Source organism: Leifsonia sp. 10N434 (genome assembly GCF_056394405.1).
Genome location: NZ_JBFTHV010000002.1, coordinates 507,877 through 734,942, shown reverse-complemented (window position 1 = coordinate 734,942; position 227,066 = coordinate 507,877). Strand labels below are relative to the sequence as shown.

General features: G+C 69.2%; 212 protein-coding genes, 2 tRNA genes and 1 pseudogene (2 of these 215 only partly in view). 146 read left to right on the top strand and 69 right to left on the bottom strand.

The window, feature by feature from the left end; genetic code table 11:
* Positions 1-99, top strand: partial view of an SGNH/GDSL hydrolase family protein gene (locus tag AC1DB1_RS09200; RefSeq protein WP_477200525.1) — the final stretch only. Its footprint begins 1,095 nt before the window's first position; 99 of the gene's 1,194 nt are visible here — the last part of the coding sequence; its start codon lies beyond the left edge, outside the window; its stop codon occupies positions 97-99.
* A 27-nt stretch (positions 100-126) separates the two neighbouring features.
* On the opposite strand, the gene AC1DB1_RS09195 is transcribed toward AC1DB1_RS09200, so the two are convergent.
* The 10 genes from AC1DB1_RS09195 to AC1DB1_RS09150 all read right to left on the bottom strand — a co-directional run bounded on the left by AC1DB1_RS09195 (position 127) and on the right by AC1DB1_RS09150 (position 11,118).
* Positions 127-966, bottom strand: coding sequence for an NAD(P)-dependent oxidoreductase (locus AC1DB1_RS09195; RefSeq protein WP_477200524.1), 840 nt, complete (start codon positions 964-966; stop codon positions 127-129).
* Between the two features lie 39 nt (positions 967-1,005).
* Positions 1,006-2,268, bottom strand: coding sequence for an RNA polymerase sigma factor (locus AC1DB1_RS09190; RefSeq protein ID WP_477200523.1), 1,263 nt, complete (start codon positions 2,266-2,268; stop codon positions 1,006-1,008).
* A complete protein-coding gene (locus AC1DB1_RS09185; RefSeq protein WP_271178251.1) occupies positions 2,265-2,606 on the bottom strand; it encodes a YciI family protein in 342 nt (113 codons plus the stop codon). The genes AC1DB1_RS09190 and AC1DB1_RS09185 overlap by 4 nt, the downstream gene beginning before the upstream one ends.
* A gap of 66 nt (positions 2,607-2,672) precedes the next feature.
* The gene (locus AC1DB1_RS09180; protein ID WP_477200522.1) at positions 2,673-3,740 is read right to left on the bottom strand and encodes a glycoside hydrolase family 130 protein; all 1,068 of its coding nucleotides are present in this window, start codon (positions 3,738-3,740) and stop codon (positions 2,673-2,675) included.
* Positions 3,737-4,771, bottom strand: coding sequence for a glycoside hydrolase family 130 protein (locus tag AC1DB1_RS09175; RefSeq protein WP_477200521.1), 1,035 nt, complete (start codon positions 4,769-4,771; stop codon positions 3,737-3,739). The genes AC1DB1_RS09180 and AC1DB1_RS09175 overlap by 4 nt, the downstream gene beginning before the upstream one ends.
* A gap of 5 nt (positions 4,772-4,776) precedes the next feature.
* The gene (locus tag AC1DB1_RS09170; protein WP_373877157.1) at positions 4,777-5,700 is read right to left on the bottom strand and encodes a carbohydrate ABC transporter permease; all 924 of its coding nucleotides are present in this window, start codon (positions 5,698-5,700) and stop codon (positions 4,777-4,779) included.
* A complete protein-coding gene (locus tag AC1DB1_RS09165) occupies positions 5,697-6,686 on the bottom strand; it encodes a carbohydrate ABC transporter permease (protein ID WP_477200520.1) in 990 nt (329 codons plus the stop codon). Before AC1DB1_RS09165 ends, AC1DB1_RS09170 begins: the two co-directional genes overlap by 4 nt.
* Before the next feature lie 2 nt (positions 6,687-6,688).
* Complete coding sequence (locus AC1DB1_RS09160; protein ID WP_477200519.1) at positions 6,689-7,981, bottom strand: ABC transporter substrate-binding protein; 1,293 nt, start codon at positions 7,979-7,981, stop codon at positions 6,689-6,691.
* Between the two features lie 24 nt (positions 7,982-8,005).
* The gene (locus AC1DB1_RS09155; RefSeq protein ID WP_477200518.1) at positions 8,006-9,034 is read right to left on the bottom strand and encodes a LacI family DNA-binding transcriptional regulator; all 1,029 of its coding nucleotides are present in this window, start codon (positions 9,032-9,034) and stop codon (positions 8,006-8,008) included.
* On the bottom strand, positions 9,031-11,118 hold the full coding sequence (locus AC1DB1_RS09150; protein ID WP_477200517.1) for a hypothetical protein: 2,088 nt from the start codon (positions 11,116-11,118) through the stop codon (positions 9,031-9,033). Before AC1DB1_RS09150 ends, AC1DB1_RS09155 begins: the two co-directional genes overlap by 4 nt.
* 120 nt (positions 11,119-11,238) lie before the next feature.
* Here AC1DB1_RS09150 and AC1DB1_RS09145 point away from each other — a divergent pair, with 120 nt between their 5' ends.
* Positions 11,239-12,360, top strand: coding sequence for a baeRF8 domain-containing protein (locus AC1DB1_RS09145; RefSeq protein ID WP_271178258.1), 1,122 nt, complete (start codon positions 11,239-11,241; stop codon positions 12,358-12,360).
* A gap of 6 nt (positions 12,361-12,366) precedes the next feature.
* Here the strand turns inward: AC1DB1_RS09145 and AC1DB1_RS09140 are convergent, their stop codons facing one another.
* From AC1DB1_RS09140 to AC1DB1_RS09125, 4 genes are read right to left on the bottom strand one after another with little or no spacing between them, the layout of a single operon-like run.
* Positions 12,367-12,867, bottom strand: coding sequence for a DUF2017 family protein (locus AC1DB1_RS09140; RefSeq protein ID WP_477200516.1), 501 nt, complete (start codon positions 12,865-12,867; stop codon positions 12,367-12,369).
* Positions 12,864-13,154, bottom strand: a complete 291-nt coding sequence (gene clpS, locus AC1DB1_RS09135) for an ATP-dependent Clp protease adapter ClpS (protein ID WP_271178260.1) — start codon at positions 13,152-13,154, stop codon at positions 12,864-12,866. The genes AC1DB1_RS09140 and clpS overlap by 4 nt, the downstream gene beginning before the upstream one ends.
* A complete protein-coding gene (locus AC1DB1_RS09130) occupies positions 13,151-13,930 on the bottom strand; it encodes an alpha/beta hydrolase (protein WP_271178261.1) in 780 nt (259 codons plus the stop codon). Before AC1DB1_RS09130 ends, clpS begins: the two co-directional genes overlap by 4 nt.
* Positions 13,927-15,714, bottom strand: a complete 1,788-nt coding sequence (locus AC1DB1_RS09125) for a glycoside hydrolase family 15 protein (RefSeq protein ID WP_477200515.1) — start codon at positions 15,712-15,714, stop codon at positions 13,927-13,929. Before AC1DB1_RS09125 ends, AC1DB1_RS09130 begins: the two co-directional genes overlap by 4 nt.
* Positions 15,715-15,745: 31 nt before the next feature.
* Between AC1DB1_RS09125 and AC1DB1_RS09120 the strand changes: the two genes are divergently transcribed.
* Positions 15,746-17,122 (top strand): glucose-6-phosphate dehydrogenase, encoded by a 1,377-nt coding sequence (locus AC1DB1_RS09120; RefSeq protein ID WP_477200514.1) that lies wholly within the window; start codon positions 15,746-15,748, stop codon positions 17,120-17,122.
* Positions 17,123-17,164: 42 nt separating this feature from the next.
* Here the strand turns inward: AC1DB1_RS09120 and AC1DB1_RS09115 are convergent, their stop codons facing one another.
* Both AC1DB1_RS09115 and AC1DB1_RS09110 read right to left on the bottom strand, forming a co-directional pair.
* On the bottom strand, positions 17,165-17,659 hold the full coding sequence (locus AC1DB1_RS09115; protein ID WP_477200513.1) for a hypothetical protein: 495 nt from the start codon (positions 17,657-17,659) through the stop codon (positions 17,165-17,167).
* Between the two features lie 86 nt (positions 17,660-17,745).
* Complete coding sequence (locus AC1DB1_RS09110) at positions 17,746-17,961, bottom strand: hypothetical protein (RefSeq protein WP_271178265.1); 216 nt, start codon at positions 17,959-17,961, stop codon at positions 17,746-17,748.
* 87 nt (positions 17,962-18,048) lie between these two features.
* On the opposite strand from AC1DB1_RS09110, the gene AC1DB1_RS09105 reads away from it, so the two are divergent.
* Positions 18,049-19,206 (top strand): SLC13 family permease, encoded by a 1,158-nt coding sequence (locus tag AC1DB1_RS09105; protein ID WP_477200512.1) that lies wholly within the window; start codon positions 18,049-18,051, stop codon positions 19,204-19,206.
* A 32-nt stretch (positions 19,207-19,238) separates the two neighbouring features.
* Here the strand turns inward: AC1DB1_RS09105 and AC1DB1_RS09100 are convergent, their stop codons facing one another.
* Positions 19,239-21,251, bottom strand: coding sequence for a YhgE/Pip family protein (locus tag AC1DB1_RS09100; protein WP_477200511.1), 2,013 nt, complete (start codon positions 21,249-21,251; stop codon positions 19,239-19,241).
* Positions 21,251-24,100 (bottom strand): MMPL family transporter, encoded by a 2,850-nt coding sequence (locus AC1DB1_RS09095; RefSeq protein WP_477200510.1) that lies wholly within the window; start codon positions 24,098-24,100, stop codon positions 21,251-21,253. Before AC1DB1_RS09095 ends, AC1DB1_RS09100 begins: the two co-directional genes overlap by 1 nt.
* Before the next feature lie 124 nt (positions 24,101-24,224).
* On the opposite strand from AC1DB1_RS09095, the gene AC1DB1_RS09090 reads away from it, so the two are divergent.
* Both AC1DB1_RS09090 and AC1DB1_RS09085 read left to right on the top strand, forming a co-directional pair.
* Positions 24,225-24,884, top strand: coding sequence for a TetR/AcrR family transcriptional regulator (locus AC1DB1_RS09090; protein ID WP_271178269.1), 660 nt, complete (start codon positions 24,225-24,227; stop codon positions 24,882-24,884).
* A 94-nt stretch (positions 24,885-24,978) separates the two neighbouring features.
* A complete protein-coding gene (locus tag AC1DB1_RS09085; protein ID WP_477200509.1) occupies positions 24,979-25,863 on the top strand; it encodes an SGNH/GDSL hydrolase family protein in 885 nt (294 codons plus the stop codon).
* On the opposite strand, the gene AC1DB1_RS09080 is transcribed toward AC1DB1_RS09085, so the two are convergent.
* Positions 25,860-26,714 carry a sugar phosphate isomerase/epimerase family protein gene (locus tag AC1DB1_RS09080; RefSeq protein WP_477200559.1) on the bottom strand — a complete coding sequence of 285 codons (855 nt, stop codon included), beginning with the start codon at positions 26,712-26,714 and terminating at the stop codon, positions 25,860-25,862. The genes AC1DB1_RS09085 and AC1DB1_RS09080 overlap by 4 nt on opposite strands.
* A gap of 203 nt (positions 26,715-26,917) precedes the next feature.
* Between AC1DB1_RS09080 and otsA the strand changes: the two genes are divergently transcribed.
* From otsA to AC1DB1_RS09045, 7 genes are all read left to right on the top strand, one after another.
* Positions 26,918-28,396 (top strand): alpha,alpha-trehalose-phosphate synthase (UDP-forming), encoded by a 1,479-nt coding sequence (otsA, locus tag AC1DB1_RS09075; protein ID WP_309297492.1) that lies wholly within the window; start codon positions 26,918-26,920, stop codon positions 28,394-28,396.
* 13 nt (positions 28,397-28,409) lie between these two features.
* Positions 28,410-29,219: a trehalose-phosphatase gene (gene otsB, locus AC1DB1_RS09070; RefSeq protein ID WP_477200508.1), complete on the top strand. Its 810-nt coding sequence runs from the start codon at positions 28,410-28,412 to the stop codon at positions 29,217-29,219.
* A 42-nt stretch (positions 29,220-29,261) separates the two neighbouring features.
* Positions 29,262-30,956 (top strand): dihydroxy-acid dehydratase, encoded by a 1,695-nt coding sequence (ilvD, locus tag AC1DB1_RS09065; protein ID WP_271178273.1) that lies wholly within the window; start codon positions 29,262-29,264, stop codon positions 30,954-30,956.
* Between the two features lie 48 nt (positions 30,957-31,004).
* Positions 31,005-32,813: an acetolactate synthase large subunit gene (locus tag AC1DB1_RS09060; RefSeq protein WP_477200507.1), complete on the top strand. Its 1,809-nt coding sequence runs from the start codon at positions 31,005-31,007 to the stop codon at positions 32,811-32,813.
* 3 nt (positions 32,814-32,816) lie between these two features.
* Positions 32,817-33,326, top strand: coding sequence for an acetolactate synthase small subunit (ilvN, locus tag AC1DB1_RS09055; RefSeq protein ID WP_477200506.1), 510 nt, complete (start codon positions 32,817-32,819; stop codon positions 33,324-33,326).
* A gap of 61 nt (positions 33,327-33,387) precedes the next feature.
* Positions 33,388-34,416 (top strand): ketol-acid reductoisomerase, encoded by a 1,029-nt coding sequence (gene ilvC / locus AC1DB1_RS09050; RefSeq protein ID WP_271178276.1) that lies wholly within the window; start codon positions 33,388-33,390, stop codon positions 34,414-34,416.
* Positions 34,417-34,531: 115 nt separating this feature from the next.
* Positions 34,532-35,260 (top strand): copper homeostasis protein CutC, encoded by a 729-nt coding sequence (locus AC1DB1_RS09045; protein ID WP_477200505.1) that lies wholly within the window; start codon positions 34,532-34,534, stop codon positions 35,258-35,260.
* A 10-nt stretch (positions 35,261-35,270) separates the two neighbouring features.
* On the opposite strand, the gene AC1DB1_RS09040 is transcribed toward AC1DB1_RS09045, so the two are convergent.
* Positions 35,271-35,660 (bottom strand): DoxX family protein, encoded by a 390-nt coding sequence (locus tag AC1DB1_RS09040; protein ID WP_477200504.1) that lies wholly within the window; start codon positions 35,658-35,660, stop codon positions 35,271-35,273.
* Between the two features lie 137 nt (positions 35,661-35,797).
* Between AC1DB1_RS09040 and serA the strand changes: the two genes are divergently transcribed.
* The 3 genes from serA (at position 35,798) to AC1DB1_RS09025 (ending at position 39,162) form a co-directional block, all read left to right on the top strand.
* Positions 35,798-37,390 carry a phosphoglycerate dehydrogenase gene (gene serA, locus AC1DB1_RS09035; protein WP_477200503.1) on the top strand — a complete coding sequence of 531 codons (1,593 nt, stop codon included), beginning with the start codon at positions 35,798-35,800 and terminating at the stop codon, positions 37,388-37,390.
* Between the two features lie 99 nt (positions 37,391-37,489).
* A complete protein-coding gene (locus AC1DB1_RS09030; RefSeq protein WP_271178280.1) occupies positions 37,490-37,855 on the top strand; it encodes a YciI family protein in 366 nt (121 codons plus the stop codon).
* Between the two features lie 86 nt (positions 37,856-37,941).
* The gene (locus tag AC1DB1_RS09025) at positions 37,942-39,162 is read left to right on the top strand and encodes an RNA polymerase sigma factor (protein WP_477200502.1); all 1,221 of its coding nucleotides are present in this window, start codon (positions 37,942-37,944) and stop codon (positions 39,160-39,162) included.
* Positions 39,163-39,190: 28 nt separating this feature from the next.
* On the opposite strand, the gene AC1DB1_RS09020 is transcribed toward AC1DB1_RS09025, so the two are convergent.
* On the bottom strand, positions 39,191-39,742 hold the full coding sequence (locus AC1DB1_RS09020) for a TetR/AcrR family transcriptional regulator (RefSeq protein WP_477200501.1): 552 nt from the start codon (positions 39,740-39,742) through the stop codon (positions 39,191-39,193).
* Positions 39,743-39,802: 60 nt separating this feature from the next.
* On the opposite strand from AC1DB1_RS09020, the gene AC1DB1_RS09015 reads away from it, so the two are divergent.
* The 3 genes from AC1DB1_RS09015 (at position 39,803) to AC1DB1_RS09005 (ending at position 43,644) form a co-directional block, all read left to right on the top strand.
* A complete protein-coding gene (locus tag AC1DB1_RS09015; protein ID WP_477200500.1) occupies positions 39,803-41,335 on the top strand; it encodes an MFS transporter in 1,533 nt (510 codons plus the stop codon).
* A 67-nt stretch (positions 41,336-41,402) separates the two neighbouring features.
* On the top strand, positions 41,403-42,470 hold the full coding sequence (locus AC1DB1_RS09010; protein ID WP_271178283.1) for a 3-isopropylmalate dehydrogenase: 1,068 nt from the start codon (positions 41,403-41,405) through the stop codon (positions 42,468-42,470).
* A 40-nt stretch (positions 42,471-42,510) separates the two neighbouring features.
* Complete coding sequence (locus AC1DB1_RS09005) at positions 42,511-43,644, top strand: branched-chain amino acid aminotransferase (RefSeq protein ID WP_271178284.1); 1,134 nt, start codon at positions 42,511-42,513, stop codon at positions 43,642-43,644.
* 128 nt (positions 43,645-43,772) lie between these two features.
* Here the strand turns inward: AC1DB1_RS09005 and AC1DB1_RS09000 are convergent, their stop codons facing one another.
* Entirely contained in the window at positions 43,773-44,837 is a 1,065-nt protein-coding gene (locus AC1DB1_RS09000; protein ID WP_477200499.1) for an aminotransferase class V-fold PLP-dependent enzyme, read from the bottom strand.
* Between the two features lie 80 nt (positions 44,838-44,917).
* On the opposite strand from AC1DB1_RS09000, the gene AC1DB1_RS08995 reads away from it, so the two are divergent.
* The 6 genes from AC1DB1_RS08995 (at position 44,918) to AC1DB1_RS08970 (ending at position 50,214) form a co-directional block, all read left to right on the top strand.
* Positions 44,918-45,883 carry a LysR family transcriptional regulator gene (locus tag AC1DB1_RS08995; protein WP_271178286.1) on the top strand — a complete coding sequence of 322 codons (966 nt, stop codon included), beginning with the start codon at positions 44,918-44,920 and terminating at the stop codon, positions 45,881-45,883.
* Between the two features lie 15 nt (positions 45,884-45,898).
* On the top strand, positions 45,899-46,783 hold the full coding sequence (locus tag AC1DB1_RS08990) for a ketopantoate reductase family protein (protein WP_477200498.1): 885 nt from the start codon (positions 45,899-45,901) through the stop codon (positions 46,781-46,783).
* Positions 46,784-46,807: 24 nt separating this feature from the next.
* Positions 46,808-47,584, top strand: a complete 777-nt coding sequence (locus AC1DB1_RS08985) for a fumarylacetoacetate hydrolase family protein (RefSeq protein ID WP_477200497.1) — start codon at positions 46,808-46,810, stop codon at positions 47,582-47,584.
* A gap of 30 nt (positions 47,585-47,614) precedes the next feature.
* Positions 47,615-49,132 (top strand): glutamate--tRNA ligase, encoded by a 1,518-nt coding sequence (gene gltX / locus AC1DB1_RS08980; protein ID WP_477200496.1) that lies wholly within the window; start codon positions 47,615-47,617, stop codon positions 49,130-49,132.
* 8 nt (positions 49,133-49,140) lie between these two features.
* Positions 49,141-50,085, top strand: a complete 945-nt coding sequence (locus AC1DB1_RS08975; RefSeq protein ID WP_477200495.1) for an NAD(P)/FAD-dependent oxidoreductase — start codon at positions 49,141-49,143, stop codon at positions 50,083-50,085.
* 57 nt (positions 50,086-50,142) lie between these two features.
* Positions 50,143-50,214 (top strand) — tRNA-Gln (locus AC1DB1_RS08970).
* A 125-nt stretch (positions 50,215-50,339) separates the two neighbouring features.
* Here AC1DB1_RS08970 and AC1DB1_RS08965 read toward each other — a convergent pair.
* On the bottom strand, positions 50,340-50,543 hold the full coding sequence (locus tag AC1DB1_RS08965; protein WP_477200494.1) for a hypothetical protein: 204 nt from the start codon (positions 50,541-50,543) through the stop codon (positions 50,340-50,342).
* A gap of 47 nt (positions 50,544-50,590) precedes the next feature.
* Positions 50,591-50,779, bottom strand: coding sequence for a hypothetical protein (locus AC1DB1_RS08960; RefSeq protein WP_477200493.1), 189 nt, complete (start codon positions 50,777-50,779; stop codon positions 50,591-50,593).
* Positions 50,780-51,143: 364 nt separating this feature from the next.
* On the opposite strand from AC1DB1_RS08960, the gene AC1DB1_RS08955 reads away from it, so the two are divergent.
* The 8 genes from AC1DB1_RS08955 (at position 51,144) to AC1DB1_RS08920 (ending at position 53,877) form a co-directional block, all read left to right on the top strand.
* A complete protein-coding gene (locus tag AC1DB1_RS08955; protein ID WP_477200492.1) occupies positions 51,144-51,518 on the top strand; it encodes a hypothetical protein in 375 nt (124 codons plus the stop codon).
* Between the two features lie 16 nt (positions 51,519-51,534).
* Positions 51,535-51,843 (top strand): hypothetical protein, encoded by a 309-nt coding sequence (locus AC1DB1_RS08950; RefSeq protein ID WP_477200491.1) that lies wholly within the window; start codon positions 51,535-51,537, stop codon positions 51,841-51,843.
* A 31-nt stretch (positions 51,844-51,874) separates the two neighbouring features.
* Positions 51,875-52,123, top strand: coding sequence for a hypothetical protein (locus AC1DB1_RS08945; RefSeq protein ID WP_477200490.1), 249 nt, complete (start codon positions 51,875-51,877; stop codon positions 52,121-52,123).
* Between the two features lie 35 nt (positions 52,124-52,158).
* On the top strand, positions 52,159-52,392 hold the full coding sequence (locus AC1DB1_RS08940; protein WP_477200489.1) for a hypothetical protein: 234 nt from the start codon (positions 52,159-52,161) through the stop codon (positions 52,390-52,392).
* Positions 52,393-52,722: a hypothetical protein gene (locus tag AC1DB1_RS08935; protein WP_477200488.1), complete on the top strand. Its 330-nt coding sequence runs from the start codon at positions 52,393-52,395 to the stop codon at positions 52,720-52,722.
* A gap of 267 nt (positions 52,723-52,989) precedes the next feature.
* A complete protein-coding gene (locus AC1DB1_RS08930) occupies positions 52,990-53,214 on the top strand; it encodes a PLDc N-terminal domain-containing protein (protein WP_477200487.1) in 225 nt (74 codons plus the stop codon).
* Between the two features lie 140 nt (positions 53,215-53,354).
* Positions 53,355-53,615 (top strand): hypothetical protein, encoded by a 261-nt coding sequence (locus AC1DB1_RS08925; RefSeq protein WP_477200486.1) that lies wholly within the window; start codon positions 53,355-53,357, stop codon positions 53,613-53,615.
* A 106-nt stretch (positions 53,616-53,721) separates the two neighbouring features.
* Complete coding sequence (locus AC1DB1_RS08920; protein ID WP_271178294.1) at positions 53,722-53,877, top strand: hypothetical protein; 156 nt, start codon at positions 53,722-53,724, stop codon at positions 53,875-53,877.
* A gap of 24 nt (positions 53,878-53,901) precedes the next feature.
* On the opposite strand, the gene AC1DB1_RS08915 is transcribed toward AC1DB1_RS08920, so the two are convergent.
* From AC1DB1_RS08915 to AC1DB1_RS08905, 3 genes are all read right to left on the bottom strand, one after another.
* Positions 53,902-54,267 carry a VOC family protein gene (locus AC1DB1_RS08915; RefSeq protein ID WP_271178295.1) on the bottom strand — a complete coding sequence of 122 codons (366 nt, stop codon included), beginning with the start codon at positions 54,265-54,267 and terminating at the stop codon, positions 53,902-53,904.
* A gap of 183 nt (positions 54,268-54,450) precedes the next feature.
* Positions 54,451-56,544 (bottom strand): acyltransferase family protein, encoded by a 2,094-nt coding sequence (locus tag AC1DB1_RS08910; protein ID WP_477200485.1) that lies wholly within the window; start codon positions 56,542-56,544, stop codon positions 54,451-54,453.
* A 116-nt stretch (positions 56,545-56,660) separates the two neighbouring features.
* A complete protein-coding gene (locus AC1DB1_RS08905) occupies positions 56,661-56,927 on the bottom strand; it encodes a hypothetical protein (protein WP_477200484.1) in 267 nt (88 codons plus the stop codon).
* 151 nt (positions 56,928-57,078) lie between these two features.
* On the opposite strand from AC1DB1_RS08905, the gene AC1DB1_RS08900 reads away from it, so the two are divergent.
* The 3 genes from AC1DB1_RS08900 (at position 57,079) to AC1DB1_RS08890 (ending at position 60,223) form a co-directional block, all read left to right on the top strand.
* The gene (locus AC1DB1_RS08900; RefSeq protein ID WP_271178298.1) at positions 57,079-58,677 is read left to right on the top strand and encodes an amino acid permease; all 1,599 of its coding nucleotides are present in this window, start codon (positions 57,079-57,081) and stop codon (positions 58,675-58,677) included.
* Positions 58,678-58,725: 48 nt separating this feature from the next.
* Positions 58,726-59,328, top strand: coding sequence for a DnaJ family domain-containing protein (locus AC1DB1_RS08895; protein ID WP_271178299.1), 603 nt, complete (start codon positions 58,726-58,728; stop codon positions 59,326-59,328).
* 286 nt (positions 59,329-59,614) lie between these two features.
* Positions 59,615-60,223, top strand: a complete 609-nt coding sequence (locus tag AC1DB1_RS08890) for an HdeD family acid-resistance protein (RefSeq protein WP_477200483.1) — start codon at positions 59,615-59,617, stop codon at positions 60,221-60,223.
* 58 nt (positions 60,224-60,281) lie between these two features.
* On the opposite strand, the gene AC1DB1_RS08885 is transcribed toward AC1DB1_RS08890, so the two are convergent.
* The 5 genes from AC1DB1_RS08885 to AC1DB1_RS08865 form a co-directional block, all read right to left on the bottom strand.
* Complete coding sequence (locus tag AC1DB1_RS08885; protein ID WP_477200482.1) at positions 60,282-62,648, bottom strand: sulfatase-like hydrolase/transferase; 2,367 nt, start codon at positions 62,646-62,648, stop codon at positions 60,282-60,284.
* 18 nt (positions 62,649-62,666) lie between these two features.
* Positions 62,667-63,068: a DUF7144 family membrane protein gene (locus AC1DB1_RS08880; RefSeq protein ID WP_477200481.1), complete on the bottom strand. Its 402-nt coding sequence runs from the start codon at positions 63,066-63,068 to the stop codon at positions 62,667-62,669.
* A gap of 55 nt (positions 63,069-63,123) precedes the next feature.
* Positions 63,124-63,279 carry a hypothetical protein gene (locus tag AC1DB1_RS08875; RefSeq protein ID WP_271178302.1) on the bottom strand — a complete coding sequence of 52 codons (156 nt, stop codon included), beginning with the start codon at positions 63,277-63,279 and terminating at the stop codon, positions 63,124-63,126.
* A 1-nt stretch (position 63,280) separates the two neighbouring features.
* A complete protein-coding gene (locus AC1DB1_RS08870) occupies positions 63,281-63,736 on the bottom strand; it encodes a DUF6325 family protein (RefSeq protein WP_477200480.1) in 456 nt (151 codons plus the stop codon).
* A 96-nt stretch (positions 63,737-63,832) separates the two neighbouring features.
* Positions 63,833-66,433, bottom strand: coding sequence for a winged helix-turn-helix domain-containing protein (locus AC1DB1_RS08865; RefSeq protein WP_477200479.1), 2,601 nt, complete (start codon positions 66,431-66,433; stop codon positions 63,833-63,835).
* A gap of 144 nt (positions 66,434-66,577) precedes the next feature.
* Here AC1DB1_RS08865 and AC1DB1_RS08860 point away from each other — a divergent pair, with 144 nt between their 5' ends.
* On the top strand, positions 66,578-66,799 hold the full coding sequence (locus AC1DB1_RS08860) for a hypothetical protein (RefSeq protein ID WP_271178305.1): 222 nt from the start codon (positions 66,578-66,580) through the stop codon (positions 66,797-66,799).
* On the opposite strand, the gene AC1DB1_RS08855 is transcribed toward AC1DB1_RS08860, so the two are convergent.
* Complete coding sequence (locus AC1DB1_RS08855) at positions 66,777-67,910, bottom strand: AI-2E family transporter (RefSeq protein ID WP_271178306.1); 1,134 nt, start codon at positions 67,908-67,910, stop codon at positions 66,777-66,779. The two genes, AC1DB1_RS08860 and AC1DB1_RS08855, sit on opposite strands and share 23 nt — an antisense overlap.
* Positions 67,911-68,003: 93 nt before the next feature.
* On the opposite strand from AC1DB1_RS08855, the gene AC1DB1_RS08850 reads away from it, so the two are divergent.
* From AC1DB1_RS08850 to AC1DB1_RS08815, 8 genes are all read left to right on the top strand, one after another.
* The gene (locus AC1DB1_RS08850) at positions 68,004-68,693 is read left to right on the top strand and encodes a GAP family protein (RefSeq protein ID WP_477200478.1); all 690 of its coding nucleotides are present in this window, start codon (positions 68,004-68,006) and stop codon (positions 68,691-68,693) included.
* Positions 68,694-68,729: 36 nt separating this feature from the next.
* Positions 68,730-69,155: a DUF6325 family protein gene (locus tag AC1DB1_RS08845; RefSeq protein ID WP_477200477.1), complete on the top strand. Its 426-nt coding sequence runs from the start codon at positions 68,730-68,732 to the stop codon at positions 69,153-69,155.
* Between the two features lie 26 nt (positions 69,156-69,181).
* Entirely contained in the window at positions 69,182-69,547 is a 366-nt protein-coding gene (locus AC1DB1_RS08840; RefSeq protein WP_271178309.1) for an SHOCT domain-containing protein, read from the top strand.
* A 77-nt stretch (positions 69,548-69,624) separates the two neighbouring features.
* Positions 69,625-71,058 (top strand): ATP-binding protein, encoded by a 1,434-nt coding sequence (locus tag AC1DB1_RS08835; protein WP_271178310.1) that lies wholly within the window; start codon positions 69,625-69,627, stop codon positions 71,056-71,058.
* Entirely contained in the window at positions 71,055-72,671 is a 1,617-nt protein-coding gene (locus AC1DB1_RS08830; RefSeq protein WP_477200476.1) for an MFS transporter, read from the top strand. Before AC1DB1_RS08835 ends, AC1DB1_RS08830 begins: the two co-directional genes overlap by 4 nt.
* Positions 72,668-73,192 (top strand): hypothetical protein, encoded by a 525-nt coding sequence (locus AC1DB1_RS08825; protein ID WP_477200475.1) that lies wholly within the window; start codon positions 72,668-72,670, stop codon positions 73,190-73,192. Before AC1DB1_RS08830 ends, AC1DB1_RS08825 begins: the two co-directional genes overlap by 4 nt.
* Positions 73,193-73,372: 180 nt before the next feature.
* Complete coding sequence (locus AC1DB1_RS08820; protein ID WP_477200474.1) at positions 73,373-74,299, top strand: 5'-3' exonuclease; 927 nt, start codon at positions 73,373-73,375, stop codon at positions 74,297-74,299.
* A gap of 5 nt (positions 74,300-74,304) precedes the next feature.
* The gene (locus AC1DB1_RS08815) at positions 74,305-75,057 is read left to right on the top strand and encodes a DUF1295 domain-containing protein (protein WP_477200473.1); all 753 of its coding nucleotides are present in this window, start codon (positions 74,305-74,307) and stop codon (positions 75,055-75,057) included.
* Between the two features lie 42 nt (positions 75,058-75,099).
* Here AC1DB1_RS08815 and AC1DB1_RS08810 read toward each other — a convergent pair whose 3' ends face one another.
* The 4 genes from AC1DB1_RS08810 to AC1DB1_RS08795 all read right to left on the bottom strand — a co-directional run bounded on the left by AC1DB1_RS08810 (position 75,100) and on the right by AC1DB1_RS08795 (position 79,749).
* Entirely contained in the window at positions 75,100-76,353 is a 1,254-nt protein-coding gene (locus AC1DB1_RS08810; protein ID WP_477200472.1) for an APC family permease, read from the bottom strand.
* 64 nt (positions 76,354-76,417) lie between these two features.
* Positions 76,418-77,788 carry an NtaA/DmoA family FMN-dependent monooxygenase gene (locus AC1DB1_RS08805; RefSeq protein ID WP_477200471.1) on the bottom strand — a complete coding sequence of 457 codons (1,371 nt, stop codon included), beginning with the start codon at positions 77,786-77,788 and terminating at the stop codon, positions 76,418-76,420.
* Between the two features lie 9 nt (positions 77,789-77,797).
* Positions 77,798-78,928 (bottom strand): LLM class oxidoreductase, encoded by a 1,131-nt coding sequence (locus tag AC1DB1_RS08800; RefSeq protein WP_477200470.1) that lies wholly within the window; start codon positions 78,926-78,928, stop codon positions 77,798-77,800.
* Positions 78,925-79,749 (bottom strand): DUF1684 domain-containing protein, encoded by an 825-nt coding sequence (locus tag AC1DB1_RS08795; protein ID WP_477200469.1) that lies wholly within the window; start codon positions 79,747-79,749, stop codon positions 78,925-78,927. The genes AC1DB1_RS08800 and AC1DB1_RS08795 overlap by 4 nt, the downstream gene beginning before the upstream one ends.
* Before the next feature lie 174 nt (positions 79,750-79,923).
* On the opposite strand from AC1DB1_RS08795, the gene AC1DB1_RS08790 reads away from it, so the two are divergent.
* Positions 79,924-81,201, top strand: coding sequence for a SufS family cysteine desulfurase (locus tag AC1DB1_RS08790; protein ID WP_477200468.1), 1,278 nt, complete (start codon positions 79,924-79,926; stop codon positions 81,199-81,201).
* A complete protein-coding gene (gene sufU, locus AC1DB1_RS08785; protein WP_477200467.1) occupies positions 81,198-81,638 on the top strand; it encodes a Fe-S cluster assembly sulfur transfer protein SufU in 441 nt (146 codons plus the stop codon). The genes AC1DB1_RS08790 and sufU overlap by 4 nt, the downstream gene beginning before the upstream one ends.
* A gap of 36 nt (positions 81,639-81,674) precedes the next feature.
* On the opposite strand, the gene AC1DB1_RS08780 is transcribed toward sufU, so the two are convergent.
* The 6 genes from AC1DB1_RS08780 to AC1DB1_RS08755 all read right to left on the bottom strand — a co-directional run bounded on the left by AC1DB1_RS08780 (position 81,675) and on the right by AC1DB1_RS08755 (position 85,999).
* Entirely contained in the window at positions 81,675-82,193 is a 519-nt protein-coding gene (locus AC1DB1_RS08780) for a GNAT family N-acetyltransferase (protein ID WP_477200466.1), read from the bottom strand.
* A gap of 54 nt (positions 82,194-82,247) precedes the next feature.
* On the bottom strand, positions 82,248-82,544 hold the full coding sequence (locus tag AC1DB1_RS08775; protein WP_271178322.1) for a hypothetical protein: 297 nt from the start codon (positions 82,542-82,544) through the stop codon (positions 82,248-82,250).
* Between the two features lie 112 nt (positions 82,545-82,656).
* Entirely contained in the window at positions 82,657-83,676 is a 1,020-nt protein-coding gene (locus tag AC1DB1_RS08770) for an ABC transporter substrate-binding protein (protein ID WP_477200465.1), read from the bottom strand.
* Between the two features lie 60 nt (positions 83,677-83,736).
* The gene (locus AC1DB1_RS08765; protein WP_477200464.1) at positions 83,737-84,495 is read right to left on the bottom strand and encodes an amino acid ABC transporter ATP-binding protein; all 759 of its coding nucleotides are present in this window, start codon (positions 84,493-84,495) and stop codon (positions 83,737-83,739) included.
* Positions 84,492-85,478 (bottom strand): amino acid ABC transporter permease, encoded by a 987-nt coding sequence (locus AC1DB1_RS08760; RefSeq protein ID WP_477200463.1) that lies wholly within the window; start codon positions 85,476-85,478, stop codon positions 84,492-84,494. Before AC1DB1_RS08760 ends, AC1DB1_RS08765 begins: the two co-directional genes overlap by 4 nt.
* Entirely contained in the window at positions 85,475-85,999 is a 525-nt protein-coding gene (locus AC1DB1_RS08755; protein WP_477200462.1) for a GNAT family N-acetyltransferase, read from the bottom strand. Before AC1DB1_RS08755 ends, AC1DB1_RS08760 begins: the two co-directional genes overlap by 4 nt.
* Positions 86,000-86,155: 156 nt before the next feature.
* Here AC1DB1_RS08755 and AC1DB1_RS08750 point away from each other — a divergent pair, with 156 nt between their 5' ends.
* Positions 86,156-88,075 carry an FAD/NAD(P)-binding protein gene (locus tag AC1DB1_RS08750; RefSeq protein WP_477200461.1) on the top strand — a complete coding sequence of 640 codons (1,920 nt, stop codon included), beginning with the start codon at positions 86,156-86,158 and terminating at the stop codon, positions 88,073-88,075.
* Here the strand turns inward: AC1DB1_RS08750 and AC1DB1_RS08745 are convergent.
* Positions 88,047-88,550 (bottom strand): MarR family winged helix-turn-helix transcriptional regulator, encoded by a 504-nt coding sequence (locus AC1DB1_RS08745; RefSeq protein WP_477200460.1) that lies wholly within the window; start codon positions 88,548-88,550, stop codon positions 88,047-88,049. The two genes, AC1DB1_RS08750 and AC1DB1_RS08745, sit on opposite strands and share 29 nt — an antisense overlap.
* A 39-nt stretch (positions 88,551-88,589) precedes the next feature.
* On the opposite strand from AC1DB1_RS08745, the gene AC1DB1_RS08740 reads away from it, so the two are divergent.
* Positions 88,590-89,516 (top strand): EamA family transporter, encoded by a 927-nt coding sequence (locus AC1DB1_RS08740; protein WP_477200459.1) that lies wholly within the window; start codon positions 88,590-88,592, stop codon positions 89,514-89,516.
* Here AC1DB1_RS08740 and AC1DB1_RS08735 read toward each other — a convergent pair.
* Positions 89,426-90,397 (bottom strand): Dyp-type peroxidase, encoded by a 972-nt coding sequence (locus AC1DB1_RS08735; RefSeq protein ID WP_477200458.1) that lies wholly within the window; start codon positions 90,395-90,397, stop codon positions 89,426-89,428. The two genes, AC1DB1_RS08740 and AC1DB1_RS08735, sit on opposite strands and share 91 nt — an antisense overlap.
* A gap of 467 nt (positions 90,398-90,864) precedes the next feature.
* On the opposite strand from AC1DB1_RS08735, the gene AC1DB1_RS08730 reads away from it, so the two are divergent.
* Genes AC1DB1_RS08730 through AC1DB1_RS08720 form a run of 3 tightly spaced genes read left to right on the top strand, consistent with a single transcriptional unit; the run spans position 90,865 to position 94,829 of the window.
* Positions 90,865-92,172: a quaternary amine ABC transporter ATP-binding protein gene (locus tag AC1DB1_RS08730; RefSeq protein WP_477200457.1), complete on the top strand. Its 1,308-nt coding sequence runs from the start codon at positions 90,865-90,867 to the stop codon at positions 92,170-92,172.
* On the top strand, positions 92,172-93,938 hold the full coding sequence (locus AC1DB1_RS08725; protein WP_477200456.1) for an ABC transporter permease/substrate binding protein: 1,767 nt from the start codon (positions 92,172-92,174) through the stop codon (positions 93,936-93,938). Before AC1DB1_RS08730 ends, AC1DB1_RS08725 begins: the two co-directional genes overlap by 1 nt.
* 9 nt (positions 93,939-93,947) lie before the next feature.
* Positions 93,948-94,829, top strand: coding sequence for an alanyl-tRNA editing protein (locus AC1DB1_RS08720; RefSeq protein WP_477200455.1), 882 nt, complete (start codon positions 93,948-93,950; stop codon positions 94,827-94,829).
* A 19-nt stretch (positions 94,830-94,848) separates the two neighbouring features.
* Here the strand turns inward: AC1DB1_RS08720 and AC1DB1_RS08715 are convergent, their stop codons facing one another.
* The 3 genes from AC1DB1_RS08715 to AC1DB1_RS08705 all read right to left on the bottom strand — a co-directional run bounded on the left by AC1DB1_RS08715 (position 94,849) and on the right by AC1DB1_RS08705 (position 96,143).
* Entirely contained in the window at positions 94,849-95,613 is a 765-nt protein-coding gene (locus AC1DB1_RS08715; RefSeq protein WP_477200454.1) for a nuclease-related domain-containing protein, read from the bottom strand.
* Positions 95,614-95,679: 66 nt separating this feature from the next.
* Positions 95,680-95,844, bottom strand: a complete 165-nt coding sequence (locus AC1DB1_RS08710; protein ID WP_271178332.1) for a hypothetical protein — start codon at positions 95,842-95,844, stop codon at positions 95,680-95,682.
* A gap of 50 nt (positions 95,845-95,894) precedes the next feature.
* Positions 95,895-96,143, bottom strand: a complete 249-nt coding sequence (locus tag AC1DB1_RS08705; protein ID WP_271178333.1) for an SCO4226 family nickel-binding protein — start codon at positions 96,141-96,143, stop codon at positions 95,895-95,897.
* Between the two features lie 141 nt (positions 96,144-96,284).
* Here AC1DB1_RS08705 and AC1DB1_RS08700 point away from each other — a divergent pair, with 141 nt between their 5' ends.
* The 3 genes from AC1DB1_RS08700 (at position 96,285) to AC1DB1_RS08690 (ending at position 99,425) form a co-directional block, all read left to right on the top strand.
* On the top strand, positions 96,285-97,574 hold the full coding sequence (locus AC1DB1_RS08700; protein WP_477200453.1) for an ATP-binding protein: 1,290 nt from the start codon (positions 96,285-96,287) through the stop codon (positions 97,572-97,574).
* Positions 97,474-99,099 carry a LuxR C-terminal-related transcriptional regulator gene (locus AC1DB1_RS08695; RefSeq protein ID WP_477200452.1) on the top strand — a complete coding sequence of 542 codons (1,626 nt, stop codon included), beginning with the start codon at positions 97,474-97,476 and terminating at the stop codon, positions 99,097-99,099. The genes AC1DB1_RS08700 and AC1DB1_RS08695 overlap by 101 nt, the downstream gene beginning before the upstream one ends.
* Positions 99,100-99,161: 62 nt before the next feature.
* Positions 99,162-99,425 (top strand): hypothetical protein, encoded by a 264-nt coding sequence (locus tag AC1DB1_RS08690; protein WP_271178335.1) that lies wholly within the window; start codon positions 99,162-99,164, stop codon positions 99,423-99,425.
* On the opposite strand, the gene AC1DB1_RS08685 is transcribed toward AC1DB1_RS08690, so the two are convergent.
* Positions 99,413-100,798, bottom strand: a complete 1,386-nt coding sequence (locus tag AC1DB1_RS08685) for a cryptochrome/photolyase family protein (protein WP_477200451.1) — start codon at positions 100,796-100,798, stop codon at positions 99,413-99,415. The genes AC1DB1_RS08690 and AC1DB1_RS08685 overlap by 13 nt on opposite strands.
* 3 nt (positions 100,799-100,801) lie before the next feature.
* Positions 100,802-101,440, bottom strand: coding sequence for an MBL fold metallo-hydrolase (locus AC1DB1_RS08680; protein WP_271178337.1), 639 nt, complete (start codon positions 101,438-101,440; stop codon positions 100,802-100,804).
* A 114-nt stretch (positions 101,441-101,554) separates the two neighbouring features.
* Here AC1DB1_RS08680 and AC1DB1_RS08675 point away from each other — a divergent pair, with 114 nt between their 5' ends.
* The 3 genes from AC1DB1_RS08675 (at position 101,555) to AC1DB1_RS08665 (ending at position 104,890) form a co-directional block, all read left to right on the top strand.
* A complete protein-coding gene (locus AC1DB1_RS08675) occupies positions 101,555-103,678 on the top strand; it encodes a heavy metal translocating P-type ATPase (protein ID WP_477200450.1) in 2,124 nt (707 codons plus the stop codon).
* A gap of 154 nt (positions 103,679-103,832) precedes the next feature.
* Positions 103,833-104,732, top strand: a complete 900-nt coding sequence (locus AC1DB1_RS08670) for a YegS/Rv2252/BmrU family lipid kinase (RefSeq protein WP_477200449.1) — start codon at positions 103,833-103,835, stop codon at positions 104,730-104,732.
* Positions 104,733-104,817: 85 nt separating this feature from the next.
* Positions 104,818-104,890: transfer RNA gene (locus tag AC1DB1_RS08665), tRNA-Glu, on the top strand.
* 220 nt (positions 104,891-105,110) lie between these two features.
* On the opposite strand, the gene AC1DB1_RS08660 is transcribed toward AC1DB1_RS08665, so the two are convergent.
* On the bottom strand, positions 105,111-105,329 hold the full coding sequence (locus AC1DB1_RS08660) for a KTSC domain-containing protein (protein WP_477200448.1): 219 nt from the start codon (positions 105,327-105,329) through the stop codon (positions 105,111-105,113).
* A 74-nt stretch (positions 105,330-105,403) separates the two neighbouring features.
* On the opposite strand from AC1DB1_RS08660, the gene AC1DB1_RS08655 reads away from it, so the two are divergent.
* From AC1DB1_RS08655 to AC1DB1_RS08575, 17 genes are all read left to right on the top strand, one after another.
* Positions 105,404-105,760: a DUF5655 domain-containing protein gene (locus tag AC1DB1_RS08655; RefSeq protein WP_271178342.1), complete on the top strand. Its 357-nt coding sequence runs from the start codon at positions 105,404-105,406 to the stop codon at positions 105,758-105,760.
* A gap of 184 nt (positions 105,761-105,944) precedes the next feature.
* Positions 105,945-107,027 carry a TerC family protein gene (locus AC1DB1_RS08650; RefSeq protein ID WP_477200447.1) on the top strand — a complete coding sequence of 361 codons (1,083 nt, stop codon included), beginning with the start codon at positions 105,945-105,947 and terminating at the stop codon, positions 107,025-107,027.
* Positions 107,024-107,836: a PP2C family protein-serine/threonine phosphatase gene (locus tag AC1DB1_RS08645; protein ID WP_477200446.1), complete on the top strand. Its 813-nt coding sequence runs from the start codon at positions 107,024-107,026 to the stop codon at positions 107,834-107,836. Before AC1DB1_RS08650 ends, AC1DB1_RS08645 begins: the two co-directional genes overlap by 4 nt.
* 11 nt (positions 107,837-107,847) lie before the next feature.
* Positions 107,848-109,119, top strand: a complete 1,272-nt coding sequence (locus AC1DB1_RS08640) for an FHA domain-containing protein (RefSeq protein WP_477200445.1) — start codon at positions 107,848-107,850, stop codon at positions 109,117-109,119.
* Positions 109,116-110,819, top strand: coding sequence for a serine/threonine-protein kinase (locus AC1DB1_RS08635; RefSeq protein WP_477200444.1), 1,704 nt, complete (start codon positions 109,116-109,118; stop codon positions 110,817-110,819). Before AC1DB1_RS08640 ends, AC1DB1_RS08635 begins: the two co-directional genes overlap by 4 nt.
* Positions 110,816-111,565: a hypothetical protein gene (locus AC1DB1_RS08630; protein ID WP_477200443.1), complete on the top strand. Its 750-nt coding sequence runs from the start codon at positions 110,816-110,818 to the stop codon at positions 111,563-111,565. Before AC1DB1_RS08635 ends, AC1DB1_RS08630 begins: the two co-directional genes overlap by 4 nt.
* A gap of 125 nt (positions 111,566-111,690) precedes the next feature.
* A complete protein-coding gene (locus AC1DB1_RS08625; RefSeq protein ID WP_477200442.1) occupies positions 111,691-116,955 on the top strand; it encodes an Ig-like domain-containing protein in 5,265 nt (1,754 codons plus the stop codon).
* Positions 116,956-116,973: 18 nt separating this feature from the next.
* A complete protein-coding gene (locus tag AC1DB1_RS08620) occupies positions 116,974-117,942 on the top strand; it encodes an AAA family ATPase (protein ID WP_271178349.1) in 969 nt (322 codons plus the stop codon).
* 20 nt (positions 117,943-117,962) lie between these two features.
* On the top strand, positions 117,963-119,330 hold the full coding sequence (locus AC1DB1_RS08615) for a DUF58 domain-containing protein (RefSeq protein WP_477200441.1): 1,368 nt from the start codon (positions 117,963-117,965) through the stop codon (positions 119,328-119,330).
* A complete protein-coding gene (locus AC1DB1_RS08610; RefSeq protein WP_477200440.1) occupies positions 119,327-121,690 on the top strand; it encodes a transglutaminase TgpA family protein in 2,364 nt (787 codons plus the stop codon). The genes AC1DB1_RS08615 and AC1DB1_RS08610 overlap by 4 nt, the downstream gene beginning before the upstream one ends.
* Before the next feature lie 55 nt (positions 121,691-121,745).
* Positions 121,746-122,252 (top strand): FHA domain-containing protein, encoded by a 507-nt coding sequence (locus AC1DB1_RS08605; RefSeq protein ID WP_477200439.1) that lies wholly within the window; start codon positions 121,746-121,748, stop codon positions 122,250-122,252.
* Between the two features lie 152 nt (positions 122,253-122,404).
* Positions 122,405-123,919, top strand: a complete 1,515-nt coding sequence (leuC, locus tag AC1DB1_RS08600) for a 3-isopropylmalate dehydratase large subunit (protein ID WP_271178353.1) — start codon at positions 122,405-122,407, stop codon at positions 123,917-123,919.
* Positions 123,919-124,518, top strand: a complete 600-nt coding sequence (gene leuD, locus AC1DB1_RS08595; protein ID WP_477200438.1) for a 3-isopropylmalate dehydratase small subunit — start codon at positions 123,919-123,921, stop codon at positions 124,516-124,518. The genes leuC and leuD overlap by 1 nt, the downstream gene beginning before the upstream one ends.
* Positions 124,515-125,885, top strand: a complete 1,371-nt coding sequence (gene murA / locus AC1DB1_RS08590; protein WP_477200437.1) for a UDP-N-acetylglucosamine 1-carboxyvinyltransferase — start codon at positions 124,515-124,517, stop codon at positions 125,883-125,885. Before leuD ends, murA begins: the two co-directional genes overlap by 4 nt.
* A gap of 7 nt (positions 125,886-125,892) precedes the next feature.
* Positions 125,893-126,675 carry a lysophospholipid acyltransferase family protein gene (locus AC1DB1_RS08585; RefSeq protein ID WP_477200558.1) on the top strand — a complete coding sequence of 261 codons (783 nt, stop codon included), beginning with the start codon at positions 125,893-125,895 and terminating at the stop codon, positions 126,673-126,675.
* Positions 126,665-127,807 carry an NAD(P)H-dependent glycerol-3-phosphate dehydrogenase gene (locus AC1DB1_RS08580; protein ID WP_271178356.1) on the top strand — a complete coding sequence of 381 codons (1,143 nt, stop codon included), beginning with the start codon at positions 126,665-126,667 and terminating at the stop codon, positions 127,805-127,807. The genes AC1DB1_RS08585 and AC1DB1_RS08580 overlap by 11 nt, the downstream gene beginning before the upstream one ends.
* On the top strand, positions 127,710-128,801 hold the full coding sequence (locus AC1DB1_RS08575; RefSeq protein WP_477200436.1) for a D-alanine--D-alanine ligase family protein: 1,092 nt from the start codon (positions 127,710-127,712) through the stop codon (positions 128,799-128,801). Before AC1DB1_RS08580 ends, AC1DB1_RS08575 begins: the two co-directional genes overlap by 98 nt.
* Before the next feature lie 76 nt (positions 128,802-128,877).
* Here AC1DB1_RS08575 and AC1DB1_RS08570 read toward each other — a convergent pair whose 3' ends face one another.
* On the bottom strand, positions 128,878-129,405 hold the full coding sequence (locus AC1DB1_RS08570; protein WP_477200435.1) for a DUF3515 family protein: 528 nt from the start codon (positions 129,403-129,405) through the stop codon (positions 128,878-128,880).
* Between the two features lie 24 nt (positions 129,406-129,429).
* Here AC1DB1_RS08570 and thiL point away from each other — a divergent pair, with 24 nt between their 5' ends.
* The gene (thiL, locus tag AC1DB1_RS08565; protein ID WP_477200434.1) at positions 129,430-130,431 is read left to right on the top strand and encodes a thiamine-phosphate kinase; all 1,002 of its coding nucleotides are present in this window, start codon (positions 129,430-129,432) and stop codon (positions 130,429-130,431) included.
* A gap of 20 nt (positions 130,432-130,451) precedes the next feature.
* Here the strand turns inward: thiL and rsmD are convergent, their stop codons facing one another.
* Complete coding sequence (gene rsmD / locus AC1DB1_RS08560; RefSeq protein WP_271178360.1) at positions 130,452-131,021, bottom strand: 16S rRNA (guanine(966)-N(2))-methyltransferase RsmD; 570 nt, start codon at positions 131,019-131,021, stop codon at positions 130,452-130,454.
* Between the two features lie 48 nt (positions 131,022-131,069).
* Between rsmD and AC1DB1_RS08555 the strand changes: the two genes are divergently transcribed.
* From AC1DB1_RS08555 to mutM, 10 genes are all read left to right on the top strand, one after another.
* Positions 131,070-131,810, top strand: a complete 741-nt coding sequence (locus AC1DB1_RS08555; RefSeq protein ID WP_477200433.1) for a hypothetical protein — start codon at positions 131,070-131,072, stop codon at positions 131,808-131,810.
* A complete protein-coding gene (locus tag AC1DB1_RS08550; RefSeq protein ID WP_477200432.1) occupies positions 131,807-134,008 on the top strand; it encodes an ATP-dependent DNA helicase RecG in 2,202 nt (733 codons plus the stop codon). The genes AC1DB1_RS08555 and AC1DB1_RS08550 overlap by 4 nt, the downstream gene beginning before the upstream one ends.
* An 85-nt stretch (positions 134,009-134,093) precedes the next feature.
* A complete protein-coding gene (gene coaD / locus AC1DB1_RS08545) occupies positions 134,094-134,576 on the top strand; it encodes a pantetheine-phosphate adenylyltransferase (RefSeq protein WP_477200431.1) in 483 nt (160 codons plus the stop codon).
* The gene (locus AC1DB1_RS08540; RefSeq protein WP_271178364.1) at positions 134,573-135,637 is read left to right on the top strand and encodes an AAA family ATPase; all 1,065 of its coding nucleotides are present in this window, start codon (positions 134,573-134,575) and stop codon (positions 135,635-135,637) included. Before coaD ends, AC1DB1_RS08540 begins: the two co-directional genes overlap by 4 nt.
* 3 nt (positions 135,638-135,640) lie before the next feature.
* Positions 135,641-136,954 carry a DUF58 domain-containing protein gene (locus tag AC1DB1_RS08535; protein WP_477200430.1) on the top strand — a complete coding sequence of 438 codons (1,314 nt, stop codon included), beginning with the start codon at positions 135,641-135,643 and terminating at the stop codon, positions 136,952-136,954.
* Positions 136,947-139,217, top strand: coding sequence for a transglutaminase TgpA family protein (locus AC1DB1_RS08530; RefSeq protein ID WP_477200429.1), 2,271 nt, complete (start codon positions 136,947-136,949; stop codon positions 139,215-139,217). The genes AC1DB1_RS08535 and AC1DB1_RS08530 overlap by 8 nt, the downstream gene beginning before the upstream one ends.
* Before the next feature lie 99 nt (positions 139,218-139,316).
* A complete protein-coding gene (locus AC1DB1_RS08525; protein ID WP_271178928.1) occupies positions 139,317-139,844 on the top strand; it encodes a YceD family protein in 528 nt (175 codons plus the stop codon).
* 2 nt (positions 139,845-139,846) lie between these two features.
* Positions 139,847-140,050, top strand: coding sequence for a 50S ribosomal protein L32 (gene rpmF / locus AC1DB1_RS08520; RefSeq protein WP_271178367.1), 204 nt, complete (start codon positions 139,847-139,849; stop codon positions 140,048-140,050).
* 10 nt (positions 140,051-140,060) lie between these two features.
* Positions 140,061-140,792 carry a ribonuclease III gene (rnc, locus tag AC1DB1_RS08515; RefSeq protein WP_271178368.1) on the top strand — a complete coding sequence of 244 codons (732 nt, stop codon included), beginning with the start codon at positions 140,061-140,063 and terminating at the stop codon, positions 140,790-140,792.
* Positions 140,770-141,771, top strand: a complete 1,002-nt coding sequence (gene mutM / locus AC1DB1_RS08510) for a bifunctional DNA-formamidopyrimidine glycosylase/DNA-(apurinic or apyrimidinic site) lyase (protein ID WP_477200428.1) — start codon at positions 140,770-140,772, stop codon at positions 141,769-141,771. Before rnc ends, mutM begins: the two co-directional genes overlap by 23 nt.
* Before the next feature lie 106 nt (positions 141,772-141,877).
* On the opposite strand, the gene AC1DB1_RS08505 is transcribed toward mutM, so the two are convergent.
* Positions 141,878-142,966, bottom strand: a complete 1,089-nt coding sequence (locus AC1DB1_RS08505; protein WP_477200427.1) for a GNAT family N-acetyltransferase — start codon at positions 142,964-142,966, stop codon at positions 141,878-141,880.
* 210 nt (positions 142,967-143,176) lie between these two features.
* Here AC1DB1_RS08505 and AC1DB1_RS08500 point away from each other — a divergent pair, with 210 nt between their 5' ends.
* The 6 genes from AC1DB1_RS08500 (at position 143,177) to smc (ending at position 152,185) form a co-directional block, all read left to right on the top strand.
* Positions 143,177-144,397: a branched-chain amino acid ABC transporter substrate-binding protein gene (locus AC1DB1_RS08500; RefSeq protein ID WP_271178370.1), complete on the top strand. Its 1,221-nt coding sequence runs from the start codon at positions 143,177-143,179 to the stop codon at positions 144,395-144,397.
* 119 nt (positions 144,398-144,516) lie between these two features.
* A complete protein-coding gene (locus tag AC1DB1_RS08495) occupies positions 144,517-145,524 on the top strand; it encodes a branched-chain amino acid ABC transporter permease (protein WP_271178371.1) in 1,008 nt (335 codons plus the stop codon).
* Positions 145,521-146,816, top strand: a complete 1,296-nt coding sequence (locus AC1DB1_RS08490; RefSeq protein ID WP_477200426.1) for a branched-chain amino acid ABC transporter permease — start codon at positions 145,521-145,523, stop codon at positions 146,814-146,816. The genes AC1DB1_RS08495 and AC1DB1_RS08490 overlap by 4 nt, the downstream gene beginning before the upstream one ends.
* Complete coding sequence (locus AC1DB1_RS08485; protein ID WP_271178373.1) at positions 146,813-147,721, top strand: ABC transporter ATP-binding protein; 909 nt, start codon at positions 146,813-146,815, stop codon at positions 147,719-147,721. Before AC1DB1_RS08490 ends, AC1DB1_RS08485 begins: the two co-directional genes overlap by 4 nt.
* Positions 147,708-148,421: an ABC transporter ATP-binding protein gene (locus tag AC1DB1_RS08480; RefSeq protein ID WP_477200425.1), complete on the top strand. Its 714-nt coding sequence runs from the start codon at positions 147,708-147,710 to the stop codon at positions 148,419-148,421. The genes AC1DB1_RS08485 and AC1DB1_RS08480 overlap by 14 nt, the downstream gene beginning before the upstream one ends.
* 164 nt (positions 148,422-148,585) lie before the next feature.
* Entirely contained in the window at positions 148,586-152,185 is a 3,600-nt protein-coding gene (smc, locus tag AC1DB1_RS08475) for a chromosome segregation protein SMC (protein WP_477200424.1), read from the top strand.
* A gap of 52 nt (positions 152,186-152,237) precedes the next feature.
* Here smc and AC1DB1_RS08470 read toward each other — a convergent pair whose 3' ends face one another.
* Complete coding sequence (locus AC1DB1_RS08470) at positions 152,238-153,059, bottom strand: CHAD domain-containing protein (protein ID WP_477200423.1); 822 nt, start codon at positions 153,057-153,059, stop codon at positions 152,238-152,240.
* Between the two features lie 30 nt (positions 153,060-153,089).
* Between AC1DB1_RS08470 and ftsY the strand changes: the two genes are divergently transcribed.
* The 3 genes from ftsY to ffh are packed head-to-tail and all read left to right on the top strand — an operon-like array spanning position 153,090 to position 156,121.
* Positions 153,090-153,965: a signal recognition particle-docking protein FtsY gene (gene ftsY, locus AC1DB1_RS08465; RefSeq protein WP_477200422.1), complete on the top strand. Its 876-nt coding sequence runs from the start codon at positions 153,090-153,092 to the stop codon at positions 153,963-153,965.
* A 9-nt stretch (positions 153,966-153,974) separates the two neighbouring features.
* Positions 153,975-154,478: a DUF2004 domain-containing protein gene (locus AC1DB1_RS08460; protein ID WP_271178378.1), complete on the top strand. Its 504-nt coding sequence runs from the start codon at positions 153,975-153,977 to the stop codon at positions 154,476-154,478.
* 56 nt (positions 154,479-154,534) lie between these two features.
* Complete coding sequence (gene ffh, locus AC1DB1_RS08455; RefSeq protein ID WP_477200421.1) at positions 154,535-156,121, top strand: signal recognition particle protein; 1,587 nt, start codon at positions 154,535-154,537, stop codon at positions 156,119-156,121.
* A 13-nt stretch (positions 156,122-156,134) separates the two neighbouring features.
* Here the strand turns inward: ffh and AC1DB1_RS08450 are convergent, their stop codons facing one another.
* Both AC1DB1_RS08450 and AC1DB1_RS08445 read right to left on the bottom strand, forming a co-directional pair.
* Positions 156,135-156,836, bottom strand: coding sequence for an SGNH/GDSL hydrolase family protein (locus AC1DB1_RS08450; protein ID WP_477200420.1), 702 nt, complete (start codon positions 156,834-156,836; stop codon positions 156,135-156,137).
* Between the two features lie 127 nt (positions 156,837-156,963).
* A complete protein-coding gene (locus AC1DB1_RS08445; RefSeq protein WP_271178929.1) occupies positions 156,964-158,097 on the bottom strand; it encodes a glutamate--cysteine ligase in 1,134 nt (377 codons plus the stop codon).
* Between the two features lie 183 nt (positions 158,098-158,280).
* Here AC1DB1_RS08445 and rpsP point away from each other — a divergent pair, with 183 nt between their 5' ends.
* The 4 genes from rpsP to AC1DB1_RS08425 all read left to right on the top strand — a co-directional run bounded on the left by rpsP (position 158,281) and on the right by AC1DB1_RS08425 (position 161,783).
* On the top strand, positions 158,281-158,766 hold the full coding sequence (rpsP, locus tag AC1DB1_RS08440; protein ID WP_271178381.1) for a 30S ribosomal protein S16: 486 nt from the start codon (positions 158,281-158,283) through the stop codon (positions 158,764-158,766).
* Positions 158,767-158,770: 4 nt separating this feature from the next.
* Positions 158,771-159,007 (top strand): RNA-binding protein, encoded by a 237-nt coding sequence (locus tag AC1DB1_RS08435; RefSeq protein WP_271178382.1) that lies wholly within the window; start codon positions 158,771-158,773, stop codon positions 159,005-159,007.
* A gap of 1 nt (position 159,008) precedes the next feature.
* Positions 159,009-159,638 (top strand): ribosome maturation factor RimM, encoded by a 630-nt coding sequence (gene rimM / locus AC1DB1_RS08430; RefSeq protein ID WP_271178383.1) that lies wholly within the window; start codon positions 159,009-159,011, stop codon positions 159,636-159,638.
* Between the two features lie 189 nt (positions 159,639-159,827).
* Positions 159,828-161,783: a cell wall-binding repeat-containing protein gene (locus tag AC1DB1_RS08425; RefSeq protein ID WP_477200419.1), complete on the top strand. Its 1,956-nt coding sequence runs from the start codon at positions 159,828-159,830 to the stop codon at positions 161,781-161,783.
* Between the two features lie 31 nt (positions 161,784-161,814).
* On the opposite strand, the gene AC1DB1_RS08420 is transcribed toward AC1DB1_RS08425, so the two are convergent.
* Complete coding sequence (locus tag AC1DB1_RS08420; RefSeq protein WP_271178385.1) at positions 161,815-162,477, bottom strand: GntR family transcriptional regulator; 663 nt, start codon at positions 162,475-162,477, stop codon at positions 161,815-161,817.
* Between the two features lie 52 nt (positions 162,478-162,529).
* Here AC1DB1_RS08420 and AC1DB1_RS08415 point away from each other — a divergent pair, with 52 nt between their 5' ends.
* On the top strand, positions 162,530-163,741 hold the full coding sequence (locus tag AC1DB1_RS08415; RefSeq protein ID WP_477200418.1) for an MFS transporter: 1,212 nt from the start codon (positions 162,530-162,532) through the stop codon (positions 163,739-163,741).
* 10 nt (positions 163,742-163,751) lie between these two features.
* The gene (gene trmD, locus AC1DB1_RS08410) at positions 163,752-164,438 is read left to right on the top strand and encodes a tRNA (guanosine(37)-N1)-methyltransferase TrmD (protein WP_477200417.1); all 687 of its coding nucleotides are present in this window, start codon (positions 163,752-163,754) and stop codon (positions 164,436-164,438) included.
* Positions 164,439-164,517: 79 nt separating this feature from the next.
* On the opposite strand, the gene map is transcribed toward trmD, so the two are convergent.
* A complete protein-coding gene (map, locus tag AC1DB1_RS08405; protein ID WP_477200416.1) occupies positions 164,518-165,288 on the bottom strand; it encodes a type I methionyl aminopeptidase in 771 nt (256 codons plus the stop codon).
* 87 nt (positions 165,289-165,375) lie between these two features.
* Here map and AC1DB1_RS08400 point away from each other — a divergent pair, with 87 nt between their 5' ends.
* The 9 genes and pseudogenes from AC1DB1_RS08400 (at position 165,376) to AC1DB1_RS08360 (ending at position 172,766) form a co-directional block, all read left to right on the top strand.
* Positions 165,376-165,870 (top strand): hypothetical protein, encoded by a 495-nt coding sequence (locus AC1DB1_RS08400; RefSeq protein WP_271178389.1) that lies wholly within the window; start codon positions 165,376-165,378, stop codon positions 165,868-165,870.
* Positions 165,871-166,109: 239 nt separating this feature from the next.
* Complete coding sequence (gene rplS, locus AC1DB1_RS08395) at positions 166,110-166,457, top strand: 50S ribosomal protein L19 (RefSeq protein WP_271178390.1); 348 nt, start codon at positions 166,110-166,112, stop codon at positions 166,455-166,457.
* An 87-nt stretch (positions 166,458-166,544) separates the two neighbouring features.
* The gene (lepB, locus tag AC1DB1_RS08390; protein WP_477200415.1) at positions 166,545-167,291 is read left to right on the top strand and encodes a signal peptidase I; all 747 of its coding nucleotides are present in this window, start codon (positions 166,545-166,547) and stop codon (positions 167,289-167,291) included.
* A pseudogene (locus AC1DB1_RS08385) lies at positions 167,291-167,926 on the top strand (ribonuclease HII); the annotation flags it as partial. The gene lepB and the pseudogene AC1DB1_RS08385, both read left to right, overlap by 1 nt.
* Positions 167,927-168,107: 181 nt before the next feature.
* Positions 168,108-168,431 carry a DUF2469 domain-containing protein gene (locus AC1DB1_RS08380; protein ID WP_055893100.1) on the top strand — a complete coding sequence of 108 codons (324 nt, stop codon included), beginning with the start codon at positions 168,108-168,110 and terminating at the stop codon, positions 168,429-168,431.
* A 107-nt stretch (positions 168,432-168,538) separates the two neighbouring features.
* Positions 168,539-168,895 (top strand): YraN family protein, encoded by a 357-nt coding sequence (locus tag AC1DB1_RS08375; protein ID WP_477200414.1) that lies wholly within the window; start codon positions 168,539-168,541, stop codon positions 168,893-168,895.
* Entirely contained in the window at positions 168,895-170,448 is a 1,554-nt protein-coding gene (locus tag AC1DB1_RS08370) for a YifB family Mg chelatase-like AAA ATPase (RefSeq protein WP_477200413.1), read from the top strand. The genes AC1DB1_RS08375 and AC1DB1_RS08370 overlap by 1 nt, the downstream gene beginning before the upstream one ends.
* Complete coding sequence (dprA, locus tag AC1DB1_RS08365; RefSeq protein WP_477200412.1) at positions 170,445-171,758, top strand: DNA-processing protein DprA; 1,314 nt, start codon at positions 170,445-170,447, stop codon at positions 171,756-171,758. The genes AC1DB1_RS08370 and dprA overlap by 4 nt, the downstream gene beginning before the upstream one ends.
* Before the next feature lie 102 nt (positions 171,759-171,860).
* Positions 171,861-172,766: a tyrosine recombinase XerC gene (locus AC1DB1_RS08360; RefSeq protein ID WP_477200411.1), complete on the top strand. Its 906-nt coding sequence runs from the start codon at positions 171,861-171,863 to the stop codon at positions 172,764-172,766.
* Between the two features lie 49 nt (positions 172,767-172,815).
* On the opposite strand, the gene AC1DB1_RS08355 is transcribed toward AC1DB1_RS08360, so the two are convergent.
* The gene (locus AC1DB1_RS08355; RefSeq protein ID WP_477200410.1) at positions 172,816-173,334 is read right to left on the bottom strand and encodes a peptidoglycan DD-metalloendopeptidase family protein; all 519 of its coding nucleotides are present in this window, start codon (positions 173,332-173,334) and stop codon (positions 172,816-172,818) included.
* 407 nt (positions 173,335-173,741) lie between these two features.
* Between AC1DB1_RS08355 and AC1DB1_RS08350 the strand changes: the two genes are divergently transcribed.
* From AC1DB1_RS08350 to AC1DB1_RS08300, 11 genes are all read left to right on the top strand, one after another.
* Positions 173,742-175,178, top strand: a complete 1,437-nt coding sequence (locus AC1DB1_RS08350) for a sugar porter family MFS transporter (RefSeq protein WP_373877168.1) — start codon at positions 173,742-173,744, stop codon at positions 175,176-175,178.
* Positions 175,179-175,408: 230 nt separating this feature from the next.
* Entirely contained in the window at positions 175,409-176,377 is a 969-nt protein-coding gene (rpsB, locus tag AC1DB1_RS08345) for a 30S ribosomal protein S2 (protein WP_477200409.1), read from the top strand.
* 45 nt (positions 176,378-176,422) lie between these two features.
* On the top strand, positions 176,423-177,250 hold the full coding sequence (gene tsf / locus AC1DB1_RS08340; protein ID WP_477200408.1) for a translation elongation factor Ts: 828 nt from the start codon (positions 176,423-176,425) through the stop codon (positions 177,248-177,250).
* A gap of 126 nt (positions 177,251-177,376) precedes the next feature.
* Positions 177,377-178,090 (top strand): UMP kinase, encoded by a 714-nt coding sequence (pyrH, locus tag AC1DB1_RS08335; protein WP_271178401.1) that lies wholly within the window; start codon positions 177,377-177,379, stop codon positions 178,088-178,090.
* 65 nt (positions 178,091-178,155) lie between these two features.
* A complete protein-coding gene (frr, locus tag AC1DB1_RS08330; RefSeq protein WP_477200407.1) occupies positions 178,156-178,710 on the top strand; it encodes a ribosome recycling factor in 555 nt (184 codons plus the stop codon).
* Between the two features lie 5 nt (positions 178,711-178,715).
* Positions 178,716-179,708: a phosphatidate cytidylyltransferase gene (locus AC1DB1_RS08325; protein WP_477200406.1), complete on the top strand. Its 993-nt coding sequence runs from the start codon at positions 178,716-178,718 to the stop codon at positions 179,706-179,708.
* A gap of 12 nt (positions 179,709-179,720) precedes the next feature.
* Positions 179,721-180,269 (top strand): DivIVA domain-containing protein, encoded by a 549-nt coding sequence (locus tag AC1DB1_RS08320; protein WP_271178404.1) that lies wholly within the window; start codon positions 179,721-179,723, stop codon positions 180,267-180,269.
* Between the two features lie 135 nt (positions 180,270-180,404).
* The gene (locus AC1DB1_RS08315) at positions 180,405-181,046 is read left to right on the top strand and encodes an aggregation-promoting factor C-terminal-like domain-containing protein (protein WP_477200405.1); all 642 of its coding nucleotides are present in this window, start codon (positions 180,405-180,407) and stop codon (positions 181,044-181,046) included.
* Positions 181,047-181,133: 87 nt separating this feature from the next.
* Positions 181,134-182,876, top strand: coding sequence for a cation:proton antiporter (locus tag AC1DB1_RS08310; protein ID WP_477200404.1), 1,743 nt, complete (start codon positions 181,134-181,136; stop codon positions 182,874-182,876).
* Between the two features lie 65 nt (positions 182,877-182,941).
* The gene (locus AC1DB1_RS08305; protein ID WP_271178407.1) at positions 182,942-183,244 is read left to right on the top strand and encodes a hypothetical protein; all 303 of its coding nucleotides are present in this window, start codon (positions 182,942-182,944) and stop codon (positions 183,242-183,244) included.
* A 29-nt stretch (positions 183,245-183,273) separates the two neighbouring features.
* A complete protein-coding gene (locus AC1DB1_RS08300; RefSeq protein ID WP_271178930.1) occupies positions 183,274-183,996 on the top strand; it encodes an alpha/beta hydrolase in 723 nt (240 codons plus the stop codon).
* On the opposite strand, the gene AC1DB1_RS08295 is transcribed toward AC1DB1_RS08300, so the two are convergent.
* Positions 183,993-185,030, bottom strand: a complete 1,038-nt coding sequence (locus AC1DB1_RS08295; RefSeq protein ID WP_271178408.1) for an AI-2E family transporter — start codon at positions 185,028-185,030, stop codon at positions 183,993-183,995. The genes AC1DB1_RS08300 and AC1DB1_RS08295 overlap by 4 nt on opposite strands.
* Before the next feature lie 21 nt (positions 185,031-185,051).
* Complete coding sequence (locus AC1DB1_RS08290; protein WP_477200403.1) at positions 185,052-187,688, bottom strand: coiled-coil domain-containing protein; 2,637 nt, start codon at positions 187,686-187,688, stop codon at positions 185,052-185,054.
* Between the two features lie 203 nt (positions 187,689-187,891).
* Between AC1DB1_RS08290 and AC1DB1_RS08285 the strand changes: the two genes are divergently transcribed.
* The 3 genes from AC1DB1_RS08285 to AC1DB1_RS08275 are packed head-to-tail and all read left to right on the top strand — an operon-like array spanning position 187,892 to position 191,592.
* Entirely contained in the window at positions 187,892-189,763 is a 1,872-nt protein-coding gene (locus tag AC1DB1_RS08285; RefSeq protein WP_477200402.1) for a DUF8094 domain-containing protein, read from the top strand.
* A complete protein-coding gene (locus tag AC1DB1_RS08280) occupies positions 189,760-190,743 on the top strand; it encodes a tetratricopeptide repeat protein (RefSeq protein WP_477200401.1) in 984 nt (327 codons plus the stop codon). Before AC1DB1_RS08285 ends, AC1DB1_RS08280 begins: the two co-directional genes overlap by 4 nt.
* A gap of 60 nt (positions 190,744-190,803) precedes the next feature.
* Entirely contained in the window at positions 190,804-191,592 is a 789-nt protein-coding gene (locus tag AC1DB1_RS08275; RefSeq protein ID WP_477200400.1) for an SDR family oxidoreductase, read from the top strand.
* Here AC1DB1_RS08275 and glgB read toward each other — a convergent pair.
* Both glgB and AC1DB1_RS08265 read right to left on the bottom strand, forming a co-directional pair.
* Positions 191,573-193,783: a 1,4-alpha-glucan branching protein GlgB gene (glgB, locus tag AC1DB1_RS08270; RefSeq protein WP_271178413.1), complete on the bottom strand. Its 2,211-nt coding sequence runs from the start codon at positions 193,781-193,783 to the stop codon at positions 191,573-191,575. The two genes, AC1DB1_RS08275 and glgB, sit on opposite strands and share 20 nt — an antisense overlap.
* Positions 193,783-195,837, bottom strand: coding sequence for an alpha-1,4-glucan--maltose-1-phosphate maltosyltransferase (locus AC1DB1_RS08265; protein ID WP_477200399.1), 2,055 nt, complete (start codon positions 195,835-195,837; stop codon positions 193,783-193,785). Before AC1DB1_RS08265 ends, glgB begins: the two co-directional genes overlap by 1 nt.
* Before the next feature lie 56 nt (positions 195,838-195,893).
* Here AC1DB1_RS08265 and glgP point away from each other — a divergent pair, with 56 nt between their 5' ends.
* Both glgP and AC1DB1_RS08255 read left to right on the top strand, forming a co-directional pair.
* A complete protein-coding gene (glgP, locus tag AC1DB1_RS08260; protein WP_271178414.1) occupies positions 195,894-198,467 on the top strand; it encodes an alpha-glucan family phosphorylase in 2,574 nt (857 codons plus the stop codon).
* Positions 198,468-199,451: a S66 peptidase family protein gene (locus AC1DB1_RS08255; protein ID WP_477200398.1), complete on the top strand. Its 984-nt coding sequence runs from the start codon at positions 198,468-198,470 to the stop codon at positions 199,449-199,451.
* A gap of 10 nt (positions 199,452-199,461) precedes the next feature.
* On the opposite strand, the gene ybaK is transcribed toward AC1DB1_RS08255, so the two are convergent.
* A complete protein-coding gene (gene ybaK, locus AC1DB1_RS08250; RefSeq protein ID WP_477200397.1) occupies positions 199,462-199,953 on the bottom strand; it encodes a Cys-tRNA(Pro) deacylase in 492 nt (163 codons plus the stop codon).
* Positions 199,953-202,196: a glycogen debranching protein GlgX gene (glgX, locus tag AC1DB1_RS08245; RefSeq protein ID WP_477200396.1), complete on the bottom strand. Its 2,244-nt coding sequence runs from the start codon at positions 202,194-202,196 to the stop codon at positions 199,953-199,955. Before glgX ends, ybaK begins: the two co-directional genes overlap by 1 nt.
* Before the next feature lie 50 nt (positions 202,197-202,246).
* Here glgX and AC1DB1_RS08240 point away from each other — a divergent pair, with 50 nt between their 5' ends.
* Positions 202,247-203,461 (top strand): cysteine desulfurase family protein, encoded by a 1,215-nt coding sequence (locus tag AC1DB1_RS08240; protein WP_477200395.1) that lies wholly within the window; start codon positions 202,247-202,249, stop codon positions 203,459-203,461.
* Positions 203,462-203,508: 47 nt separating this feature from the next.
* Here the strand turns inward: AC1DB1_RS08240 and AC1DB1_RS08235 are convergent, their stop codons facing one another.
* A complete protein-coding gene (locus AC1DB1_RS08235; RefSeq protein WP_477200394.1) occupies positions 203,509-204,996 on the bottom strand; it encodes a DUF222 domain-containing protein in 1,488 nt (495 codons plus the stop codon).
* A gap of 202 nt (positions 204,997-205,198) precedes the next feature.
* Here AC1DB1_RS08235 and mnmA point away from each other — a divergent pair, with 202 nt between their 5' ends.
* The 13 genes from mnmA (at position 205,199) to AC1DB1_RS08170 (ending at position 220,967) form a co-directional block, all read left to right on the top strand.
* Positions 205,199-206,317, top strand: a complete 1,119-nt coding sequence (gene mnmA, locus AC1DB1_RS08230) for a tRNA 2-thiouridine(34) synthase MnmA (protein WP_271178420.1) — start codon at positions 205,199-205,201, stop codon at positions 206,315-206,317.
* Positions 206,318-206,361: 44 nt separating this feature from the next.
* Positions 206,362-208,656 carry an NAD-dependent DNA ligase LigA gene (ligA, locus tag AC1DB1_RS08225; protein WP_477200393.1) on the top strand — a complete coding sequence of 765 codons (2,295 nt, stop codon included), beginning with the start codon at positions 206,362-206,364 and terminating at the stop codon, positions 208,654-208,656.
* A gap of 211 nt (positions 208,657-208,867) precedes the next feature.
* Positions 208,868-210,244 carry an alpha/beta hydrolase gene (locus tag AC1DB1_RS08220; protein WP_477200392.1) on the top strand — a complete coding sequence of 459 codons (1,377 nt, stop codon included), beginning with the start codon at positions 208,868-208,870 and terminating at the stop codon, positions 210,242-210,244.
* Between the two features lie 36 nt (positions 210,245-210,280).
* On the top strand, positions 210,281-212,044 hold the full coding sequence (locus AC1DB1_RS08215; protein WP_477200391.1) for an alkaline phosphatase family protein: 1,764 nt from the start codon (positions 210,281-210,283) through the stop codon (positions 212,042-212,044).
* A gap of 40 nt (positions 212,045-212,084) precedes the next feature.
* On the top strand, positions 212,085-212,381 hold the full coding sequence (gatC, locus tag AC1DB1_RS08210) for an Asp-tRNA(Asn)/Glu-tRNA(Gln) amidotransferase subunit GatC (protein ID WP_271178424.1): 297 nt from the start codon (positions 212,085-212,087) through the stop codon (positions 212,379-212,381).
* A 9-nt stretch (positions 212,382-212,390) separates the two neighbouring features.
* Entirely contained in the window at positions 212,391-213,938 is a 1,548-nt protein-coding gene (gene gatA / locus AC1DB1_RS08205) for an Asp-tRNA(Asn)/Glu-tRNA(Gln) amidotransferase subunit GatA (protein ID WP_477200390.1), read from the top strand.
* Positions 213,938-215,443: an Asp-tRNA(Asn)/Glu-tRNA(Gln) amidotransferase subunit GatB gene (gene gatB, locus AC1DB1_RS08200; protein WP_477200389.1), complete on the top strand. Its 1,506-nt coding sequence runs from the start codon at positions 213,938-213,940 to the stop codon at positions 215,441-215,443. Before gatA ends, gatB begins: the two co-directional genes overlap by 1 nt.
* A 106-nt stretch (positions 215,444-215,549) precedes the next feature.
* Positions 215,550-216,104, top strand: a complete 555-nt coding sequence (locus AC1DB1_RS08195) for a YbaK/EbsC family protein (RefSeq protein WP_477200388.1) — start codon at positions 215,550-215,552, stop codon at positions 216,102-216,104.
* Between the two features lie 4 nt (positions 216,105-216,108).
* Positions 216,109-217,074, top strand: a complete 966-nt coding sequence (locus AC1DB1_RS08190; protein WP_477200387.1) for an oxygenase MpaB family protein — start codon at positions 216,109-216,111, stop codon at positions 217,072-217,074.
* A gap of 82 nt (positions 217,075-217,156) precedes the next feature.
* On the top strand, positions 217,157-218,884 hold the full coding sequence (locus tag AC1DB1_RS08185; protein ID WP_477200386.1) for an APC family permease: 1,728 nt from the start codon (positions 217,157-217,159) through the stop codon (positions 218,882-218,884).
* Between the two features lie 62 nt (positions 218,885-218,946).
* Positions 218,947-219,372 (top strand): PaaI family thioesterase, encoded by a 426-nt coding sequence (locus AC1DB1_RS08180; protein ID WP_477200385.1) that lies wholly within the window; start codon positions 218,947-218,949, stop codon positions 219,370-219,372.
* Positions 219,373-219,471: 99 nt separating this feature from the next.
* Positions 219,472-220,107 (top strand): SatD family protein, encoded by a 636-nt coding sequence (locus AC1DB1_RS08175; RefSeq protein ID WP_271178431.1) that lies wholly within the window; start codon positions 219,472-219,474, stop codon positions 220,105-220,107.
* Positions 220,104-220,967, top strand: coding sequence for a hypothetical protein (locus AC1DB1_RS08170; RefSeq protein WP_477200384.1), 864 nt, complete (start codon positions 220,104-220,106; stop codon positions 220,965-220,967). Before AC1DB1_RS08175 ends, AC1DB1_RS08170 begins: the two co-directional genes overlap by 4 nt.
* Positions 220,968-221,060: 93 nt before the next feature.
* On the opposite strand, the gene AC1DB1_RS08165 is transcribed toward AC1DB1_RS08170, so the two are convergent.
* A complete protein-coding gene (locus AC1DB1_RS08165) occupies positions 221,061-222,755 on the bottom strand; it encodes a long-chain-fatty-acid--CoA ligase (RefSeq protein ID WP_477200383.1) in 1,695 nt (564 codons plus the stop codon).
* Positions 222,756-222,764: 9 nt separating this feature from the next.
* Positions 222,765-223,430, bottom strand: coding sequence for an SDR family oxidoreductase (locus AC1DB1_RS08160; RefSeq protein WP_477200382.1), 666 nt, complete (start codon positions 223,428-223,430; stop codon positions 222,765-222,767).
* A gap of 85 nt (positions 223,431-223,515) precedes the next feature.
* Here AC1DB1_RS08160 and AC1DB1_RS08155 point away from each other — a divergent pair, with 85 nt between their 5' ends.
* The 6 genes from AC1DB1_RS08155 to AC1DB1_RS08130 all read left to right on the top strand — a co-directional run.
* Entirely contained in the window at positions 223,516-223,821 is a 306-nt protein-coding gene (locus tag AC1DB1_RS08155; protein ID WP_477200381.1) for a DUF6412 domain-containing protein, read from the top strand.
* Positions 223,822-223,893: 72 nt separating this feature from the next.
* Complete coding sequence (locus tag AC1DB1_RS08150; RefSeq protein ID WP_477200380.1) at positions 223,894-224,670, top strand: YidC/Oxa1 family membrane protein insertase; 777 nt, start codon at positions 223,894-223,896, stop codon at positions 224,668-224,670.
* A 77-nt stretch (positions 224,671-224,747) separates the two neighbouring features.
* Positions 224,748-225,041 (top strand): hypothetical protein, encoded by a 294-nt coding sequence (locus AC1DB1_RS08145; RefSeq protein WP_271178437.1) that lies wholly within the window; start codon positions 224,748-224,750, stop codon positions 225,039-225,041.
* Positions 225,042-225,043: 2 nt separating this feature from the next.
* Positions 225,044-225,580 (top strand): DUF1697 domain-containing protein, encoded by a 537-nt coding sequence (locus tag AC1DB1_RS08140; RefSeq protein ID WP_477200379.1) that lies wholly within the window; start codon positions 225,044-225,046, stop codon positions 225,578-225,580.
* 73 nt (positions 225,581-225,653) lie between these two features.
* Positions 225,654-226,286: a TetR/AcrR family transcriptional regulator gene (locus tag AC1DB1_RS08135; protein ID WP_271178439.1), complete on the top strand. Its 633-nt coding sequence runs from the start codon at positions 225,654-225,656 to the stop codon at positions 226,284-226,286.
* A protein-coding gene (locus tag AC1DB1_RS08130; RefSeq protein ID WP_271178440.1) for an MDR family MFS transporter crosses the window boundary here: on the top strand, positions 226,283-227,066 show its beginning. Its footprint extends 914 nt past the window's final position; the window shows 784 of its 1,698 coding nt (coding positions 1-784); its start codon is at positions 226,283-226,285; its stop codon lies beyond the right edge, outside the window. Before AC1DB1_RS08135 ends, AC1DB1_RS08130 begins: the two co-directional genes overlap by 4 nt.

The following is a 227,066-nucleotide window of genomic DNA, read 5'->3' as shown; positions in this document are numbered from 1 at the left end:
GATGTCAGGACCGTGATCGACGTCGACGTCACGGTGCTGCGCGACGCGGCGCGCCGCATCCAGGCGTACCTGCGCTCGGCGGCCTCACGCGACCGTTGACAGCCGCCGCCACCGCCGCCGGAACCGTCAGTCGTCGGCGATGACCGAGAAGTCCTCCTCGCCGTGGCCGGATGCGATCGCGCGGTCGAGGGCGTCGGCGACCAGGGCGACCGCCGGAAGCGGCTTGACGCTGGTCGCGAGCATCAGGCGGGTGTCCTTCGCCAGCAGCGCCGCCGAGAACTGCGTGTCGTCGAAGGACCGCCCCACGACGGTCGGACCCTTCATCGCGGCGACGGGGGCGAGCGCGGTGATCCCCAGCGTCTCCAGCACCTCGTTCGGGCCCAGGCCGCCGGCTTCGCCGAGGCGGAGCGCCTCGATCAGCCCTTCGATCGAGACCGCCAGGGCGAGGTTCGCCACGAGCTTGCCGGCGGCGGCCTTGGCGGGGGAGTCGAGCATCCGGAGCTTGTTGGGATCGGCCCAGAGCGAGACGATCGTGCGGGCGTCACGTGCGGCGTCGTGCTCCCCGCCCACCAACACGCCGAGGGCGGCGGCACGGGCCGGCGCGAGCGAGCCGATCACGGGTGAGTGCACGTAGCGGATGCCCTGCTCACCGGCCCAGGCGGCGAACTCCTCTGCGTCGGCGGGGGCGACAGTCGTCACGTCGATCCAGAGCGCTCCGTCGGCGAACGGCAGGCCCGCTCCCGTGATGACTTCCCTCACGGTGTCCGGTCCGAAGAGCGCGGAGACGACGGTCCGCGCCCCATCGACCGCCTCGGCGGCCGTCGAGGCGACCGTTGCGCCGCGACGGCCGATCACCGCGGCGGGTTCAGGCGAGCGATTCCACACGGTCACCGAGTGGCCGGCGTCGATGAGGTGGGGGACGAGCTCGCGACCCATGCGGCCGAGTCCGAGAAAGGCGATGTTCATGCCTCCACTCTGCGCCGATCGGCGCCGGGAGGGAAGACGTCAGCGTTCGACCGGTGTCAGCGAGGCGCGTGCCCGGGCGAGCATCCGGCGCTCGGCGGCGTTGTCGGTGCGTGCGATGGCCTCGTCGTACTCGGCGGCGGCCTCGGTCCTGCGACCAAGGCGGCGCAGCAGATCGGCACGGATGCCGTGCAGCAGATAGAACGTCTCGAGGCTTCCGGTCGTCCCGGTCAGGGCATCGACGACCGCCAGGCCGGCCGCCGCGCCCTGCGCCTCGCCGACGGCGACCGCACGGTTGAGTGCGACCACCGGGGTGGGCTGCACGGCCTGCAGCTGGTCGTACAGCGCCACGATCTGCGCCCAGTCGGTCTCCGATGCCCGGGGCGCCGAGCTGTGCACCGCCTGGATTGCCGCCTGCAGCTGGTACGGCCCGGGACGGTCCCGTCGCAGGCACCACCGCACCAACGCCAGTCCCTCGTCGATCAGAGCCCGATCCCACAGTGCCCGATCCTGATCGGGCAGCAGCACGGGGTCGCCGTCGGCACCCACCCGTGCGCCACGTCGGGCGTCGATCAGCAGGAGTAGCGCGAGCAGACCGGCCGCCTCCTCTTCGTCGGGCATCAGCTCGAGCAGCAGACGCGCGAGCCGGATGGCCTCTGCGCAGAGCTCGTCGCGCACGAGGCGCTCGCCGCCGGTCGCCGTGTAGCCCTCGCTAAAGATGAGGTAGACGACCGCGAGCACCGAGCGCAGGCGGTCGGGGAGGTCGGCCTCACCGGGGACGCGGTACGGGATGCGCGCATCCCGGATCTTGGACTTGGCACGCGACAGGCGCTGCCCCATCGTCGCCTCTGGCACCAGGAACGCGTGCGCGATCTCGGTCGTGGTCAGGCCGCCGAGCATCCGGAGGGTGAGCGCGACGCGCGATGCCGGCGCCAGTGCAGGGTGGCAGCAGGTGAAGATCAGGCGCAGCCGGTCGTCGTCCACGGGTGACTCCGGGTCTGCGGCTGCCGCAGCGGGCTCCGACTGCGCGTGCAGGAGCGCGGCCTCGGCGATGCGGTCGCGCCCCGTCGCCTCGCGCCGCACGCGGTCGATCGCGCGGCGGCGCGCCGTGGTGATGATCCAGCCGGCCGGGCTCGGCGGCAGGCCGTCGACCGGCCAGCGCTGCGCAGCGGCAGTGAAGGCGTCCTGCACCGCATCCTCGGCGACGTCGAGATCGCCGAAGATGCGGCACAGCACGGCGACCGACCGGCCGTACTCGGAGCGGAAGACACGAGCGATCTCCGCCGGTCCGACGCGCCCGCTCACCCGGCGAAGGGCCGCACCTCGATGGGGAGGGTGCTCGCGATCGCGACGCGACGGCCCCACTCGAGCGCAGCATCCAGGTCGGGCGCCTCGACGATCGTGAAGCCGCCGAGATGCTCCTTGCCCTCGGCGAACGGGCCGTCCGTCATCAGCACGTCGTCGCCATCCGGTCGAAGAACCGTCGCCGACGATGGCGGCAGCAGCCCGTTCGAGAAGACCCACGCGCCGGCGGCACGCATCGCATTGTTGACGTCCTCCAGGTCGCGGCCGATCGCCGCCAGCACGTCGGGCTCGGGAACCGGGCCGTCAGGCTGATACACGCTGAGCAGGTACTGCGTCATGATGTTCTCCGTTTCTCTCGTCTTCTACACGAACGGGAGCCGGTCTTTTCGACATCATGGCCCAGATCACTCGTTCGCGTGCAGCCGGGCGACCCCGATCTTCGAGTCGGCCATGCCGTAGAAGACGAACAGCCGGCCGTCGACCTCCTCGATCGCGGTGGGGAAGACGACGTTCGGAACGATCCCGCTGCGCTCGTCCTCGGTCTCTGCGGCCAGCAGCGGTGCGCTGGTGCGGTCGAGCACCCGCCACGGCTCGTCGCCGTCGAGGATCATCGCTCCCGCGCCGTAGTTGACGCTCTGCTGCTGGGCCATCGAGTTCGTGATCACGCCGGTGACGCCGTGGTGCAGCAGCAGCCAGCCCTCCTCGACACGGATGGGAGCAGGACCCGCCCCGATCTTGAGCTCCTCGAACGGATACTCGGGACCGGCGAGGAAGCGGTTCTGGCGCCAGCGCGCGAGCTCCCGATCGTCGGAGAGCACGGCATCGAGTGGCACGAAGGCGATCCAGATGCTCGGGCGCGACTCGGGCACAGTGGCGGGGGGACGGTTGCCCTCGCCCGGCCGCACCTCGCCGAGCTCCCACACCGGCCGGTGCAGCACGGCGAGGCTGAGCGTGCCGTCGGGCGCGGTCACCGGCTCGGGGAAGAACACCGTGTCTTTGTTGTGATAGAGCCCGAGGTCGACGCCGAGCTCGTCGTCGTACTCGAAGGTGACCGGCCCCAGGCGACGCCATTCGCGCAGGTCCCGCGACGTGGCGACGGCGGTCCGGGGGCCGAGGGGGCCGAAGGCGACGTACGTCATCACGTGGAGCCCGATAGCCGGGATGAACGTGACGCGCGGGTCTTCGACTCCCGAATTCGACGCGCCGATCTCCCACTCCCGCTCGGGTTCGAGCACGATCGCCTCGCGCTCGACCGACACCGGCACTCCGTCGTCGACGACGACGCGCGCCAGCCCGACCCGTGACACGTTGCCGTCGGCCACGAGACGCGGCAGCAGGTACAGCTCACCGTCGGGACCGCGGCCGCTGGCCGGGTTGAGCACCCCTTCCACCTCGAGCGGGTTGCCGGGCTCGGGGACCATCACGACTCCGGCCCTGGTCAGTGCGTAGGGGAAGTTCTCTGGAGTGCTCATGCCGTTGGTGCTTTCGGTGTCGGTTCTGTCGATCGGTAGAAGTACATCTCGCGCACGCCGCGCGGTGCATCCCAGCCCTGGGCGAAGGCCCAATCGCCGTCGATGCGCTGCAACCCGCCCCAGGAGAGCGAGCCGCCCCGGTGCACGGCGAGCTGCCGGTACGGGTCGGAGGTGGAGTAGAGGGCCTGGGCCGCGGCGAATTCGCCGTCGGCGTCGCCGTAGAAGAAGTCGAGCACGAGGTCGTCGCCGACGACTGCAGCGCAGGCGACTTCGTGCAGCGAGCCGCCGAGATCGAGGAGATCCAGGTAGGGCTGCTCCTCGAAGCGCCACGAGAGCAGGTCGTCCGAGTGCCCGACCATGGGCCGGCCTCCGCAGCCCTCCGACAGGAACATCAGGTACTCGCCGCCGATGCGCACGGCATTGCCGGCCTGGTCTCGCGGGATCACCGCGCCTTTCGCCCAGTACTGCGACACCTCGTACGGCACGACGAGACCGCTCTTCTCCCAGTGCTCGAGATCGTCGGAGACGGCGGCCATGATGTCGCAGGCGACCTCGCCGGTCTCGGGCAGGCGCCAGATGGCGTTGTAGAAGAGCACGTACCTCCCGTCGATCCGGTAGATCTTGGGGTCTTCGCAGCCGAGGACTTCGTTGGCTTCCGTGGGGTAGATCACCGGGTTGGCGGGGGAGTCGTGCCAGACGCCGTCGCGCTGCACGGCATGCCCGATGCGGCTGGAAGTCGACTCCTTGCGCGGCGAGGCGCGGTAGAACAAGTGAAGCTCCCCGTCGCGCTCGATCACCGTCGGGTTGAAGATCGAGTCGCTGGTCCAGCCGATGCCGGTCGGGTCGTCCCACTGCCCGTCAAGACGGAAGGTGAGCGACTCGTCCCTGGCGAAGGGGCCGATCGCCCAATCCGGCCGATCGGGGTAGTGGGCAGAGAACTGGTCGGTCGAGATCCGGTCGGTGAGCGCGTTGGTGTGCTGCAGCGCTTCGCGGTAACTTGCGCGCAGATCGTCCGTGCTGACGGCTGACATTGTCCTCATCCCTTGACGCCCGACCCGATGTCGGTCGATGTGAAGTACCGCTGGAAGGCGATGAACAGCACCACCACGGGCGCTGCCAGTACGACCGCGCCGGCGAGGATCGCGCCGTACGGGTTCGTCGACGACGCCGCGACCGTGCTGATGTAGTTCGCCAGGGAGACGGCGAGCGGCTGCATGCTCGCCTCCTTCGTGATCAGGAACGGCCAGAGGAACTCGTTCCACGGACCGATGAAGGTCAGCAGCAGCACCGTGACCAGGGCGGGTCGCACGAGCGGGAGCGCGATGCGCCGGAGCACCGCGAACTCACCGGCGCCATCGATGCGCGCGGCATCGAAGAGCTCCTTCGGGATCTGCAGGAAGTACTGCCGGAAGATGAGCACCGCCGTCGAATTGATCGCGAACGGCAGGATCATCCCGAGGTAGTTGTCGGCGAGTCCGTAGTTGCGCGCGATCAAAACGTAGAGCGGCACCATCAGCAGCTGGAACGGCACGACCTGCACCAGGAGCGCCAGCGCGAAGGTCGTACCGCGCCCGCGCCACTGCAGGATCGACAACGCGTAACCCGCGAGCATGCCGAACACCACGGTGCACAGGATCACGCCTCCCGTGAAGATGCCCGAGCTGATCAGGCCGGTGCCGAGGTTGATGCGCTCGTTGATGTTGATGTAGTTGTTCACCGTGATGTTCGCCGGATTCGGGAACGCACCGGCGACGGTCGTGTCGGGCGCCGCCTGCAGCGAGCCGACCACCATGTAATAGAACGGGAAGAGGAACGCGATCGCACCGATGGTGAGCACGATCCCCTGAAGCACGGCCTGCCCCCGGCTGAGCTGCCGTGGGGAGGACATGTCGACCTTGCGGCGCTTACGCGCGGGACGCCCGGACGAGGCCGGCGCAACGCGTGGGGTGGTGGCGGTCATGAGTTCCTCTCTCCCGCGAACCGATTCTGAAGGAAGGCGATGATCAGCACGAAGATCACGAGCACGATGCCGATGGCGGCCGCGTAGCCCGGATGTCCCTGCTGGATGCCCTGCTGATAGATGAGCAGCACGGGGCTGGTCGAGGCGCCGTTCGGTCCGCCACCGCCGGTCAGCAGGTACGGCTCGGTGAAGAGGTTCGCGCCGACGATCGTGGACAGCAGCAGCACGAGCACCGTCGCCGGGCGGACGCCGGGCACCGTGACGGAGAAGAACTGCCGTACGCGCCCGGCACCGTCGGTCGCGGCGGATTCGTAGAGTTCGGTCGGCACGTTCTGCAGCGCCGCCAGGTACAGCAGGATGTAGAAACCGAGCTGCTTCCAGGTCACGTAGATCGCGATCATGGGCATCGCCCAGTACGGATTCACGAACCAGCTGGGGTTGGGGGCGAGCGGCCCGAGGATGTTGCTGACGAGGCCGTTCTCGTTGAACAGGAACAGCCAGACGCCGATGATCGCCACGCTGGCGGTCACGTAGGGCACGTAGTAGCTGACCCTCAGGAAGGTGCGGAAGCGCTTGATGCTGTTCAGTCCGCTGGCGAGCAGCAACGACAGGATCACCGTGAGCGGCACGTTGATGATCAAGAAGATGCCGACGTTGCCGAACGACTGCCAGACGGCGGGATCGGTGAAGGCGTTGACGTAGTTGTCGAAGCCGACGAACGGGCGGTCGACGTTCGCCCCGGGAGCCGCGAAGAAGTAGTCGAAGAACGACATGTAGATCGCGAACAGCAGGGGGTAGGCGAAGATCACGATCACGAAGATCAGATACGGGGCACTGAACAACCAACCGAGCGGGTTCTTTCCGAAGATCCGGATGCGCAGCGGCTGATCAGTGCGTCGCTTCTTCGCGTCGCGTCCCTTGAGGGGCCCGCCGGCGGCGGAGGAGTCGTGGCCCCCCGCCGCCGGCGTGGTGTTGACGGCGGTCATGGCTACTTCTGCGCCGCCAGCTTGTCGATCTTGTCGGCTGCGGCCTTGAACGCGTCTTCGACGCTGCCGCTCCCGGAGATCACGGACTTCGTGTAGGCGTCCCGCAGGGCCTGCATCTGGGCGATGGTGTTCGGGCCTGAAGGGTCATCGACGGTGCGGGCGGCCTGCGATCCGAACTCCTTGTAGTCCGGGTGCGCGGTGAAGTAGTCGGCGTAGACCGTGGACAGCTGATCGCGGATCGGCATCTGGCCGGTCACGTTGAGGAGCTTGCTGTCCTCGTCCTTGCTCGTCGCGAACTTCAGCACATCCCAGGCAGTGCCCTGGTTCTTGCACGAGGTGTACATGCCGATGTTCTTGGCGTCGGGGAAGGTGTAGGTCTTGTCCGGGGTGGTTCCGTCCTTGGTCGGGACGGGGACCGAACCCCACTTGACCTTGTCGCCGTAGTAGGCGATGGCCCACGGGCCGACGATCGCCATCGCGGACTTGCCGTCGGCGAACGCATCGCCCTGGTACTGCTCATTGCCGGCGAGACCGTCGCTGTAGATGGTCTTCCAGAAGTTGGCGACGTCCATCGCCTCCGGGCTGGTGATGGTCGCCTTGCCGTTCTCGATCATCGACTTTCCGTTGCTCTCGGCGGCGTACAGCGGCAGGAAGTCGAAGTTCACCTGGAAGAATTCGCTCGTCGGCGCCGGGTAGATCGCGTAGGGCGCGGCTCCGCTCGACTTGATCTGCTTCGCGGCCGCGAGGAACTTGTCGTAGGTCGAGAGGTCGGGGTTGTTCGGATCGAGCCCGGCCTTCTCGAAGAGGGTCTTGTTGTAGAAGATCATCACGGGGTTCGACTTCCACGGCATCTGGTAGTAGTCGCCGTCTGCCGACTTGTACTGCTTGGCCGAGTCACCGCTGCGCGTCTCGATGTACGAGTCGCCGTCGGAGAACTTCGAGAGGTCGACGAGGCCGCCGGCCTTCTGGAACTGCCCAGTCGCCGCCGGCAGGTTGTTGAACACCAGGCACGGTGTCGTGCCGGCGGTGATGGCCGCCCCGATCACCTCTTCTGTGCTCTTGCCGGCCGGCACCTCCTGCGCCTTGATCTGCTCCTTCGGGTGCGCGGAGTTCCACGACGCCACCATCGCCTTGCCCCACTGGAGCTCCTGGGCGTTGTTCGAGTACCAGAGGGTGATCGGGCCGTGGGCCTTCATCGCATCGCTCGAGCTGCCACCGCTCGACCCGCACGCGGCGAGCGATCCGGCGAGAGCAGCAGCGGTCACGATGCTGATCAGTATTCTGCGTCTTTGCATGGTTCTTCGGTTCCTTGTCTTGTTTCAGTGCTGGCCGGTGGAGGGCGCCGCTGTGGAGGCACGCACCACCAGTCCGGCCGGGGGGAGGGTGACGTTCGACGTCTCGCCGTCTTCGACGAGGCGCAGCAGGGCGGTGGCCGCAGCGATGCCCCATTCGGTCGGGTCGTTGTCGAGCGTCGTCAGGGAGGGATAGATGTAGGTGCCGATCTGAGATCCATCCAGACCGGTGATCGAGAGGTCGCGCGGCAGGCGCAGACCCCGCTCGTGGGCGACGCCCATGCCGGCGACGGCCATCGGGTCGTTGCCGTAGACGATCGCGGTCGGCCGCCGGGGACCGTCGAGGAGAGCCTTGGTCGCCCCGGCTCCCTGCTCCGGCGAGAAGTCCGTGGCGATGACGTTCGGGACCAGTCCGGCCTCTCGCATCGCATGCTCGTAGCGTTCCCGGCGGCGGCGGCCGTGCAGCATCTGTTCGTCGCCCGATACGTGCGCGATCTCACGATGCCCGAGGGAGATGAGGTGCTCCATAAGTGCGTCGATGCCCTCGTCGTAGTCGCGTGAGATCACCGGGAACACACTGTCGGCGGTCGGCGAGCCGAGCGATACGGCGAGCATCCCGAGGCTCTCGACCAGCCGGATGCGCATGTCGTCGGTCAGGAGGTCGGTGAGCAGGAAACCGTCGACCCGCTTGTCCGTCGAGAGCCGCTCGTAGGCGGCGGCCTCGGCGTCGTGGTCCGCCGCCACACTGAGCACCAGCACCTGGCCCCGCGCCGAGAGCACCGTCTCGACTCCCGCGATGAAGGCCGGGAAGAACGGGTCGACCTCGATCGTCCGCGGGTCGCGGCGCAGGATCAGCCCGAGCGCGTACGCGCGGCGCGTGGTGAGGCCGCGGGCGCCGGGGTTGGGGCTCCAGCCGAGGTCGCGGGCGGCGCCGAGGATGCGGTCCCTGGTCTCCGGCGCCACCCCGCGGCGTTCGTTGAGCGCGAGGGAGACGAGTCCTTTGCTCACGCCCGCCGCCTTGGCGACATCGTTGATCGTGATGCGGGCACTGGTCATCGGGTGCTCACCGTCGTGAATCCACCGGGCTCGACGGAGATCGTCGCGCCCGAACCGGCATGCGTGGTCGCCGCGGCCTGGCGCCCGAAGCGGTCGTATCGCGTGACCGTGGCGGAGCCACCGGCCGGCAGGGTCTGCGTCGCCCGGCGATCGGTCGCGTTGACGTAGACGTCGAGACCACCGGATGCGCCCGCCAGCCCGAGGTGCGAGACGACGGGCTGCACGAGCACGGCGTCGAGGTGCACGGCTCCCTTCACGGTCGCGGTCAGGCCGGTGGTGCCGGCGGGAGCCGAACCGCGCAGGGTCTGAGGCAGCAGGAACACGGGCGACGGAGCGATCCCCTGCGGGGCGCGGGCCGCGTTCGCGTTCGAGCCGAGCGCTGTCGGCCGTCCCGCTCCGGTCGCGGTCCAGGTCGTGCTGCCGGAGAGTCCGGCGCCGAGGTCGGCGATCGGCAGGATGCGGTGAGCTCCCTGACCCGCCGGGAGGGCGACCGTGATGGTGTCGCCGGCGGCGGCGTTCACGTACGCTCCACCCGACCAGTTGGCGGATCCCGTCCAGGCGCTCGGCGGGGTGACGACGGTCGCGGAGCCGGTGAGGGCGCCGCTCTCCGCCTCGACGACGGTGATCCCGTCGGTCGCGGTGGTGCGGGTCAGCGACGTCGCAGCCGCGGCGACGGACGGATGCGCATCCAGGGCCAGCATCGAGAGCTCGGTGTGGATCGTCGACTCGGCGCCGCAGTTGCGGTTCACCGTGCCGTCGGAGGCGATGCCGTCGACGCAGACTCCCGTCGCCGGGTCGTACACGGGGACGCCGGCCGGGTTGGCGCCGAAGTACCAGGCCGCCTGAGCGCCGGCGAGCTGATCGAGTCCGCCTGCCCGGGTCGCGTCGGCCACAGCGAGCAGGCCCTGGATGCGGGAGTCCACGCCGTAAGCGATCTGCGTACGATCGGCCGGCGTCGGGGTCCAGCCGTTGTCGGGGCCACCGGAGGCCAGCAGCTGCGCGGTGAATTGCGCGGTGTCGACCGCTGCGGTCTTTTGGAGGTCGCCGCGGTGGAGGACGACGGCTGCACGCGAGAGCGCTGCCGGCTCCATGCCGCCCCAGGCGTGCCAGAACGTCGGGGAGTTCGCCTCGGGGAGCACAGCGCCGAACGGCCACTGGCCGATGCCGCCGCTGGAGAGCCGGCCGACCCCCGCTGCGTACCGCTGCAGTGCCTGTGATGCCGCGCGGTCGCGCGGATCGGCTGCGACGTACGCGGAGAGTCCGAGCAGCGCCTCCGACGTGGCGCTCGCGCTGCCGACGATGAGCCAGGCGGGGACGCGCACGCCGTTCGCGATCGAGGTCTCGCCGTAGTGCGAGAGGGACTGACGGTCGAGGGCGGCGACGGTCAGCTGCAGGCGCTGCTGCAGGAACGACGCGAAGGCCCGGTCGGAGTGAGCGAACGCTGCATACCCCTCGCCGAGCGCCCACACCGTGCGCGCGAGCCAGAACGACTCGGCCGAGTCACTGGGGTCGGGCTGTTCGACCGGGATGGCGCTCGGGTTCAGCGTTCCATCGGATTGCTGCCAGAGCACCACGTTTCCTGCGTTCGGGCCCGAACTCGTCTGCAGGTAGGTCAGCGAGCGGAGCAGCTGGAACGCGGATTCGCGGCTCGACGCGGTGCCGTTCTGCTTCCAGTCCCGCAGGTAGACGACGGCCGCGCGCGAGATGTCGTCGGCGTCGAAGGCGCCCTGGGCGTACCAGCCCTTCGCCGCGTCCGTGATGGGGCCGCCACCGACGTGGCGGAACGTCCCGTCGGCGTTCCGGTCGGCGTACACCCACGGAGCACGGGCGGTCGGCTGGGCATCCTGCCGGTAGGTGGTGTGACCGGCGACCCCGGCCTTCAGTGGCACATCGGCCAGCAGCCAGTCGAGGTGCGCGAGGTTGGTCAGCTTGGCCGGCGCGGGTTTCGTCGCTGAGATCGCCGCGGCGCTCGTTGCGGCGCTCGCTGTCATCGGCAGTGCTGTGGCGATCAGGGCGGCGCCGGCCATGGCGGCGATGGCCGCGGTGACTCTGCGCACGTAGTGGGGGGTCGAGTGGTTTCGCATCGTTGCGTTCCTTACGTCTAAACCGGTTTAACGGACCGTAGGCGCATGATCGGGACTTGTCAACCGCTGCGCCCCCGACGAGACTGGCGGAACCGGACATCGACGACCGAGGGAGCTGGAATGGAATACAAGGACATCCCGACCAAGGCCGACATCGAGAGGATCGCAGCCTTCCGGGAACCGGGATGCGTCAGCATCTACCTGCCGACCGGCACCGTTCCCGCCGAGGCGGACCGGGCAAGGATCGAACTCAAGAACCACCTCGCGCAGGCGGTCAAACACCTCGAGGACGACGGCATCCCGAAGACGCGCATCGCGGCCATCGCCCACGAGGGCGAGAGCATCCTCGAAGACCGCGACTTCTGGCGGTACCAGTCCCGCTCGCTCGCCGTCTTCCTCAACGGAGAGGTCAGTGAGACCTTCCGGCTCCCCAATCGGCTGGGCTCATCGTGCGATGTCTCCGACCGCTTCTACGTCAAACCGCTGCTGCGGGCCGTCACGTTCCCGCAGACGGCCCTGGTGCTCGCGCTCGCCGGCAACTCCGTCCGGCTGATCCGTGTCTCCCCGGAGGCGCCCGCCACCACGGTCGACGTGCCAGGGATGCCGCGCGACGTAGCGAGTGCGGTCGGACTGTCGTCGGTCAGCGGACGAACGGCCGATGGCCGCATCCAGGGATCCGAGGGCCAGAAGGTGCGGCTGCTCGAATACGTGCAGGCCATCGACCGTGCACTGCGGCCGATGCTCGCCAACTCGACCGAACCGCTCATCCTCGCCGCGGCCGAGCCGTTGATCGGGATCTTCCGCGGGGCGAACAGCTACCAGCACCTCGTCGACCAGGTGATCGCGGGCAACCCCGAGGAGAAGACCGACGAGGAGCTCGCCCAGGCCGCCCGGCTCGTGCTCGACGCCGTGTACGCGAAGAAGATCGCCGCGCTCAAGGAGGATTTCGAAGCGCGCATTGCGGCCGGCACAGCCCTCGTCGACCTGAGCGACATCGCCAGGGCGGCGACCTACGGCGCTGTCGAGGCCTTGATCGTGGACATCGAGCAGCGCGTGCCGGGAACACTGGACGACGAGACGGGCGCCATCACGCTGGACGCGGAGGATTCGCCGGGAAACTACGGTGTCGTCGACGAGATCCTGCGCCGGTCCCTGGCCTCGAAGGCGAAGATCTACGCGTTGCGGGCCGAAGACGTTCCCGGCGGGGGAGTCGCGGCGGCCGCGGTGCGCTTCCCGGTGTGAGCCGCCTCAGCGCGGAGTGAGCGCGTCCACCAGGGATTCCTGCACCCAGGCGAGCCAGTCGTAGGCGGCGCGCATGAGCGCCGATTCGGTATCGTGCACGTCACCTTCGTCCCCGTCCTGCACGATGCCGAGTCGTGCGCCGATCACGAGCCGGATGTCGGTGATCGCCCGCAGCCACGAGGTCGACGCGGCGGTGTCGAGCCGCACCTCGATCCGGCCGGCACCGGCGCTCGCCAGGGTCTCGACGACGACGCGCGCGTTCGTCGCCTTGCGCTCGGCCAGCCCGTCGGCGGTGAAGCGCCGGAACTCCGCCGAGGCGGCGGGGTCGCCGGGGTAGGCGTCGGGGAGCAGCCGGATGAGCGCGGGATCCGCCTGAAGTCCGGCCCCCGCTCGCGCCGCGTCGGCCAGCGCGGCACTCTCAGTGGCGAGCTGCACCAGGAGCTCGACCTCCTCGGGTTCGAGCACCGCCGAAACGCTGCCGTCCCGCTCGCGCCGGAAGGCTTTCATCCGTCCGCCTTCGTCAGCGTCGCCCACAGGCCGTACTCGTGCATCGCCTCGACGTGCCGCTCCATCTCCTCGCGGGTGCCGGTCGCCACGACGGCGCGGCCCTCCAGATGCACGAGCATCATCAGGCGATCGGCCTCCTTGCGCGGAAAACCGAAGTACGTCTGGAACACGTAGGTCACGTACGACATCAGGTTCACCGGATCGTTCCAGACGATGGTCACCCAGGGGGAGCCGAGGGCGAGCTTCTCATCGAGAACGGTGTCCTCACGGGTGCGTGCGTCGGTCATCCCGCCCCCAGGAAATCGCTCACGTCGGCCGTGATCGCCTTCCTCACCGCGGGCGAGTCGATCGTCGCCGTCCCGTCGCCCGGCTGTTTTCCGTAGTCGCCGAAGCTGGCGTGGTTCGCGCCCTCGATCGTGCTGAACGTCGCGTCGGCGGGGAGGAGCGAGCGGGTGTCCGCGATCTTCTGCGGCGTGCTCAGCCCGTCTTCGCTGCCGGAGATGCTGAGCGCGGAGATGCCGGACCTCGAGAGATCGTTCGCGCAGTAGCTGCCGAACAGCACCAGGCCGGTGACCTCGCCCTCGGCGGCGTACTGGCAGGCGCGCACGCCGCCGAGCGAGTGTCCTCCGACGTACCAGTGCGAGACATCCGGGGCGGCGTCGGTGAACGTCGAGAGCGGCCGCTGGTCGAAGAACGCCAGGTTGAGGATGGGCTTGGTCACCACGACGGTCAGCCCGGTCTCGGCGACGGCGCCGGACAGCTTGTAGAGGTAGGCGTACGGATCGACGCGGGCGCCGGGGATGAAGACCAGGCCATCCCCGGAAGGCGTGCCGGTCGGCGCCAGCACCACCGAGTCGCCGTGGTCGGTGATCGACACCGCCGAGTCGTTCCACACGGTGTCGAGGGGCCCGCGTTCCGCGGGCATGGAGGTGTTCGCCCAGACCAGGAAGCCGATCACGACGAGCACGACGACGGCGACCACCCAGGCGACGGTCGTCCTGGTGATCCTGAGCCAGCGCGGAGCAGGTTTCCGGTGCCAGCTGGGCTCGGCGACACCGCTCATGCGGCCGGGCTCCCCGCGACGTCGGCGATCGCGTCGGCGGCGCGCACCAGGGTGAGATGGGTGAGCGCCTGCGGGGTGTTGCCCGCCTGCGAGCGTCCGCTGACGTCGTACTCCTCCGACAGCAGGCCGACGTCGTTCGCCAGCGCGAGCAGCCGGTCCATCAGCGCGCGGGCGTCGTCGACGCGACCGGAGCGCGCGTATTGCTCGACCAGCCAGAACGAGCACGCCAGGAACGGATGCTCGCCGGGAGGAAGCCCGTCGACGCCCTTCTCGGTGCGGTACCGCAGCAGCAGCCCGTCGCGCAGCAGGTCGTGCTCGATCGCGCGCACGGTGCCGAGCATCCGGGGGTCGTCCCAGTCGCAGTAGCCGACCTGGGCGAGCTGCAGGAGCGACGCGTCGACCTCCGTGCTGCCGTAGGACTGCACGTAGGTGCCGCGTTCGGGGTCGTAACCGTTCGCCTCGACGTCGGCCCGCACCTCATCGCGGAGTTTGCGCCAGCGGGCGACGGGGCCCTCCTGGCCGTGCTCCTCGACCGCGCGGACCGCGCAGTCGAACGCGGCCCAGACGAGCACCTGCGAGTGGGTGAAGTACTGCGGGTCTCCGCGGATCTCCCAGATGCCGTGGTCGGGCTCGCGCCAGTGCTGCTCCAGGTATCCCATGAGCGCGCGCTGGAGCGCCCAGGAGAACCGGGTCTCGGTGACGCCGCTCCTGCGGCCGTGGTCGAGCGCGAGCATCACCTCGCCGATGACGTCGGCCTGGAACTGCCGCGAGGCGTCGTTGCCGATGCGCACGGGCGAAGCGCCCTGATACCCGGGGAGGCTCGTCAGGATGTGCTCGCGCAGGTCGCGCTCGCCTGAGAGTCCGTACATGATCTGAACGTCTGCGGGATCGCCCGCCACCGCGCGCAGCAGCCAGTCGCGCCAGTGGTCGACGGAGTCGTCGTAGCCGTGGGCGAGGAGTACGGAGATGGTGAGCGATGCATCCCGGAGCCACACGTAGCGGTAGTCCCAGTTGCGTTCGCCGCCGAAGTTCTCGGGGAGCGAGGTCGTGGCAGCGGCGACGATCCCACCGGTCTGCAGATGCGTCAGCGCACGCAGCAGCAGGAGGGACCGCACGACCTCCTGCCGGTACGGGCCTTCGTGCTCGCAGCCCTCCGCCCATTTCGTCCACCAGGTGCGGGTGCGCTCGAGCGCCGCCCCCACATCGAGCCGCGCCGGCGGCTGCCGATGCGAGCGGTACCAGGTGAGACTGAGGTCGACGGTTTTGCCCGCCTCGACCGCGAACTGCCCGGCGTGGGCGTGGTCTGTGGCCTTGAGGTTCGCTCCGCGCACGACGATCGCATCCGGGCCGGCGACCGCGATGAGCGCTGGCGGATGCTCGGAGTCGTCCTTGCGCACCCAGGGGATCGCCGTCGCGTATCCGAACCGGATGCGCACTTCCTGCTTCATCCGCACGGTGCCCCTGATGCCTCGCACCCGGCGCACGATGTCGGCGCGCCCGTCGCCCATCGGCATCGCGTCGATCACTTCGACCTCGCCCTCGGACGACGTCCATCGCGTCACGAGGATCATGGTGTCGCCCTCGTAGGAGCGGGTGGAGGTCGCCTCGGCGTCGACGGGCGCGAGGAGCCAGCGCCCGTGGTCCTCGGTGCCGAGCAGCGCGCCGAACATGGACTGCGAGTCGTAGCGCGGCAGGCACAGCCAGTCGATGCTGCCGTCCCGTCCGACGAGGGCCCCCGTGAAGCAGTCACTGATCAGGGCGTAATCCTCGATGGGGAGCGACATGCTCTCCAGTATGGCCGGTACTGTGAGAGCCATGACGCAGACGGTCGGCACTCTCGTGATTCTCGGAGGCAGCGGCGATCTCGCCTCGCGGTTGCTGCTCCCAGCCCTTGGACAACTGCTCACCAACCACCCGGAACGGCGTCTCCAGCTCGTCGGTTCCGGCAGCGAGGAATGGACGGATGCGCACTGGCGCTCGGTCGTGCGCTCGTCGTTCAAGACCGTCTCGGCAAGCGGACCTGCGATCGATGCGCTGCTCGAAGGCACGCGCTACCTGACCGCCGATGTGACGAAGCCGGATGACCTCGAGCGCATCCTCGACGCCTGCGATGCGACTCCCGCGCTGTACTTCGCCCTGCCGCCGGCGGTCACCGCCCTCGCCTGCACGGCGCTGGCGAAGATCGAGCTCCCCGAGGGCATCACGCTCGCCCTCGAGAAGCCGTTCGGCACGGACCGTCGCACGGCGATCGCGCTCAACAAGCAGCTGGCGAAGCTGGTGCCGGAAGACCAGGTGCATCGCGTCGACCACTTCCTCGGCCGTTCGACGGTCTACAACATGCTCGGTCTCCGGTTCGCCAACCGCATCTTCGAGCCGGTCTGGAGCGCCGAGCACATCGAGCGGGTCGACGTCATCTACGACGAGACGCTCGGGCTCGAGGGACGCGCCCGGTACTACGACAAGGCCGGCGCGCTGGTCGACATGATTCAGAGCCACCTACTGCAGGTGCTCGCTGTGCTGGCGATGGAGCCGCCGTCCACCCTGGATGCCCAGGACCTCCGCGACGGCAAGGGCGCTGTGCTGCGCGCGACCCGCTTGTGGCAGGACAGTCCGACGGAGTCGAGCAGGCGCGCCCGATACACCGGCGGCACTGTCGAGGGCGAGAAGGTCCCCGCCTACGCCAAGGAGCCCGGCGTCGATCCGGATCGCGAGACCGAGACACTCGCCGAGGTCACGTTCCAGATCGACACCTGGCGCTGGGCGGGCGTTCCGTTCACGCTGCGCTCGGGGAAGGCGCTGGGGGAGCGGCGCCGCGAGGTCGTGGTGACCTTCAAACCCGCCCAGCACGTGCCGACGGGACTGACGGGGACGAAAGAGCCGACCAAGCTGCGCATGATGCTCGCGCCCGACGAGATGCAACTCGAACTCAACGTCAACGGCCCGGGCGATCCGCTGCAGATCGAGCGGGCGTCGATGTCGGTGGAGTTCGGCCCCGGTCAGCTCCTGGCGTATGGCGAGGTCCTCGAGGGCATCCTCGACGGGGATCCGTCGCTGTCCGTGCGGGGCGACACGGCCGTCGAGTGCTGGCGCATCGTCGCTCCGGTGATCAGCGCCTGGACGAAGGACGAGGTCGCACTCGACACCTATCGCGCCGGCTCGCGCGGACCGTCGGGGTGGCGACCGCTCGGTTGAGCACGCTTCCGCCGGAAGACGGAGAGCCTGAACGCGAGAGGGTCAGGCTGCGGCGCGCTCGATGATGGCGGGGATCTCGCCGGTGACCGGCTTGCGGAGGTCGGTCCACACGGTGATCGGGGCCGGCTCCCAGCTGAACGCTGCCGGTTCGGACGCATCCGCCGTCTCGACGGTGACGTCGACCGTGGTCACCTCGGCGGCGACGTGCTGCGCCTCGGTGCGGGCGACGACCTCGGCGGTCTCGACCTCGGGTTCGGTGACGGCGGCTGCGGTCTCGACGAGTTCGCCGGCCTCCAGGCGACGGCGTGCGTCGACGAGGGTCGCGGTGATGGACAGCGAGACGGATTGCGCCAGCACCGAGTGGAAGATGGCGTCGGTGTCGTCGTCGGAGCGTCGGGAGACGGTCCATTCGCCCTTCGCGCCGATCAGCTCGGCGATCTTGACGTGAACCAGCTCGAGGATCTGCACCTCGCTCAACTGCGGAACGGGGACTGGAGCCGCCGGAACCGCGGCGGCGTGCCGCCTACGACCAAACATCGCGCAACCCCTTCCAGGTTGATATCACTGCTGTGATACCAGTGTCCTGGACATTGCCTGCGAATCAGGGCGGACACGCCGCGTGATCAGCGCGATTTCTCGCTGATTTCAGCCTCTTTCGACTCCTGCACGACCGTTCCGACTGCGATGGCCAGAGCGATGCCGGCGTTGATCCACATCAGCACGATGCGCCAGTCGCGCGGACCGCTCCTGCTCGACTGGATGGTGGACCACAGGCCGACCGCCGCGCTGATCACGGCGCCGTTGAAGAAGAACTTGCGCATCCGCTCCCTTTCGCTCAAGGCACCCACGCTAGCGGGTGCGTTGAGCAGCGTACGCCGTCGACTACAGTCGGACCAGCCGCCTGGGCAGTTCGGGAAAGGGAGTGGATGCGCACAGCGATCGTCGGCGCCGTGCTCCTCGTGCTCGGCGGGATCGCCGTCGCGACCGGTGTCCTCCCGCTCGCCGAGGCCGCAGAGCTCTGGGAGCGCGTGTGGCCCATCCTGCTGTTCGTCGCCGCCGTGACCGTCGTCACCGAGCTCGCGGCGGAGGCGGGTCTGTTCACGGCGATCGCGCAATTGACCGCGCGCTGGGGCCTGGGCCGCGCCTGGTTGCTGTGGATCCTGGTCGTGCTCTTCGCGACGCTCTCGACCATCTTCCTGTCGCTCGACACGACGGCGGTGCTGCTGACCCCGGTCGTGATCGTGCTCGCCCGGCACGCCGGCCTCAACCCGCTTCCGTTCGCCCTGACGACGGTCTGGCTGGCGAACACCGGCTCGCTGCTGCTGCCGGTGTCGAACCTCACCAACCTCCTCGCCCAGCACGCGATGGGCGATCCCTCTCCTGGAGAGTTCGCCGCGCTCACCGCGGCGCCGGCCGTGGTGGCCGTCGTGGTGCCCGCCGTCGCGGTGTTCCTCATTGCACGCCGGTCGCTGCTGGTGCGCTACGAGCCGGGGGAGGCTGAGCCGATCGGGGACCGGGTGCTCTTCTGGTGGAGCGCGGCGGTCGTGGCCGCACTCGTCCCCGCGCTGGTGTCGGGCATCGCGGTATGGATCCCCGCGGTGGCGGCTGCCGTCGTGCTGATCACGGTGTTCGCCGTGCGCCGGCGCAGCGTGCTGCGGTTCTCGCTGCTGCCCTGGCAGCTGATCCTGCTCGCGAGCGGGCTGTTCCTGTTCATCGAGGCTTTGCACGCGGTCGGCCTCGGCGCGCTGCTCTCCGCAGTCTCGGGGACCGGTGAGTCGCCGCTCGACCTGCTGCGCCTGTCGCTCACCGGCATGGTCGGCGCGAACGCGATCGACAATCTTCCGGCCTATCTCGCCCTGGAGCCGGTCGCGAACACACCCGTGCGCCTGGTCGCGCTCCTGATCGGCGTGAACGCCGGGCCGCTCATCACGCCATGGGCGTCGCTTGCGACCCTCCTCTGGCACCAGCGGCTGAGCTCGCTCGACGTGGAGATCCGCTGGAGCCGCTACGTGCTGCTCGGCCTGATCGTCGCGCCGATCACGGTGGTGCTCGCCACCCTCGCCCTCGCGGTGACGTCCGGCTGAGCGCCGGCCGAGCGCCGCCCGCGACGGCGGGCCTACTCGGCGGGCAGCAGCTGCGTGACCCGCACGATACGGCGGCGGGCGACCGCGATCAGCGTGAGCGCGAAGCCCAAGGCCGCCCAGAGCAGCAGGCCGCCGAAACCGCGCCAGACCCCGTCGGTCGACTCGACCACCCCGCGGAACGCGGTGATCGCGGCCGAGGTCGGCAGCCATTGCATCGCCGTCGAGAAGAACCCGGGCACCGTCGAGATGATCCCCGACGCCAGCGTGATGACCACGACCAGCATCGAGACGAACCTGCCGACCCCGCCCAGCAGCGCGACGAGCCCCTGGTTGACGGCCGCGAAGGCGATGCCGGCGACCGCGGCGATCGCCGCGAACCCGAACCACTGGCCGACATCGAGCGACAGCGCGAACTGCATGATCCCGGCGACGAGCACCCCCTGCACGGCGCCGATGACGGCCCCGGGAACGAACCCGTCGAGGGCGATCCGACCGGATGCGCGGGTCGTGAGCAGCGCGCGCTTGGACACGGCCTGCAGCACGAGGAAGGTCGCAAGGGCCCCGAGCCAGAGCGCCACCGCCCCGAACAACGGGATGCTGGACTCACCGAACGCGGCGACGTCACCGGTCTTCTGCGTCACCGGCTCCGACGCCACGGACGCCAGGTTCGTCCGGTCGGACTTCGAGTAGCTCGGCAGCTGCGCGGTCGCCTGCTTCAACCCGCTCGAGAGCGACGCCGCCCCGGACGCCGACGCGTCGGCTCCGGCCGCGAGGCCGGTGAGTCCGTCGTGCAACTGCGTGGTGCCCGAGGCGAGCTGCGAGGCGCCGTCGGCCGACTGGGCGGCGCCATCGGCGAGCTGCGCCGAGCCGGAGGCGGTCTTGGCGGCACCGGCGGCCAGACCGGATGCCCCGCCCGCGCTCTGCGTCAGGCCGGAGGCGACGGCGGAGGCGCCCGTCGCGCTCTGCGCGATCCCGCCGGTCAGTGCCGGCATCCCGTCGGCGAGCTGGGCGGCTCCCGCAGCGATGCCGGCTGTGCCTGGAACCCCGTTGACGGTCGCAGCCGCCTTCGCGATGCCGCCGCACAATTCGGCGCTTCCGCCCTCGGTGATGCATCGGGTCTGCAGCGCGCTCAGGTCACCGCCGAGGCCCGAGATCGCACCGGACAGCTGCTTCGTCTGCGCCGGGAGGGCCTGCGTCTTGCTCTGGAGAGTGCTCAGGCCGCCGGACAGGGCGGAAGCTCCGCCCGACAGCTTGGTCAGCCCGGTGGCCAGTGACGAAGCCCCTGTCGAGAGCTGCGAAGCCCCGGACGACAACGCCGAGGCGCCATCGGAGAGCTGCGAGACGCCCGACGACAGACCGGAGGCGCCGGTGCCCAACTGGCCGGCGGCATCCGCGAGCTGATGGGTGCCGGTGGCGAGCGTGCCGATGCCGCCGGAGAGCTGCGCCGCCCCGCTCGACGCCTTGGCGATCTGGTCGTGCAACGTGTTGAAGCCCACGTAGACGTTGTCCAGATAGGTCGACGTCAGCTGTTTGTTCAGCACGGAGGTCGCCGTGCTCGTCACTGCCTGGCTGATCGCCGGATCGACGAGCTTGGACTCGGCCGACGTCTGCACGTCGATCGTCGCCTGCGTGGCGTCTGCCGCCGCTCCTGCCGGGGAGGTCGCCGCTTTCGAGAAGTCCTTCGGGATCGTGACCACGGACACGTAGGTTCCGTCGGCGAGGCCGCTGGCCGCATCCTTCTCGTCGGTGAGCACCCAGCTGAAGTTGTCGCTGGTGCCGTCGAGCAGGCCGGCCGAGAGCTGACGACCGAGGGGCACGGTCTGCCCGTTGACCTTCACCGGCTGGTCGAGGTTGACCACGGCGGCCTTCACATCGCCGAGCCGCTCGGTCGGGTTCCAGAGCGCCCAGACCAGCAGCCCGCCGATCACGAGCGGCACGAGCAGGATGCCCGCGATGGTCAGCCAGGTGACGCGCTTGTCGGACCGCATCCGCTCGAGCGAGAAGATCGAGCGCGGGCGGCGGAGCGGGGCGGAGGACGTTGGCATCAGACGATCGCCTTTTCGGGGGAGCGGTGGGTGTGGAGGGTGTCTGCCGGGGCGCCGTGACCGAGCAGCACGGTGCTCGGCTCGACGGTCTCGGGGAGCAGGTCGTCGAGCGCGTCCGGTTCCACGCAGCTCACGACGAGCGCGAACGGGCGTTCTTCGAGTCGGGCGCGGCTGAACGCGTCGGCCAGCTCGTAGCGGATGCGCCGGCGCTCGACCGGGTCGGTCACCGTGTCGACGGCATCGAGCGCCAGCACGTTCGGGTGCCCGGTGAGGGCACGGCGGAGGTCGTCGACGGGGGTCTCCGTTGCGCCGAACCGCACGACGGCGGTGCGCGATCGCACGGCTGCGGCGCGGGTCGGCAGCACGAACCCGGCGACCTTGATCGTGCCGGCATCCGGCTTCGTGCGGCCCGTGACGGCCATCAGCAGGGCGGAGGCGGCGGTGCGGTCCCCGCCGTGCACCACGAGCACGTCGCCATTTCCGAGGCGGAACGACACATCGGAGAACAGCCGCTTCTTCTTGGCGCTGATCGCGAGGCCGTCCGCGGCGGCGATGTACGGATGCCCGGCCTCGGGCCAGTCCGCGAGCTCGAGCTGCTTCTGCAGTCCGTCGCCCTCCACGTCGAACGAGGGGAGCACGCGGTCGAGCCAGCGCGGCATCCACCAGGCCTTGTCGCCGAGCACCTTGAGCACGGCGGGCACGAAGGTCATGCGCACAATGAAGGCGTCGACGAAGACGCCGACGGCGAGACCGAGGGCGATCGGCTTGATCGATGTGTCCCCCTCGGGCACGAAGGCCGCGAACACCGAGATCATGATGATCGCGGCTGCCGTCACGACCTTGGCCGAACCCACGAACCCGCTCTCGACCGCGCGCCGGGCGTCGCCGCCGTGCACGTAGTCCTCGCGGATGCGGCTGACCAGGAACACCTCGTAGTCCATCGCCAACCCGAACAGCACGCCCATCAGGATGATCGGCATGAAGCTGATCACCGGGCCCTCCTTCGCGAGGTTCAGGGCGTCACCGAACCAGCCCCACTCGAAGACGGCCGCGACCGCGCCGAACGCGGCGCCGACCGAGAGCAGGTAGCCGAGGGCCGCCTTGATGGGAACGGCGATCGACCGGAAGACCATGGTCAGCAGTACGAGGGACAGCCCGACGACGAGGATGCCGAACGGCAGCAGTGCGCCGCCGAGGCGATCGGAGACGTCGATCTGGGCCGCGGTGTTGCCGGTGACCTTGAGGTCGACGCCGTACTCGTCGAGGAAGTGCTGATGCTTCGCCCGCAGATCCGAGACGAGCTGGGCCGTCTTGGGGTCATCGGGGCCCGTGGTCGGGATGACCTGCACGATGCCGGTGTCCGCGGTCTGGTTGGGGGTGGCGAGCGGCACGGACGAGACGCCGGGCATCGCTGCGATCTCGTCGCCGATCTTCGTCATGAGGCCGACGGGATCGGTGCTCGAGATGATCGATCCCGTCACGATGAGCGGCCCGTTGTAGCCCGGTCCGAAGTGCTCGGAGATGAGATCGTAGGTGACCCGCGCCGGATCGCCAGGGGCGTGCGAGCCGGCATCCGGGAGCGCGAGGCGCAGCTGCGTCGCCGGGATCGCCGCGATCCCGAGCACCGCCACGACGGCCACGATCGTGGCGATCGGGAAGCGGGTGACCGTGCGCACCCAGCCGCGGAAGAAGCCGGGAGGGATCTCGGCCTTGGCCGCGTGCGCGAGGGTCGGCGCGGCGGCGGTGCCGACCGGGGCAGGCGTCGGTTCGCCCGCGGCCGCTGCTGTGGCGGCGGCCTTCTTCGCGGCTCGCTTCGCCGCTCGCCGCCCGGGAGTGATGCGCGCGCCGGCGAAGCCGAGCAGCGCCGGCGTGAGGGTGAGGGAGATGAGCACGGCGACGGCGACGGCGACGGCAGCAGCGATGCCCATCGTCGTGAGGAACGGGATGCCGGCCACCGACAGTCCGACGAGAGCGATGATCACGGTGATGCCGGCGAAGAGCACGGCCGACCCGGCGGTCGCCACCGATCGGGCCGTTGATTCCTCCGGTGGGACGCCGGCCTTCAGCTGGCTCTGATGCCGGGAGATGATGAACAGCGAGTAGTCGATGCCGACCGCGAGACCGAGCATGAGCGCGAGCAGGGGGGTCGTCGACGAGATCGGTCCGAAGAGCGTCGCGATGAAGATCAGCGCCATCGAGAGCCCGACCCCGAGCAGGGCGGTGAGCAGGGGCATCCCGGCGGCGAGGAACGATCCGAAGGTGAGGATCAGCACCACGAGCGCGATGCCGACACCGAGGAGCTCGGTCACGCTGAGGGTCGGCAGGCTCTGGGAGAAAAGCGCACCGCCGACGGCGACCTGCGAGCCGTCTGGCAGGGCCTTCTGCAGGTCGGCGCCCGCCGTCTTCAGGTCGGTCTTCGTCTCGGCCGGCACTGTGGTCATCTGACCCTTCAGCTGCACGGTGACGATCGCGGCCGATCCGTCGTCGGAGATCGTGTTCTTGACGGTCTCGCTGTACGGGGAGGTGACGCCGGAGACCCCGTCGAGCTTCTCGAGCGACGCGACGGCGTCTTTCACGGGCTGCTCGATGTCGGCGTCGCGGACGGTGTCGCCCTTCGGGGCGACGATCACCAGCTGGGCCGACGTGCCGCTGACCTGCGGGAACGTGCGACTGAGCGTGTCGAGCGCCTCTTGGGACTCGGTACCCGGGATGCTGAAGGAGTTGTCGGTGCCCTGATTGAACAGCACGGCGCCACCGCCGAGGGCGACGAGGAGGACGATCCAGAGCGACAGCACCAGTTTGCGGGCGCGGAACGCCCAGCGGCCGATCGAATACAGAATCGAGGACACGCGTTCTCCTACGTATCGGTGACACAACAGCATCAGGGAAGGGTTTCGATACACCGTCGTATCCGATACTCGAATGTATCGGATACACTGATGTATCTGGACCTCGACTCAGGAAGGTTTCAGCTTGGACACGACAGCTCTCAGAGAAGATGCCCCGGTCGATTCGGCGCGCCGCCAGAAGACCCGCGCACGCCTGCTCGACGCGGCGTTCGAGATCTTCGCCGAGCACGGAGTGCACGCCGCGAGCGTCGAGATGATCACCGAGGCGGCCGGCTTCACGCGCGGCGCGTTCTACTCGAACTTCTCCAGCAAGAACGAGCTGTTCTTCGCCCTGATGGAGCGCGAGAAGTCCCTGCGCATCGAACAGCTCAACGAGGGCGTCGCGCAGTTCCTCGCTCCGGCGGTCGGCGGAGGTGCCGCGCTGGGTGACGATGCGGTCGTCGAGATCATCACCAAGGTGCTCGAGCTGCAGTCGGACGACCGGCGTTGGTGGCTCGTGCAGTCGGAGTTCCAGCTGCTGGCGATGCGCGATCCCGAGATCTCGGCCGGCTTCCTCGAGTATCAGGACGGCTTCGTCCGCGAGCTCACCACCATCGTGGTCGAGGCGCTCACGTCGGCATCGCTCCGTTTCACGATCGACGCAGAAGAGGCCGTTCGGGTGATCGCCGAGCTCTGCGCGAACGCCGAGGCGCGTGCCCTGCTCGCCGGCGACGAGCGCAAGCTCTCCGAGCGGCTGTCGGCCAGCGTGCCGGCGATCATGCTCGCGCTGACCGAGCGTCTCTGACCGGGCGTCTCTGGCCGAGCGTCTCTGACCGGGCGCAGCGGGTTCGCGGCCCGTATCGAGCGATCGTCAAGCCTGCGCCGGTAGCGTAGACCGGATGCGACGCAGAACCCTCCTGATCCCGATCATCGCCATCGTCGCTGTCGGCGCGCTCGCCGGAGCGGGCGCCATCGCGTGGGCGGCGAGCCGCGGCGGAGCCGAATCGCCGTCCGCAGCCGTGCCGGAGGTCCCCACCCCGACGCCGACCCCGACGCTCGACCCGTTCCCGAAAGAACCGCTCACCACCGAGACGCGTTACGTCGCGCTCGGCGACTCCTTCGCAGCCGGGATGGGCGCCGGCGACGAGCAGGGCCGCTGCCTGACCAGCGACAAGGCCTATCCCGACCTGTTCGCCGAGGCCTCCAAGGTCGACCTCATCGCCAACGCCGCGTGCAGCGGCGCCACCACCGGCGACCTCCTCAAGCGCCAACTCATCGCACTCGACGACCGCACCGACCTGGTCACGATCAGCGTGGGCGGCAACGATCTGGGCGTCGCGGCGATCGCGGCCGACTGCTCGGCGGGCAAAGCGGTCGCCTGCCGCACCGAGGTGTCATCCGGTCTCTCGCTGCTCAACGTGCTGCCCGAGCGTCTCGACACCGTCTACTCGGCCGTGGCGCAAGCCGCACCCAACGCCCGCATCGTCGTCACCGGGTACGCCACGCTCTACGACGCGTCCGACCCGAGCGCGTCCGACTTCGGCATCGCCGCCACGATCAACGCCGCCACCGTCGGACTCAACCAGGTGATCAGCGACGCCGTCGACGCCCAGCGCGCCAAGGGGATCCCGATCACCTTCGTGGGAGTCGACTTCGACGGTCATGGCATCGGCAACAAGGATCCGTGGGTCAACACGACGGGCTACACCGCCTTCCACCCCACGGCGGCCGGCTACGAGGAGTACTCGCGCGAGCTCGTGCGGCTCCTCGGCACTGCCGGCTAGGAGCGGCGCACCGGCAGCATCGACGCCAGAGCCCGGCGGCTGCGCGAGAACCGCGGATGCGCGGCGACGGCCGCATGCGTGCGGGCGAAGTCGAGGGTCTCGCGGAGCAGCGCGAGACGTTCGTCCTCGGTGCGCGCCTTGCGGGTGTTGACCTCGGCCACGATGCTCCCGTCCCACCGACGGGCGGCGAGCATCCGGAGCACCTCGGCGACCGGCTGGCCGCCGTGGCCGGGAAGCAGATGCTCGTCGAAGACCCGGGAGTCGTCGAGCGCGCCCGAGCCGTCGCACAGGTGCACGTGCCGCAGCCGGTCGCCGAGCTCGGCGGCGAAGTCGAGGGAGTCGAGCCCGCTGAGGGCGGCGTGCGAGAAGTCGAGGGTCACCGCGTCGCAGTCCATCGCGCTGGGATCCCAGCCGGGGGAGTATGCCGCGAGCGAGCGGCTGCCCACCTTCCACGGGAACATGTTCTCGACCGCGATCTCGACGCCGCTGTCGGCTGCCGTGCTGCGCACGATGTCGAGGAACCCGGCCGCGTAGTCGGACTGCCACCGGAACGGCGGATGCACGACGACGGTCTCGGCGCCGACCGCCTTCGCGAGTTCGGCGGACCGCTCGAGCTTGACCTGCGGGTCGCGGCCCCAGACGAAGTGGGTGAGCAGCAGCACCGGGGCGTGGATGGACAGGATGGGCATCCCGTACCTGGCGGACAGGGTGAGGAGCGATTTGGCGGACTGCGTGACCTCGTCGCGGGTGACCATCACCTCCACTCCGTCGTAGCCGGCGAGCCGGGCGTAACGGAAGGCGTGCTCCGTCGAAAGCGGATACACGCACGAGGTGCTCATGCCGATGCGCATCACAGTCGTCACTCTAATCACGCCCGCTGAACTCCCGATGGCCGTTCGGCGAACGCGCGGCAGACTCCCGGTTCCACGACGCTGGTACCCTGACTGATAGTGCGCACGACCGGCGACAACGACGGATTGGACCCACCATTTCAGCTCAGACCGACAGCACCACGGGCAGCGACGCGGCCGCGGACAACACAAGCTACGACCTGGTGATCGTTTCCAATCGCCTTCCGGTCGACCGCGTCATCGACGACGACGGCACCGCGACGTGGCGTCCGTCGCCCGGTGGTCTCGTCGCTGCGCTCGAACCCGTGATGCGGGCGGAAGACGGCATCTGGATCGGCTGGGCCGGTGTAGCCGACGAAGACGTCGAGCCGTTCGAGGCCGACGGCATCAGCATCCACCCCGTGCGGCTCAGCGAGCAGGAGCTGCAGGAGTACTACGAGGGATTCTCGAACGACACCCTCTGGCCGCTCTATCACGATGTGATCGCGCCGCCGAGCTTCCACCGCGAGTGGTGGGAGAGCTACGTCAAGGTCAATCAGCGGTTCGCGGATGCTGCCGCCGCCGTCTCGGCCAAGGGCGCCGTGGTCTGGGTGCACGACTACCAGCTGCAGCTCGTCCCGGCGATGCTGCGGGCGGTGCGGCCCGACCTCGTGATCGGCTTCTTCAACCACATCCCGTTCCCGCCCTACGGCATCTACTCCCAGCTCCCGTGGCGGCGCCAGATCATCGACGGACTGCTCGGCGCCGACGTCATCGGCTTCCAGCGGGTGGCGGACGCCGGCAACTTCTCCCGCGCTGTCCGACGGCTCAAGGGCTACGAGACCCGCGGCCCGATCATCGAGGTGCCGATCGACTCCGACGATCCGGAAGCCGGGTCGCACCGACACGTCACGATGAATCGCCACGGCGGCCTGGTGCGCACCGTGCTCGCACGGCAGTTCCCGATCTCCATCGACGCCGAGCAGTACCAGACGATGGCGCGCCGGCCCGAGATCCAGGAGCGTGCCCGCCAGATCCGCGAGGAGCTCGGCAACCCGCAGACGATCATGCTCGGCGTCGACCGGCTCGACTACACGAAGGGCATCGGCCACCGACTCAAGGCCTTCGGCGAACTGCTCGCCGAGGGCACGCTCTCCGCGGAGGACGTCACGCTCGTCCAGGTCGCGAGCCCGAGCCGTGAGCGCGTCGAGACCTACAAGCAGCTCCGCGACGAGATCGAGCTGACGGTCGGCCGGATCAACGGCGACTACTCCACCCTGGGGCACACCGCGATCGCCTACCTGCATCACGGCTACCCCCGCGAGGAGATGGTCGCGCTCTATCTGGCCGCCGACGTCATGCTGGTCACCGCCCTGCGCGACGGCATGAATCTGGTCGCCAAAGAGTACGTGGCCACCCGTGTCGACGACGACGGTGTGCTGGTGCTCAGTGAGTTCGCCGGTGCAAGCGACGAGCTGCGCCAGGCGCTGCTCATCAATCCGCACGACATCGAGGGGCTCAAGGAGACGATCCTGCAGGCCATCGCGATGCCCAGGCGCGAGCGGGTGCGACGGATGCGCGCATTGCGCAAGCGCGTGCTCACCAACGATGTGGCGAAGTGGTCGGCGTCGTTCCTCGACGCCCTGACGCGCAGTGCGCACGGCGACCACCCGCTGCAGAACCCGCCGGTCAACCGGCGCTGAACCAGAAAGAAGCATGACCGAGACACCTCGTCCCACTCCCACCGAGTCCGCCATCGCGCTGGCCGCCGCCCTCAAGCAGTTCGCAGCCGCCGATCGCGTGCTCCTCGCGCTCGACTTCGACGGCACGCTGGCGCCGTTCGTCGACAAGCCCAAGTCGGCGCGAGCGCTTCCGGAGTCGAAGGCGGCTCTCGAGAAGCTCGAGCGCACGCCGGACACCTGGGTCGCCTACGTCTCCGGCCGTCCGCTCTCGAGTCTCGAGATCGTGACGGAGGCCGACGAGGACGCCCTGCTGATCGGCTCGCACGGCGTGGAGGTGCGGTTCGGGCGCGACGGCGTCTCGCTCGACCTCAGCGACGAGGAGCGGTCGACGCTGACCCGTCTGGGCGAGGTGCTGCAGCAGCTGGTCGAAAGTGTTCCCGGCACCCGGCTCGAGGTGAAGCCGGTCGGCTTCGGCGTGCACTACAGGCTGCTCGAGGAGACGGACGGCGCCGACGTGGTGCGCCGGGCCTACGAGGCCGCTGCGATGGTGAGCGACTCGCTCACCATCCGCGACGGCAAGGACATCATCGAATTCTCGGTGCGCGGCGCCGACAAGGGCGACGGGATCGAGCGCCTCCGCGAGTACACGGCGGCGAACGCTGTGCTCTTCGCGGGCGACGACGTGACCGACGAGGACGGCTTCCGCGTGCTGCGCGTCGAGTCCGGCGACATCGGCATCAAAGTGGGCGACGGCGAGACGCTGGCGCAGTTCCGGCTCGCCGACGAGAAGGCCGTCGCGGCCATGCTGACACTGCTCGCGGAGGCCCGCGCGTCGCGCTCGTGACACATGGTCCGAGTGGCATGCGCGACGTCCTAGAGTTGATCCATGCCTGACATCGATTGGAAACCGCGCTCACGCGTCGTCACCGACGGCATCGAAGCAACCACCAGCCGGGGGATGCTTCGTGCGGTCGGTATGGGCGACGCCGACTGGGAGAAGCCGCAGATCGGCATCGCGAGCTCGTGGAACGAGATCACCCCCTGCAACCTGTCGCTCGACCGCCTCGCACAGGGCGCGAAAGAGGGAGTGCACTCCGGCGGCGGCTACCCGCTCCAGTTCGGCACCATCTCCGTTTCCGACGGCATCTCGATGGGCCACGAGGGGATGCACTTCTCGCTCGTCTCCCGTGAGGTCATCGCCGACTCGGTCGAGACCGTCATGATGGCGGAGCGCCTCGACGGCACCGTCCTGCTCGCGGGCTGCGACAAGTCGCTTCCCGGCATGCTGATGGCCGCCGCGCGCCTCGACCTCTCCGCGGTGTTCCTCTACGCCGGCTCGATCGCCCCCGGTTGGGTCAAGCTCTCCGACGGCACCGAGAAGGACGTCACGATCATCGACTCCTTCGAGGCCGTCGGCGCCTGCAAGGCGGGCAAGATGAGCGAAGAGGACCTCAAGCGCATCGAGTGCGCCATCGCACCGGGCGAAGGCGCCTGCGGCGGCATGTACACCGCGAACACCATGGCTTCTGTCGCAGAGGCGCTCGGCATGAGCCTCCCCGGCTCGGCAGCGCCGCCCTCGGCCGACCGCCGCCGCGACTACTTCGCCCACCGCTCCGGCGAGGCTGTGGTCAACCTGCTCAAGCTGGGCATCACCGCGCGCGACATCATGACCAAGGAGGCGTTCGAGAACGCCATCGCCGTCGCGATGGCGTTCGGAGGCTCCACCAACGTCGTGCTTCACCTGCTGGCGATCGCCAGGGAGGCCGAGGTCGACCTCACCATCGACGACTTCAACCGCATCGGCGACAAGGTGCCGCACATCGGCGACCTCAAGCCCTTCGGCAAGTACGTCATGAACGACGTCGACCGCCACGGCGGTGTCCCCGTCGTCATGAAGGCGCTCCTCGACGCCGGCCTGCTGCACGGCGACTGCCTCACCGTCACCGGCAAGACCGTCGCCGAGAACCTCGCCGAGATCAACCCGCCCGCTCCGGACGGCGAGGTCATGCGCTCGCTCGACAACCCCATCCACGCGACCGGTGGCATCACGATCCTCAAGGGCTCGCTCGCCCCCGAGGGCGCCGTGGTCAAGACCGCCGGCTTCGACGCCGAGGTGTTCGAGGGCCCCGCCCGTGTGTTCGAGCGCGAGCGTGCTGCCATGGACGCACTCACCGAGGGCAGGATCAACGCCGGCGACGTCGTGATCATCCGCTACGAGGGTCCGAAGGGCGGCCCGGGCATGCGCGAGATGCTCGCCATCACCGCCGCCATCAAGGGCGCAGGCCTCGGCAAGGATGTACTACTATTGACCGACGGACGATTCTCAGGCGGCACAACCGGCCTGTGCATCGGCCACATAGCACCCGAAGCGGTGGACGCAGGTCCCATCGCCTTCGTGCGCGATGGTGATCTGATACGGGTCGATATCGCGGCTCGCTCCCTCGACCTACTTGTCGACGAGTCTGAGCTGACCGCCCGCCGTGAAGGCTGGGCGCCGCTTCCTCCGCGCTATACCCGTGGCGTTCTCGCTAAGTACTCCAAGCTCGTGCACTCCGCTGCGGAGGGCGCGGTCACGGGGTAGTCCGCGCCCCACTATCAACCGTTACGTACGTTAGGGACTCGCTTACACATGTCCTCGGAAACCAGTACCCCCAGTACCGTGTTGCCCACCGCGATGCCTGGTAAGGCCTCGCCCGAACTCCTGACGGGCTCGCAGTCCGTCGTCCGCACCCTCGAACTGCTCGGCGTCGACAACGTCTTCGGGCTGCCGGGCGGTGCGATCCTTCCGATCTACGACGCGATCATGGACTCCACCGCGATCCGACACGTGCTGGTGCGCCATGAACAGGGCGCCGGGCACGCGGCCGAGGGCTACGCCTCTGCCAGCGGCAAGGTCGGCGTCGCCATGGCCACCTCGGGCCCCGGCGCCACCAACCTGGTCACCGCGATCATGGACGCGCACATGGACTCCGTTCCGGTGGTCTTCATCACCGGCCAGGTCTTCTCCACCCTGATGGGCACGGACGCGTTCCAGGAGGCCGACATCGTGGGCATCACGATGCCGATCACGAAGCACTCCTTCCTCGTGAAGGATGCGGCGGACATCCCTTCGACGATCGCCGCGGCGTACCACATCGCCGGCACGGGCCGTCCCGGTCCGGTGCTCGTCGACATCACCAAGGACGCGCAGCAGAACACGGTGCCGTTCGTGTGGCCGCCGAAGATCGACCTGCCGGGTTACCGGCCGATCACGAAGGCGCACGGCAAGCAGATCCTGGCCGCGGCGCAGATGCTGGCCGAGGCCAAGAAGCCGATCCTCTACGTGGGCGGCGGCGTCATCCGGTCGCGGGCGTCGAAGGAACTGCTCGAGCTCGCCGAGGTGACGGGCGTCCCCGTGACGACCACGCTGATGGCCCGCGGAGCGTTCCCCGACTCGCACAAGCAGCACCTCGGCATGCCCGGCATGCACGGCACGGTGCCCGCGGTGCTCGCCCTCCAGGAGTCGGATCTGATCATCTCGCTCGGCGCGCGGTTCGACGACCGCGTGACGGGGAACACCTCGCTGTTCGCTCCGAACGCCAAGATCGTGCACGTCGACGTCGACCCGGCCGAGATCTCCAAGATCCGTGTCGCCGACGTCCCCATCGTCGGCGATGCCAAGGACGTCATCGTCGATCTGACCGCCGCCTACACCGACGCGATCAAGGCGACCACGCCCGACATCATCGAGTGGTGGACGTACCTGAACGGACTCCGCGAGGAGTTCCCGCTCGGGTTCTCGCCGACCACCGACGGTCTGCTGGCTCCCCAGCACGTCATCAAGCGCATCGGCGAGCTGACCGGGCCGGAGGGCATCTACGCCGCCGGCGTCGGACAGCACCAGATGTGGGCCGCGCAGTTCATCGCCTACGAGCGCCCGAACTCCTGGCTCAACTCCGGTGGTGCGGGAACGATGGGCTACTCGGTGCCCGCCGCCATGGGCGCCAAGGTCGCCGAGCCCGACCGCGTCGTCTGGTCGATCGACGGCGACGGATGCTTCCAGATGACCAATCAGGAGCTCGCCACCTGCACGATCAACAACATCCCGATCAAGGTGGCGATCATCAACAACTCGTCGCTCGGGATGGTGCGCCAGTGGCAGACGCTGTTCTACGACGGCCGCTACTCGAACACCGACCTCAACACCGGTCACGACACGATCCGCGTCCCCGACTTCGTGAAGCTGGCCGAGGCGTACGGCGCCCTCGGCATCCGGGTCACGAAAGAAGAAGAGGTCGACGCAGCCATCAAGCTCGCGCTCGAGACGAACGACCGCCCGGTCGTCATCGACTTCGTGGTGAGCGCCGACGCCATGGTCTGGCCGATGGTTCCCCAGGGCGTCAGCAACAGCTATGTGCAGTACGCCCGCGAGCACAGCCCCGCCTTCGGAGAGGAGTAACCCATGAGCACGCACGTTCTGAGCCTCCTCGTCGAGGACAAGCCGGGTCTGCTGACCCGCGTCGCCGGGCTGTTCGCCCGTCGCGGCTTCAACATCGAGTCGCTCGCCGTCGGCCGCAGCGAGCTCGAAGGCCTCTCCCGCATCACGGTGGTGGTGGATGTGGAGGATCTCCCGCTCGAACAGGTGACGAAGCAGCTGAACAAGCTGATCAACGTGATCAAGATCGTCGAGCTCGATCCCGTGCAGTCGGTTCAGCGCGAGCACCTGCTGATCAAGGTGCGCGTCGACAACACGACCCGCTCGCAGGTCCTCGAGGCCGTCAACCTGTTCCGTGCGCGCGTCGTCGACGTGGCGACCGATGCCCTCGTGATCGAGGTCACCGGCGACAGCGGAAAGACCCAGGCCCTGCTCAAGGTGCTGGAGCCCTACGGGATCAAAGAAATGGCGCAGTCCGGCCTGCTCGCGATCGGCCGTGGCGCGAAGTCCATCACCGAGCGCGTCTACAAGAACTAGGTCCGCCCCCGGGCGGCTCGAAATACTCAATCAGAACCACATCATTAAGGAGAAACCACTCGTGGCTGAGATCTACTACGACAACGACGCAGATCTGTCGATCATCCAGGGCAAGAAGGTCGCCGTCATCGGCTACGGCTCGCAGGGCCACGCCCACGCGCAGAACCTCCGCGACTCGGGTGTCGAGGTCGTCGTCGGCCTCAAGGAGGGCTCGAAGTCGAAGCCCAAGGCCGAAGAGGCCGGCTTCACGGTGCTGAGCGCCGCCGACGCCGCCAAGTGGGCCGACGTCATCGTCATCCTCGCTCCGGACCAGGTGCAGCGTCACCTCTACGCCGACGACGTGCAGCCGAACCTCGAGGCGGGCAACGCCCTGGTCTTCGGTCACGGCTTCAACATCCGCTTCGGCTACATCGAGGCGCCGGAGGGCGTCGACGTGATCATGGTCGCCCCCAAGGGACCGGGCCACACCGTGCGGCGCGAGTACGAGGCCGGCCGCGGCGTGCCCGTGATCGTCGCCGTCGAGGAAGACGCCACCGGCAACGCCTGGCCGCTCGTGCTGAGCTACGCCAAGGGCATCGGCGGCCTCCGCGCCGGCGGCATCAAGACCACCTTCACCGAAGAGACCGAGACCGACCTGTTCGGTGAGCAGGCCGTGCTGTGCGGCGGTGTCTCGCAGCTCGTCCAGTACGGCTTCGAGACGCTGACCGAGGCGGGCTACCAGCCGCAGGTCGCCTACTTCGAGGTGCTGCACGAGCTCAAGCTGATCGTCGACCTCATGTGGGAGGGCGGCATCGCCAAGCAGCGCTGGAGCGTCTCCGACACGGCCGAGTACGGCGACTACGTGTCGGGCCCGCGCGTGATCGACCCGCACGTCAAGGAGAACATGAAGGCCGTTCTCTCCGACATCCAGGACGGCACGTTCGCCAAGCGCTTCATCGCCGACCAGGATGCCGGAGCGCCCGAGTTCCTGGAGCTCCGCAAGAAGGGCGAGCAGCACCCCATCGAGGCCACCGGCCGCGAGCTGCGCAAGCTCTTCGCGTGGAACGCGTCGAACGACGACGACTACGTGGACGGCGAGGTTGCACGCTGAGCGCGTGCCCGCTGAACTAGCCTGAGAGGTGCCGCCGCCCTCCGCCTCTGCGGAGTGGCGCGGCACCTTTCTGCTTCGCCGGGGACGCGCGGAGCCCGCTTCGTGAGGAGAACCGGTGAACCGTCGACTCGCCGTCGAGATCGCAGTGCAGGACCGAGCAGGGGTCCGCGTCGCGCTCGACGCCGACGCCGATCGCATCGAGCTGTGCTCCGCGCTCGGCATGGGCGGCCTCACCCCGTCAGCCGGGCTGATCGCGGCGGCCGTCGCCGAAGCGGCTGAGCACGGCCACGACGGGTTCGTGCACGTGCTGGTGCGCCCGCGCGGCGGCGGCTTCGTCTACACGCCCGACGAGGTCGAGCTCACGATGGCCGACATCCGCTATGCGCGCGAGGCGGGAGCATCCGGAGTCGTGGTGGGAGCCTTGGACGAGATCGGCGCCGTCGACATCGCGACCGTCGGCCGGTTCGTCGAAGCGGCCGGTGGGCTCGACGTCACGTTCCATCGCGCGATCGACATCGTGCCCGACCCCATCGGGGCTCTCGAGCAGCTCGTCGGGCTCGGCGTGCGCCGCATCCTGACCTCCGGGGGCGAGGCCCGCAGCATCGACGGCGTCGGGATGCTCGCAGCGCTGAGCGCAGAGGCATCCGGTCGCATCCAGGTGATGGCGGGCGGGGGAGTCACCGTGCCCGACATCCTCGCTCTCGCGGCGACCGGCGTGGATGCGGTGCATCTGTCGGCGCGGACCGTCGCACTGGGCGCTCCGAGCGGGCCGGGCGGGGGCGACTCCTCCTACGACCTGACGGACGCCTCCGTTGTGCGCGCGGCGATCGCCGCCGCGGCCTGATCCGCTTGTCTCAGAGCGCGCAGAACACGCACAGCACGATCAGCAGGAGCTGCAGCAGGAGACGCGGCACCAGCGGCGTCGCCAGCTTTCCGAAGCGCTCGGGATGGCGCGCGGCATAGGCGTTGGCGGGGAACACGGCGACCAGGAAGACAGCGAGCAGGATCGCGGCCGCCACCCGCGTCGGAGGCAGCAGCAGGCCAACGCCGCCGGCGAGCTCGCACACCCCGGTGACCGCCACGAGCACCTCGGGTCGCAGCATTCCCGACCGGCGCATCCGGGGCGGGATCATCTTCGCCATCGTGCGCCGGGCGCCGGGCCTGAAGTGCAGGACACCCATGAAAACGAACACGGCGGCGAGGGCGATCCGCACGACGAGCTGCACGGTTTCGAAGACGGTCATCGGTCCAGTCTGCATGCTGCGCGGGGCGTAACGCGGCGAAAGGCACCCCACGCCAGCCGGTAGAGTGTGTGCTGATCGCGCCCCAATGATCGTGGCGCTCGCCTCCCAAGCCTGCTCCCACCCAAAGGAACTGCCACGTGACAAAGCCGGTCGTGCTGATCGCCGAAGAACTTTCGCCCGCTACCGTCGACGCCCTCGGGCCGGACTTCGAGATCCGCTCGGTCGACGGAACCGACCGCCCGGCGCTCCTGTCCGCGGTCACGGACGCGGACGCGATCCTGGTGCGCTCCGCCACGAAGGTCGACGAGGAGGTCATCGCCGCCGCGCCCAAGCTGCGCGTCGTCGCGCGTGCCGGCGTCGGGCTCGACAACGTCGACATCAAGGCGGCCACCACCGCCGGCGTCATGGTGGTCAACGCGCCCACCTCAAACATCATCTCGGCCGCCGAGCTCACCGTCGGTCACATCCTGAGCCTCGCCCGTCACATCCCGGCGGCCCACAGCGCGCTCGCGCAGGGACAGTGGAAGCGCTCGAAGTACACCGGCGTCGAACTCTACGAGAAGACCGTCGGGATCATCGGCCTCGGCCGCATCGGCGCCCTCATCACCGCGCGTCTGCAGGCGTTCGGCACCAAGGTCGTCGCGTACGACCCCTACGTCACCTCGGCCCGCGCCCAGCAGCTCGGTGTGCAGCTGGTGACGCTCGACGAACTGCTCGCCGAGGCCGACTTCATCACCATCCACATGCCGAAGACCCCCGAGACCACGGGCATGATCAGCGACGACCAGCTCGCGCTGATGAAGCCGACCGCGTTCATCGTGAACGTCGCCCGCGGCGGACTGATCGACGAGGACGCCCTCTACCGCGCGCTCTCGACCCACTCGATCGCCGGCGCCGGTCTCGACGTCTTCGTCAGCGAGCCCCCGACGGACTCCCCGCTGCTCGCGCTCGAGAACGTCGTCGTCACCCCGCACCTCGGTGCGTCGACCGACGAGGCCCAGGAGAAGGCGGGTGTCTCGGTCGCCAGGTCGGTGCGCCTCGCGCTGTCGGGCGAACTGGTGCCCGACGCGGTCAACGTCGCCGGCGGCGTCATCGACCCGTATGTGCGTCCCGGCATCCCGCTCGTCGAGAAGCTCGGCCAGGTCTTCTCCGGCCTCGCGCACAGCCCGCTGACCAGCGTCGACGTCGAGGTGCGCGGCGAGCTCGTCGACTACGACGTGAGCGTGCTGAAGCTGGCCGCGCTCAAGGGCATCTTCACCAAGGTGGTCAGCGAGACCGTCTCGTACGTCAACGCGCCCCTGCTCGCCGAACAGCGCGGCATCGAGGTGCGACTCATCACCGACTCGGTCAGCGAGGAGTACCGCAACCTCATCACCCTGCGCGGCGCGCTCAGCGACGGCTCGCAGGTGTCGGTCTCCGGCACGCTGACCGGCACGAAGCAGATCGAGAAGATTGTCGAGATCAACGGCTACGACGTCGAGGTCCCGATCGCCGAGCACCTGATCGTCATGGTGTACGACGACCGCCCGGGCATCGTCGCGGTCTACGGCCAGGAGTTCGGTGAGGCGGAGATCAACATCGCCGGCATGCAGATCGCCCGTACCTCGGCCGGCGGCAAGGCGCTGAGCGTGCTCACCGTCGACTCGCGCATCCCCGAGGGCCTGCTCGAGAAGGTGCGCGTCGCGATCGACGCCGATCTCATGCAGGAGATCGACATCACCGAGTCGTAGCGGATCTTTTTTCGACCGCGCTGTCGATTTCTGCGGCAGGCTTGCGTCGTACTGGTGTTCGCATCAGAAGCGCGCAAGCGCACGACGTAGGGAGACATCATGTCCGACGAATACGTGATCCTCATCCGTGAGCCCAACTGGAACCCCGACGAGATCTCGGCGGAGGACTGGCAGGCAGCGATGGCGGGGCACGCGGCGTTCCAGGAGGCGGTCGCATTGGCCGGCGAGAAGATCACCGCCAGCGCCGCTCTGCAGCCCATCTCGGCCGCGACGAAGATCACCCCGCAGGCGGGCGGGAAGCCGGTGCTCACCGACGGTCCGTTCGGCGAGACCCGCGAGGTCGTCACCGGTTTCTACAGCTTCACCGCCTCCAGCCCGGATCAGGCGCGCGAGCTCGCGTCCATGATCCCGACGGAGGGTTGGCTCGAGCTGTTCCCGGTGCTCGTGCTCGACTCGGTGCGCTGATCGTCGACCCGGTGGTCACGGCGTCCGTGCCGTGACCGGCGCCGCGGGCGATTGTGCCTGCGCCGCCCGTCACGGTTGAATGAGCTGTGGCCACCGGGATCGAGCAGGCGTTCCGAGACGACGCCCCGCGCATCCTGGGCGCCGTCGCCCGGTACGCCGGCGACCTGCTCACGGCGGAGGACGCCGTGCAGGAGGCTTTCGCGCGCGCCATCGAGCTGGAGACCGCCGGCCGCGCGCCCGACAACCCGGCCGCCTGGATCACCACGGTGGCCAGACGGATCGCGGTCGACACGGTCCGCAAGGAACGCACGACGACGCGCGCCCTGCCGGCTCTCGCCGCCGAGGCGCGCCGAACGGCGGATATGCCCATGCCCGAGAACACCGAGACCACCTTCACCGGTGACGAGCGGCTCGAGCTGATCCTGCTCCTCTGCCACCCCGAGGTGAGCGAGGAGGCGAGGGTCGCGCTCGCGCTCCGCTTCGTCTGCGGGGTGCCGACGCGCGACGTCGCCGCGGTCTTCCTCGTGCAGGAGGCGACGATGGCCGCGCGCCTGACGCGGGCCAAGAAGCGCATCCACGATTCGAGCATCCGGTTCGCGATCGACGACGAGGCGGATGTCACGGCGCGCTTTCCGGATGCGCTCACGACCATCTACCTGCTCTTCACCGTCGGCCATGCGGCACCCGACGACAGGGTGCGCGCCGATGCCATCGTGCTCGCGAGGGATGCGCACCGCATCCGGTCGGGCGATGCCGAGGCGGCCGGGCTGCTCGCGCTGCTGCTGCTCACCGAAGCGCGTCAATCGACGAGGCTCACGCCGGGCGGCGAGTTCGTCACCCTGTCCGAGGCCGACCGCGGCGGATGGAACGTCGCGATGATGATCGAGGGGGAACGGCTCGCGACGAGCGCGCTGGCCGGCCGCGGGCGTTTCGCGCTGCAGGCGGGCATCGCCGGGCTCCACGCGATCGCGCCCACCTGGGCCGACACCGACTGGCCCTCGATTGCCCGGCTCTACGACCGGCTGGTCGAGGAGTGGCCGTCGCCATCGGCGCGGCTCGGGCGCATCGTCGCGCGCGGCTACAGCCCGGATGTCGGACCGGAGGCCGCGCTCGCGGAGCTGGATGCCGAACCCCTGTTCTTCGACAGCGTCCTCGCGCCGCAGGGATACGCGGCGCGCGGAGACCTCGCACGATTGGCCGGCGATCGCGCGACGGCGAGGGCGGCGTACCGCCGTGCCATCGAGCTGGAGCCGAACGCGCGCGCCCGGCGGTTCCTGGAGACGCGTGTGGCCGGGCTCGGCCGTTAGCGGGCCCGGCGCTCGCGGGCTGAGCGCGCTAGCGGGATGAGCCGCCGGCGAGCTCCTGCACCAGGGCGATGAGCCGGTCCATGTCCGCCTCGTCCTTCACGACGGCGGTGGTCGAGGGCAGGAGTGCCGAGTTGTAGTAGATGCCGTCGCCGATGAGCATGATCGCCTTGGCAGCGATCGGATCGGCGACCGCCGATTCCAGGATGCCCAGCCAGCCCTGCTGCATCTGCTGGAGCGTCTCGCGGGCGTTGGCGTCGGCGCCCTGCGCGAGTCGGGCCGCGGCGATCACCGTGCGGTCGAGCGCACTCTGCGACGACACCGAGCTGCGCACGAAGTAGTCGACGGGACCGGCGGGCGCCGTGCGCATCCGTTCGAGGTCGTCGGCGACGAGCGCCCGGAGACGCTCGAGCACGCCCTCGACGAGTGCGTCCTTCGACGCGAAGTGATAGAGGAGACCGCCCTTCGAGACGCCCGCCCTGGCGGCGACGGCGTCGAGGGTGGCGGCGCGCTCGCTCTGCTCGGTGAGCAGCTCTTCGAAGGCGTCGAGGATGCGGTCGCGGGCGGGGGACGACGGGGGCATGACCACATGCTAGCCGTTACGGCGTTGCAACTGTACCGTCCAGCCGGTACAGTAGTAGTCATGTCCACGCTGCCCACCACTGCACCGCCCGTCGTCACGCCCGCGCGCGCCGGCGCCCGCGGGTGGCTGGCGCTCGTGGTCCTGATGCTCCCCGTACTGCTCGTCTCGATCGACAACACGGTCCTCAGCTTCGCCCTGCCGTCGATCTCGCAGGCCCTGGAGCCGAGCGGCACCGGCATGCTCTGGATCATCGACGCGTACCCGCTCGTTCTGGCCGGGCTGCTCGTCTCGATGGGCAGCCTCGGCGACCGCATCGGGCGCCGGCGCCTGCTGATGATCGGTGCGACGGGATTCGCCGCGGTGTCCATCGCCGCGGCATTCGCGCCGACCACCGAGCTGCTGATCGCCGCCCGTGCCAGCCTCGGCTTCTTCGGCGCGATGCTCATGCCGTCGACCCTCTCGCTGCTGCGGAGCGTCTTCACCGACCGCGACCAGCGACGGCTCGCGATCGCGATCTGGGCATCCGGATTCGCCGCGGGCTCGGCGCTCGGCCCGATCGTCGGCGGCCTCCTCATCGAGCACTTCTGGTGGGGCTCCGTGTTCCTGCTGGCCGTGCCGGTGCTCATCCCGCTGCTCGTGCTCACCCCGCTGCTCATCCCGGAGTCGCGCGACCCGAATCCCGGTCCCATCGACCCGGTCAGCATCCTGCTCTCCCTCGCCGCGATGGCGCCGGTCGTCTACGGCATCAAATCGCTGGCGAGCGAAGGCTTCTCGGTGGTCGGCGTGCTCGCGATCGCGATCGGCGTCACCGCTGCGGTGCTGTTCGTGCGACGGCAGCTCGCGCGGCCCATCCCGATGCTCGACATGCGGCTGTTCCGGCGCGCGTCGTTCAGCGGTGCGGTGCTCATCAACCTGCTGAGCGTCGTGTCACTCGTCGGGTTCCTGTTCTTCGTCTCGCAGCACCTGCAGCTGGTGATCGGCCTCAGCCCGATCGAGGCGGGGCTGGTGCTGCTGCCGGGGCTGGCGACCATGATCGTCTCCGGTCTGGTGGTCGTGCCGATCGCGCGGCGTGTGCGGCCGAGCATCGTCATCCCGATCGGCCTGCTGATCTCGGCGTGCGGCTACGGACTCATCGCGCTCGTCGGCGGCGATGCCCCCGCGTCGACGCTGCTGATCTCGTTCGTGCTGCTCGGTGCCGGGATCGGCGCGGCCGAGACCGTGTCGAACGAGATGATCATCTCGAGCGCGCCGGCCGACAAGGCCGGAGCCGCGTCGGCGGTGTCGGAGACGGCGTACGAGCTGGGGGCCGTGCTCGGAACCGCGACGCTCGGCACCATCCTGACGGCGTCGTACCGCTCGGCTGTCGTGCTGCCCGACGGTCTCTCCGGCGCGCAGGCGCACGCAGCTCGCGAGACGCTCGGCGGTGCGACCACGGTCGCGGCGCAGCTCCCGTCCGACCTGGGCGAGAGGCTGCTCGAGTCCGCCAGGCACGCGTTCGATTCCGGCGTCGCGCTCACGGCCGGCATCGGTGTGGTGCTGATGGTGGCGGCCGCCGTTCTCGCGATGGTGTCGCTGCGCAAGGTGCGCGGCTGACGGCGGTCGCCTGGATGCCCTCGCCGGTAGGGTTGCTGTAGAACCCTCACGAGACCGCAGGAGTGCCATGCCGCAGACGATCAGACTCGCCGTCATCCCCGGAGACGGAATCGGGCCGGAGGTGGTCGCCGAGGCGGTCAAGGTGCTCGACGCGGTGACGGCCGGCAGCGACCTCGCCTTCGAGAAGACGCCGTTCTCACTCGGAGCCGCCCGCTACCTCGAGACCGGAGACGTGCTCACGGATGCGGACCTGGCGTCGATCGCCGAGCACGACGCCATCCTGCTCGGCGCGGTCGGGGGAGTGCCGGGCGACCCGCGCCTCGCGAACGCGAACATCGAGCGTGGTCTGCTGCTGAAGCTGCGGTTCTCGCTCGACCACTACGTCAATCTGCGTCCGACGACGCTGTTCCCCGGCATTGCGAGCCCGCTGGCGAACCCCGGCGATGTGGACTTCGTCGTCGTCCGCGAGGGCACGGAGGGTCCGTACGTCGGCAACGGCGGCGCCATCCGGCAGGGCACCCCGCACGAGATCGCCAACGAGGTCTCGGTGAACACGGCATACGGGGTCGAGCGTGTCGTGCGCTACGCCTTCGAACAGGCCGAGTCGCGGCGCAAGAAGTTGACGCTGGTGCACAAGACCAACGTGCTCACGTTCGCCGGGGGTCTCTGGAAGCGGATCGTGGACGCCGTCGCGGCCGAGCATCCGGATGTCGCTGTCGACTACCTGCACGTGGACGCCGCCACGATCTTCCTGGTCACGAATCCTGCTAGATTCGATGTGATCGTCACAGACAACCTCTTCGGCGACATCCTCACCGATCTCGCGGCCGCGATCAGCGGCGGCATCGGACTGGCGGCCTCGGGCAACATCAACCCCGCAGGCGATTTCCCCAGCATGTTCGAGCCGGTTCACGGATCGGCCCCCGACATCGCAGGCCAGCAGAAGGCCGACCCCACCGCTGCGATCCTCTCCGTGGCCCTCCTGCTCCGTCATCTCGGAGCACCGGAGCTCGCGGAGCGCGTCGAAGCCGCGGTGACCGCCGACCTCGCCACCCGAGCAGCAGACAGCGCAGCCGCCGCCCGTCGCACCGCCGAGATCGGCGACGCGATCGCGGCCGGTGTGGCGCAGAATTAGATCAACTCTGCTTTTGACGAACGCAGTGCAAAGGACTCTCATGAACGCTTCCACCAGCATCACCCTCACCGACGGTCCCACCGAGACCAGCGGCCTCCAGTTCGCCGTGACGCGCAACGACGCGGCGCGCAGTGACGCCGAACGCGAGGAGATCCTCGCCGATCCCGGCTTCGGCAACTACTTCACCGACCACATGGTCGACCTGTGCTGGTCGGCCAAGGGCGGCTGGCACCGGCCGCGCGTCTCGCCGTACGGGCCCATCCAGCTCGAGCCGTCGGCCGCGGTGCTGCACTACGCCCAGGAGATCTTCGAAGGCCTGAAGGCCTACCGCCACGAAGACGGCTCCATCTGGACGTTCCGTCCGGAGGCGAATGCGGCGCGCATGCAGCGCTCGGCCTACCGCCTGGCGCTCCCCGAACTTCCCGTGGAGTACTTCCTCGACTCGCTCAAGCAGCTCATCAAGTACGACGGCGCCTGGGTGCCGTCTGCGCCGGAGACCAGCCTCTACCTGCGTCCGTTCATGTTCGCCAAGGAGGCCTTCCTGGGTGTGCGACCGGCCAACAAGGTCGCGTACTACCTGATCGCCAGCCCGGCGGGCGCCTACTTCCACGGCGGCATCGCCCCGGTCTCGATCTGGCTCTCCGACCGCTACTCGCGTGCCGGCAAGGGCGGGACGGGTGCGGCCAAGACGGGTGGCAACTACGCGTCGAGCTTGCTGCCGCAGTCGGAGGCGGCCGAGCACGGCTGCGCCCAGGTGCTGTTCCTCGACTCGGTCGAGGGAAAGTACCTCGAGGAGCTCGGCGGGATGAACGTGGTGCTGGTCTACAAAGACGGCACGATCGTCACGCCGGAGTCGGACAGCATCCTCGAGGGCATCACGCTCGAGTCGGTGCTGCAGCTCGCCCGCGACCGCGGCCACAAGGTGGAGCAGCGCAAGGTGACCATCGACGAGTGGCGGGTCGGCGTGGAGTCGGGCGACATCGTCGAGGTGTTCGCCTGCGGCACGGCGGCCGTGATCACGCCGATCGGCGAGCTCAAGTCGGACACCTTCACGGTGGGCGACATCACGGCTCCCGCCGGAGAGCTGACCATGTCGCTGCGCCAGGAGCTCACGGACATCCAGTACGGGCGCGTGCCCGACCGTCACAACTGGCTCACCCGCCTCGACGCCTAGCCCGTCGGCCCAGCCCAGCTCCGTTGAGGGGCGGCTAACGCATCCAAGACTTCCGTTTTGGGTGCGTTAGCCGCCCCTCAACGCTGGGGGTCTGGGGTCTGGGGTCTGGGGTCGGGGGTCTGGGGCCGTCAGGGACGCAGAGCCGCCACGACGCGGTCGACGTCGGCTGAGGTGTTCCAGAGGTGGAACGCCACGCGGGCACGGCCGGCGCGACCGGATGCCCGGATGCCCGCCGCCGTGAGGGCGGCCAGGTCGCAGCCCTCGGGGTCCGGCCAGGTCACGATCGGCTGGCCGAGCGCCGGGATGCCGAGCCGGTGGCTCAACTCGTCGCCGAGGCCGGTGACGTACCGGTGCACCTCGGTGATGTCCAGTTCTGCGAAGAACTCGAGCGCGGCCGCCGTGCCCGGCCACACGGGCCAGGCGGGGGAGACGTCGAAGCGCCGGGCGTCGTGGGCGAGTTCGCTCACCGGTCCGTAGCAGGAGCTCCACGGGTCGTCGCCAGCGAACCAGCCGGCCTGCACGGGGCGCAGTTCGGAGAACATCCGGTCGTTCACCGTGAGGAACGCCGAGCCGCGCGGAGCGCACAGCCATTTGTACGCATGACAGACGGTGAGGTCGAAGCGGCCGGCGTCGACGGGGAGCCAGCCGGCGGCCTGGGTGAGGTCGGCGAACGTGCGGGCGCCGTGCCGGGCGGCCGAGGCGAGCACCGCATCCGCGTCGGCGATGGCACCGGTCGCCGACTGCACCAGTGAGAAGGCGACCAGCCAGGTGCGGGGGCCGATGGCCTCGGCGAGCCGCGCGAGCGGAGCGTGTACGACGGTGATCCCGCGATCGGCCTGCGCGGCGAACGGTGCGATCATCGAGCTGAAGTCGCCGTCGACGCAAACGACCTCGGCGCCGTCGGGCACGGAGCAGGCCACGAGACTGGCGAGCACCGACACCTGCGATCCGATGGCGACGTGCCGGGCGTCGACGCCGACGAGGCGCGCGTAGGCGTCCCGCGCGACATCGACGGCCGCACCGTAGTGGGCCGGAGTCGCTCCGCCGGACTCCCAGAGGTCGAGTTCCGCGCGGGAGGCGGCGAGCGTCTCGCGCAGGGGCAGTCCCTGCGTGCACGCGGCCAGGTAGCCGTCGGCGACCAGGAAGTGGCCGCGTGCCTCGGCGAGGCTCGGCGTGGTCATCGTCGTGGTCATTCCTTCATCGTGACGGATGCTCACACATTCGACCACGGCCAGTATTGAATCACTTTCATAAGTCGCGGTTATGCTTGCGTATGACCATCGATACGGCATCCGGACTCTCGCGCCTCGATCTCGACTCGAACGCTCTGCGCGTGGTGCGCGCCGTGGCCGACCACGGGTCGATCACGCGCGCGGCCGTGGCCCTCGGCTACAGCCAGCCCGCCATTAGCCAGCACCTCAAACGCCTCGAGGCTCGCCTCGGCATGCCCGTCGTCACCCGTGTCGGCCGCGGCGTGCGGCTCACCGAGGCCGGTCGCGTTCTCGCCCGGCACGCGAGCACCGTGACGACCGCGCTCGATGCGGCCGCCGGCGAGCTCGCCGACCTGCAGGGGCTGCGGTCGGGGCGCGTGCGGCTCGCCGCCTTCCCATCCGCGTCGTCGACGCTCGTGCCGCGGCTCCTGGGCACGATGGGCGCGGCGCATCCGGGTGTGCGCATCACCTACGCGGAAGCCGAGCCGCCGGAGGCGGTGGCGGCCGTCCGCGGGCAGACGGCCGACCTCGCGATCACCTTCAGCTATCCGGGCGACCGGGTCGATCCGCACCGCGAGAGCGCACGCGGGCTCGCGGTCATCCCGGTCTGGCGCGACGAGATGCTGCTGGTGCTCCCCGCCGGCCATCGACTGGCGGATGCCCCCGAAATCGATCTCGCGGACCTCGAGGCCGAGCCCTGGATCGCCGGCTGCCCGCGCTGCCGGGGCCATCTGCTCGAGCTCACCGATGCGCGCGACTTCGTGCCGCGGATCGCCTACGAGACCGACAACTTCGTCGCTGTCGTGAGCATGGTCGCCGAGGGGGTGGGCGTGGCGCTCATCCCGTCGCTGGCCCTCGGAGCGGCCGCACGCAACGACGGCGTCGTGATCAGGCCGACGGTCAACCACGATCACCGCACCATCAACCTGGTCGGCGCCGCCGGGTCGGACCAGGTGCCGGCGATCGCCACCGTCGCCTCGGCGCTGCTGGCGCTCGACGGCGCCGAGTGGTCGCTGGCCGACGTCTGAACCTAGGCTGTGAGCATGAGTGATCCGCGTCCCGTCATCGCCGTCGTCGGCCCCGGAGCCGTCGGCGGCCTGCTCGCCTGGCTGCTGCATCGAGCGGGGGAGCAGGTGGTCGCCGTCGGCCGCGACCGCACCGTCGCCGCCATCCAGGCGAACGGGATCGAGGTGCGGAGCGAGGCGTTCGGAAACGGGGTCGAACAGGTCCCCGCGAGCACCGGGATCCCGCACGGCGCCGCGGTGATCGTCGCGACCAAGACCTACGGCCTGGCCGACGTGCTGCCCTCGCTCGCCGCAGCGCAGCCCTCCGAGGTGCTGTCGCTGCTCAACGGCGTCGAGCACATGGCGACGCTGCGCGAGGCGCTGCCCGGCGTCCCCGTCGCCGGCGCATCCATCGCCGTCTCGGCGCTGCGCGCGTCGGCCACGGTGATCGACCACCGCAGCCCGTTCACGCGCATCGAGGTGCCGGAGTCCGGTGACGGCTTCGCCACGGTGCGTGCATTGGCGGATGCGGGCGCGAGCGTTCGCATCGGAGGGACGGAGCCGGAGGTGCTGTGGGCGAAATTCCGGCTGCTGGCGTCGATGGCCCTCCTGACCTCGTACTGGCGCGAGCCGGTCGGCGTCGCGCTGTCCACCGATCCGGAGCTGACAGAAGCCGTTCTGGCCGAGGTCGCAGCCTGCTCGACCGCGGCGGGGGTCCCGGCGACCGCCGGCGAGGTCGCGGTCGTCGTGCGATCGGTGCCGGCCGGGATGCGCACGTCGCTCCAGGAGGACCTCGCAGCAGGCAACCCGAACGAGCTCGACGCGATCGGCGGCGCCCTGATCCGGATCGGTGAGACGAACGGCGTGCCCACGCCCGCGATCGAGACGATCGTCTCCGTGGTGGGCGGAACGCTCCCGCGGTAGGGCTGCCGCACTAGGCTCGGAAGCGTGAAAATCGCACGCTTCAGCCATGATGGCGCCATCAGTTACGGAATCGTCGACGAGGATGCCCTCGTCGTTCTCGCGGGCGACCCGATGTTCGCAGGCTTCGACACGACGGGCGAGCGGGTTCCGCTCGGCAAGGTGGCCGCGCTGCTCGCCCCGGTCATCCCGCGTTCGAAGGTCGTGGCGGTCGGCAAGAACTACCGCGACCACGCGGCCGAGATGGGCGGGGAGGCGCCGGCCGAGCCGCTGCTGTTCCTCAAGCCGAACACGTCCGTGATCGGGCTCGGCGACGCGATCGTTCTGCCGCCGCAGTCGTCGCAGGTCGACTTCGAGGGCGAACTCGCCGTGGTGATCGGCACGATCGCGAAGAACGTGAAGGCGGAGGATGCGGCCGACTACATCTTCGGCTACACCGTCGCCAATGACGTGACCGCCCGCGACCTGCAGAAGACCGACGGCCAGTGGACCCGCGCCAAAGGGTTCGACACCTTCTGCCCGCTCGGGCCGGTGATCGAGACCGAGCTCGACCCGGAGGCGGCGATCCGCACGCGGGTCAACGGCGAGCTGAAGCAGGAGGCGAAGCTCAGCGACATGGTGCACGACATCCCGTCGATCGTCGCGTATGCGTCGAGCGTCTTCACCCTGCTGCCGGGCGACGTGATCCTCACGGGCACGCCGGCCGGCGTCGGCCCGATCGTCGCCGGCGACACGGTCGAGGTCGAGGTCGAGGGCGTCGGCTCGCTGGTGAACCCGGTGCGCGCGGCCGTACCGGCGCGGTAGCCGAAGCGCCGCCGATAGAATCGTACGGACATGTCTGACTCCACTGCGCACCCCTTCTCCACTGCCACCGGATCGGACGTCCGCGTCCGGTTCTGCCCGTCGCCGACCGGAACGCCGCACGTCGGTCTGATCCGCACGGCCCTCTTCAACTGGGCGTACGCCCGGCACACCGGCGGCAAGCTCATCTTCCGCATCGAGGACACCGACGCGGCTCGCGACAGCGAGGAGAGCTACGACCAGATCATCGACGCGCTGACCTGGCTGCGTCTCGACTGGGACGAGGGCGTCAACGCCGGCGGCCCAAACGGCCCCTACCGGCAGTCGCAGCGCTACGACATCTACCGCGAGGTCGTCGAGAAGCTCAAGGCGTCCGGGCACATCTACGAGAGCTTCGCCACCGGCGAGGAGATCGAGGCCCGCAACGTATCGCTCGGTCGCGACCCGAAGCTCGGCTACGACAACTTCGAGCGCGACCTCACCGACGAGCAGAAGGCCGCCTACCGCGCCGAGGGCCGCGAGCCCGCGCTGCGCCTGCGCGTGCCCGACGCCGACCTCAGCTTCGACGACCTGGTGCGCGGCGAGATCACCTTCCCGGCCGGGTCGTTCAGCGACTTCGTCGTGGTGCGCCCGAACGGGCATCCGCTGTATCCGTTCGTGAACCCGGTCGACGACGCGCTGATGGGCGTCACCCACGTGCTGCGCGGCGAGGACCTGCTGTCGTCGACCCCGCGTCAGATCGCGCTGTACCACGCGCTCATCGACGCGGGCATCACGACCTTCGTGCCGCGCTTCGGTCACCTTCCGTATGTGATGGGCGAGGGCAACAAGAAGCTCTCCAAGCGCGACCCCGAGTCGAACCTGTTCCACCACCGCGAGCGCGGCTTCATCCCCGAGGGCTTGGTCAACTACCTGGCACTGCTCGGCTGGTCGCTCACGCACGACCGCGACGTGTTCAGCATCGACGAGATGGTCGCGGCGTTCGACGTGGTCGACGTGAACCCGAACCCGGCCCGCTTCGACCACAAGAAGGCCGAGTCGATCAACGGCGACCACATCCGGATGCTCGACGTCGCGGACTTCGCCGAGCGCACCATCCCGTACCTGGTCGCTGCGGACGTGCTGAGCGAGCCGCTCACCGACACCCAGCGCGCGGTGCTCGCCGAGGCCGCGCCGCTGGTGCAGGAGCGCGTTCAGCTGCTCTCCGAGACGCCGGGGATGCTCGGCTTCCTGTTCACCGACTCGGCGTCCCTCGTGGTCGAGGACGACGCCCGCGCATCCCTTCCGGCCAACGCGGGGGAGATCCTCGCGGCTTCGCTCGGCGCGCTGCAGGAGATCCCCGAGGCCGAGTGGACCCACGACGCCATCGAAGCCGCGCTGCGCACGATGCTGATCGAGACGATGGGGCTCAAGCCGCGGGTCGCCTTCGGTCCGCTGCGCGTCGCGATCTCGGGACGGCGCGTGTCGCCTCCGCTCTTCGAGTCCATGGAGATCCTCGGCAAGGCGGAGTCGGTGGCCCGACTCGACGCACTCTCGGCCTCGCTCGGATAGGCGCGGGCATGAGCAGCGAGTCGTACGAGGTCGTCGTCATCGGCGGTGGTCCTGCTGGGCTCTCCGCCGCCCTCAACCTGGTACGGGCGCGCCGGCGGGTTCTCGTCGTCGACAGCAACCGGCCCCGGCATGCGGCAACGCTGCTCGCCAAGGGCTTCCTCACCCGCGATGGTGTTCCGCCGCTCGAGCTGCGCAGGCTCGGACGTGAGGATGTCGAGAGCTACGACAACGGCGAGGTCGTCTTCGCCGAGGTGCGCTCGGTCGAGCTGTCGGGCTCCGGATTCCGCGTGGTCGCGTCGGGCGTGCGGGGTGCGGCAGACATCGACGTGGTCGCGCAGGCCGTCGTGGTCGCGACCGGCGTCACCGAGACCATGCCGGCGCTTCCGAGCATCCGGGCCTACTACGGCACCCAGCTGCACAGCTGCATCGAGTGCGACGCGTTCGAGAAGGCGGATGCTCCGCTCGCGTTGATCGGCGAGACCGACGATCTCGCCGAGCGCGCCCTGCTGCTCACGCAGTGGTCCGACGATCTGATCGTCTTCACCAACGGTGTCGGCGTGATCGCCGAGGACGACGAACGCACGCTCGCACGTCTCGGTGTGCGGGTGGAGCGGCGCCCGATCGACGACCTGACGGGGGAGCGCGGCGTGCTGACCGGCGTGCGGCTCACCGACGGCACCGTCATCGAACGCGAAGGCGGATTCGTGCGACCGGTGTGGACGCCGGCACTGCGTTTCGTGGAGGGCCTCGACCTCGACAGCGACGACGACGGCTACCTGCTGACGGACGCGCAGGGCCGTACGTCGGTGCCCGGCGTGTACGCCGTGGGGGAGACGACGCCGCCCGGTCCGCAGCAGCTGATCGTGGCCGCGGGAGCCGGCGCCGTCGTGGCGGCGGCCGTCAACCGCGACCTGATCGGCCTGAGCGTCGGGCTCGACGCGCCCGTTTTGTAGTTGAGGGTCTGCGTAGGCTAAAGTTGACTCTCGGTGCCGCTCTCCGGATCGGCGCAGTGGGGTATGGTGTAATTGGCAACACGGCTGATTCTGGTTCAGTTGTTCTTGGTTCGAGTCCAGGTACCCCAGCAGTAGAATCCAGTAGCGAAAAGCCCGGTCATCCGGGCTTTTTTGTTGCCATGCGCCGAGTATCGGCCCGCATGCAGCCGAGGACGAGTCATGTCGACTTCTGGGCGGGATCCGAGGTGGCGTATTCATCGGGCGCGGTGCCCTCCGGTGAGCAGATTGGCGACACCTGCGACAGCCAGGAGCAGCCAGCTTGTAGCCTGTGCCATCGCCAGCCAGACGAGGGTGTTCCGGTTCGCTCCCAATGCCCAGGCGGCGAAAAACGCGATGAGTGTTACGGCGATGAGTGCTGACGCGACGATCATGAACCGCCAAATCCACTTCTGCGGCACCCGCGGGTTGCTAGGGGAAGTCGGCCGTGAGGTTTCCCCTCTGCCAGTCACCGGTCTTCTCCGGGCTGGGTGCGGCGCTGTCTCCGCTGTCGCATCATCGCGGCGAAGAACAGCCCGAACCCGACGATGATGAGGCCGGCGAAGACCATCCCGAGAACATACGGGGCGTGGACGATGGCGCCGATGATGAGGGCGACGAACCCTCCGCCGGTCAGAATCGCAGCTGCGATCAGCATGTCCGCTCCTGCTCCGGCCTGCGTGTTCTCGCCACGTGCGACCGCGCGAACGGCGTGTATCGCCGGCGAACTGTCCCAGTCATGCCGTGGATAGTACGCCCGACGTCGACACTCGGCACTTCGGCTGGGGCGTATCGTCTCCGGCATGAACCCGAGACGGCCGCGGAGCCAGTTCGTTGCCTTCATCGTCGTCGGTGCTGTGGTCGCCGTTGTTGAAGGCGCCTGGTTGGTATTCTTCCCAGGCTCACCCCCGAAAGCGTGCGGGTTCTCGTTCGGCATCATGCTGGCTGGGGCCGCCCTGGCCATCGTTGGCGTGGTCGGGCTCCGGCGTCGATCAAGGTGACGTCGGCGTACGATCCGACGTATGACGAAGCGGACGGCCTGGGTACTGCTGGCCGTCGCCGGGGTGGTCGCGTTCGTTGCCGGTTTCGTTCTGTTGCTGGCCGGGTGGAGCTGGGGTTTGCTGATCGCGCTAGTCGGGGCGACCTGTGCGACGTCAGGCTGGATCGGAACGAGAAACCCAGGGCGGGAGCGACCGCGAGAAGTGTTGAACCTCGGTGTGGCCGGGGCTGCAGTCTTCCTTCTCGGAAGCGTCCTGTCGTTCCTCGCCCAGCTGACGTTCGAACGGCACAGCGCCTCACAGGTCGTCCTTCTGCTTGTTGGTATTGCGTTCACCGCGCTCGGGGTGGTCCTCGTTGGTGTGTGGGGGTTCAGGTTCGTGAAGTCTGGGCGCCGGTAGTGGGCGCGGAGGTCGCATGATGTTGAGAGTGGTGTTCCTTGCCAGCGAGATCGCGATTCGTTTCCTGCTACCGATCGGCGGCATCCTCTTCTGCGGCACCCTCCTTTTCTACGCTCTCGGCTGGGTGCCCCGACAGACGAGCGTTCCCGACGACGCGGTTGAGCTGGCTGTTGTCGCCGGCATCGGATTTCTCCTCGCCGCGCTTGTGCTGATCCTGGCCAACCGGAAGAAGGCCCGGGAGTCTTGGCGGCCTTACGTCGTTCCTGAGGCGGAAGCAGACGGGAGTCGGGCGTCCGGAGGTAGCGACCACACACCCGAAACCTGAGGGTCACTCACCGCGGGGTACACTCTCGCCCGTGAACGCCAAGACACGACGACTGCTGTGCGGCAACTCGAGCTGGAAACTGAACGCCATCCTCACGATTCTGTGGGCGTTCATTGGTATCTCCAACATTGCGCGCGCCGTATCCCGAGGCGAGATCTTCACCTGGTGGGGAATCATCCTCATCGTCTTCAGCATCGCAGCGGTACCACTGGGTGTCCTAGCGACCGTCATCACTTACCGGCATCGCAACGATCCGAAGCAGGGCGGTGACCGAGTGTGACGCCGGCGGGTTGGGTTCGTGCGCACGCGTTCGGCGTGTATCTCGCTATCGGGATCGGTTGGTTGCTGTTCGCCGGTTACGAGGTGCTACTCCTCGTGGTGGAAGGCCCGGAGCGGGGTGAAAGCGTCTTCATGCTGGTGCTGTCCCTGATTGTTACCGCGTGCGTGATCGGGACGGCGTTCCTGCAACGGAACCAGCGTCGGAAGATGCAACGCCAGGCGGACCTGCTCGCTGATGCGACGTCGAGGTCGGAACTGGGAGGTGACTAGTTGACGCAGCACCAGAACGCGGACGGTTCCGATCCTCGGAAGGTCAGCTACTCCTGGTTCGCATCCCGGGCTGCTCTCGGGATCGCATTCGGTGTCATCCTGGCGGTCATCGGTTTTCCTATCGGTGTAGTCCTCGTCACGTCCGGTCACTCGTCCGGATGGTTGCCGATCATCCTCGGCGTCCTCGGACTGGCATCGATCGGGTTCTTCATCCCGCTCATGCGTGCCGCTCGCCGTCACGGCCTCCGCGGGGTCAACCCACCGTTGCCGCGCGAGCTCGGCCACCGGAAGACCGGCGACGGTCGCGGACAGGGCGGACCTCATGACTGACCGTCAACGTGGCCGGCACGAATTCGACACGTCGGCCGCCGCTGACCTCGGGCAGACACCGGTTGTCGATATCGGGCGCCGGGAGCTTCGGAATGGGATGCTGCTGCTGCGGCTTGCGGCCGCTCTTGTTCTAGTGGCTGTCGGGCTGGTGCTCGTGCGTGACGAAGCTCGACGGCGGGCCGAGGCCGGAGTACAGCCGCCGAGCGGGTAAACCTCCTCCGTGCGCTACCGTGGGTCCGACACGTTGAACTAGGACAAGGGGAACGCATGCTCGGCGGGCTTACCGGATGGCACCTCATCATTCTGGTGTTTGTTTTCTTCGTCCCGTGGCTCGTCGCTGTGATCCAGATCGCCGTCAGCAAAGCGCCGGCGACCCCGGTCGCCGTCTGGCTCATCCTCGTTACTCTCGTCCCGCTGGTCGGGCCTATACTCTGGTTCGCGATCGGCCGTGGTTCCGTGCGGCGGGGGACGTCGAGCAGTCAGCCAGGCTGACGCCCAGCCCGAGAATGGATGAGGTCGGGGGACCCTCGAACGCGGAACATAACCGCGCCCATGGGGCCGCTTATGTCTTCATCGCTGCCGCCGTACTCCTGGTCGTACCCGCAGCATCTGCTTACGGGGAGTGGCAGCATGTGCTCCGTTACGGCTGGCCGGGGCCGTACCCGGACAGCATCTCCGAGCTGAACGCTGGCGAGACCATCTGGAAGGTGCGGTTCTGGGCAGTCGTGTCCTTCATCGTCCCGGGCGGCGCTGCGATCGGCGCCGGGTACGCTGCTCGAGCGGCGAAGCAGCGGGTATGGCTCGTGCTTCTCGTCGGACTGGCCATCACGACGGCCGTGGTGCTTGTCGTCGCCGTTCTGCTGACACCGCCCCTGGCCTCGTCCGCAGGGTGAGGCTTCATCCAGAATGATCCAGGAGCGCCGATGCAGGTTCGAGAGCGTCGGCTCCGCAGCTGGCTGCTGCACCTGCGCTGACGAGCCCTCGATAGGGTGTTGAGCTATGGACTGGCTCGTGATGGCAGCAATTGTTCTGGTGGTACTGGCCGGCATCAGCATGTTGGCGTATCTGAGACGCATCGCGGCGGCAGTCGAGCGAATGGCCGATGCGCTCGAAGCACGCTCCGGCAGCAGCGTTCGCGAGAACGGGAACCCGTAGATCGGCGGGCAGACGCCGAGCCGGTCAGCCCTCCTGGATGTACACGAGCCCGTTTCCGAACGGGTCGTCGAAGAAGAACATCGGCGTGCCCCCGCCCAGCGAGATCGGCGCGTCGTTGTGCAGGGTGCTTCCTGCTTCCTTCACGCGGTCGAATGCGGCCTGCGCATCATCCGTTCCCAGGCGCAGCGCGACCGGGATCTCGCTGTCGGCCGGAAGGAGGACGATTCCGACCGACGATCCCGGCGGCACGACCTCGACCATGCGGGCGCCCGGCCACGGCTCGCCGTCGTAGCGCACCTCGCAGCCCAGCACGTCGCGGTAGAACTCCAGAGCCCGGTCCTGATCGGGCACCGGAACGGTCACACTCAACACCCTCGTTGTCGTCGTCATGTCCACACGATGCCACAACGGCCGCGCGATGACACCGATTGTTCACCGGATGCACGTTGAGAATCCACCGGGCCGGACGACAGTATGGATGTTCCGGGGGCATGCATCGTCAGGGCCCTCGATGAGTCGCCGTGCTGGTTTGGGACCGGACGGCGACGAGTGACCGGCTACGGGGGTGGCTGGTCACTCCTCTGCCCGGGGACTGTTCTCCGGCCCGAGTGCGCTGTCGAGCGCGGCTTCGAAGCTGGGCAGGGCCGTCGCGTTTCCCCAGCCCGAGACGTGATCGGTGTCGACGAAGAGCACGTGTCCGTCGGCGTCGTATTGACTGCAGGTGCTGTTCGCCGGCGGGCAGAGCGCGTCGAAGACGTTCCACACGGTCACGGCGGGATTGGCGGCCACAACGGCGTCGATGCTGTCCCTGGCGAGGCCGGCGCGCTGCACTTCAGCCGAGCGCTCCATCGTGCTCGGAAACGCGCATCCTGAGTTCGCCGCGAACCACCAGTCCTCGCACAGATATGGGGCCCGGCCGAACAGCGGCTCCGGACTGTTCACTAAGACCTTCACACCTCGAGCGGTCAATGCCCGGGCGATGGGCTGGAACTGGGCGATGGCCGCGCCACGCGATGCCACGTTCACGGGGCTGTCGGCGAGATATTCGGGCTCCAGCTCGCCAGCGTCGGCGATGCGCGGGACGCGGAGTCCGATGAACACGGCCACGTCACCGGATCGGGCCGAGTCGATCGCCTCCCACGCCGTCGCGCAGCTGCCGTCCGTCGGGACGGGTGCGAGGAGCGTGAAGCCGCATCCCGAATGGCTTGCGATGGTGAGGGAGAGGCCGCGATTCTTCGCCGCCGCCGTCACCATCGCCGTGTAGGCGCCCGCGTGCGAATCCCCGATGTTGATCAGTCGCGGCGCGCCGGCGATGTCGTTCGCCGTCTGCTCGGGCTGGTTCGGCATCCGGTCGTTCGCCCAGCCGGATTGCGTCGTCACCGAGAGCGAGATCGGCGATGCCCGCGAGAATCTGTCGTGCTGCCATCCGATGACCACGACGATGGAGAGGGTCAGGGCGATGGCGGTCCCGCCGAGGAGCCAGTGGGAGCGCCTCAACGGGGCGTGCGCCACGCGACTGCGGAGGATGGGGCGTTCGACGCCGTAGTACGACAGTGCTGCGAGACCGACCGCCGCCACGATCGCGACCAGGATGCCGATCGGGCCACGCGATCCGAACACCCACAGCCCGATGACGATCACCGGCCAATGCCAGAGGTAGAGCGAATACGAGACGCGTCCGAGCCAGGTGACCGGCGTCGCGCGCAGCCAGCGCCCGGGGGCGCCCCATCCCGCACGCTCGACGGGTGCGAACCAGATCACGAGCACGGTCGCCGCTACGGGGAGCAGGGCCGCCGGGAACGGACTGTCCGCGCCGCCCACTCCCACCATCGACGCCACGATGGCCGCCAGCGCGACCCAGCTGACGACGAGGCGGAGCGCGTTGCCGCGCATGCGGGTGTCCACCCAGCGCGCGGCCTGGAACGCGAGCGCGCCGGCCGCGAGCTCCCAGAACCGCGTGGGCAGCAGGTAGAACGACGCACTCGGATTCGTCCGCCAGAACCACACGGCGAGGCCGAGCGACAGGAGGGCGAGCACGATGACGGGCAGGCGGGCGCGTCGGCGTGCGACGACCGTGCCGGCGCTGAGCAGCAGCCACAGCAGCAGCGGGAAGATCAGGTAGAACTGCTCCTCCACACCGAGCGACCAGGTGTGCAGGAACGGATTGAACGCCGTGGTCGCTCCGAAGTAGTCGCCCTGCTCGCTCCCGAGCAGCACCAGGTTCGCCACCCCGACCGATGCGCCGATGGATGTCCAGAGAATCGGTGCGGACGCATAGCCTCGCGGCTCGAACAATGCGAACAGGACGCCGACGATCCCGATCATGACGAGAAGCGCCGGCGCGATCCGCCACACCCGCCTGCCGTAGAACTCGAAGAGCCAACTCCTCAGGCGGCCCTGGCTCTTCGCGTGCGCCGTCGTCAGCGATCGGCTGATGACGTAGCCGCTGATCACGAAGAACACGTCGACACCGAGGAAGCCGTTCTGGATGCCGGGGATGCCGTAGTGGTACAAGACCACGGCCGCGACCGCGATGGCACGCAGGCCGTCGATGTGGGCGAGGCGCTGCGGCGTCGGCGCACCCGGTGGTGGCGTGTGCGCAGGCTCCGTGGAAACGGGAAGCGCTGTCGCCGTCGGCGCGGCCGACGCCGCGTCCCCCCGATTCACTGAGCGTTCCTCACGTTCAGACGATAGCGGTAGCCCGTCCCGATCGGTCTACCCCCCAATACAGGGGCCCAACGCGCGCGCGACGCTCAAGCCCGCAGGCGGAGCCGAGCCCCGGATCAGCCGAGCGCGGTGACCTTCAGCGGCACCGTGCGGCGGGCGCCCGCCGCGTTGACGACCCGCACGAACATGCCGATGGGGGAGTGGTCGCCCGTGAACAGGTCGTCGACGGTCAGTTCGACGTCACCCCAGCCCCGGTTCGAGATGAAGCCGAGTACGGCGCTGATGTCCGGGATGCCGTGAGCCTGAGCCGAGCCGTGACGGAACAGATCGATGCGGGTGCCAGCCTCCAAGGTCAGCTGGAGTTCGGGTGCGGCGGTGGTCACGGGCGGCTCTCCTCTTCTCGCACTCAGGCTATGGTCGCGGCAAGGCGCCGGCGTAGCCCCCGTAGTGGTGGATCGGTCGCCGCCGCGTGGGTCCGGGTGGCGCCCGAACGGGGGATAGGGTGTGACGGTCGGCGTTGCGAAAGGGGAGACGATGACGACACGCACTCCGGGAGACGGCGCCCACGATCCGGCCGATGAACTCGAGAACAGCCGCGAGCACGTCGGCGATCTGAGCCAGGCGGTCCAGGACTTCTCGAGTGAGCAGGAGGGCTACCACAAGTCCCTCAAGCCTAGACAGGTGCAGATGATCGCCATCGGCGGCGCCATCGGCACAGGGCTCTTCCTCGGTGCGGGAGGCCGCCTGGAACAGGGCGGACCGATGCTCGTCTTCGTCTACGCGCTTTGCGGCTTCTTCGCCTTCCTGGTGCTGCGCGCTCTCGGCGAGCTGGTGCTGCACCGTCCGTCGTCCGGTTCGTTCGTGTCGTATGCGCGCGAGTTCTACGGCGAGAAGATGGCCTACGTCGCGGGCTGGATGTACTTCCTCAATTGGGCGATGACCGCCATCGTCGATTCGACCGCCATCGCCCTCTACGTCAAGTACTGGAGCGCGTTCTCCTCGGTGCCCCAGTGGCTGCTGGCCCTCATCGCGCTCGTCGTCGTCGTGAGCCTCAACCTCATCTCGGTGAAGGTGTTCGGCGAGATGGAGTTCTGGTTCGCGCTCATCAAGGTGAGCGCGCTCGTCGCCTTCCTCCTCGTCGGAATCGTGGTGCTCTCGTTCGGCTGGCCGACGGATCAGGGCGTCACCGGGTTCGCGATGCTCGCCCAGAACGGCTGGCTGCTCCCGCACGGCGTCGCGACCATCGGCATGGCGATCGTGCTCGTGCAGGGCGTCGTGTTCGCGTATGCCGGGGTCGAGCTCGTCGGCACGGCGGCCGGCGAGACGGAGAACCCCGAGAAGATCATGCCGAAGGCGATCAACAGCGTGGTGTTCCGCATCGCGGTGTTCTACTGCGGGTCGGTGCTGCTGCTCGCGCTCCTGCTCCCGTCCGACGTGTACAGCGCCAGCGAGAGCCCGTTCGTCACATTCTTCAGCCATCTCGGATCGCCGGAGCTCGGCGCGATCGTCGGCTCGATCATGAACTTCGTCGTGCTGACCGCCGCGCTGTCCAGCCTCAACGCCGGCATGTACTCGACCGGCCGCATCCTGCACTCGATGGCGCAGACGGGGGCGGCGCCCGGCTTCACGGGCCGGATGAACACCCGGGGTGTGCCGTATGGCGGCATCCTGCTCACCGGCGCCATCGGCGTGCTCGGCGTGTTCCTCAATCTGATCGTGCCGGAGGACGCCTTCAACATCGTCGTCAACATCGCATCGCTCGGCATCGTGACGAGTTGGGGGATGATCATCCTCTGTCAGATGCAGCTGAGGCGCTGGGCCATGCAGGGGAAGATCGAGCGACCGTCGTTCCGGCTGTTCGGCGCGCCGTTCACGTCGTACCTGACCCTCGCGTTCCTGGTCGCGGTGGTGGTGCTGATGGCGTTCGACTACCCGACGGGGACTTACACGGTCGCCTCCCTCGTGGTCATCATCCCCGCGCTCATCGTCGGGTGGTACGCCAGCCGCAACAAGATCCTCGCGATCGCGCGCGAGCGGCAGGGCTACACCGGGAGTTTCCCGACGGTCGCCGGACGTTCCGGCCGGGGACCGGGCGGACCCCGGAACCCTCGGGACCAGGACCCGAGCGCGTAACGCGGCGCGAACTGGCCCAATCCGCGAGAGAAATCTAGGCTGGATGTCATGACGGGCAAGAAGGAGCCGAAGGACTCCCGCCTTGCGGCCGCTCGCTACCAGGTGGACCGGCTGACGCAGGAGTCGGGGGACGACGACGAGGGCTCGACGGCCGGGCAGCCGACGATGGAGCAGCGCGCAGCGATCATCGAGATGACGATCGCGCAGGCGATCCGTCGCGGCGATTTCGACAACCTGCCCGGATCGGGCAAGCCGCTGAAGAACCTCACGGGCACGCACGACCCCAACTGGTGGATCCGGCAGAAGATCGAGAACGAGCGCCTCACCGGGCTCGGCCCGCCCGCGCTGACGTTGCGCACCGAAGACGCGCAGCTCGACGCGAAGGTCGACGCCGCGCCGTCGGAACAGGCCGCCCGCGAGCTGCTCGAGGACTTCAATCGCCGCGTGATCGAGGCCCGGCGGCAGTTGCAAGGAGGCCCTCCGGTCGTCACGCCGACGCGCGACATCGGCGACGAATTGGCCAGACGACGCGATCGACGGGATGCGCGACGACGGGAGCTGGCGGAGGCACGCGAACGCGAGGATGCCGAGCTCGCGGCCATGAGCAGACGCGAGCGCCGACGGGCGCTGCGTGAGCGTCGCCGCCGTTAGCGGAGGAGCGCTGGAGGAGTTCGACCCCCAGGGGATGCACGTCGAGAACGCGTCGGGGTGAGACGTATCCGTTTTCCGGTCGTTTCCACGTCGAGACCATGCATCCCCGGGTCGTTGACCACGCTAGTCAGCCCGGCTCCGTGTGCCCAAATCGAGGGACGAAAACCGTCAACAATTGACGGGTGCCGATCGGGCGCGCGACACCGGATGCCGACCCGCGACACGATCGATGGACAGGGCGCACCGCGGAGCGATAAGGTCCGAGCATCCAGCGAAAGGATCGACGATGTCCACTTCTCAACCGTCTGCATTCGCCTCGTTCTCGCTCAATGGCAAGGACATGACGACCTCGATGATCAACAGCGTGCGGGTCGCGCTCGGCATCAGCGGAGCGGTCTCCCTGATCATCGGCATCATCATCACGTTCTGGCCCAAGACCGCCGCCGTGGGTCTCGCCGTGCTGATCGGCATCTACCTGATCGTCGCCGGGCTCGCCTACCTCGGTATCGGCATCTTCGCGAAGGGTCTCAGCGGAGGTGCCAGGGCGCTCGACATCATCTTCGGCGTTCTGATGATCATCGCGGCCGTGCTGGCCTTCTCGAACCTCGCGGGCACGACCGCGTTCCTGGCCGTGTTCTTCGGCATCCTGATCGGCATCGCCTGGATCGTGGAGGGCGCGGTGACGCTCGCACAGCTCGGAGACGCGCCGTCGCGCGGATGGGCGATCTTTTTCGGCGCCCTGAGCCTCGTCGCCGGTATCGTGCTGCTGTTCTCGCCGGCCTGGGGCTTCGTCGTGCTCTTCATCATCGCCGGCATCAGCCTGATCGTGCTCGGCATCATCCAGATCATCCGCGCGATCACCTTCGGCCGCGGAGTCGCCACGCCGTCCGCCTGAGCCACGGTGCAGCCGTGCCGGAGGAGCGCGGGGTTTCGTGCCCCTGCAGCTCCTCCGGTCACTGGCGGGCCATGATGATGCGGAAGCGCTCCTCGGGATCGATGAAGTGGTCGTTGTCGTCGTCGCCGAGGTCGATCTGCACCCAGGCGATCGTGCCCCTGAACCGACTCGTCTGCGGCGTGTAGTCAGACGCCACGGCCGTGCCGGACTCGTAGCCGACATCCGTCGTCTCGTCCGCAGAGAAGACCATCGCCTGGGTGGCAGCGACCCGTCCGGTGCCGACGCTCTCCCCGTCGTAGTACAGGGTGACGTCGCCACCCTTGCCGAGCCCGCCACCGTCGTAGGCGAACTCCATCCGCACCTGGTGTCGTCCTGACGGCAGTGGTCGACCCGCTTCCGTGGCGAACTCCTGGATGCCGAGCACGTTGTACACGAACTTCAGTTTCCCGTCGGCGACGTAGAGGCTCCATCCGCCGAACCGGCCGCCCTGGGCGATGATGACGCCGGCCGAACCGGACTCGGGGACCACGATCTCGGCCGTGACCGAGAACGATTTGTTCTTGATGCTGACGACGCTGTTCTCGGAGAGCCGGCCCATCCCGCTGAAGAGAAGCTGCGTGTTCCCGTGGATCAGGGTCGGTCGGCCGGCGATCTCCGGCGTCGCCCGTTCGATGCCGCGGTCGTCGATGGGCAGCACGTTGTACTTGGTCGCCTCGATCAGCCACAACCGCTGCAGCTTGGCGAGCATCTCCGGATGCTCGGTGACGAGGTCGCGCGCCTGGCTGTAGTCGCCGGAGCCGTCGTAGAGCTCCCAGACATCGTCGTCGAACGCGGGCAGCGTACCGCCCACCATCACCCAGGGGGTGCGGTGTTTCGTGACCGCACTCCAGCCCTTGTAGTAGAGGCCGCGGTTGCCGAACATCTCGAAGTACTGCAGGTCGTGGCGTTCGGGATCGTCGGGATTGCCGAAGGTGTAGAGCATGCTGGTGCCCTCCATCGGCGACTGCTGCACGCCGTTGACCATGGTGGGCTCGGGGAGTCCGGCGGCCTCGAGCACCGTCGGTGCGACGTCGATCACGTGCGTGAACTGCGAGCGCAGGCCGCCTTTCTCCTCTATGCCGTTCGGCCAGTGCACGATCGTTCCGTTGCGCGTGCCTCCCCAGTGCGACGCGACCTGCTTGGTCCACTGGAAGGGCGTGTCCATGGCCCAGGCCCAGCCGACGGCGTAGTGGTTGTACGAGGTCGGCGTTCCGAACTCGTCGATCTTCGACCGCATGAAGTCGGGCGTCTCGAGCGCGGCCATCCCGTTGAAGTTCGCCATCTCGTTGAAGGCGCCGTTGACGGTGCCCTCCGCAGAGGCTCCGTTGTCGCCGATGATGTAGTAGATGATCGTGTCGTCGAGGATACCGAGCTCCTCCACCGTGTCGATCACGCGACCGATGTGGTGGTCGGTGTGCTCCATGAAGCCCGCGTACACCTCCATCTCCCGTTCGAGCACCGGCTTGAGGTCGTCGGGCATGTCGTCCCAGGCGGGGATCTCGTCATGGCGGGGCGTGAGCTCCGCATCGGGCGGGATGACCCCCAGCTCCTTCTGTAGCGCGAACGTCTTCTCGCGCTGCGCGTCCCACCCGTCGGCGAACGCACCCTTGTACTTGTCGGCCCACTCCTTCGGGACGTGGTGCGGTGCGTGGGTCGCGCCGGGCGCGAAGTAGACGAAGAACGGCTTGTCCGGCATGAGTGCCTTCTGCGTTCGGATCCAGTTGCACGCCCGGTCGGCGAGGTCCTCGGTCAGGTGATAGCCCTCTTCGGGCGTGGCCGGAGGCTCCACGGGCGTGGTGCCGTCGTACAGGGCGGGGTCCCACTGGTTGTTCTCTCCGCCGATGAAGCCGTAGAAAGTCTCGAATCCGCCGCCGGCTGACGGCCACGCGTCGAACGGGCCCATCGGGGACGACTGCCAGACCGGGACTTCGTGGCATTTCCCGAACTGCGCGGTCGAGTATCCGTTCAGCTTGAGCGTCATCGCCAGCGGCGCCTTGGTGTTCGGGCGAACCGACGAGTTGCCGGGCGCCGAGGTGGCGGTCTCCGTGATGCTTCCCATGGCGACCGAGTGGTGGTTGCGGCCGGTGAGCAGCGCTTGCCGCGTCGGGGCGCAGAGAGCGGTCGTGTGGAAACGGTTGTACCTCAGTCCGCCCGCTGCGAGTCTCTCCGCGTTCGGGGTGGCACAGGGACCGCCGAACGCGCTCGCCGAGCCGAAGCCCGCGTCATCCACCAGGATGATCAGCACGTTCGGGGCGCCGGCGGGCGGCCGGAGCGGCTCGATGGGGGGATACGACGTGTCCGGGTCTTTGGCATCGTAGGTCGTCAGACCCGGCGCCGGACGGTCTGGGATGGGCAGCATCGAGCGCGCGTGGCGGTCCGGGTTCATGGTGGCTCCTCTGGTCCGTTACGCGTCGGGGCGCAGCTCGCGACCGTGCGCGGTCAGAGCGTAGATGATCAGGATGTCGATGCCGATGGTGATCGACGCCCACCACGGCTGAGCGGGGATCAGCAGCATCTGGCCGATCGCCCCGATGATGACCAGGATGATCGTGATCACCCGCGCCCAGGTCGCGCCGGTGAAGAGGGCGGCGCCCGTCAGGATCATGAGGATGCCGATGATGAGGGTCCACCAGCCCCAGCCTGAGACGTCGAAGAGGAACAGGTGACCTCGGGCGAGGACGTAGTAGGGGTCGGGCGCGAAGAGCGCCACGATCCCCTGGAGGACTCCGAAGATCCCGTTGACGAGGACGATGACGGCGGCGAAGCGGCCCCAGCCGACCCACCCCGTTCGTTGCACTGTGCTCATTAGCTCTTCCTCTCTGACTGCGTGACTGCCGACTCTGACGGCCCGGCTGCCGGTTCTAGAACCGTCGGCGCCGGGGAGTGATGGCCGCGCCGACCACGGCCGCCTTGGCGACCGGCGCCGGCCCCGGCGTCACCGCTCGCGTCACCACGGCTGCTTTCGCGATCGGCGCCCTCACCACGCCGACGCGTCCCACTCGTCCTGCTCGCAACATCTCAGACTCCTTCTTCTTCGAGCGCCTCTTCCGCCGCGAGGGCGTCGGCGATGTCCTGACTGTGGATGCGTCCGTCGGCGATCAGCTGACCGCCGGCACGCCTGACCGCCGCAGCGAACGGGGCGGCCCACAGGTTCTCGTAGACCAGCACCCCGGCGACACTCCCCGGGTCCATCGCCGCCGCCAGATGCGCGACATCGTCTGCCGCGAGGAACTCGGCGAGGTCGGCGGCGATCGCTTCGAGCGGGCCGATCCCCTCGAGGTCCGAAAGCTCGACGGCCTCGACCTCGCCGTCGTCGTCCTTGATGAGGACCATCGCGTCGACCAGCCGGATCGTTTCCGACTCGACCAGGGCGACGAGCTCGTCGATCACCTCGCCGGAGAAGTTGGATTCGCCCGCCGGGAACTCGACGATCACGAAGTCGACCGGAGCCGCCGTCTCAGGTATGTCCGTCATGGTTGTCTCCTTCAGCAAACGGGCACCATCCGTGCCTGTGCCAGAAGCTACCGCGGCCGTCGCCGGGCGGTCATCATCCTGATGGGGTGACGTCGGTCAGGGGAGCAGGCCGACTTCACGCGCTCGCAGGATGGCAGCGCTGCGGTTGGGTACATCGAGCTTGCGATAGATGTGCACGGTGTGCGTCTTGATGGTGTTGACCGAGACGAAGAAGCGCTCCGCCAGCTCCGTGTTGGTCGCACGCGTCGGGAGGAGGGCCAGGATCTCCAGTTCACGCTGTGTGAGCGGCTCGGCGATCGCCGTGCTCGGTGCGGCGATGAGGTCGTTGGCGCAATCGAGTATTCGTTGAGCGTGGGCGTCACGGGGTCCGGGGAGTCTGCGGAGCAGGTTCGTCACGACCGGCCCAGCACGGAGGAAGGGATCGATCAGCTGCTCGCCGGAGGCAAGTTCGAGCGCCGCGCGCAGGTGCGCCTCGCTCGCCGCGGTCCGCCCCTCCAGCTCCGCCAGCCAGGCGCGCAGGATGCGGCCCTCGACGCTCTCGATGACGGCGTCGGGAGCGTGGGCGGAGGTCGCCGCGAGGACGATCGGGCGGGCCGCATCCGGACGCAGACGGGTCAGGGCCGTCGCGGCGCGTTCGAACCGCACGGCCGGCCCGTCGCCGCCGTCCACTGTCTCGGTCGTCGCGTGGTCCGATTCCCTCGTGAGGCGACGGGCACGGGCGCGCGCGGCGAACATCCTGTCGCGGACCAGCGCAGGGGGCGGGCCGGGCGGTGTCGCCAGGGGCGGAGTGGCCGCGGCATCACCGTTCAGCTCCTGGAGTCTGGCCTGGATGACATGGCCGATCCACAGCAGCTGAATGCGTCCGTTCGAGTCCGCCAGCGTGATGCCCTCGCGGAGCGCGTCCGCCGCCCGATGCGTTTCCGCGCGTTCGGCAGCGTCGAGCGCGCGAGCGAGATGAGCATCGGCGGTGGTCGGATGCTCGCCGAGGCCCGACTCCTCGGCGAGGATGATCGCCTCGTCGGCGAGTTCCTCGGCGGCCGTCGTGCGCCCGAGCCAGGCGTGGATCAGAGCGAGGGACCCCAGCGTGCTGACGCGCCACGGCACGAAGCGCGAGCCTTCCGAGGCGAGCGCCTTCTCGAGCCAGCGTCGCGCCTGCTGCGGCCGGCCGTCGAGGAAGCACGACCTCCCCTCTGACAGCAGGGCCAGGGTCATGAGGGAGTCACGGTCGGTCAGTCCCAGGATGTCGGGCGGCGTGACGTCGGGCTGCCCTTCCAAGTGCGCGATCGCGCGGCGCGCCATCTCTGCCGAGACCTCCGGATGCGCGCTCCACTGGGCGCGGGCGGCGAGGATGGTCTCGGCGACCATCCGCTGCCCGGCCGTCGCCTGCGGGTTCACGATCACCTGTCTCAGCAGCCCGTCGGCGACCGGAAGCTGTCCCTCGAGTGATCGCAGCACCCCGAGCAGAAGGGTGATGTCGATGCGCTCGGGAACGATTCGCGGCGGGAGTTCCCCGATCCACCGGATCACCTCGCGCATCTCGCTGCGCTCGTAGATCTCGGCGCCCCGGGTGCGGATCACGTCGAGCGCGGCCTCCCAGTCCCGCGCGCGCAGCAGGTACTCGACGGCGCGGTCGGTCTCGTCGCGCTCGAGATGCCAGTGCGCCGCGCGCCGTAGCAGCGACCGCTCGACGTCCGGCGCTTCGGCGCGGAGACGGTAGCGGAGGAGATCACGGAAGAGGTGGTGGAAGCGGAATCGCTCGCGACGGCTGTCGAGGGGGACGAGGAACAGCGATTCCCGCTCCACGTCCTCGAGGAACGGCCGCAGTTCGCCGTCGCCGGTGATGGTGGTCAGCAGGTCGGCGTTGATCTCGTCGAGGGCCGACGCGATCAGCAGGCGGGTGCGGCGCTCGCCGGACTGCGCGTTGAGCACCTCCTCGCCGAGATAGTCGGTGACGAGACGGTCGGTGCCTCCGAACTGGCCGACGAACTCGTCATCGTCGTCTCGATTGCGCAGCGTGAGGCCGGCGAGCTGGAGCCCCGCTGCCCATCCTTCGGTGCGCGCGACCAGCAGTTCAACGTTGCGTTCGGAGATGGGCCTCCCCGCGATCGCCCCGAGCAATGCGGCCGCATCGGCGGTATCGAACGCCAGGTCGGCCGTCCTCAACTCCGCGACGTCGCCGCGGAGGCGGCGGCGCACCCAGCCGAGCGGGAGATCGACACGCGTGGCGATGATGAGCCTGACCTGCTCAGGGAGCCGGTCGACCAGCGACATCACGTCGTCGATCAACGCACGGTTGGAGAGCAGGTGCAGGTCGTCGAACACGATGGCGGAGGGGCCGAGGCCGCGCAGCTGCTCGACGAGAGCGTCGAGGAAGGGAGCCCCGAGCGACCGACGTGCCGACTCGGCGAGGAGCGCGAGGTGCGCGGTGTCCTCTGAGATGGTGTCCAGCTGGGCGACGATACGGCGCGCCAGGTGGGCGGCCTCGTTGTCGCGGGGATCGATGTCGAGCCAGACGAAACCCAGTTCGGGGTGCTGGCGCGCCCACTGCGAGAGCAGCACCGTCTTGCCGGCGCCGGCTTGTGCGACGAGCAGTGTCAGCGGGTGCCGTGCCGAGCCGTCGATCACATCACGAAGCGCAGGCCGGTCGACGACTTCAGCAGCTACGTCCCATCCCGTGACCATATGCCCCGTCCCCATCCGGTTTCAGTGTGCCAGCACAGGCGCCCGACCACCAGACCCCCGCGCCGGGTGGATCCAGCGCCGAATCACCCGGTGCGGATGATCCGCCGTGGTGGAAAGTCTGCGATGGTTGCCCGATCGAGACAGCACAGGAAGGTCATCGTGGGCGCTGCAACCTTCGAGATCGTGATAACGGGGACGCTCGGGCCGGCCATCGCCGGCGCATTCGAGGGGTTCACCGTTTCACGCGTCGAGCACGGTCGCACGCATCTGGTGGGTCCGATCGACGATCAAGCGCGGCTGCACGGCCTGCTGGAGCTGCTCGCGAGCCTCAACATCGAGCTCGTATCGGTGAACCCGATCAGTCCTCGGGGGGCGGCGTAGTCCGAGCGGCGTGATGAGCCGATCGATGCTCGCGCCGGTCGGCCTTGGCAGCCGCCTGGGTCGCCTTGGCAAGGCCCCTGGTCTCGTCGGTCGGTCCGAGGGCCGGCCTCCACCAGTGGGCCGCCGGGTCGGCGTCGACGAGGAGCGTCTTGGCGAACAGAGTCAGCGGGATCGCGAGGATCGCCCCGATGGGTCCGATCACGACGGCCCAGAACAGCACGGAGAAGAAGGTCACGGTCTGGCTCAAAGACACGGCGTGGCCGACCACGCGCGGCTGGATGATCGACTGCACGACGGCGTTGATCACCCCGTACACGATGACGATGGCGATCACCGTCGGCCAGCCGCCGACGAGGAAGCCGAACACGAGCGGCGGGATGATCGCGAAGAAGTACCCGATGTTCGGGATGAAGCTGCAGAGAAAGGCGAGAAGCCCCCAGAGCAGGGCTGCAGGGACGTGCATGATGTACAGGGCTATCGCGTTCAAGGTGCCCTGCACGACGCCGAGCACGGTGGTCACGACCATGTAGCGCCGTACGTCCGACGCGTACCGGCTGAGAGCGGCGACGAGGTCGGGTTTGTGCTCGCCCAGCTGGCCGAGCACCGTGCGGGCGTACACGGCGTCGGCGGCCATCAGGATCATCATCGTGAGCACGATCACCAGTGCCCCGGTGATGCCGACCACGCTGCCGAGCGCGTTCGTGAAGAAGGCGACGATGTTGTTCGGGTTGATGCTCTTCTGGATCTCCTGCACCTGGGCCTGCCCGATGCCGATGCTCTTCAGCCACGCTGCGATGCTCGTGCCGATCTGCTCGAACTGCGCCGAGTACGACGGGAGCATCGCCACGAACTGGCCGAAGGCGATGATGATCGTGTAGGTGAACGCCGCGAGCAGCCCGAACACGACGAGGATCACCGAACCGGTGGCGATGCCGCCGGGCACGCCGCGTTTCAGAAGTCCCGTGCGGACCGGGTTGGCGCAGATGACCAGGATCAAGGTGAGCAGCGTCGGCGCGAGGATGCCGCGGATGCCGCTCAGGCCGATCGCCGTCACCGTCGCGGCGGCGAGCCCGACCAGGATCGTCGTCGCGCGGGGGAGTCCTGCTGCCATGCGCCAACGGTAGGGTCCGCCCGGACCGGCGACATCATCCCAACCGGGTGATGTCGGGAGGCCTCGCGCCGATTACCGTCGTCCCAACACCCGATGGACGATACGAGGGGAGGGTGCATGTGGGCGGCGCTCGGCCACATCCTGCCTCTAGCGGTCGCCGTCGCGCTCAGTTCCGTCCCCATTATGGCGACGATCCTGATACTCCTCTCGCCCAACAAGGGGCGGTCGTCGCTGACGTTCCTGATCGGCTGGGTCCTCGGGCTCACGGTGACGGTCGTCGTGTTCATCCTGCTCGCCTACGTGATCCCGTCGTCGAAGTCCCGAGGCCCGGAGTACGCGATCGGCATCATCATGATCGTGATCGGCCTGGCGTTGATCGCGTTCGCGATCGTCCTGTGGAGACGAGGATCCGGGTCGCCGTCCAGTGGCATCCCGAAATGGCTGTCGGCTGTCGGCTCCCTGGGGCCGTGGTCGGCATTCGGCCTTGCCCTGGTGCTGAACGTGCGGCCGAAGGCCATCCTTCTGAGCGCCGCAGCGGGGCTGTCGGTGCGCGGCGACGAGTTGACCGGCGCGGAGGCGGCGATCGTCGTCTGCGTCTACGTGGTCATCTCGGCATCGACCGTGGTCGTGCCGATCATCGCGAGCCTGGTGCAGCCGGACAAGACGGAGCGGCGTCTCGTGCGTACGCGCGAGTGGATCGCGGCGAACAACCGCACCGTCAGCGTGTTGATCCTGATACTGATCGGGGTCGTGATCGTGGCCAACGGGCTCACGCGCTTGTGAGCGTCGTCGAGCCTCCAACGGAAAGGAAGAAGACAGATGGCTGAATTCGAATACGGGCCGGTGGAGATCTTCGTCATCGGCTTCGACGGGGAACGCCCCGGACAGCAAGTAGTCGATGCGATCCTCCGGCTCATCGCGCAGGACACCGTGCGCCTGCTCGACCTGCTGTTCGTCTCGCGCGCCCAGGACGGGGACCTCCGGGTGGTCGAGCTCGAGGAGATCGCGGACGAGTACGGACTCGAGGGTCTCGAGGTCGTCGAGCTCGGACTGGCCGGTTCCGACGATGTGGACGACATCGCCGAGGGAATCGTGCCGGGCACAAGCGCCGCGTTGCTCGTGGTCGAGCACGTGTGGGCCCGCGAGTTCGCCGAGGCGCTGTTCGAGGCCGGCGGTCGCGTGCTGCAGACCGAGCGGATCCCCGCTCCGGTCGTGAATGAAATGGTCGCCGCGACGTCCGAGTGACGGCGGCAGAGTGAAGGAGGACGAAGATGCTCGGTCGACGGATGGGACGCGGAGGACTGCTCCGCGCGGCAGCGACGACAGCGGTGGTGGCGGGTACGGCGACGGCGGTCTCCGGAGGGATCCGGGGACGTCAGGACGCCAAGGCGCAGCAGGCCGCCGAGGCGCAGGCCTACGAACAGCAGCAGCAGCAGGCGCAGATGGATGCGGCGGCCCAGAATGCGGTCGCTCAGCAGCAGGCGCAGCAGGCGGCCTACGCCCAGCAGGCGCCCGCGCCGGCGGCGGCACCCGGCAACGATTTGATGGGGCAGCTGCAGAACCTCGCGAACATGCACTCCCAGGGCATCCTGTCCGACGAGGAGTTCGCCGCGGCGAAGGCGAAACTGCTCGGGTAGCGCGTTCGCCTCTAGCACCGGAGGGCATCCGCGTGATGTGATTCGACAGAACCGTGCATGCCTTCGAGGAGGACATCATGACCGACCAGATCGCCGAGACCGCCGTCGGTGACATCGCGACGCGTTCAGCGGGCGCGATGTCGCTCGACGGCCGCCAGTTCCAGTTCAGCGGTGCCCTGGCATCGGGATTCTCTCCCGGTTCGTTCGTGACGGTGCTCGACGAATCGGGCAGGCGGCAGATCGGCCAGGTGGAGGACATCCGGGTCGACGGCGATTCGCTTCTCGGCTCCGGACGCATCCTGGGGGTCCTCACGCCGGACGGTCGGCTGAACGGGCGCGAGACGTTCGCTTTCGTCGCGGCCGCCATGGAGGACGCGGACGCCAGAACGGTCGAGGCTCTGTACTCGACAGCCGGGCAGACGCTTCCGATCGGATCCTTCCTCTCCGAGACCGATGTCGCCGCCCGCCTGCTGCCGCATCGCTTCAACCGCCACACGTTCTGGGTGGGGCAGAGCGGCTCAGGAAAGACCTACGCACTCGGAGTGCTCGTGGAGCAACTCCTGCTGCACACCAGCCTGCCGATGGTGATCTTCGATCCGAACGCCGACTTCGTGCGGCTGCGTGAGCCGATCGACTCGGCGGCCGACGGAGGGGCCGCGGCGGACGGCAGGACGCTGGGCGAACGCGACATCCGCGTCCTCCGGCCGGCGTCCGCCGAGCCGGATGCCCTCCGGGTTCGGTTCGTCGACCTCTCGATGCACGCCAAGGCAGCTGTGCTGCGACTCGACCCGCTGGACGACCGCGCGGAGTACAACGAGCTCGTTCACCTGGAGGAGACGGTCGGCACCCTCGGCGCCGAGCAGGTCCTTCCCAAGCTCCTGGAGCGGAACACCGACTCGGCGCGTGCCCTCGCCGCGCGGGTCGAGAACCTGCGGGTGATCGACTGGTCGGTGTGGGCGCTGGGGCATCAGGCGGTCACGGATGTCATCGAGACGCGTCCGGATGCGACCGTGCTCGACCTCGGTGGCTTCAGCTACCCCGACGAGTCGCTCGTTGTCGCGATGGCGGTGCTCGACGACCTCTGGGCGAAACGGGAGCAGCGGCGACCGGTGCTCCTGGTCATCGACGAGGCGCACAACCTGTGCTCTCCCGACAACGACAGCCCGCTCGATCGCGCGGTGCGCGAACGGATCATCCAGATCGCGGCGGAGGGCCGCAAGTTCGGCCTCTGGCTGCTGCTGTCGACGCAGCGGCCGTCGCGCATCCACCCGAGCATCATCTCCCAGTGCGACAACCTGGCACTCATGAAGATGAGCTCGCCGCTCGACCTCGACGAGCTGGCGACCATCTTCGGCTTCGTTCCGTCGACCATGCTCGCCCGGTCGCCGCGCTTCCGGCAGGGCGAGGCGCTCTTCGCCGGCGGCTTCGTGCCGGCGCCGTCCCTGGTGAAGATGGGAACGCGTCTCACCCGGGAAGGCGGCGCCGACGTGTCGGTGCCCATCCGGCCATGAAGAAGTGGCTCGTCGTCACCATCCTGGGCGCCGCGCAGTTCGTGATGGTGCTCGACGGCACGGTGATGAACGTCTCGATCTCGACCGTCGTGGAGGACCTCGGCACCACGGTCGCGGCGATGCAGGCGGCGATCACGTTCTACACGCTGACGATGGCCGCGTTCATGCTGCTCGGAGCCAAGCTCGGTGATCTCTGGGGCCGCCGCACCGCGTTCGTCATCGGCTCCTGCGTCTACGCCGTCGGCTCGCTGCTCACCGCGCTCAGCCCGAACGTGGTGGTGCTTTTCATCGGCTGGTCGGTCGTCGAGGGACTGGGCGCCGTGCTGGTGATCCCGGCCATCGCGGCCCTCGTCGCCGACAACTACCGCGGACGCGACCGGATCACGGCCTATGCGGTGATCGGCGCCGTGTCCGGCGGTGCGGTGGCGGCCGGCCCGCTGATCGGCGGGTTCATCACGACGTACTCCAGTTGGCGCTACGTCTTCGTCGGCGAGGTGGTGATCATGGCGGTCGTCGTCATCTTCTCGCGGCTGGTGACCGACCGCACCCCACGTCGTGCCGAGCGGATCGACCTGCTGAGCGTGTTGTTGTCGGCGTTCGGCCTCGTCTTCATCGTCTTCGGGATGCTACAGAGCAAGACCTGGGGATGGTTCATCCCGCTCGCCTCGCCGGAGATCAACGGAGTGCTGATCGCACCCTTCGGCATCTCGCTCACGGCGTGGTTCATGGTCGTCGGCGGCGTGCTCGTCGTCGTTTTCTTCCGCCGGCAACGCCGGCTCGTGCGACGCGGACTCCCGCCACTCCTGCACGTCGAGCTGTTCTCGATCACGCAGTTGCGCAGCGGTCTCTCCGTGCTCGGCGCGCAGTACTCGGTCACGGCGGGCCTCTTCTTCATCGTCCCGGTGTACCTGCAGATGACGCTCGGCCTCGATGCCCTGCAGACCGGACTCAAGATCTTCCCGCTGTCGGTCTCGCTCATCCTGTTCTCGATCGTGGGCACGGCCCTGTCGCGGGTGTGGTCGCCCCGACGCGTCGTGCGGCTCGGCCAGCTCATCCTGGTTGCGAGCGCCTTCCTGCTGCTCGGCTCGGCCACGAGCGACCTGCGCGGCGGCCTCTTCGCCGCGGGGATGTTCTTCGCCGGCGCCGGTCTCGGGCTGCTCGCCTCGCAGCTCGGGAACGTGAACATGTCGAGTGTGCCCGAGAAGGAGACGAGCGAGGTCGGCGGGCTGCAGGGGGTGTTCCAGAACCTGGGTTCGTCCCTCGGCACCGCCCTGATCGGCTCGATCCTGATCGGCGCGCTGGCGACCACGTTCGCTTCCGGGGTGGCGACGAGCGAGCTCTCGTCCGACGCCAAGTCACTCGTGGCCGAGCGGACCGAGAAAGGCCTGGCAATCGTGCCTGCGTCGAGCGTGAAGGAGATCGGTGCCGAGGCCGGATTGTCGTCCGACGACGCAGCGGAGTTGTCCACGATCTACCGTGACTCGCAGCTCGAATCGCTGCGCGTCGCGTTCTTCGGGCTCATCGCGATCAGTCTGCTGTCGCTGCTGTTCTCGCGCGGCATACCGGCGGAGGTCCCGGTGAGGAGGACGAAGGAGAAGGAGGCGGCGACATGACGGCGGAGGGGGCCGGGAAGCCGGAGCAGACGACGGACCACCCGTGGCGCGGCGCGTGGATCACGGAGGAGTCGGTCTACGGCACGATTCTGGTGAGCGGCATGATCGTGGTCTCCGGTTCATATCACGCGACGTCGATCGAGACCTTCTTCAGCGTCATCACCACCGTCATCGTGTTCTGGGCGGCGCACCTCTACGCGGGAACCGTCGCCGGCCACGGCGTGACGCCGGGAGACCGGACGACACTGCCGATGGCCTTCCGTCAGTCGCTCCGGCGCTCGCTCGGCTTTCTGCTCTCGGCCCTTCCGCCCTCGGCGGTGCTGCTGCTCGGGGCGCTGCAGATCGTGCCGGACAAGCTGGCCGTCTGGACGGCCCTCTGGCTCGGCGTCGTGCTGCTCGGAATCCTCGGCTACCGGGCGTTCGCGTTGCGGGGGAGCAGTTGGCCGGTGCGCATCCTGGGGTGTCTCGGCACGGCGGCCTTCGGCGTGCCCATGATCGTCCTGAAGGCCTTCATCCACTGACGCGCGTCTCGCCGCCGCGCGGGTCGTCGCTGCGGTACCAATCCGTTCGCGGCGACCGCTCCGAATGCCTCTCTGTTGCCGGCGATCCGGTGACCAACCCCTGAAGGCGGTCCCGCCCGCATCCGCCGCGGGCGGGCCGTCGGGGAGCGCGCTCCGCGCATCCCGTGCCATGATCGGGGTGTGACCGGGCGACTGATGCTCCTCGATACCGCTTCGCTGTACTTCCGCGCGTTCTACGGGGTGCCCGACAGCGTGAAGGCCCCCGATGGCACGCCGGTCAATGCCGTGCGCGGTCTGCTCGACATCATCGCGCGCCTCGTCACCGAGTTCGAGCCGACCGAACTGGTCGCCTGCTGGGATGACGACTGGCGGCCAGGGTGGCGCGTCGAGCTGATCCCCAGCTACAAGGCCCACCGGGTCGAGAAGGTCGTGGCGGGTGGCGTCGACGTGGAGCAGACCCCGGAGGGGCTGGTCGCTCAGATCCCGGTGATCCGGCAGGTGCTGGATGCGCTCGGCATCGCGATCGTCGGCGCCGCTCATCACGAGGCGGACGATGTGATCGGCACCCTCGCCACGGGAGCGGGGCGGCCCGTGGACATCGTGACCGGCGACCGCGACCTCTTCCAGCTCGTGGACGATGCAGCCGGGGTGCGGGTCATCTACACGGCCAAGGGCATGAGCAACCTCGAACTCGTGACCGACGGGGTGATCGAGTCGAAGTACGGGATCGGCCCGCAGCAGTACGCCGACTTCGCCGCGATGCGGGGCGACACCTCGGACGGCCTCCCCGGGGTGTCGGGCGTCGGCGAGAAGACCGCCTCGGGCCTGCTCCGCGAGTTCGGGGACCTGACGGCCATCCGAGCGGCCGCCGCCGACACCGCGACGCCGCTCTCGCCGACCGTGCGCGCCCGCTTCGCGGCGGCCTCCGACTATCTGGACGTGGCCCCACGCGTCGTCGAGGTGGTGCGCGATCTCGAGTTGCCCGCGTTCGATCCGGTGCTCCGCCCGGTGCGGGGCGAACAGCTGGCGGCGGCCGAACAGCTCGCGGACGCCTGGGCGCTCGGCGGGTCGATGGATCGCGTGCTGAAGGCGCTCGGGGGAGAGTGACGCGCGTGCCGGACACCGCATTCGGCTGGCTGGTCGCACTCGAGATCGCCCTCGCCGTCGTGACATTCGTCGCGCTGTGCTTCATCGTGGCGCCGTACGGCCGGCACAACCGCAGCGGCTGGGGACCGACGGTGCCGAGCCGGGTCGGCTGGGTCGTCATGGAATCGCCGGCGTCCATCCTGTTCCTGGTGTTCTACCTGCTCGGCGAGCACCGCGCCGAGCTCGTCCCCCTGATCTTCCTGGCGCTCTGGCAGCTCCACTACGTGCAGCGCGCGTTCGTGTACCCGTTCCTGATGCGCGGCGGCGGCCGGATGCCCGTCAGCGTGATGGCGATGGCGATGCTCTTCAACCTGCTCAATACCTGGATCAACGCCCGCTGGATCTCGGAGTACGGCTCGTACGCGACGTCGTGGCTGGCGGATCCGCGATTCCTGGTGGGAGTGCTGGTCTTCCTGGCCGGGTTCGCGCTCAACATCGGCTCGGATCGCATCCTGCGCCGCCTGCGCCGACCGGGATCGTCAGGCTATTCGATCCCGCAGGGCGGCGGGTTCCGCTACGTGTCGAGCCCGAACTATCTGGGAGAGATGATCGAGTGGATCGGGTGGGCCGTCGCCACCTGGTCGCCGGCGGGGCTCGCGTTCGCGCTCTATACAGCGGCCAACCTCGCCCCGCGGGCGGTGTCGAACCACCGGTGGTATCGGCAGACGTTCGACGACTATCCTCCCGAGCGCAGGGCGCTCATCCCGTTCATCGTGTGAACGGAGGAGCGGAAAAGTACGGCGTCTCATCGCCGGCTGCCCTCAGGCCGCGCCGCGTCGATCGTTGCGGAGACGCAGGGCGCGCACCGCGAGCCCGACCGCGACCACGAGCACGCCGACGGCGACCCCGGCGAGCGGGAGGGTGAGCGCCAGCACCGCGCAGCCGAGCATCCCGAGCAGTTGCAGCCAGCGAGGGAAGCGGCGGCGGTCGGGAAGCTGTGTGAACGCAGCCAGGTTGGCGACGAAGTAGTAGAGGAGCACGCCGAACGAGGAGAACCCGATCGCGCTGCGCAGGTCCGTCGTGAGCACCAGGATGACGATGACGGCGGCGAGCGTGATCTCGGCCCGGTGCGGAACGTGCCAACGCGGATGCACGGCACTCAGCACCCGGGGCAGATCGCGTTCCCTGGCCATCGCGAGGGCCGTGCGTCCGATCCCGGCGATCAACGCGAGGAGTGCGCCCAGCGAGGCCAGCGCACCGCCGACGCGCACGATGGGCACCGACCACGCCCAGCCGGCCGCGGCGACGACATCGCGCAGCGGGGCGGGCGACACCGCGAGCGCCGACGGCCCGAGGGAGCCGAGCGCGACGATGCCGACGGCCGCGTAGACCACCACCGCCACACCGAGTGCGATGCCGATGGCGGCCGGGATGGTGCGCTCTGGCGAGCGGACCTCCTCGCCCATGGTCGCGATGCGGGCGTAGCCGGCGAAGGCGAAGAACAGGAGTCCGGCCGACTGCAGCACGCCGTAGAGGGTCGTGCCGGCCGCCCCGGACGTCGGGGCAGCGTTCCAGGCCGTCGCTCCCGCGGCGACCACGACGGCCAGCACGGCGAGCACGAGCACGACGATGATACGCGTGAGCTGCGCTGTGCGGGTGACGCCGAAGTAGTTGACGGTCGCGAGCGCGACGACAGCGACGACCGCGACCGGCTTCGTCCAGCCGGGAGGCGCCGCGTACGTGGCGAAGGTCAACGCCATGGCGGCGCAGCTCGCGGTCTTGCCGATCACGAAACTCCAGCCGGCGGCGAACCCCCACCAGTCGCCGAGCTGTTCACGGCCGTACAGGTACGTTCCGCCCGACGACGGGTAGGTCGCAGCGAGTTGCGCGGAGGAGGTGGCGTTGCAGAACGCCACGACGGCCGCGATCGCGAGTCCGGCGAGCAGCCAGCTCCCGGCGGCCGATGCCGCCGGTGCGAACACCGAGAAGATGCCGGCGCCGGTCATGGAGCCGAGCCCGATCATGACAGCGTCGCCGAGACCGAGCCGACGGGCCAGGGCGCCGGAGGTGGACATGCCGGAATCCTACGGGCGTGCGGTGACCGGCGCGTGAACGCCGGCCACCGCACGGTGCATCCCGTCAGGCGGTCGCTGCCTCGCGTTCACCTGCCGACGGAGGCACCCGCAGTCCGAGATTCTCGCGGAGAGTGTCGCCGGCGTACTCCGTCGGGTAGACGCCCCGCTCCTGCAGCTCCGGCACCAGCTTGTCGACGATGTCGTCGAGGCCGCCCGGCACGAGCCACGGGGTGATGTTGAACCCGTCGACGACGTGTTCGTCGGCGAACCGCTCGAGCTCGTCGGCGACCGACGAGACGCTGCCGACGAAACCGCGACCCGACGACAGCCGGATGACGAGCTGCCGGATCGACAGCCCCTCCGCCTCGGAGAGCGCGCGCCACTTCTCCGCCGTCGCCAGAGCCTGAGCCCCGCGGAAGCCGGCGCCGCGCGTCTCGCCGGTCGTGTCCTGCACCGGGTCGACGGTCGGAAGCGGACCGTCGGGGTCGTACGCGCTGAGGTCGGTACCCCAGACGTTCTCGATGAAGGCGAGCGCCGTCTGCGGTGAGACCTGCTGCTCCCGCACCCAGCGCGCCTTGTCGGCGGCCTCCGCGTCGCTGTCGGCGAGGATGAACTCCTGCCCGGGGAAGATCTTCAGATCGTCGGCCGGGCGACCGGCCTTCAGAGTGCGGGCCCGGATGTCGGCGGCGAAGGTCTTCGCGTCGTCGAAGCCGGCGTGTGCCGAGAAGATCACGTCGGCGGTGCGGGCAGCGAAGTCGCGGCCCTCGGGGGAGTCGCCGGCCTGGAAGAGCACGGGGTGCCCTTGGGGACTGCGTGGGAGGCGGCTGAGCGCGCGGACGGCGTAGTGACCGGTCCCCCCGTCGACCTCCGCCGACGGGTTCGGGGTCGACCACGACGGGGCCGTCGCTGCGGTCGCCACGGCGTCGTCGTCGAAGGCGCCCCAGACGGCTTTCGCGATGTTCACCACGCTCTCCGCGTGACGGTAGCGGTCGGCGTGGTCGAGATACCCGCCGCGACGGAAGTTCTCGCCCGTCCACGCGTTGTCGGTCGTGACGATGTTCCACGCGGCGCGGCCGCCCGAGAGCAGGTCGAGGCTGGCGAGACGGTGCGCGAGGTCGACCGGGTCGTTGTAGGTCGTGTTCTGGGTGGCGACGAGGCCGATGCGGCTGGTCACCGCTGCGAGCGCCGCGAGCTGTGTCTGCGCATCCGGGCGTCCGGCGACGTCGAGTTCGTGGAGCCGCCCGAGGTGCTCGCGCAGCCGGAGGCCCTCCCCGAGGAAGAACGCGGAGAAGAGCCCGCGTTCGGCGGTCTGCGCGAGGCGGCGGAAGCTCTCGAAATCGATCTGCGAGCCACTGGCGGGGTCGGACCAAATGGTGCTGAAGTTCACACCTTGGAAGAAGACGCCGAAGCGCAGGGTGGTGCGGGCGGTGGTCATGAAAGGCTCCTAGCGGGCGGTCGCGTAGCGGCTGACGGGACGCGCGAGCCCGAGGCTGTCGCGCAGGGTGCCGCCGGGGGCGGGCGAGGTGAAGACGCCGGCCGCGCGGAGGCGGGGGAGCACGGCGCGGCCGAGCTCATCGAGGTCGATGTCGAGCACAGCCGGATGCAGGCGCACGCCGTCGACGACGCTCGCGAGCCCGGTCAGCAGGTCGACGAGAGCCGGAGCGCTGCCGACGAAGCGGGCGCGTTCCGTGCTCCACGCGGTGTGACCGTCGAGTGCCTCGAGCCGGTCGGCGGCATCGACGCCCGCGTGGTCGAGCACCACGTCCAGCTCCACGACCACCAGGGCCGTGCCCGTCCTGTCGGACGCCCGGGCGGCGGCCGCCCCGGCCGCGACGGCCGCGATGAGTTCCGTCGTGTCGTCGGCATCCGTGCCCGCGGTGAGGAGGGCGACGTCCAGCTCCACGGAGCCCGAGAGGGCGGCGTCGCCGAACACCGGCAGCTGACCCTGTGGCGGCCGCGGCACGATCGCCGGACCGACGATCGAGTAGTCGCCTCCGGCGAACGCGGTGTAGTGCACGCGATCTCGATCGAGGTACCGTCCGGTGGCGACATCCCGGATCTCGGCGTCGTCCTCCCACGAGTCCCAGAGCCGACGGGCGACCTCCACGGCGTCGGCCGCGCGCTCGCGCGCGGCGTCCGCGTCGACGGCCGGGCGTCCGTAGAGGGCGGCGATGCGCGCATCCGGATCGGCGGTGACCAGCCAGCCGGCACGGCCACCGGCGGCGAAGTCGAGGCTGGCGAGCTGGGTGCCGACGTGGAACGGCTCGCTGTAGGTGGAGTGCGCGGCCGGTATGAGACCGATCGCTCCCGTCAGCGGAGCGGCGAAGGCGGCGCGCTGCACCGCATCGATGCGCGCCGTGATGTCGGGAGCGGCCGACGGCGGCAACGGGGAGTCGTCGAAGCTCGCGAACGTGAAGCCGGCGCGCTCGGCCGCGGCGACGCGGGCCGCGACCGTGCGGCCGCTCAGCAGTTCGGCCGGTGTGTGACCGGATGCGCGCCACGCCGCCGGGTGCGCCCCATCGCCGTCGAGTTCCACTCCGACGACGAAGGCGCCGGCGTCTGTCCCGCGGCTCATCGTGCGCTCCGCTCGGCCGGGATGCGCTCGCCGGCTTCGATCGCGACCGCGAGCCGGTTCTCGCTCGGCGGCAGCGGGCACGTGGCGAACTCGGTGTAGGCGCAGGGCAGGTTCACCGCGCGGGTGAAGTCGAGCAGCACCGAGCCATCCGCTCCCGGCGCCGCGATCTCGAGCGAACGGTTCGCCGCGTAGGTGGTGACCCCGCTGGTCGCGTCGGTGAAGAGGGCGAACAGGCTTCCCGGCGCGCTGCCGTTGAATACAGTGAGCCGCTGGGGCACTCCGTCGAGCTCGAACTCGACGACCCCCGGCGCCTCGTAGACGTGCTGCAGTCCTTCGATCGCGGCGTCGACCGTCACGTCGCGGGGCGTGTCGAAGGGCACGTAGCGTGCGGGCACGGCCCAGCGCGCATCCGGGGCGTAGGCGGGGGTGCCGCGGTAGTGGGTGCGCAGTGGATTGTCCGGATGCCGCGGGCGGATGATGTCGGAACCGCCGCGCTTGGCCACCTCGACCACCGCGTCGCCGAAGGCGGCGACGATCCCGCCGCGCTCGGCGATCGGGCCGAACGCATGGCGGCCGGTGACGGTGACGCCGTCGACGAGCAGGGACTCTCCATCGTCGAGCTCCACGACGGGCCCGTCGCTGCCGGTGGACCACGCCCCGGGGGCGTCGTCGAACCGGGTGGGCTCCGCGGTGAGCCAGTGCAGACCGGTCACGGCGAGGAAGCCGTGCTCGGCGGCGCGGGCGGTCTCGTGGCGGTCGTGCCAGGCGAACCAGTCGGCTTCGAAGGTCTCCTGCTGCGCCTGTTCCGTTGCGATTGTCATGGGCTGGACGCTAGCCGGGCCGGCGGCCGTGTCCACAGCATCGGGCGACATCCGGCGTAACGCTGTCACAGGCGGTAATGCGCGCTTGCGTAACGGCGGGGAATGCCGTCGTCTCCGGAGGACTTGCAGATGAGGCGACTAGAATTCATCGTTGGGATCCACGTGAACACAAGAATGCAGACCGAACCACTCGACGTCGTGCGGGTGCGAGCGGATTTCCCCATTTTCGACCGTGAGGTCAATGGGCATCCGTTCGTCTACCTCGACTCCGGCGCGACCGCCCAGAAGCCCCGCCAGGTCCTGGACGCGGAGCGCGACTTCGCCGAGCACTACACCTCGGCGGTGCACCGCGGGGCCCACACCGTCGCCGGCGAGGCCACGGAGCTGTTCGAGGAGGCGCGCGCGACGGTCGCGCGATTCGTGGGGACCGACCCTGACGAGATCGTCTGGACCTCCAACGCGACCGAGGGCATCAACCTCATCGCCTACGGGATGTCGAACGCCTCGCTCGGACGCGGAGGCGCCGCCGCCGAGCGGTTCCGGCTGGGGGCCGGCGACGAGATCGTCGTCACCGAGGCGGAGCATCACGCGAACCTCGTGCCGTGGCAGGAGCTGGCGGCACGCACCGGCGCCACGCTCCGGGTGATCGGCCTGCACGACGACGGCCGGCTGCGCCTCGACCAGGCCGCTGAGCTCATCACCGAGCGCACCAAGGTGGTCGCGTTCGCCCACGTGTCGAACGTGCTCGGCGCGATCAATCCGGTCGAGACGCTCGTCGGGCTCGCACACGCGGTCGGCGCCCTCGTCGTGCTGGACGCCTGCCAGTCCGCTCCGCATCTGTCGCTCGACCTGCACGCCCTGGGCGTCGACTTCGCCGCCTTCTCCGGCCACAAGATGCTCGGGCCGACCGGTGTCGGCGTGCTCTACGGCCGTTCGGAGCTTCTGAACGCGCTCCCGCCGTTCCTCACTGGCGGCTCGATGATCACCACGGTCACGCTCACCGAGGCCGAATACCTCCCGGCGCCTGCGCGCTTCGAAGCGGGAACGCAACGCGTCTCCCAGGCCGTCGCGCTCGCCCGGGCCGTCGAGTACCTCGACGCGGTGGGCATGGGCGCCATCGAGCAGCATGAGGCGATCCTCGGCGCCCGCCTGCTCGACGGACTCGACCGCATCGAGGGCGTGCGCGTCCTCGGTCCGGCGGCGGGCGTCGAACGGGTGGGGCTCGCCAGCTTCGTGGTCGACGGCATCCACTCGCACGACGTCGGCCAGTTCCTCGACGACCGCGGTATCGCCGTGCGCGTCGGCCACCATTGCGCGCAGCCGGTGCACCGCCGCTTCGGGGCGACGGCGAGCACGCGCATCAGCACGTACCTGTACAACACCGCGGACGAAGTCGACCAGGCCCTCGAGGCCGTCGCCGACTCCCGCGCCTTCTTCGGAGTGGACAGATGACCTCCAGCGACCTTCAGAACCTGTACCAGCAGGTCATCCTCGATCACGCCAAGCAGAAGCACGGCTACGGCCTGCGCGACGGCGCTGCCTCGTCGTCGCACCAGCTGAACCCGACCTGCGGGGACGAGGTGACGCTCAACCTCTACGCCGCTCCCGACGGTGGTGTGCAGTCGATCAGCTGGGAGGGCCACGGCTGCTCGATCTCGACCGCCTCGGCCTCGCTGCTCAACGACATCGTGAGCGATGCATCGCGTGAGGAAGTGACGCACAAGATCGGCGCCTTCCGCGAGCTCATGCAGTCCAAGGGCACCATCGACGGCGACGAGGAACTGCTCGGCGACGCCGTCGCGCTCGCGGGTGTCTCGCGCTACGTCACCCGCATCAAGTGCGCGATGCTGCCGTGGGTCGCACTGGAGGACGCCCTCGCGAAGGCGTGAGCGCCTGATCCGGTCACGCTCGTCGCAGCAGGCTCGTCAGAGGTCGAGCGCGAACGTGTAGAGCTGGATGCGACGGCCGCCGTCGACGACGACCAGCTCGCGTTCCGGGCGGCGCGAGTACCCGAGCTTGGTGTAGAGCGCGTGCGCGCCGAGCATGTTCTCACCGCTGTGCAGCACGACGCGCGCTGAACGCCGCTCGGCCGCCGTCGCGCGGGCGAACTCGGTGAGTGCGGTGCCGATGCCACGGCCGCGTGCCGCGGGCGAGACGGCCAGCAGGCGGAAGTAGAGCTCGTCGGTGCCGATGCGGCCTTCGTCGTCGAGACCGGCACGCAGGATCGCGACGGTGCCGAGCAGCTCGCCGCTCACCCGGTCGGCCGCGACCCAGACGTCGTACGACGGGAGCAGGCGCTCGGGATGGCGCAGCTGTTTCTGATATCCGGCGGAGAGATCGTCGTAGTCGCCGGTGTACGCGGCGTGCGTGAGCTCGCCGATCGCGGGGTACTCGTCGGCCGCTGCGGGCCGGATGAGCGGGGTGTCGGTTGCCACGGTGTCCATTCCTTCTACGCTACATCCGCTCGCCGGCCGCATCCGCCGGCCCGAATCCACTGCTCAGGGCACCGGCGTCAGGTCGTACTCGTCGGCGATGATCTCGAGCGCCGATGACAGGCTCGGGAAGGTGGTGCCGTAGACGAGCCCCGACGGGCCGCTGGCCGTCCAGGCGCTCTCGCCACGCGCATCCACGCCCTTGGTGACATGGCCGACCAGATAGCGCGAGTGGCCGTCGAGCACGTGACGCTGTGCGATCGCCAGCGTGAGTGGGAACGCATAGACGTCGCCCTGCGGGCTGACGACCAGCTCGAAGCGTGCCCGGCCGGGGTTGAAGGTACTCGTGAAGATCCGCGACATGATGCTCGTTTCTAACCCGCCGGAGGAGCGCGACGCCATGAAGATGACGACCTGTTGCGCCCCGAGTCGCCGGCCGTAACAATCACGGCCGGCGACTTGACGCGCCGTGCTGCTACTCGTTCGTCTTCGGCAGCCCGGGAGGGTTGATCTCGGACTTCTTCACGGCCTCGTTGGAGAGGTTGTACGCCTTCAGCCAGGTGGCGTACTGCCCGTTGTCGATCAGGTAGTTGATCGCGTCGGCGACCGGCTTGTCGAGGCCGCTTCCCTTCTTCACGGTCGCAGCGATCAGGCCCTGCAGGCTCGCTCCGGCGCCGGAGTAGGTGCCGGCCGTGCGGGTGGGGTTGGCCGAGTCCTTGGTCTGCGTGTTCTGGTACGCGATCCCGGGGTTCGGCCCGAAGTAGGCGTCGATCTTGCCGGAGTTCAAGGCGAGGTAGGTGGAGTTGGTGTCGGTGAAGTACTTGATGTCGAGGGCCTTGCCCTCGGCCTTCAGCTTCGTCTGCCACTCGAGTAGGATCTTCTCCTGGTTCGTCCCGGCGCTGACAGCGACGGTGAGCCCGGCGAGGTTCTCGTAGTCGCCGTCGAACGACCAGGAGTTCTTCTTCAGCGTCGTGAAGGCGAGGTTGTCCTGGCGGTAGGAGGCGAAGTCGTACTTCTCCTTGCGCTGCTCGGTGTCGGTGATGTTCGAGAAGCCGACGTCCGTCGCTCCGGTGTCGATGCCGACGAACAGGTTGTCCCAGGTGGCGTTCTTCACCTCGGGGGTGAGGCCGAAGACGGCGGCGACGAGGCGGCCGAGATCGGGTTCGGCGCCGGTCAGCGTCTTCTGGTCGTCGCCCGTGTAGGCGAGGGGAGGGAACCCGGCGGGGAGCGCGCCGATGCCGATCACGAGTTTGCCGCTCTTACGTACGGCGTCGGGGAGTTCTTTGCGGATCGAGTCGACCTGGGAGACCGAGATGGTGGTCTCGGTGCCGGCGCCGTTGGCGTGCGCGGCCACGGTCACGCGACCCGGCGTCGTCTCTGCTGACGCCTGTCCGGAGCAGGCCGCGAGGGATCCGACGAGGGCAGCGGCCGCGAACGCGGCGCCTGCCGTGCTGAGCCACCGCGAACGGCGGCGGATGGGAGTGGGGGAAGACATCGGTTCTCCTTGCTGTGGGTGGGCTGTCGGGGTCGTGCCCGCGGGCGTCGGCCCGCGGCTTCAGAGCACTTTGCTCAGGAAGTCGATGGTGCGCGGCTGAGTGGGGTGGTCGAGGATGTCGCAGGGAGCGCCCTCCTCGACCACGCGACCGTCGTCGATGAAGACGACACGGTCGGCGACCTCCCGCGCGAAGCCGATCTCGTGCGTGACGACGACGAGGGTTGTGCCCTCGCCGGCGAGGGTGCGGATGACCTGCAGGACCTCGTCGACCAGCTCCGGATCGAGCGCCGAGGTCGGCTCGTCGAACAGGATGACCTGCGGCTCCAGGGCGAGCGCGCGCGCGATGGCGACGCGTTGCTGCTGTCCGCCCGACAGCTGGCGCGGGTAGGCCGCCGCCTTCTCCGCCAGTCCGACGCGGTCGAGCAGGGCCGTGGCGCGCGCCCGGGCGTCGGCCGGGGAGGCGCCGAGCGAGATCGGCGCCTCGGTGACGTTCTCGAGGATGGTCAGGTGCGGGAACAGGTTGAAGTTCTGGAAGACGAAGCCGATGCGCGAGCGCTGCCGCAGGATCTGCTTCTCGCTCAGCTCCTTGAGCCTGTCGCCCTGCACGCGGACCCCGATCAGCTCGCCGCCGACCACCACGTAGCCCTCGTCGAGTCGTTCGAGGTGGTTGATCGCGCGCAGCAGCGTCGACTTGCCCGAGCCGGACGGCCCCAGGATGACCGTGACGGTTCCCGCCGCGATCGTGAGGTCGATACCCCGCAGCACGGGTTTGTCGCCGAAGGCCTTCACGGCATTGGAGATCTCGATCGTCGCGCTCATCGGGCACCCCCGAAGACAGCGCGCGTACGGCGCCTCAGCCGCTGGAGCGGCGTCGGAGGAAGCGTGCGCAACGCGCCGCGGGCGTAGAAGCGCTCGACGTAGAACTGCACGATCGAGACGGCGCTCGTGAGCACGAGGTACCAGATGGTGGCGACGACCAGCAGCGGGATGACGTCGGTGGGGTAGGTGCTCCCGAGGTTCTGCACGACGCCGAACAGGTCGAGCAGCGAGACGTAGAACAGCAGCGAGCTCGCCTTGAGGAGGCCGATGATCTGGTTCACATAGGCGGGCACGATCGAACGGAGCGCCTGCGGGAGCACGATGCGCCGGAACTGCCGCGACCGTGAGATGCCGAGGGCCTTGGCGGCCTCGTGCTGTCCCTGGTCGACGGACAGTACGCCCGCTCGCACGATCTCCGACGAGTAGGCGATCTCGCTGAGGCTCAACCCGATGACGCCGAGCGTGAGGTCGGAGAGCACCGTGACGGTCTTCACCTCGACCTGCGGCCCGAACGGGATGCCGATGCCGATCGTCGGGTACAGGTTGCCCAGGTTGTACAGGAAGATCAGCACCAGGATCAGCGGCACCGAACGGAACAGCCACACGTAGAGCCAGCTGACGGTGCTGAGCACAGGGTTCGGCGAGAGGCGCCCCAGTGCGACGATGATGCCGCCGATGAAGCTCACGACCGCGCTGATCGCCGTCGCGACGAGGGTCAGCTGCAGTCCGGTGAGGATGGCCGGGCTGAACAGCCACTTCTCGACCTTCGCCCACTCCCAGGACGGGTTGGTGAAGAGGGTCTGGCCGAAGTTGAGCAGCACGACCAGCACCAGGACGGCGGCGATCCAGCGACCGGGATGACGCAGCGGGAGCACCGGTCGCTCGGACAGCCGCCGGAGGTCGATGCCGGCGGGAAGGTCGGCGACGGCCGTGCGCGGAGGGACGGTCGCGGTGTCGGCCGCGCGCTCGGTGACCGCGGTCATCGTTCCGTCTCTCGGGATGTCGTGGCATCGAGCCGCTTCTCGAACGGGTGGATGCCGACATCCTCTGAAGGAGCGGTGGTGTCGAACAGCGGCGTGTATCCCGCCGCGAGGTAGAGGCCCTTGGCCTCCGGCTGCCGTGGACCCGTCGTGAGATAGACGCGGGAATAGCCGCGGCGCAGGGCCTCGGCCTCCAGCTCGGCGACCACACGGCGGCCGAGCCCCTCGCGCCGGTGCGCGGCGCTCGTCCAGATGCGTTTCAGCTCGGCGGTCTCGTCGTCGACGCGTTTGAAGGCGCCGCCGGCGATCGGGGACCCGTTGCGCAGAAGCACCACGAACGCGCCGTGCGGGGCGGCGAACTCGGCCGCCGGGTAGCGAGTGAGCTCGGTCGAGGCGCGCTCGCCGAAGAAGTCGCCGTAGCGGGTGTCGTACTCGAGCTCGAGCTCGGCGAGCAACGGCCTGGCGAGTTCGTCGGTCGCTGCGATGTAGCGGAACTCGTCCGCGACGACGTCGTTGATGGTCACCGGATGCCTCCTTCGGTCATGGGTCCTGATCGGATGTGCTGAGACCGTACGGTGCGCCGTCAACTGCCGACCACGCTGCGTTACGTCGTGCGTCGCCGCTGTCACAGAGCGACATCTGGGCTAGGCGGAGCTTGCGCGGGCGGGGAGGCTGCTGCGATGTCATCGCTCCGAGCATCCATCGCCGTCATCGGCGCCGGCCCACGCGCTGCCGGCTGGCTCGAGCGCTTCGCCGCGAACCGGGCCGCCGCCGGCGGGGGCGAGCCGGTCACCATCCATCTGGTGGATCCGCACCCGGCCGGCCCGGGCCGTATCTGGCGCTCCGCCCAGTCGCCACTGCTCAAACTCAACTCGATGGCGGCGGACGTGACGATGTTCACCGATGTGTCGTGCGCCATCGACGGGCCGATCGTCCCGGGGCCTTCGCTGATCGAGTGGGCCGAGCAGGTGCGTGCGGGACACATCGACGACGGTCGGGTCACGGATGCCGTCGTGCGCGCCGAGCTCGAGGGGCTCACCGGCTCGAGCTTTCCCACCCGCCGTCTGCAGAGCCACTACCTGGACTGGTTCCAGCGTCGCGCGGTCGAGCTCCTGGACGAGGACGTGACGATCGTCGTGCATGCGGATCGCGCGGTCTCGGTGGAGGGAGGGGACGACGTGCAGCAGGTGACGCTGGAGGACGGGTCGGGCATCCGGGCCGATCTCGTGCTCTACGCGCTCGGCCACAACGGTCGCGCCCTCGACGGGGAGCCGGCCGCGCTCGCCGCGTTCGCCGACCGACACGGACTGCACTATCAGCCGCCCGCGTTCACGGCGGATGCCGACACCTCCGCGCTCGCCGCCGGCCGGCCGATCGTCGTGCGCGGCTTCGGTCTGGCGGCGGTCGACCTCGTCGTGCTGCTCACCGAGGGTCGCGGCGGCCGATTCGACCGAGCCCCGGGCGGGGGGCTGCAGTACACGCCGAGCGGTCTCGAACCGCGCATCCTGATCGGGTCGCGGCGCGGGGTGCCGTACCACGCGAAGATCGCATCGACGTTGGTGGGGGACCGGCCGCCGCTGCGCTTCTTCACGGCCGACGCCCTCGGCCGCCTCCTCGGACGGGGCACGCCCGTCGATTTCCGGAGCGAGGTGTGGCCGCTGATCGCACGGGAGATGCTGCACGGCTACTACGCGGAACTCTTCACCGGTCATCCGGAGCGCACGGCGAGCGACTGGTCGTCGTTCGTCGCCCGGCTCGCGCTGGTGGATCCGTTCGGGGACGAGTACCGCGCCCTGGTGGAGCGCACTGTGCCGCACGAGGACGACCGACTCCTGCTCGACGAGTTCGATCGGCCCCTCGACGCCGCTCGCTTCGAGAACGCCGCCGCATTGCAGGAGGCGGTGCGCGACTACATCCGGCGTGACCTGCGCCTGCGCAGCGACCAAGGGCATAGTGCGACACTCGGGCTGTTCACCGCGCTCCTTCAGTGCATGTTCGTGCTCGCGCCCGAGAGCGGATCGCCCGGCTGGAGCGAGACCGCCCGCACCGACCTCCGTACCTGGTGGCCCGGCTTCTTCAGCTACGTCGCCTCGGGGCCGCCCGGGCACCGGCTCGAAGAACTGGTCGCCCTCTCGGAGGCCGGCATCGTCGAGTTCCTCGGGGGAGGGATGCGGGTGACGGCGGACGAGGACGCGGGCGCGTTCATCGTCGGCGGTTCCAACGTCGACGGGGAGTTCGCCGCCGACACCCTCGTCGACGCCTGGCTGCCGGGCGCCGACGCGGCGACGAGCGACAGCGCCGCCCTGCGTGACCTGGTCGCCCGTGGCGACGGGGCCGAACGTGACGGGCTGATCGAGGTGCGGCCGTTGGACTCCCGCATCGTGAGGACCGACGGCTCGGTGCATCCGCGGAGGTACGCGATCGGGCCGTTCACCACCGCGCCGTTCGCCGGCGCCTTCTCGCGCCCGGGCACGAACGCGCTGTCCTTCCGCGAGAACGATGCGGTGGCGCTGGCGATGGTTCGCCGGCTCTCAGGGGCCGAGGCGCCGGCCGGGGCCGTCGAGCCGCCGGCTACTCGAACGTCGCCAGCCATCGCGTGAGGATCGCCTCCAGTCTGGCGGCGTCGGCCGGGCTGATGGCGTCGAGCAGGCGGCGCTCGTTGGCCATGTGGTCGGTGAACGCGCTGTCGATGACCTCACGTCCGCGCTGCGTGAGGGCGACCATGCGCCCGCGCCCGTCGTCTCCGGCAGGACGCCTGGTGACCAGGCCGGCGCGCTCCAACCGGTCGATGCGCTTCGTCATCCCGCCGGTGGTGACCATGGTGTGCTCGGCCAGCGCCCCCGGGCTGTGTTCGAACGGCTCGCCTGCGCGCCGGAGAGCCGCGAGCACATCGAAGTCGCCCTCGCCGAGTCCGTGCTCGGCGTAGACGGCCTGCAGCTCGCCGGTGAGGTGTTCCGCGACGCGGTGCAGCCGGCCGATGACACCCTGCGGGCGCACATCCAGGTCCGGCCGTTCTCGCGTCCACTCGGCCTGGATGCGGGCGATGCGATCAGGTGCGATGGATTCCGGGGCCATGGTTCCATACTAGCTTCCACGGAAGGTAAAATAGCTTCCATGGAAGCTAAATGGGTCTGGGTCGCCATCACCGCCATCGCGCCGATCGCCTGGGGCTCGACCTACGTCGTCACCCAGGCGGTGCTGCCCGCGGACGCGCCGCTGTGGGGCGCGGTCATCCGGGCACTCCCGGCAGGGGTGCTCCTGTTTCTCGTGCGCCGTCGACGGCCGCGCGGCGCCTGGTGGTGGCGATCGGCGGTGCTCGGAGTGCTGAACACGGGCGCGTTCTTCGCGCTCGTCTACGTCGCCGCTCAACTGCTGCCGTCGGGGGTGGCGGCGACCCTGATGGCCACCGCTCCGCTGGCGATGATGGGCTTCGGCTGGCTGTTCCTGGCCGAACGGCCCCGGATGCTCGCGCTGCTGGGCGCCGTCATCGGGGTCGCCGGCGTCTGCGTGATGCTGCTCGGAGGCAGGTCTGCCGTGAACCCGTGGGGAGTGGCCGCCTCGCTGGCCGCGATGCTCCTGTCATCGATCGGCTATGTGCTGGCGACCCGCTGGAGCACCGGCGACCGGGTCGACGTGTTCTCGTCGACCTCGTGGCAGCTCATCGCGGGCGGCCTACTGCTCGTCCCGGTCGCTGCCGTCGTGGAGGGAGCCCCGCCGCAGCTCGACGCGCCGGCGGTCGCCGGCTTCGCCTACGTGACGGTCGTGGCGACCGCCCTCGCGTTCGTCGCCTGGTTCAGCGGATTGCGGCATCTCGGCGCCGGGACGACAGGGCTGATCGGGCTGCTGAACCCGATCGCCGGCGTCCTTCTCGGCGCCCTGCTCGCCGGCGAGCTGCTCAGCCTCCGTCAGCTGCTCGGGTTGGCGATCGTGCTCGCGGGCATCGGGCTCGGTCAGTCGGCCAGGGCGTCGAGGAACGGCCGGGTCGGGGCGAAGAACGTCACGCCCGTGGCCGCCGTCGAGAAGTCGAGGATGCGGTCGTAGCTGCCCTCGGGATCGCCGATGAACATGCGCTCGAGCATCCGCTCGATCACCCAGAGCCGGCCGGAGTACCCGATGAAGTAGGTGCCGAACTCGCCGTGACCCGGTCGGCCGAACGGCATGTTGTCGCGCAGGATGTCGTGTTCGACGCCGTTCTCGTCGGTGATCGTCGCGAGGGTCTTGTGCGACTTCTGGCCGTGCTCGGCGTCGGCGAGCTCGATGTTCTCCAGCTTCGTGCGCCCGATGACGCCCTCCTGCGCCGGCACGGGGAGCGATCCCCAGGTGTCGAGGTCGTGGAGGTACTTCTGTACGACGACGTAGCTTCCCCCGGCGAACGCGGCGTCCTCCTGGCCCACCTGCGTCGAGCCGGCCATCTCGCTGCCGGTCGGATTGGCGGTCCCGTCGACGAAGCCCAGGAGGTCGCGCGAGTCGAAGTAGCGGAAACCGACCACCTCGTCGACCACGGTGACGGCGTCGCCGAGGAGGCCGAGCAGCTGCCGTTCGAACTCGAAGCAGAAGTCGCTGCGCTCGGCCCTGATGTGGAACAGCAGGTCGCCCGGCGTGGAGACGGCGGTGTGCACGGACCCCGCGATCGGCCGGAACGGATGCAGCTCGGCCGGCATCGTGGCGCTGCCCGTCAGGCGGCTCCACACCGCCGCCCCGATGCCGGTGTTGCACGAGAGGTGCGCGTTCAGGTCGCGGAAGCCGACGGTCTTCACGAGGTCGGAGAGCCCGGAGAGCACGTCGCGCACGTTCTGGTACGCGGCATCGTCGTCGGCGATGCTCACCACGAGAAACACCGCGGAGCGGGAAAGGGGAGCGTCGACGCTCTGCGCTTCGATCGGAACGCGCTGCCAGCTGTGGTCGCTCTGGTCGGTCATCATGCCAACGAGTCTGCCGTAGACCGGCGGTGGTCGACCAGAGTCGACCGACGCACAGATACTCAGGTAACGGAAAGATAACGATGCCGACCCCCTTCGATCGCCGCCACGGCGCGGAACTGCGTGCATGCCGGCAGCGGAATGCATCCGCAAATGCCGAACAGCGATTGGCTTCGAACCTTCACAGGTTGATAGCGTCGTTGATGCCCTTTTCTGCTGCAGCCTGCAGGAAACGGCCGCAAACCCAGTCCGCGATCCCGGATGCGAGGCCGTGCGCCGTATGACGCGCGACGGCCTCACGATCCGGGGACGTACGGTCGGGAGGTGCGGGCGCACCCCAACGGTCGCGCCGGCAGCAGGCGACTCGCGAGCATCCGCCGCTTGAGACGCCAGCGTTGCTCGCACCCTCCACCCGGACGCAACCACGGAGCACGTGCCGGGGTTCACCCCTGCCGTGCCGCGGAGATCACGTGAGCGAGTCTGTTGCCGTCGAGGCACGGAACCTATTCAAAGTATTCGGAAGGAAGCCGGGCGAGGTCGTTCGCCGGGTGAAGGACGGGGCGACGCGTGACGAGGTGGCCGCCAACGGGACAGCAGCCGTGATCGACGCGAGCTTCCATGTGAAGACCGGCGAGATCTTCGTCGTGATGGGACTGAGCGGGTCGGGAAAGTCGACCCTGATCCGGTTGCTCAACGGTCTGCTCGAGCCGACCAGCGGCGAAGTGGATGTGATGGGCACGACCATCACGGGCGTACCGGCCAAGCGACTGCGCGCCGTGCGCCAGAAGCACATCTCGATGGTGTTCCAGCACTTCGCTCTGCTGCCGCACCGCACCGTGCTGGACAACCTGGCCTACGGGCTCGAAGTGCAAGGTGTGCCGGCGGCGGAGCGCCGCGAGCGCGCCGAGACGGTGCTCGACCTGGTCGGGCTCTCCGGCTGGGGCGACAAACTCCCCGGCGAGCTCTCCGGGGGCATGAAGCAGCGCGTCGGCCTCGGTCGCGCGCTGGCCGCCGACACCGACGTGCTCCTGATGGACGAGGCGTTCTCCGCCCTCGATCCGCTGATCCGCCGCGAGATGCAGGAGCAGCTGCTCGAGCTGCAGAGCCAGCTCGGCAAGACGATCGTGTTCATCACCCACGACCTCAACGAGGCCATGTTCCTCGGTGACCGCATCGCCGTGATGCGGGACGGCCGGGTGGTGCAGATCGGCACGCCCGAGGAGATCCTCACCGATCCCGCCAACGACTACGTCGAGAGCTTCGTGCAGGATGTCGACCGCGCCCGCGTGCTCACCGCGGCGAGCGTGATGGAGCCCGTGCGCGCCCTGGTCACCGTCGCGGCCGGTCCCCGTGCCGCCGTGCGGACGATGCGCGACCTGCAGACCTCGGCGGCGTTCGTGGTCGGGCACGGCCGCCGACTGCTCGGCGCGGTGCGCGACCGCGACGTGATGCGCCAGGTGCGGGAGGGTCAGACCGACCTCACCCCGGCGATCCGCGAGGACATCGCCTCGGTGTCCCGCGACCAAGTGCTCAGCGACCTCGTCGAGCTGTCGGTCGAGAGCGAGCTCCCGCTCGCCGTCGTCGACGACAAGCAGCGACTGCTCGGCGTGATCCCGCGTGTCACCCTGCTCGCCGCGCTCGGAAACGTCACCAGCGACACCACCGAGATCCCCGTCATCGTGCAGCCGCCGGCGACCGTGTCGGTCGAAGTCATGACGCAGACGCTTCGCGACACCGCTCCCGGAGCGGCGGCCGCCGACCTCGAGGAGGTGCGCTGATGGATGTCCGGCTTCCGTTCGGCGAGTGGGCGACGCACGTCGTCGACTTCGTCACGACCGTGTTCAGTCCCGTCTTCGACGTGATCCGCGCCGTCTTCACCGGCCTCTACACCGGCATGGACTGGGTTCTGCAGACGCCGCCGTTCTGGGTGGTCATCCTGGTCATCGCGGCGCTCGGCGTCTGGCTGAAGGGCTGGCTCTTCGGCGCCGGCACGATCGTCGGACTCCTGGTGATCGCCGGTGTCGATCAGTGGGCGAACGCGATGGACACCCTCGCGCTGGTGCTCGTCGCGGCCGCGATCGCCGTGGCGATCAGTGTGCCGCTCGGCATCCTGGCCGCGCGCTCGAAGACGGCCTCGGCGATCATCCGGCCGATCCTCGACTTCATGCAGACCATGCCGGCGTTCGTGTACCTGATCCCGGCGCTGATCCTGTTCCGGGTGGGTGTCGTCCCCGGCATCGTCGCGACGATCATCTTCGCGATGGCGCCGGGCGTGCGCCTCACCGAGCTCGGCATCCGCGGCGTCGACAGCGAGATCGTGGAGGCCGGACGGGCCTTCGGTTCGTCGCCCCGGCGCATCCTGCGCCAGATCCAGCTGCCGCTCGCCCTGCCGTCGATCCTCGCCGGTGTGAACCAGGTCATCATGCTGTCGCTCTCGATGGTGGTCATCGCGGGCATGGTGGGCGCCGGAGGCCTCGGCCGTGACATCGTGCAGGCGCTCAGTCGCGTGGACGTGGGGCTCGGCTTCGAGGCCGGACTCTCCGTGGTGATCCTGGCGATCATCCTCGACCGGCTGACCGGAGCGGTCGGCGCGGTCCGGGGCCGGCTGCCTCGCCGAGCGGTCATCGCCCTCGGCACCGCGGCGGTCGTCGCGGTCGCCGGCACCAGCGTCGCCGCCGTCACGCAGGGCGGCACCGGCGGGAGCAAGGGGACGGTCACGGTCGCGGTCTTCAACGGCTGGCCGGAAGGCGAGGCCGCCTCGTACCTCTGGAAGCACGTCCTCGAGAAGCAGGGCTACTCGGTGAAGTTCGAGTACGCGGATGCCGGCCCAGCGTTCGCGGGGCTCAGCACCGGCGACTACGACGTGGCGTTCGACGGCTGGCTGCCGACCACCCACGCCGCGTTCCTGAAGAAGTACGGCGACTCGCTGGTGGATCTCGGCGCCTGGAACGACGAGGCCAAGCTGACCATCGCCGTGAACAAGGACGCACCGATCGACTCGCTCGATCAGCTCGCATCCCACGCGTCGGAGTTCGGCAACCGGCTGGTCGGGATCGAACCGGGCGCCGGTCTCACCGAGGCGACGCAGAACAAGGTCATCCCGCAGTACGGGCTGTCGAAGCTGAACTTCGTGACCTCGTCGACGCCGGCCATGCTCGCCGAGCTGACGAGTGCGATGAAGAAGAAGGACAACATCGCCGTGACGCTCTGGCGTCCGCACTGGGCGTACGACCAGTTCGATCTGAAGGACCTGAAGGACCCGAAGAACACGCTCGGAACGGCGGAGTCGATCCACTCGATCGCCAGCACCGGCTTCGGTGAGAAGTTCCCGGAGGTCGAGCGCTGGGTGAAGGACTTCACGTTGGACTCCGACAAGCTCTACTCGCTCGAGAACGCCATGTTCAACGGCGAGAAGACCGACGACTACGACCCGATCGTGACGAAGTGGATGGCGCAGAACCAGGCGTACGTCGACTCGCTCACTGCGACATCGAGCTCCCACGGAAAGGCCCAGCCGACCTCCACGGCCCACGCGGGCTCGTAACCTGGTGGGATGAGTCTTCCCCGAACCGACACCATCGTCACCTACCCCGACGGCGACATCGCATCGAGCGGAACGGTGGTCCACGTCGAAGCGGTGGGCGACCGGGTGGCCGTCGTGCTCGACCGCACGGCGTTCCATCCGGTCGACCCCGTGTGGCCCGACCAGCCGGCCGACGTGGGGGTGCTGACCGTCGACGGTGTCGAGCATCCCGTGATCGGAGCCGTCGTCGGGGCGAGCGACGGCTCCAGGTTGTACGTCGGCGACGCCCCGGTGCGCACCGGTACCGAGGGGTGGGCGTTCGTCGTCTGCCACCTCCTGGAGCCGAGCGCGTCGGGCGCGTCGGTCGTGGAGGGCGCCGCTGCGCAGGTGACCGTCGATCCGCTGGTGCGCGGGGCCCTGTCGGCCGGGCACACCGCCTGCCACCTCGCGTCGCTCGCTCTCAACGAGGCGCTCGCGCCGCTGTGGAGCAAAGAGGTGCCGCTCGACGGCAGGGGGAACCCGAACTTCGATCAGCTCGCGATCACCGAATCGCGCATCCTGCCCGACGGCTCGCTCGATACGTACCGGATCGGCAAGAGCCTGCGCAAGAAGGGCTTCGCCGCCGCGGACCTCTCCGAGCGGCTCACCGAGGTGGAGGACTTCGCGAATGCCCTGCTCGCCGAGTGGGTCGCCAGCGGCGCGGCCGTCTCGATCGCGCGGGCCGGCGATGGTCTGGGCGAGCGGCGCGCCTGGCGGTGCGAACTGCCGGATGGCGTCGTGGAGATCCCGTGCGGCGGCACGCATCTGCGCTCGCTCGCGCGGCTGGCGGGCGTTCGGGTGGGACTGGAGTTGCTGGGCGTCGAGGGCGCGCTCGAATTGCGGATGACGACGGCGGCGACGCCCGCGGCGTAGCCCTCTGCGGGCCGGCGGCTCAGCGGGGGAGCAGGGCCAGCACGGTGGCGACGGTGGCCAGCGCACCGGCCAGCACCCAGCCCTGCCGCACCAGCCGTGCGACGCGCACCTCGCGGGCGAGGGCGTCGAAGCGTTCGACCGTCGATGCATCGGCCGCGCCCACCCGCCAGGTCTCGGGCTGGTCGAACAGGGCGACGATCGCAGCGGCGGCCGCCTGGTCGACGGCCACGGGACGACGGCTCATCCAGCGCACCAGCGCGTCCGCTTCGAGCAGGGTGACCCGGGCCGGCTGCTGCCGCACGGTGAACGAGGCCGGCGCGACGATCGCCACGACCGCGTGCACCGGTGCCGCGATGCCGGCGGTGGCGAGCACGTGCCGCACCCGGGAGGCCTCGAGCTCGGAATTCCGGATGTAGGGCTGCTTGGCGCCGTCCACCAGAACCGCGCGGTCGCCGACCCACACCTTCCTGCCGCGGTGGTTCTTCGTATTGATCGCGAACACGCCTCCCGGCCCGACCGCCACGTGGTCGATGTCGGCGTCGCCCGTGCCGACGGGGACGGCGTGGTAGACCGTCCAGCCCTGAGGCAGCCGTTCGAGCAGGGCGCCGACCTCGCGCTCACCGGTCGCGCCCGCGAACCACGGCGAGGCCTCCTCGGTGAGCGGGGAGAGGCCGAGCGCGCGGGCCACCGCCGAGCGCGGCGTCGCGGCGTCCTGCAGCTTGACGACCTGCTCCATCACGGAATGCCCGGGGGCGCGATCGCGCATGCTGTTATCGGAGGCCACCGCGCCACGCTACTGGGGCCGCGCGCCGCTGCGCACGGCCCCAGTGCGGGGAGGACCCGAAAGGGCCTACCCCTTGGTGAGGGGCAGCTCGTCGTCGCCCGGCAGCCGCTCCTGCAGCGACTCATTGTGCTCCGCGACGGCGTCGAGCCGGTCCTCGTCGGTCGTGCCGAGTTCGCGCACCTTCTCGGCGAGCGCGTCGGCGTCGGGCTTCTGATCCTTCTCGTCTGACATGCACCGCACTGTACGCCGCGAGGCGACGCCGGCACCGACGTGGGCGGTGCTCAGACCTCGATGCTGACCTCGTACACCTGATCGGTCGGATGCCCGGCCCGCTCGTGGATGCGCATCAGCGCCTCCTTGGACGGCCCGGTCGACAGGCAGAAGACCTTGCCGCTCTGCGGGTCGAGCCACGCGTGCTCGATGTGCACCCCCTCCTCGTCCTCGATCGCGGCGTCGGCATCGTGCGCCGCGGCCAGCTGGTCCTTCGTGACGCCGACGAATCCGTCGTGGACATCGATGAATCGTGCCATGGTCGTTCCCTTCTCGTGAACGTCTTGTTGGTGTCTCGTGAGAGCAGCCTCGTCGTCGGCCGCGGAGGCGGGCATCGGTCGTCTGACCGATCATGGGTCGCGGCCCTGTTCCGCGTGCATCCGCGCTTCTAGACTGTGGCCATGATCGCGGCGAACCCGACGCCCGGAGGTCTCGCCCGTGTCTGTCCCGACTTCGTCGGCCGCGAGGATCTCCTCGCGCTGGCCGGCAGGCGGTGGCAGAGGGCACTCGACGGTTCCGGGCACGTGCTCCTCCTCGGCGGCGAGGCGGGCATCGGCAAATCGCGCCTCCTCGACGAGATGGTCGGCGGGCTCCGCGCGGCGCGGACCGTGCAGGTGCACGCCTATCCGAGCGACCGGGAGACCCCCGGGGTGCTGCTGCTCGAGCTGGCCGCCGAGCTGCGATCGGCGGGAGCGGCCGACGCTGCGGCCCGCATCCGGGAGCTCGTGCTCGACGACGGCATGGTGGGCGACTCGGGCAGGCGGCGACGCCTGCTGGTCGCCGACCTGACGGCCGTTCTGCACGACGTGCTGGCCTCGTCGATGCTGGTACGCGTCGAGGACGTCCACTGGGCCGACGAGCTCAGCCTGGAGGTGCTCGAGCGGCTCGCCGACGGACTGCGGAATCAGCCGAGCATGGCGATCCTCACCTACCGCAGCGACGAGCTGTACCCGCAGTCGGAGTTCCAGCTCTGGCGAACGCGCCTGCTCGGGCAGCGGCGCGCCGAGGAGGTGCGGCTCGCCCGGCTCGACGAGGAGGGCACCGCCCGGATGTTCGCCTCGATCATCGGCAGGGAACCCGCGTCCGACGAACGCGAACGCCTGTATCAGGTGAGCGACGGCATCCCGCTGCACATCGAGGAGGTGGTGGCCGGCGGCTTCGACGAGGTGCCCGACACGATCGCCGAGACCGTGATCGACCGCACCGTGCGGCTGCGCCCCCGAACGCGAGAGCTCCTGGCGTCGGCCGCCGTGCTCGGCCGCAGCTTCGACGCCGACCTCCTTTCGCGGGTGAGCGGAGACTCCCCGGTCGAGGTGGAGCTGATGCTCGACGAGCTCATCGCCGAGCATTTCGTCGTCGCCCGCGACGATGGCCGCACCTACGATTTCCGGCACGCCCTCATCCGCGACGCCGTGTACGAGGACATCGGTCTCGCCCGCCGCCGTGGCCGACGCGGCGGGAGACGCGTTCACCGACGCCGCCGTCTCCGACCACTTCGAGCGCGCTGGACGAGCCGCCGAGGCGTACCGGCGCGCGCGGGCGGCGGCCGATCATGCGATCCGGCTGTCGGCGCACCGTCAAGCGGCCGAGTTGCTCGAGCGTGCCGAGCGAACGATCCCGTCCGCGTCGTCTCCGCCCGAGCGCGCCGAGCTGCACCGGATGCTCGCCGCAGAGCTCGCCGCGATCGATGACAACGAGGCGGCCGAACGCGAGTACGTGCGGGCGATCGAACTCCTGCGCGAGCAGGGCGACGAGGTCGCCGCCGCCGAACTCGTCCCGTGGCTGGTCGCCATCCGTCATTTGCTCGGCGCCGACCTCGAGGCCAGGATGCGCGACCTCGACGACGCTCTCCAGCGGCTCCGCCCGTTGCCGGAGCAGCGCACGCGTGCCGCCCGCACACATCTGCTCGCCGCGCTTGCAGCAGCGACCATGCTCGATCGACGGCTGGAGGACGCCCTCGACTACGGCCGTCGCGCACGCGAACTGTTCACCGACGACGACGTCGAGACCCGTATCGGGGTGGACGCGACGATCGGGTCCGTGCTCGTGTTCGCCGGCCGGAGCGAGGAGGGGTGGCGACTGCTCGAGGAGACGACGGCCCGCGCGGTCGGGGCGGGCCTCGAGGGCGCCGCCGCCCGCAGCTACCGGATGCTCGGCTCGAGCGCCTCGATGCTCGGCGAATACCGCAGGGCGGAGGGCTGGCTCGCGGACGGGATCGCCTACACCGAACGCACCGAGCGCTGGAATGACCACCACTATCTCGTCGCGCACCTGGCCCACGTGCGCTGGCAGACGGGAGACACGGGGTCGGCTCTCGCCCTGGCGTCGCGAGCCTTGGCCGACGGCCGCTGCGCCATCACGACGCGCGTCACCGCGCTGCACGTGCTCGGGTTCGTGGCGCTGTCGTCGGGGGAGGACGAGCGCGCGGCCGAACTGCTCGCCGAGGCGCGCGCGATCGGCGAGGGGATGCACGAACTGCAGCGACTTTCGCCGGCCCTGTGGGGACTGGCGGAGCTGGCCGCCCGCTCCGGGCATCCGGCCGAGGCGGTCGAGCTGAGCGAACGCGGCTACGAGGACTCCGCGCGCGTCTCGGATGCCGCCTATCTGTTCCCGTTCGTGGTGACGGGGGCGCGCGCCCACCTCAGCGTCGGCGGGCCCGCCGCAGCGCGGGACTGGGTCGCGCGCTGCTCCGTGCTGGTGCATCGGCGCGAGATCGCGGTGACACTGCCCGCACTCGACCACGCCGAGGGCATGATCGAACTGGCGGAGGGGCGTCCGGCACAGGCGCGCGAGGCGATCGAGCGCGCCGCCGAGGGCTGGACCGCCCACGACCGGTGGTGGGAGCGGACCCAGACCCTGATCGACCGGGCGGTGTGCGCGCTCCGTTCGAAGAGCCCGGCGACCGCATCCGACCTGCTCGCCGAGGCGCGTGCCATCGCGGTGGCGTCCGGTGCGCCTGCGCTGCTCGCCCAGGCAGCGGCCGCCGGCGCGAACGCCCCACGCGACGACGGCACGTATCCGCTCACCGCGCGGGAGGTCGAGGTCGCGCGGCTCGTCGCCACCGGGTCGACCAATCGCCAGATCGCCGGCTCCCTCTCCATCGCGCCGAAGACGGTGGGCTCGCACGTCGAGCACATCCTCGCGAAGCTCGGGGCGGCCCGGCGAGCCGAGATCGCGGCGTGGTCGGAGGCGCACCCGAGCCGGCCGGCATCCTGAGCCGGGCGAGCGCACTGCGCGATGCTCTTGACGCCCGCGCGGCCACAGGGTTCACTCGCGGTATGAGCCGAATCGAAACCGGAATCGTCGCGTACACCCTCTCTGGCGACTACTACGCCCGTGTGGGGGCGGACTTCGACACCGAGGCGGTGGACGACGCCATCCTCGCCCAGCTCAACCGGCTGGTCCCCGTCGGCATCACCGTGGAGCGCAGCGGGCGCGTCCTCGCCGACGAAGACCTCGCCGACGTGGCGCGGCGAATCGACTGGACGGCCCTGCTCAAGCAGATCGACGTCGACCAGATCCTCGCCGATCACGCCCGCTGAGCAGCCTTCACGACGTCGTACGCCGCAAGAGCGGCGCGTCGTGTCTCGCCGAGATCGACGATCGGCTCCGGGTAGTCGGCCGTGTCCCACTCCGGCACCCACCGGCGCACGTAGTCGCCGTGCGGGTCGAACTTGGTGCGCTGCAGTTCCGGATTGAACACGCGGAAGTAGGGTGCGGCGTCGGCCCCGCTGCCGGCGACCCACTGCCAATTGAACGGATTCGAGGCCGGATCCGCGTCGACGAGCGTGTCCCAGAACCACTGCTCGCCACGCCTCCAGTCGATGAGCTGATTCTTCGTCAGGAACGAGGCGACGACCATCCGCACCCGGTTGTGCATCGTCCCGGTGCGCCAGAGCTCGCGCATCCCGGCGTCCACCAGCGGGATACCCGTACGACCCTGCTGCCACGCGCGCAGCGCAGCCGGGTTCAGCCGCGGCCAGGGGAAGGCGTCGAACTCTCCGCGGATGTTCTCCGTCGCCATCGCCGGGCTGCGGAACAGCGTGTGATAGGCGAACTCCCGCCAACCCAGCTCGGAGAGGAAGGTCGCGGCGCCCTCCGCGTTCGCCGCGGAGCGGGCGGCGGTGGTGGCGTGCCAGACGGTGAACGGGCTGAGCTCACCCCAGCGCAGGTGCGGCGACAGGCGTGAGGTGGCCGCGATCCCCGGGGTGTCCCGATCGCGCCGATAGTCGGCCACGTCGTCGGCGAGAAAACGGGTCAGTGCGTCGAGCGCGCTCGCCTCGCCCGGTGTCCAGGCCTCGCGCAGACCGGCCGCCCAGTCCGGATGCCGGGGGAGCAGGTCGAGGTCGTCGAGTCCGATTCCGATCCGGTCGTCGACCGGGTACGGTCGCAGCTTCTCCGGGGCCGGAAGCGGCTTGCGCGGCTCCGGCTCGGCCAGGCAGGCGCGCCAGAAGGGGGTGTAGACGGAGAAGGGCGTTCCCGAGCCGGTCCGGATCGTCCACGGCTCGAAGAGCAGAGAGGCGCCGAAACTCGACGCCTCGAGGCCCCGATCCCTGGCCGACGCCTTGATCCTCTCGTCGACCGTGCGCTCGGCCTCGCCGTAGCGGCGATTCCAGAAGATCGCTCCCGCATCCGTCTGGTCGATGAGGTCGGCGATCGTCGGCTCCGCCGGTCCCCGCAGGATGCTCAGTCGTGCGCCCAGCCGTCGCAGGTCGCCGTCGAGCGACTCCAGGCTGTGGTGCAGCCACCAGCGGGCCGCACCGCCCGGCGGGCGCACGCCCGGCGACTCCTCGTCCAGCACGTAGACGCAGAGCACCGGCATCCCGGTGCTCGCGGCCGCCGTGAGGGCGGGGTTGTCCGCCACCCGCAGATCGTCGCGGAACCAGACGATCGCCGGGCGTGCCTCGGAGGTCACGGGCTAGAGGTCGAGACTGTCGCCGGGCTCGAGCGGGAAGAACTCGCCGCCGCCCTGCTCGGTCGCCCACTTGATGCGGCCGTTCGCCATGTCCTTGCCCGCCCGGGCGAGCACCATCTCGTGCGTCGGGAAGCTCCGCTTGGGCTTGACGGCCAGCACATAGTCAATCGACTCGGCGATCTTCATCCACGGTGCTCCCGCGGGGACGGCCAGTACGTCGACATCCACGCCCTCGGGGATCGTGTACGAATCGCCGGCGTAGTACAGCTGGTCGTTGATCAGCACGCCGAGGTTGTCGACCACCGGAATGCTCGAGTGGATGACGGCGTGCTTGCCGCCGAAGAAGCGGAGGGTGAACGGGCCGGCTTCGACCGTGTCGCCGGCGTGCACCACGGTGATGTCCAGGTCTTTCGCGGCGGCGGCGACGCCCTCGGGTGCATAGATCGGCACATCCGGATTGAGGTCGAGGACGCGCCCGAGCTGCTCCGGCGTCCAGTGGTCGGCGTGCTCGTGGGTGATGACGACGGCGACGGTGCCGGCCGTGTCGGTCAGGGGAGACGTGAACGATCCGGGGTCGAGGTACAGCTTCTTTCCGGAGTCTTCGAGGAGCAGGGCGGCATGTTCGAACTTCGTCAGTCTCATGGGTCCAGGAAATACCCAAAACGATCCGGCTGCAATCCGAGCGCGGGATTCTCAGGCGACACCTGAGAAGGCATTGAGGAATATACCCCTAGGGGGTACCGTTGAATGGTGGATATGAACGAGACGACGCATCCGGAACAGCCCCCTGCCGGTTCGGCGCACGACGCGCACCGAGACCATGAGGGGCACGATTCGCACGCCGGGCACGCCGGGCACGACATGCACGACCCGCACGCTGCGCACGATCACAGCGCCCACGCCGGCCACGATCCCGCGATCTTCCGCCGCAAGTTCTGGCTCACCCTCGTGCTCACGATCCCGACCCTGGTGTTCTCCCACGGCCTCCAGGAGATCCTCGGGCTGAGCGGGCCGCGCTTCCCGGGCAGCCAGTACATCCCTGCGGTGTTCGGCGTCGCGATCTTCTTCTACGGCGGACTGGTCTTCCTCCGCGGCGCCGTCGACGAGCTGCGCAACCGCCAGCCGGGCATGATGACCCTGATCTCCCTCGCCATCGTCGTCGCCTTCGGCTACAGCCTCGCGGTCACGTTCGGTCTGCCCGGCATGGACTTCTGGTGGGAGCTCGCGACCCTCATCCTGATCATGCTGCTCGGGCACTGGATCGAGATGTCGGCCGTGATGGGCACCCAGGATGCGCTCGGCCAGCTCGCCAAGCTGCTCCCGGACGAAGCGGAGCGCGTGCTCGGGGATGCGCACGGCGGACGCACCGAGACCGTGGCCGTCGCCGCTCTGGGCGTCGGGGACCTCGTGCGTGTTCGACCCGGGGCGGCCGTCCCCGCCGACGGTGAGATCGTCGACGGATCGTCGGAGCTGGACGAGTCGCTGCTCACGGGGGAGTCCAAGCCCGTGTCCCGCGGCTCGGGCGAGCAGGTGGTCGCCGGCAGCATCTCCGGCAGCGGCTCGCTCGTCGTGCGCGTGACCAAGCTGGGCGGAGACACCGCTCTGGCCGGCATCATGCGCCTGGTGTCCGACGCGCAGGCGAGCAAGTCGCGCACGCAGGTGCTCGCCGACCGGGCGGCCGCCTGGCTCTTCTACGTGGCGCTGGCGGTCGCATCCCTCACCCTCGTCGTCTGGGTGATCCTGCGGCCGGACGACCCTGCGTTCGTCCTGGAGCGCGTCGTCACGGTGCTGGTGATCGCCTGCCCGCACGCGCTCGGCCTCGCCATCCCGCTCGTGGCGCAGATCTCGACCGCGATCGGTGCGCGCAACGGGCTCCTGATCCGTGACCGGCACGCGATGGAGGACGCCCGCCTGATCGACGTCGTGCTGTTCGACAAGACCGGGACGCTCACCGAGGGCCGCCAGGGTGTCGCGGCCGTCGTCGCCGCCGGCGGGTCGGCCGACGCGGCGGACGCCGTGCTCGCGCTGGCCGCGGCTGTGGAGGCTCCGGCCGAGCATCCGATCGCGCGCGCCATCGTCGACGAGGCGCGGTCGCGGGGTCTTTCCCTGGCCAGGGCGGTCTCGTTCGAGGCGCTCGGCGGCCGGGGCGCCACGGCGACCGTCGCCGGCGCGGAGGTGACCGTGGGTGCGCCGCGCATCCTGACCGAGCGGAGACTGACGCCGACAGCCGAACTGGTGAACGCGTCGCGCGACGCCGCCGGGGCGGGGCAGACGGTGGTCTTCGTGCTGCGCGGCGACGAGGTGCTCGGGATGGTCGCCCTCGCCGACGTCGTGCGCCCGGAATCGGCCGAGGCGGTTCGGTCCCTCCGCGACCGCGGCGTGCGCGTGGCGATGCTGACCGGCGACTCACGCGAAGTCGGTGAGGCGGTCGCCGCGCAGCTCGGCATCGACGAGGTGTACGCCGAGGTGCTCCCCGGCGACAAATCGAGCACGGTCGCCGCGCTGCAGAAGGACGGGTCGCGCGTCGCCATGGTCGGTGACGGCGTCAACGATGCACCGGCTCTCGCCCAGGCGGATGTCGGCATCGCGATCGGCGCGGGGACCGACGTGGCGATCGAATCGGCGGGCATCGTGCTGGCGTCGAGCGACCCGCGCGGCGTGGCGAAGGTGATCACGCTCTCGCGGGCGACCTACCGCAAGATGCTGCAGAACCTCGGCTGGGCCGTCGGCTACAACGTGATCGCGCTTCCGCTGGCGGCGGGCGTGGCGATCGGGATCGGCGTGCTCGTCCCGCCGGCGGTCGGCGCAGTGCTCATGTCGGTCTCGACGATCGTCGTCGCGCTGAATGCGCAGCTCCTGCGCCGCCTGCGCCTCGGCTGAGCCGCGCCGGGCCCCGCGATTTGGGCCAAATGTGGAGAATGCGCCACGCAATCCCCACATTTGGCCCAAACCGTCGCGGCGCCGCGACGCGCGGAACGCGTCGTCTCGGGCGGATACGCGGTGTCGGTGCGGGGAGCCGCCATAATCGTGACCTATGGCCGCATCCCTCACCGTCGTCGTCGCGGTCAACCCGATGGCGTCGTTCGGGCATCGAGCCGAGGTCGGTCCGCGGGTGATCGAGCGCGTCCGCGCTGCGGGTCACACCGTCGTCGACATGCGCGAGGCGAACATCGAGCTGTTGCGCCGCGAGACCAGGCGCGCACTCGAAGCCGGTGCGGATGCCCTGGTGGTGGTCGGCGGCGACGGCATGGTGAATCTCGGCGTCAACCTCGTCGCGCAGACGGGTACGCCGCTCGGCATCGTGCCGAGCGGGACCGGCAACGACGTGGCCGACGGCCTCGGCATCCCGATCGGCGACACTGAGGCGGCGATCGATCTGCTGCTCGACGCACTTCAGCGCCCGCCGCGCGTGATCGATGCGGGGGTCGTCCGTCACGGCGGGCTCAGCACCTGGTTCTGCGGCGTCGTCTCGGCCGGCTTCGACGCGACGGTGAACGAGCGCGCGAACCGCATGACGTGGCCGCGCGGTCGCAGCCGCTACATCGTCGCGCTGCTGCGGGAGCTCGCGACGCTGCGTCCGATCCCGTACGAGGTCGTGGCCGACGGAGTCCCGCTGGAGACGAAGGCACTGCTCATCTCGGTGGCCAACAACCGTTCACTCGGCGGCGGCATGCGTATCGTGCCCCACGCCGTGCTCGACGACGGGATGCTCGACCTGTTCGTCGTCTCCGCGATGTCGAGGCTCCACTTCCTCCGCGTCTTCCCGCGCGTATTCTCCGGAACGCATACGGATCTCCCGCAGGTCTCGTTCCGTGCGGTGAAGGCCGTGTCGCTCAACGCACCGGGCGTCATCGCCTATGCGGACGGCGAGCGGATCGGCCCGCTCCCGGTCGAGATCTCGGTCGTTCCCGGCGCGCTCCGGATGCTCGCCTGAGCGCGTCCACGCGCCACGCCCGGGCTGCACCCGCCGTTTTGGAACCCGCGCCCGGAGTGTGGCATACTCATTGAGTTGCAAAAACGGCCCCATCGTTTAGCGGCCTAGGACGTCGCCCTCTCACGGCGGTAACGCGGGTTCAAATCCCGCTGGGGTCACATCAGCCCGGATACCAGTGCTTCACTGGTGTCCGGGCTTTTTTCGTGGCGCGGAGGCTTGGATGTTCTGCCCTTCGCTGTCGGGCGGGATGACAACTCCGGAAGTCTGGGCGACGCGCCGAGCAGATCGCTGCAACTCCGGAAGGTCGGGGCGGATCCGCCTGGAAGTTCCGGAGTTATGCGCCCGAAAGTTCCGGAGTTATGCGCCCGAGATCCGGAGTCATACGCGCGAGACCTTCTCCGTCGGGTACGCGTCGCGGATCACGGTCGTGAAGTACTGGCCGGCGCTGTCCGCCTCCCAGAGGCCGGTCCAGACCCGTTCGGGCACGATCCAGTAGCGGTACACGTCGCCGCTCACGAACTCGAGCTCCAGAATGCGCCGCTCGCGGTCGTAGCCGGCGGACGCCAGCACCGAACTCTCCACGGGTCGCCGTCTCACGTCGGTCAGGGTAGACCGGCGGCGCCGCCCGGGCCAGGGTGGGATGCGAGACGAACGCAACTGAGGGGGAAGCGATGGTGCAGGCGACCTGGGACGAGTTCACGGCCGGGTTCGACGAGCGCGACCTCGCGCTGATCGGAGCCTTCCGCGCGGCGGCCACCGCTCTTCCGGATGTCACGGAGCACGTGCATCGCACGGAGGTGCAGTACAAGGTCGTCCGCGTCTTCACCTCGGCGTATGTCAAGAGCCACTGGCTCGAGGTCGCCGTCGACCTGCTGCGCGAAGTGGAGCACCCGCTGCTGAAGCAGGCGTTCCCGACGACGAAGCGGGTCATCACGCACCGGTTCACACTGGCGAGCCCCGATCAGGTGAGCGAGATCGCGGAGCTGATGCGAGAGGCCCGCGACACCGTCGGACCGGGCACTCGCTGAGCCGCCGGCTCCTGTAGACTTCTGCGAGCGAAGGGGAGTATCCCGGACGGCCCACGGCGGGTCGGCGCTGTGGACGTCATCACGGATCCGTTGTTCGGATCCCGGGCACAGCGGCACCCGACTGTATGGGTGCGGGAGAGACTTTCGGCCCTGTTTTCGGCGCCCTTCGAAAGGTATGCATCCCGTGGAGCTTGCTCTTCCCGCCTGGTTCGAGATCACCTCGTTCGTGGTCCTCCTGCTCATCCTGGCCTTCGACCTCTTGATCGTGTTCAAGCGGCCGCACATCCCGAGCCCGAAGGAGTCGACGCTCTGGGTGTCGTTCTACGTGGCGCTCGCGCTGATCTTCGCGTTGCTGATGTTCCTCATCGGCGACGCCGAGCACGCCGGGCAGTTCCTCGCGGGCTGGCTCACCGAATACAGCCTCAGCATCGACAACCTCTTCGTATTCGTGCTGATCATGTCGCGCTTCGCCGTGCCCAGGAAGTACCAGCAGGAAGTGCTGATGGTGGGCATCATCATCGCCCTCGTGCTGCGCGGCATCTTCATCGTGCTGGGCGCCTCGCTCATCGCGAGCTTCAGCTGGATCTTCTACATCTTCGGCGCGTTCCTGCTCTACACCGCCATCCACCAGGCGTTCAGCAAGCACGAGGAGAACGAAGACGAGGAGAACGGTTTTGTGCGCTTCATGCGCAAGCGCCTCAAGGTCTCCAACCAGTACGAGGGCTTCAAGCTGCGCACACTCGTGGACGGCAAGCGGATGTTCACGCCTTTGATCATCGTCTTCCTCGCGCTCGGCACCACCGATCTGCTGTTCGCGCTCGACTCGATCCCCGCGATCTTCGGCATCACGCAGAGCCCGTTCATCGTGTTCGCCGCGAACGTGTTCGCCCTGATGGGGCTGCGACAGCTCTACTTCCTGCTCGGTCACCTGCTCGACAAGCTCGAGTACCTCAAGTACGGCATCGCCTTCATCCTCTTCTTCATCGGCGTCAAGCTGGTCTTCCACGCCATGCACGAGAACGAGGTTCCGTTCATCAACGGCGGCGAGCACATCGAATGGGCGCCCGATATCAACACCTGGACCTCGCTCGCGGTGATCATCCTGTCGATGGCGGTCGCTACGATTGCAAGTCTGGTGAAGCTCAGGATGAGCGGATCCAGCATCGCCGAGGCCATCCACGGCGACGACCCGGATGACGTGGATGCGGTCGACAAGCCCGCGCCGGCGTCCGGCACCCCGAACACACAGGAGGACCCCGGCAGATGACGTCCGTCGACGTGAGCGTACGCACCGATGTTGGCGCCGTGCGTCAGGTCAACGAAGACAGTCTGCTCGCGGCTGATCCGGTCTTCGTCGTCGCCGACGGCATGGGCGGCCACGCGCGCGGCGACGCGGCGAGCCGCACGGCCGTCGAGACCCTCGCCGGAGCGTTCGGGGCAGGTGCGCGTCCGACGCCCGACGAGGTGATCGCGGCGATCGACGAGGCGAATGCGGCCGTGCGGGCGCTCTCGGGCGCCGACGAGTCCGGCGTCGCCGTCGCCGGGACGACCCTGACCGGTGTCCTCCGGGTGCGCGAACCAGGCGCCGACGCCGACAGCTGGATGGTGGTGAACGTCGGCGACTCGCGGGTCTATCAGTGGGACGGCCGCGTGCTCGATCAGCTGACCGTCGACCACTCGGCGGTTCAAGAGCTGCTGGACGCGGGACTGATCACCGCGTCCGAGGCCGCGGTGCACCCCGAGCGCAACGTGATCACACGCGCACTCGGCGCCGAGGACCTGGTCGACACCGACACGTTGATCCTGCCGATCGCCGGCCACCAGACCTTCCTGATCTGCTCGGACGGCCTCACGAAAGAACTGAGCGACGAGCAAATCGCCCGGATCCTGGCAGAGGTGCGCGGAGCGCACGCCGCGGATGCACTGGTGGATGCGGCGGTCGAGGCCGGGGGGCGCGACAACGTCACCGTCGTCGTGATTGAATCGTTGACCGGGGGCGCAGAGACTGCCTCCGCCGACACCCGCGACAGGGACGAGGGGTCCGGTCCCGCGGAAGAGACCCGGCCGAGAGGGTAGGTTCGCACCACGTGTTCGAGGTTCAGCAGACGGCATCCGGGGAGTGGGTCGTCGTCGTGGTGGGGCGCCGAGCCCTCCTCGTCGAACTCGGCGGCGATACGGCGCGCGTCGCGTCGTACCGTCGCGCGCTCAGCGCCGGCTTCGCGGAGACGCTCGAGGCTCTGGCCGCCGACGGATTCGCCCGCACCCCCGCGTTCGCGCTGGCGGATGTGGCCGCACGGCATGCCGTCATCGCCGTTCGGGGCACCGCGACCGTGACGGTCGCGGTCAACGGCTCCGATCGCGTGATCGACGCCTCCGGTGTCTCGACCTGGCTCGAGCAGCAGGTCGACGGCGCGAGCACGGTCCGGCTGAGCATCCCGTCGGCGGATGCCGCCCTGGCTCCGCTGCCGCTGGTCGAGGGCGTCGTCTGGGCCGCCGCTGTCACGTGGTCGCCGACGACGGAGACGCCGCTCGCCGCCTCTGAACCGGATGCCCCGCGACGGGCGCCCATCACGGCCCCCGTCGCGATCGAGGACGTTGCCGGCGTCGCGGATGCCCCCGTGGTGCCGGATGTGCCGGATGTGCCGGAGATCTCCGCCGCGGAGCCTGAAGCTCCGGAAGCACCGGAAGTGCCGGCCGCAGCGCCTGACGCGTCGCGCCCGGTCGACGAGACCCGGGTTCCGGAGGCCACCATCTCCGCCCCCGCAGAGGCGACCGGCTACGACCACCTGTTCGGCGCCACGATGATGCGCAGCGTCGAGGACGCCGCAGTGCGGCCGATCGAGGAGGAGCAGGCGTCCGCGCTCATCGACATCCCCGGCTTCGTCTCGGAGTCCTTCCCGGTTCCCGCCGCCGCACTCGACGGCGACCACGACGGGATGACCGTGCTCAGCGGCAGCCTCAGCGGATTCGACGACCGCGAGCGGCCGGTCGAGACGCCCGCCGCCCCTGTCGTCGGACCGCGCTTCTTCGTCGACGTGTTCGACGGGCGGCGCGAGTATCTGGAGCCGCCGATCGTGGTCGGCCGGGCGCCCGTGGTCTCGTCGTCGTCGCGTGGTGTCTCGCCGCGTGCAGTGACCGTGACCAGCGCGGAACAGGACATCTCGCGCAGCCACGCGTCAATCGCGGTCGAGGGCGACACAGTGGTCGTCACCGACCTGCACTCGCGCAACGGCACGATGGTCGTGCTCCCCGGCAAGTCCGCGCAGAAGCTGCGCCAGGGCGAGCCGACCGCGGTGATCGCCGGAACCCTCATCGACCTCGGCAGCGGCGTGACGCTGACCGTGGGGGAGGACGCATGAGGCGTCTCGCCTCCCAGCCGCCGGTCCTGCCCGGCCTCAACTACATCCGGCTGCTCGGCTCCGGTGGGTTCTCGGACGTCTTCCTCTACGAACAGGAGCTGCCGAAACGCAGCGTGGCCGTGAAGGTGCTGCTCACCGACAACGTCGACGCTGCCGCCCGCGAGCGGTTCGTGACCGAAGCGAACGTGATGGCGCAGCTGTCCGCGCATCCGTACATCGTCACGATCTACCACGCGGGCATCTCCGCGGACGATCGGCCGTACTTCGTGATGGAGTACTGCTCGGGCCCGTCGCTCGCCGAGCGGTTCAAGCGCGAGCGGTTCAGCGTCGAGGACGCCCTGCGCACCGGCGTTCGTCTGTCGAGTGCGGTCGCGACGGCGCACAGCGCGGGCATCCTGCACCGTGACATCAAGCCGGCCAACGTGCTGACCACCGACTTCGACTGGCCGGCGCTCACGGACTTCGGCATCGCGTCGACGCTCGAGGAACTGCCCGTGCACACGGCCTCGCTCAGCGACCTGCGCGGCGGGGTGGTCGACACGGGCACCAGCGGCAGCCGCTCGATCGGGCTCAGCGTCCCGTGGTCGCCGGCGGAGATGTTCGAGGAGGACCCGCAGCCGGATGTCCGCAGCGACGTCTTCTCGCTCGCCGCGACCATCCACACGCTCCTGGCCGGACGTTCCCCGTTCGAGGTGCCAGGCCGGTCCAACGGCACGCTGGATCTGATCGGCCGCATCGAGCGCGGGATGATCACGCCGATCGACCGTGACGACGTGCCCCGATCGCTCGTCTCCGTGCTCAACAAGGGCATGGCGACGCGCCGTGAGGACCGGTTCGCCACGGCCGTCGACTTCGCCCGGGCGCTGCAGCGGGTCGAACTCGAGCTCGGTCTCGCGCCCGCCAGCATCGATGTTCCGAACCTGCGTGTCGTCGGGCCGCGCCCGGCCGCCTCGGGCGAGGACGAGACCCGCGTGCGCTCGGTGGCGACGATCGACGCGCAGGGGGTACTGCCTCCGGCTGCGCGTCCTGCCGTGCCGGAGCCCCGCGCGACCGCCGCAGACACGTCGAGCCCGGAGCGGCCGATCGCTGCCTCGGAAGAGCCCACCCGGGTGCGCGGCGCGATCCCCGCCGTCGATCCGGATGGCGTGCCGGTGGCCGTCGAGAGCACCGTGCTGCGCCCGCGCACCGCCAGGCCCTCGACGGAGACCGCCGCCGCGCCCCCGGCCGGTTCGGCGGCGATTCCGGTCGCCGACAGCGACATCGACGGCGCCAGGGCCGAGGCACGGTCCCGCCCGCGCTGGCTCGTCCCCGTGATCACCGGCGCTGCCGTGCTCGTCGTCGCCGGCGGTATCCTCGCCGCCGTGCTCGTACCGGCGATGACGCCGTCGACCTCTCCGACGACGCAGCCGGGCGACCAGCAGGACGGCACCGTCGCCGTGACCGTGGTGCCGCCTCCCGTGCTCGTGTCGGCGACCAGGAACGCCGCAGGCAATGCGGCGACGATCGTCTGGAAGACTGCGGAGCCGCACGACGGCGATCAATACCAGTGGGTGCGAGAGGGCACCACCGACGCTCCCACCGTCACCGCGAAGCCGTCGGCGAAGGTCACCGGTCTGACGAAGGGCTCCCCGGCCTGCATCGATGTCGTCACCATCCGTGCGGGGCGCACGTCCCAGCCGCTGAAAGCGTGCACACGGTGAAGCCGCTGACGATCGACTACTGCGGCGAGCTCTACACGGTCGACGGGCCCGGCGAGTTCGGCATCGGGCGGGAGTCCGACCTCTCCATCGACGACAACCCCTACCTGCATCGCCGGTTCCTCACCGTCACGAGCGACTTCGGGATGTGGTGGCTGAGCAATGTCGGCACGCTCCTCACCGCGACGGTGAGCGACTCGACCGGCACCGTGCAGGCCTGGCTCGCCCCGGGTGCGAAGCTGCCGATCGTCTTCCAGACCATGCACGTGATGTTCAGCGCCGGCGCCACCACGTACGACTTCACGATCTCCAGCGAAGACGACTACTTCAACACGGCGGTCACCGTGAACGAGTCCGGCGGTTCCACGACCGTGCTGCCCGTCACCCTCACCACGAGTCAGCGGCAGCTGATCGTCGCGCTCTCCGAGGGGGTGCTCACGCAGACGGTTCCTGGCCGTGGCACCATCCCGACCTCGGCGGAGGCAGCCGCACGGCTCGGCTGGAGCATGACGACGTTCAACCGCAAGCTCGACAACGTCTGCGACAAGCTCGACAAGCTCGGTGTCGCCGGCCTCCGCGGCGGCAAAGGCAAGCTGGCGACGAACCGCAGGGCCCGCCTCGTCGAGTACGCGGTGACCACTCACCTGGTCGGTCTCGACGACCTCCCGCTGCTCGAGCAGGGCAGCGAACGTCCGGACAGCCAAAGCCCCGACAGCCAACGCCCCGACGGCGAGGCCGCCGGCACGTAGAGGCCGCCAGCACGTAGAGGCATGGGGAGCCCTCCCCATTCGGCCCGCGATGGGGTGCGTGTTAGCGTGGACGCCGACGGATTGACAGCTGCTTACAACCGGGGGGATTCAGCACAGTGGTATCTGTGACGGCCTGGATCCGTAAGCGCAAGACGCTCGCCTCCATCACCGCGCTGGCCGTCGTCGCCGGAGTCCCGCTCACCATCGCCGTCCTGCATCGCGGCTTCCCGGTCAACGACGTGAACCTGGACACCCGCGACGTCTGGGTGACGAACGGCGAGAAGCTGCTCGGGGGCCGTCTCAACCATCAGATCAACGAGCTCGATGCCGCGGTCACGGGATCGAGCTCCGACATCGACGTGCTGCAGGACGGCGGCGCCTACTTCCTCACGGACGCGCCGCACGGCACCGTCGACCGCATCGACCCGGCGTTCGTCTCGCTGACGGATCGCATCCAGGTGCCTCAGAAGTCGGAGATCGCGTACGGCGGCGACACGCTCTCCATCCTGTCGCCCGCCGGCCAGCTCTGGGTGCTCGACGCCTCGGGACGGCTCGACTTCGACAAGACCACGACCAAGCCGACGGCACGGCTCGCGGCCGGTTCCCACGTCGTCGTGACGCGGTCGGGGATCACCTTCGCGGCGGCGCCCGGCGGCCGCAAATTGATCTCGGTCGCGCATCCGGGGTCGTCGGCGACCTCCTCGACGCTCACCGTGCCCGCCCGCTTCCAGCTGAGTGCGGTCGGTGACGATCCGGTTCTGCTGGACGTGCAGAAGAACGCCGTGCTCACGCGCGACGGGTCGAGCATCCGGCTGCCGGCGACCGGCCTGCGCATCCAGCAGCCGGGACCGGCCGACCCCGCCGCCCTGATCGCGACGGCCACCGGTCTGCTGACCGTGCCGTTGCACGGCGGATCGATCGTCGCCCGCTCGGCGGGGGCGACGTCGCCCGGCGGCGAGGCCGCAGCATCCGCACCGGTGCGCCTCGGCTCCTGCTCCTACGGCGCGTGGGCCGGCTCGGGACGCTATCTCTACGCGTGTGACGGCAAGCCTCCCGTGGCGCTGGAGATCGACCAGCCGGTGCGCGGCGACGATCTCGAGTTCCGGGTGAACCACGGGGTCATCGCGCTCAACAATCTGCGGGACGGAGACGCGTGGGTCGTCTCCTCGCACATGCGCCTCGTGCAGAACTGGGCACAGCTCAAGCCGAACGACACGACGGTTGAGGGGAAGACCGGCGAGGAGAAGCCGGTCGTGCAGTCCTTCGCCGACACTCTTGCCCAGCGGAGCAAGGTGAACCGTCCGCCGACGGCGACGAACGACGCATTCGGTGTGCGCCCCGGCCGCGCGACCGTGCTCCCTGTGCTGTCGAACGACAGCGATCCGGATGGCGACGTGCTCACGATCACGGGCATCTCCGGGCTGTCGCGCGCCCAAGGGCTCGTGCAGCTCATCGAGGGCGGCAGGGCCGTGCAGTTCACGCCCGAGGAAGGCCTGAACGGAACGATCTCGTTCCGCTACACGATCGATGACGGGCGCGGCGGCACGGCGTCCGCCCAGGTCGACGCCACCCTGCGTCAGCCCGAGCAGAACGCGACGCCCGTCGCGACGCGCACCAGCGCCGCCCAGACGGAGGTCGGGCAGTCCGTCGCCTACGACGTGCTGAACGACTGGAGCGATCCCGACGGGGACGACCTCTCGCTGGTAGCCGCAGCGTCGACGACCGGCGACTCCGTGCAGTTCAAACCGGACGGCGAGGTCACCTTCACGAGCAAGACCGGCCAGACCGGCTCGAAGGAGGTCAAGGTCACGATCTCCGACGGCGCGAAGAGCAAGACGGGCACCCTGCTCGTGACCGTCAAAGCGGCCGGGAGCCTCGATCCGGTCGCGGTGACCGACTTCGGCTCCGGCTTCGCCGGCGATCCGGTGGTCGTCTCCCCGCTCGACAATGATCAGTCGCCATCGGGGCAACCGCTGTCGCTGGTGGGCGCGAGCCTGGACGGCGGGGGAGCCCGGGTGACGGCGGACGCCGCGAAGGGCACGGTCACGCTCAGCACGAACGCCCCCGGCGAGTACTACGTGACCTACACGCTCGGTGCGGGCCCCAAATCCACGACCGGACTGATCCGCGTCGACGTGGCCGCCAACGGGGCATCGGATGCTCCTCCCGTCGCCGTGACGGACACGGCGTACGTGCGACCCGGCGAGCCGACGTCGGTCAGCGTGCTGGCGAACGACGTGTCTCCGTCCGGTCGCGTGCTGGTCGTCCGCTCGGTGAAGCTCTCGAAGGGCACCGCCGACCTCAACGTCGAGGTGCTCGACAACGCCGTGGTGAAGATCACCGCTCCGACGGTGCTGACCGATCAGGTCCAGCTGTCCTACATCGTGTCCGACGGCATCCACCAGGCGGCTGCCGGCATCACCGTCGTTCCGGTGCCGCCCCTGGTGAACCATCAGCCGCCGGTCGCCGTCGACGACACCGTCACGGTCCGCGCCGGAGACATCGCGACCGTTCCGGTGATGGACAACGACTACTCGCCCGATAACGAGCCGTTCTCCCTCGACCCGGCGCTGCGCAACGCCAGCACGGCCGGAAAGGGCGCAACTGCTTTCGTGAGCGGCAAGACCGTGCGCTATCAGGCTCCGACCACGGCGGGACAGTACAGCGTCGTGTACGGGATCACCGACAAGTTCGGGCAGAAGGCGCAGGCGACACTCTCGTTCGTGGTGCGCAGCGTGAAGAGGGCGAATCATGCGCCGCAGCCGCTGCCGCTGACCATCCGGGCGTTCGCCGGCTCATCCGTGCCCGTGAACGTCCCGTTGGACGGCATCGACCCCGACGGCGACTCGGTCACGCTCTCCGGGCTCGCGTCGCAGCCGACGCTCGGACGCATCTCGGCCAGCACGGGCAGCTCGTTCGCATACGAGGCCTACCCGACCTCGGCGGGAACGGACACCTTCACCTACACGGTGAAGGACACGTTCGGGAAGACCGCGACCGGAACCGTGTCGATCGGTGTCATCCGGCGGCCGGCCACGGTGCAGCCGCCGATCGCCGTGAACGATCCGGTGCAGGTCAAGCCGGGGCGCACCATCTCGGTCCCCGTGCTGGCCAACGACTCGGATCCGAACGGCTACACCATCGCGGTGCAGAAGAAGCTCCTGCAGGTGGATGCCGGGCTCACCGCTTCGGTGCACGGCACCGTCGTGCTGATCGCGGCGCCGAAGACCGAGGGGGCGTACGTCGTGCGCTACCAGATCAGCAACGGTCAGGGAGGCGTCGCGAGCGCGTTCATCCAGGTGACGGTGACCCCGCGCGCCAAGGAGCAGCATCCGTCGGCGGTCGACCATCTGGTCGAGCCGGACAAGGTGGCGGCCACCACCAGCGTGAAGGTCGACGCACTGGCCGGCGCGACGAACCCCTCCGGGCTCATCAGCGAGCTGACGGTCGCCATGACCGGAGCCAACGCCTCGGCGGCAGAGGTGGGCCAGGGCGGAGTGGTCACGGTGCACCCCGGAAACCGCCGCCTCGCCATCCCGTACAGCGTCACCGACCCCGTCACCGGTCTGCAGGGCGGCGCGTTCATCATCGTCCCGCCCCGCGGCGACGCGACGGCGCCGCCGCGCATCAAGCCCGCCCTTCCGCAGCAGATCGTGCAGATGGGCGGCACCAAGAGCTGGAAGCTCGCCGACATCGTCGACGTGCCCTCCGGCCGGCCGGTGAAGATCACCGGACCGGACGGCGTCAACGCGACGAACAGCAGCGGCTCGCCGTCGTACGTGGACGCTCAGACCCTCACCTTCCGGGCGCCGGCTGACTACCGCGGACCCGCCGCCATCACCTTCACGGTCGCCGACGGACGCGACGCCGGGCAGACGGCCGACCGTGTCACGACGCTGGTGCTGCCGATCACGGTCGGCAATCCGGACCAGTCCGACGTCGCACCGACGTTCACTCCGCCGACCGAGAAGATCGAGCCGGGGGAGGCTCCCCTGAGCATCGATCTGCGCGCATCGAGCTTCCATCCCAACCCCGCGATCCTCAGCCGGCTCACCTACGCGAACCTGCGCTCGTCGAACCAGAAGATCCAGGCGACGCTCAGCGGATCGACCCTGACGATGTCCGCGCCGCTCGGGGTGCAGGCGGGGGAGCATGCGACGCTCACCGTGACGATCAGCTCGGGGACGCACACGATCACCGGCACGGTCGCTGTGCAGGTCACCAGCTCGAACCGGCCGATCGCGACGCAGAAGAATCCGCCGCAGACGCAGGAGCTGCAGCGCGGCAACACCGTGACGCTGAACGGGGCGCAGAGCGACGCCGCGTGGGTGAACCCGTTCCCCGGGCATCCGCTGACCATCGTGGACGCCAAGGCCGACAGCGCCCCGTCGGGCGTGACCGTCACCTTCACCGGGTCGTCCATCTCGGTGAGTGCGGCCTCGGGCGCGGCGGTCGGTGCCGTCAACGTGGTCTATCACGTCGAAGACGCCACGATGGATCCGAAGCGGACCGCCGGCGCGATCGGGCAGTACCGGGTGACGATCCACGACGTGCCGTCCCGGCCGGCCGCCCCCGCGAACGCGAAGGCGTCGGACGGGCAGGCCACGGTCGACATCACCGCTCCCGCTGACAACGGCAAGCCCATCGACCAGTACGAGGTGCAGGGCGGTCCGAATGCCGTGACGACCGCCTCCGTCGGCACGGTGACGATCCCCGGACTCACCAACGGCACGGCGTACCGGTTCACCGTGCGGGCGCACAACGCCGACGGCTGGAGCGAGTTGTCCGCTGCCAGCGCGTCGGTCACTCCCTACGGCACGCCGCAGAGCGTCGGCAACGCGTCGATCAGCGGTGACCAGTACGCCACAGCGACGCTGCATCTCAGCTGGAGCGCGCTCGCCGACCCGTCCGGCACCGGAGGCGGCACGGTCACCTACGAGTGGAGTCTGAACAACGGCGGCTGGAACCGCACCACGGCGACCAGCGTGGACGTCGGAGGCAAGGACGTCGGGTCGTACAGCTTCCGTGTGCGAGCGCAGAACGACCACAGCGGCGCACGCAGTGGAACGACGAAGTCGAACACGATCCGTGTCGAGGAGAAGCCCAAACCTCAGCCGTCGATCGACCTCGCCAAGGGCGATCTCGAGCCGGGGTACGCCCACAGCTACACCTACGACGTGACGCTCAACAATTTCGCCGCCAACAGGCAGTACACGATGGTGATGCACTGCCACGGCAGCACCCTCTCGAGCAAGGCGATCACCACGAACGGTAGCGGTTACGCGCACTTCCGCGGAGCCCCGAACCACCTCGACGCCTGGTGCGGGTTCCCGGACGCCTACGTGACGGCGGGCGGCGTTCAGAGCTCCGTGCAGGACTGGTCCAAGTAGAAAGCGAGTGAACAACACGTGACGGTCACCCAAGAACAGGCGGACTGGTTCTCCGGCGCCTTCGCGCAGCTGGTCGCCAACGTCGACAAGGCGATCCTCGGCAAGGAGCACAGCATCCGGCTGGTCATCACGGCGATGCTGTCCGGCGGCCACGTGCTGCTCGAGGACGTGCCGGGCACCGGCAAGACGGTGCTGGCCAAGGCGCTCGCCAACACGATCGAGGGCACCCAGTCCCGCATCCAGTTCACGCCGGACCTCCTGCCGTCCGACGTCACCGGTGTGACGATCTACGACCAGAGCAACGGGCGCTTCGAGTTCCATCCGGGGCCGATCTTCGCCTCGGTCGTGCTGGCCGACGAGATCAACCGGGCGAGTCCCAAGACGCAGTCCGCGCTGCTCGAGGTGATGGAGGAGGGGGTCGTCACGGTCGACGGCGTGGGGCATCCGGTCGGGACGCCGTTCGTGGTCATCGCCACGCAGAACCCCGTCGAGCAGGCCGGCACCTACTCGCTCCCCGAGGCCCAGCTCGACCGGTTCCTCATCAAGACGTCGCTCGGCTACCCCGACCACGACACGACCGTGAGCCTGCTGCTCGACGCATCGAACCGGTCGCGTGCCGCCGCCATCCGGCCGATCATCGCCTCGGACTCCGTGACGACGCTCGCGCAGCTGGCGTCGGAGGTGCACACCGACGCGTCGGTCATGGGCTATCTGAGCGAGATCGTCAGCGCCACCCGCGCCGACAAGGACGCCGCGCTCGGCGTGAGCATCCGTGGCGCTCTCGCCCTCGCCAGAGCCGTCAAGACCTGGGCGATCGCGTCCGGGCGCACCTACGCCACTCCCGACGACATCCGTGAGCTGGCCGTGCCCGTGCTCGCGCACCGGGTGATCGTCGATCCCGAGGCGGAGTTCGCCGGCGTCACGGCGGAGGCGATCGTCGAGCGCGCCGTCGCGTCCGTCACCCCGCCCGCCTACCGCGCCGCCTGAACACCCGACCCGTCCCCGTCATGACCACACAGACTCCCGCGTCCGGCCGCCGCCGCGCGCCCGCGCCGTCGTCGCCGGGCGTGCCGTCGTCGCCGGGCGTGCCGTCGGCCCCGCACGTGCCGTCGCAGACCGGCATCGCGATCGGGCAATTGGCCGCGAGCACCCGCTCGCTGTCGTCGTCCGCCGCTGCGCGGGTGGCGCCGGCCTGGCGCGGGGTCGCCGGACGGCTCGCGCCCGTGTTCGGCGTCGTGACGCCGCTCGGCTGGATCGTGCTCGGCGGGGCGGTCGTGTCGCTGGTGGTCGCCGTGGTGCTCGGCTGGGCAGAGTTCGCGTTCATCGGCGCCACCTTGGCCGCCGCCTTCGCGATCGCGCTGTGCTTTGTGATCGGACGCTCGACCTACGAGGTCGGGATCGAGCTCAATCCGCGGCGCGTGGTGGCCGGCGACCGCGCGCTCGGCCGCATGGCGGTGCGGAACACCGGCACGCGGCCCGTGCTCCCGACGCGCATGGAGCTGCCGGTCGGCGCCGGCGTCGCGGAGTTCATGGTGCCGCGACTGGCGCCGGGTGCCGAGACGGAGGAGCTGTTCGCCGTGCCGACCGCACGACGGGCCCTGATCCTCGCCGGTCCCGCTCTCTCGGTGCGCGGCGACCAGGTCGGTCTGCTGCGCCGGACCACGCAGTGGACGGGGCAGGTCGAGCTGTTCGTGCATCCGAAGACCACACGGCTGGCCGCCACCGCCCGCGGTCTGGTGCGCGACCTCGAGGGCCAGACGACGAAGACCATCACCGACAGCGACCTCGCGTTCCATGCGCTGCGCACCTACGAGCCCGGCGACGACATCCGCAACGTGCACTGGCGCACGTCGGCGCGCACCGGCCAGCTGATGGTGCGCCAGTACCAGGAGACCCGCCGTTCCCAGCTGCTGCTGGCGTTGGACGCCGAGCGGTCGCACTTCGCATCGGACGAGGAGTTCGAGCTCGGCGTGTCGGTGATGGCGTCCGTCGGCTGCCACGTGATCCGGGAAGAGACCGAGATCGACGCCATCTGGCAGAAGCAGAGCCTGCGGGTCGAGACGCCGACCGCGCTGCTCGACGACTCCTGCCGCATCCAGCCGGTCGACGGCATGCACGATTCGCTGCGCGACTACGTGCGACGGGCGACGCTGCGCCTCGCGGCCCCCAGCCTGGTCGTGCTCGTCGTCGGTTCCGAAGTGCCGCCGGCGGAGCTGCGTGCCGCGGGCACCCTGTACGGCAACGACACCGAGGTGATCGCGATCCGTGTGCACGCGGCGGGAGAGCCGCGGCTCACCAAGCTGGGCTCGATGATGATGGCGACGGTCTCGACGCTGTCCGAACTGCCAGGGCTGCTGAAGCGGGCCAGCCGATGACCGCGACGACGACCAGGAGCGCACCGAAGGCGCCCTCCGCCCCGCAGACCGTCGACCGCCTCGGTGCGACGGCCTGGACCGACGTCGCGGTGCTGACCGTGCTCAGCGTGCTCGCCGTCCTCGGGTTCGAGCCCGCATTCGGGCACTACGCGTTCCTGCTCGCCTCCCTCGGCGGCATCGCCGTCGGCACGGTCGCCGCCGTGGTGTGCCGCCTGTTCCGGCTTCCCGTGCCGATCAGCATCGCGATCGCGCTGGCGGCCTACTTCGTGTTCGGAACACCGCTGGCGATGCCGGGTCAGGCGACGATGGTCGTCCTGCCCTCCCTCGACAGCCTCTCCGGGCTCGTCCTCGGTGCGGTGTTCGGCTGGGCGGACGCGGTCACGCTGCAGGCGCCCCTCGAGGCACCGCCCTACGTCGCCGTCGTGCCGTACTTCGCGACCTGGCTCGTCGCGCTGGTCTCGGTCACGCTGGCGTTGCGCTGGCTGCCCCGTGCGCGCTCCCGCGGCACCGCGCGGGCGGCGGCGGTGCTGATCGCGCCCGCGGTGCTCTTCGTCGCCGGCATCCTGCTCGGCACCCGCGACCCGTTCTTCGCGGGAGTGCGCGGCGTGCTCTTCGCCGGCATCGCCATCGTCTGGCTTGGGTGGCGGCGCGGGCGCACGCGCGAGCACTCGGTCGACGTCGCCGTCGATCCCGGACTCCGGCGGCGCAAGCTCGTCGGCACCGGCATCGTGGTGATCGGAGCCGTCGCGGTCGGCGCGCTGGCCGGGTCGGTACTCGCTCCGCCCGCCTCCTCGCGGTTCGTGCTGCGGCAGGAGGTCACTCCGCCGTTCGACCCGCTCGACTACCCGAGCCCTCTCGCCGGCTTCCGGCAGTACACCAAGGACCTCGAGAAGACGGAGCTGTTCACCGTCGACGGGCTGCAGTCGGGGCAGCTGATCCGGCTCGCCAGCATGGACAGCTACGACGGGGTGGTGTGGAGCGTCACCGATCCGAGCGACAGCACCGACGCCTCCGGATCGTTCGAACTGCTCGGCAGCACCATCCCGCGTCCGCCGCTGTTCACGCCGGGCGGCACGTCGGAGGCGACCATCGCCATCCGCCAGTACTCGGATGTCTGGCTGCCCACCCTCGGCTACATGACGCAGCTCGGGTTCGACGCGCACCGCGGCACCGACCCCTCCGAGACCGTGCGCGTGAACACCGCGACCGGCACGACGGCGATCACCAGCGGTGTCGGCGCCGGCCTGCGCTACACGGTCGACGCGACCGCGCAGAGACTGCCGAGCGACAAGACGCTGGCGAAGGTCGCGCCCGCCCGGCTCACCCTCCCTCCGGTCACGAACGTGCCCGACATCGTCTCCTCGAAGGCCGAGGAGTACGCCGGATCGTCGAGCACGGCCATCCAGAAGCTCCGCAACATCGAGCGCTCGCTCAAGACGTTCGGCTACCTGAGCCACGGGCGGGCATCCGACCCGGTGCCGTCGCGGGCGGGGGAGGGCGCCGACCGGATGACCGACCTGTTCGCGAAGTCGCCGATGGTCGGCGATCAGGAGCAGTACGCGAGCGCGTTCGCCCTGATGGCCCGCCACCTCGGCTATCCAACGCGGGTCGTGATGGGCTTCGCACCCAAGGTCGCCACCGGATCGACGACGACCGTCACCGGCAACGACGTCACCGCCTGGGACGAGGTCGCGTTCGACGGCGTCGGATGGGTTCCGTTCTTCCCGACCCCCACCAAGACGGATGCTCCCCGCAACCAGACGACGAGGCCGAAGCTCGAACCGCAGCCGCAGGTGCGACAGCCCCCGGCCGCCAATCCGAAGCCGCAGGATCTGCTGACCCCGGTCAAGACCAAGGACAACGAGCGCAAGCCGCCGCACTCCTCCTTCTCGCTGCCCGGCTGGGTGTGGGTGGTGGGAGGCGTCATCGTCATCCCGCTCGTGCTCTATTTCGTTCCGCTTCTCGTGATCGCCGCGCTGAAGCGACGTCGTCGGCGCCGGCGGGAACGGGTCGGGGCGGCCGACCGCCGTGCCGCCGGTGCCTGGGATGAACTGGCCGACGGCTACGCGGAGCTCGGGCTCACCGTCCCCGCGAATGCCACACGCCGGCAGGCCGCCTCGGCCTTCGAGCGTCAGGCGGAGGCACAGAACCTCCGGGTGCCGGACGCCGGTCTGGTGCCGCTCGCCGAGCGCATCGATGGTGCGGTCTTCGACGGCAGCGCGGTGTCGGACGAGCGCGTCGGCGACGCGTGGTCGCGCTCGGATGACGCGGTGCGCGAGGCCCGGCGCTCGGCCGGCTGGCTGCGGCGCCGCCTCGCGTCGTTCCGCTACCGCCGCGCGCGGAGGCGTCCGCGGCCGTAGTCCGCGGCGATCCGAAAGCGGTTCCGCTCGCCGGTGCGCGTCCTATAGTGGCCTGGTGGACTCGTCCGGTTTCATCGTTCCCCCGCCGCACCTGATCCCGCGCGAAGACACCGGAACCGAGACCGCGCGCGTCCCCGGCCGGGCCCGCGAGCTTCCCGTGTTCCTCCCGCCGGCCGCCGCGACGCCGACCTCGACACCGGGCGCGGTTCCGGCGGCCACGGCCCCCGCTGCGCGGAACTGGCGCCTGGTGCTGCCGGGCGGACACGTCGTCCCGTTGACGGGTGCGGTGCTCGTCGGACGCAACCCGGTCGCCTTCGGACCGTGGCCGGAGGCGGAGCTCGTCGCGGTCGACGACGCGGCCGCGTCGGTGTCCAAGACGCACGCGGCGTTCGAGGCCGGCTCCGACGCCGTGCGGGTCACGGATGTGCATTCCACCAACGGCGTCGTCGCCGTCTCGCCCACCGGAGAGGAGACGTCACTGCAGCCCGGAGTCGCCGCACCGGTGGCGGAGGGCGCCGTGGTGCGGCTCGGGCGCTTCGCGGTGCGGGTCGAGCGTGCCTGACGGGAACTCCCCGGCTCGGGTGATAGCCTGACATCGTGTTTCACGGTGTGCTCCTCCTTAGCTGCCGCGACGAGTCCTAGTTTCCAGGCCTCCCTCGTCGCGGAGTCCGTCGTTGGCTGACCACCGAAGCAAGCAAGGAGTTCACGAGCCTTATGAGTACCGTTTCCGAGCATCCCGTCGCCCCCGCTGAGGGAGAAGCCCTGACGCTCGCCGAGAAGCTGTGGCGCGACCACCTGGTGGTCAAAGGGGAGGACGGCTCGCCCGATCTCATCTACATCGATCTGCACCTGGTGCACGAGGTCACCAGCCCGCAGGCATTCGACGGCCTCCGGATGGCGGGGCGCCCCGTGCGGCGGCCCGATCTCACCATCGCCACCGAAGACCACAACACGCCGACCATCGGCATCGACCGGCCGATCGCCGACCTGACCAGCCGCACCCAGATCGAGACGCTGCGCAAGAACGCCGAGGAGTTCGGCATCCGCCTGCACTCGCTCGGCGACGTCGAGCAGGGCATCGTGCACGTGGTCGGTCCGCAGCTGGGACTGACCATGCCCGGCATCACTGTCGTCTGCGGCGACTCGCACACCTCGACCCACGGCGCGTTCGGTGCGATGGCGTTCGGCATCGGCACCAGCGAGGTCGAGCACGTCATGGCCACGCAGACGCTGCCGCTCAAGGCGTTCAAGACCATGGCGATCACCGTCGAGGGCGACCTGCGTCCCGGCGTCACGGCCAAAGACATCATCCTGGCGGTCATCGCCAAGATCGGCACCGGCGGCGGGCAGGGCTACGTGCTCGAGTACCGCGGCAGTGCCATCCGGGCCCTCTCGATGGAGGGCCGCATGACGATCTGCAACATGTCGATCGAAGCGGGTGCCAGAGCCGGCATGGTCGCCCCCGACGAGACCACCTTCGCGTACCTCAAGGGCCGTCCGCACGCGCCTGCTGGTCAGGACTGGGACGACGCGGTCGCCTACTGGAAGACCCTCGTCACCGACGACGACGCCGTGTTCGACGCCGAGGTGTACCTCGACGCGGCCGAGATCGAGCCGTTCGTCACCTGGGGGACCAACCCGGGTCAGGGCGTCTCGCTCAGCCAGAGCGTGCCGAACCCGGCCGACATCGCCGACGCCAACCAGCGGGCCGCCGCCGAGCGGGCGCTGGAATACATGGACCTCGAGGCCGGAACGCCGATGAAGTCCATCCCGGTCGACGCGGTCTTCATGGGCTCGTGCACCAACAGCCGGATTGAAGACCTCCGGGCCTTCGCCTCGATCATCAAGGGTCAGAAGAAGGCCGACGGCGTGCGGGTGATGGTGGTGCCCGGCAGTGCCCGCGTGCGCATCGAGGCCGAAGCCGAGGGGATCGACAAGATCGTCGAGGAGTTCGGCGCCGAATGGCGTTTCGCCGGCTGCTCCATGTGCCTCGGGATGAATCCGGACCAGCTGGCTCCGGGGGAGCGTTGCGCCTCGACCTCCAACCGCAACTTCGAAGGACGTCAGGGCAAGGGAGGGCGCACCCACCTGGTGTCGCCCCTCGTCGCCGCGGCGACCGCGATCCGCGGAACGCTCTCGAGCCCGTGGGACCTCGAGCACGACGAAGGCGGCGACACGCCTGGCCGCGACGGCTCGGATGCGCGCTTCGGAGAGAAGGTGGGTGCCTGATGGAGAAGATCACCACCGTCACCGGCGTGGCCGTACCGTTCCGCCGTTCCAACGTGGACACCGACCAGATCATCCCGGCGGTGTTCCTCAAGCGCGTGACCAAGACGGGCTTCGACGACGCCCTGTTCCACGCCTGGCGCCAGGATCCGGACTTCATCCTCAACCAGCCGCAGTACCAGGGGGCGCGCGTGCTCATCGCCGGCGCCGACTTCGGTACCGGCTCCTCGCGCGAGCACGCCGTCTGGGCGCTGCGCGACTACGGGTTCGCCGCGGTGCTCAGCCCGCGGTTCGCCGACATCTTCCGTGGCAACGCGGGCAAGCAGGGACTCCTCGCCGGACAGATCAGCGAGGAGGACGCCGAGCGCCTCTGGGCCGCCATCGAGGCGGACCCGGGAATAGAGGCGACGGTGGATCTGGTTGCCAAGACTGCAAGCGTCGGTGGGGTCACGGTGTCTTTCGACATCGACGATTACACTAGATGGCGTTTGCTCGAAGGGTTGGACGACATTGGTCTGACCCTGCGCGACGAGGCGCACATCACAGAATTCGAAGCCCGTCGCGAAAGCTGGCGGCCTAAGACGTTACCGGTGAAACTTTGAACTCACTTCTTCAGGACGCTCAAGCAGCAGGAGCCCGCGTCGGCCTCAAGGGCGACCGCATCACGATCAACGGCGGAATCCCGCTGCGTGGCCGCATCGAGCTCAAGGGCGCGAAGAACCTCGTCACCAAGGCCATGGTGGCGGCTCTTCTCGGCGAGGGGCCCAGCGTTCTGCGCGATGTCCCCGACATCAGCGACGTGCGCGTCGTGCGCGGACTCCTCGAGATCCACGGCGTCAAGGTCACCGACGGCACGGAAGAGGGCGAGCTCCTGCTCGACCCCAGCAACGTCGAGAGCGCCCACATGGCCGACATCGACGCGCACGCCGGCTCCAGCCGCATCCCGATCCTGTTCTGCGGGCCGCTGCTTCACCGGCTCGGCGAAGCGTTCATCCCCGACCTCGGGGGCTGCCGCATCGGCGACCGCCCGATCGACTACCACCTCGAGGTGCTGCGCAAGTTCGGCGCCATCGTCGACAAGCTGCCGACCGGCATCCGGATGACGGCCCCGAACGGCCTGCACGGTGCCAAGCTCGAGCTCCCGTACCCGAGCGTCGGGGCCACCGAGCAGGTGCTCCTCACGGCCGTCCGCGCCGAGGGCATCACCGAGCTGAAGGGCGCGGCGATCGAGCCCGAGATCATGGATCTCATCAACATCCTGCAGAAGATGGGTGCGATCATCACGGTCGACACCGACCGCGTCATCCGCATCGAGGGCGTCGACAAGCTGGTCGGTTTCAGCCACACCGCGCTGTTCGACCGCAACGAGGCCGCCAGCTGGGCTGCGGCCGCGCTCGCGACCGGCGGCGACATCTACGTCGGCGGCGCACGCCAGCCCGAGATGCTCACGTTCCTCAACGTCTTCCGCAAGGTCGGCGGCGCCTTCGAGATCCACGACGACGGCATCCGGTTCTTCCACCCCGGCGGCGAGCTCAAGCCGGTCGTGATCGAGACGGATGTGCACCCCGGCTTCATGACGGACTGGCAGCAGCCGCTCGTCGTGGCTCTGACCAAGGCCAAGGGCGTCTCGATCGTGCACGAGACCGTGTACGAGCAGCGCTTCGGCTTCGTCGACGCCCTCGTCGACATGGGCGCGACGATCCAGATCCACAAGGACTGCCTGGGTGGGCACGCCTGCCGCTTCGGGCAACGCAACTTCAACCACTCGGCTGTCATCTCCGGCCCGTCGGAGCTGCACGGCGCCGACATCGTCGTGCCCGACCTGCGCGGCGGCTTCAGCCACCTGATCGCTGCGCTCAGCGCGGACGGCCGCTCGACCGTCAGCAACGTGGGGATCATCAGCCGCGGATACGAGAACTTCATCACCAAGCTGGAGCTGCTGGGAGCCGACTTCGTTCTCGAAGGATAATGGGGTGGTGAGCCAACCCTCCTCAGAGCCGACGTCCGCCTCCAGGCTTCCCCGCAAAGAGACGAGCACGCCCTCGATCTTCTGGGTGCTGGCCGGGATGGTGATCCCGATCTTCAGCATCATCGCACGCTTCCGCATCGTCGACGGCCACAAGCTGCCACGGCGCGGCGCCTACGTGGTCGCCCCGAACCACTACAGCGAGATCGACCCGATCGCGATCGGGATCGTGAGCTGGAAGCTCGGGCGCATGCCGCGCTTCCTGGCGAAGGGCAGCCTCTTCCGGGTGCCCGTCGTCGGGTGGTTCCTGCGCAAGTCGGGGCAGGTGCCGGTCGAGCGTGCCGGCTCGACCCGCGGTTCCGCGCCGCTCTCCGTCGCGCAGCAGATCGTGGACGACGGGCGCATCGTGATCATCTACCCGGAGGGCTCGCTGACCCGCGATCCGGACATGTGGCCGATGCGCGGCAAGACGGGCGCCGCCCGCATGGCCCTCGAGCACGACATCCCGGTCATCCCGATCGCCCACTGGGGCACGCAACAGGTGATGGCCCGCTACGCGAAGAAGATCAGCTTCTTCCCGCGCAAGACGATCGACGTCAAGGTGGGGGATCCCGTCGACCTCTCGGCCTTCCGCGGCCGCAGCCTCGACGCCGCGACCCTCAACGAGGCGACCGCCGTCATCATGGACGCCATCACGTCGCTGCTCGAAGACCTGCGCGGCGAGAAGGCACCGGCCGTCCGCTGGAACCCCGCCGATCACGACCAGAAGGAGACGGGCCGTTTTGAAGGGTAGCTCTTCGCGCGCCGCCGTGGTCGCCCCTCGCCGGATCGCCGTGCTCGGCGCCGGGAGCTGGGGGACGACGTTCGCCAAGATCCTCGCCGACGGCGGCTCCGACGTGGTGCTGTGGGCACGCCGTCCCGAGCTCGCCCGCGAGATCAACGAAGTCAAGCGCAACAGCGACTACCTCGAGGGCATCAACCTGCCGCGCAACCTGCGGGCGACCTCGAAGCTGGGCGAGGCGATGCAGGGCGCCGAGCAGGTGTTCGTGTCGATCCCGAGCCAGACGCTGCGCTCCAACCTCGAAGCGATCGCGCCGTTCCTGGGGCCGTCGACGGTGGTCGTGAGCCTGATGAAGGGCGTCGAGAAGGGCACCGGGCTGCGGATGAGCGAGGTGATCGCACAAGGGCTGCCCATCGAGCCGGAGCGCATCGCCGTGGCCTCCGGGCCCAACCTCGCTCTTGAGATCGCGCGCGAGCAGCCCACCGCGGCCGTCGTGTCGTCGGCGAGCCTGGAGACCGCGCAGGCCGTCGCGATGGCGGCGACCAACCGCTACTTCCGCTCGTTCGTGAACACCGACGTGATCGGTACGGAGTTCGGCGGCGTGCTGAAGAACCTGATCGCGGTCGCGATCGGCATCGTCGACGGCGTGGGCTACGGCGAGAACACCAAGGCGTCGATCATCACCCGCGGCCTGGTCGAGATGACCGACTTCGCCGTGGCGTACGGCGCTGAGGCCGTGACGCTGTCCGGCCTCGCCGGGCTGGGCGACCTCATCGCCACGTGCGAGTCCTCGCTGAGCCGCAACAACACCGCCGGGCGCCTGCTCGGCCAGGGCTACAGCTTCAACGACGTGGTCAAGCAGATGAACCAGACGGCGGAGGGGCTCGCCTCGGTGGCGCCCATCCTGACCCTCGCCGAGGCCCGTGGCGTTGACATGCCCATCGTGCGGCAGGTGAGCCAAGTGCTTGCCGGTACGCTCGATCCGAAAGACATTGCGCCGCATCTCACCACGGATTCGGACGAACCCCAGGGTGAAAGGACTACGGATGACGGACAGACTCGCGGTCGCTCTTCTGTTTGGGGGTCGCTCAAGCGAGCATTCGATCAGCTGCGCGACGGCGGCGGGAGTGCTCGCCGCGATTGACCGCGAGAAGTACGACGTCATCCCGGTCGGCATCACCGCCGATGGAGTGTTCACCCTCCAGCCCGACGACGCCGCGCTGTTCGCGTTGAACGCCGACGATCTGCCGACGGTGCACGACAACGGCACCCGCATCCACTGGCCGGAGAGCGCCGCGACGCGCGAGCTGACGGTGACGCAGCACGGCGAGACGCGCTCGCTCGGCGACGTCGACATCGTGTTCCCGATCCTGCACGGACCGTGGGGAGAAGATGGGACCATCCAGGGGATGCTCGAGCTCGTCGACCTGCCGTACGTCGGCAGCGGCGTGCTGGCGAGCTCGCTCGGGATGGACAAGCACTTCACCAAGACCGTGCTGCAGCAGGCGGCCATCCCGGTCGCGCCGTGGCGCACCGTCAGTGCCTACGAGTGGCGGACCGATCCGGCTGCCGTGCGTTCGGCGGTCTCCTCGGAGCTCGGGCTCCCGGCGTTCGTGAAGCCGGCGCGTGCCGGCTCCAGCGTCGGCGTCAGCAAGATCACCGACTGGGCCGAGCTCGACGCAGCGGTCGAGACCGCGCTGGCCGAAGACGACCGCGTGCTCATCGAGACCGGCGTCGTCGGTCGCGAGGTCGAGATCGCCGTGCTCGGCGGACGGCCGGGCGAGGCGACCAGGGCATCGGTCGCGGGCGAGATCGTCATCTCGGGCCGGGACTTCTACGACTTCGCCGCCAAATACCTCGACGCACCGGGCATCGACCTGGTCTGCCCGGCCGACCTGTCGCCGGAGGAGCTCGCCACCATGCAGCGGCTCGCCGTGACGGCGTTCGACGCGATCGGCGGCGAGGGGCTTGCGCGGGTCGACTTCTTCCTCACAGCCGACGGTTTCGTCATCAATGAGATCAACACGATGCCGGGCTTCACCCCGATCTCGATGTTCCCGCGCTGCTGGCAGGAGTCGGGCCTCAGCTACCCGGCCCTCATCGACGAGCTGATCACCGTCGCCCTGGCCCGCGCCTGACGCTCCCGTTCATCGAGGGGCGGCAAACGCATCCACAAACTTCGTTTGAGGTGCGTTGGCCGCCCCTCAACGGGAGCTACTTCGTGGGCGCCGGGGTCGGCGTCGCGCCCGTGTCGAGAGTCGAGAGGCACTTGCGAGTCTGGGGGATGGTGGCGATCGCGCTCGCGAACTCGGGCAGCACCGCCGCATCCGATGCACCGGACACGTGGTCGATGACCACCTGGGTCGCCGGGGTGCGGCCGAACGTCTGGTAGACGAGCGTCTTCGCCGTCGGGTTCTTGTCGAGGTCGGTCATCAGCACCCAGTCGATGCCGTTGACGGTGATGCATGGCTTCGTGGTGGCGCCGATCGGAGGCACGCCGCAGCGCAGCAGCACGGCCGCCGGATCGCCCCACGCGCCGGTCGCCTGCGCGTTCGTCTCCCGCTTCGCCTTGTCGGCGACGGTGTCGGGGAGCCGTACGGAGATCTCGGCGCAACCGGGGTCGTTCGAGTCGGCGGCCGCCTCCAGCGAGACGGTCGGCGCGCATCCGGTGAGCGTCAGGAGGGTTGCGGTCAGCACGGGTACGGCGAGGAGCGTCGCGAGGGCGGCGTGGCGTCTGGGCATCGCTTTCAGGCTACCGTTTGATGCATGACGATGTCTGGGAGCGACGCCTCCGCGACCACCCTCGGCGAGGCCACGGAGCGCGAGACGCTCAAGCGCATCTTCCCGCGTCTCCCCGAGTCCCGCTCGACCATCGTCGGCCCCGGGGACGATGCCGCCGTGCTCGCGGCTCCGGATGGCCGGTACGTCGTGACCACCGACATGATGGTGCACGGTCCCGACTTCCGCTGGGCGTGGTCCGCACCGTACGACCTGGGCTGGAAGGCGGCGGCCACGAACCTCTCGGATGTGGCCGCGATGGGCGCCGTTCCGACCGCCCTGGTGGTCGCGATCGCCGCGCCCGCCTCCACCCCTGTCAGCGACCTCGAGGAGCTGGCGGACGGGCTGCGCGATGGCTGTGCCACGCTCGCCCCCGGCTGCGGCGTCGTGGGTGGTGATCTCTCCGTGTCGGACACGTTCACCATCGCTGTCACGGCGTTCGGCGACCTGGAGGGCCGGGCACCCGTGCTGCGCAGCGGTGCCAGGGTCGGCGATGTCGTTGCCGTGTCCGGGATGCTCGGCGTGGCGGCGACCGGACTCCGGCTGCTCTTCTCCGAAGCCGTCGACGCCGCCGGAGAACCGGATCGCGCGCGCTTCGAGCGGGTGCTCGCCGCACATCCGGAGACCGTGACCGCGCAACTTCGGCCGCGGCCGCCGATCGCCGACGGCCCGCTCGCGGCGCAGGCGGGCGCGACGGCGATGCTGGACCTCTCCGACGGTCTGGCCCTGGATGCGCGCCGGGTCGCCGAGGCGAGCGGCGTCGGCATCGATCTCGACCCCGGCCTGCTCGGCGACGACGTCGAGATCGCACTCACCGGGGGAGAGGATCACGGCCTGTTCGCGGCGTTCCCCGCGGGAGCCGGACTGCCGGGCGGCTTCCGCGCCATCGGCGTCGTCGTGCCGGGGGCCGGGGTGCTCGTCGGAGGGCGGCCGTTCGACGAGCGCGGGGGATGGGACCCCTACATCGGCTGGGACGGCCACGGCGGCTGAACGCGCCCGGCCCGGGTCTGCTACTGCTCGGGCTCCAGCCACCAGAGCGTCGTGTCGCCGTACGCCGTGCTGCGATCGAGATCGAGGCGCGGCGGAAGCGACGGCGCTCCCGAGCGCGTGCTGCGCTCGACGCAGACGATGGCGTGCGGCGACAGGCGCGGCACGAGCGCGGTCAGCACCGCGAGCAGTTCGTCGTCATCCACCTCGTACGGAGGATCGATGAACACCAGGTCGTAGGTCGACCCGGAGCCGGTGAGGAAGGTCTGCACCGCGGTCGCCCGCACCTCGATCGACGGCGCACCCGAACGCGGTGCCGCCTTCATGACCGCCGACGCATTCGACCGGCAGACCGCCGCGGCCTGCGCGTTGCGCTCGACCAGCATCACGCGCGACGCTCCCCGGCTGGCCGCCTCGAGGCCGAGGGCCCCCGAGCCGGCGTACAGGTCGAGCACGCGCTCGCCCTGCAGGGCGTCCCTGGCCTCGAGCGCGGAGAAGATCGCCTCCCGCACCCGATCGCTCGTCGGCCTCGTACCGCTCTTCGGAACCTGCAGGCTGAGCGATCCGGCGAACCCGGCGACGATACGAGTCATGGTCATCCGAGCCTAGCGGCGGGGCGCTCCGACAACGAAGATATGAAGATGGACGCACGACTCGACCAGAGCGAGCTCGACGCCCTGTGGAACTTCGACGACCCGATCGCCTCAGCGGAACGTTTCGCCCAGGCGGCAGCCGAACCCGACAGACCCGAGCTGGTTCGCGCGGAACTCGAGACACAGCGCGCCAGAGCGCTGGGCCTGCAGCAGCGCTTCGACGAGGCGGAGGCCCTGCTCGACTCCCTCGAGCCCGGGATCGGGCCGCTGGGGATCCGCATCCCTCTGGAGCGCGGACGGCTCCGGCGCTCCGCCGACCACCCGGCGGAGGCCGTGCCCTTCCTCGAGGAGGCCCTGTCGGCGGCCAGGCGCGACGGTGAGGTGTTCCTCGCGGTCGACGCGCTGCACATGCTGGCGCTGGCGGATCCGGCGCACGGTGAGGAGTGGACGGCGCAGGGGCTCGTCGAGCTCGAGGACGTGCGCGATGCCCGCACGCTGCGCTGGAGCGTCACTCTCCACAACAACCGCGGCTGGCAGCTCTTCGAGGCGGCGCGACCCGATGCGGCGCTGATCGAGTTCGCCGAGGCGTTGCGCGCGTCCCGTTCGGTGGGCACCGACGACCAGGTGTTCTGGGCGGAGTGGGCGCTGGCGCGCTGTCTGCGCGAACTGGGACGCACCGATGAGGCCTTCGAGCTCCAGACCAGGCTGGCCGCCGCCCGGCCGGAGGATCCCTTCGTGGCGGACGAGCTCGCTGCGCTGACGGTCGTGCCGCATACGATCGAACCATGAGTTCCGTCTCCGCCCCGGCCGTCGAGGGCGCTGTCACCCTTGATTCCAAGCTGAGCGGCGTGCTGGGCGGCCGCACGGCCACCGCCTTCGAGAAGGCGTTCGGGATGCGCACCGTCGCCGACCTGCTCAGCCACTACCCGCGCCGCTACGCCCGTCGCGGAGAGCTCACCGCCCTCGCGAACCTGCCGATCGACGAGAACGTCACGATCGTCGCCGAGGTGCTGCGGGTGCAGGAGCGCTCGATGCGCGCACGTCGCGGCTCGATCCTCGAGGTCAAGATCTCCGACGGCGAGGGCATCCTCACGCTGACCTTCTTCAATCAGGCCTGGCGCGCCAAAGACCTGGTGCCCGGAGTGCGCGGCATCTTCGCCGGCAAGGTCTCCGACTATCGCGGCGCGCTCCAGCTGGCGCATCCGGACTACGAGCTCTTCGAGGCCGACGACAGCGCTGCGCTGGCCGCCGGCACTGCGGCCGCACAGAACTGGGCGCAGATGCCCATCCCGATCTACCCGGCGACCGGAACGGTGGCGAGCTGGCAGGTGCAGAAGGCCGTCGCGCTGGCCCTCGACGCCCTCGGCGCGGTGGCCGATCCCGTGCCCGACGAGGTGGCGAGGGAGCGCGGGCTGCTGACCTTCCGAGATGCCCTGGAGCGCATCCACCGCCCCGAAAAGGATGCGCACTGGCAGCGCGCCCGCGACGCGCTGCGGTTCCAGGAGGCCTTCGTACTGCAGTCGGCCCTCCTTCAGCAGCGGGCCGCGTCGCGCGCCACGGCGGCGACACCTCGTTCGGCGACCCCTGGCGGTTTCCTCGAGCGCTTCGACGCCGCCCTTCCCTTCGAGCTGACCGACGACCAGGCCGCCGTGGGCGGCGAGATCTCCCGCGACCTCGCCGACACCGCACCGATGAACCGACTGGTGCAGGGCGAGGTGGGCTCCGGAAAGACGCTCGTGGCGTTGCGGGCCATGCTCGCCGTCGCCGACTCGGGCGGCCAGGCCGCGCTGCTGGCCCCGACCGAGGTGCTCGCCGGTCAGCATCTGCGGTCGATCGTGAAGGTCCTCGGCCCCGACCTCGCCGCACAGCTGATGCCGACCCTGCTCACCGGGCAGCTCTCGACCGCCGAGCGCAAGAAGGCCCTCCTGCGCACCGTCTCCGGCCAGGCCCGCATCGTGGTCGGCACGCACACACTGCTCGGCGACGCCGTGACCTTCTACGACCTCGGGCTCGTCGTCGTCGACGAGCAGCACCGTTTCGGGGTGGATCAGCGCGAGGCCCTCCGGGCCAAGGGAGGGACGCCGCCGCATGTGCTGGTGCTGACGGCCACGCCCATCCCGCGCACCGTCGCCATGACGGTGTTCGGCGACCTGGACGTGTCGACGATCGCGCAGCTTCCCGCCGGCCGGCAGGGGATCGAGAGCTTCGTGGTGCCGCTCGCCGACCGGCCCGCCTGGGAGCGCCGCATCTGGGAGCGCGCCGCCGAGGAGATCGGCAAGGGGAGGCAGGTGTTCGTCGTCTGTCCCGCCATCACGGGTAAGGACGCGGAGGACGACGGTGAGGAGGCGGAGCCGGAGGAGGGGCCGGCGCGACCGATCGCCAACGTCGAGTCCGTGATCGCCCAGGTGCGCGCCGACCCCCTGTTCGCCGACGCGAGGATCGGGATGCTGCACGGCAAACTTCCCTCCGACGTCAAAGACGAGGTGATGCGCTCCTTCGCCGCCGGACAGCTCGACCTGATCGTCGCGACCACCGTGATCGAGGTCGGTGTCGACGTGCCGAACGCCTCCGCCATGGTCATCCTCGACGCCGATCGCTTCGGCGTCTCGCAGCTCCACCAGCTGCGCGGCCGCGTCGGCCGTGGCGGCGTGCCCGGGCTGTGCCTGATGGTCACCAGCGCCGAGCAGGAGACCCTGGCGCGGGAGCGCGTCGAGGCCGTGGCCGGCACCATCGACGGCTTCGAGCTCGCCAACATCGACCTGGAACTGCGACGCGAGGGCGACGTGCTCGGCAGCAGGCAGTCCGGCGGGCGATCGTCGCTGCGGCTGCTCCGGGTGGCCAGCGACGGCGAGCTCATCGCGGAGGCTCGTGTGGCGGCGCAGGAGACGCTGGAGACGGACGGCGGGCTCGCGGCGCATCCGGCGCTGGCCGCCGCCCTCGCGCGCCGCCTCGACGAGAGCGAGCGCGCGTTCCTCGCCAAATCCTGACGACCGGACGGCGTGACGTGCCCGCAACAATTCGGTAACGGATTCACAACGAAATGCCGGGATCAGCGGGATAGTCTGAAGGTCTATGAACAGGATCGCCGTTGTCCCTGGATCGTTCGACCCGGTCACCCTCGGGCATCTCGACGTGATCGAACGTGCCGCGCGCCTGTTCGACGAGGTGCACGTGCTGGTGGTCCACAACCCCGACAAGTCCGCGCTGCTGCCCATCGCGCAGCGCGTCGCCCTGCTGGAGCGGTCCATCGAAGACGCCGGCATCGCCGGCAACATCGTGGTCGCCTCGTGGAGCGTCGGCCTCCTGGTCGACTACTGCACGGATGTCGGTGCGCACGTGCTCATCAAGGGCATCCGCTCCCAGATCGATGTGGCCTACGAGACCCCGATGGCCATCGTCAACCGAAACCTCGCGGCGGTCGAGACGATCTTCCTCCTCCCGAATCCCGCGAACGCCCACGTCTCCAGTTCGCTCGTGCGCCAGGTCTCGGCGCTCGGCGGCGACGTGAGCCCGTACGTCCCCACGGCCGTCTACGAATACCTGCGGGAGACATGAACAGTTACGCGACACGTCAGCCGACGGAGTCCTCCGTCGCCAGCGACGAGGAGACCGGCCAGGCATCGGTCGCAATGGATCTCGAGGAACTGCGCCGCGCCGCCGCGCAGATCACGGCGAACGTCGAGTCGGTGATCGACGGCAAGCACGATGCCGTGCAGACCGCCTTGACCGTGCTCCTGGCCGAGGGCCACCTGCTCATCGAGGACGTGCCGGGCGTCGGCAAGACGATGCTCGCGAAGTCGCTGGCCAAGTCGGTGGACTGCACGGTCAGCCGCATCCAGTTCACCCCAGACCTCCTGCCGAGCGACGTGACCGGCGTCTCCGTGTACAACCAGGCGGAGCGGCGCTTCGAGTTCAAGCCCGGCGCGGTGTTCGCCAACATCGTGATCGGCGACGAGATCAACCGCGCCAGCCCGAAGACGCAGTCGGCGCTGCTCGAGTGCATGGAGGAGCGTCAGGTGACGGTGGACGGGTCGACGTACCCGCTGTCCGCTCCGTTCATCGTCGTGGCGACGCAGAACCCGGTGGAGATGGAGGGCACGTACGCGCTTCCGGAGGCCCAGCGCGACCGGTTCATGGCCCGCATCGCGATGGGCTATCCCGACGACGACTCCGAGCTCGCGATGCTGAACACCCGCGACACGTCGAGCCCGCTGTCGCGCATCGGGCCGGTGGTGACCTCGGAGGAGCTGCGGGCGATGATGACGACGGCCAGGAGCGTGTTCGCCTCGACGCCGGTGAAGCAGTACGCCGTCGACCTGGTGCGCGCCACCCGCGAGGATCGCGACCTGCGCCTCGGCGCGAGCCCGCGGGCAACGCTCCAGCTGGTGCGGGCGGCCAAAGCGAAGGCCGTGCTCGACGGCCGTGACTTCGTGCTCCCCGACGACATCGACGCCCTCGCCGTGCCCGTGCTCGGCCACCGTCTGCTGCCGACCAGCCGCGCTCTCGGCCACCATCACGAGAGCGCTCCCGTCATCGCGGACATCGTGCGCCGCATCGTGGCGGCCACCCCCGTGCCGGTCGGCTCGGGCGCGATCGGTTCCGGCCGGGCGGACTGACCCATGGCCCGGCGACAGCGCTCATCGTCGCCGCTGCGCAAGCCGCGGCCGACGTCTCGGGGCTGGGCGCTGTTCGGCGTCGGGGTCGTCGCGCTGATCGCCTCCGCGACGCTCGGCCGCACCGACGTGCTCTTCGTCGGGCTGTTCCTCACGGTGCTGCCGCTGGCGGCGATGATCTCGGTGACCGTCGATCGTCCCCGGCTGACGGTCACGCGCAGTTTCCATCCGGACATCGTCGGGGTGGGTGAGACGGCGACGGTGGTGACCACCGCGCGCAACGAGTCGGCGAGGCCGAGTCCTGCCGCCCTCTGGCGCGAGTTCGCCCCTCCGGCGGTCGGGGTGCAGGAGGCGGCGCCGTTCCCGCGGCTCGGCGGCCATCAGCCCAACGTCACGCACGGCCGTGACACGGTGGTGCTACGCCAGGACGTGCGCGCGCGTCACCGCGGTTCGCACGCCGTCGGGCCGCTCATCGTCAGCCGTACGGACCCGTTCGGGCTCGCGTACGCCGAGTACGCGCTCGGGCAGCCCCGGCAGTTCGTGGTGACACCGCGCGTCACGGCCCTCCCGGGAGGGGATCTCGACGTCGCACGCAGTGAGGGCACAGAGCACGAACTGCTGCGGCACAGCATCCCGAGCGCCGACGAGCTGATCGCGCGCGAATACCGGCCGGGCGACCCGCTGCGGCGGGTCCATTGGCGGGCGACGGCGCGCCACGACAAGCTGATGGTGCGTCAGGAGGAGCGACGCAGCAACCCGGAGGCGTGGATGCTCTTCGACAGCCACACGGGCGCGGGCGATGACGCGGAGTTCGAGACCCTCGTCGAACTCGTCGCGTCGGTCGGCGTGCATCTGCTCGACGCGGGCTTCGTGGTGAGCGTGGTCGAGACGGGTCCGCGTCAGCTGTCGGGTCGCTCGGGTGCAGGACGCACGGGCACCCTCGGCTCGGCGACGCCCACCTACGACGTCGGCAGCGCCGATCGGCTGCTGCTGGCCGACCTGGCCGCGGTCGAACAGAGCGCGGAAGGGCGTGACGACGCCGTCGCGGAGCTCGCCGCGGGCCTCCGTCGGTCCGGCCGCGCCGTTCCCGTCTTCGCGATGCTGCTCGGCGGCTCGCTCGAGGAGCTCGGGGCCTTGGCGGCGGTGCGTTCCATGTGCGACCCGGCGGTGGCGTTCATCGCTGCGTCGTCGCCGCCTGCGGTGGGCGACGTTCTCGCCGATGCCGGATGGCTCTGCGTTCCGTTCCGCGCCGGCGACGACCCGGCCGACGCCTGGCAGCAGGCGCTCGCACGCCAGCGGGCGGGAGCGCAGCGTGGTTAGCGAGAGTGCGATCGGAGCGGCCGTCCTCCCGCGCGAGCGAGCGAGGCGCATGGGGTACTGGCGGCTGACGGGCGCGCTCCAGCTCCAGGTGCTCGCCGTGAGCTTCGCGCTGATCGGGCTGATCGAGGGCGCCGGCTGGTGGTTCCTGCTCATTTTCTCGTCGGCGCTGATCCTCGTCGCCGGCGCGGGCCTGCGCATGCTCGGAGTACCGCGCCGCCTCGTGCCGCTGCTGCAGCTCGTCGAGTTCGCGATCATCATGACGGTGGGCTTCGGCAAAGGCACCGGTCTGCTCGGGCTCTTCCCGACACCGGCGACCTTCGTGCACTTCGGGGACATCGCGCAGCAGGCGATGCTCTCCATCTACCAGCAGGGAACGCCGTCACCGGCACTGCCGGAGTTCATGTTCCTCGTGGTGGGCGGCGGCTGCCTCCTCGCCCTCGTGATCGACACCCTGGCGATCGCCTTCCGCATCCCTGCTTTCACTGCCCTCGGCGTCGGCCTGGTGCTTGTCGTGCCCGGCGCGCTGCTCGGCGACGGCCTGGACCCCTTCGCGCTGGCGACGAGCGCAGCCGCCTTCCTCTGGCTGCTGCGCTGCGACGTGCGAACCCGACGCCCGGCGACGCCGCGCCCGACCGCATCGCTGTCGATCGCAGCGTCGTCGGTGGCGGTCGCACTGATCCTCGCGGGCACCGCCCCCGGCTTCGACCGCGGCGGAGCGACCTCGTTCACGGCCGGCGGCATCTCGATCGGCGGCACGGTCACGCCGCTGATCGACCTCGGCCGCGATCTGCGGCGTCCTGCCGCCGTGCGCGCGTTGACCTACACGACCACGGCGACGACCGGCCAGTACCTCAAGCTCGCGTCCCTCGATCAGTTCACCGGGTCCGTCTGGAAGCACAGGGAGCGGGACACGAAGCGGCTGCCGGCCGGCAACACGATCGGTCCCGTGTTCGGGCTCTCCGACACCGTGAAGACGACCAAGATCACCACGAGCGTCCAGATCGACAACATGCAGAGCCGCTGGCTGCCCGTGCCGTATCCGGTGCAGGGCATCAAGGGTCTCAACGGCACGTGGTCGTGGGACCCCGACGATCTCACCATCGGCGGCGTGAACACGAGCACGCAGGGGCAGAACTACACCGCGACCAGCCTGGTGCTGCAGCCGACGGCGGCGCAGCTGCAGGCCGCGGGCGGCTTCGTGCCGGCCAGTGTGCAGCGGGATCTGTTCCTGCCCCCGAATCTGCCGTCGATCATCACCACGTCGGCCCTCGCCGCCACGAAGGGCTCGGTCTCGGAATACGACAAGGCGGTCGCGCTGCAGGACTACTTCCGCGACAACGACTTCGTGTACTCGACACAGACCCCGCTGAAACAGGGCTACGACGGCGATGGCGCGCGGGTGATCGCCCGTTTCCTCGAGGTGAAGTCCGGATACTGCGTGCACTTCGCTTCGGCGATGGCACTGATGGCGCGCACCATCGGCATCCCGTCGCGCGTCGCTGAAGGCTACCTGCCGGGGGCGACGAACGGCGGAACCGCCAACAACCCCGGACAGTACACGGTGACGAGCGACGACCTGCACGCCTGGCCCGAGCTGTACTTCGCCGGAGTCGGCTGGGTGGCCTTCGAGCCGACGGTGGGGCGCGGGACCATCCCGAGCTACACGCGACCGGAGTCCCAGATCGCACCGAACGCGCCGGTGCCGCAATCGTCGTCGTCCTCGCAGGCGCAGCGCCTGGTGCCGACCGATCCCGCCAACCAGCGCGGCGCGACCGGGGTGACGGCGACCGCGCCGCTCCAGCCGGTGCTCTCGGGCGTCGGTGTCGCCCTGCTGGTCGTGGCGCTCCTCCTCACGCCGGCCGTTCTGCGCCGCATCCGGCGCCGCAATCGACTGAGACGGCTCACGGACGAATGGGGCGGGGCGTCCGTCGCGTGGGACGAGTTGCGCGACACGGCCCGTGATCTGGGCTGGGCCGTGCCGGACACCGAGACACCGCGCGTCTTCGCGGGACGGATCGCCGAGGCGGTGTCCGGCACGCCGGGCCACGATGCCGTGCTCCGCCTACTGGCGGTGCGCGAGCGGGACGCCTTCGGGCCGCCGACACGCGCGACGGCGGTCGGGCTCGCCGACGATCTGGAGCGGGTCCTGACGGCCCTCGAGGCGCAGGCGGGGCGGGCGCTCCGGTTGAAAGCCGCCCTGATTCCGGTCTCGCTCATCCCGCCCACCTGGACGCCAGCCCAGAGTGCGCGCGGATCTGCCTGAGAACCGGTTCCGATCCGCGTAAAATGGTTGACCGTGACCAAGTTCAAGACCACCCCGTACACGGTCAATGTGTACGATCTCATCCACCGCCCGGGGGAGATGCGCGAGCAGACCATCGTGCTGCCCGTGGCCGACAAGCTGGGCGAGGGGCTGCTGAGCGTTCCCGAGGGTGCGACCATCGATCTCGACCTCCGGCTGGAGTCGATGCACGAGGGCATCCTGGTCTCCGGGGAGCTCACGAGTGAGGCCGTCGGGGTGTGCGGACGCTGCCTGATCGACATCGCTCAGCCTGTCGAAGTCGATTTCCAGGAGCTTTTCGCGTATTCTTCTGACGAAGCTTTTGATTTTGAGGTTCACGACGACCACGTGGATCTTGAACCTCTGATCAGGGACGCGGTAGTGCTGGCACTGCCGTTTCAGCCGGTGTGCCGGCCAGATTGCCCCGGACTCGACCCCGAGACCGGAGAACGGCTGGCGGATGTACCGGACCGCAAACCCCAGGAAACCACCGATACGCGGTGGTCTGCGCTTGCGGCTTTCCAGGCTTCCGACACCGGTGCTGGTCCCGCCAGTACCTTGACGCAGGATGTTCCTGCCGACATCGACAGAAACAGAGAAGAGAGATAGTCATGGCTGTTCCGAAGCGGAAGAAGTCACGCGCCAACACGCACGCTCGTCGTTCGCAGTGGAAGGCCGAGGTCCCCACGCTCGTCAAGACCATCGAGGGTGGCAAGGTCACCTACAGCCTGCCGCACCGCGCCAAGGTCGTCGAGGACTCCGCAGGCACCGCCCTGTTCCTCGAGTACAAGGGCCGCAAGGTCGCCGACGTCTGATTTCGGCACGATGGCCGGAACGACGTCCCTGAACAAGGGCAGTACCGACCGCACCGCACTCACCGAGAAGCTCGGAGTCGATATCGACCCCGAGCTTCTCGAGTTGGCGCTGACGCACCGTTCCTACGCGTACGAGCACGGCGGCATCCCGAACAACGAGCGCCTGGAATTCCTCGGCGACTCGATTCTGGGTCAGGCGGTGACGGTCAAGCTGTTCCGGGAGAACCCGGGACTCGACGAGGGCGACCTCGCGAAGCGCCGCGCCAGCCTGGTGAGTTCGGTCGCGCTTGCCCAGGTCGCGCGCAGCATCGGGCTGGGGGAGTACCTCCTGCTCGGCCGCGGCGAGAACCAGAGCGGCGGCCGAGACAAGGCCTCGATCCTCGCCGACACGGTCGAGGCGATCATCGGTGCGGCGTACTTGGATCTCGGCGGTGATGAGGCGACGGCGCTCGTGCTGCGTCTCGTCGAGCCGCTGCTCGACGATCCGGCGCGCTTCGGCGCGGCCATGGATCCCAAGACGAGCCTGCAGGAGGCCGCAGCGCACCGCGGAGCCGGCCTTCCCGTCTACACGGTCACCAACAGCGGCCCCGACCACAGCAAGACCTTCCACGCCACGGTCGAGGTCGGTGACCTCGTGACGGCGACGGGCGAGGGCACGAGCAAGAAGCAGGCCGAGATGTCCGCCGCGCTCACCGCGTGGACCGAACTCACCAAGCGACGTGCCCGAGCTCCCCGAGGTTGAGGTCGTCCGGGCCGGGCTCGCTCCGGCCGTCACGGGGGCGACGATCCTCGGCGTCGAGGTGTTCGAGCCCCGTTCGCTGCGCCGTCACGACACGTCCGCCGGCGACTTCGAGTCGCTGCTCACCGGGCGCACCATGTCCACGCCCGTTCGGCGCGGCAAGTTCCTCTGGATCCCGCTCGACGGTCGCACCCAGGCCATCGTCGCGCACCTCGGGATGAGCGGCCAGATCCTGCTGCGCGAGCCCGGCGTCGTCGAGACCGGACTCCTGCGCATCCGGCTGCACATCGAGCATCCGCTGCACGGCGAGTTCTGGGTGAACTTCGTCGACCAGCGGATCTTCGGCTCCATGGCGGTCGACAAGCTGGTGCCGACAGCGGATGGCGCGCCAGGGGGCCTCGGCACCGACGACGCGCTCGTCCCGGCCCAGGTCGCGCACATCGCCCGCGATCCGTTGGACCCGGCGTTCGACGACGCCTCCTTCGCCGCCGCTCTCGGCCGCAAGAACACCGGCATCAAGCGTGCGCTGCTCGATCAGTCGCTGATCAGCGGCATCGGCAACATCTACGCCGATGAGGCCCTGTGGGCGGCGAAGCTGCACTACGAGCAGCCGGTGCGCAGCCTCAGCCGAGCGAAGATCCGCACACTGCTGAGCGAGGTGCGCCTGGTGCTCGCCAAGGCGCTGGCCGAGGGCGGCACGAGCTTCGACGCCCAGTACGTGAACGTCAACGGCGCCTCCGGCTACTTCTCGCACAGCCTCAACGCGTACGGACAGGAGGGCAAGCCGTGCCCGCGGTGCGGCACGCTCATCGTGCGCGAGCAGTTCATGAACCGCTCGTCGCACTTCTGTCCCCACTGCCAGAAACTGCGTCGCCCGCGTGCCACCCCGGCCACGGCTGCTGACGCCTCCGCTGCTCCCGCCGCGCCCGCTGCTCCCGCCGCGCCCGCTGCTCCCGCCGCGTCCGTCCCGGGAGCCCGCTAACTCCGGAAGCCGGGGGACCTCACGGGTCGGACTTCCGGAGTAGTGCCGGATATCGCGGCGTGTCGGGCGGGAGTTCCGGAGTTGTGGCCGGTCGTCCGGGTCGCCGTCAGTCCAGCGTCTTCTGCCAGTTGCCGGTCAGCCCGTGCAGTTCGAACCCGAAGGCGTCGTTGACGCGCAGCATCGGCGCGTTCTCGTCGGCGTTCCAGGTGAGCAGGCGCCGGATGTGCGGCGCGCGCTCCGCGAGGCGCTCCAGATTCTCGAGCTTCACGAGCGTGCCGAGCCGGTGCCCCCGATGGTCGGTCGCGACCAGCGTGTCGTACTGCTCGGCCTTGTCTCCGTCGTCGGGCACGGCGATCTCGGTGTACGCCACCAACGCGCCCGACGGCACATGCTCGGCGACCGTGACCAGCAGCGGCTCTCCCCGGGCGATCAGCTCGTCCTCGTGCTGCCGCACGCGGTCGGCCGTCCACTCCTCGTCGTCGAGCGCGATGCCGCTCTGCGGCACGTCCATCGTCATCCGCTCCTTGAGCGCGGCGAAGGCGGCCACCCGGTCGTCGGGCGCGGAGCTCCACCAGCTGACCGTGCGGTAGTCGCCCGAATGTGTGCGGGCATCGGTCAGCAGGGCATCCCGTCGATCGGCGGTGAGCGGGAGCGCGAGACTGCTCGAGCGCTCGATCTGGCCGAGACGGTACCCGTGCCGGAGGGCGAAGCGGACGTCGGGGGAGTCGGCCGGGAGAGCGGATGTTCCGACCTCGGCGCGGACGACCGGGCCGTCGTGCAGGGTGGCGGCCGGATGCTCGGTGTAGGCCGAGACGGCGGTGCGGCCGCCGTCGGCCGCGAACTCCTCACCGTGGGCCAGCAGCGCCGACCCGATGCCGCGCCCGCGCATCCCCGGCACGACGTCGACGAGGAGCGTGGCGGTCACGGCGTCCTCCTCCAGCGGGAAGTCGACCACCACCCGCCCGACGATCACACCGTCGACGACGGCGACGAAGACGATCTTGTCGTGGAACTCGCGCGCCTGGAACGACGCCAGCTCCGCCTCCGCCGTGTACACGAAGTCGTCGTTGTGCCAGAGGGCGACGGCGACCCCGTTCATCACGGCGACCATCTCTTCGAACGCGGCGGACTCCGGCGTCCCGATCCGCGCCGGGATCGGGAGTTCGGCGATGGTCGGTGGAGCAGTCGGGCGCATCCGCCGGCACCTCCTCGCGCACTGGGTATTCCCAGCCTATTCCGGTGCCCGAGCTGTGAACAGAGCGAATCGTTTTGGTTTCAATCGTGTAAATCTGCGCGCGAATGTTGGTTGCGATTAGTTGCATTGCATGTAGTCTCGGCACACATATTCGTGGTGCGAAGCGGCAACTACGCCGCTTCGTAACGGATTCACGTCGAGAGGCAGAAGATGTTACGAAAGAAAGTCATCACAGGTGCGGCCGTTGCAGCGGCGGTCGCGCTCTTCCTGGCGGGGTGTGCCAACCAGGCATCCACCGGCGGGTCGACGTCGAGTTCCGGGAAGGTTGACATCCCGGCCATCACCTCGGTCGACACGCCCAAGGACGCGGTTCTGCCCGCCGGCGACGGCAAGGCCACCTGTCCTGCCGGCCTGACCATCGGTTATGTCGGAGCGGAGACGGGCCCGAACGCCCAGCTCGGCATCAACATCTACAACGGTGTCCAGCTCGCGATCGACCAGCACAACCAGGCCAACTCCGGTTGCCAGGTCGCATTCAAGAAGTTCGACACCGAGGGCGACCCGAACAAGGCGACCGGCCCGGTCACCCAGGCGGTCAATGAGAAGGACATCATCGGCGTCATCGGTCTCCCGTTCTCGGGCGAGTCGAAGGCGACGGGGAACATCTTCGAGCAGCAGGGCCTGGTTCACATCACGCCGTCTGCGACCAACCCCGACCTGACGAAGAACGGGTGGACGACCTTCTTCCGCGGCCTCGGCAATGACGCCGTGCAGGGCCCGGCGGCGGCGAAGTTCCTCACCGACAAGCTGGAGGCCAAGAAGGTCTACCTGGTCCAGGACGACTCCGACTACGGCATCGGCCTGGCCACGACCACCTCGAAGGCTCTCGGCGACGCGCTCGTCGGAACCGACAAGGTGACGACCGGTCAGAAGGACTTCTCGGCGGTGGTCTCCAAGATCATCAACGCGAAGCCGGACGCGGTCTACTACTCGGGCTACTACGCCGAGGGTGCACCGTTCGACCAGCAGCTCGTGAGCAAGGGCTTCACCGGAACGTTCGTCGGACCGGATGGAGTGAAGGACGACCAGTTCATCAAGCTGGCCGGCGACGCGTCCAACAACGCGTACTTCACCTGCCCCTGCATCCCGGGTGAGCTGATCCCGGACTTCGAGAAGGACTACAAGACGCTCGCCAGCGCCGAGCCCGGCACGTACTCCATCGAGGGTTACGACGCCGCGACCGTGCTGCTCTCGGGCATCGACCAGGGCAAGACGACCCGCGCCGACCTGAAGGACTTCGTGAAGTCCTACGACAAGGACGGACTGAGCAAGCACTACAAGTGGGACTCCACGGGTGAGCTGCAGGCTCCGACGGTCTACGGCTACAAGGTCGAGAACGGCAAGATCGTTCCGATCGGCACCATCGGATAGCGCACGACACTGAGGATGCCGCGGGTCGCCGACTCGCGACCCGCGGCATCCTGCGTTCCACCTGTCCGCAATCCGATCGGATCAACGTCGATCCCTTCCCACTCGATCTGGATGCCTGAATGCTCGAACTGCTCGCAATCCACCCCGTCCTTGACAATTCGTGGATCAACTTCGATGTCCAATCCCTCGTACAGAACTTCTGGAGCGCGACCTTCGACGGCCTCACCTTCGGGGCCATCTATGGTCTGATCGCCGTCGGGTACACCCTCGTGTACGGCGTGCTCAACCTGATCAACTTCGCGCACTCCGAGGTGTTCATCATCGGCGCGTACGGCGTCGTGATCACCCTCACCTCGCTGGGCTTCGGCCCCTCCATCCCGAACCTCGGGATAGCCGCGATCATCGGCGACATCCTGCTCGCCCTCATCGTCGGCATGCTGGCATCGGCCGTCACCGCGTTCCTCCTCGAACGCGTGGCCTATCGGCCATTACGCCGGAGGAACGCGCCACGATTGGCGTTCCTCATCACGGCCATCGGCGCCTCGTTCGCCATCCAGTCCGCAATCTTCGTGATCCGCGGTGCGAACGCCGAGCCGGCCGTGACGATGTTCCGTCCGGTGGCGGTGTTCGACGTGTTCGGCACGATCATCAACAGCCAGTCGCTGATCATCGTGATCGCCGCTGTGGTGCTCATGGTGCTGACGGACATGTTCGTGCGCCGCAGTCGCACCGGTCGCGGCATCCGGGCCGTCGCGCAGGATCCCGACACCGCGACACTGATGGGCGTCAACAAGGAACGCATCATCGTGATCACCTTCGTGCTCGGCGGTCTCCTGGCCGGCGCCGCCGCCCTCTTCTACGTGATGCTCGTTCCCTCCGGTGTGATCTACACCGGCGGCTTCGTGCTCGGCATCAAGGCCTTCGCGGCCGCGGTGCTCGGCGGCATCGGCAACATCCGGGGCGCGCTCCTGGGTGGACTGCTGCTCGGATTGATAGGAAACTACGGACAGATCCTGCTCGGTGACTCCCAGTGGACGGACGTGATCGCCTTCGTGGTGCTCGTCCTCGTGCTGCTGGTGCGGCCGACGGGAATCCTCGGTACCTCACTGGGGAGGAGCAGAGCATGAGCACCACAGACGGACCCCGCGTCCTGCCGGACGCCAGAAGCGAACAGGCGGAGGACGCCACAGAGGCGCGCGCCCGCAGGGGAGGCCCCTTCCAGGGCTTCCGCGACCGCTGGAACGGTCTGCCACGGCAGATCCAGTGGCTGTGGATGCTCATCGTGGTCGCCATCGCCTTCGCGCTCCCGTACCTCAACTTCTTCCCGCTCACGACCGAGCCGGGCAACGACTGGGCGCTCGCCTGCTTCAGCATGGCGGTCTACGCGCTCATCGCGGTCGGCCTGAACGTCGTCGTCGGTTACGCCGGTCTGCTCGACCTCGGCTACGTCGCCTTCTTCGCGGTCGGCTCGTACACGGCGGCCATGCTGACCAGCCCCGACTCGCCGTTCGTCAAGATCCCGTATCTGTGGACCATCCCGGTCGCCATGGCGGTCGCGATGCTCTTCGGCGTCGTGCTCGGCGTGCCGACCCTGCGTCTGCGCGGCGACTACCTGGCCATCGTCACGCTCGGTTTCGGTGAGATCGTGCGCATCCTGGCGACGATCATCCCGGCGCTGAAGGGGCAGGTCGGCTTCCAGAACGTCGGGCACCCGCCCGGCGAGAACGCCGACGGCATCCCGATCTTCGCCAACTCCAATGGCGTGCCCTGGTACTGGCTGACGCTCGGCGTGATCATCATCGTGCTGCTGCTGGTCGGCAACATGGAGCGCAGCCGCGTCGGCCGCGCCTGGATCGCCATCCGGGAGGACGAGGACGCCGCCGAGATCATGGGCGTGCCCACGTTCAAGTACAAGGTGTGGGCGTTCGCGATCGGTGCGGCGGTGGGCGGTCTCTCCGGAGCGCTGTTCGCCGGGCAGGTCGGCTTCGTGAACAACCAGAAGTTCGACGTTCAGACCTCGATCCTCTTCCTCGCCGCAGTGGTGCTAGGTGGAACCGGCAACAAGGTGGGCGCGCTGCTCGGTGGCGCGATCGTCGCCTACCTGCCGCTGCGGTTCACCGCGATCGCCGACTACAAGTACCTGATCTTCGGCGTCGCCCTCGTGGTGCTGATGATCTTCCGGGCGAAGGGCCTTGTGCCGGCCAAGCAGCGACTGCTGGCCTACGGTCGCCATGCGTACGAGTACCTGGTGAACAAACCGGATGCGCCGGCGCCGGCGGTTGCGACGGCGGCTGGAGCGTCTCCTGAGGCACCCGCACCGACCGCACCGACCGCACCGACCGCACCGACCGATGGGAACGGTCCGACCGACCGGACCGACCCGACCGATCCGACCACACCGAAGGGAGGCGCATCATGACCGCCGACGACGAAGCCGCACGCGACGCGCTCGCCCCCGGAGCCGACGCCGAACTGCTGACCGATGCGGGCATCGACCTGGAGGTCGCCGCTGCGGCCGCCCCCGACCGCGAGATCGCGGTCGAGGTGGGCGACAGCATCGTCGAGGTGAAGAACCTGACCGTCAAGTTCGGCGGGCTGCTGGCCCTCGACAACGTCAGCTTCGACATCAAGCGTGGCGAGATCCTGGGCCTGATCGGGCCGAACGGCGCGGGCAAGACCACCTGCTTCAACGCCATGACCGGCGTCTACAAGCCGACCAGCGGCGACGTGCTGCTGGAAGGCAAGTCGATCAAGGGTCAGAAGCAGCACCGGATCACCCGGCTCGGTCTCGCGCGCACGTTCCAGAACATCCGCCTGTTCGGCGAGATGTCCGCGCTCGAGAACGTCGTGGTCGGGCTGGATGCGCGGCATCGCACGAGCGTGCCCGGCGCGCTCATCCGGAGCCCGCGCCACATCCGCGAGGAGAAGAGCGCGATCGAGCGCGGGATGGCGCTGCTGGAGTTCGTCGGCATCGCCGACCTGGCCAACACCGCATCGCGGCAGCTCCCGTACGGCTACCAGCGCCGCCTCGAGATCGCTCGCGCCCTCGCGACCGACCCCAAGGTGCTCTGCCTGGACGAGCCGGCGGCCGGCTTCAACCCGGCGGAGAAAGAGGACCTGATGGACCTCATCCGCACCATCCGGGCCGATGGGTACACCGTGCTCCTGATCGAGCACGACATGCGCCTGGTGATGGGCGTCACCGACCGCATCGTGGTGCTCGAGTTCGGCCGCAAGCTGGCCGACGATGTTCCGACCGCGATCCGCAACGATCCGCGCGTGATCGCCGCCTACCTGGGAGAGCCTGAAGATGACGTTGCTTGAGCTGAAGAACGTGAGCGTCGCGTACGGGCGCATCGAGGCCATCCACGACATGTCGTTCTCCGTCGAGGAGGGCGAGATCGTCAGCCTCATCGGGGCGAACGGGGCCGGCAAGTCGACCACGATGAAGACGATTTCGGGCCTGCTGAACCCGTCGAAGGGCACGATCACCTTCGACGGCACCGACATCACCAAGATGAAGGCGCACATCCGGGTGGTCCAGGGCATCTCGCAGGCGCCCGAGGGCCGGGGCATCTTCCCGGGCATGACGGTGCTCGAGAACCTCGACATGGGCGCGTTCGGCCGCAAGGACCGCAGCGGGATGTCCGCCGACTTCGACCGGGTCTTCTCGCTGTTCCCGCGACTCGCGGAGCGCAAGTCGCAGGTCGGCGGCACGATGTCCGGCGGCGAGCAGCAGATGCTCGCCATCGGCCGCGCGCTGATGTCGGCGCCGCGCCTGCTGCTGCTCGACGAACCGTCGATGGGGCTCGCCCCGCAATTCATCAAGCAGATCTTCTCGATCATCAGCGAGATCAACGCGCAGGGCACGACCATCCTGCTCGTCGAGCAGAACGCCAACCAGGCGCTCGCTCGCGCGAACCGGGGCTTCGTGCTGGAGACCGGCTCGATCACCCATTCCGGCACGGGCCGCGAGCTGCTCGCCAACCCCGCCATCAAGGAGGCGTACCTCGGCGTCGGCTGACCCGCCGCCATCGAGTCCGGGAGAAATCGCGCCTCCGCACATCGGAGCGCCGATTTCTCCCGGACTCGTTTGCGTGTGCGAGCGGGGCGCGGCGGGCGAACGGCACGCGGTCGGGTAAATTTGGCGCAGGCAAGCTGCTGGACGCGAGAAGGGACGGGCGGCGGGTGTATCTCAAGAGCCTGACGCTCAAGGGCTTCAAGTCGTTCGCTCAACCGACGACCTTCGCCTTCGAACAAGGCGTCACGTGCGTCGTCGGGCCCAACGGCTCCGGCAAGTCCAACGTGGTCGACGCCCTGGCCTGGGTGATGGGCGAGCAGGGGGCGAAGACCCTCCGCGGCGGCAAGATGGAGGACGTCATCTTCGCCGGCACGTCCACCCGCGGACCTCTCGGGCGTGCCGAGGTGACGCTCACCATCGACAACTCCGACGGCGCGCTGCCCATCGAGTACTCCGAGGTGACGATCTCGCGCACCCTGTTCCGCAACGGCGGCAGCGAGTACGCGATCAACGGCTCGACCTGCCGCCTGCTCGACGTGCAGGAACTGCTCAGCGACTCCGGTCTCGGCCGCGAGATGCACGTGATCGTCGGGCAGGGCCAGCTCGACGCCGTCCTTCACGCGAGCCCGGAGGATCGCCGCGGGTTCATCGAAGAGGCCGCCGGCATCCTGAAGCACCGCCGCCGCAAAGAGAAGACGCTCCGCAAGCTCGAGGCGATGCAGACCAACCTCACCCGCCTGAGCGACCTCGCCGGGGAGATCCGGCGCCAGCTCAAGCCGCTCGGGCACCAGGCAGAGATCGCACGCGAGGCCCAGTCCATCGCCGCCATCGTCCGGGATGCCAGGGCGCGCCTGCTGGCCGACGAGGTGGTCGCGCTGCGCACCGCGCTCGACGACCACGGCCGCACCGAGTCGGAGCGGCACAGCGAGCGCATCGTGCTGCAGGAGCAGCTCGAGCAGAAGCAGCTGCGCGTCGCCCGGCTCGAGCAGGCCCAGGTGGGCGACGAGGTCGATGTCGCCCGGCGCACCGCGTTCGGTCTCGAATCGGTGCAGGAGCGCCTGCGCAACCTCTACACGATGGCCAACCAGCGTCTCGCCCTGCTGGGCAGCCAGGCCGACGCACCGGATGCCGGACCGAGCGTGAGCCCGCAGATGGTCCAGGATGCCCGTGACGAGGTCGCCCGGCTGCGAACGGTCGTCACCGAATCCGAGGCCGCGTGGGTGGCGTCGCAGGCCGCGACCAAGAGTGCGCGTTCCCGACTGGACTCCGTCGATGAGGAGATCGCCGCGCAGAGCGCGCTCGTCTCCCGGCACGATCTCGAGATCTCCAAGCTGAGCGGCCAGGCCGACGCTGCCGCGCAGCGGCTCGCTGCGGTGCGCGGCGAGGTGCTCCGCCAGCAGAACGCGCTCGACGCCGCGACGGAGCGCCGGGAGAAGGCACGCGCCGACTTCGCCGCCCGCGAGGCCGATGCCGCGACGGCGGATGCGGGGGAGAGCAACCTCGACGAGGCCTACGAGCTCGCCCAGGCCGACGTGTTCGAGGCCGAGGGCGAGATCGAACGGCTCCGCGAGGAGCTGCACACCCTCGAGCGGGAGCGCGACGCCCTCGCCGCCCGGACCAGCGCACTCTCCCAGGCCCTCGACCAGAAGGACGGCTCCGCCGCCCTGGTCGCCGCTCGACTTCCCGGCGTGCGCGGTCTCGTCGCCGAGCACATCCGCGTGCATCCCGGCTACGAGGCCTCGATCGCCGCGGCGTTGGGGTCCCTGGCGGATGCGGTGCTCGCCGACGACAGCGAGCGCGCCTTCGAGGCGGTCGCCCGCGCGTCCGCCGACGACCTGGGCCGCGTCGAGGTCATCATGGCGGACGCGTCGGCGCCAGAGGTCGACCTGAGCGGCGTGCACGGCGTGGTCGCCGCCCGTTCGGTCGTCGACGCGCCAGGTGGCGTGCTCGGCATCCTCGCGTTCACCGCGATCGCGGACGATCTCGATGCGGCACGTGCGGCGAGTGGCGCCTATGCGGCGCGCGGGCTCGGCGGTCCGGTCACCATCATCACCAAGACCGGTGAGGTGCTCACCGACTACGTTCTGCGCGGCGGCTCCGGCGCGAAGCAGAGCCGCATCGAACTGATCGCCGACCGGGATGCGGCCGACGACCGGCTGGGCGAGGTCACCTCGCTCATCGACCGGGCACGGTTCGCCCTCGCCGAGCAGCGCGGCGTGCTGCAGGTGGCTAAGGAGCAGTCGCAGGCCGCACTCGGTGCGCTTCGCGAGTTCGACGCCCGGCTCGCGGCGCAGACCGAGCAGCTCAACCGGCTGAAGGTGCAGCTCGAGGCCTCGCAGGCCGAGTTCGAGCGCCTGTCGTCGGCGCTGGCGCTGGCCGGTGAGCGCGTTGCGGAGGCCGAGGCCGCCGCAGAGAAGGCGAAGTCCGAACTCGAGACCGCACGCTCACGCCCGCGACCGATCCTCGACGTCAGTGCACGGGATGCGCTCTCGGCGGAGCTCGACGCGGTTCGCGAGGCCGAGGTCGAGGCGCGGCTGTCCGTCGAGACCGCCAAGGAGCGCGTGCGCGCGGAGCAGGCCAGGGGAGAGGCCATCGCCCGGCAGCTCGAGGCCGAACGCGCCGCAGCGGAGGAGGCCGCCCGCCGCGCCGTCATCCGTCGACGGCAGACCGATGCCGCCACCCGCGTGCTCGAGGCGCTTCCCGCGGTGCTCGACTCCGCCGACCGCTCGGTCGCTCAGGCGCGGGTCGAGCTCGCGACGGCCGAGGCCCGGCGTGCCAGCCAGAACGAGGAGCTCGCGGGGCTGCGGCGTGAGGAGAACGCGCTGCGCGAGCGGTTGCAGACCATCTCCGAGAGCGTGCACGGCCTCGAACTGCAGATCTACGAGAAGAAGCTGCATCTCTCCGGTCTGCTCGAGCGGGCGGGCAGCGAACTGGGGCTCGTCGAGGATGTGCTCGTCGCGGAGTACGGCCCGGAGGTGCCGATTCCGGTCGCGGCCGCCCCGACAGCAGACGATGCTGCCGAAGACGATGCTGCCGGGAACGACGACGCAGGGGACCAGCTGTACGGCGACGAGCCGGCCGCCGAGGTCGAGACCATGCCGTTCAACCGTGAGCAGCAGCAGAAGCGGCTGGCCTCCGCCGAGCGCAAGCTCGCCCAGCTCGGACGCGTCAATCCGCTCGCCCTCGAGGAGTTCGCCGCCCTGGAGCAGCGTCATAAGTTCTTGACGGAGCAGCTCACCGACCTCACGAACACCCGCAAGGACCTCCTCACGATCATCGAGGAGATCGACGAGAAGATGCAGATCATCTTCGAGTCGGCCTTCGAAGACACGCGCGAGGCGTTCGCCTACGTGTTCCCGATCCTGTTCCCCGGCGGCACGGGCAGCATCACCCTCACCGATCCGGAGAACCTGCTGACCACCGGCATCGAGGTGTCGGTGAAGCCGGCAGGCAAGAAGATCGAGCGGCTCTCGCTGCTGTCGGGCGGTGAGCGGTCGCTCGCCGCCGTCGCGCTGCTGATCGCCATCTTCAAGGCGCGCCCCAGCCCGTTCTACATCATGGACGAGGTCGAGGCCGCGCTCGATGACGCGAACCTCGGCCGGCTGTTGACGATCTTCGAGGATCTGCGCGAGTCGAGCCAGCTGATCGTGATCACTCACCAGAAGCGCACGATGGAGATCGCGGACGCCCTCTACGGCGTCTCCATGCGGCAGGACGGCGTGTCGGCGGTCGTCGGCCAGCGCGTCGCGCAGGAGAAGGCCTCCTAAGCCGGTCGGCGTTCCGCGGTCGGCGTTCCGCGGTCTGCGCTCCGCGCTCCGCTCAGACCGCGTCGACGGCGGCAGTGACGGCGTCGACCAGCGAGGGGACCGGCTCGAGCATCGTCTCCGCACGCGCATCGCTGTCGGAGGCGAGCCGGGCGATCCCGGCGGCCGCGGATGCGCTGAGCTCTGTCTCCGCCGCCCGCGCCCGCAGATGGCTCGCCAGCAGTACCAGGTCGCGGTGGTCGCCCAGGGCATCCTGCAGGGCCTCGGCGGCCGAGGAGATGCGCACCGCGTCCCGCCCGAGCGTGTCCGAGACGGCGTCGGCGGCGTAGCGGAGCCGGCGCGCCGACTTGCGCAGCTCGTGGAGCTTCTCGAGCGAGTCGAGGTCCCCACGCGCCACGCGGCGTGCCGCCTTCCCCAATCCGTTCCTGGCGACACGGTTCGGATGCTTCCTGCCGCGTTTGCGCAGCGGCGGCCGGGCGGCGAACGCCTGGAGGTCGGCAAGCAGTCGGCGGTGCGCACGACCGTTCAGCCGCCGGATGAGGCCGGCGAGCGACGCGTCGTATGCCCGCCTGGCGTCCTGGGCGAACCCGAGCACGGCATCCACCACATCGGGCGCGGTCTCTGCCGCGAGCAGGTCTTCGAGGTCTTTCGCGCGCACCTCCAGATCCCGCGTCTCTCCGAGCGCGCTGCCGAGCCGACGGAGGCGGGCGCGCATCACCTGCGCGTCCTCCTCCACGAACGCGCGGCGGTAGACGCTGAGCACGCTGCGGATGCGCCGCACCCGCGTGCGTGCCTGATGCACGGCGTCGTCTCCTCCCGTCTCGACGGCGACGAGCTGTTCCGCGAGCTCAGCGGAGAGGGAGACGAGAGCGAACATGGTCACACCGTAACAACTAGGGTGATTCCTATGGCAGAACGCACCCCCTGGTCTTTGTCGAGCGCCCTCCGCGGCATGTTCTCGAAGAAGACGATCGATGAGACCACCTGGGACGATCTCGAGACGGCGTTGATCACCGCGGACTTCGGCCCGGACGTCACCGAGGCCATCGTCGACGACCTGCGCGCCAAGGTCGACCGCTATCACACCACCGACCCGGCGGACCTCCAGCGCATGCTGCGCGAGAGCCTGGAGGAGCGCCTCTCGAAGCTCGACACCACGCTGAAGCTCTCCGAGCGTCCGGCCATCGTGCTGGTCGTCGGTGTCAACGGCGTCGGCAAGACGACCACCATTGGCAAGTTCGCGAAGTTCCTGCGCACCTACGACCGCACCGTCGTGGTCGGTGCGGCCGACACCTTCCGCGCCGCCGCGGTCGAGCAGCTCGCGACCTGGGCGGAGCGGGCCGGGGCCGATATCGTGCGTCCCCAGCAGCAGGGGCAGGATCCGGCGTCCGTCGCCTTCCAGACCGTCGAGCACGCCAAGCAGAACGGCACCGAGATCGTCATCATCGACACCGCCGGCCGGCTGCAGACCAAGGGCGGCCTGATGGACGAGCTCTCCAAGATCAAGCGCGTCGTCGAGAAGCAGGCGCCGATCGCCGAGGTGCTGCTGGTGCTCGACGCGACGACGGGGCAGAACGGCCTCGCGCAGGCGGAAGCCTTCATCGAGCACGCCGGCGTGACCGGTCTCGTGCTCACCAAGCTGGACGGCTCGGCGAAGGGCGGCTTCGTGCTCGCGGTGCAGGAGAAGACGGGCATCCCGATCAAGCTGGTGGGCCAGGGTGAGGGCATCAACGACCTCACCGGCTTCACCCCGCACGTCTTCGCTCAGCAGCTGGTGGGATAGGGGCGCGACATGGCGATCGAACACGAGTACTTCGGCATCATCGACGAGACCGCGAGCGGCGGACTCGCCTGGGGCGATTCCACCGACCTCTCCGAGCAGATCGTCGAGGTCGAGCTGCAGGCCGACGACGAGTCGGCGGTCACGGAGTTCGCGCTCGACTCCGCCGCCGCCTTGATCCAGGCGATGGAGGGGTTCGACGCCCGCGCACGCGATGCGCTCGTCGCCGAGCTGAGCTCCCGCCAGTCGGCCACCACCACCTATATCGACGACCACGTCGAGAAGCTCGGCGACGATCTGCTCGACATCCTCGTGTACAACTCGGGCGACATCGCGATCGACGTGCTGCGGTCGCTGCAGCTGCTGCGCGTGGTCATCCAGCCCGATCACCCCGAGGAGGACGAGGTCTTCGCGACCTTCGACTACTCGATCGCGCCCGACGAGACGGATGCCCTGCTCACCGTGAGCTTCGACATCCGCGGCGACGTGGTGAACATCGACACGCACGACTCGTGACGCTCGGCGCGAAATCGCGCGAGCTCACAGATTCCTCCCGTTAAACTGGCTGGATCATGGCTACTTTCGGAACGCTGTCTGACCGCCTCGCAGACACCTTCAAAAACCTCCGCACCAAGGGCAAGCTGTCGCCGGCCGATGTCGACGGCACCGTGCGCGAGATCCGCCGCGCGCTGCTCGACGCCGACGTCGCGCTCGATGTCGTCAAGGACTTCACCGGCAAGGTGCGCGAACGCGCACTGAGCGACGAGGTCAACAAGGCGCTCAACCCCGCGCAGCAGGTCGTGCAGATCGTCAACGAGGAGCTCGTCGCGATCCTCGGTGGCGAGCAGCGCCGCCTGCAGTTCGCGAAGAAGCCGCCGACGGTGATCATGCTCGCCGGCCTGCAGGGCGCCGGTAAGACGACGCTCGCCGGCAAGCTCGCGAAGTGGCTCGCGAAAGACGGCCACACTCCCGTCCTGGTCGCCGCCGACCTCCAGCGTCCCAACGCCGTGAACCAGCTCCAGATCGTGGGCGAGCAGGCCGGCGTCCCCGTCTACGCGCCCGAGCCGGGCAATGGCGTCGGCAACCCGGTCAGGGTCGCGAAGGACGCGCTGAAGTTCGCCGAGACCAAGCAGTACGACACAGTCATCGTCGACACCGCGGGCCGTCTCGGCGTCGATGCCGAGCTCATGAAGCAGGCCGCCGACATCCGCAAGGCCGTCGACCCCGACGAGGTGCTGTTCGTCATCGACGCGATGATCGGTCAAGACGCCGTCGCGACCGCCAAGGCGTTCCAGGACGGCGTCGACTTCACCGGTGTCGTCCTCTCCAAGCTCGACGGCGATGCGCGCGGTGGCGCGGCGCTGTCGGTCGCCTCGGTGACCGGCCGGCCGATCATCTTCGCGTCGACCGGTGAGGGCCTCGACGACTTCGAGCCGTTCCACCCCGACCGCATGGCCAGCCGCATCCTCGACCTCGGTGACATCCTCACCCTGATCGAGCAGGCGCAGGAGGCCTTCGACGAGGACGAGGCGCGCAAGGTCGCGGAGAAGTTCGCGACCGACACCTTCACGCTCGACGACTTCCTCAAGCAGATGCAGCAGCTGCGCAACATGGGCTCCATCAAGAAGATGATGGGGATGCTCCCGGGCGCCGGCGCCATGAAGCAGCAGCTCGACAACTTCGACGAGAAGGAGATCGTGCGCACCGAGGCGATCATCCAGTCGATGACGACCGTCGAGCGCACGACGCCCAAGCTCCTCAACGGCTCGCGCCGCCTGCGCATCGCCAAGGGCTCCGGCACCACGGTCACCGAGGTCAACCAGCTGGTGAACCGCTTCGAGCAGGCCGCCAAGATGATGAAGACCGTGGCCAAGGGCGGCGTTCCGAACGTTCCCGGCATGGGTCCGATCCCGGGTGCAGGGTTCGGCGGCGGACGCGGCAAGCAGCAGCCGAAGAAGAAGGGCTCGAAGTCGGGCAACCCGGCCAAGCGCGCGGCGGAGAACGCAGCGATCGCGGCCGGTGCGAAGCCCACGACGGGTGCCGCGGCGGGCTCGGGCTTCGGACTCGGCGGAGGCGCTGGAGCCGGCGCAGGAGCGGGCAAGCCGGGCGGTCCGAGCGAAGAAGAGCTCGCGTCGCTGCAGAAGTTCCTGGGCCGCTAGCCTTCGAAGCCGGTCAGAGGGCCAGGTTCAGCGGTGCCAGCTTGGAGTCGATGACGTTCGCGACGGCCTTCTGACCGGCGCTGTTCGGGTGGATCTGATCGGCCTGCAACAGCTCGCGGTGCCCGACGAGCGGGAACCCGACGTCGAGGAACGTTCCGTCGACGCCCTGAACGGCCTCTTTCATGATCGCGTCGACCCGCGTGATCGTAGCGGGCGGCGTGTCCGACCCCCAGATCGCCGTCGTGCCGATGATGCGCACCTTCGGGAACTGCTGGCGGAGCGCATCCAGCATCGTCGAGGTCTTCTGCTCGACGAGCGCGGGATTCTGGTCGCGGTCGTTGCGCGTGGCGGCGATCAGGATGAAGTCGGGGTGCAGGGTGAGCGCCGTGTCGACCTGGTCCTGGTAGGTCGTGCCGTTCCAGCCCTTCTTGACGAAGCCGGACCCCGAGACTGCGAGGTCCGTGAGGCGCCAGCCGTGGGCCACGGCCACGCGAGCGGGCCACGCCTCGTCGCGGGCGACGCCCTTGCCGAACGCGATCGAGTCGCCGATCGCGACGAGCAGCGGCTCATGTGCGCCCTGAGGTGCGGCGACCGGCGTTCCGACGGCGGCGACGGGGCGCTGAACGGTCGCGGACGAGCATCCGGCGAGGACGATGGTGGCGGTTGCGGCGACGGCCAGAACGGCCAGGCGCAGGCTTCGGGTAGACAGACGCACGCGATGAGAGTACGTCGCCGAAACTGAGTAAGTGCTGTGGATCCGACGGCGTGTCGGGCGGGGGAGGATGAACCGGTCGGTCAACGGCCGTCTGCGCGGGTGTGGATGGGCGCCGTGCGCCGCTCCGTCAGCGGGGCAGGCCGTCCCTGAGTTCGTGGGTGAGCGAGCTCACGACCGCCTGCAGGCTGCCGCCGTTCGCCTCGGCGACCGCCAGCTGCCGCTGATAGCTCGCGCCATCGCGCAGGATGACGTCCACCGTCTCGAGCTCGGCCAGGCATCCGAGCCGCTCGGCCACCGGAGCGAGGTCGACCACCAGGTCGCGCAGCGCATCCGAGACCAGCCGCTCGCTGCCGTCGGGAGCGACAATGATCTCGGCGTCGAGGCCGTAGCGAGCCGCTCGCCACTTGTTCTCCCGCACGAACCAGGGCTGCAGGGTGACCGGCTCGACGCCGTCGTCGAGCTGCTGGGACATCCGGTCGGTGAGGCAGTGGATCAGAGCGGCGACCGCGCCCACTTCGTCGGCGGTCGAGAGGCCGTCGCAGGCCCGCATCTCCACGGTGCCCCATTGCGGAGACGGCCGGATGTCCCAGCGCACCTCGCTGTGGTCGGTCACGACGCCGGTGGTGACGAGATCCTGAACGTACTCCTCGTAGTTCGTCCAGCTGCCGAACTGCCAGGGGAGCCCCGCCGTCGGCAGCTGCTGGAACATGAGCGCACGATTGGAGGCGTAGCCGGTCTTGGCGCCGCCCCAGAACGGGCTGGATGCGCTCAGGGCCTGCAGGTGGGGATAGTAGGTCAGCAGTCCGTTGACGATCGGGAGCGCCTTGTCGCGGTCGTCGATGCCGACGTGCACGTGGATGCCCCAGATCATCATCTGGCGACCCCACCACTGCGTGCGGTCGAGGAGGCGGTCGTACCGCTCGTTCGGCGTGACCTTCTGGTCGTACCACTGCGCGAACGGGTGCGTGCCGGCGCACATCAGCTCGACGCCGAGCGGGTCGGTGACTGTTCGGACGAGCCCGATGAGCTCCTGGAGGTCGGTGATCGCATCCGGCACCGTGTGGTGCACGCGGCTCACCAGCTCGATGGTGTTGAGCAGCAGTTCGTGGGTGATCTGCGGATGCTCCTCGCCATCGGTTCCGAGCTCCTGCAGCACCTCCTGGGCGATCTGCACGAGGTCTCCGGTCGAGGCGTCGACGAGCGCGAGCTCCCACTCGATCCCCACCGTCGAGCGCTCGGATTCCGAGAATTCGATCTGCATGCTGGTCGTCCCGTTCATCCGATTGTTCAAAGGGCCCACGTTTCTGACAGAATAGCTAGTTGAGTTCCGTCGTACCCGACCCTCTAATCAGGTCCGGTGGAACACCATAGACCTCCTGCCGAGTGTGCCCCCACGCTCACGGCAGTCAGTTCGTCAAATTACCTCATACAACACAGGAGAATTGTGGCTGTCAAAATCCGTCTGAAGCGCCTCGGCAAGATCCGCGCTCCGTACTACCGCATCGTCGTCGCCGACTCGCGCACCAAGCGCGACGGTCGCGTGATCGAGGAGATCGGTCTGTACCACCCCACCGAGGAGCCGTCGGTCATCGAGGTCGACTCGGAGCGCGCTCAGTACTGGCTCGGCGTCGGCGCCCAGCCGTCCGAGCAGGTTCTGGCCCTTCTCAAGCTCACCGGCGACTGGGGCAAGTTCAAGGGCGACAAGAACGCCAAGAGCACCGTCAAGGTCAAGGAAGAGAAGGTCGCCTTCCAGGCCGACGAGAAGAAGAAGCCGGTCCTCAAGCCCAAGGCCGAGAAGCCGGCCGAGGTCGCTGCTGAGGCAGAGGCCGTCGTCGAGGCAGAGGTCGAGGCCGAAGAGGCCGCCGAGGCCGAGGTCGTGACCGAGGCTGAAGAGATCACCGAAGCCGCCGCCGACGGCGAGAAGGCGTAACACCTTGCTCGCACCCGCACTCGCGCACCTCGTCAAGGGGATCGTGGATCACCCCGACGACGTGCACGTCGTTGCAAAGAGTTCGCCCCGTGGCGAGGTCCTCGAGGTTCGTGTGAACCCCGAGGACCTCGGCCGGGTCATCGGCCGGAGCGGCCGCACCGCCAAGGCGCTGCGCACGCTCGTGGGCGCGCTGGCAGACGGTCGTCGCGTTCGCGTCGACGTCGTCGACACCGACAACTGAGGTGGCCGACCACAAGCTGCCGCCGCAGAACGGGTCACCGCGTTCCGACCAGACCCAGCTGCGCGTCGGGCGTCTCAACAAAGCCCACGGGCTGAAGGGCGCCATCAAGGTCGAGCTCTACACGGACGAGCCGGAGAAGCGGTTCGTCCCCGGCGCGGTCTTCACCCTGCAGGTGCCGACCGCGTCGAAATGGCACGGCAAGACGCTGGAGCTCACCGAGCTCCGCTGGTACAACGGCCACGCCGTCGGGTTCTTCAAGGGCGTCGACGACCGCACCGAGGCCGAGACGCTCATCAAAGCGATCCTCTGGGTGACGCAGGACCCGCGCGAGCTGCCGGATGAGGCCGACGCCTGGTACGACCACCAGCTGGTCGGGCTCGACGCCCTCCGCGACGGTGTCAAGGTCGGCATCGTCGCCCGGGTCGACCATCTGCCCGCGCAAGACCTGCTGGCGATCAAGACGGACAACGGCGAGGTTCTCGTCCCGTTCGTCTCGGCGATCGTCCCCGAGGTCGACCTCGCGGCAGGCACGCTGACGCTGACGCCGCCGACGGGCCTCTTCGAAGAGGTGCCGGATGACGACCCGGAACCCGAGGCGGGCGCCCCCGGGACTCGCGAAACGACCGAGTAGCACCGAGCGACTCACCGAGAGCCCCTGCCGGACGGCGGGGGCTCTCTCGTTCTCACTGCTGCCCCGAACGGGGGATGGACCCCGGTGTCTCGACCGATTGACATCGCGTTAGGCTGAGCGCGCTCCGGTACGGATCTCGCCGGAACTCCACTGAGACGTGCCGACGGGTTTCGGCAACAAGGGGACATCGTGCGCCGTCTACCCGGGCTCATCGTCGTGCTCGCAATCGCTGCCACTCTGTTGGTCGCCGGCGTGCCGGCGCCGGTCTCCGCGGCGACAGCGCGTGGGACGACATACACGTTGCCAGCCGGCAACAACAACTACCGGATGGCGGCCGGGCCGGACGGGGACGTCTACGCCCTCAACGTGACCACCAGCGTCGTGAGCAGAATCCGCCCCGATGGCACGTGGAGCCCCGCCATCGCCACGGTGAAGGCGGCCGGCACTCAGGCGGCGGCTCCGTCATCCGCTCTGGCCGTCGCTCCAGACGGGTCCCTGTTCGTGCTGACCTCCAGCGGGGTGATCGAGCACCTCGGCGCCGACGGAACCGATCGGGGTGCCTTCGCGAATGGCGAGGCCTTTCCCGGATTCGCACTCGACGTGTCGCCGAGCGGGGACGTGCGCCTTGAGACGACCTCGTCTCCCGATCAGGCGCCGAACGGGTATCAACTGCTGCTCATCCACCCGGACGGCACCTGGTCGCGCCTGTACACCGCACCGGCCGGAGCCGCCCTGGGGGCACCTCAGGCCACTCCGGACGGCGGCATTGCCATGACGGTCGTGGGGCGGTCGGTCGGAGCGGTCGTGCTTTCGTCTGCCGGAATCGTCGAGCGCTCGTTCACGATCCCGGGCGCGATCAACATCTGGGCCGCTGCGGTCGACAACGATGGCTCCGTCTACGTCGACTACACACTGCAGTCGTCCGTCGACGACGACAGGCTCGGTCGCTTCGGTGCTGACAGCACAACGACCCTCAACATCGTCGACCAGGGTCTGGCCGCACCCGCAGCGCTGGTGTGGGGACCCGGCCACGAGCTGATGAGCGTGAACGATCAACTCGGCGATGTGACCACGGTCTCGAGTGCCGGTGTCGTCACCAAACACGCATTCACCTTCCAACGGTCGGGGAGCGGCGGCGAACAGGCGATCGCAGACCGGTGGGGAAACGTCTGGATCTACTCGATGCCGATGCTCGACTCGAAGGGTACGCGGGGCAACCAGATCACGCGTTACACGTCGACGTCGCGCATCGGTGGGGCGACGCGCTACGACGTGAGCGGGGCCGCGGCGAGCGCGGCGTTCGGCAGGGACGTGCCCGTCGTGTTCGTGGCTTCGGGTGCGGTCTTCCCCGACGCGCTGTCCGGCGGCGCAGCAGCGGCCGCACTCGGTGGCCCTGTGCTCCTCGTGCCGCCGTCGGGCGCCCTCGGGTCGTCCACCGTGCGTGCCCTGACGCGGCTCCGCCCGCACGCGATCGTGGTGCTCGGTGGCACCGCCTCGGTGTCGTCCGCCGTGCAATCGGCACTGAGGTCGTATGCGCCGTCGGTCACCCGCATCGGTGGCGCCGACCGTTACGAGGTCAGTGCTTCGCTGTCGGCATCCGTCTTCTCTCCCGGAGTCGCCAGAGTCTACGTCGCGACGGGGGCTACGTTCCCCGACGCCCTGAGCGGCGCCGCGGCCGCTGGGGCCTCCCACGCGCCTGTGCTGCTGGTACCGGCTTCCGGAGCCATCCCGGACGCGGTCTCGGCGGAGCTGGCGCGCCTGCACCCTGGGGTCATCACGGTTCTGGGCGGTACAGGCTCGGTCGGCGTCGATGTCGCCGGTGATCTGGCCGCGATCGCCCCCGTGACGAGGATCGGGGGTGTGGACCGCTACACCGTGAGCGCAGCGCTCTCGTCGGCGACGTTCCGCCCGGGAGTCGCGAAGGTCTTCGTCGCGCGCGGCGATCTGTTCCCGGACGCTCTCTCGGGCGCGCCTGTCGCTGCGGTGTCCGGCGCCCCCGTGCTGCTTCTCGCGCCGACCGGCGCGATCCCCACCGCGGTGGCGGCGGAGCTGAAACGGCTTAAGCCGCACGGCATCATCGAGCTCGGAGGTGCATCCGGAGTGTCGGCGACGACGGATAAGACGCTGCTGGCCTATATCCGCTGATCACCGGCCGGGCGGCCGTTCGTGGCCGGGCTCAGCCGACGACGGCGAGGCCCCGGGCGCGCAGGGTACGGGCATCCGCGTCGAGCGCGGCGAGCAGGCGCTCGTGCGTGCCGAGGATGTGGTGGTGGATGCGCTCCGCCGCGGCGTCCGCATCGCGGGCGGCCACGAGGTCGACGATCTCGCGGTGCTCCTCCCACGAGCGGCGTCGGGCATCCTCCGTGCGCACCTCGAGCCAGCGGGTGCGGGCGAGGCGGGTCATCGCCGCGTCCACGGCGTCGCTGAAGTAGTCGTTGCCGCAGAGACCGGCGAGCTCGACGTGGAAGTGAGCGCCGGCGCGCACGCTCTGCTCGTTCGGCGTCTCGAGCGAGAACCGGCCGAGCCGCTCGGCGAGGGAAGCGATCGCCTCGTCGTCGGCGCGCATACAACTGAGCCGCACGGCCGCGGTCTCCAGGGCATCGCGCAGTTCGCTGAGCCGGGCGATCTCACCGAGGTCGATGGGGGAGACCTGCCATGCGCGGCCGTCGCGCTCCACCAGCCCGTCGGATTCGAGGCGCATCAGCGCCGCCCGGAGCGGGGTCCTGGATGCCCCCAGCTCGACCTCGAGGCCGCGTTCGGTCAGGCGTGCGCCCGGCGTGCGCTCGAGGTCGAGGATCTGCGCGCGGAGTCTGTCGTAGACGTGCGTCTGCTCGGGCATCCGATGCCTTCCATTTGGTATACCGGCTTGGTATACCAGTAGGGTATACCGCATGACCACGATCATGACACGAACACCCCGTCCGTGGCTGATGCTGGCGTTCGGCGTGACGGCTCAGGCGAGTTCGACGGTGTTCGTCAGCACGCCGGCGTTCCTCATCCCGCTGCTGCATACCGAGCGTGGTCTCTCGCTCGGGGAGGCGGGTCTGCTCGCGTCGGCGCCGACCCTCGGGCTCGTGATCACCCTGATCGCGTGGGGAGCGCTGAGTGACCGGATCGGGGAGCGGTGGGTCATCTCGGCCGGTCTCGCGATCACGGCGCTGGCCGCGTTCGCCGCGATGTTCGCGAGCGACTACGTGAGCCTGGGCGCGCTGTTCCTGATCGGCGGGATGGCGGCGGCGAGTCCCAACGCCGCCAGCGGGCGCGTGGTGATCGGCTGGTTCCCCAAGGAGCGTCGCGGACTGGCGATGGGCATCCGGCAGATGTGCCAGCCCCTCGGTGTCGCCGTTGCCGCGTTGACCATCCCGCAGCTCGCCGCGTCCGGTGGCATCGCGGCGGCGCTGGTCGTGCCCGCTGTGCTCTGCGCGGTCTCCGCGGTGCTGTGCGCCGTCGGGATCGTCGACCCGCCCCGTCCGCCGCGCGGCATCGCCGAGGACGGCTCGGCGCATCCGCTCGCCACCTGGAAGCCGTACCGGGAGACCTCGCTGCTCTGGCGCATCCACGTGGTGTCGATGCTGCTGGTCGTGCCGCAGTTCGCGATCTCGACCTTCGGCCTCGTCTGGCTGGTCACGGAGCTGCATTTCCCGTCGCTCGCGGCCGGAGTCGTGATCGGCGTGAGCCAGTTCGCCGGGGCGCTCGGCCGGATCGGCGTCGGCGTACTGAGCGACCGTGTCGGAAGCCACCTGCGACCGTTGCGCTGGGTCTCGATCGCCGCCGTGGCTGTGATGCTGCTGATGGCCGTCGCGGCCTCTTTGGGCGCCGCCTGGGCCGCGGTGATCCTCATCGTCGCGGCGATCGTGACCGTCGCCGACAACGGTCTGGCGTACACCTCGGTGGCGGAGATCGCCGGGCCGTTCTGGTCGGGGCGTGCGCTCGGCGCGCAGAACACCGGGCAGTTCCTGGCGGCGTCGGTCGTCGGTCCTGCGGTGGGCGGGCTCATCACGCTGGTGGGCTTCCCACTCGCCTTCGCCGCGGTCGCCCTGTGCCCGGTCGTCGCCGTTCCGCTCGTGCCGCGCGACCGCGAGCTGGCCGTCGTGCCGCAATAGACTTTCCGGCATGCGCATCGACATCGTCACGATCTTCCCCGAGTTCTTCGATGTGCTCGACATCTCGCTGCTCGGCAAGGCGCGGCAGTCCGGCATCATCGACCTCGGCGTGCACAACCTGCGCGACCACACCCACGACCGGCACCGCACGGTCGACGACACTCCGTACGGCGGCGGGGCGGGCATGGTGATGAAGCCGGAGCCGTGGGGCGAGGCGCTCGACGGCATCCTGCCCGCTGGACCGGGCGACCCGCTCGTGATCTTCCCGTCGCCGGCGGGAGATGTCTTCACCCAGGCGATGGCGCGCGAGCTCGCGCACGAGCAGCACCTCGTCTTCGGATGCGGTCGCTACGAGGGCATCGACCAGCGGGTCTTCGACGACACGGCGTCACGTGCCCGTGTGCGACTGGTGAGCATCGGCGACTACGTGCTCAACGGCGGCGAGGTGGCGACCATGGCGATGATCGAGGCCATCGGCCGGTTGATCCCTGGCGTCGTCGGAAATCCGGAGAGCCTGGTGCAGGAGTCCCACGAAGACGGCCTGCTCGAGTACCCGAGCTACACGAAGCCGGCCGAGTGGCGAGGGCGGGACGTGCCGCCGGTGCTGCTGTCGGGCAACCACGGCGCGATCGCCGCCTGGCGACGCGAGCAGCAGCTCGAGCGCACGGCGCGCGTGCGGCCCGATCTGCTCGGCTGAAGGCTTCCGCGGACATCAGTGCGCGCGCTCAGCCCTCGCGGGCGGTGAGCCCTTGCGGGCGGTCAGCCCTTGCGGGCGGTCAGCCCTCGCGGGCGGTGAGCACGATCGGGTCTCCGTCTGTGATCGCGATGGTGTGCTCGGAGTGCGCGCCGCGTGAGCCGTCCGCGCTGCGCAGTGTCCAGCCGTCGCGGTCGGTGTAGATCTCGTCCGTCGTCTCGAGGAACCAGGGCTCGATCGCGATCACGAGTCCCGGTCGCAGGGGGAAGCCACGGCCGGCGCGGCCGTCGTTCGGCACGTGCGGGTCGCCGTGCATGGTGCGGCCGACGCCGTGGCCGCCGAACTGCGTGTTGATCGAGTAGCCCTCGGCGTGGGCGACGGCGGCGATCGCGGCCGAGATGTCGCCGACGCGATTGCCGGGAAGTGCGGCGGCAATCCCGGCCGTGAGCGCGCGACGGGTCGTGTCGATCAGCCGCAGGTCTTCATCGCGGGCATTCCCGACGACGAAGCTGATCGCGGAGTCGGCGACCCAGCCGTCGACGGCGGCCGCGAAGTCGAGGGTCAGCAGGTCGCCGTCCTGCAGACGGTAGTCGTGGGGGAGACCGTGCAGCACGGCATCGTTCACCGAGGTGCAGATGACCTTGCCGAACGGGCTCGCGCCGAACGACGGGTGGTAGTCGAGGTAGCTCGAGACGGCGCCGGCGCTCCTGATGAGGTCGTGGGCGATCCGGTCGAGCTCGAGCAGGTTGGTGCCCACGCGCGCCGCTGTGGCCGTGCGCGCCAGCACATCGGCGACGAATCGCCCTGCCGGGCGCATCTGCTCGATCTCGGCAGGGGTCCTCAACTCGATCACACGATCTCCTCACGTCGTGCGAACAGTTTTTCACGCCTTCGGCGAACCCGCAGCCACCGCACAGCCTGGCACGGATACGCTGGTCGCGTGTTCATCCGCAAGGCGTTTTATTGGTGGCTCTTCCCGTCCGCCGTCGTCCTGCCCGTCTGGCTGCTGATCGGCTGGGCGATCTTCCACCCGAGCGGGTGGGCGTTCGTCGCTCTGCTGGTGATCTGCCCCATCCTGTTCATCGCCCAACTCGCCATCGGCGGCATCATCGCGGCGCGCAGGAGCGTGCGGGAATCCCGGGCGGTCTCCTGGTACGACGTGGGTCTCCTCACGGCCTGGCACGCCTCGATCGTGGTGTTCGGCTGCTTCATCGACGGGGTGTCCAGCTGGTTGCCCGTCGTCGGCATCCTGCTCGGACTGGCGACGTTCTGGATCGTGCTGTGGGAGCTGGTGACGGAGACCCGGACCCGGGTGCAGCAGACGTTCGAGGCCTACGAACGGGCCGCGCAGCCGCAGCAGGTGAACCGTCCGCCCGCCGCATCCGGTGACGCCGTCGAGTACATCGTCATCGAAGAGCGCCGCGACGAGAGCTGAGGCGCACGGTCCTGTGCGCTGAGCCTCTTCGGCCGGATCGGGCGTGCTTTGGCAAACCGGCCCCCTTCATGGCAGAATTGTTGTTTGTGCCGCGGCCAGGCTCTGCCACAGGGGAGCCAGCAATCCTCGCGGACACCCCATAACCGATAATCCGGACGCAGCCGGCGCGGTCACCCGCGTTCGCTGCAGTCCCCAAGTCCGTCCTCGACCTGTGGCGGGTACAGAGAGCGAACCCAGCAATGCACATTCTCGATCAGGTGGATGCCGCTTCACTGAAGCAGGACATCCCGGCCTTCCGCGCCGGCGACAACGTCAAGGTCCACGTCAACATCGTCGAGGGTACCCGCTCTCGTATCCAGGTCTTCCAGGGCGTCGTCATCGGCCGCTCCGGCGAAGGCGTCCGCGAGACCTTCACGGTCCGCAAGGTGAGCTTCCAGGTGGGCGTCGAGCGTACCTTCCCGGTGCACTCCCCGGTCATCGACCACATCGAGGTCGTCACCCGCGGTGACGTGCGTCGCGCCAAGCTCTACTACCTGCGCGAGCTGCGCGGCAAGAAGGCGAAGATCAAGGAGAAGCGCGACAACTGAGGCCCGACGCGCCTCGACTCGCGGTTCCCGTAGAACCTGCTCTGAGCTCCCGTTCCTTTACACTGGACCGGGAGCTCAGGCGGTTAAATGACGGAAGAAGCAGTGCCCACCCGGTCGAACCGCGTGGCGACGGAACGGCGCGGCCGACGGCGCAGCACCGGTGCCTTCATCCGCGACATCCTCATCATCTTCGTCGTCGCGATCCTGGTCTCCTTCCTCATCAAGACGTTCATCGTGCGGTCGTTCTACATCCCGTCTGCGTCGATGGAGAACACGCTGCAGATCGACGACCGCATCATCGTCAACGAGCTCGAGCCGGGCATGATCCCGATCAGCCACGGCGATGTCGTCGTCTTCCGTGATCCGGGCGGCTGGCTCGCCCCGCAGCCGCCTGTCCACCAGAACGGGTTCGGCGCCGCCGTCGACCAGGTGCTCACCGTCATCGGGCTCTCGGCGGCCGACAGCAACGACCATCTCATCAAGCGGGTCATCGGGCTGCCGGGCGACCGGGTCGCGTGCTGCACGGCCGACGGACACGTCTCGGTGAACGGTAAGGCGCTCACCGAGCCGTACATCCTCGTGCCGCCCGGCAAGAAGGACGCCGCGACCAGGAGCTTCGACGTGACGGTTCCGAAGGGCGAGCTCTGGGTGATGGGCGACAACCGCTACAACTCCCAGGACTCCTCACTGAATCAGGACCTTCCCGGCCGCGGATTCGTGCCGATCGACCATGTCGTCGGGCGCGCCTTCGTGATCAGCTGGCCGACGAACCGCTGGACCTGGCTCGACGACTATCCCGACGTCTTCCGCGGAGTGGAGGAGAATCAGAAGTGATGACTCCGATCAGCCCGACCCTCCGTTTCGAGCGCTCGCTCTACCGTGACGGCGTCACGTCGATCGTCGCGGTGGACGAGGTCGGCCGCGGGGCGCTCGCCGGCCCGGTCGCGGTCGGCATGGTCGTCATCGACAGCGCGGTCAAACGGATGCCCACCGGATTGCGCGACTCCAAACTGCTGCCCGAACCGGCGCGCGAGGCACTCGAGCCGCTCTGCCGGCGCTGGGTCCTGCACTCGGCGGTCGGAATGGCGACGGCCGCGGAGGTCGACTCGCTGGGCATCATGCGGTGCCTCGGGCTCGCGGGAGCGCGTGCGCTCGGTCTGCTCGAGGCGGGCGGCGCCGACGTGCGGGACAGCACGCTGATCCTCGACGGCAACTACGACTACCTGAACCCGGCACTGATGCGCCCCGCTCGCGTCGTGACGCGGATCAAGGCCGACAGGGACTGCGCGTCCGTCGCCGCCGCGTCGGTGATCGCCAAGGTGCACCGCGACCGGCTCATGATCGCCCATGACCGCGACTACCCCGGCTACGGCTGGGCGTCGAACAAGGGCTACTCGAGCCGGGAGCATTTCGCGGCCATCGCGGAGCTCGGGCCGAGCGCCCTGCACCGGCTCACCTGGCTGAAGGACCCGGCCACGCTGGACCTGCCGCTGGACATGCCGGACGACCTTCCGGTCGGCCTGCCGGGCGAACCTCCTTCGGAGTTTCCGGTGGAGCTTTCGGCAGGGTCGTCTGCGAACGGCGCTTCGGCCCTTCGTGCCGACCTCCCGGCATAGACGGGCCGATCATCCGGCATAGACTGGTCGGACGATGGATGAAGACGAGTTCGACGACTACGACCGCGAGGTCGAGTTGGCTTTGTACCGCGAATACCGGGACGTCGTCTCGCAGTTCAAGTACGTGATCGAGACCGAGCGCCGGTTCTACCTTGCGAACGAGGTGGAGTTCGTGCGCCGGGACACCGAGCATGACTTCTACTTCGAGCTGACCATGAACGACGTGTGGGTGTGGGACGTGTACCGTTCCGACCGCTTCGTGAAGTCGGTGCGCGTGCTGACGTTCAAGGACGTCAACATCGAGGAGCTCTCGAGCAAGGAGTTCGAGCTCCCCAAGGAACTCGCCCTCGACGAGTAACGGCTCGCCTCCTCCACAGGCCCAGTCCTGCACGCCCTCTGCACAGATCGCGGGGCCTGCTGCCGAGCACGCGCGATCCCTCCCAGGCTTGTCCCGGGAGGTTACGGATGGCAGCGAAAGACGACCTGGGCCGGCGGGGCGAGGAGGTGGCTGCGCTCTGGTTGGAGCAGCAGGGCTACCGAGTGCTGGATCGCAATTGGAGATGTCGCTCGGGGGAGCTCGACCTCGTGGTCCGGCGGGAACGGACGACCGTCTTCGTCGAGGTGAAGACACGGACCTCGGTGGCGTTCGGGCATCCGTTCGAGGCCATCACGGCGGTCAAGGCCAACCGGCTCCGGCGGCTGGCTGCGGAGTGGTGCACAACGAGGGATGAACCGGCGGGCGACGTGCGTATCGACGCCATCGCTGTGCTCGACGCCTGGAGCGCCGCGCCGGTGGTCGAGCATCTCGCCGGTGTCGCCTGATGGCGCTCGCACGCACCTACGCCGTCGCGCTCACCGGCATGCACGGCGACGTGGTCGAGGTCGAGGCGGACATCGCGGCCGGGCTGCCGGCCTTCGTGCTGATCGGGCTGCCCGACCTGGCCCTCGGCGAATCACGCAAGCGGGTCAGCTCCGCGGCGGTCAACGCCGGATGCCCGCTGACGCAGCGCAAGCTCACGATCAACCTGTCGCCCGCCGCACTGCGCAAGCAGGGATCGGCGTTCGACCTCGCCATCGCGATCGCCGCCCTCGCGGCGGGAGGCGACCTCCGGCCGGAATCGGCGAGCCGCGTCGTGCACCTCGGTGAGCTCGGACTCGACGGTCGGCTCCGGCCGGTGCCCGGCATCCTGCCCAGCGTACGGGCGGCCAGAGCAGCCGGCTTCGAGCACGTGATGGTGCCGCATGCGAACGCCGACGAGGCCAGGCTCGTCGACGGCATCGAGGTCACCGGTGTCGTCTCGCTCCGCGATGCCGTGATCCGGCACGGAGGCGACCTGGCTCCCGACGACTCGCTCGAGCCGGCGGCTGTCGCCGCCGTGGTCGATGACATCGCCGCAGAGCCGGAGATGGCCGACGTGGTGGGCAATGACGAGATCGTCGAGGCCCTCGTCGTGGCCGCGGCCGGGGGACACCACGTCTCGATGATCGGGCCGCCCGGCGCGGGCAAGACGATGCTCGCGGCGCGGTTGCCGAGCATCCTCCCCGACCTCACCGACGAGCAGGCCCTCGACGTGACGTCGATCCGGTCCCTCCTCGGCGTCCGCATCGGTCACGAGCTCCTCCGCCGGCCGCCCTTCGAGGCACCGCACCACACCGCCTCGCAGGTCGCCCTCGTGGGAGGCGGGAGCGGGCGCATCGTGCCGGGCGCCATTGTTCGGGCCTCGCATGGGGTGCTGCTCCTCGACGAGGCCGCGGAGTTTCCGGCGAGCGTGCTCGATGCTCTCCGGCAGCCGCTGGAGTCAGGGTCCATCACGATCCACCGGGCCGGCGGGGTGGCCACATTCCCCGCGCGCTTCCAGCTGGTGCTCGCGTCGAATCCGTGTCCATGCGGTCGCTACGGTTCGACCGACGACGAATGCACGTGCACGCCGATCGCTCGTCGCCGCTACCTGGCGAAGATCTCGGGACCGCTGCTCGACCGGGTGGACATCCGGCTGAACGTCCGGCGGCTCGGTCTGGCGGCGGTACGCGAGGCGGATGCAGGCCAGGAGAGCGCAGCGACCCGCCCGACGAGCGAGCTGCTGCGCCGTCGCGTGGCCGCGGCCCGAGCGGTCGCCGCCGAGCGGATGGCGGGCACTCCGTGGAACAGGAACGCGGATGCGTCCGGCACCTGGCTGCGCACGGGCCCGCGGCGACTGAATCGCGCAGCGCTGGGTGCTCTCGATCGTGCCCTGGAGCGAGGCAGCCTCACGATGCGCGGCTACGATCGATCTCTCCGCCTGGCGTGGACGATCGCCGACCTCGAGACCGGTGGTGCGCCGACGGCGGAGCATGTCGCCGCGGCGCTCTACCTGCGGCGGGGAACGACGATATGACCTTCCTCCAGGTGCCGCACAGCGAGCTCGCCCGCCTGCTGCGACCGGTCGCCGCGAGATCCGGTGCCGCGGGATCGGGTGCCGACCAGGGGGATGTCCGCGCAGCGGATGTCGGCAGCGGTTTCGACGATCGCGACGTGCTGGAGGACCGCTTCGCCACCGCGGTGTTCTCGACGCTGACCGAGCCGGGGGACAAGGATGCCGGAACGCTCGTCGGGGCGCTCGGTCCCGCGCGCGCCCTGGTGGGCCTCGTGGAGCGATGGCCGCCGGAGCGGCTGGCGGCCGAGGTGGCGGAGGCGGACCCGGGCGCCGCCGCGGTGCTCGCGCCACGCATCGCCGACGCGATCGACCGATGGACGCCGCGATTGTCGTTGGCTGGTGCGACCCGATCGCTCGAATCCGCCGCCCGGGTCGAGGCTGTACTCCTCACCCGGTCGCACGAGCTGTGGCCGGCGGGCTTCGGCGCACTGGGTGACGGCGCGCCGTTGGCGCTCTGGGTGCGGGGCGACGCCGGGGCGATGCGGACGCTCGGGCGGTCGCTCGCGCTTGTCGGAGCGCGCGCGGCCACCGGTTACGGCGAGCATGTCGCGATGGAGGCGGCGGCCGGCCTCTCCGATCGGGGGATCACCGTCGTCTCGGGCGGCGCCTATGGGATCGACGGTGCCGCACACCGCGCTGCGTTGGCGAGCGACCATCCGACGGTCGCCTTCCTGGCGGGCGGCGTCGACCGCCTCTATCCCGCCGGGCACACCGACCTGCTCACCAGGATCGCGCAGCGAGGTCTGCTCGTCGCCGAGCTCCCGTGCGGGTCCTCGCCGACGAAGTGGCGATTCCTGTTGCGCAACCGGCTCATCGCCGCTGCGAGTGCCGCAACGGTCGTGGTCGAGGCGGGTCGCCGGTCGGGGTCGTTGAACACGGCGGGCCACGCGGCGGCGATCGCGCGACCGCTGGGCGCCGTTCCCGGGCCGGTGACATCGCCGGCGTCGGCGGGCTGCCACCGGCTCCTGCGCGAGTTCGACGCGGCCTGCGTGACCGATGCCGCCGAGATGGCCGAGCTCGCCGGGTTCGATGATCCCGTCTCGCCGGGGTCATCACGGGGCGAGGCAGCACGCCGCGTCGCCCTGGACGGCGTGGCCGTGGACGGGCATCCGGTGCGCGTGCTGGACGCCCTGGTGCGCACCCGTGGTCGCCCCGCTCACGTGGTGGCATCGTCGTCCGGGCTGTCGGTTCGGGACGTGACCGCGACACTGGCCGAACTCGAACTCGAGGGGAGGGTGGCCGAGCACGCCGACGGGTGGGTGAAGGTGTGAGGGTCGTCGCGGGTCGCGGGACATGTGTGGGGAGCGTGCGGATTCTGGAACGAGCCGCCTGAGCTCCGCGGGATCGGCGGCTCTCGGGGGGATGCTGGGGGAGTGGAGCTGCAGCGCGCGATCGAGAGGTACGTCGCGCACCTCACGGTGGAGCGCGGGTACTCCCCGCAGACGGTTCGCGCGTACCGGTCCGATCTCGCTGCGTTCACCACCTTCGCCGAGGCGCGTGCGGTCGCCGACACCGGGGCGATCACGCTCGACCTGTGGCGGGACTGGCTGTGGGATGCGTCGCAGCGGGGCCTCTCGACGGCGACGCTCGCACGCCGCTCGGCGACCGCGAAGGGGTTCAGCGCCTGGTTGACGCGGGCCGGAGCGGAGAACGCCGACCCTGCGGCACGGCTCAAGACGCCCAAGGCCGGCAAGACTCTTCCGCGGGTGATCAACAGGGCGCAGATCGCGGAGGTGCTCGAACTGCTCGCGACGCGGGCCGCCGACGGGGACCCTGCCCGGCTCCGCGACGTCGCCGTGATCGAGCTGCTCTACGCCTCCGGGCTGCGCGTCTCGGAGCTGGCGGGTCTCGACATCGACGACATCGACCTCGACCGGCTCACTGTGCGCGTTCTCGGCAAGGGCGCGAAGGAGCGAACCGTCCCGTTCGGTGTCCCCGCGCACCGTGCCATCGTCGACTACCTCCGCCGGGGCCGTCCGCATCTCGCGTCGGAGCGTTCCGGCGCGGCCGTCTTCCTCGGTGCCCGAGGCGTTCGACTCGGAACCCGGTCGATCTACCGTCTCGTCGCCGGCCTGCTCGCCGATCTGCCCGGTACGGGACCGGCCGGACCGCACGCCCTCCGGCATACCGCCGCCACCCACCTGCTCGACGGCGGCGCCGACCTCCGTGCGGTGCAGGAACTGCTGGGCCACGCGAGCCTCGGCACCACGCAGATCTACACGCACGTTTCGACCGAGCGGCTCAAGGAGAGCTACCGGATCGCGCACCCCCGGGCCTGAACCACGCGGCACCCGGGCCACGTTGTTCGTCCGCCGAGCCCACCGGGTCTCACCTCCCGTTTCCGCTGCCGAGGGGGAGGAGCACCGCGCGCGGGACGCGATCGAAGTACAGAAGCGGCGAGACGTACTCGCCGTACACCCGCACCCCGACGTGCAGGCACGTCTCGTCGCAGTGTCCACCCGTCGACACCACTCCGACCGACCCCCCGACCGCGACCGAGTCGCCCGCCTTCAACTCTGACCGCACCGGCTCGTAGCTCGAGAGAACACCGTCGCCGTGATCCAGCGTGAGCACCGGGCGATCCACCACGACCCCGGAGAAGTGCACGACCGCGTCCGAGGGTGCCGACACCGCAGCGCCGGGAGACGCACGCAGATCCACCCCGCGGTGTCCGGCCGAATACGGAGTCGCGGGCGCCTCGAACGGACGTGTCAGCGCTACCCCCTGCAGCGGCCAGCGCCAGGCGCCACGAGAGGTGCTGTCGATCGCAGCAGGACGCAATCCGGTCGCGCCTCCGTGATCCGTGCCGGCACCGAAACCTGCCGACACCGCCAGCGTTATCGCCACTGCAGGCCATCTCGTCCGCCGGATTCTCCGCATCCCGTCCTCCCTGTATCCGCCTGCGCATCGGGATGCGGGGCCCACCGTCGCCCGGGATTCCGCCCGCTCAGCGAGCGCCGCCGCTCGTGATTCGACTGTGGTGGACGCATGCACCTGCGACGGGGGAGTCGGCTAATCCGTGGAGAACGGATCGCACGGCGCTGCGGTGGAGGGCGCGCGACAGCGCGGCACGCCCGGCCGTATGCAGGTGTTTGCGAGTGTGAAGTACCGGAGTACCGTGTCATTCGCCGGTGATCCGAACACCTCCCGGTGTCCGACGGACCCGCACTCGATCGCAAAGGTCTCAGATGTCTGAACAGCAGAGAAACACCTCGTCCTCGGCGGACGACAACGCGCCCAAGCCGACGTCCGCGATGCGCCGCAAGGTCATCGGGCTCGCCGTCGCTGCGGCCGTCGGCGGCTTCCTCTTCGGATTCGACTCCTCCGTCGTGAACGGCGCAGTGGACTCCATCCAGAAGAACTTCGCCCTCAACGACTTCGTCAAGGGCTTCGTGGTGGCCATCGCCCTGCTCGGTTGCGCGGTCGGTGCGTACATCGCCGGTCGCCTCGCCGACCGGTGGGGCCGCATCAAGGTGATGCTGCTCGGCTCTATCCTGTTCCTCGCCAGCTCGATCGGCGCCGGCCTGGCCTTCTCGGTCTGGGATCTCGGCTTCTGGCGTGTGATCGGCGGTCTCGGCATCGGCATCGCCTCCGTCGTGGCCCCGGCCTACATCGCGGAGATCGCCCCGAAGCAGTCCCGCGGTAGCTTGGCATCGCTGCAGCAGCTCGCCATCACGATCGGTATCTTCGTCGCCCTGCTCTCCGACGCCCTTCTCGCCGGCGTCGCCGGCTCCGCATCCAACCAGCTGTGGTTCGGACTCGAGGCGTGGCGGTGGATGTTCCTGGTCGGTGTCATCCCGTCGGTCGTCTACGGCATCCTGGCGCTGATCCTGCCCGAGTCGCCGCGCTACCTGCTCGCGACCGGAAAGCACGACGAAGCCCGCGCGATCTTCGCCACCCTCGTGCCGGAGAGCGACATCGACCGCCAGATCGGCGACATCGAGCACTCGATCGAGGAGGACAAGGAGGGCCTCAAGGCCACCCTGCGCGGCAACAGGTTCGGACTCAAGCCGATCGTCTGGATCGGCATCATCCTGTCGGTGTTCCAGCAGTTCGTCGGCATCAACGTGATCTTCTACTACTCGACGACGCTCTGGCAGGCCGTGGGATTCACCGAGAAGAACTCCTTGCTGATCACGGTGATCACGTCGGTCACCAACGTGGCTGTCACGGTCGTCGCCATCCTGCTCGTCGACCGCGTCGGACGACGTCCCATCCTGCTCACCGGCTCGATCGGGATGGCCGTCTCGCTCGGAGCGATGGCCCTGGCGTTCGCGTTCTCCGTGACGAACAGCAAGGGCGAGGTCAGCCTGCCCGGCGCCTGGGGACCGATCGCACTGGTCGCGGCCAACGTCTTCGTCGTCTGTTTCGGCGCGTCGTGGGGTCCGCTGGTCTGGGTGCTGCTCGGCGAGATCTTCCCGACGAAGATCCGCGGCAAGGCGCTCGGTGTCGCGGCGGCTGCGCAGTGGATCGCCAACTTCCTGGTCACCGTCAGCTTCCCGCCGATGGCGGCCTTCTCGCTGCCGTTCACGTACGGCATGTACGCGGTGTTCGCTCTGCTGTCGTTCTTCTTCGTGTTCTGGAAGATCCCGGAGACCAACGGCATGGCGCTCGAGCACGCGGAGACGCTGTTCGCCAACGCGGGCAAGAACCGCGGGGTCCAGGTGCGCTCCAGCGGCGACACCGTCTAGGGCGCGTTCTGATAAGATGACTGCAGCACTCCGCTCGTCGGGGTGACTACGCGTGCCCACTCGGGTTCACGCCACATCCACCGGTCTTCACGATCCACGGGTCATCCCGTCGGCCGAGGAGCGGATGTGCGCGCCGGGCACCAGGAGTGGCGGCCGTCCGGTCGCCGCAGTCAACCGCAAGAGCATCCGCGTGCCGCGCGCGCCCGGATGCGAGAAAAGGAGAACGGCAAATGGCCGTTGTAACCATGCGCCAGCTGCTCGACAGCGGCGTCCACTTCGGACACCAGACCCGCCGCTGGAACCCGAAGATGAAGCGATTCATCCTGACGGAGCGCTCGGGCAGCTACATCATCGACCTGCAGCAGTCGCTCGCGTACATCGACAAGACGTACGAGTTCGTGCGCGAGACGGTCGCCCACGGCGGCACCATCCTCTTCGTCGGCACCAAGAAGCAGGCACAGAACGCCATCGCCGAGCAGGCGACGCGTGTCGGCCAGCCCTACGTCAACCAGCGCTGGCTCGGTGGCCTCCTCACCAACTTCCAGACGGTGTCGAAGCGCCTCGCCCGCATGAAGGAGCTCGAGGAGCTCGACTTCGAAGGCACCACGAGCGGCTTCACCAAGAAGGAGCTCCTCATCAAGAAGCGGGAGCTCGACAAGCTGCACAAGTCGCTCGGCGGCATCCGCAACCTGGCGAAGACCCCGAGCGCGCTCTGGGTCGTCGACACCAAGAAGGAGCACCTGGCGATCGACGAGGCCAAGAAGCTGGGCATCCCGGTCATCGGCATCCTCGACACCAACTGCGACCCCGACGAGGTCCAGTACCCGATCCCGGGTAACGACGACGCCATCCGCTCGGTCAGCCTGCTGACCCGCATCGTCGCCGACGCCGCGGCCGAGGGCCTCATCCAGCGTCACCAGAAGCCCGAAGAGGGTGCAGAGCCGGCCGAGCCGCTCGCCGAGTGGGAGCAGGAGCTCCTCACGTCGTCGGGTGACGAGGTCCAGTCCAGCGCCGAGACCGAGAAGGCAGCAGACGCCGACCTCGCCGAGGCCAAGGCGGACTCCGCCGAGGTCGTCGCCGAGGGCGAAGCCGTCGCCGAGGCTGTTGCGGAGACCGAAGCCGACGCGGGCGCCGAAGCCGCGGTCGCCACCGATGACGCCACCGAGGCTGTCGTCGAGGCCGACACCGACGCCAAGTAACCCGTCTCCCACTCCACATTTTCGACAGAAGGTTCTCAAAGGAACATGGCAAACATCAGCATCGCTGACATCAAAGCCCTGCGCGAGCAGCTCGGCACGGGCATGGTCGACACCAAGAAGGCACTCGAGGAGGCCGATGGAGACATCGAGAAGGCCACCGAGATCCTGCGCCTGAAGGGTGCCAAGGGCAACGCGAAGCGTGCCGACCGCTCCACGAGCGAAGGCCTCGTCGCGGCCAAGGAGAACGGCACCAGCGCCACCATGATCGAGCTCGCGTGCGAGACCGACTTCGTGGCCAAGGGTGACAAGTTCATCGCCCTCTCCGACAAGGTGCTCGACGCGGTCGTCGCAGCGGGCGCCACCACGGTCGAGGAGGCCCTCGCGGCCCCCGCCGGCGGCCAGACCGTCGCCGAGCTCATCGGTGACGAGGCCGCCATCCTCGGCGAGAAGGTGGAGCTCCGCCGCCTCGCCGTCGTGACCGGCGAGCACTTCGCGATCTACCTGCACAAGACCTCCAAGGACCTGCCCCCGCAGGTCGGTGTCGTGCTCGGCTACACCGGCGACGACGCGGAGACCGCTCGCAGCATCGCGCAGCACATCTCGTTCGCCAACCCGGAGTACCTCACCCGTGAGGACGTCCCGGCGGAGGCCGTCGAGAACGAGCGCCGCATCGTCGAGGAGATCTCGCGCAACGAGGGCAAGCCCGAGGCCGCGCTCCCGAAGATCATCGAGGGTCGCCTCGGCGCCTACTTCAAGCAGGTCGCCCTGCTCGAGCAGGACTACGCGAAGGACAACAAGCTGAGCATCAGCCAGGTCGTCAAGGAGGCGGGAATCACCGTCACCGGCTTCGCGCGCTTCAAGGTCGGCGCCTAACAGCCTCATGAAGGAGTCCGGATCGTTCTCACGATCCGGACTCCTTTTCTGTGCGCTCGGTGGAGCGCTCGCGCTTCGCAACCACTACTTTTAACGAGATCGCCCAACGGAAGGACTCATACACGCATGTCGGAATCCAATAAGAGGCGCAGGGTCCTTCTCAAACTGTCCGGCGAGGCCTTCGGCGGCGGTCAGCTCGGAGTGAACCCCGATATCGTCAGCTCGATCGCCCGCGAGATCGCCCAGGCGGCCAGCGACGTCGAGGTCGCGATCGTCGTCGGAGGGGGCAACTTCTTCCGCGGCGCCGAGCTCTCGCAGCGCGGCATGGACCGCGGTCGTGCGGACTACATGGGCATGCTCGGCACGGTCATGAACGCGCTCGCCCTGCAGGACTTCCTCGAGCAGGCCGGCGCCGAGACGCGCGTGCAGTCCGCCATTGCGATGACCCAGGTGGCCGAGCCGTACATCCCGCGCCGCGCGGAGCGGCACCTCGAGAAGGGGCGGGTCGTCATCTTCGGTGCCGGCGCCGGCCTTCCGTACTTCTCGACCGACACGGTCGCCGCCCAGCGCGCGCTCGAGATCGAGGCCGACGTGGTGCTCGTGGCCAAGAACGGTGTCGACGGCATGTACGACGACGACCCCCGCACCAACCCGGATGCGCGCAAGATCGAGCAGATCAGCCACCAGGAGGCGCTGCAGCAGAACCTCAAGGCGGTGGACTCCACCGCGCTCAGCCTCTGCATGGACAACGGGATGCCCATGCGCATCTTCGGCATCGAGCCGGCCGGGAACGTCACGGCCGCCATCCTCGGCGCCGAGATCGGCACTCTGCTCGGCTAGCCGGGCGGGCTGCGCAGCCACGCGGCTCTAGACTAGAAACCGATTCACCGACTGAAGGAGAGACCGTGATCGCGGATGTGATTTCCGACGCCACCCAGCGCATGAGCAAGACCGTGGAGGCGGCGAAGGACGACTTCAGCACGGTGAGCGCGGGCCGCGCGAACCCGGCCCTCTTCCAGAAGGTCCTGGTCGACTACTACGGCTCTCCGACGCCCCTCAACCAGCTCGCCGGTCTGCAGAACCCCGAGGCGCGCGTGCTGCTCGTCACGCCGTACGACAAGTCGGCGCTGAAGGAGATCGAGAAGGCGATCGTCAACATGCCGAACCTGTCGGCGAACGTCGGCAACGACGGTGAGATCGTGCGCGTCACCCTGCCCGAGCTCACCGAGGACCGCCGTAAGGACTTCGTCAAGCTCGTGCGCAGCAAGGGCGAGGACGCCAAGGTCGCGATCCGCAACATCCGCCGCAAGGCCAAAGACGATCTCGACGCGCTCAAGAGCGAGGTCGGCGACGACGACGTGGCCCGCGGCGAGAAAGAGCTGGAGAACGTCACGCGCACGCACGTCGAGGCTGTCGACGAGGCTCTCAAGCGCAAGGAAGCCGAACTCCTCGAGGTTTAGGCACCATGACCAACGGCACCTCTGGCGAACCGGACGACCCGGTCCAGCCGCGCCGCGGCAGGCCGGGATCGAAGGCGGAGTTCCGCGCTCAGGTTCAGGCCACCCGGGCCGATCTGGAACGACAGGTCCAGGCCCGCAAGGCTCAGCTCGATGCGACGAACGAGCGCATCGAAGCCCGCACCGGGCGCAACCTGATCCTCGCCATCCTGATCGGCGTCGGCGCCGGCGCGCTGCTGCTGATCAGCCTGATCTTCATCAAGCAGCTCTTCCTCGTGTTCGGCATCGGCATCGCGGCGTTCGCGTCGTTCGAACTCACGCAGGCGTTCCGCAGTGCAGGGCGGCTCGTGCCGCGCATCCCGACCATCGTCGCGGCGGTGGCCATCGCACCGGCCGCGTACTACTTCCATGCGGGAGGCCAGCTCGTCTCGCTGTCGGCCGGCATCCTGCTGGTGTGGATCTGGCGACTCATCGAGGAGGCTGCGCGCCCAGCGAAGGTGGGGCGCGCGCAGCTGGTGCGCGACCTGGGCTCGTCGGCCCTCGTGCAGCTCTACGTCGTGCTGCTCGCGAGCTTCGCGATGCTGCTGCTCGCCGAGGACCGCGGCGAGTGGTGGGTGCTGGCGTTCATCATCCTGGTGGTGGCCGTCGACACCGGGGCCTATGCGAGCGGGCTGTCGTTCGGCAAGCACCCGATGGCGCCGACGATCAGCCCGAAGAAGACCTGGGAGGGCTTCGCCGGAGCGGCGGTCACCAGCGTGGTCGCCGGCATCCTGCTCTCGCTGTTCATGATCGAGCGTCCGTGGTGGTTCGGCATCGTCTTCGGCATCGTGATCCTGTTGAGCGCGACCCTCGGCGACCTCGCCGAGTCCCTCATCAAACGGGACCTGGGCATCAAGGATATGAGCTCGTGGCTGCCAGGGCACGGCGGCTTCCTCGACCGGCTCGACTCGATTCTGCCGTCTGCGGCCGTCACCTACGCGCTCTTCCTCATCTTCGGATGACAGAATGGGGGAGTGAGTACCTTCCCCCGTGCCCGGAAGTCGAAGCTCGGTTACGACACCGCGCAGGTCGACGAGTTCCTGCAGACCGCCCGTCTCGCCTATGACGGCGACGCCTCCGACAAGGATGCGCTGACCTCGGCGGACATCCGGCATACCGCATTCGGCATGGAGAAGGGCGGCTACTCGACCACGCATGTCGACGCCGCCCTCGAGCGGTTGGAGGACGCCTTCGCCGCACGCGAGCGCGAGGCCGCCCGCGCGGCTGCGGGTGAGGCCGCCTGGTTCGAGGAGGCGCGCACGACGGCCCAGGTCGTGCTGAACCGACTCGACCGGCCGATCGGGCAGCGTTTCGACCGCGCGAGCGTCTTCACCTATGGCTACAACCGCACGGATGTCGACCGATTCTCGTCGCGCTTGGTGAAATATTTCCAGGACGGGAAGCCGATGAGCGTCGAAGAGGTGCGCACCGTGACGTTCCGCCCGCAGCGCGGCGGATACAAGGAGATCCAGGTCGATCTGCTGCTCGACAGCGTGACGGATGTGATGCTGGCTGTTCGCTGAAAGTGGGAGGCTCGTCTTGGCGATGCGTGATTTGTTCGTTATGGTCTTGTGATCGTGGGTAGACGAGTAGCAGAGTCAGAGATTGTTCCCCTGACTCCGGCCAACCCGGTCGGCGTCACGGTAAGGCGACCCCATGTGCGATCGCAGGCCGTGCTGTGGGGTTTCGCCTTCACAGCCGCCGTCGGATTCGCGCTGGTGAACGTCGTCGATCCCTACTCGGGTTCCGCGGCGACGCCGGCCTACGCCGACACGGTCCAGAGCACGTCGCGCTACGGCGACGCTCCCGTGCAGACGCTCGCGGCCACCGGCTCGTACACCACCTCGGTCACCCGCGAGGCGATCTCGGTGAAAGAGAAGCCGAAGCCCAAGCCGCCTCCGCCCCCGGCTCCCGCCGCGACCGATTCCGGCAGCAGCGACAGCTCGGACAGCGGCGACAGTGCCGGCAGCAGCGCTCCCGCCGCCGGCACTCCCGACCCCGGATCGGCTCAGGCGGCCGGCTATGCCGCGGTCAAGGCGCACGGTTGGGGCGACAGCGAGTACAACTGCCTGGTCTCCCTATGGAACCGCGAGTCCGGCTGGAACGTGTACGCCTACAACGCCGGCAGCGGCGCCTACGGCATCCCGCAGGCACTGCCCGGAAGCAAGATGGCCTCCGCCGGCCCTGACTGGCAGACCAACGCCGCTACGCAGATCGCGTGGGGTCTGGGCTACATCCAGGGTCGTTACGGCACTCCGTGCGGCGCCTGGGGGCACTCCGAGAGCGCCGGCTGGTACTGACGCCCGCCCGAAGAGTCGACTCTTTCTGACGCAGGCCTGAAACGCAACCCCCGCGTCCGGATCATTCGCCCGCGGTAGCGTTGTCGCATGGAGTACGCACTCATCGGAGTGATCGGCATCGTCGTGCTGGTCGGGGTGTCCGTGTTCTCCAAGCAGCTCGGGATCGCGACACCGGTGGTGCTGGTCGTGGTCGGCGTTGCGATCTCGTTCCTGCCGATCCTTCCGACCTCGTTCGAGGTCCCTCCGTGGGTCATCCTGACGATCGTTCTGCCGCCGTTGCTCTATTCGGCGGCGATCCAAGTGCCGCTGATGGACTTCCGGCGCAACATCGGGACGATCTCGGTCCTCTCGGTCGTCCTGGTCGTTGTCACCGCGTTCGTCATCGGCTTCATCCTGTACGCGATCCTGCCGGATCTCGATCTCGCGGCCGGAATCGCGCTGGGGGCGGTCGTGAGCCCGACCGACGCGGTTGCGGCCACGGCCATCGCCAAGCGACTCGGTCTGCCGACACGACTCGTGACCGTTCTCGAAGGCGAGAGCCTGGTCAATGACGCCTCCGCGCTCGTGCTGCTCAAGTCGGCCGTCGCCGCCACCGCCGCAACGGTGCACGTCGCCGCGGTCGCCGGTCAGTTCGCGCTGTCCGTGGTCATCGCCATCGCGATCGGCCTCGTGGTGGGCATCGTGACGGTCTTCCTCCGCTCGCGCCTCAACGACCCCGTGCTCGAGACAGCGATGTCGTTCGCCGTGCCGTTCATCGCCTACATCCCGGCGGAGAGCCTGGAGGCATCGGGGGTGCTCGCCGTGGTCGTCGCCGGCCTCTACACCGGCCACAACTCTGCACGGCGGTTCAGCGCCCAGGCGCGGATCGCCGAACGCCTGAACTGGCGCACCGTGCAGTTCCTCCTCGAGAACGGCGTCTTCCTCGTGATGGGCGTGCAGCTGAAGTCGATCATCAGCGGAGTGGAGACGCATCCGGCGGGACTCGACGTCTGGGGCTGCCTGGCGCTCGGTCTGCTGATCTGCGTGCTGCTGCTGGTCATCCGGGGGCTCTTCATCGTGCCGATCGTGCTGGGCCTGCGCGCCAGCCAGCGCCGGGCGGAGCAGATCGGCGACCGCGTCTCCGACGGCCTCGACAAGATGAACGACCGCCCGGAGCCGAGCACGGAGCGCGACAGGCGACGCTGGTCCCGTCTGCGGCGCTATCTCGAACGGCGCTCCGCCGACATCACCGAGATGCAGGATGCGTCGATCGGCTGGCGCGGAGGCGCGGTGCTGACCTGGGCTGGGATGCGCGGCGTCGTCACCCTCGCCGCCGCTCAGACGCTGCCGCGCGGGACCCCGTACTCGTTCCAGCTCATCCTGATCGCGTTCGTCGTCGCGCTCGTCACGCTCCTCGTCCAGGGCGGGACCCTTCCGTTGGTCATCCGGCTCCTGAAGGTGACGGGCTCGGATGCCGCGGCCGATCGCCGCGAGCTGGCGGGCCTGCTGGAAGAGATGAGCGAGGCGGGCCTCGGCGCGCTCGAGAACCCCGACGTCGGCCTCCCCGAGGGCGAGGTGCTCGACGAGGACGTCGTGGAGCGGGTGCGGCAAGACACGCTGCTGCGTGTCGAGGCCGAATGGGAGCGGGTGGAACGCGAGGAAGGCGAGAAGGAGAAGGCCGGCCCGCACGAGCAGTACCGGGCGCTGCGGTCGCTGGTGCTCGATGCCGAGCGCGACGCGCTGCTGGAGGCGCGAAGCCGCGGCAACTACCCGTCGCGCATCCTGACCAAGGCGCAGACGATGCTCGACTTCGACGAATCGCGGATGGCGCAGCGCGAGAGCGATGCGTAGGCGGATGTCGCACGACGCGTAGCCGATGACGGATGTGTCACCACAGCCGTGTCTAGACTGGTGTGATGCCGCGCAGCAATCGTCCCCGAGGCCGTCAGGGCCACGGCCGCGATGATGACGAGGCCCTCGACCTCTCGCGCATCATGACCGGCTGGCGCCGCACCGAGGTGCGCCGCGGCATCGCGTGGAACGTGCAGCCCGTGTCGACGGTGCAGGCGCAGAAGAGCTACGTGTGCCCCGGCTGCGGTCAGGACATCTCTCCCGGGGTCGCCCATCTCGTGGCCTGGCGCGCCGACGGGGTGATGGGCGACGCGGCCGACATCGCGGCACGCCGGCACTGGCACTCCCATTGCTGGAAGATCAGCTGAGCAGAAGGACGCACGTGACCACTGAGCCCATCGAGATCCGGGGGAGCGTCGAGCTGCCCGCACGGCGCGAAGACATCGAGCTGCACACCCGCGACGGCCTGACGCTCGTCGGCGAACTGGCGTCGCCGCTCGACCGCGCGCCGGTCGCGACCCTGGTGACACTGCACCCGCTGCCGACCGGCGGCGGCTTCATGGACTCGCACATCCTGCGCAAGGCGGCGGCGCGTCTGCCCGCCCTCGCCGACATCGCCGTGCTCCGCTTCAACACGCGGGGGACGGCGTCGCCACGGGGGACGAGCGAAGGCCGGTTCTCCCACGGCATCGAGGAGCGCTACGACGTCGAGGCCGCCATGCAGTTCGTCGCGGAGCGCGGCCTGCCGCATCCGTGGCTCGTCGGGTGGTCGTTCGGCACCGAGCTCGCCCTGATGTACGGGCGCGGCTTCCCGGTCGACGGTGTCATCCTGCTGTCGCCCCCGCTGCATCGTGCGAAGCCCGAGCACCTGGCCGCCTGGGCGGGCGACCCCCGGCCGATCGTGGCGCTCATCCCCGAGCACGACGACTACCTGAAGCCGGATGCGGCAGCCGAGGCGTTCGCGCCGCTCCCGCAGATCGAGCTCGTCGATGTCGAGGGCGGCAAGCACCTCTGGGTGGGGGAGAACCAGACCAGGCGCGTGCTGAGCGAGATCGTCGAACGCGTCAATCCGTCGGCGCTGCCCCTTCCGGGCGAATGGCGTGACGGGACGGCGGTCTAGAGCTCGTTCTGGCGGGGGATGACGACCTGCTTGATGATGAGCAGGATGCCCGCCGCGAACGGGATGGCGATCAGGGCGCCGAGGATTCCGAGGAGCGTGCCGCCGGCGAGGGCGGCGACCACGACCAGGGCACCCGGCACGGAGACCGCGCGGTTCATGATGCGCGGGCTCAGCACGTACGCCTCGACCTGCATGTAGATGATGTAGTAGATGCCGGCGGTGATGGCCGTCGCCGGCCCGGCGAGCAGGCAGACCGCGGTGATGATGACGGAGCCCGTGATGGTGCCCACCAGCGGGATCAGTGAGAAGAAGAAGGCGATCGACGCGAGCAGGATCGGGAACTTCGCGCCGATGATGGTGAGGAAGATCGCGCTCAGGATGCCGTTGATGAGAGCCAAGGAGACCTGGCCCATGACGTACTTGCCGACGGAGTCGGTGATCTGGTCGCCGAGGTCGGAGAACCGGGCACGCTTCGACGCGGGGACCAGCTGGTACGAAGCACGCTTGATGCTCGGCAGCGAAGCGGTGAAGTAGATCGTCAGGATGATCACGATCAGGGCGCCGAACACGCCGCTGACGATGCCGACGCCGGTGGCCAGCACGGTCGAGGTGATGTTCGGCAGGTTCTTCTGCAGCCACTGCGTGACCGCGTCGAAGTTCTGCTGATTGACGATGCCGGGGAACTGATGCTGCAGATCGGTGTACCACTGCTGCGCCTTGCCCTCATTGACCCAGGTGACGATTCCGTTGATCAACTGGGTGAGCTGGTCGACGGCGACCGGCACGATCGCCCAGATCAGGCCGGCGAGCGCGCCGAGGATGACGACCAGCGTGATGACCAGGGCCGACCAGCGCGGGAACTTGTGGCGTTCGAGGAACGAGATCAGCGGCTCGATGCCGAGCGCGATGAAGAGCGCTGCGCCGATGTACGTGATGATCGTCGCCAGGTTCACGACGGAGGTGAGGATCAGAATCCCGACGCCGACGCCCAGTGTTCCGATGAGGCCGACCCTGAACGGGTTCTGGATCTTCATGCGGCCCCCTGGTTACGAACGTCAGTTGCTATCGGCGGAGACCTTCTCCGCCTGCTGCAGCACTCCTCGAAGGTTCTCGAAGTATCCCGCAACGGCTTCGCGCTCAATCCTAATCTGCGCCAGGCGTTCTTCCGCGTCCGCCACGAGGCGTTCGGTGCGCTCCTCGGCCTCTGCGACGAGCCCGGCAGCGCGCTCCTCGGCGTCGGCGACGATCTTCGCCGCCGTGGCCTCGGCGTCTTTGCGGGCCGACTTGACCGTGTTGCGGGCCTCGGTCTCGAAGGTGTCCGCCTCGGTGCGCGCCTGCGTGGTGCGCTTGACCGCCTCGGCCAGCTGCTGGTTGGCCTCGTCGAGGTACTTCTGGGTCTGGGCCACCGCCTCCTGGTGGCGACTCAGGTAATCCTTCTCCGCCTCGTCGCGCCGTGCCTTGAGTTCGACGTCGAGGTCGATGCGGGCCTGCTCGATCTCGCGGGTCTTCGCCTCGACGGCCTCGAGGGTCTGCGTGCGCAGCGTCGAGAGTTCCGCGTCGAGCGCCGCTCGTGCCTGGGCCGCCTCCTGCTCGAAGGCGCTGCGGAGCTCCGCGAGCTCGGCCTCGAGCGCCGTCGTGGCTTCGGCCACCTCTGCGGCGAGCTTCGCCCGTGCCTCGGTGGTTTCGCGCTCGAGGGCGATGCGGGCCCGCTCCGTGTCGTCGGCGAGGGCGACACGCGTCTCCTCCGCCTCTTTCTCGAGAGCGACGCGCTGCTGCTCAGCGTCGTTCGCGAGCGTGTCGGCGGTCGACTGCCGCTGGTCGGCGAGGTCGACGGCCGTGCGCCGCACGTCTTCGGCGAGTGTCGCCTGGGTGCGCTCGATCTCTTCGGCCAGCGACGACTTGGTCTGCTCGACCTCGGCGGCGAGGGCGGACTTGGTCTGCTCGACCTCGGCCTCCAGTGCCGAGCGGGTGCTCGTCACGTCGTTCTCGAGGGTCGACGTCGTCTGCTCGACCTCGGCGGCGAGGGCGGACTTGGTCTGCTCGACCTCGGTCGCGAGGGCGGACTTGGTCTGCTCGACCTCGGTCGCGAGGGCGGACTTGGTCTGCTCGACCTCGGTCGCGAGAGCGGACCTCGTCTGCTCGACCTCGGCGGCGAGCTGCGCCTTCGTGCTCTCCACCTCGGCCGCGAGGACGCTCCGTTCGCGGGCGACCTCGTCGGCGAGGCTGCTGCGGGTGCGGTCGACCTCCGCGGCGAGATCGGCACGCAGCTGCGCTGCCTCCGCGCTCAGGTCGCGGCTCTGTCGTTCGGCAGCAGCGGCGAGCTCCGCCCTGGTCTGCTCGACCTCGGCGGCCAGGCTGCTCGCGGTCTGCTCGCGGTCGGCGGCGAGGGACGCTGCGGTCGCGGTGCGCTCGGCCTCGAGCTCCGCGCGCGTGCGGGTCGCCTCGTCGCTGAGGGCGGTGCGGGTCTGGATCGCCTCGTCGGCCAGCGCCGTGCGGGTCTGGACCGCCTCGTCGGCGAGGGCGCTCGTGGTGGTGGCGACCTCGTCTGCGAGTTCGCTCTTGGTGCGGGTCACCTCGTCGGCGAGGGCGCTCGTGGTGGTGGCGACCTCGTCTGCGAGTTCGCTCTTGGTGCGCGTGACCTCGTCTGCGAGAGCGGACTGGGTCTGCTCCACATCGGCAGCGAGGCTGTTCCTGGTCTGCTCGACCTCGAAGGCGAGCGCCTTCTTCGTCTGCTCGACCTCGGTCTCGAGCGCCTGCCGGGCGCTCCTGGTCTCATTTTCGAGGTCGGCACGGGTCTGCGCCGCCTCGGACGCGAGTGCGACGCGCTGGCGCTCGACCTCGTCGGCGAGGTCGGCGCGGGCCTGCGCCGCTTCGGCCGCGAGCTCGTTGCGAGTGCGCACGCTCTCGGCCTCGAGGGAATCGTTCGTCTCCGCGACCTTCTTGGCCAGCTCGAGTCGCGTCTGCTCGGACTCGCGCTCGAACGCGGCGCGATCGTCGGCGAAGGCGTTGGCGAGCTCGGCCCGTCTTGTCTCGATCTCGCGGTCCAGCTGCGCGGCCTCGGCGCGGGCGGCTTCGGCCTCGCGCGTGGCCACGGCCTTGAGCTCCGCCGCCTCCCGGTCCGCCTCGGCGCGCACAGCGGCCGACTCGCGCTTGCTCGTCGCACGCACCTCCGCGGCCTCGGTGGCCACAGCACCGCGGATCGCAGCCGCTTCGCGCAGCGCATCCGTGACGAGGGTCTCTCTGTCGGTGTTCGCCTTCGCCAGTACCTCGGCCGCCGCGATCTGCGCGTCCTCGAGGGCCGTCGTCGCGCGGGCGCGGGCGTCGGCGAGCACCCGTTCGGCCTGCTGCGCGGCCGTCGACTTGATCTTGTCGACCTCCGCCGCGACGCCGTTGCGGAGCTTCTCGGCATCGATGTCGGCCTGGGCGATCAGGCGGGTCGACTGCTCCTCGGCCACCCGCAGCGTGTTTTCGAGCTTCGTTCCGAGACCGGAGAACGTGGGGCTCCCGACCTCTTCGATCTCGGCGTTGAGCTCCTCGACGCGCACCTGGAGCCGCTTGATCTCCTTGGCGGAATCGGCAGCCTGGGTGTTCGACTTGATCAGCTCGCGCCGCAGGTCTTGGACGGCCTTGTCGACCTCGTCCTTGTCGTATCCGCGGAAGACCTGTGTGAAGTTCGAATCGTCGGTGGCCACTGTTGTCTCTCCTGAAGTCCGAGGCGTGCACGCCACGTGGCTGCCGCACCGCCCCAATCCTACATTTCGAGCCCGACAGCTGCATCGGGGCCCTGTCGGGACCGCGACTGTCCAGGCAATCGTTAGGAGCCTCCCAGGGTGGTCGACTATCGTGTACTGACTGTGCCCGCCGGGCGTCCCGGGGCAACACAGAAGGAGCTTGTTTGCGTTTCGTACTCGCCATCGTCGCGTTCGTCGTGGCGGCCGTCATGATCGCTGTCGGCATCGCCCAGCGCACGGTGTTCGCACCACCCTCCCAGGTGGCCGTCTCCACGACCGTCTCGGGCGACCCCCGGTACATCGTCATCGACGGTACTGTGCTCAACGCGCATCCGGGCCAGCAGACGATGTCGGTCACCGGAGGCAGTGGTGACAAGCAGGTCGTCGCGTACGGCCGCACCGCCGATGTGACGGCATGGCTGGGCGATCAGGATTACACCCGGCTCACCCTGAACACCGCGAACGGCACCATCACGACCAAGAAGGTGACGCCGTCCGACCAGGGCGACGGCGGCTCGGGATCGACGAGCACCGCCACCCCTGCGCCGACGGCGACACCGTCCGCGACGCCGAGCGCGTCCGCCGACACCTCGGCCAAGGCGGCGGTGACGCCAGGACCCAACCCGGCCGGCTCCGATCTCTGGCTCGAGGAGTTCGACGGCGACGACGCGAAGCTGACCCGGATGAACGTGCCCGACAGCATCAGCGTCATCGTGGCCGCAGACGGCACGCAGCCGGCGCCGAACACCGTGCGCGTCGTCTGGCCGCTCGACACGAGCACCCCGTGGGCCGGTCCGCTGATCGTCGGCGGGCTCGGACTGCTTGTCGTCGGCCTCGCCCTCTACCTCTGGGGGCTCTATTCGCTGCGCAAGTCGCGCGGCCCACGACGCAAGGGAGGAGGCGGCCCCAAGATGCCGAAGCTTCCCAAGGCGCCCCGATACAAGCCGTCCAAGGCCATCGAGGCCACCCCGAAGGGCCGGCGCTCGACCCGGCGCGCGCTCATCGCCGTTCCGGTCGTGCTCGTCGGCGCGCTCGGACTGACCGGCTGCACCTCCGAGTTCTGGTCGCAGTCCTCGGCATCGGCCGTACCGACGGCCAGCCCGATCACGACGGACCTGCCCAAGGCCAAAGACGTGATGCCCCCGAGCGTCACCGTGCCGCAGCTGGAGCGCATCATGAAGCGCATCTCCGCCACTACGACCCAGGCGGACGCGAAGCGCGACGCCACACTGCTCGCGACCCGCTTCTCGGGCCCGGCGCTCGAACTGCGCAAGGCCAACTACACGATCCGCACCAACAAGTCCGACGTCCCCGCGCTGCCCGCCATCTCGGCGGGGCCGCTCGCCGTGTCGTTGCCCCAGTCCACGGACACCTGGCCGCGCGTGGTGATGACCGTCGTGAAGCCGGCGCAGACGACGCAGGCGCCGATCGCGCTCACGCTCGTGCAGCAGACCGCTCGCAGCAACTACCAGGTGAGCTACGCGGTGTCGCTCGAGCCCAAGGCCAAGGTGCCGGACCTCGCGCCGGCCAGCATCGGCGCAGCGGTCGTGCCGCCGGACTCCAAGCTGCTCAAGCTGGCTCCCAACCAGGTGGCCGCTGCCTACGCCGACATCCTGGTGAACGGTGACAAGAGCAAGTACGCGCCCGATTTCGAGGCGACCGGCGACACCCTGCGCGGCGTGGTCGGCCAGGCCTACAAGGCCAAGGCGCTCGCGAATCTCGAGAAGACGGCGTCGCTGAAGTTCTCGCACGCGGTGGGGTCGACCCCGCCGACGGCGATGGCCACCAACGACTCGGGCGCCATCGTCTGGACGAGCCTCACCGAGACGGAGTCGCTCCGCGTCGTGGAGGCGGGGGCCGAGGTCGGCGCCGGTCCCACGTCCGCGGCCCTCTCGGGCGTGACGATGTCGAAGACGGGCATCGACACCACCTACGGCTACCAGCTGGCGTTCTACGTACCGAAGGCCGGCTCCGACTCGAAGATCACCCTCCTGGGCTTCGCTCAGGGCCTCGTCGCAGCGAAGGAAGTCAAATGAGCCAGATTCCGCCGAACGCCGCCAGCCTGCGCGGTGCCGTCGACCTGACATCGCTCGTCAACCGGGCCATGACGTCAGGGCAGACACCCGCAGCGGGGGCGGCGGACGCCGGCGCTCCCGACGGGGTCGTCGCCCTGCCGAGCCTGTACTTCGAGGGCACCGACGCCAACTTCAACGACTTCCTCGACCTGTCGATGACGGTTCCTGTCGTCGTCGACCTCCGTGCTGACTGGGCGGAGCCGAGTGCGCAGCTGTCTGCGGTGCTCGACCGGGTCGTCAAGGACTACGACGGCCGTTTGGTGCTCGTGCGTATCGACGTCGACGCGAACCCCCAGCTCGTCCAGGCGTTCCAGGCGCAGTCCGTGCCCGCGGTCGCGGCCGTCATCGGCGGCCGGCCCGTCCAGCTGTTCTCGGGCGCCGTGCCCGAGGCGCAGGTGCGCGACGTGTTCGAGCAGCTGCTGCAGCTCGCCGCCCAGAACGGCGTGACCGGACGTGCAGCGGTCGAGGGCGATCCCGCCGCCTCCGACGATCCGGATGCCGCTCCCGCCGAGCCCGTCGCCGAGCCGCTTCCCCCGCACCACGCGGAGGCGTACGAGGCCATCGAGCGCGGTGACTACGCGACCGCGATCGCCGAGTACAAGACCGCCATCGCGCAGGACCCGCGCGACACCATGGCCGTTGCCGGCCTCGCTCAGGTGAGCCTGCTCGACCGTCTCGACGGTAAGTCGATGGACGAGATCCGTTCCGCAGCGGCCGAAGACCCGCGCGACGTCGATGCCCAGCTGCTCGTCGCCGACCTCGACCTCTCCGGCGGCCACGTGGAAGACGCATTCGACCGTCTGCTCACCCTGTTCCCGACGCTCGACGCTGCGGGCAGGGAAGTGGTGCGTACGCGCATCCTGGACTATTTCGAGATTGTCGGTGTGGACGACCCTCGCGTCGTGAAGGCGCGGGCTAGGCTGGCGTCGCTGCTGTACTGAGCGGGCCTCCACCGGCCGCGCGGCGGCACTGTTCCCAACCGACCCGCCGGGAGGCTGCCAATGCCGCGCGTTCTCGTCGTGGGTGGCACCGGGCTCGCGGGCCGGGCTGTCACCGCTGAGGCCATCGAACGAGGCCACGACGTCGTCGTGGCGAGCCGTCGTGTCCCCGATGACGACGCGCCCGCGTACGTTCCCGGCGCCGACTACCGTTTCGCCGACCTCGTGACGGGCGACGGTCTCGAGGAGGTCCTCGAGGGCGCCGACGTGCTCGTCGACGCATCGAACGGCGGCGGTCGCGCCGCGAGCCACGTCTTCGCCTCCGGCTCGCAGAACCTGCTGCACACCGCTGCGCGGTTCGGCGTGCGGCAGGCGGTACTGCTCTCGATCGTCAATGTCGACCGGTCCGCCTACCCGTACTACCGTGCGAAGGCCGCCCAGGAGCGCAACTACCAGGAGTCGCCGATCGAGACGCGCATCGTGCGGGCGACCCAGTTCCACGATTTCATCACCGCATTCTTCCAACGCGGTTCCCGCCTCGGGGTCATCCCGGCGCCGACGAAGATCAGCTTCCAGCCCATCGCGGTCGGCGACGTCGCGCGCGTCCTCGTCGACGCGGCGGAAGGACACGGCGCTCCGAACGCGACCAGGAGCATCGGCGGCCCCGAGATCCGAACGGCCCGCGAGCTCGCGGGGGAGTGGAAGTCGGTGACGGGAGGGCGCGGCGCCATCGTCGGCCTCCGCGTCGGCGGACCGCTCGGTGCCACCTGGCGCGCCGGCGAGAACCTCGTCCCCGCCGACGCGCTCGACGGCGTCACCTACCGCGACTGGCTCAGTTCGTCCGTGGCTTGAGCCACAGCGCGCCGAGCGGCGGCAGCGTCACGGTGGCTGATGCGGGGCGACCCGCCCAGGGCTCGTCCACGGCCGTCACCGCGCCGAAGTTGCCGACGCCCGACCCGCCGTACAGCTCGGCGTCGGTGTTGAGCAGCTCTTCCCACTCGCCGGCGAACGGCAGGCCCACCCGGTAGTCCGTGTGCGGGTTGCCGGAGAAGTTCAGCAGAACCGCGATCGGGTTGCCGTCCTTGTCCTTGCGAAGGAAGGCGACCACGTTGCCGGCGGCATCCGAGCCGTCGATCCACTCGAATCCGGACGAATCATTGTCGAGCGCCCACAGGGCCGGATTGGCCTTGTAGGTGGCGTTCAACTGGGCGACCAGGTCCCACAGGCCGCGGTGCGCCGGCTGGTCGAGAATCCACCAGTCGAGCCCGCGCTCCTCGCTCCACTCCGACGGCTGACCGAACTCCTGGCCCATGAACAGCAACTGCTTGCCCGGGTGCGCCCACATGAAGGCGAGGAACGCACGGACGTTCGCCAGCTGCTGCCAGTGGTCGCCCGGCATCTTGCCCAGCAGCGAGCCCTTGCCGTGCACGACCTCGTCGTGGCTGATCGGCAGCAGGAAGTTCTCGCTGAACGCGTAGACGAACGAGAAGGTGATCTCGCTGTGGTGGTAGCTGCGGTACATCGGGTCCTCGTGGATGTACTGGAGCGCGTCGTGCATCCAGCCCATGTTCCATTTGAAGCCGAAGCCGAGCCCCCCGCTGGAGGTGGGCGCCGTGACGCCGGCCCAGCTCGTCGACTCCTCGGCGATCATCACGGTGCCGGGATTGCGCTTGTACGAAGTGGCGGTGACCTCCTGGAGGAAGCTGATCGCCTCGAGGTTCTCGCGCCCTCCGTGGATGTTCGGCAGCCATTCGCCGTCTTCGCGCGAGTAGTCGAGGTACAGCATCGAAGCGACGGCGTCGACCCGGAGGCCGTCCACGTGGAACTCCTCGAGCCAGTACAGCGCGTTGGCGACGAGGAAGTTGCGCACCTGCGAATTGCCGAAGTCGAAGACGAGGGTGCCCCAGTCCTTCTGCTCGCCACGGCGGGGGTCGCCGTGCTCGTAGAGAGGCTGTCCGTCGAAGCGCGCGAGGGCCCACTCGTCTTTCGGGAAGTGCCCGGGGACCCAGTCCATGATCACGCCGATGCCCGCCTGGTGCAGCCGGTCGATCAGGTAGCGCAGGTCGTCGGGGGAGCCGAAGCGGCTCGTCGGCGCGTAGTAGCCGGTGACCTGATAGCCCCAGGAGCCGCCGAACGGATGCTCGGACAGCGGCAGGAACTCGACGTGCGTGTAGCCGAGGGCTCCGACGTAGTCGATCAGCTGGTCGGCGGCCTCGCGGTAGCCGATGCCCGGCCGCCAGCTGCCGAGGTGCAGTTCGTAGACGCTCATCGGCCCGTTGTGCACGTCGTGCGCCGCGCGGTCGGCCATCCAGCCGCCATCGCCCCAGTGGTATCCGCTCTCGGTGACGACGGATGCCGTGGCCGGCGGGGTCTCCGCGGCCCGCGCCATCGGGTCGGCGCGCCGCACCCACTGGCCGTCCTGGCCGAGCAGGTCGAACTTGTAGATGGAGCCGGCGCCGATGCCGGGGACGAAGAGCTCCCACACGCCGGTCGGGCCCATGTTGCGCATCGCGTGCTGGGTGCCGTCCCAGTCGTTGAGGTCGCCCACGAGCCGCACGGCCCTGGCATGCGGAGCCCAGACCGTGAACGCCGTGCCGCGCACGCCGTCGACCTCGCGCACGTGCGCGCCCAGGGCCGACCAGAGCTGCTCGTGGCGGCCCTCGCCGATCAGGTGCAGGTCGAGGTCGCCGATGGTCGGCGGGAACCGGTACGGATCTTCTGCCGTCCAGACGCTGCCGTCGGGGTAGCGGGCCTCCACGGTGTAGCCGTCGGCGCCGATGATGTCGATGCCCTGCCAGATGCCGTGGGCGAGGTGCGCGAGTTCGATGTGCGCGCCGGTCGACAGCACCGCAGAGACCGCGCTCGCCAGCGGACGCAGCGTGCGGATCACGGTGATCCGGTCGGCGACGCCGGGCGCGCTCACCGCATGCTGGCCGAGCACGGAGTGCGGGTCGTGATAGCTGCCCGTCGCGACGGCGAACAGCAGGGCGTCGTCGAGGGCGGGGAGGTCGACCGCAGCGGCGCCTTCGGGGATCGGGGTCATCAGGGGCCCACCTTCACACTCAGGATGTGCACGGGCTCGGTGAACGCGTCGAGGCGTACGTAGTTGTCCGCTCCCCAGGTCCACCTCGCTCCGGTCACGATGTCTTTGACTTCGAACGAGGTTCCCGGCTCCACGCCGAATGCCGCGACGTCGAGGTGCACGATCGTCTCGCGCACGGAATGCGGATCGACGTTCGCCACGACGATGATCGCGTCGGCCTTGCCGCTGCGCGTGAACTGTCCGGCCAGGTACTTGGAGTAGACGAGGATCGAGTCGTCGTCACTCCCGTGCACGGTCAGATTGCGCAGCTGGCGGAGCGCTGCGTGCTCGCTGCGCGCGCGATTGAGCATCGTCAGATACGGCGCAAGCGAGCGGCCTGCCGTCTGGGCCTTGGCGTAGTCGCGGGGACGGTACTCGTACTTCTCGTTGTCGATGTACTCCTCGGCGCCGGCACGGGCCACGTTCTCGAAGAGCTCGAAGCCCGAGTAGACGCCCCAGGTCGGCGAAGCCGTCGCGGCGATCGCCGCGCGGATCTTGAAGGCCGCCGGTCCGCCGAACTGCAGGTACTCCGTGAGGATGTCGGGCGTGTTCACGAACAGGTTCGGCCGCAGGAAGTCGGCGGTCTCGTGGGCGAGGCCGTCGAGGAACTCCTCGAGCTCCTCCTTCGTGTTGCGCCAGGTGAAGTAGGTGTACGACTGCTGGAAGCCGGCCTTGGCCAGCGTGTGCAGGATCGCGGGGCGGGTGAACGCCTCGGCGAGGAACACCACATCCGGGTACTCGGCGTTGACGGTGTGGATGAGCCACTCCCAGAACGCGATCGGCTTGGTGTGCGGGTTGTCGACGCGGAAGATCCGCACCCCCAGCGAGATCCAGTACCGCACGATGCGCAGCACCTCGGTGCGCAGGCCGATCGGATCGTTGTCGAAGTTGATCGGGTAGATGTCCTGATACTTCTTGGGAGGGTTCTCCGCGTATGCGATCGAGCCGTCGGGCAGGGTCGTGAACCACTCGGGATGCTCGGTGACCCACGGGTGGTCCGGTGCCGCCTGCAACGCCAGGTCGAGAGCGATCTCGAGACCGGACTGCTTGGCCTTGCCCACGAAGTAGACGAAGTCCTTCTCGGTGCCGAGGTCGGGGTGGATCGCGTCGTGGCCGCCCTCGGCGCTGCCGATCGCCCACGGGGAGCCCGGGTCGTTCGGGCCGGCCTCGAGCGTGTTGTTCGGGCCTTTGCGGAAGTCGTGACCGATCGGATGGATCGGAGGGAGGTAGACGACGTCGAAGCCCATGGCGGCGACCTCGGGCAGGCGCTTGGCCGCGGTGCGGAAGGTACCCGACTTCCAGGAGCCGTCCGGAAGCTTCTTCGCACCCTCGGAGCGGGGGAAGAACTCGTACCAGCTGCCGACGCCGGCGCGGGTGCGTTCGACGAGCACGGAGCGGGTGGCGGAGAGGGTGGGCAGGCTCACCACGGGGCGTGCCTGGAGGATGGCCGCGATGCGGGTGTCCGTCGCGGCGGTGAGTCGCTCCTCGGTGCTGCGGTTCGTGTCTCCGACCACCTTCGCGCTCTCCGAGAGGTGCCGGCGCTCGGCCGTACTGCGCCGCTTGTCGGTCGACGCGCGCACCAGGAGCTCGTGGCCGATGGTGAACATGAGCTCGACGTCGACGCCGGCCGGGATCTTCAGCTCGGCGTTGTGCTTCCAGGTCGCGTACTCGTCGGCGTAGGCCTGGATGCGGTAGCGCCAGAGACCCTCGGCCTCGAGCTGCACCAGCGCCTCCCAGCGGTCCGTGCCAGGGGCGACCGGACGCATGCGGTGCTCGGTCTGCTCGCCCGACGGGTCGAGCAGGAGCAGATCGACCCCGATCAGATCGTGTCCCTCGCGGAACGCGGTCGCCTGGAACGGCACCACTTCACCGCTGAACGCGGTGGCGGGCCAGAGGCCCTCGTCCACCTGCGGTGAGAGCTTCAGGATGGGTATCCGGCCGATGAGCGGCGTGATCTCGGACTCCTCGGCCGGCCGCTCGACGGATGCTGCAGTACTCGTTGCGCTCTTTGCCACATCCCGACCGTACACGCATTAGCCCGCGGCACAGGAGGCCCCGTAGGCTGACTTCCGTGAAGGCCATCCGTAGATTCACCGTCCGTGCCGTCCTCCCCGAGAACCTCGGGGCGCTCGAAGAACTCGCAGGCAATCTGCGCTGGTCGTGGCACGAGCCGACCAGACAGCTGTTCGCCAGGATCTCGCCGGAACTGTGGCAGCAGGTCGGGCACGATCCGATCGCGCTCCTCGGCGCGGTGGACCCGGCCCGGCTCGCCGAACTGGCCTCCGATCAGGGCTATGTCGACTGGGCGAACCACCTCCGCGACGACCTGCACGTCTACCTGAGCGAGCCGCGCTGGTACCAGTCGCTCGACGGTTCGGCTCCGCGCACCATCGCGTACTTCTCGCCCGAGTTCGGGATCGCCGCCGCGCTCCCGCAGTACTCGGGTGGGCTCGGCATCCTCGCCGGGGATCACCTGAAGGCGGCGAGCGACCTCGGCGTGCCGCTGGTCGGCGTCGGCCTGTTCTACCGCTCCGGCTACTTCTCGCAGGCGATCACGCCCGACGGCTGGCAGCTGGAGAGCTATCCGGTCCTCGATCCCGACGGGCTGCCCCTGTCGGTGCTGCGTAACGCCGACGGCACACCGGTCCAGATCACGCTCGCCCTGCCGAACGGGGTGCTCCACGCCCGTGTCTGGCAGGCCGCCGTCGGGCGGGTGCGCCTGCTGCTGCTCGACACGGATATCCCCGAGAACGAAGAGCGCCTCCGATCCGTCACCGACCGCCTCTACGGCGGCGGGGGTGAGCACCGCCTGCTGCAGGAGCTCCTGCTCGGCATCGGCGGTGTGCGCGCCCTCAAGGCCTGGACCGACCTGTCGGGCACGCCCGAACCCGAGGTCTTCCACACCAATGAGGGCCACGCGGGCTTCCAGGGCCTGGAGCGCATCTCCGACCTGATCGGCGAGGGACTCACGTTCGACGAGGCCCTGCAGGTCGTGCGCGCCGGGACCGTGTTCACCACGCACACCCCCGTGCCGGCCGGCATCGACCGGTTCGACGGCCCGCTCGTGCAGCAGTACTTCTCCACCGACCTGCTGCCCGGCGTCGCGGTGGCGGACGTGCTCGCCCTCGGCTCGGAGAACTACCCCGGCGGATCGCCGGACATGTTCAACATGGCCGTCATGGGGCTGCGGCTCGGCCAGCACGCCAACGGCGTCTCGAAGCTGCACGGCGACGTGAGCCGCCACATGTTCAACGGGCTCTATCCGGGATTCGACCCGGCGGAGGTCCCGATCGACTCCGTGACCAACGGCGTCCACGCCCCCACCTGGACGGACCCGATGATGCGGGCGCTCGCCGAGGAGCGGCTGGGCACCGACGACACCACCACGGCCGACTGGGCGAACAGCGGCGCCGTGCACGACCACGATCTCTGGTCGGTGCGCACCCGGATGCGGGAGCAGCTGGTCGGCGACGCCCGCCGGCGCCTGAAGGCGGCGTGGGAGAGCCAGAACCCGGGCGGCATCGCTCCGGCCTGGATGGACGACCTGCTCGACCCGTCGGTGCTCACCATCGGCTTCGCCCGACGCGTGCCGACCTACAAGCGGCTGACGCTGATGCTGCACAACCCCGAGCGGCTGCGCTCGATCCTGCTCAACCCCGAGCGCCCCGTGCAGATCGTGATCGCCGGCAAGTCGCATCCGGCCGATGACGAGGGCAAGCGGCTCATCCAGAAGCTGGTGCAGTTCGCGTCGGAGCCCGAGATCCGCACCCGGATGGTGTTCCTGCCCGACTACGACATCGGCATGGCGCAGCTGCTGTACCCGGGAACGGACATCTGGCTCAACAACCCCTTGCGTCCGCTGGAGGCGTGCGGCACGTCCGGGATGAAGGCCGCGCTGAACGGTGCGCTCAACCTCTCGATCCTCGACGGCTGGTGGAACGAGTACTACGACGGCGAGAACGGCTGGGCGATCCCGTCCGCCGACGCGGCGGGCGATGGCGCCGAGCGCGACGCGCTCGAGGCCGAGGCGCTCTACGACCTCATCGAGAACCAGATCGCGCCGCGCTTCTACGAGCGCAACGGCGACGGCGTCCCCGAGGCGTGGGTCGGGCAGATCCGTCACACGCTCGCGACGCTCTCACCCGAGCTCAGTGCGGGCAGGATGGTGCGCGAGTACGTCAACCGGCTGTACGTGCCGGCGTGCGGCTTCGAGCGCCGCCTGACGGGCGACGGGTTCGCGGCCGCCCGGAGTCTCGCCGCGTGGAAGCAGCGCGTGCGGGCCGCGTGGCCCGGTGTCTCCGTCGCCCATGTCGAGTCCGGCGGTGTCGACGCGGTTCCGCAGGTCGGCGACGAGCTGCACCTGCGAGCGCTGGTGCACCTGAACGGCCTCAGCCCCGACGAGGTCGAGGTGCAGGTGGTCTACGGCCGCAGCCACGAGGGCGACGAGCTCACCGACGTGCGCTACGCCGCGCTCGAGGTCGACCGCAACGCCCCGGGCAGCCACGACGCCTCGGTCGCCTTCGAATACCGCGGCACCGTTCAGCTCGCCTGGGCCGGGGCGTTCGGCTACACCGTTCGCGTCGTGCCCAAGAACGACCTGCTCATCAGCCCGGCCGAGCTCGGCCTGGTCGCCGTGGCGGCGTAGGTGCGCTACCCGCGGCCGCTCGTACCCGGCGACACGATCGGCATCACGGCCACCTCCAGCGGCGTCGAGCCGGCGTTCGAGGGGCGGCTCGAGGCCGCCGTTTCGGTGCTCCGCGGTCGCGGGTTCGAGGTCGCGCTCGGTGAGTGCCTGCTCGGCGCCGGGCACATCAGCGCTTCGGCGCCCGACCGCGCGGCGGAATTCATGCGGATGATGCTCGACCCGCGCATCCGGGCCATCGTGCCGCCCTGGGGCGGGGAGACGGGCATCGACCTGCTGTCGCTCCTCGACTTCGACGCGCTGGCCGGCGCCGAGCCCACCTGGTACGCGGGCTACTCCGACACCTCGACGCTGCTCACCCCGCTCACGCTCCTCACCGGGTCGGCGAGCCTGCACGGCGGCAATCTGATGGACGTGACGGAGTCGCTGCCGGCGGGGCTGAGTTCCTGGCTGGATGTGGCGTCGCTGCCTGCGGGGGCGGCTGATGCCGGTGTCAGTGCCAGCGCTGGTGCCGGGGCCGTCATACGCCAGTCGTCGCCCACCGGGGGATGGTCGCGGCTCGGCTCCGGCAGTGGGCCGGTCGAGGTGACGGGCCGGATGATCGGCGGCTGCATCGAGACGCTGGCCAACGTCGCCGGCACACCGTTCGCATCGCGGGAGGCGATCCGGGCGCTCGGTCCGACGATCGTCTACGTCGAGGCGTGCGAGGACGGGGCGTACTCGATCTGCCGCCAACTGCACGGGATGCGCCTGGCCGGCTTCTTCGACACGGCCGTCGCAGTGCTGGTCGGACGCACCAGCGCGCCCGACTCGAAGACCCTGACGCAGCGCGAGGCCGTGGTCGACGCGCTCGGGATGCTCGGGCTACCGATCATCGCCGATGTCGAGATCGGGCACGCCGGGCCCCAGCTGACAGTGGTCAACGGTGCTGTCGGCCGGCTGGTGCTGGACGGCGGCACCCAGGTGCTGGAGCAGACGCTGGCCTGAGAGCAGGCGGTCACGGCTTCGCGATAGCGGCGTACGCGCCCTCGGTCGCGGCGACAAGGTCCGCCGGCGCGAGTTCGATGTCGAGGCCGCGCTTGCCGCCAGAGACGAAGACCGTGTCGAACAGCTGGGCCGTCTCGTCGACGATGGTCGGGTGCTGCGTCTTCTGGCCGATCGGGCTGATGCCGCCGACGACGTAACCGGTGCGGCGCTCGGCGACGGACGGGTCCGCCATCGTGGCCCGCTTCGCCCCAGCGGCTGCCGCGAGCGCCTTGAGGTCGAGCATCCCGGTCACCGGCACCACACCGACGACGAGACCGAGGTCGGTGTCGGCGAGCAGCGTCTTGAACACGCGGTCGGGCTCGACGCCCAGCGCCTCCGCCGCCTCGAGCCCGAACGACGGGGCGGCCGGGTCGTGCTCGTACGGGTGAACCGAGAACGGGATGCCCGCAGCGGTCAGCGCGACGGTCGCCGGCGTTCCCGCCGGGGCCTTCTGCTTCGCCATCAGGTCGGATTCGAGTGGTCGACGTTGTGCTGCGCAGACGCCTGCTCGTCCTCCGGGAGAGCGGCGCGATGGTCAGTCGCCTCGGCGTCGGCGAAACGATGGTCGGCTGCCTGCTGGTCCCCGGCGTGCCGGTCGTCCGACTCGCGTTCGGTCGGATGCTGGGCAGCCGCGGTCAGCGCCTGCTCGACCCGCGGTCCGTTGGCCCGGTAGAGCTGCATCGAGGTGCCGCCCACCAGTCGGCGGGTGCCGGGGGCCTGGGGAGTCGCATCCTCGTCGATGGGCAGTTCCGTCGCGCTGTCCCAGAGCAACTGGTAGTTCTCGACGCCCGGGGCGACGGGCAGTGATACCTCGACGTCGTCCTCGACTCCGTGGACGATCAGCAGGATGCGGTTGAACTCCTCCTGGTCGGGCGTGGACGCCGCGAGGTACTGCAGGGTCCGGTTCTCCGGCGAGTTCCAGTCCTCGTCGTCCATCAGCGCACCGGTGGCGTCGTACCAGTCCATGTGGCTGGCGTTCTTGGTCGTCTCGCCGAACACCGCGTACTTGCTCGGCCGCAGGGCCGGGTTCGTGCGCCGCAGCTCGAGCAGCCGCTTCGTGGTGGCGAAGAGCTCCCGCTCCTCGCGGGTGCGCAGCCAGCTCATCCAGGTCAGCTCGCTGTCTTGGCAGTAGGCGTTGTTGTTGCCCCGCTGGCTGCGGCCGAACTCGTCGCCCGCGGTCAGCATCGGCACGCCGGCGGACAGCAGCAGCGTCCCCATCAGGTTGCGGATGGCCTTGTGCCGTTCGAGGAGGATCGCCTCGTCCGTCGTGGCACCCTCCATCCCGTGGTTGAACGAGCGGTTGTTGTCGGTGCCGTCGCGGTTGTTCTCGCCGTTGCCGAGGTTGTGCTTCTCGTTGTAGGCCGTGAGGTCGGCCATCGTGAACCCGTCGTGCGCCGTCACGAAGTTGAGCGACGCAAGCGGCCCGCGCTCCGGAGAGAAGGTGTTCGACGAGCCGGCCAGCCGGGTGGCGAACCCGCCGATGCCCACCGGCGCCTGGCCGTTGCGCCGGGCGTCGGCGATGTCGGCCAGCCAGAAGTTGCGCACGCGGTCGCGATAGCGGTCGTTCCACTCCGAGAACCCGTCGGGGAAGTTGCCGGTCTGCCAGCCGCCGATGCCCACATCCCAGGGTTCCGCGATCATCTTGGCCTCGGCCAATTGCGGATCGTGCAGGATGCCCTGCAGCAGCGGATGATCGCGCGTGTACTCGACATCGGCATTACGGCCGAGCGTCGCGGCGAGGTCGAAGCGGAAGCCGTCGATCTGCACCTCGTTCGCCCAGTAGCGCAGCGAGTCGAGGACGAGCCGCACCGGAACATCGTGCCCGAAGTTCACCGTGTTGCCGCAGCCGGTCACGTCGATGTAGGCGCCCTCGGCATCCTGCCGGTAATAGTTGGCATTGTCGATGCCGCGGAAGCTGGTGCGCGGGCCGCCGATGCCCTCCTCGGCCGTGTGGTTGTAGACCACGTCGAGGATGACCTCGATACCGGCCAGGTGCAGCAGCTTCACCATGCCCTTGAACTCGGCGAGCACCGCTTCCGGTCCCGCCGCCTGCGCCGAGCGCGACGCGTACGGCGCGTGCGGCGCGAAGAAGTTGAGCGTGTTGTAGCCCCAGTAGTTCGTGAGGCCCTGCTGCAGCAGGCGCTGCTCCGAGACGAACGCCTGAACGGGCAGCAGCTCCACCGACGTGACGCCGAGGTCTTTCAGGTAGCCGATCGTCGACTCGTGGGCGAGGCCGGCGTAGGTGCCGCGCAGTTCTTCCGGCACATCCGGGTTGAGCCGGCTGATGCCCTTCACGTGGGCTTCGTAGACCACCGTGTGATCCAGCGGGATGAGCGGCTTGCGGGCGTCCCCCCAGTCGAAGCCGTCGGCGACGACCACCCCGCGCCACTCGTTCGCACCGACGCGGACCATCCCGCGCGCGTACGGGTCGAGCAGCAGGGTCTCCGGGTTGAACACATTCGTCGGGCTGGCCGGCCCCGACACCCGGATCGCGTACCGTGTGCCGACCGTGAGGCTCCGCGAACGGCCGACGAACACATTGTTCGAGTCCTTCGTCATCGCGACGGTCTTGACCATCCAGTTGGGGTCTTTGCTGTCGAAGATGCACAGCTCCATGCCGTCGGCGTTCTCCGACCAGACGCGAAGCTCGCCGCCGTGCTGGTTGACGCGAACGCCCAGATTGCGCAGAGGATCGGCGGAGGTCATGCGATCTAGAGTAGTGACTACGCAAGCGCTTTCAGTTTCGAGGAGGGCAAGTGCCGGTCTACCTGGATCATGCGGCGACCACGCCGATGCGTTCGGAGGCCATCGCCGCCTATGCCGAGGCCATGGGGGTCGTCGGCAACCCCTCGTCGATCCACAGCCAGGGACAACAGGCCAAGCGGATGCTCGAGGAGGCCAGGGAGACCGTGGCCGCGACCCTCGGCGCCGATCCGATCGAGGTCGTCTTCACCTCCGGGGGCACCGAGGCGATCAACCTCGCGGTGAAGGGACTGTTCTGGGCGCGCAACAGTACGGACGGCGGCCGTCCCCGTCCGCGCATCCTGGCTCCCGGTGGTGAGCACCACGCGACGATGGACACCCTCGAATGGCTGCAGTCGGCCGAGGGCGCCGAGATCGAGTGGCTGCCGCTGGACGAGGCGGGACGCATCAGGATCGATGCGGCGCGGGAGGCACTGGAGCGGGATCCGGAGAGTGTCGCGCTTCTCACCTTCCTCTGGGTGAACAACGAGGTCGGGACCATCGAGCCCGTCGCCGAGCTGGCGGCGCTCGCCGCAGAATACGGGATCCCGGTGCATGTCGACGCCGTCGCGGCCTACGGGCACCTGCCCATCGACTTCACCGCGCTCAAGCGCGCGGGAGTGAGCGCGCTGAGCGTGTCTGCGCACAAGATCGGGGGACCGGTCGGCATCGGCGCGCTCGTGCTGAGCCGCTCGGCGACCGTCGTACCCCTGGTGCACGGCGGAGGGCAGCAACGCCAGGTGCGCAGCGGCACCCAGGACGTCGCCGCCGCCGTCTCGTTCGCCGTCGCCGCTCGTGCCGCTGAGCGTGAGCTCGTGGAGGAGGGCGCACGTCTCGCCGCCCTGCGCGACCGCCTGATCGCGGGCGTGCTCGCGAACGTGCCGGATGCGCGTCTCAGCGGGCTGCCCGCCGGCGATCCGTTCCGCGTCGCGTCGAACGCGCACTTCACCTTCCCCGGCGCCCAGGGCGACTCGCTGCTGTTCCTGCTCGATCTCGCCGGGATCTCCGTGTCGACCGGCTCCGCGTGCCAGGCGGGCATCCCGGAGCCCTCGCACGTGCTGCTGGCCATGGGGCGCGCCGAACCGGATGCCCGCAGTGCCCTGCGCGTGACGCTGGGACGCACCACCACGGAGGCCGACATCGACGCGCTGGTCGCCGCGCTCCCGGCCGCGTACGCGCAGGCGTCGCGTGCCGGACTGGCCGAGCGCGCCACACGCCTGGGCGGCTGAGCCCGTTGCCAGCGCGCGGCTGACCGCGGCGGAGCGCACAGCCAGCATCATGCGACGTCGCTGAGGCGCACGCGACCGCCTCGGCGCGGCCGACGGTAGGGGTCGACGTGATCCGGCGGAATGAAGTACGGAACGTGGTCGCGCACGTCGATGTCCCAGCCGTCGTCGTGGACGCGGTGGTGGTGGGTGCTGCAGAGCAGGATCCCGTTGTCCAGATCGGTGGCTCCGTCGTGTGCGTTCCACCAGCGGATGTGGTGCGCTTCGGTGTACGAAGGCGGGTGTGGGCAACCGGTCCAGGCGCAGCCGCCGTCCCGTTCCGCCAGAGCCCGCTTCTGTGCAGTGGTGAAGAGGCGGCGTGAGCGGCCGAGATCCAGAACCTCGGAGTGGTTTCCGAGGACGACAGGGATGATGTTCGCGTCGGCGGCCATCCGGCGCACGGTGCCGGCACTCACGGGGGAGGGCACGCCCTCGATCTCGCCGCTCCCTCGCCCGGACTGCAGCGCGTCGAGACCGATCCGCACCATCACGGTCACCGGCGGTCGGCCGCCGATCGCCGTGTCGGCGGCTGCAGTGTCGGTCGCGCACGCGGCCAGGTGACGGAACACGTCCGTCGCGGCATCCGAACGCAGCTGTGCGAGGGTGCGCGTCTGCGGCAGCCCGCCGAACCCGTCGTCCAGGAGGTCGGCATCGTCACGGGTGCGCGAGCGTTCGCCCGCTGCGCCCGCCACACCCGCTTCGTCAGCCTCGCCCGGATCGACGAAGCGCATGCCACGACAGTCGCGGAGTGCGCGACCGACGAGACTGTCGATCGCCGTGACGACGTACCCGGCGGACTCCGGCTCGAGGTACCAGTCGATGTGCGTCATGCCGTCGCTGGCGGTGCTGATCGTCAGCGAGCGGCGCGTGCGCTGCCGGTCCTCGCGCGGGAGCACGCCATCCTGGTCGAGCCGGTCGCGCACCTGCGCTGCGAGACACCGCAGGTCGGTGATGCCGAGGTTCGGTGCATGCTCGACCAGCACGCGCTCGCCCGACTGAAGGTCGTCGATCGTGCATCCGGGTGCGGCCTTGCGCAGTTCGCGGACGATCACGGCGGCCTGGTCCACGCCGACCCCGCGGCCGTCGGAGAGCTCGTCAGACGCCCCCGCGGACGACCCCTCGGGTGCGAGCGGTGCGGCAAGCGCGGCGGCGAGCACCGCGAACTCGGGCGGCAGCGCCTCTCCGAAGATGCTCGTGCCCGGTCTGGTCGCCTCGCCGACCTGGCAGTACAGCCGAGCCGCCGGCATCGGGATCCGCCAACGATCGGACAGGAGGCCGGCGGCACTCGACTGCCCGGCGCGGGCGACCGGGTTCTGCGCTCCCAGCTGTGTCGAGCGTGAGACGAGTTCGCCCGCCACCTGTGTCTTGACCGCGTCGAGCACCGCCTGAGCGTCGCCGAGAGCCGTCACGGCCGCCAACAGCTCGTCGCGCTCGAGAGCTGACGGACGGGTCAGCCCGGTGAGCGCCGCTCTCAACGCCGCGGCTGGGGTGGTGGTCATGCGACAAGTCAATCAGCGACCACCGACATCCCCGCCGCTGAATATCGCTTCTGGCCAGCCAATTTACTGTGGAGAACTTGCGATCGCGGCAGCCTGTGGAGGAACGTCGGCACATCGCTACGCCAAAGGCCCCCACTCGCACCCAACGCGGTCGATCGATGCGTCCAGGGGGCACTCGGCGTCGAGGTCGTAGAATTCTGCGGTGAGAGTTTTAGCGGCGATGAGTGGTGGTGTCGATTCCGCCGTGGCGGCGGCCAGAGCGGTCGACGCCGGTCATGACGTGGTCGGCGTGCACCTGGCGCTCAGCCGGATGCCGGGCACCCTGCGCACCGGCAGCCGCGGCTGCTGCACGATCGAGGACTCGATGGACGCCCAGCGCGCCGCCAACATCATCGACATCCCGTACTACGTGTGGGACTTCTCCGAGCGGTTCAAGCTCGACGTGGTCGACGACTTCATCGCCGAGTACACGGCGGGTCGGACCCCGAATCCGTGCATGCGCTGCAACGAGAAGATCAAGTTCGCCGCTCTGCTGGAGAAGGCGCTCGACCTCGGGTTCGACGCCGTCTGCACCGGCCACTACGCGACGATCCTCACGGATGCCGACGGCAACCGTGAACTGCACCGCGCGAGCGCGTGGGCGAAGGACCAGTCCTACGTGCTGGGTGTGCTCACCTCCGATCAGCTGGCGCACGCGATGTTCCCGCTGGGCGCGACGCCGTCGAAGGCGGAGGTGCGCGCCGAGGCCGCCGCGCGCGGGTTCAGCGTCGCGAACAAGCCGGACTCCCACGACATCTGCTTCATCCCGGATGGCGACACCCGCGGCTGGCTCGCCGAGCGGGTCGGCGCAGAGACGGGCGACATCCTCGACCGCGAGGGCAACCGGCTGGGCAGCCACGAGGGGGCGCACGCTTTCACCGTCGGGCAGCGCAAGGGCCTGAACATCGGCTACCCGTCCGACGACGGCAAGCCGCGCTTCGTGCTCGAGGTCCGTCCGAAGGAGAACACGGTGGTGGTCGGCCCGAAAGAGGCACTCGACATCGCCGAGATCGCCGGATCGCGGTTCACGTGGGCCGGGCTCGCTCCCGAGCACGCCGATGAGGAGTTCGCGTGCGACGTGCAGATCCGCGCGCACGCCGATCCGGTTCCCGCCACTGCGGTCGTGCGACCGAACGCCGACGGCACGCCCGAGCTGGTCATCACTCCCGACGAACCGCTGAACGGGGTCGCGCCAGGTCAGACGGCCGTCGTCTACGTCGGAACGCGGGTCCTCGGCCAGACGACGATCGATCGCACCGTGTCGGCCGTACCGGTCGGCTGACCGGCACCCTCACCGGTGTCGCACGTCTTCCCTATGCTGGTCGGGTGGCGAATGACGGTAACGACGATCTCGGTACGGCCAAGGCCGAAGCCGAACAGCTGACCACGCGCATCCTCGAGTTGCGTGACGCGTACTACGAACGCGACACCGTCCTGGTGAGCGACCAGGAGTACGACGGCATGATGCACCGGCTCGAGGAGCTGGAGCGGCTGTTCCCCGAGCTGCAGAGCCAGGACAGCCCCACGCAGACGGTCGGCGGTCGTGCCCAGACGACGCTCTTCGCACCGGTCGAGCACGCGGAGCGCATGCTGAGCCTCGACAACGTGTTCTCCATCGCCGAGTTCGAGGCGTGGGCGGCCAAGGTCGAGCGCGACTCCGGTCGCACGGTCGACTACCTGTGCGAACTCAAGATCGACGGACTCGCCATCAATCTGCGCTACCAGAACGGGATGCTCGTCTCCGCGGCGACCCGCGGCGACGGCGTCGTCGGCGAAGACGTCACCGAGAACATCCGGTTCATCCCGGCGATCCCGACGCGGCTGGCCGGCTCCGGGCATCCGCCGCTCGTCGAGGTGCGGGGAGAGGTCTTCTTCCCGGTGGCGGAGTTCGAGGCGCTGAACGCCGCCCAGCTCGACATGGGCGAGAAGGTCTTCGCGAACGCACGCAACGCCGCCAGCGGTTCGCTGCGGCAGAAGGCGGAGGGCAAGAACGCCGCTCAGCTCGCGCTGATGCGGGCTCGGCTCGGGCGTCTCCACATGCTGGTGCACGGGATCGGCGCCTGGGCGAACCCGCCCGTCGACAGCCAGTCGAAGACCTACGAACTGCTGAAGGAGTGGGGGCTGCCGACGTCGACCCACTACCGGGTGGTCGACAGCGCGGCCAAGGCGTCGGAGTTCATCGAGTACTACGGCGAGCACCGCGACAGCGTCGAGCACGAGATCGACGGCATCGTGATCAAGGTCGACGAGCTCGCACTGCACGACGAACTCGGCGCCACGAGCAGGGCGCCCCGCTGGGCCATCGCCTACAAGTACCCGCCCGAGCAGGTGAACACGAAGCTGCTCGACATCGTCGTGAGCATCGGCCGCACGGGACGCGCGACGCCGTTCGCCGTGATGGAGAAGGTGCGGGTCGCCGGCTCCGAGGTGCGTCAGGCGACGCTGCACAATCAGGAGGTCGTGAAGGCGAAGGGCGTGCTGATCGGCGACACGGTGGTGCTCCGCAAGGCCGGTGACGTCATCCCCGAGGTGCTCGGTCCGGTCGTCGAACTGCGTGACGGCAGCGAGCGCGAGTTCGTGATGCCGGAGAACTGCCCGGTCTGCGGAACCCGGCTCGCGCCGGCGAAGGAGGGCGACATCGATCTGCGCTGCCCGAACTCCGAGTTCTGCCCGGCGCAGGTGCAGGGCCGGGTCGAGCACATCGGCTCGCGCGGTGCCCTCGACATCGAAGCGCTGGGCGAGGTGGCGGCCGCCGCGCTAACGAGACCTTTGTACCCGTCGGAGCCGCCGCTGCCGACCGAGGCCGGACTGTTCGGGCTCACGATGGCCGAGCTGTTCCCCGTCCAGGTCGTCGTGCGCGACTCGGAGACCGGGCTGGCCAAGCTGACCGAGAGCGGCGCCGAGAAGACCGACACTCCGTTCCGTCGGCGGCGCCAGAAGAAGGATGGCGCGTACGACCCCGGGGCCGCCGAATTCGCGGGCGACGCCGACTTCGTGCCCTCCAAGAACGCGATCGAGCTGCTGGCCAACCTGTCCGCTGCCCGCGTGAAGCCACTCTGGCGCATCCTGGTGGCGTTGAACATCCGGCATGTCGGCCCGGTGGCCGCGCGTGCGCTGGCCAATCATTTCGGTTCGCTCGACGCCATCCGTGGCGCGACCCGCGACGACCTCGCTGCGGTCGACGGGGTCGGCGGGATCATCGCCGACGCCGTGCTGGCCTGGTTCGAGGTCCCCTGGCACCGCGAGATCGTGGAGCGCTGGGAACGCGACGGGGTGCAGTTCTCGACGCCAGGACATCCCGGGCCGGGGGCAGCGGCTGAGGCCGGGGGCGTGCTCGCGGGGCTCACGATCGTCGCCACCGGATCACTGGAGGGCTTCACCAGGGAGGGCGCTCAGGAGGCGATCATCGCGGCCGGCGGCAAGGCGGCGTCGAGCGTCTCCAAGAACACCGACTTCGTGGCAGCCGGTCCGGGTGCCGGGTCGAAGCTGGCGAAGGCCGAGGCTCTTGGTCTGCGCATCCTCGACGCCGACGGTTTCCGGCTCCTGCTCGAGGGCGGCCCGGATGCCGTTCGGCAGCAGGACGACGACGCCGGCGGGCAGGACGAGGACGACGCGGTCTGAACCGGCCGCTCCACCCTGTCGCTCAAGACCGGAATGTCCCTCCGACCGGCTTGTCTACTCCACAACAGGGGGTAGAACGAACAGCCTTTGCGCAGGGGCGTACCGATAGCATCGGAGAGTGCGCTCGCCCGGGGCGCACTGCAAGGGCTTAGCTCGTCGCTCTCGGAGGGACCCGGACGGAGTGCTGGTCGGCTTTGCAGCTATCGTCACCATGACCTCGGTCGTCGCAGGGCTGATCGGGGCCCCTGTCATGCCCGCAGACATCCCGCCTCAGGCCGCCTACTCGTCTGTCGCGCAGATGTCGCCCGCCGTCGCTGAGGTCTCGCACAGCGTCGCAGACGCCCCGCACAGCGTCGCAGTCGCCTCGCACACGGTGGTCGGAGACGCCCCGACGGGGAGCGGACCCGCGACCGTCGCCGCCGGCTCGATCCTCGGAGCGCTGAGCCGGCTGAGCGCGGCGGACCTGCCCGCGTTCATCGATGCGCACCGCAGCGACCTCGGCCGCCTGCTGGCGAACCCGCCCCAGGTGACAGACGTCAGCGGCGTGTGGCGACTGCTCGACCCCGTGAAGCAGTCCACTCTGCTGCACAGCGCGCCGCATGTGATCGGGAACCTCGAGGGCATCCCGTACGCGGTGCGGGGTCAGGCGAACACGCTCGACCTCACGAGGACCATCGCCGACACGACGAAGCGGCTCACCACGGAGAACGGCAAGGCGGTGCGCATCGAGCTGCAGCGCAAACTCACCACGCTCGGCAACGTCGCGAAGGCCATGAAGGCGAAGGACGGCGTCAAACGCACTCTTGTCGCCCTCGACACCTCCGACGACGCTCGTGCCTCGATCGTGATCGGCGATCTGGCCACCGCGCACTACGTCAGCGTCTTGGTGCCCGGCATGTACATGTCGGTCGGCGAGCAGGTCGTCGACTGGGCGAAGACGGCGCAGAACCTCTACGACGAGCAGGTGTCGTGGCTGCGCCGGGTGCTCGGACCGCGCGGAGGACAGGGGACACCCGGCGTCGCGACGGTGGCCTGGATCGGCTATCAGACGCCCGTACTCATGAACATCGGCGGCCTCACGCTGGCGACGCAGGGCGCCGACAGCCTGGAGCGCACCCTCGAGGGCATCCAGACCATGCGACGTGCGTCGCCGCCCTACCTCAGCGTCTTGGCGCACTCGTACGGATCGACCGCCGCGTTGCTCGCACTCCAACGGCACACCGTGACCGTCGACGCGCTCGCGCTGATGGGCTCGCCCGGCAGCGATGCCCAGTCGGTGAAGGCGTTGAGCGTGCGCGACGGCAACGTGTTCGTCGGTCAGGCCGATCTGGACCCGATCGTCCACAGCGCGTTCTTCGGCAGCGACCCCGGATCGGCTTCGTACGGGGCGCAGCGGATGGGCGTCGACGGGGGAGCCGACCCCGTGACGGGCGAGACGCTCGCCGGATCGTCCGGTCACAACGAGTACTTCACCGCCGGCACGGAATGCATGCGCAATCTCGCGCTGATCGGGATCGATCTCGGGCGGCTCGTGATGGGCGGCGCACCCTCGGGCACCCCGGCGGTGCAGAACGCATCCGGTCACTAGCCGGGCAGCAGGATGCCCGGAGCATAATGGGATGCGATGACGGGGGACGACCAGCCCACTCCCGAGGGGAGTCGACAGCGCGACGCCTCGCGCCGTGAGTTCCTCAAGCGCGCCGGATTCGCTGCCGCCGGCGCTGCCGTCGGCGGGGTCGCCGGCGGTGTGATCGGTGCGACGGTCGCCTCGCAGAACAATGAATCCAGCGGGGCCGACACCGATACGGAGTACCCGCCGCTGCCGCCGCGCTCATCGCCCGGTTTCGACCATCTGGTCGTGCTCATGTACGAGAACCGCTCGTTCGACAACCTGCTCGGCTACCTCTACGACCGGGGGAACCTCCCCGCCGGCCGGCACTTCGACGGCCTCGCGTTCGGCGACTACCGCAATCCGGACCCGGCCGGAGGCGACGACATCCGGGTGCACCCGTATGAAGGCACCACGGACTTCGTGATGCGGCAGCCCTCGCCGGATCCGGGCGAGGTGTACGCCCACGTCAACACGCAGTTGTACGACGTCGTCGATCCGCCGAGCAACGCTGATGTGCGGCTCGACGAGCTGAAGCCTCCGTACAACGCGCCGCCGGCCGGGGCCGAGCCGCGGAACAACGGCTTCGTCCGCGACTACATCGATGTGCTTCGGCGTGACCGCCCCGACCAGGAACCACGACTCGACGACTACCGGCGCATCATGGGTTCGTTCACGCCCGCGATGCTGCCGGTGTTCTCGACGCTCGCGCGGTCGTTCGCGGTGTACGACGACTGGCATTGCGCCGTGCCGTCGCAGACGTTCTGCAACCGGTCGTTCTTCAACGCGTCCACCTCGCACGGTTACGTGAACAACGGCGGCGCTGAGGGCCTGCGCAAGTGGTTCGACCCCAAGAACGATACGCCGACGATCTTCAACAGGCTGGAGGACGCCGGGCTGAGCTGGCGCGTCTACTTCGACGACCGCCAGATCATCTCGCTGACCGGCTTCATCCACGCGCCGGCTCTCGAGCCCTACTGGCACAGCAACTTCCGCACGATGACCCAGTTCTACGAGGACGTGGAGAAGGGCACGCTGCCCGACTACGCCTTCGTGGAACCCCGGCTTCTCTACGACCACAACGACATGCACCCACCTGGCGGCCCGATGACCGTCGAGGACCTCGACGGCGAGGTCATCGCCGGCGGCGGGATCTCGGATGTGCGCGCCGGGGATCTGCTGCTGCACCGGGTGTACTCGGCCATCCGGTCGTCGGCGAGCCAGAAGGGCTCGAACGCGATCAATACGATGCTGCTGGTGACCTTCGACGAGCACGGCGGCACGTACGACCACGTGCCGCCCGGTCCGGCGGCCGCGCCCGACGACAGCGGACCGGGTGAGGACGGCTTCGCCTTCGACCGGCTCGGGGTGCGGGTGCCCGCCATCGCCATCTCCGCCTACACCGCCCGCAACACGATCATCCACGAGCAGATGCATCACGGCGCGGTCATCAGCACCCTGACCCGCAAGCACGGTCTGCAGCCGCTGACCGAGCGCGACAAGGGCGCGCGCACCATCGAGAACGCGGTCAATCGCTCGACGCCCCGCCAGCCGGCGACCTGGCCGGACACCTACCCGCAGTACCTGCCGACGAATCCGGAGGCGGAGTCGCCGCGGCCCGGAGACGAGGACCGCCCGCTCAGCCCGCCCGGCGTGGGGCTGGTCGGGCTGCTCACCGCACGATACGGAGAGCCGGGGGAGCCGGTGCCGCGCACGTATCGAGAGGCCTACGACCAGGTGCAGCGCCTGGGGGTCGGCCTGTTCGGAACGACTGAATAGAATTGAACCATCCACCCTCAAACGCACAGCACGGAGACGCATGTCCGAAATTAGTGCAGAGCAGGTCGCGCACCTGGCGAGTCTCGCCCGGATCGACCTCAGCACCGAAGAGATCGAGAGTCTGACGAGCGAGCTCGGCCAGATCGTCGAGGCGGTCGCCAAGGTGACCGAGGTCGCCGGTCCCGACGTTCCCGCCACCAGCCACCCCCTGCCGCTCACCAACGTGTTCCGGCCGGACACGGTGGTGCCGTCGCTCACGGTGGAGCAGGCGCTCTCCGGCGCCCCCGACCGACTCGGCGACAAGTTCAAGGTCGCCCCCATCCTGGACGAAGAGTAGGGGCCCGACATGACTGACCTGACACGGCTCTCCGCCGCCGATCTCGCCGGCCTCCTCGCTTCGCGCGCGGTCTCCTCGGTCGACGCCACCCGCGCCCACCTCGACCGCATCGAGTCCGTCGACGAGGATGTCCACGCATTCCTCCACGTCGCGGGCGAGAAGGCACTGGCGACCGCGGCCGGGATCGATCAGCGCCGCGCCGCCGGCGAGCAGCTCGCACCCCTGGCCGGCGTGCCGATCGCGATCAAAGACGTGCTCGCCACGAACGACATGCCGTCGACCTCGGGCTCCAAGATCCTCGAGGGCTGGCTGCCGCCGTACGACGCCACCGTGGTGCGCAAGCTCCGCGAGGCGGGTCTCGTGCCGCTCGGCAAGACCAACATGGACGAGTTCGCCATGGGCTCGTCCACGGAGCACTCGGCGTACGGTCCCACGCGCAACCCGTGGGACCTCGAGCGCATCCCCGGCGGCTCGGGCGGAGGATCGGCCGCGGCCGTCGCCGCGTTCGAGGCGCCGCTCGCACTCGGTTCGGACACCGGCGGTTCGATCCGCCAGCCCGCCGCCGTGACGGGTTCCGTCGGCGTGAAGCCGACCTACGGCGGCGTCAGCCGCTACGGCGCGATCGCGCTGGCCAGCTCGCTCGACCAGGTCGGCCCCGTCTCGCGCTCCGTGCTCGACGCCGGACTGCTGCACGACGTCATCGGCGGTCACGACCCGTTCGACTCCACCTCGCTCACCGACAGCTGGCCGTCGATGGCCGATGCCGCCCGCGCGGGACTCGCCGACGGCGCCCTGAAGGGCGTTCGCGTCGGTGTGATCCGCGAGCTCTCGGGCGACGGCTTCCAGGCCGGCGTCACGCAGCGCTTCGAGGAGTCGCTCGCGCTGCTCGAGAGCGCCGGCGCCGAGATCGTCGAGGTCAGCGCCCCCAGCTTCGAGTACGCGGTCGCCGCGTACTACCTGATCCTGCCGGCCGAGGCGTCCAGCAACCTGGCGCGCTTCGACTCCGTGCGGTTCGGGCTGCGCGTCGACCCGAGCGACCCGCCCGTCACGGTCGAGCGCGTCATGTCCGCGACCAGGGACGCCGGTTTCGGACCCGAGGTGAAGCGCCGCATCATCCTGGGCACCTACGCCCTGAGCGCCGGCTACTACGACGCCTACTACGGCAGCGCGCAGAAGGTGCGCACCCTCATCCAGCGCGACTTCGCGTCGGCCTTCGAGAAGGTGGATGTGCTGGTCAGCCCGAGCGCGCCGACGACGGCCTTCAAATTCGGCGAGAAGCTCGCCGACCCGATGGCGATGTACCTGAACGACATCACCACGATCCCCGCCAACCTCGCCGGCGTCCCCGGCATGGGGCTGCCGATCGGTCTGGCACCGGAGGACGGCCTGCCCGTCGGGCTGCAGCTGATGGCGCCGGCGCGCGCCGACGCGCGGCTGTACACGATCGGCGCCGCGCTCGAGCAGCTGCTCGAGCAGAAGTGGGGTGGCAGCATGCTCAGTCAGGCACCCGACCTGAGCGCCACCGAGATGTTCGCGAGCGAAGAGGGAGCCGTCTGATGGCCAAAGCGGAACTGATGGACTACGACAAGGCGCTCGAGCTCTTCGAGCCGGTGCTCGGCTTCGAGGTGCACGTCGAACTCAACACGAAGACGAAGATGTTCTGCGGCTGCGCGAACGAGTTCGGCTCCGGAGCCAACACGAACACCTGCCCGACCTGCCTCGGCCTCCCCGGCGGTCTGCCGCAGGTGAACGAGAAGGCGATCGAGTCGAGCATCCGGCTGGGGCTCGCCCTCGAGTGCCAGATCGCCGAGTCGAGCCGCTTCGCCCGTAAGAACTACTTCTACCCGGACACCGCGAAGAACTTCCAGACATCGCAGTACGACGAGCCCATCGCGTTCGACGGGCGCGTCACGATCGAGCTCGAGTCCGGCCGCGAGATCACCGTGGAGATCGAGCGCGCGCACATGGAGGAGGACGCCGGCAAGCTCACGCACGTCGGCGGCGCGACCGGTCGCATCCAGGGCGCCGACTACTCGCTCGTGGACTACAACCGCGGTGGCGTCCCGCTCGTCGAGATCGTCACCAAGATGATCGAGGGCGCCGAGTCCGACGCGCCCGAGATCGGCCGCACCTACGTGCGCGCGATCCGCGACATCGTGAAGGGCCTCGGAGTCTCCAACGCCCGGATGGAAGAGGGCAACGTGCGCTGCGACGCGAACGTGTCGCTGCGTCCGCGCGGGTCGTCGACGCTGGGGACGCGCACCGAGACGAAGAACGTCAACTCCCTGCGCTCGGTCGAGCGCGCCGTGCGCTACGAGATCCAGCGCCAGGCGGCCATCCTGGCGGCCGGCGGCGTCATCATCCAGGAGACCCGCCACTGGCACGAGGACACCGGCACGACCAGTGCCGGTCGCCCCAAGAGCGACGCGGACGACTACCGCTACTTCCCGGAGCCCGACCTCGTCCCCGTCGCACCCGCCCGCGAGTGGGTCGAGGAGCTCCGCGGTACGCTGCCCGAGCAGCCGGCGCTGCGGCGCAAGCGGCTCACGGCCGACTGGGGCTTCACCGCCCTCGAGTTCCAGGATGTCGCGAACGCCGACCTGCTCGACGAGGTCGAGGCCACGATCGCCGCCGGGGCCACCCCGGCAGCAGCACGCAAGTGGTGGACCGGCGAGATCGCCCGTCTTGCGAACGCCCAGGGCGTCCCGGCCGGCTCGCTGGTCTCACCGGCCCACGTCGCCGAGGTCGCGAAGCTCGTCGACGCCGGCGCGCTGACCGACCGGCTCGCGCGCCAGGTGCTCGAGGGCGTCATCGCGGGCGAGGGCTCGCCGCAGGAGGTCGTGGACGCTCGCGGTCTCGCGGTCGTCTCCGACGACGGCGCGCTGATCGCCGCCATCGACGAGGCTCTGCAGGCGCAGCCGGATGTGCTGGCCAAGATCCGCGACGGCAAGGTGCAGGCAGCCGGCGCGGTCATCGGCGCGGTCATGAAGGCCATGCGCGGCCAGGCCGACGCCGCTCGCGTGCGCGAGCTCGTGCTCGAGCGCGCCGGCAGCGCCGAGTAGGTTCGCGAAGACGTTCGGGAGAGCCGGACGCCGGCCGGCCCGCAGGCTCCTGTGAAGGTGTCGGGATCGGCTGGCGTTCGCGCCGCCCGTCATGCAGATTAGGAGCATGGGCGTCTTCACACTCGGCGGTCTCACCACCGTCCCCGCATCATCCGACACCGCACTGCTCGCACCGACCACGGCGGGCGCGCTCACCAGCGCCGACCTCCTCGATGCGGTCGGCGTCGTCGAGATCGATCCCACCGTCTCCGACACGGCCGCGACGCGCGAGCAGTTCGGGCTCGACGCCTCGACTCTCGCGAACTGCGTCGTCGTCGCCGGAAAGCGGGAGGGCGTCGAGAAGATCGCCGCCTGTGTGGTGCTGTCGACCACGCGCGCCGATGTGAACAATACCGTCAAGCGGTTGCTCGACGTGCGCAAGGCATCGTTCCTGTCGATGGACAGAGCGGTGGAGCTGACCGGCATGGAGTACGGCGGGATCACCCCCATCGGCCTTCCCGCCGAGTGGCCGGTGTTCGTCGACAGCCGCGTGGCGGAGACCGACGTGGTGATCATCGGATCCGGCGTCCGCCGGTCGAAGATCCTGCTGCCGGGCGCGGTGCTCGCCGCGCTTCCCGGTGTGCAGGTCGTCGAGGGGCTCGGGCTCGAGATCGCCGGATGACCGGATGACGGCATCAGGCGAGTCCCCGGCTTCCGGGCGCACAGCGGATCCGGCGCGGGGTGTGCTGGGCCCGGTGCGATCGCGGCTGATCGAGACCCTCGCCGGCCGGGCGGACGAGATCCCGGCCTGGATCATCGCCCTCGGCGACGGGGACCACGAAGGCTTCTTCGGCCCCGGCAGTGCATCCTGGACGGTGCACGGCGGAATGCCGACGCTCGTCGCGGGCGCGCGCGCCCTGCTGCTCCAGGCGCTCCACCCCGGCGCGCTGGCCGGCGTCCGCGACTTCTCGCGCTATCGCGAGGACCCGCTGGGACGGCTCGCGGGCACCATCCGGTGGATCCACACCGTCACCTTCGGGTCGCGCGAGCAGGCGATCGCAGGTTCGCAGATGGTCAGGTCGATGCACACGCGGGTGGCCGGTACCTACCGCGACGGGCACGGCGCCCTGAGGCCGTACGCGGCGAACGACCCCGAGCTGGCCTCCTGGGTGCACCTCGCCTTCACCGACTCCTTCCTCGCGGCGCACCTGCGCTGGGGCGCGCCGATCCCGGGCGGAGGAGACGCCTACGTCGCCGAGTGGGCGACGGCGGGCGAGCTCATGGGCGTCGAGGATCCGCCGCGCAGCATGGCGCAGCTTCGGGCGCAGCTCGAGGCCTTCACCGACGCCGGTGAGCTGCGCGGAGGTCCCGATGTCGACGAGATCGTGCGCTTCATCCGCAGGCCGCCGCTGAGCCGGATGCTCCGCCCGTCGTATCCCGTGCTGTTCCGGGCCGCCGTGTCGACGCTCACGCCGGCCCACCGCGAGCTCCTCGGCTTCCACAGCGCACCCGTCGGGCGCATGCTGCCGCTCGACTTCGCGACCGGGGCGGTGCTGAAGGGCGCCGGCGCTCTGCTCGGGAACACGACGCAGGCCGAGCTCGCCGCCCGCCGCCGCCTGAGCCGGCTCGCAGGAGATCCCGCCCGGGATTGAGCACGTTCCGGCCTTTCGGCGTTACCCTGAGTCCAGCCGGCCCGCTCATCGACGAGCGGACCCGAGTCGGTGGGAGTGCAGGATGAGCACCACGAGTACGCCAACGCCGGAGGGCGTGGAATCCAAGGGCCTGAAAGACGGAGCATTAGGACTCGTCTCGAGCGTCGTCGTCGGGGTGGCCTCGACGGCCCCCGCCTACAGTCTGGCCGCGAGCCTCGGCTTCATCGTCGTCGGCGGCACCCTCGCCGCCGGCGTCAAAGCGCCCGGTATCGTGCTGCTGGCCTTCGTCCCGATGTATCTGATCGCCGTCGCCTACCAGGAACTGAACAAGGCCGAGCCGGACTGCGGCACCACCTTCACCTGGGCGACCAGGGCGTTCGGGCCCATCACCGGATGGATGGGCGGCTGGGGCATCATCGTCGCCGATGTGATCGTGATGGCGAACCTCGCTGCGGTCGCGGGCTCGTACTCCTTCACCTTCGTCGGCAGTTTCGGACTGCCCGGGGTGGCGGCGCTCGCGGACAACACGTTCGCGACGACGATCGCAGGTCTGCTCTGGATCGCGGTGATGACCTGGATCTGCTACCGCGGCATCGAGATCTCGGCCCGTCTCCAGTACGTGCTGCTCTCGTTCGAGGTGCTGATCCTGATCTTCTTCGCGGTGTTCGCGCTCGTGAAGGTCTACACCGGCAATGCGGAGCCGTATTCGCTCATCCCGCAGTGGGACTGGTTCAACCCGTTCACGCTCGACTTCGCCCAGACCATCGCGCCCGCGATGCTCACCGCCATCTTCATCTACTGGGGCTGGGACACGGCGGTCTCGATCAATGAGGAGACGAAGGACCCGGGCAAGACACCGGGGCGCGCCGCGATCATCAGCACCCTGCTCCTGCTCGGCACCTACGCCATCGTGACCGTCGCGACCGTCGCCTTCGCCGGCGTCGGCGACAAGGGCATCGGACTCGCCAACCCGGCGAACTCGGCCGACGTGTTCTCGGCGATCGGGCCGACACTGTTCGGCGGCGGCGTGGTCGGCTCGATCCTGATGGCACTGCTCGGTTTCTCGATCCTCACCTCTGCGTCGGCGTCGACGCAGACGACGATCCTCCCCACCGCTCGCACCGCCCTCTCGATGGCCGCGTACAAGGCCATCCCGGAGAAGTTCGCCCGCATCCACCCCCGGTTCCTCACGCCGACGTGGGCGACGATCGGAATGGGGATCGTCTCCGCGGTCTTCTACCTGATCTTCACCTTCATCAGCCCGGTGCTGCTGAACGCGCTGATCGGCTCGATCGGTCTCATGATCGCGTTCTACTACGGGCTCACCGGGTTCGCGTGCGTCTGGTTCTACCGCAAGACGCTGTTCGGCTCGTTCCGCAGCATCGTGATGCGCGGGGTGTTCCCCTTCGTCGGCGGCCTGATGCTGCTCGCGGTCTTCATCTACGGGCTGATCAGCTTCTCCGCCCCGGACTGGCTGGTCGACGACGACGGCAAGAACGTCACGATCTTCGGCATCGGAGCCGAGGCCGTGGTGGGCGTGGGCGGCCTGCTGATCGGCGCCGTGCTCATGGCGATCTGGTGGTGGCGTCGTCCCGACTACTTCCGCGGCGAGACGCTGCCGATGCGCTCGCACGCGCTGGTGCTGACGCCGGCGGGGCTTCCCACCTTCGGGCTGCCCGATTCGAGCCCCGGGCGCACGGTCATCTCGCCCGACCGTTCGAACCTGCCCCCTGGGCAGACGCCGGTGAGTGCTGAGACACTGGAGCCGGTGACCGAGAAGACGGACGACGAGGAGAAGGACGGCAGATGACGGAGCGGACGCGAGTGGTCGAATGGCAGGATCCTGCACCCGGCGTCGCGAGGATGCCCAGCATGTCCGGCCTCGAATACCTCCAGTCGATGCTCGCCGGCGAGCTCCCGCCGCCACCGATCACCAGCCTGATGAGCATGTCCCTGACCGCGGTCGGGCCGGGGACCGCGACGTTCACGTGCCTGCCGGACGAGTCGCACTACAACCCGATCGGCACGGTGCACGGGGGACTGGTGTGCACGCTTCTCGACTCGGCCCTCGGCTGCGCGGTGCAGACCACCCTCCCGCAGGGCCAGGGCTACACCTCGATCGAGATCAAGGTGAACTACCTACGGCCGGTGCTCGCCGGCACCGGTCCGCTGACCTGCGTCGCCACGGTGACGAAGCCGGGCAACCGGGTCGCCTTCGCCGACGGCGTCGTCACCGATGCGACGGGCAAGGCGGTCGCGACGGCGACGGGCTCGCTGCTGGTGTTCCCGATCGGCTGAGGCTCGCTGCGGCCGCGCCAGTGGGGCCGGGCAGTCCAGCACAAACGGATGTGGTATTTTTCCTTATATCCGGTGAATATAAGCGATATAATGACACTTGTGTCCAAAATCGCGCTCATCGTCGACATCGTCGGCTCTCGCCATCTGACAGATCGAGCTCAGGTTCAGGACTTGATCAGAGCGGAGTTCGAACACGCGCATCGACGTTTTCCCGCCGAGCTGCCCCTCTGGGCGACAGTCGGCGACGAGTTTCAGGCCCTCTACGCGGAGCTGGGTACTGCCCTGGCCGCGACCGCGCTCGTAAGACTGACGTTGCCGACGGACATCGATTGCCGATTCGGGATCGGCGAGGGAGAAGCGAGAGAGGTGGAATCCAGTAGTGACGGCTGGTCGATACAGGACGGCTCGGCCTGGTGGCGGGCGCGTGACGCGATCTCGACCGGTAGCCGGCTTGAAGCGCATGGGCAGCCGTACCTCCGCACCTGGTTCATCTCCGGAGACGCGACCATGACTGCGGCGATCAACGCGTTGCTCCTTCAGCGCGACCACATCATCTCTCGCATGAAGGCTCGAGAGCGTCGGCTGGCTGCCGGTCTGCTCGAGGGACGGACGCAGAAGGAGCTGGCGGCAGTCGAGCGCATCACGCAGCCGGCTGTATCCCAGACGCTCCGCCGATCGGGAGGCACGGCGCTCGTGACGGGCCTCGAACAGTTCTCCAGCGTGATTCCAGCATGATCTCGACCCTTCTCGTGTTCACCATCGCGGTCGTGGACGTAGTCATGGGGGTGTTGGGGATGCCCGAGCCGCATGATGATCGCCGCGATATCACGATTCCGCCGCGGGTGATTATCGCCGGAGTCGTCGCGGCACTCGTTCTGCCTGCTCTCGGCCTGATTGTTCTGGGCTTGTCTCCCTTCGCTGTCGGGACGATCGCCCTCTTTGCGTGGGTTTGGATCTGGCTCGAGTGCGAGTTCGTCCGGCGTTCGCGCAACGGGTGGTTCCTCGCTGCGGCGATCGCATTCGTTGTGCTCGTGAGCTTTGGCCTCTTTGTCGACGCCGGAGCGCGTGACGAAGCGACGCTTGTGAAAGCGTTCAACACATACGCGCACACCGTCGGTCTGCATCTCACCTTCGAGCTGCTCTTCGGAGCGGTGGCTGTGGTGCTTGTGCTCACCCGCACTTCGAATCTGATCTGCCGCGCCGCCTTCGGACGGACCGTCAGCGCGGAGCGGCCCTCATTGCCGCAACAACGACGATGGACCCTCTCGCTGCGCTCCAGGGAACTGGCATCGGTGGCCGAGGAAACAACGAGCGCGCTACGGGAAGAATCCGACGACCACGCGGCCACCACGTTGAAAGGCGGCCGGGTCATCGGGCCGTTCGAACGAATTCTCATCACGGCTCTGGGCCTCTTTGGGGCTGAGGCCGTCATCGTCGGGCTCCTGGCGGCGAAGGGGATCGTCCGCTTCCCCGAGATCAGTGCCGACGGCCGAAAAGGATCGAAGGCCGAGGAGTTTCTCGTCGGGAGTCTCGTGAGTTGGACGATCGCGGGCCTGTGCACGGCGTATCTGTTCGTTCTTCGAAATGGCTTATAGACCACCACAATTAGCAATTTCGAGACGCGCAGATGGCGCGAAAGCGAACCTCGACATCGGTCCCGCTCGCCGGAGACGCGGTGGGAGATCGGGTCAGCGCCCGAACGCCGCGAGGAGTTGGTCGCGCACCTTGCGCCGGATGACCTTGCCGACGATCGAACGTGGCAGCTCCTCGACCTGCACGACGTGCTTCGGCACCTTGTAGGGCGTGAGGGAGTCGCGTGCGAACGCGCGGATGGCGGCCTCGTCGAACGATGCCCCCGGCTCCATCACGACCGCCGCGACGACGTCCTCGCCGCCGCGCGGGCTCGGCAGGCCGACGACCGCGACGTCGGAGACGCCCTCGAACGCGCGCAGGGAGTCTTCGACCTCGCTCGGAGAGACGTTGAATCCGCCGGTGACGATGAGCTCTTTGATGCGGTCGACGATGCGCACGAATCCGTCCGCGTCCATGGTGACGATGTCGCCCGTGCGGAACCACCCGTCGTCGGTGAAGACCTTGGCCGTCTCGTCGGTCTTGCGCCAGTAGCCGGAGAACACCTGCGGTCCGCGGGCGAGCAGCTCGCCCTCCTCGCCGAAGGCACGATCGCTCGACGGATCCTCGGGATCGACCACCCGGAGCTCCGTGCTCGGCAGGGCGAGTCCCACGGTCGCTTCGCGGCGGGTCGATCCGACCGGATTGGCCATCAGCACCGGCGAGCACTCGGAGAGGCCGTAGCCCTCGACGAGATAGCCGCCGGTCTTGCTCTCCCAGAGCTTCACGATGCTCTGCGGGAGGCTCATCGCGCCCGAGATCGCGATCTCGATGCCGGAGAGCGAGACCTTGCGCTTCTCGGCCGCGTCGACCAGGCGCTCGTAGATCGGCGGGACGGCCGGCAGGAAGGTCGCCGGGTGCTTCTTGATGACGTCGAGCACCATGTCGGGGTCGAACTTCGGGAAGAGCACGAGGCGGGAGCCCATGCTCATCGCGAAGGTGAGGCAGAGGGTCAGACCGTACGCGTGGAAGAGCGGGAGCACGGCGTAGACGACGGAGGTGCCGCGCTCGATCGCCGGGACCCAGGCACGCGCCTGCGCGGCGTTGATCGCGAGGTTGAGATGGCTGAGCATCGCGCCCTTCGGCTGCCCGGTCGTGCCGCTCGTGTACTGGATGAGCGCCAGATCGTCGCGCTCCGGTCGCGGGTACGAGGCCTTCAGCTTCTTGGAGGCCAGGAGGGTCTCCCAGGTGACCGTTCCCGAGACCTTCGTGGTCAACTGCTCGCGCGCGGTGCGCGCGGCGCGCACCGGGAGCCGGAGGGCGATGCGCTTCGAGGCCGGCATCCCGCGCGTGATGTCGATGGAGACGACCGTCGTGACGCCCAGGTCGGCCGGCAGGTCCTGCACGGTCTTCGCGACCTTGTCCCACACGATCGCGACCTGCGCGCCGTGATCCTCGAACTGGTGCCGCAACTCTCGCGGCGTGTAGAGCGGGTTGTGCTCGATCACCACGGCGCCGAGGCGCAGGACAGCGTAGAACGCGACGACGTGCTGCGGGCAGTTCGGCAGCACCAGGGCGACGCGATCGCCTTTGCGCACGCCCTTCTTGCGCAGTCCCTCCGCGACGCGTGCGATCTGGTCGCCGAGCTCCGCGTACGTGGTGGTCGCGCCGAAGAACTCCAGCGCGACGTGCTTGCCGTAGGTGGCGACCGAGTCGTCGATGAGGTGGGCCAGGGATCCGGCAGGAAGGTCTACTTCGGCGGGCACCCCCGGCGCGTAACTCGACACCCAGGGACGGTCTGTGTAAATGCTCACGGTGGAACTCTACGCGGGCGAGGTCAGCGCACGGATCGCCTCGACGACCGGTGTCTCGCCGCTGATGACCTCCCACTGGTGGCCGATCGTCGCCGGCTCGTCGATGCACTCGGCGATGAGCAGAGCGACGTCCTGGCGGGGGATCCGGCCCTGCGCGACGCTGTCGCCGAGGGTGATCAGCCCGGTGCCCTCGTCGGACGTCAGACCGCCCGGCCGCAGGATCGTCCAGTCGAGTCCGGACTGCCGGAGCACCGCGTCCGCGTCCCGCTTGGCCTCCACGTAGGCTCGCCAGACCGGTTCTGTGTCCTCGGGGAGAGGGGCGTCGACACCCCAGGCGGACACCTGCACGAAACGGCGGACCCCGGCGAGCACGGCCGCCTGGATCGACTTCACCGAGCCGCCGTAATCGACCGTCCGTTTGCGCTCGATGCTGGAGCCCGGGCCGGCGCCGGCCGAGAAGACGACAGCATCGCAGCCGGCGAAAGCGGCGGCGAGCTGCTCGGCCGTCGCCGCCTCGATGTCGACGATCGCCCCCTCGCCGCCCAGGCGGTAGACGTCGTCCGCGTGCTCGTCGTTCCGCACGACGCCGACGAAGTCGTCCCCTCTGTCGTAGAGCACCCGCATGAGCTGCTGGGCGACTTTTCCGTGGGCACCGACGATTGCAACGCGAGTCATGCTTCCATCATGGCCCTTGCGACACGGATGCGCCCACGGCGAACACCTCACGACGAATCGCCCGTTCTTTGTTAGCGTCGTCACCATGATCACCTTCCTCGAGCTGCTCGGACGCCTCGTCGCGTCGACGCTCGAGACGGCGCTCAGTGCGTCCAGCCCCGCGAGCCTCGTCGCTCTGGCGGGTATGGCCGGCGCCGTCGGACTCGTCGCGATCCTCGCGACCGCCGGCCTGCGCTCGCTCGTGGCCCTCGTCACCTCGTTGCAGGTGAGCGAGCGCCTGGCGCGGCCGGTCGAACCGGCCGATCGCGCACGACTGCTCACACAGTCCGATCCCGACGCCGACGGCCGCCCGCGCCCGCGAGCGCCCGGATACGCCCTGCAGACCGCGTAGCGGGAGCGTCTGCTCCCTGCCGCACGCGGTCAGACGGAATCCATCTCTCCGTTCGACAGCAGGGACACACCCATGGACATCTTCTCTTTCGGGCCGATCGCGGCCATTCTCGACGCGGCCTACGGCCTCGTCACCGGACTCTCGACCGCGGTGCAGCCGCTGGCCGGCACGGCGAGCGGCCTCATCGCCGTCATCGTCCTCACGATCCTCGTCCGCACGATCCTGCTCCCCGTCGGGGTGAGCCAGGTGCGGGCGGAGTACACGCGCCGGCGGCTCGCGCCTCAGCTCGCCGAGCTGCAGCGGAAGCACGGCAAGGATCGCGAGACCCTCGCACGCAAGACGATGGAGCTGTACCAGACCGAGAAGGCCTCGCCCTTCGCCGGCATGCTGCCGCTCCTCCTGCAGATCCCGGTGATCTCGCTCGTCTACGCCGTCTTCACGCATCCGATGATCGCCGGGCACGCGAACACGCTGCTCAGCGAGCATGCGTTCGGTGCTCCGCTCGGCACCAGTTTCGTGGGGCTCACCGGCGCCGGAGCAGGGGTCTGGCCCGCGATGCTCGTCTACCTCGTGACCCTGGCGCTCATCGCCGGAGTCACGACCGTGTCACGCCGGGTGCTCGCACTGCCGCAGGCGCCGGGGGCGCCGGAGCCGACGGGCATCGTGCGCGCCCTCTCCTTCCTCCCGTACATCACGGTGGTGTTCGCGGCGTTCGTCCCGCTCGCCGCCGCGGTGTACATCCTGACGTCGACGGCGTGGACGGTCGCCGAGCGCTTCATCCTGCGTCGTCTCCTCGACCCGGGACGCAACGCGCCGACGGGGACGATCGAACCGTCGCCGTCGCACTGAACGGCGACGCTTCGCGCCGTCGAGGGCGCTCGGCCAGGGAATCCGGATCGACGCCCTCGTGATGCGATGCTTGAGCGATGAAGAAGCGTAGCGACGCCGCGGCGTCCGATCCCGGGTTCGGCATCGGCGTCCAGGTGCATGTGATCGAGCCGGCGGTGGCCGGAGGCGATGACTGGGTCGGCGAGCCCACCGGGGTGATCGTGGCGCCGGGCGCCGCGAGCCTGCGTTCGGTCAATCTGCCCGCCGGCTCGACCACGAACTGGATGGTCGCCTTCGACGAGCCGCAGTTCCGCCGCGACGGCCGCGGCCCGTTCGAGCGGGCGTCGATCGAGCAGGCTCTGCTCGTGGCGGCCGACCCGATCGAGGGCTGAGGATGCACGGCGTCGGGCTGGTGCGCGGGATCAACGTCGGCCCGACCACTCGCGTCGCGAAGCAGCAGCTCGTCGACGCTTTCGAGGAGGCCGGCCTCGTCGACGTCAGAACGTTCCTCGCGAGCGGGAACATCGTGTTCGATGCGGATCGCGCGCCAGGGGAGAGCGAGCGCCGTGCGGTCGAGGCGGGCATCGAGGCGCGCTCCGGTGTGGCCGCACGGGTCCTGTTGATCACCGAACAGGAGTTCCGGCGGATCGCCGACGCCAACCCGCTGCTCGACGCCGGCGACGACTTCTCCAAACTCGTCGTGACCTTCGTGGGAGCCGATCTCCCCGACGGCGTGAAGGTCCCTCCCGCCGACGAGCTGGCGCCGGAGTTGGTGCGTCTCGGCACGCGTGCCGTCTACCAGTGGTGTCCGCTGGGGGTGTCGAAGTCGAAGCTGCCCGCATCCTTCTGGAAAAGCGTCGGCGAGGTGGCGACGGGCCGCAACTGGCGCACGGTTCTCAAGCTGCTCGAGGAGCTGGACACCCGAAACTGAGAACTCTCCGCAAATAGTTCATTTATGCATTCTTGCAGTTGTGAAAAGTTACGCGCAGCGCAACAATTGAAAGGTGATCAACGAAACCCTCGGCCTGCGTGAGCGCAAGCGGCTCGAAACCCGCGCTCAGCTCGAGCGCGCCGCCGTGCTGCTCGCGCAGGAGGTCGGGCTCGAGAACACCACCGTCGACGCGATCTGCGCCTCGGTGCCGGTCTCTCCCCGCACCTTCTTCAACTACTTCGAGAGCAAAGAGGACGCCGTGCTCGGCGTCCGCGACATCCCGATCGACGATGAACTGGTGGCCGCGCACCTGGCCAGCACCGCGGGGGAGTCGCTGACCGCTCAGGTCATCGGCCTGCTCCTGCACGCGCTCGGTCCCGGTATCGCCGACACCGAGCTGCACGAGGCCCGGCTGGCGATCGTGCGGCAGCACCCGAGCCTGCTCACGCGCCAGATCGCGCAGATGACGCGGATGGGGGAGCAGCTCACCGCCGCGACCGCCACCCTGCTCTCGCACGACCCCTCGTTCGCCGCCGTGCCGGCCGACGAGCGCAACACCCTCGCCGAACTGATCCTCCCGCTCTGCGGCGGCGCCGTGCGCGTCGCCGTGAAGGAATGGGTCGCCGCCGGCGGCGACCGTTCCCCCCACGAACTCTCGAGACGAGCCGTCGAGCTCGCCGGAAAGGCAATCGAAACACTCAGATGAGCTCACCCACCCAGGCGGTGACGGCGGAGAAGACCTCCGCCGGTTCCCCGCAGAAGCGCACCATCGTCCTGCTCTTCGCAGGACTCATGGTCACGATGCTCCTGGCATCGCTCGACCAGACCATCTTCAGCACAGCGCTCCCGACCATCGTCGGCGAGCTGAACGGCGTCGACCACATGCTGTGGGTAACCACGGCCTACATCCTGGCGTCCACCATCATGCTGCCGGTCTACGGAAAGCTCGGCGACCTCATCGGCCGCAAGGGCCTCTTCATCGGCGCGATCGCACTCTTCATCGCCGGCTCGGTCGTCGGCGGGCTCGCCGGTGACATGACCTGGCTCATCGCGGGACGTGCCATCCAGGGCCTCGGCGGCGGCGGTCTGATGATCCTGTCGCAGGCGATCATCGCCGATGTCGTCCCCGCTCGCGAGCGCGGCAAGTACATGGGCGTCATGGGCGGCGTGTTCGCGCTGTCGTCCGTCGCCGGTCCTCTCCTCGGCGGCTGGTTCACCGAGAGCATCGGGTGGCGCTGGGCGTTCTGGATGAACATCCCGCTCGGCATCCTGGCCATCGCCTCCGCCGTCGTCTTCCTCCGCCTGCCGAAGAACGCGCAGCGTGCGCCGCGACTCGACTTCGCCGGCATGGGGCTCCTCGCGATCGCCTCCACCTGCCTCGTGCTGGTCACGACCTGGGGCGGAAACACCTACGCGTGGGATTCGGCCGTCATCCTGTCGCTGATCGCGGGCACCGTGGTCGCCGCTGTGGCGTTCGTGTTCGTCG

Excerpts from the sequence above, each read along its gene's own strand:
- AC1DB1_RS09195 (WP_477200524.1), bottom strand. The coding sequence starts at position 966 with ATGAACATCGCCTTTCTCGGACTCGGCCGCATGGGTCGCGAGCTCGTC.
- AC1DB1_RS09185 (WP_271178251.1), bottom strand. The coding sequence starts at position 2,606 with ATGACGCAGTACCTGCTCAGCGTGTATCAGCCTGACGGCCCGGTTCCC.
- AC1DB1_RS09180 (WP_477200522.1), bottom strand. The coding sequence starts at position 3,740 with ATGAGCACTCCAGAGAACTTCCCCTACGCACTGACCAGGGCCGGAGTC.
- AC1DB1_RS09175 (WP_477200521.1), bottom strand. The coding sequence starts at position 4,771 with ATGTCAGCCGTCAGCACGGACGATCTGCGCGCAAGTTACCGCGAAGCG.
- AC1DB1_RS09170 (WP_373877157.1), bottom strand. The coding sequence starts at position 5,700 with ATGACCGCCACCACCCCACGCGTTGCGCCGGCCTCGTCCGGGCGTCCC.
- AC1DB1_RS09165 (WP_477200520.1), bottom strand. The coding sequence starts at position 6,686 with ATGACCGCCGTCAACACCACGCCGGCGGCGGGGGGCCACGACTCCTCC.
- AC1DB1_RS09160 (WP_477200519.1), bottom strand. The coding sequence starts at position 7,981 with ATGCAAAGACGCAGAATACTGATCAGCATCGTGACCGCTGCTGCTCTC.
- AC1DB1_RS09155 (WP_477200518.1), bottom strand. The coding sequence starts at position 9,034 with ATGACCAGTGCCCGCATCACGATCAACGATGTCGCCAAGGCGGCGGGC.
- AC1DB1_RS09150 (WP_477200517.1), bottom strand. The coding sequence starts at position 11,118 with ATGCGAAACCACTCGACCCCCCACTACGTGCGCAGAGTCACCGCGGCC.
- AC1DB1_RS09145 (WP_271178258.1), top strand. The coding sequence starts at position 11,239 with ATGGAATACAAGGACATCCCGACCAAGGCCGACATCGAGAGGATCGCA.
- AC1DB1_RS09140 (WP_477200516.1), bottom strand. The coding sequence starts at position 12,867 with ATGAAAGCCTTCCGGCGCGAGCGGGACGGCAGCGTTTCGGCGGTGCTC.
- clpS (WP_271178260.1), bottom strand. The coding sequence starts at position 13,154 with ATGACCGACGCACGCACCCGTGAGGACACCGTTCTCGATGAGAAGCTC.
- AC1DB1_RS09130 (WP_271178261.1), bottom strand. The coding sequence starts at position 13,930 with ATGAGCGGTGTCGCCGAGCCCAGCTGGCACCGGAAACCTGCTCCGCGC.
- AC1DB1_RS09125 (WP_477200515.1), bottom strand. The coding sequence starts at position 15,714 with ATGTCGCTCCCCATCGAGGATTACGCCCTGATCAGTGACTGCTTCACG.
- AC1DB1_RS09120 (WP_477200514.1), top strand. The coding sequence starts at position 15,746 with ATGACGCAGACGGTCGGCACTCTCGTGATTCTCGGAGGCAGCGGCGAT.
- AC1DB1_RS09115 (WP_477200513.1), bottom strand. The coding sequence starts at position 17,659 with ATGTTTGGTCGTAGGCGGCACGCCGCCGCGGTTCCGGCGGCTCCAGTC.
- AC1DB1_RS09105 (WP_477200512.1), top strand. The coding sequence starts at position 18,049 with ATGCGCACAGCGATCGTCGGCGCCGTGCTCCTCGTGCTCGGCGGGATC.
- AC1DB1_RS09100 (WP_477200511.1), bottom strand. The coding sequence starts at position 21,251 with ATGCCAACGTCCTCCGCCCCGCTCCGCCGCCCGCGCTCGATCTTCTCG.
- AC1DB1_RS09085 (WP_477200509.1), top strand. The coding sequence starts at position 24,979 with ATGCGACGCAGAACCCTCCTGATCCCGATCATCGCCATCGTCGCTGTC.
- AC1DB1_RS09080 (WP_477200559.1), bottom strand. The coding sequence starts at position 26,714 with ATGCGCATCGGCATGAGCACCTCGTGCGTGTATCCGCTTTCGACGGAG.
- otsB (WP_477200508.1), top strand. The coding sequence starts at position 28,410 with ATGACCGAGACACCTCGTCCCACTCCCACCGAGTCCGCCATCGCGCTG.
- ilvD (WP_271178273.1), top strand. The coding sequence starts at position 29,262 with ATGCCTGACATCGATTGGAAACCGCGCTCACGCGTCGTCACCGACGGC.
- AC1DB1_RS09060 (WP_477200507.1), top strand. The coding sequence starts at position 31,005 with ATGTCCTCGGAAACCAGTACCCCCAGTACCGTGTTGCCCACCGCGATG.
- ilvN (WP_477200506.1), top strand. The coding sequence starts at position 32,817 with ATGAGCACGCACGTTCTGAGCCTCCTCGTCGAGGACAAGCCGGGTCTG.
- AC1DB1_RS09040 (WP_477200504.1), bottom strand. The coding sequence starts at position 35,660 with ATGACCGTCTTCGAAACCGTGCAGCTCGTCGTGCGGATCGCCCTCGCC.
- AC1DB1_RS09030 (WP_271178280.1), top strand. The coding sequence starts at position 37,490 with ATGTCCGACGAATACGTGATCCTCATCCGTGAGCCCAACTGGAACCCC.
- AC1DB1_RS09020 (WP_477200501.1), bottom strand. The coding sequence starts at position 39,742 with ATGCCCCCGTCGTCCCCCGCCCGCGACCGCATCCTCGACGCCTTCGAA.
- AC1DB1_RS09015 (WP_477200500.1), top strand. The coding sequence starts at position 39,803 with ATGTCCACGCTGCCCACCACTGCACCGCCCGTCGTCACGCCCGCGCGC.
- AC1DB1_RS09010 (WP_271178283.1), top strand. The coding sequence starts at position 41,403 with ATGCCGCAGACGATCAGACTCGCCGTCATCCCCGGAGACGGAATCGGG.
- AC1DB1_RS09005 (WP_271178284.1), top strand. The coding sequence starts at position 42,511 with ATGAACGCTTCCACCAGCATCACCCTCACCGACGGTCCCACCGAGACC.
- AC1DB1_RS09000 (WP_477200499.1), bottom strand. The coding sequence starts at position 44,837 with ATGACCACGACGATGACCACGCCGAGCCTCGCCGAGGCACGCGGCCAC.
- AC1DB1_RS08995 (WP_271178286.1), top strand. The coding sequence starts at position 44,918 with ATGACCATCGATACGGCATCCGGACTCTCGCGCCTCGATCTCGACTCG.
- AC1DB1_RS08990 (WP_477200498.1), top strand. The coding sequence starts at position 45,899 with ATGAGTGATCCGCGTCCCGTCATCGCCGTCGTCGGCCCCGGAGCCGTC.
- gltX (WP_477200496.1), top strand. The coding sequence starts at position 47,615 with ATGTCTGACTCCACTGCGCACCCCTTCTCCACTGCCACCGGATCGGAC.
- AC1DB1_RS08975 (WP_477200495.1), top strand. The coding sequence starts at position 49,141 with ATGAGCAGCGAGTCGTACGAGGTCGTCGTCATCGGCGGTGGTCCTGCT.
- AC1DB1_RS08960 (WP_477200493.1), bottom strand. The coding sequence starts at position 50,779 with ATGCTGATCGCAGCTGCGATTCTGACCGGCGGAGGGTTCGTCGCCCTC.
- AC1DB1_RS08955 (WP_477200492.1), top strand. The coding sequence starts at position 51,144 with ATGACGAAGCGGACGGCCTGGGTACTGCTGGCCGTCGCCGGGGTGGTC.
- AC1DB1_RS08950 (WP_477200491.1), top strand. The coding sequence starts at position 51,535 with ATGATGTTGAGAGTGGTGTTCCTTGCCAGCGAGATCGCGATTCGTTTC.
- AC1DB1_RS08930 (WP_477200487.1), top strand. The coding sequence starts at position 52,990 with ATGCTCGGCGGGCTTACCGGATGGCACCTCATCATTCTGGTGTTTGTT.
- AC1DB1_RS08920 (WP_271178294.1), top strand. The coding sequence starts at position 53,722 with ATGGACTGGCTCGTGATGGCAGCAATTGTTCTGGTGGTACTGGCCGGC.
- AC1DB1_RS08915 (WP_271178295.1), bottom strand. The coding sequence starts at position 54,267 with ATGACGACGACAACGAGGGTGTTGAGTGTGACCGTTCCGGTGCCCGAT.
- AC1DB1_RS08900 (WP_271178298.1), top strand. The coding sequence starts at position 57,079 with ATGACGACACGCACTCCGGGAGACGGCGCCCACGATCCGGCCGATGAA.
- AC1DB1_RS08895 (WP_271178299.1), top strand. The coding sequence starts at position 58,726 with ATGACGGGCAAGAAGGAGCCGAAGGACTCCCGCCTTGCGGCCGCTCGC.
- AC1DB1_RS08890 (WP_477200483.1), top strand. The coding sequence starts at position 59,615 with ATGTCCACTTCTCAACCGTCTGCATTCGCCTCGTTCTCGCTCAATGGC.
- AC1DB1_RS08885 (WP_477200482.1), bottom strand. The coding sequence starts at position 62,648 with ATGAACCCGGACCGCCACGCGCGCTCGATGCTGCCCATCCCAGACCGT.
- AC1DB1_RS08880 (WP_477200481.1), bottom strand. The coding sequence starts at position 63,068 with ATGAGCACAGTGCAACGAACGGGGTGGGTCGGCTGGGGCCGCTTCGCC.
- AC1DB1_RS08875 (WP_271178302.1), bottom strand. The coding sequence starts at position 63,279 with ATGTTGCGAGCAGGACGAGTGGGACGCGTCGGCGTGGTGAGGGCGCCG.
- AC1DB1_RS08870 (WP_477200480.1), bottom strand. The coding sequence starts at position 63,736 with ATGACGGACATACCTGAGACGGCGGCTCCGGTCGACTTCGTGATCGTC.
- AC1DB1_RS08865 (WP_477200479.1), bottom strand. The coding sequence starts at position 66,433 with ATGGGGACGGGGCATATGGTCACGGGATGGGACGTAGCTGCTGAAGTC.
- AC1DB1_RS08855 (WP_271178306.1), bottom strand. The coding sequence starts at position 67,910 with ATGGCAGCAGGACTCCCCCGCGCGACGACGATCCTGGTCGGGCTCGCC.
- AC1DB1_RS08850 (WP_477200478.1), top strand. The coding sequence starts at position 68,004 with ATGGACGATACGAGGGGAGGGTGCATGTGGGCGGCGCTCGGCCACATC.
- AC1DB1_RS08845 (WP_477200477.1), top strand. The coding sequence starts at position 68,730 with ATGGCTGAATTCGAATACGGGCCGGTGGAGATCTTCGTCATCGGCTTC.
- AC1DB1_RS08840 (WP_271178309.1), top strand. The coding sequence starts at position 69,182 with ATGCTCGGTCGACGGATGGGACGCGGAGGACTGCTCCGCGCGGCAGCG.
- AC1DB1_RS08835 (WP_271178310.1), top strand. The coding sequence starts at position 69,625 with ATGACCGACCAGATCGCCGAGACCGCCGTCGGTGACATCGCGACGCGT.
- AC1DB1_RS08830 (WP_477200476.1), top strand. The coding sequence starts at position 71,055 with ATGAAGAAGTGGCTCGTCGTCACCATCCTGGGCGCCGCGCAGTTCGTG.
- AC1DB1_RS08825 (WP_477200475.1), top strand. The coding sequence starts at position 72,668 with ATGACGGCGGAGGGGGCCGGGAAGCCGGAGCAGACGACGGACCACCCG.
- AC1DB1_RS08810 (WP_477200472.1), bottom strand. The coding sequence starts at position 76,353 with ATGTCCACCTCCGGCGCCCTGGCCCGTCGGCTCGGTCTCGGCGACGCT.
- AC1DB1_RS08805 (WP_477200471.1), bottom strand. The coding sequence starts at position 77,788 with ATGACCACCGCCCGCACCACCCTGCGCTTCGGCGTCTTCTTCCAAGGT.
- AC1DB1_RS08800 (WP_477200470.1), bottom strand. The coding sequence starts at position 78,928 with ATGAGCCGCGGGACAGACGCCGGCGCCTTCGTCGTCGGAGTGGAACTC.
- AC1DB1_RS08795 (WP_477200469.1), bottom strand. The coding sequence starts at position 79,749 with ATGACAATCGCAACGGAACAGGCGCAGCAGGAGACCTTCGAAGCCGAC.
- AC1DB1_RS08790 (WP_477200468.1), top strand. The coding sequence starts at position 79,924 with ATGCAGACCGAACCACTCGACGTCGTGCGGGTGCGAGCGGATTTCCCC.
- sufU (WP_477200467.1), top strand. The coding sequence starts at position 81,198 with ATGACCTCCAGCGACCTTCAGAACCTGTACCAGCAGGTCATCCTCGAT.
- AC1DB1_RS08780 (WP_477200466.1), bottom strand. The coding sequence starts at position 82,193 with ATGGACACCGTGGCAACCGACACCCCGCTCATCCGGCCCGCAGCGGCC.
- AC1DB1_RS08775 (WP_271178322.1), bottom strand. The coding sequence starts at position 82,544 with ATGTCGCGGATCTTCACGAGTACCTTCAACCCCGGCCGGGCACGCTTC.
- AC1DB1_RS08770 (WP_477200465.1), bottom strand. The coding sequence starts at position 83,676 with ATGTCTTCCCCCACTCCCATCCGCCGCCGTTCGCGGTGGCTCAGCACG.
- AC1DB1_RS08765 (WP_477200464.1), bottom strand. The coding sequence starts at position 84,495 with ATGAGCGCGACGATCGAGATCTCCAATGCCGTGAAGGCCTTCGGCGAC.
- AC1DB1_RS08760 (WP_477200463.1), bottom strand. The coding sequence starts at position 85,478 with ATGACCGCGGTCACCGAGCGCGCGGCCGACACCGCGACCGTCCCTCCG.
- AC1DB1_RS08750 (WP_477200461.1), top strand. The coding sequence starts at position 86,156 with ATGTCATCGCTCCGAGCATCCATCGCCGTCATCGGCGCCGGCCCACGC.
- AC1DB1_RS08745 (WP_477200460.1), bottom strand. The coding sequence starts at position 88,550 with ATGGCCCCGGAATCCATCGCACCTGATCGCATCGCCCGCATCCAGGCC.
- AC1DB1_RS08740 (WP_477200459.1), top strand. The coding sequence starts at position 88,590 with ATGGAAGCTAAATGGGTCTGGGTCGCCATCACCGCCATCGCGCCGATC.
- AC1DB1_RS08735 (WP_477200458.1), bottom strand. The coding sequence starts at position 90,397 with ATGATGACCGACCAGAGCGACCACAGCTGGCAGCGCGTTCCGATCGAA.
- AC1DB1_RS08725 (WP_477200456.1), top strand. The coding sequence starts at position 92,172 with ATGGATGTCCGGCTTCCGTTCGGCGAGTGGGCGACGCACGTCGTCGAC.
- AC1DB1_RS08720 (WP_477200455.1), top strand. The coding sequence starts at position 93,948 with ATGAGTCTTCCCCGAACCGACACCATCGTCACCTACCCCGACGGCGAC.
- AC1DB1_RS08710 (WP_271178332.1), bottom strand. The coding sequence starts at position 95,844 with ATGTCAGACGAGAAGGATCAGAAGCCCGACGCCGACGCGCTCGCCGAG.
- AC1DB1_RS08705 (WP_271178333.1), bottom strand. The coding sequence starts at position 96,143 with ATGGCACGATTCATCGATGTCCACGACGGATTCGTCGGCGTCACGAAG.
- AC1DB1_RS08700 (WP_477200453.1), top strand. The coding sequence starts at position 96,285 with ATGATCGCGGCGAACCCGACGCCCGGAGGTCTCGCCCGTGTCTGTCCC.
- AC1DB1_RS08690 (WP_271178335.1), top strand. The coding sequence starts at position 99,162 with ATGAGCCGAATCGAAACCGGAATCGTCGCGTACACCCTCTCTGGCGAC.
- AC1DB1_RS08680 (WP_271178337.1), bottom strand. The coding sequence starts at position 101,440 with ATGAGACTGACGAAGTTCGAACATGCCGCCCTGCTCCTCGAAGACTCC.
- AC1DB1_RS08675 (WP_477200450.1), top strand. The coding sequence starts at position 101,555 with ATGAACGAGACGACGCATCCGGAACAGCCCCCTGCCGGTTCGGCGCAC.
- AC1DB1_RS08670 (WP_477200449.1), top strand. The coding sequence starts at position 103,833 with ATGGCCGCATCCCTCACCGTCGTCGTCGCGGTCAACCCGATGGCGTCG.
- AC1DB1_RS08655 (WP_271178342.1), top strand. The coding sequence starts at position 105,404 with ATGGTGCAGGCGACCTGGGACGAGTTCACGGCCGGGTTCGACGAGCGC.
- AC1DB1_RS08645 (WP_477200446.1), top strand. The coding sequence starts at position 107,024 with ATGACGTCCGTCGACGTGAGCGTACGCACCGATGTTGGCGCCGTGCGT.
- AC1DB1_RS08635 (WP_477200444.1), top strand. The coding sequence starts at position 109,116 with ATGAGGCGTCTCGCCTCCCAGCCGCCGGTCCTGCCCGGCCTCAACTAC.
- AC1DB1_RS08615 (WP_477200441.1), top strand. The coding sequence starts at position 117,963 with ATGACCACACAGACTCCCGCGTCCGGCCGCCGCCGCGCGCCCGCGCCG.
- AC1DB1_RS08610 (WP_477200440.1), top strand. The coding sequence starts at position 119,327 with ATGACCGCGACGACGACCAGGAGCGCACCGAAGGCGCCCTCCGCCCCG.
- leuC (WP_271178353.1), top strand. The coding sequence starts at position 122,405 with ATGAGTACCGTTTCCGAGCATCCCGTCGCCCCCGCTGAGGGAGAAGCC.
- leuD (WP_477200438.1), top strand. The coding sequence starts at position 123,919 with ATGGAGAAGATCACCACCGTCACCGGCGTGGCCGTACCGTTCCGCCGT.
- AC1DB1_RS08575 (WP_477200436.1), top strand. The coding sequence starts at position 127,710 with ATGACGGACAGACTCGCGGTCGCTCTTCTGTTTGGGGGTCGCTCAAGC.
- AC1DB1_RS08570 (WP_477200435.1), bottom strand. The coding sequence starts at position 129,405 with ATGCCCAGACGCCACGCCGCCCTCGCGACGCTCCTCGCCGTACCCGTG.
- thiL (WP_477200434.1), top strand. The coding sequence starts at position 129,430 with ATGACGATGTCTGGGAGCGACGCCTCCGCGACCACCCTCGGCGAGGCC.
- rsmD (WP_271178360.1), bottom strand. The coding sequence starts at position 131,021 with ATGACTCGTATCGTCGCCGGGTTCGCCGGATCGCTCAGCCTGCAGGTT.
- AC1DB1_RS08555 (WP_477200433.1), top strand. The coding sequence starts at position 131,070 with ATGGACGCACGACTCGACCAGAGCGAGCTCGACGCCCTGTGGAACTTC.
- AC1DB1_RS08550 (WP_477200432.1), top strand. The coding sequence starts at position 131,807 with ATGAGTTCCGTCTCCGCCCCGGCCGTCGAGGGCGCTGTCACCCTTGAT.
- coaD (WP_477200431.1), top strand. The coding sequence starts at position 134,094 with ATGAACAGGATCGCCGTTGTCCCTGGATCGTTCGACCCGGTCACCCTC.
- AC1DB1_RS08540 (WP_271178364.1), top strand. The coding sequence starts at position 134,573 with ATGAACAGTTACGCGACACGTCAGCCGACGGAGTCCTCCGTCGCCAGC.
- AC1DB1_RS08535 (WP_477200430.1), top strand. The coding sequence starts at position 135,641 with ATGGCCCGGCGACAGCGCTCATCGTCGCCGCTGCGCAAGCCGCGGCCG.
- AC1DB1_RS08525 (WP_271178928.1), top strand. The coding sequence starts at position 139,317 with ATGCGCGAGCAGACCATCGTGCTGCCCGTGGCCGACAAGCTGGGCGAG.
- rpmF (WP_271178367.1), top strand. The coding sequence starts at position 139,847 with ATGGCTGTTCCGAAGCGGAAGAAGTCACGCGCCAACACGCACGCTCGT.
- rnc (WP_271178368.1), top strand. The coding sequence starts at position 140,061 with ATGGCCGGAACGACGTCCCTGAACAAGGGCAGTACCGACCGCACCGCA.
- AC1DB1_RS08505 (WP_477200427.1), bottom strand. The coding sequence starts at position 142,966 with ATGCGCCCGACTGCTCCACCGACCATCGCCGAACTCCCGATCCCGGCG.
- AC1DB1_RS08500 (WP_271178370.1), top strand. The coding sequence starts at position 143,177 with ATGTTACGAAAGAAAGTCATCACAGGTGCGGCCGTTGCAGCGGCGGTC.
- AC1DB1_RS08495 (WP_271178371.1), top strand. The coding sequence starts at position 144,517 with ATGCTCGAACTGCTCGCAATCCACCCCGTCCTTGACAATTCGTGGATC.
- AC1DB1_RS08490 (WP_477200426.1), top strand. The coding sequence starts at position 145,521 with ATGAGCACCACAGACGGACCCCGCGTCCTGCCGGACGCCAGAAGCGAA.
- AC1DB1_RS08485 (WP_271178373.1), top strand. The coding sequence starts at position 146,813 with ATGACCGCCGACGACGAAGCCGCACGCGACGCGCTCGCCCCCGGAGCC.
- AC1DB1_RS08480 (WP_477200425.1), top strand. The coding sequence starts at position 147,708 with ATGACGTTGCTTGAGCTGAAGAACGTGAGCGTCGCGTACGGGCGCATC.
- AC1DB1_RS08470 (WP_477200423.1), bottom strand. The coding sequence starts at position 153,059 with ATGTTCGCTCTCGTCTCCCTCTCCGCTGAGCTCGCGGAACAGCTCGTC.
- ftsY (WP_477200422.1), top strand. The coding sequence starts at position 153,090 with ATGGCAGAACGCACCCCCTGGTCTTTGTCGAGCGCCCTCCGCGGCATG.
- AC1DB1_RS08460 (WP_271178378.1), top strand. The coding sequence starts at position 153,975 with ATGGCGATCGAACACGAGTACTTCGGCATCATCGACGAGACCGCGAGC.
- ffh (WP_477200421.1), top strand. The coding sequence starts at position 154,535 with ATGGCTACTTTCGGAACGCTGTCTGACCGCCTCGCAGACACCTTCAAA.
- AC1DB1_RS08445 (WP_271178929.1), bottom strand. The coding sequence starts at position 158,097 with ATGCAGATCGAATTCTCGGAATCCGAGCGCTCGACGGTGGGGATCGAG.
- AC1DB1_RS08420 (WP_271178385.1), bottom strand. The coding sequence starts at position 162,477 with ATGCCCGAGCAGACGCACGTCTACGACAGACTCCGCGCGCAGATCCTC.
- AC1DB1_RS08415 (WP_477200418.1), top strand. The coding sequence starts at position 162,530 with ATGACCACGATCATGACACGAACACCCCGTCCGTGGCTGATGCTGGCG.
- trmD (WP_477200417.1), top strand. The coding sequence starts at position 163,752 with ATGCGCATCGACATCGTCACGATCTTCCCCGAGTTCTTCGATGTGCTC.
- rplS (WP_271178390.1), top strand. The coding sequence starts at position 166,110 with ATGCACATTCTCGATCAGGTGGATGCCGCTTCACTGAAGCAGGACATC.
- lepB (WP_477200415.1), top strand. The coding sequence starts at position 166,545 with ATGACGGAAGAAGCAGTGCCCACCCGGTCGAACCGCGTGGCGACGGAA.
- AC1DB1_RS08380 (WP_055893100.1), top strand. The coding sequence starts at position 168,108 with ATGGATGAAGACGAGTTCGACGACTACGACCGCGAGGTCGAGTTGGCT.
- AC1DB1_RS08375 (WP_477200414.1), top strand. The coding sequence starts at position 168,539 with ATGGCAGCGAAAGACGACCTGGGCCGGCGGGGCGAGGAGGTGGCTGCG.
- AC1DB1_RS08370 (WP_477200413.1), top strand. The coding sequence starts at position 168,895 with ATGGCGCTCGCACGCACCTACGCCGTCGCGCTCACCGGCATGCACGGC.
- dprA (WP_477200412.1), top strand. The coding sequence starts at position 170,445 with ATGACCTTCCTCCAGGTGCCGCACAGCGAGCTCGCCCGCCTGCTGCGA.
- AC1DB1_RS08350 (WP_373877168.1), top strand. The coding sequence starts at position 173,742 with ATGCGCCGCAAGGTCATCGGGCTCGCCGTCGCTGCGGCCGTCGGCGGC.
- rpsB (WP_477200409.1), top strand. The coding sequence starts at position 175,409 with ATGGCCGTTGTAACCATGCGCCAGCTGCTCGACAGCGGCGTCCACTTC.
- tsf (WP_477200408.1), top strand. The coding sequence starts at position 176,423 with ATGGCAAACATCAGCATCGCTGACATCAAAGCCCTGCGCGAGCAGCTC.
- pyrH (WP_271178401.1), top strand. The coding sequence starts at position 177,377 with ATGTCGGAATCCAATAAGAGGCGCAGGGTCCTTCTCAAACTGTCCGGC.
- AC1DB1_RS08325 (WP_477200406.1), top strand. The coding sequence starts at position 178,716 with ATGACCAACGGCACCTCTGGCGAACCGGACGACCCGGTCCAGCCGCGC.
- AC1DB1_RS08310 (WP_477200404.1), top strand. The coding sequence starts at position 181,134 with ATGGAGTACGCACTCATCGGAGTGATCGGCATCGTCGTGCTGGTCGGG.
- AC1DB1_RS08305 (WP_271178407.1), top strand. The coding sequence starts at position 182,942 with ATGCCGCGCAGCAATCGTCCCCGAGGCCGTCAGGGCCACGGCCGCGAT.
- AC1DB1_RS08295 (WP_271178408.1), bottom strand. The coding sequence starts at position 185,030 with ATGAAGATCCAGAACCCGTTCAGGGTCGGCCTCATCGGAACACTGGGC.
- AC1DB1_RS08280 (WP_477200401.1), top strand. The coding sequence starts at position 189,760 with ATGAGCCAGATTCCGCCGAACGCCGCCAGCCTGCGCGGTGCCGTCGAC.
- AC1DB1_RS08275 (WP_477200400.1), top strand. The coding sequence starts at position 190,804 with ATGCCGCGCGTTCTCGTCGTGGGTGGCACCGGGCTCGCGGGCCGGGCT.
- glgB (WP_271178413.1), bottom strand. The coding sequence starts at position 193,783 with ATGACCCCGATCCCCGAAGGCGCCGCTGCGGTCGACCTCCCCGCCCTC.
- ybaK (WP_477200397.1), bottom strand. The coding sequence starts at position 199,953 with ATGGCGAAGCAGAAGGCCCCGGCGGGAACGCCGGCGACCGTCGCGCTG.
- glgX (WP_477200396.1), bottom strand. The coding sequence starts at position 202,196 with ATGACCTCCGCCGATCCTCTGCGCAATCTGGGCGTTCGCGTCAACCAG.
- AC1DB1_RS08235 (WP_477200394.1), bottom strand. The coding sequence starts at position 204,996 with ATGACCACCACCCCAGCCGCGGCGTTGAGAGCGGCGCTCACCGGGCTG.
- AC1DB1_RS08220 (WP_477200392.1), top strand. The coding sequence starts at position 208,868 with ATGACCTCGGTCGTCGCAGGGCTGATCGGGGCCCCTGTCATGCCCGCA.
- AC1DB1_RS08215 (WP_477200391.1), top strand. The coding sequence starts at position 210,281 with ATGACGGGGGACGACCAGCCCACTCCCGAGGGGAGTCGACAGCGCGAC.
- gatC (WP_271178424.1), top strand. The coding sequence starts at position 212,085 with ATGTCCGAAATTAGTGCAGAGCAGGTCGCGCACCTGGCGAGTCTCGCC.
- gatA (WP_477200390.1), top strand. The coding sequence starts at position 212,391 with ATGACTGACCTGACACGGCTCTCCGCCGCCGATCTCGCCGGCCTCCTC.
- gatB (WP_477200389.1), top strand. The coding sequence starts at position 213,938 with ATGGCCAAAGCGGAACTGATGGACTACGACAAGGCGCTCGAGCTCTTC.
- AC1DB1_RS08195 (WP_477200388.1), top strand. The coding sequence starts at position 215,550 with ATGGGCGTCTTCACACTCGGCGGTCTCACCACCGTCCCCGCATCATCC.
- AC1DB1_RS08190 (WP_477200387.1), top strand. The coding sequence starts at position 216,109 with ATGACGGCATCAGGCGAGTCCCCGGCTTCCGGGCGCACAGCGGATCCG.
- AC1DB1_RS08185 (WP_477200386.1), top strand. The coding sequence starts at position 217,157 with ATGAGCACCACGAGTACGCCAACGCCGGAGGGCGTGGAATCCAAGGGC.
- AC1DB1_RS08180 (WP_477200385.1), top strand. The coding sequence starts at position 218,947 with ATGTCCGGCCTCGAATACCTCCAGTCGATGCTCGCCGGCGAGCTCCCG.
- AC1DB1_RS08170 (WP_477200384.1), top strand. The coding sequence starts at position 220,104 with ATGATCTCGACCCTTCTCGTGTTCACCATCGCGGTCGTGGACGTAGTC.
- AC1DB1_RS08160 (WP_477200382.1), bottom strand. The coding sequence starts at position 223,430 with ATGACTCGCGTTGCAATCGTCGGTGCCCACGGAAAAGTCGCCCAGCAG.
- AC1DB1_RS08155 (WP_477200381.1), top strand. The coding sequence starts at position 223,516 with ATGATCACCTTCCTCGAGCTGCTCGGACGCCTCGTCGCGTCGACGCTC.
- AC1DB1_RS08150 (WP_477200380.1), top strand. The coding sequence starts at position 223,894 with ATGGACATCTTCTCTTTCGGGCCGATCGCGGCCATTCTCGACGCGGCC.
- AC1DB1_RS08145 (WP_271178437.1), top strand. The coding sequence starts at position 224,748 with ATGAAGAAGCGTAGCGACGCCGCGGCGTCCGATCCCGGGTTCGGCATC.
- AC1DB1_RS08140 (WP_477200379.1), top strand. The coding sequence starts at position 225,044 with ATGCACGGCGTCGGGCTGGTGCGCGGGATCAACGTCGGCCCGACCACT.